196 protein-coding genes, 1 tRNA gene, 2 rRNA genes, 3 pseudogenes and 1 riboswitch (2 of these 203 cut by a window edge) are annotated in these 230,686 nt (G+C 70.6%); of the genes and pseudogenes, 105 read left to right on the forward strand and 97 right to left on the reverse strand.

Features of this window, described 5'->3' with window-relative positions; genetic code table 11:
• Nucleotides 1-2,242 (forward strand): 23S ribosomal RNA (locus HD595_RS20420); it begins 866 nt to the left of the window's first position.
• Nucleotides 2,243-2,327: 85 nt separating this feature from the next.
• Nucleotides 2,328-2,444: ribosomal RNA gene (gene rrf / locus HD595_RS20425) — 5S ribosomal RNA — on the forward strand.
• Nucleotides 2,445-2,520: 76 nt separating this feature from the next.
• On the opposite strand, the gene HD595_RS20430 is transcribed toward rrf, so the two are convergent.
• Entirely contained in the window at nucleotides 2,521-2,844 is a 324-nt protein-coding gene (locus HD595_RS20430; protein WP_253771330.1) for a hypothetical protein, read from the reverse strand.
• Nucleotides 2,845-3,273: 429 nt separating this feature from the next.
• Between HD595_RS20430 and HD595_RS20435 the strand changes: the two genes are divergently transcribed.
• Complete coding sequence (locus HD595_RS20435) at nucleotides 3,274-3,612, forward strand: hypothetical protein (protein WP_253771332.1); 339 nt, start codon at nucleotides 3,274-3,276, stop codon at nucleotides 3,610-3,612.
• Nucleotides 3,613-3,636: 24 nt separating this feature from the next.
• On the opposite strand, the pseudogene HD595_RS20440 reads toward HD595_RS20435, so the two are convergent.
• Nucleotides 3,637-3,975 (reverse strand): annotated as a pseudogene (locus HD595_RS20440) (IS5/IS1182 family transposase); the annotation flags it as partial.
• Between HD595_RS20440 and HD595_RS46815 the strand changes: the two are divergent.
• From HD595_RS46815 to HD595_RS20450, 3 genes and pseudogenes are all read left to right on the forward strand, one after another.
• A pseudogene (locus tag HD595_RS46815) lies at nucleotides 3,944-4,168 on the forward strand (response regulator); the annotation flags it as partial. The pseudogenes HD595_RS20440 and HD595_RS46815 sit on opposite strands and share 32 nt — an antisense overlap.
• A 283-nt stretch (nucleotides 4,169-4,451) precedes the next feature.
• Nucleotides 4,452-4,616, forward strand: a complete 165-nt coding sequence (locus HD595_RS46820) for a response regulator transcription factor (RefSeq protein WP_308211195.1) — start codon at nucleotides 4,452-4,454, stop codon at nucleotides 4,614-4,616.
• 1,310 nt (nucleotides 4,617-5,926) lie between these two features.
• Entirely contained in the window at nucleotides 5,927-6,307 is a 381-nt protein-coding gene (locus HD595_RS20450) for a cell division protein SepF (protein ID WP_175595813.1), read from the forward strand.
• Between the two features lie 569 nt (nucleotides 6,308-6,876).
• On the opposite strand, the gene HD595_RS20455 is transcribed toward HD595_RS20450, so the two are convergent.
• From HD595_RS20455 to HD595_RS20475, 5 genes are all read right to left on the reverse strand, one after another.
• On the reverse strand, nucleotides 6,877-8,208 hold the full coding sequence (locus HD595_RS20455; protein WP_253771334.1) for a hypothetical protein: 1,332 nt from the start codon (nucleotides 8,206-8,208) through the stop codon (nucleotides 6,877-6,879).
• Nucleotides 8,209-8,316: 108 nt separating this feature from the next.
• Nucleotides 8,317-10,044 (reverse strand): arginine--tRNA ligase, encoded by a 1,728-nt coding sequence (gene argS / locus HD595_RS20460; RefSeq protein WP_253771336.1) that lies wholly within the window; start codon nucleotides 10,042-10,044, stop codon nucleotides 8,317-8,319.
• Nucleotides 10,041-12,473, reverse strand: coding sequence for an HAD-IC family P-type ATPase (locus tag HD595_RS20465; RefSeq protein ID WP_253771338.1), 2,433 nt, complete (start codon nucleotides 12,471-12,473; stop codon nucleotides 10,041-10,043). Before HD595_RS20465 ends, argS begins: the two co-directional genes overlap by 4 nt.
• A gap of 41 nt (nucleotides 12,474-12,514) precedes the next feature.
• On the reverse strand, nucleotides 12,515-13,534 hold the full coding sequence (gene plsX, locus HD595_RS20470; RefSeq protein ID WP_308211197.1) for a phosphate acyltransferase PlsX: 1,020 nt from the start codon (nucleotides 13,532-13,534) through the stop codon (nucleotides 12,515-12,517).
• Nucleotides 13,535-13,753: 219 nt separating this feature from the next.
• Nucleotides 13,754-14,311, reverse strand: coding sequence for a DUF1707 SHOCT-like domain-containing protein (locus HD595_RS20475; protein ID WP_253771341.1), 558 nt, complete (start codon nucleotides 14,309-14,311; stop codon nucleotides 13,754-13,756).
• A 169-nt stretch (nucleotides 14,312-14,480) separates the two neighbouring features.
• Between HD595_RS20475 and HD595_RS20480 the strand changes: the two genes are divergently transcribed.
• On the forward strand, nucleotides 14,481-15,815 hold the full coding sequence (locus HD595_RS20480) for a KamA family radical SAM protein (protein ID WP_253771343.1): 1,335 nt from the start codon (nucleotides 14,481-14,483) through the stop codon (nucleotides 15,813-15,815).
• Nucleotides 15,816-16,263: 448 nt separating this feature from the next.
• Nucleotides 16,264-17,694 carry a hypothetical protein gene (locus tag HD595_RS20485; protein ID WP_253771345.1) on the forward strand — a complete coding sequence of 477 codons (1,431 nt, stop codon included), beginning with the start codon at nucleotides 16,264-16,266 and terminating at the stop codon, nucleotides 17,692-17,694.
• Between the two features lie 573 nt (nucleotides 17,695-18,267).
• On the opposite strand, the gene HD595_RS20490 is transcribed toward HD595_RS20485, so the two are convergent.
• The 3 genes from HD595_RS20490 to HD595_RS20500 all read right to left on the reverse strand — a co-directional run bounded on the left by HD595_RS20490 (nucleotide 18,268) and on the right by HD595_RS20500 (nucleotide 20,408).
• Nucleotides 18,268-18,465, reverse strand: a complete 198-nt coding sequence (locus HD595_RS20490; RefSeq protein ID WP_253771347.1) for a hypothetical protein — start codon at nucleotides 18,463-18,465, stop codon at nucleotides 18,268-18,270.
• Nucleotides 18,466-18,589: 124 nt separating this feature from the next.
• Nucleotides 18,590-19,486 (reverse strand): ABC transporter ATP-binding protein, encoded by an 897-nt coding sequence (locus HD595_RS20495; protein ID WP_253771349.1) that lies wholly within the window; start codon nucleotides 19,484-19,486, stop codon nucleotides 18,590-18,592.
• Nucleotides 19,479-20,408: an ABC transporter permease gene (locus HD595_RS20500; RefSeq protein ID WP_253771351.1), complete on the reverse strand. Its 930-nt coding sequence runs from the start codon at nucleotides 20,406-20,408 to the stop codon at nucleotides 19,479-19,481. The genes HD595_RS20495 and HD595_RS20500 overlap by 8 nt, the downstream gene beginning before the upstream one ends.
• A gap of 470 nt (nucleotides 20,409-20,878) precedes the next feature.
• Here HD595_RS20500 and HD595_RS20505 point away from each other — a divergent pair, with 470 nt between their 5' ends.
• The 5 genes from HD595_RS20505 to HD595_RS20525 all read left to right on the forward strand — a co-directional run bounded on the left by HD595_RS20505 (nucleotide 20,879) and on the right by HD595_RS20525 (nucleotide 26,601).
• On the forward strand, nucleotides 20,879-22,516 hold the full coding sequence (locus tag HD595_RS20505; RefSeq protein WP_253771353.1) for a peptide ABC transporter substrate-binding protein: 1,638 nt from the start codon (nucleotides 20,879-20,881) through the stop codon (nucleotides 22,514-22,516).
• Nucleotides 22,517-22,641: 125 nt separating this feature from the next.
• The gene (locus HD595_RS20510; protein WP_253771355.1) at nucleotides 22,642-23,586 is read left to right on the forward strand and encodes an ABC transporter permease; all 945 of its coding nucleotides are present in this window, start codon (nucleotides 22,642-22,644) and stop codon (nucleotides 23,584-23,586) included.
• Nucleotides 23,579-24,550 (forward strand): ABC transporter permease, encoded by a 972-nt coding sequence (locus HD595_RS20515; protein ID WP_253771357.1) that lies wholly within the window; start codon nucleotides 23,579-23,581, stop codon nucleotides 24,548-24,550. The genes HD595_RS20510 and HD595_RS20515 overlap by 8 nt, the downstream gene beginning before the upstream one ends.
• Nucleotides 24,551-24,563: 13 nt before the next feature.
• Nucleotides 24,564-25,601, forward strand: a complete 1,038-nt coding sequence (locus HD595_RS20520; protein WP_253771359.1) for an ABC transporter ATP-binding protein — start codon at nucleotides 24,564-24,566, stop codon at nucleotides 25,599-25,601.
• The gene (locus HD595_RS20525; RefSeq protein ID WP_253771360.1) at nucleotides 25,585-26,601 is read left to right on the forward strand and encodes an ABC transporter ATP-binding protein; all 1,017 of its coding nucleotides are present in this window, start codon (nucleotides 25,585-25,587) and stop codon (nucleotides 26,599-26,601) included. Before HD595_RS20520 ends, HD595_RS20525 begins: the two co-directional genes overlap by 17 nt.
• Before the next feature lie 102 nt (nucleotides 26,602-26,703).
• Here the strand turns inward: HD595_RS20525 and HD595_RS20530 are convergent, their stop codons facing one another.
• The 4 genes from HD595_RS20530 to HD595_RS20545 form a co-directional block, all read right to left on the reverse strand.
• On the reverse strand, nucleotides 26,704-27,888 hold the full coding sequence (locus HD595_RS20530) for a lipid-transfer protein (RefSeq protein WP_253771362.1): 1,185 nt from the start codon (nucleotides 27,886-27,888) through the stop codon (nucleotides 26,704-26,706).
• Nucleotides 27,885-28,292, reverse strand: coding sequence for a Zn-ribbon domain-containing OB-fold protein (locus HD595_RS20535; protein ID WP_253771364.1), 408 nt, complete (start codon nucleotides 28,290-28,292; stop codon nucleotides 27,885-27,887). The genes HD595_RS20530 and HD595_RS20535 overlap by 4 nt, the downstream gene beginning before the upstream one ends.
• 56 nt (nucleotides 28,293-28,348) lie before the next feature.
• Nucleotides 28,349-29,710, reverse strand: coding sequence for a S8 family peptidase (locus HD595_RS20540; protein ID WP_253771366.1), 1,362 nt, complete (start codon nucleotides 29,708-29,710; stop codon nucleotides 28,349-28,351).
• A 129-nt stretch (nucleotides 29,711-29,839) separates the two neighbouring features.
• The gene (locus tag HD595_RS20545; protein ID WP_253771368.1) at nucleotides 29,840-30,655 is read right to left on the reverse strand and encodes an SAM hydrolase/SAM-dependent halogenase family protein; all 816 of its coding nucleotides are present in this window, start codon (nucleotides 30,653-30,655) and stop codon (nucleotides 29,840-29,842) included.
• Nucleotides 30,656-30,772: 117 nt separating this feature from the next.
• Between HD595_RS20545 and HD595_RS20550 the strand changes: the two genes are divergently transcribed.
• From HD595_RS20550 to HD595_RS20560, 3 genes are read left to right on the forward strand one after another with little or no spacing between them, the layout of a single operon-like run.
• Complete coding sequence (locus tag HD595_RS20550) at nucleotides 30,773-31,099, forward strand: DUF3263 domain-containing protein (RefSeq protein ID WP_253771370.1); 327 nt, start codon at nucleotides 30,773-30,775, stop codon at nucleotides 31,097-31,099.
• A 40-nt stretch (nucleotides 31,100-31,139) separates the two neighbouring features.
• Nucleotides 31,140-31,907: a trehalose-phosphatase gene (otsB, locus tag HD595_RS20555; protein WP_253771372.1), complete on the forward strand. Its 768-nt coding sequence runs from the start codon at nucleotides 31,140-31,142 to the stop codon at nucleotides 31,905-31,907.
• 38 nt (nucleotides 31,908-31,945) lie between these two features.
• A complete protein-coding gene (locus HD595_RS20560; RefSeq protein ID WP_253771374.1) occupies nucleotides 31,946-32,518 on the forward strand; it encodes a hypothetical protein in 573 nt (190 codons plus the stop codon).
• Between the two features lie 62 nt (nucleotides 32,519-32,580).
• On the opposite strand, the gene HD595_RS20565 is transcribed toward HD595_RS20560, so the two are convergent.
• Complete coding sequence (locus HD595_RS20565) at nucleotides 32,581-34,011, reverse strand: alpha,alpha-trehalose-phosphate synthase (UDP-forming) (RefSeq protein WP_253771376.1); 1,431 nt, start codon at nucleotides 34,009-34,011, stop codon at nucleotides 32,581-32,583.
• 31 nt (nucleotides 34,012-34,042) lie between these two features.
• Between HD595_RS20565 and HD595_RS20570 the strand changes: the two genes are divergently transcribed.
• The 5 genes from HD595_RS20570 (at nucleotide 34,043) to groL (ending at nucleotide 38,790) form a co-directional block, all read left to right on the forward strand.
• Nucleotides 34,043-34,597, forward strand: a complete 555-nt coding sequence (locus tag HD595_RS20570) for an RNA polymerase sigma factor (RefSeq protein ID WP_175606480.1) — start codon at nucleotides 34,043-34,045, stop codon at nucleotides 34,595-34,597.
• A 79-nt stretch (nucleotides 34,598-34,676) separates the two neighbouring features.
• A riboswitch (SAM riboswitch) is annotated at nucleotides 34,677-34,818 on the forward strand.
• 13 nt (nucleotides 34,819-34,831) lie between these two features.
• The gene (gene thrC / locus HD595_RS20575; RefSeq protein WP_253771378.1) at nucleotides 34,832-36,064 is read left to right on the forward strand and encodes a threonine synthase; all 1,233 of its coding nucleotides are present in this window, start codon (nucleotides 34,832-34,834) and stop codon (nucleotides 36,062-36,064) included.
• A gap of 44 nt (nucleotides 36,065-36,108) precedes the next feature.
• Nucleotides 36,109-36,384 carry a MoaD/ThiS family protein gene (locus tag HD595_RS20580; RefSeq protein WP_101789288.1) on the forward strand — a complete coding sequence of 92 codons (276 nt, stop codon included), beginning with the start codon at nucleotides 36,109-36,111 and terminating at the stop codon, nucleotides 36,382-36,384.
• A gap of 271 nt (nucleotides 36,385-36,655) precedes the next feature.
• Nucleotides 36,656-36,856 (forward strand): cold-shock protein, encoded by a 201-nt coding sequence (locus HD595_RS20585; protein WP_068927743.1) that lies wholly within the window; start codon nucleotides 36,656-36,658, stop codon nucleotides 36,854-36,856.
• Nucleotides 36,857-37,164: 308 nt separating this feature from the next.
• The gene (gene groL, locus HD595_RS20590; protein ID WP_253771380.1) at nucleotides 37,165-38,790 is read left to right on the forward strand and encodes a chaperonin GroEL; all 1,626 of its coding nucleotides are present in this window, start codon (nucleotides 37,165-37,167) and stop codon (nucleotides 38,788-38,790) included.
• 106 nt (nucleotides 38,791-38,896) lie between these two features.
• On the opposite strand, the gene HD595_RS20595 is transcribed toward groL, so the two are convergent.
• The 4 genes from HD595_RS20595 to HD595_RS20610 all read right to left on the reverse strand — a co-directional run bounded on the left by HD595_RS20595 (nucleotide 38,897) and on the right by HD595_RS20610 (nucleotide 42,563).
• Entirely contained in the window at nucleotides 38,897-39,898 is a 1,002-nt protein-coding gene (locus HD595_RS20595) for a hypothetical protein (protein ID WP_253771382.1), read from the reverse strand.
• Nucleotides 39,899-39,903: 5 nt separating this feature from the next.
• Entirely contained in the window at nucleotides 39,904-40,437 is a 534-nt protein-coding gene (locus tag HD595_RS20600) for an RNA polymerase sigma factor (RefSeq protein WP_253771384.1), read from the reverse strand.
• Between the two features lie 312 nt (nucleotides 40,438-40,749).
• The gene (locus tag HD595_RS20605) at nucleotides 40,750-41,280 is read right to left on the reverse strand and encodes a YbhB/YbcL family Raf kinase inhibitor-like protein (RefSeq protein ID WP_253771386.1); all 531 of its coding nucleotides are present in this window, start codon (nucleotides 41,278-41,280) and stop codon (nucleotides 40,750-40,752) included.
• A gap of 74 nt (nucleotides 41,281-41,354) precedes the next feature.
• Nucleotides 41,355-42,563: an ROK family protein gene (locus HD595_RS20610; protein ID WP_253771388.1), complete on the reverse strand. Its 1,209-nt coding sequence runs from the start codon at nucleotides 42,561-42,563 to the stop codon at nucleotides 41,355-41,357.
• 159 nt (nucleotides 42,564-42,722) lie between these two features.
• On the opposite strand from HD595_RS20610, the gene HD595_RS20615 reads away from it, so the two are divergent.
• From HD595_RS20615 to HD595_RS20635, 5 genes are read left to right on the forward strand one after another with little or no spacing between them, the layout of a single operon-like run.
• Nucleotides 42,723-43,754, forward strand: coding sequence for a sugar ABC transporter substrate-binding protein (locus tag HD595_RS20615; protein WP_253771389.1), 1,032 nt, complete (start codon nucleotides 42,723-42,725; stop codon nucleotides 43,752-43,754).
• Nucleotides 43,755-43,790: 36 nt separating this feature from the next.
• The gene (locus tag HD595_RS20620; RefSeq protein WP_253771391.1) at nucleotides 43,791-44,768 is read left to right on the forward strand and encodes an ABC transporter permease; all 978 of its coding nucleotides are present in this window, start codon (nucleotides 43,791-43,793) and stop codon (nucleotides 44,766-44,768) included.
• Nucleotides 44,765-45,553, forward strand: coding sequence for an ATP-binding cassette domain-containing protein (locus tag HD595_RS20625; protein WP_253771393.1), 789 nt, complete (start codon nucleotides 44,765-44,767; stop codon nucleotides 45,551-45,553). The genes HD595_RS20620 and HD595_RS20625 overlap by 4 nt, the downstream gene beginning before the upstream one ends.
• Nucleotides 45,554-45,591: 38 nt before the next feature.
• Nucleotides 45,592-46,473: a sugar phosphate isomerase/epimerase family protein gene (locus tag HD595_RS20630; protein ID WP_253771395.1), complete on the forward strand. Its 882-nt coding sequence runs from the start codon at nucleotides 45,592-45,594 to the stop codon at nucleotides 46,471-46,473.
• Nucleotides 46,470-47,144 carry a nucleoside/nucleotide kinase family protein gene (locus tag HD595_RS20635; RefSeq protein WP_253771397.1) on the forward strand — a complete coding sequence of 225 codons (675 nt, stop codon included), beginning with the start codon at nucleotides 46,470-46,472 and terminating at the stop codon, nucleotides 47,142-47,144. Before HD595_RS20630 ends, HD595_RS20635 begins: the two co-directional genes overlap by 4 nt.
• A gap of 57 nt (nucleotides 47,145-47,201) precedes the next feature.
• On the opposite strand, the gene HD595_RS20640 is transcribed toward HD595_RS20635, so the two are convergent.
• Entirely contained in the window at nucleotides 47,202-49,241 is a 2,040-nt protein-coding gene (locus HD595_RS20640) for a HelD family protein (protein WP_253771399.1), read from the reverse strand.
• 117 nt (nucleotides 49,242-49,358) lie between these two features.
• Here HD595_RS20640 and HD595_RS20645 point away from each other — a divergent pair, with 117 nt between their 5' ends.
• Nucleotides 49,359-49,691, forward strand: coding sequence for a hypothetical protein (locus tag HD595_RS20645; protein WP_253771400.1), 333 nt, complete (start codon nucleotides 49,359-49,361; stop codon nucleotides 49,689-49,691).
• Nucleotides 49,692-49,916: 225 nt separating this feature from the next.
• On the opposite strand, the gene HD595_RS20650 is transcribed toward HD595_RS20645, so the two are convergent.
• From HD595_RS20650 to HD595_RS20665, 4 genes are all read right to left on the reverse strand, one after another.
• Nucleotides 49,917-51,569, reverse strand: a complete 1,653-nt coding sequence (locus tag HD595_RS20650; protein ID WP_253771402.1) for a DNA repair helicase XPB — start codon at nucleotides 51,567-51,569, stop codon at nucleotides 49,917-49,919.
• Nucleotides 51,570-51,640: 71 nt separating this feature from the next.
• Complete coding sequence (locus HD595_RS20655; protein ID WP_253771404.1) at nucleotides 51,641-52,033, reverse strand: hypothetical protein; 393 nt, start codon at nucleotides 52,031-52,033, stop codon at nucleotides 51,641-51,643.
• An 88-nt stretch (nucleotides 52,034-52,121) separates the two neighbouring features.
• On the reverse strand, nucleotides 52,122-53,603 hold the full coding sequence (locus HD595_RS20660; protein WP_253771405.1) for an AMP-binding protein: 1,482 nt from the start codon (nucleotides 53,601-53,603) through the stop codon (nucleotides 52,122-52,124).
• An 80-nt stretch (nucleotides 53,604-53,683) separates the two neighbouring features.
• Nucleotides 53,684-56,119 (reverse strand): helicase C-terminal domain-containing protein, encoded by a 2,436-nt coding sequence (locus HD595_RS20665; protein ID WP_253771407.1) that lies wholly within the window; start codon nucleotides 56,117-56,119, stop codon nucleotides 53,684-53,686.
• A gap of 56 nt (nucleotides 56,120-56,175) precedes the next feature.
• Here HD595_RS20665 and HD595_RS20670 point away from each other — a divergent pair, with 56 nt between their 5' ends.
• A complete protein-coding gene (locus tag HD595_RS20670) occupies nucleotides 56,176-56,352 on the forward strand; it encodes a hypothetical protein (protein ID WP_253771409.1) in 177 nt (58 codons plus the stop codon).
• Nucleotides 56,353-56,372: 20 nt separating this feature from the next.
• Here HD595_RS20670 and HD595_RS20675 read toward each other — a convergent pair whose 3' ends face one another.
• Entirely contained in the window at nucleotides 56,373-57,047 is a 675-nt protein-coding gene (locus HD595_RS20675) for a TetR/AcrR family transcriptional regulator (protein WP_253771411.1), read from the reverse strand.
• A gap of 209 nt (nucleotides 57,048-57,256) precedes the next feature.
• Here HD595_RS20675 and HD595_RS20680 point away from each other — a divergent pair, with 209 nt between their 5' ends.
• Nucleotides 57,257-57,874 (forward strand): HAD family hydrolase, encoded by a 618-nt coding sequence (locus HD595_RS20680; protein WP_253781254.1) that lies wholly within the window; start codon nucleotides 57,257-57,259, stop codon nucleotides 57,872-57,874.
• A 91-nt stretch (nucleotides 57,875-57,965) separates the two neighbouring features.
• Nucleotides 57,966-58,361 (forward strand): cold-shock protein, encoded by a 396-nt coding sequence (locus tag HD595_RS20685; protein ID WP_253771413.1) that lies wholly within the window; start codon nucleotides 57,966-57,968, stop codon nucleotides 58,359-58,361.
• 30 nt (nucleotides 58,362-58,391) lie between these two features.
• Here HD595_RS20685 and HD595_RS20690 read toward each other — a convergent pair whose 3' ends face one another.
• Nucleotides 58,392-60,167 carry an MFS transporter gene (locus tag HD595_RS20690; RefSeq protein WP_253771415.1) on the reverse strand — a complete coding sequence of 592 codons (1,776 nt, stop codon included), beginning with the start codon at nucleotides 60,165-60,167 and terminating at the stop codon, nucleotides 58,392-58,394.
• Nucleotides 60,168-60,402: 235 nt separating this feature from the next.
• Between HD595_RS20690 and HD595_RS20695 the strand changes: the two genes are divergently transcribed.
• Together HD595_RS20695 and HD595_RS20700 are read left to right on the forward strand one after the other, a co-directional pair.
• Nucleotides 60,403-61,221, forward strand: a complete 819-nt coding sequence (locus HD595_RS20695; protein ID WP_253771417.1) for a DUF3027 domain-containing protein — start codon at nucleotides 60,403-60,405, stop codon at nucleotides 61,219-61,221.
• Nucleotides 61,222-61,442: 221 nt separating this feature from the next.
• Nucleotides 61,443-64,658 carry a sacsin N-terminal ATP-binding-like domain-containing protein gene (locus tag HD595_RS20700; RefSeq protein WP_253771418.1) on the forward strand — a complete coding sequence of 1,072 codons (3,216 nt, stop codon included), beginning with the start codon at nucleotides 61,443-61,445 and terminating at the stop codon, nucleotides 64,656-64,658.
• Between the two features lie 297 nt (nucleotides 64,659-64,955).
• Here the strand turns inward: HD595_RS20700 and HD595_RS20705 are convergent, their stop codons facing one another.
• Complete coding sequence (locus HD595_RS20705) at nucleotides 64,956-66,515, reverse strand: alpha/beta hydrolase (protein ID WP_253771420.1); 1,560 nt, start codon at nucleotides 66,513-66,515, stop codon at nucleotides 64,956-64,958.
• A gap of 114 nt (nucleotides 66,516-66,629) precedes the next feature.
• Nucleotides 66,630-66,845 (reverse strand): DUF2530 domain-containing protein, encoded by a 216-nt coding sequence (locus tag HD595_RS20710; protein ID WP_253771423.1) that lies wholly within the window; start codon nucleotides 66,843-66,845, stop codon nucleotides 66,630-66,632.
• An 81-nt stretch (nucleotides 66,846-66,926) separates the two neighbouring features.
• Here HD595_RS20710 and HD595_RS20715 point away from each other — a divergent pair, with 81 nt between their 5' ends.
• The 4 genes from HD595_RS20715 to thpR all read left to right on the forward strand — a co-directional run bounded on the left by HD595_RS20715 (nucleotide 66,927) and on the right by thpR (nucleotide 70,822).
• Nucleotides 66,927-68,369 carry an NCS2 family permease gene (locus tag HD595_RS20715; RefSeq protein ID WP_253771425.1) on the forward strand — a complete coding sequence of 481 codons (1,443 nt, stop codon included), beginning with the start codon at nucleotides 66,927-66,929 and terminating at the stop codon, nucleotides 68,367-68,369.
• A gap of 139 nt (nucleotides 68,370-68,508) precedes the next feature.
• A complete protein-coding gene (locus HD595_RS20720; protein ID WP_175594878.1) occupies nucleotides 68,509-68,961 on the forward strand; it encodes a MarR family winged helix-turn-helix transcriptional regulator in 453 nt (150 codons plus the stop codon).
• Between the two features lie 23 nt (nucleotides 68,962-68,984).
• Nucleotides 68,985-70,208 carry an MFS transporter gene (locus tag HD595_RS20725; protein ID WP_253771427.1) on the forward strand — a complete coding sequence of 408 codons (1,224 nt, stop codon included), beginning with the start codon at nucleotides 68,985-68,987 and terminating at the stop codon, nucleotides 70,206-70,208.
• 56 nt (nucleotides 70,209-70,264) lie between these two features.
• Nucleotides 70,265-70,822, forward strand: a complete 558-nt coding sequence (gene thpR / locus HD595_RS20730) for an RNA 2',3'-cyclic phosphodiesterase (RefSeq protein ID WP_253771429.1) — start codon at nucleotides 70,265-70,267, stop codon at nucleotides 70,820-70,822.
• Between the two features lie 143 nt (nucleotides 70,823-70,965).
• On the opposite strand, the gene HD595_RS20735 is transcribed toward thpR, so the two are convergent.
• Nucleotides 70,966-71,934 carry an aldo/keto reductase gene (locus tag HD595_RS20735; RefSeq protein ID WP_253771431.1) on the reverse strand — a complete coding sequence of 323 codons (969 nt, stop codon included), beginning with the start codon at nucleotides 71,932-71,934 and terminating at the stop codon, nucleotides 70,966-70,968.
• A 52-nt stretch (nucleotides 71,935-71,986) separates the two neighbouring features.
• On the opposite strand from HD595_RS20735, the gene HD595_RS20740 reads away from it, so the two are divergent.
• Nucleotides 71,987-73,261 (forward strand): MATE family efflux transporter, encoded by a 1,275-nt coding sequence (locus HD595_RS20740; RefSeq protein WP_253771433.1) that lies wholly within the window; start codon nucleotides 71,987-71,989, stop codon nucleotides 73,259-73,261.
• 7 nt (nucleotides 73,262-73,268) lie between these two features.
• Entirely contained in the window at nucleotides 73,269-74,339 is a 1,071-nt protein-coding gene (locus HD595_RS20745; RefSeq protein ID WP_253771435.1) for a hypothetical protein, read from the forward strand.
• A gap of 32 nt (nucleotides 74,340-74,371) precedes the next feature.
• Here HD595_RS20745 and HD595_RS20750 read toward each other — a convergent pair whose 3' ends face one another.
• Entirely contained in the window at nucleotides 74,372-74,746 is a 375-nt protein-coding gene (locus tag HD595_RS20750) for a hypothetical protein (protein ID WP_253771437.1), read from the reverse strand.
• A gap of 147 nt (nucleotides 74,747-74,893) precedes the next feature.
• Here HD595_RS20750 and HD595_RS20755 point away from each other — a divergent pair, with 147 nt between their 5' ends.
• From HD595_RS20755 to HD595_RS20765, 3 genes are read left to right on the forward strand one after another with little or no spacing between them, the layout of a single operon-like run.
• A complete protein-coding gene (locus HD595_RS20755; RefSeq protein ID WP_253771439.1) occupies nucleotides 74,894-75,493 on the forward strand; it encodes a TetR/AcrR family transcriptional regulator in 600 nt (199 codons plus the stop codon).
• Complete coding sequence (locus HD595_RS20760) at nucleotides 75,484-75,972, forward strand: cupin domain-containing protein (RefSeq protein WP_253771441.1); 489 nt, start codon at nucleotides 75,484-75,486, stop codon at nucleotides 75,970-75,972. The genes HD595_RS20755 and HD595_RS20760 overlap by 10 nt, the downstream gene beginning before the upstream one ends.
• A gap of 28 nt (nucleotides 75,973-76,000) precedes the next feature.
• A complete protein-coding gene (locus HD595_RS20765) occupies nucleotides 76,001-76,423 on the forward strand; it encodes a DUF4267 domain-containing protein (protein WP_253771443.1) in 423 nt (140 codons plus the stop codon).
• Between the two features lie 28 nt (nucleotides 76,424-76,451).
• Here HD595_RS20765 and HD595_RS20770 read toward each other — a convergent pair whose 3' ends face one another.
• Both HD595_RS20770 and HD595_RS20775 read right to left on the reverse strand, forming a co-directional pair.
• Nucleotides 76,452-76,907 carry an iron chaperone gene (locus HD595_RS20770; RefSeq protein WP_253771445.1) on the reverse strand — a complete coding sequence of 152 codons (456 nt, stop codon included), beginning with the start codon at nucleotides 76,905-76,907 and terminating at the stop codon, nucleotides 76,452-76,454.
• 85 nt (nucleotides 76,908-76,992) lie between these two features.
• On the reverse strand, nucleotides 76,993-77,448 hold the full coding sequence (locus HD595_RS20775; RefSeq protein WP_253771446.1) for a carboxymuconolactone decarboxylase family protein: 456 nt from the start codon (nucleotides 77,446-77,448) through the stop codon (nucleotides 76,993-76,995).
• 183 nt (nucleotides 77,449-77,631) lie between these two features.
• Here HD595_RS20775 and HD595_RS20780 point away from each other — a divergent pair, with 183 nt between their 5' ends.
• From HD595_RS20780 to HD595_RS20815, 8 genes are read left to right on the forward strand one after another with little or no spacing between them, the layout of a single operon-like run.
• Nucleotides 77,632-80,070, forward strand: coding sequence for an XRE family transcriptional regulator (locus HD595_RS20780; RefSeq protein ID WP_253771448.1), 2,439 nt, complete (start codon nucleotides 77,632-77,634; stop codon nucleotides 80,068-80,070).
• A gap of 55 nt (nucleotides 80,071-80,125) precedes the next feature.
• A complete protein-coding gene (locus tag HD595_RS20785) occupies nucleotides 80,126-81,154 on the forward strand; it encodes an NAD-dependent epimerase/dehydratase family protein (protein ID WP_253771450.1) in 1,029 nt (342 codons plus the stop codon).
• Nucleotides 81,151-82,341 (forward strand): L-2-hydroxyglutarate oxidase, encoded by a 1,191-nt coding sequence (lhgO, locus tag HD595_RS20790; RefSeq protein ID WP_253771452.1) that lies wholly within the window; start codon nucleotides 81,151-81,153, stop codon nucleotides 82,339-82,341. The genes HD595_RS20785 and lhgO overlap by 4 nt, the downstream gene beginning before the upstream one ends.
• 17 nt (nucleotides 82,342-82,358) lie before the next feature.
• Nucleotides 82,359-83,051, forward strand: a complete 693-nt coding sequence (locus HD595_RS20795; RefSeq protein ID WP_253771454.1) for a response regulator transcription factor — start codon at nucleotides 82,359-82,361, stop codon at nucleotides 83,049-83,051.
• Nucleotides 83,051-84,472, forward strand: a complete 1,422-nt coding sequence (locus tag HD595_RS20800; protein WP_253771456.1) for a sensor histidine kinase — start codon at nucleotides 83,051-83,053, stop codon at nucleotides 84,470-84,472. Before HD595_RS20795 ends, HD595_RS20800 begins: the two co-directional genes overlap by 1 nt.
• Before the next feature lie 35 nt (nucleotides 84,473-84,507).
• Nucleotides 84,508-85,194 (forward strand): response regulator transcription factor, encoded by a 687-nt coding sequence (locus tag HD595_RS20805; protein ID WP_253771458.1) that lies wholly within the window; start codon nucleotides 84,508-84,510, stop codon nucleotides 85,192-85,194.
• 9 nt (nucleotides 85,195-85,203) lie between these two features.
• Nucleotides 85,204-87,030: an ABC transporter gene (locus HD595_RS20810; RefSeq protein WP_253771460.1), complete on the forward strand. Its 1,827-nt coding sequence runs from the start codon at nucleotides 85,204-85,206 to the stop codon at nucleotides 87,028-87,030.
• Complete coding sequence (locus HD595_RS20815) at nucleotides 87,027-89,432, forward strand: GTPase (protein ID WP_253771462.1); 2,406 nt, start codon at nucleotides 87,027-87,029, stop codon at nucleotides 89,430-89,432. Before HD595_RS20810 ends, HD595_RS20815 begins: the two co-directional genes overlap by 4 nt.
• A gap of 366 nt (nucleotides 89,433-89,798) precedes the next feature.
• Here the strand turns inward: HD595_RS20815 and HD595_RS20820 are convergent, their stop codons facing one another.
• Both HD595_RS20820 and HD595_RS20825 read right to left on the reverse strand, forming a co-directional pair.
• Complete coding sequence (locus HD595_RS20820; protein ID WP_253771464.1) at nucleotides 89,799-90,683, reverse strand: hypothetical protein; 885 nt, start codon at nucleotides 90,681-90,683, stop codon at nucleotides 89,799-89,801.
• Nucleotides 90,680-91,231, reverse strand: a complete 552-nt coding sequence (locus HD595_RS20825; protein ID WP_253771467.1) for an RNA polymerase sigma factor — start codon at nucleotides 91,229-91,231, stop codon at nucleotides 90,680-90,682. The genes HD595_RS20820 and HD595_RS20825 overlap by 4 nt, the downstream gene beginning before the upstream one ends.
• 276 nt (nucleotides 91,232-91,507) lie before the next feature.
• Between HD595_RS20825 and HD595_RS20830 the strand changes: the two genes are divergently transcribed.
• A complete protein-coding gene (locus HD595_RS20830) occupies nucleotides 91,508-92,206 on the forward strand; it encodes an alpha/beta fold hydrolase (RefSeq protein WP_253771469.1) in 699 nt (232 codons plus the stop codon).
• A gap of 329 nt (nucleotides 92,207-92,535) precedes the next feature.
• Here HD595_RS20830 and HD595_RS20835 read toward each other — a convergent pair whose 3' ends face one another.
• Nucleotides 92,536-93,429, reverse strand: a complete 894-nt coding sequence (locus tag HD595_RS20835; RefSeq protein WP_253771471.1) for a hypothetical protein — start codon at nucleotides 93,427-93,429, stop codon at nucleotides 92,536-92,538.
• 122 nt (nucleotides 93,430-93,551) lie between these two features.
• Between HD595_RS20835 and HD595_RS20840 the strand changes: the two are divergent.
• Nucleotides 93,552-94,750 (forward strand): annotated as a pseudogene (locus tag HD595_RS20840) (RNA-guided endonuclease InsQ/TnpB family protein).
• Between the two features lie 14 nt (nucleotides 94,751-94,764).
• Here the strand turns inward: HD595_RS20840 and HD595_RS20845 are convergent.
• A complete protein-coding gene (locus HD595_RS20845; protein ID WP_253771473.1) occupies nucleotides 94,765-95,343 on the reverse strand; it encodes an RNA polymerase sigma factor in 579 nt (192 codons plus the stop codon).
• A gap of 176 nt (nucleotides 95,344-95,519) precedes the next feature.
• Here HD595_RS20845 and HD595_RS20850 point away from each other — a divergent pair, with 176 nt between their 5' ends.
• Nucleotides 95,520-98,813 carry a S8 family serine peptidase gene (locus HD595_RS20850; RefSeq protein ID WP_253771474.1) on the forward strand — a complete coding sequence of 1,098 codons (3,294 nt, stop codon included), beginning with the start codon at nucleotides 95,520-95,522 and terminating at the stop codon, nucleotides 98,811-98,813.
• A gap of 185 nt (nucleotides 98,814-98,998) precedes the next feature.
• Here the strand turns inward: HD595_RS20850 and HD595_RS20855 are convergent, their stop codons facing one another.
• The 5 genes from HD595_RS20855 to tdh form a co-directional block, all read right to left on the reverse strand.
• Nucleotides 98,999-99,874: a hypothetical protein gene (locus HD595_RS20855; protein WP_253771476.1), complete on the reverse strand. Its 876-nt coding sequence runs from the start codon at nucleotides 99,872-99,874 to the stop codon at nucleotides 98,999-99,001.
• Nucleotides 99,871-100,413 (reverse strand): RNA polymerase sigma factor, encoded by a 543-nt coding sequence (locus HD595_RS20860; protein ID WP_253771478.1) that lies wholly within the window; start codon nucleotides 100,411-100,413, stop codon nucleotides 99,871-99,873. Before HD595_RS20860 ends, HD595_RS20855 begins: the two co-directional genes overlap by 4 nt.
• Before the next feature lie 107 nt (nucleotides 100,414-100,520).
• On the reverse strand, nucleotides 100,521-101,531 hold the full coding sequence (locus HD595_RS20865) for a LysR family transcriptional regulator (RefSeq protein WP_253771480.1): 1,011 nt from the start codon (nucleotides 101,529-101,531) through the stop codon (nucleotides 100,521-100,523).
• Nucleotides 101,532-101,574: 43 nt separating this feature from the next.
• Nucleotides 101,575-102,744, reverse strand: coding sequence for a glycine C-acetyltransferase (locus HD595_RS20870; RefSeq protein WP_253781256.1), 1,170 nt, complete (start codon nucleotides 102,742-102,744; stop codon nucleotides 101,575-101,577).
• Nucleotides 102,744-103,847: an L-threonine 3-dehydrogenase gene (tdh, locus tag HD595_RS20875; protein WP_253771482.1), complete on the reverse strand. Its 1,104-nt coding sequence runs from the start codon at nucleotides 103,845-103,847 to the stop codon at nucleotides 102,744-102,746. Before tdh ends, HD595_RS20870 begins: the two co-directional genes overlap by 1 nt.
• A 199-nt stretch (nucleotides 103,848-104,046) precedes the next feature.
• On the opposite strand from tdh, the gene HD595_RS20880 reads away from it, so the two are divergent.
• The 7 genes from HD595_RS20880 to HD595_RS20910 all read left to right on the forward strand — a co-directional run bounded on the left by HD595_RS20880 (nucleotide 104,047) and on the right by HD595_RS20910 (nucleotide 110,780).
• A complete protein-coding gene (locus HD595_RS20880) occupies nucleotides 104,047-105,180 on the forward strand; it encodes an ROK family transcriptional regulator (protein WP_253771484.1) in 1,134 nt (377 codons plus the stop codon).
• Nucleotides 105,181-105,326: 146 nt separating this feature from the next.
• Entirely contained in the window at nucleotides 105,327-106,586 is a 1,260-nt protein-coding gene (locus tag HD595_RS20885) for an ABC transporter substrate-binding protein (protein ID WP_253771486.1), read from the forward strand.
• Nucleotides 106,583-107,521, forward strand: coding sequence for a carbohydrate ABC transporter permease (locus HD595_RS20890; protein ID WP_253771488.1), 939 nt, complete (start codon nucleotides 106,583-106,585; stop codon nucleotides 107,519-107,521). Before HD595_RS20885 ends, HD595_RS20890 begins: the two co-directional genes overlap by 4 nt.
• Nucleotides 107,514-108,344: a carbohydrate ABC transporter permease gene (locus HD595_RS20895; protein WP_253771490.1), complete on the forward strand. Its 831-nt coding sequence runs from the start codon at nucleotides 107,514-107,516 to the stop codon at nucleotides 108,342-108,344. Before HD595_RS20890 ends, HD595_RS20895 begins: the two co-directional genes overlap by 8 nt.
• A gap of 28 nt (nucleotides 108,345-108,372) precedes the next feature.
• Complete coding sequence (locus HD595_RS20900) at nucleotides 108,373-109,551, forward strand: Gfo/Idh/MocA family protein (protein ID WP_253771492.1); 1,179 nt, start codon at nucleotides 108,373-108,375, stop codon at nucleotides 109,549-109,551.
• A gap of 42 nt (nucleotides 109,552-109,593) precedes the next feature.
• Entirely contained in the window at nucleotides 109,594-110,181 is a 588-nt protein-coding gene (locus HD595_RS20905) for an RNA polymerase sigma factor (RefSeq protein ID WP_253781258.1), read from the forward strand.
• On the forward strand, nucleotides 110,178-110,780 hold the full coding sequence (locus HD595_RS20910; protein WP_253771493.1) for a hypothetical protein: 603 nt from the start codon (nucleotides 110,178-110,180) through the stop codon (nucleotides 110,778-110,780). Before HD595_RS20905 ends, HD595_RS20910 begins: the two co-directional genes overlap by 4 nt.
• A gap of 10 nt (nucleotides 110,781-110,790) precedes the next feature.
• Here the strand turns inward: HD595_RS20910 and HD595_RS20915 are convergent, their stop codons facing one another.
• From HD595_RS20915 to HD595_RS20925, 3 genes are read right to left on the reverse strand one after another with little or no spacing between them, the layout of a single operon-like run.
• Entirely contained in the window at nucleotides 110,791-111,915 is a 1,125-nt protein-coding gene (locus HD595_RS20915; RefSeq protein WP_253771495.1) for an amidohydrolase, read from the reverse strand.
• Nucleotides 111,912-112,853, reverse strand: a complete 942-nt coding sequence (locus tag HD595_RS20920) for an ornithine cyclodeaminase family protein (protein WP_253771497.1) — start codon at nucleotides 112,851-112,853, stop codon at nucleotides 111,912-111,914. The genes HD595_RS20915 and HD595_RS20920 overlap by 4 nt, the downstream gene beginning before the upstream one ends.
• Nucleotides 112,850-113,662 carry a PhzF family phenazine biosynthesis protein gene (locus tag HD595_RS20925; protein ID WP_253771499.1) on the reverse strand — a complete coding sequence of 271 codons (813 nt, stop codon included), beginning with the start codon at nucleotides 113,660-113,662 and terminating at the stop codon, nucleotides 112,850-112,852. Before HD595_RS20925 ends, HD595_RS20920 begins: the two co-directional genes overlap by 4 nt.
• A 70-nt stretch (nucleotides 113,663-113,732) precedes the next feature.
• Here HD595_RS20925 and HD595_RS20930 point away from each other — a divergent pair, with 70 nt between their 5' ends.
• Nucleotides 113,733-114,584: a LysR family transcriptional regulator gene (locus HD595_RS20930; protein WP_253771501.1), complete on the forward strand. Its 852-nt coding sequence runs from the start codon at nucleotides 113,733-113,735 to the stop codon at nucleotides 114,582-114,584.
• 14 nt (nucleotides 114,585-114,598) lie between these two features.
• Here HD595_RS20930 and HD595_RS20935 read toward each other — a convergent pair whose 3' ends face one another.
• From HD595_RS20935 to HD595_RS45950, 7 genes are all read right to left on the reverse strand, one after another.
• Nucleotides 114,599-115,693 (reverse strand): SPFH domain-containing protein, encoded by a 1,095-nt coding sequence (locus HD595_RS20935; protein WP_253771503.1) that lies wholly within the window; start codon nucleotides 115,691-115,693, stop codon nucleotides 114,599-114,601.
• Between the two features lie 2 nt (nucleotides 115,694-115,695).
• Complete coding sequence (locus HD595_RS20940; protein ID WP_253771505.1) at nucleotides 115,696-116,127, reverse strand: NfeD family protein; 432 nt, start codon at nucleotides 116,125-116,127, stop codon at nucleotides 115,696-115,698.
• 73 nt (nucleotides 116,128-116,200) lie between these two features.
• A complete protein-coding gene (locus HD595_RS20945) occupies nucleotides 116,201-117,382 on the reverse strand; it encodes a L,D-transpeptidase (protein ID WP_253771507.1) in 1,182 nt (393 codons plus the stop codon).
• A gap of 70 nt (nucleotides 117,383-117,452) precedes the next feature.
• Entirely contained in the window at nucleotides 117,453-118,556 is a 1,104-nt protein-coding gene (fahA, locus tag HD595_RS20950; RefSeq protein WP_253771509.1) for a fumarylacetoacetase, read from the reverse strand.
• 50 nt (nucleotides 118,557-118,606) lie between these two features.
• A complete protein-coding gene (locus HD595_RS20955) occupies nucleotides 118,607-119,383 on the reverse strand; it encodes a hypothetical protein (protein WP_253771511.1) in 777 nt (258 codons plus the stop codon).
• Entirely contained in the window at nucleotides 119,380-120,579 is a 1,200-nt protein-coding gene (locus HD595_RS20960; protein WP_253771513.1) for a homogentisate 1,2-dioxygenase, read from the reverse strand. Before HD595_RS20960 ends, HD595_RS20955 begins: the two co-directional genes overlap by 4 nt.
• 83 nt (nucleotides 120,580-120,662) lie before the next feature.
• The gene (locus HD595_RS45950; RefSeq protein WP_301309550.1) at nucleotides 120,663-121,292 is read right to left on the reverse strand and encodes a helix-turn-helix domain-containing protein; all 630 of its coding nucleotides are present in this window, start codon (nucleotides 121,290-121,292) and stop codon (nucleotides 120,663-120,665) included.
• Nucleotides 121,293-121,440: 148 nt separating this feature from the next.
• Here HD595_RS45950 and HD595_RS20970 point away from each other — a divergent pair, with 148 nt between their 5' ends.
• Nucleotides 121,441-121,935 (forward strand): hypothetical protein, encoded by a 495-nt coding sequence (locus HD595_RS20970; RefSeq protein ID WP_253771514.1) that lies wholly within the window; start codon nucleotides 121,441-121,443, stop codon nucleotides 121,933-121,935.
• A 16-nt stretch (nucleotides 121,936-121,951) separates the two neighbouring features.
• On the opposite strand, the gene HD595_RS20975 is transcribed toward HD595_RS20970, so the two are convergent.
• Entirely contained in the window at nucleotides 121,952-123,208 is a 1,257-nt protein-coding gene (locus HD595_RS20975) for an MFS transporter (protein ID WP_253771516.1), read from the reverse strand.
• A 195-nt stretch (nucleotides 123,209-123,403) separates the two neighbouring features.
• Here HD595_RS20975 and HD595_RS20980 point away from each other — a divergent pair, with 195 nt between their 5' ends.
• Nucleotides 123,404-124,705, forward strand: coding sequence for a hypothetical protein (locus HD595_RS20980; RefSeq protein WP_253771518.1), 1,302 nt, complete (start codon nucleotides 123,404-123,406; stop codon nucleotides 124,703-124,705).
• Nucleotides 124,706-124,852: 147 nt separating this feature from the next.
• On the opposite strand, the gene HD595_RS20985 is transcribed toward HD595_RS20980, so the two are convergent.
• Nucleotides 124,853-125,053 carry an EF-hand domain-containing protein gene (locus HD595_RS20985; protein WP_253771520.1) on the reverse strand — a complete coding sequence of 67 codons (201 nt, stop codon included), beginning with the start codon at nucleotides 125,051-125,053 and terminating at the stop codon, nucleotides 124,853-124,855.
• 102 nt (nucleotides 125,054-125,155) lie between these two features.
• Here HD595_RS20985 and HD595_RS20990 point away from each other — a divergent pair, with 102 nt between their 5' ends.
• A complete protein-coding gene (locus HD595_RS20990; protein ID WP_253771522.1) occupies nucleotides 125,156-126,844 on the forward strand; it encodes an alpha-amylase family protein in 1,689 nt (562 codons plus the stop codon).
• Between the two features lie 4 nt (nucleotides 126,845-126,848).
• Here HD595_RS20990 and HD595_RS20995 read toward each other — a convergent pair whose 3' ends face one another.
• The 4 genes from HD595_RS20995 to HD595_RS21010 all read right to left on the reverse strand — a co-directional run bounded on the left by HD595_RS20995 (nucleotide 126,849) and on the right by HD595_RS21010 (nucleotide 130,847).
• Complete coding sequence (locus HD595_RS20995) at nucleotides 126,849-127,589, reverse strand: cytochrome d ubiquinol oxidase subunit II (protein ID WP_253771524.1); 741 nt, start codon at nucleotides 127,587-127,589, stop codon at nucleotides 126,849-126,851.
• A gap of 51 nt (nucleotides 127,590-127,640) precedes the next feature.
• Nucleotides 127,641-128,897 (reverse strand): cytochrome ubiquinol oxidase subunit I, encoded by a 1,257-nt coding sequence (locus HD595_RS21000; RefSeq protein ID WP_253771526.1) that lies wholly within the window; start codon nucleotides 128,895-128,897, stop codon nucleotides 127,641-127,643.
• Between the two features lie 121 nt (nucleotides 128,898-129,018).
• A complete protein-coding gene (locus HD595_RS21005) occupies nucleotides 129,019-129,687 on the reverse strand; it encodes a response regulator transcription factor (protein WP_253771528.1) in 669 nt (222 codons plus the stop codon).
• Between the two features lie 41 nt (nucleotides 129,688-129,728).
• Complete coding sequence (locus tag HD595_RS21010) at nucleotides 129,729-130,847, reverse strand: sensor histidine kinase (RefSeq protein WP_253771530.1); 1,119 nt, start codon at nucleotides 130,845-130,847, stop codon at nucleotides 129,729-129,731.
• 92 nt (nucleotides 130,848-130,939) lie between these two features.
• Here HD595_RS21010 and HD595_RS21015 point away from each other — a divergent pair, with 92 nt between their 5' ends.
• Nucleotides 130,940-131,152 carry a hypothetical protein gene (locus HD595_RS21015; RefSeq protein ID WP_175594828.1) on the forward strand — a complete coding sequence of 71 codons (213 nt, stop codon included), beginning with the start codon at nucleotides 130,940-130,942 and terminating at the stop codon, nucleotides 131,150-131,152.
• A 17-nt stretch (nucleotides 131,153-131,169) separates the two neighbouring features.
• On the opposite strand, the gene HD595_RS21020 is transcribed toward HD595_RS21015, so the two are convergent.
• Nucleotides 131,170-132,201 (reverse strand): fatty acid desaturase family protein, encoded by a 1,032-nt coding sequence (locus tag HD595_RS21020; RefSeq protein WP_253771532.1) that lies wholly within the window; start codon nucleotides 132,199-132,201, stop codon nucleotides 131,170-131,172.
• A gap of 148 nt (nucleotides 132,202-132,349) precedes the next feature.
• On the opposite strand from HD595_RS21020, the gene HD595_RS21025 reads away from it, so the two are divergent.
• Entirely contained in the window at nucleotides 132,350-133,669 is a 1,320-nt protein-coding gene (locus HD595_RS21025) for an FAD-dependent monooxygenase (RefSeq protein WP_253771534.1), read from the forward strand.
• Here the strand turns inward: HD595_RS21025 and HD595_RS21030 are convergent.
• A complete protein-coding gene (locus HD595_RS21030; protein ID WP_253771536.1) occupies nucleotides 133,594-137,019 on the reverse strand; it encodes an AfsR/SARP family transcriptional regulator in 3,426 nt (1,141 codons plus the stop codon). The two genes, HD595_RS21025 and HD595_RS21030, sit on opposite strands and share 76 nt — an antisense overlap.
• A gap of 70 nt (nucleotides 137,020-137,089) precedes the next feature.
• Nucleotides 137,090-138,340 (reverse strand): FAD-dependent oxidoreductase, encoded by a 1,251-nt coding sequence (locus HD595_RS21035; RefSeq protein WP_253771538.1) that lies wholly within the window; start codon nucleotides 138,338-138,340, stop codon nucleotides 137,090-137,092.
• A gap of 64 nt (nucleotides 138,341-138,404) precedes the next feature.
• On the opposite strand from HD595_RS21035, the gene HD595_RS21040 reads away from it, so the two are divergent.
• Nucleotides 138,405-138,995, forward strand: coding sequence for a TetR/AcrR family transcriptional regulator (locus tag HD595_RS21040; protein WP_253771540.1), 591 nt, complete (start codon nucleotides 138,405-138,407; stop codon nucleotides 138,993-138,995).
• Nucleotides 138,996-139,005: 10 nt separating this feature from the next.
• Here HD595_RS21040 and HD595_RS21045 read toward each other — a convergent pair whose 3' ends face one another.
• On the reverse strand, nucleotides 139,006-139,944 hold the full coding sequence (locus tag HD595_RS21045) for a beta-ketoacyl-ACP synthase 3 (RefSeq protein WP_253771542.1): 939 nt from the start codon (nucleotides 139,942-139,944) through the stop codon (nucleotides 139,006-139,008).
• Nucleotides 139,945-140,032: 88 nt separating this feature from the next.
• On the opposite strand from HD595_RS21045, the gene HD595_RS21050 reads away from it, so the two are divergent.
• Complete coding sequence (locus HD595_RS21050; RefSeq protein ID WP_253771544.1) at nucleotides 140,033-140,650, forward strand: TetR/AcrR family transcriptional regulator; 618 nt, start codon at nucleotides 140,033-140,035, stop codon at nucleotides 140,648-140,650.
• Here HD595_RS21050 and HD595_RS21055 read toward each other — a convergent pair.
• The gene (locus tag HD595_RS21055) at nucleotides 140,611-140,880 is read right to left on the reverse strand and encodes a hypothetical protein (RefSeq protein ID WP_253771545.1); all 270 of its coding nucleotides are present in this window, start codon (nucleotides 140,878-140,880) and stop codon (nucleotides 140,611-140,613) included. The two genes, HD595_RS21050 and HD595_RS21055, sit on opposite strands and share 40 nt — an antisense overlap.
• Nucleotides 140,881-141,053: 173 nt before the next feature.
• Here HD595_RS21055 and HD595_RS21060 point away from each other — a divergent pair, with 173 nt between their 5' ends.
• The gene (locus HD595_RS21060; RefSeq protein WP_253771547.1) at nucleotides 141,054-141,569 is read left to right on the forward strand and encodes a GNAT family N-acetyltransferase; all 516 of its coding nucleotides are present in this window, start codon (nucleotides 141,054-141,056) and stop codon (nucleotides 141,567-141,569) included.
• A 5-nt stretch (nucleotides 141,570-141,574) separates the two neighbouring features.
• On the opposite strand, the gene HD595_RS21065 is transcribed toward HD595_RS21060, so the two are convergent.
• From HD595_RS21065 to HD595_RS21095, 7 genes are all read right to left on the reverse strand, one after another.
• Nucleotides 141,575-141,787, reverse strand: a complete 213-nt coding sequence (locus HD595_RS21065; protein WP_175594816.1) for a hypothetical protein — start codon at nucleotides 141,785-141,787, stop codon at nucleotides 141,575-141,577.
• A 120-nt stretch (nucleotides 141,788-141,907) separates the two neighbouring features.
• Complete coding sequence (locus tag HD595_RS21070; RefSeq protein ID WP_253771549.1) at nucleotides 141,908-142,240, reverse strand: DUF3140 domain-containing protein; 333 nt, start codon at nucleotides 142,238-142,240, stop codon at nucleotides 141,908-141,910.
• Between the two features lie 28 nt (nucleotides 142,241-142,268).
• Complete coding sequence (locus HD595_RS21075; protein WP_308211200.1) at nucleotides 142,269-142,925, reverse strand: response regulator; 657 nt, start codon at nucleotides 142,923-142,925, stop codon at nucleotides 142,269-142,271.
• Nucleotides 142,926-142,957: 32 nt separating this feature from the next.
• Nucleotides 142,958-144,130, reverse strand: coding sequence for a sensor histidine kinase (locus HD595_RS21080; RefSeq protein ID WP_253771551.1), 1,173 nt, complete (start codon nucleotides 144,128-144,130; stop codon nucleotides 142,958-142,960).
• A 145-nt stretch (nucleotides 144,131-144,275) separates the two neighbouring features.
• Nucleotides 144,276-144,860, reverse strand: a complete 585-nt coding sequence (locus HD595_RS21085) for a hypothetical protein (RefSeq protein WP_253771553.1) — start codon at nucleotides 144,858-144,860, stop codon at nucleotides 144,276-144,278.
• Between the two features lie 147 nt (nucleotides 144,861-145,007).
• The gene (locus HD595_RS21090; RefSeq protein WP_253771555.1) at nucleotides 145,008-145,562 is read right to left on the reverse strand and encodes a ferritin-like domain-containing protein; all 555 of its coding nucleotides are present in this window, start codon (nucleotides 145,560-145,562) and stop codon (nucleotides 145,008-145,010) included.
• Nucleotides 145,563-145,629: 67 nt separating this feature from the next.
• Nucleotides 145,630-146,439: an alpha/beta fold hydrolase gene (locus tag HD595_RS21095; RefSeq protein WP_253771557.1), complete on the reverse strand. Its 810-nt coding sequence runs from the start codon at nucleotides 146,437-146,439 to the stop codon at nucleotides 145,630-145,632.
• 586 nt (nucleotides 146,440-147,025) lie between these two features.
• Between HD595_RS21095 and HD595_RS21100 the strand changes: the two genes are divergently transcribed.
• The 3 genes from HD595_RS21100 to HD595_RS21110 all read left to right on the forward strand — a co-directional run bounded on the left by HD595_RS21100 (nucleotide 147,026) and on the right by HD595_RS21110 (nucleotide 150,488).
• A complete protein-coding gene (locus tag HD595_RS21100; protein ID WP_253771559.1) occupies nucleotides 147,026-148,951 on the forward strand; it encodes an ABC transporter ATP-binding protein in 1,926 nt (641 codons plus the stop codon).
• Between the two features lie 71 nt (nucleotides 148,952-149,022).
• Nucleotides 149,023-149,838 carry a polyphosphate kinase 2 gene (gene ppk2 / locus HD595_RS21105; RefSeq protein WP_253771561.1) on the forward strand — a complete coding sequence of 272 codons (816 nt, stop codon included), beginning with the start codon at nucleotides 149,023-149,025 and terminating at the stop codon, nucleotides 149,836-149,838.
• Nucleotides 149,835-150,488: a dienelactone hydrolase family protein gene (locus HD595_RS21110; RefSeq protein WP_253771563.1), complete on the forward strand. Its 654-nt coding sequence runs from the start codon at nucleotides 149,835-149,837 to the stop codon at nucleotides 150,486-150,488. Before ppk2 ends, HD595_RS21110 begins: the two co-directional genes overlap by 4 nt.
• A 7-nt stretch (nucleotides 150,489-150,495) precedes the next feature.
• Here HD595_RS21110 and HD595_RS21115 read toward each other — a convergent pair whose 3' ends face one another.
• Nucleotides 150,496-151,152, reverse strand: coding sequence for a YoaK family protein (locus HD595_RS21115; protein ID WP_253771565.1), 657 nt, complete (start codon nucleotides 151,150-151,152; stop codon nucleotides 150,496-150,498).
• 56 nt (nucleotides 151,153-151,208) lie between these two features.
• On the reverse strand, nucleotides 151,209-151,871 hold the full coding sequence (locus tag HD595_RS21120) for an HAD family hydrolase (RefSeq protein WP_253771567.1): 663 nt from the start codon (nucleotides 151,869-151,871) through the stop codon (nucleotides 151,209-151,211).
• Nucleotides 151,872-152,004: 133 nt separating this feature from the next.
• Between HD595_RS21120 and HD595_RS21125 the strand changes: the two genes are divergently transcribed.
• From HD595_RS21125 to HD595_RS21165, 9 genes are all read left to right on the forward strand, one after another.
• Nucleotides 152,005-153,189: an ROK family transcriptional regulator gene (locus HD595_RS21125; RefSeq protein ID WP_253771569.1), complete on the forward strand. Its 1,185-nt coding sequence runs from the start codon at nucleotides 152,005-152,007 to the stop codon at nucleotides 153,187-153,189.
• Nucleotides 153,180-153,974, forward strand: a complete 795-nt coding sequence (locus HD595_RS21130; protein WP_253771570.1) for an ABC transporter permease — start codon at nucleotides 153,180-153,182, stop codon at nucleotides 153,972-153,974. The genes HD595_RS21125 and HD595_RS21130 overlap by 10 nt, the downstream gene beginning before the upstream one ends.
• Nucleotides 153,971-154,753 carry an ABC transporter ATP-binding protein gene (locus HD595_RS21135; protein ID WP_253771572.1) on the forward strand — a complete coding sequence of 261 codons (783 nt, stop codon included), beginning with the start codon at nucleotides 153,971-153,973 and terminating at the stop codon, nucleotides 154,751-154,753. The genes HD595_RS21130 and HD595_RS21135 overlap by 4 nt, the downstream gene beginning before the upstream one ends.
• Complete coding sequence (locus HD595_RS21140) at nucleotides 154,750-155,742, forward strand: aliphatic sulfonate ABC transporter substrate-binding protein (protein ID WP_253771574.1); 993 nt, start codon at nucleotides 154,750-154,752, stop codon at nucleotides 155,740-155,742. Before HD595_RS21135 ends, HD595_RS21140 begins: the two co-directional genes overlap by 4 nt.
• Nucleotides 155,739-157,208 carry a sulfatase family protein gene (locus tag HD595_RS21145; RefSeq protein WP_308211201.1) on the forward strand — a complete coding sequence of 490 codons (1,470 nt, stop codon included), beginning with the start codon at nucleotides 155,739-155,741 and terminating at the stop codon, nucleotides 157,206-157,208. Before HD595_RS21140 ends, HD595_RS21145 begins: the two co-directional genes overlap by 4 nt.
• Nucleotides 157,209-157,213: 5 nt before the next feature.
• The gene (locus tag HD595_RS21150) at nucleotides 157,214-158,629 is read left to right on the forward strand and encodes a sulfatase family protein (RefSeq protein WP_253771579.1); all 1,416 of its coding nucleotides are present in this window, start codon (nucleotides 157,214-157,216) and stop codon (nucleotides 158,627-158,629) included.
• Nucleotide 158,630: 1 nt separating this feature from the next.
• Entirely contained in the window at nucleotides 158,631-159,548 is a 918-nt protein-coding gene (locus tag HD595_RS21155; protein ID WP_253771581.1) for a formylglycine-generating enzyme family protein, read from the forward strand.
• A 131-nt stretch (nucleotides 159,549-159,679) separates the two neighbouring features.
• Nucleotides 159,680-161,005, forward strand: coding sequence for a family 43 glycosylhydrolase (locus HD595_RS21160; RefSeq protein ID WP_253771583.1), 1,326 nt, complete (start codon nucleotides 159,680-159,682; stop codon nucleotides 161,003-161,005).
• A gap of 108 nt (nucleotides 161,006-161,113) precedes the next feature.
• Nucleotides 161,114-163,621, forward strand: a complete 2,508-nt coding sequence (locus HD595_RS21165) for a polysaccharide lyase family 8 super-sandwich domain-containing protein (protein ID WP_253781263.1) — start codon at nucleotides 161,114-161,116, stop codon at nucleotides 163,619-163,621.
• Here the strand turns inward: HD595_RS21165 and HD595_RS21170 are convergent.
• Nucleotides 163,611-163,895 carry a hypothetical protein gene (locus HD595_RS21170; protein WP_253771585.1) on the reverse strand — a complete coding sequence of 95 codons (285 nt, stop codon included), beginning with the start codon at nucleotides 163,893-163,895 and terminating at the stop codon, nucleotides 163,611-163,613. The two genes, HD595_RS21165 and HD595_RS21170, sit on opposite strands and share 11 nt — an antisense overlap.
• Nucleotides 163,896-164,103: 208 nt before the next feature.
• Complete coding sequence (locus HD595_RS21175) at nucleotides 164,104-164,697, reverse strand: hypothetical protein (protein WP_253771587.1); 594 nt, start codon at nucleotides 164,695-164,697, stop codon at nucleotides 164,104-164,106.
• A gap of 862 nt (nucleotides 164,698-165,559) precedes the next feature.
• Between HD595_RS21175 and HD595_RS21180 the strand changes: the two genes are divergently transcribed.
• The 6 genes from HD595_RS21180 (at nucleotide 165,560) to HD595_RS21205 (ending at nucleotide 181,006) form a co-directional block, all read left to right on the forward strand.
• Entirely contained in the window at nucleotides 165,560-166,420 is an 861-nt protein-coding gene (locus HD595_RS21180) for a DUF4132 domain-containing protein (RefSeq protein WP_253771589.1), read from the forward strand.
• Entirely contained in the window at nucleotides 166,417-171,279 is a 4,863-nt protein-coding gene (locus HD595_RS21185; protein ID WP_253771590.1) for a DNA-binding protein, read from the forward strand. Before HD595_RS21180 ends, HD595_RS21185 begins: the two co-directional genes overlap by 4 nt.
• A gap of 33 nt (nucleotides 171,280-171,312) precedes the next feature.
• Nucleotides 171,313-172,485 (forward strand): ATP-binding protein, encoded by a 1,173-nt coding sequence (locus tag HD595_RS21190; protein ID WP_253771592.1) that lies wholly within the window; start codon nucleotides 171,313-171,315, stop codon nucleotides 172,483-172,485.
• Nucleotides 172,482-175,955 (forward strand): vWA domain-containing protein, encoded by a 3,474-nt coding sequence (locus HD595_RS21195; RefSeq protein WP_253771594.1) that lies wholly within the window; start codon nucleotides 172,482-172,484, stop codon nucleotides 175,953-175,955. The genes HD595_RS21190 and HD595_RS21195 overlap by 4 nt, the downstream gene beginning before the upstream one ends.
• Nucleotides 175,956-175,978: 23 nt before the next feature.
• Nucleotides 175,979-177,853, forward strand: a complete 1,875-nt coding sequence (locus HD595_RS21200; RefSeq protein WP_253771596.1) for an SWIM zinc finger family protein — start codon at nucleotides 175,979-175,981, stop codon at nucleotides 177,851-177,853.
• Between the two features lie 69 nt (nucleotides 177,854-177,922).
• On the forward strand, nucleotides 177,923-181,006 hold the full coding sequence (locus tag HD595_RS21205; RefSeq protein WP_253771598.1) for a DEAD/DEAH box helicase: 3,084 nt from the start codon (nucleotides 177,923-177,925) through the stop codon (nucleotides 181,004-181,006).
• 77 nt (nucleotides 181,007-181,083) lie between these two features.
• Here the strand turns inward: HD595_RS21205 and prfH are convergent, their stop codons facing one another.
• The gene (prfH, locus tag HD595_RS21210; RefSeq protein WP_253771600.1) at nucleotides 181,084-181,764 is read right to left on the reverse strand and encodes a peptide chain release factor H; all 681 of its coding nucleotides are present in this window, start codon (nucleotides 181,762-181,764) and stop codon (nucleotides 181,084-181,086) included.
• On the reverse strand, nucleotides 181,761-182,948 hold the full coding sequence (locus HD595_RS21215; protein ID WP_253771602.1) for an RNA ligase RtcB family protein: 1,188 nt from the start codon (nucleotides 182,946-182,948) through the stop codon (nucleotides 181,761-181,763). Before HD595_RS21215 ends, prfH begins: the two co-directional genes overlap by 4 nt.
• 1,332 nt (nucleotides 182,949-184,280) lie before the next feature.
• Between HD595_RS21215 and HD595_RS21225 the strand changes: the two genes are divergently transcribed.
• Nucleotides 184,281-184,820 carry a hypothetical protein gene (locus HD595_RS21225; protein ID WP_253771604.1) on the forward strand — a complete coding sequence of 180 codons (540 nt, stop codon included), beginning with the start codon at nucleotides 184,281-184,283 and terminating at the stop codon, nucleotides 184,818-184,820.
• Nucleotides 184,817-185,509, forward strand: a complete 693-nt coding sequence (locus HD595_RS21230; protein ID WP_253771606.1) for a hypothetical protein — start codon at nucleotides 184,817-184,819, stop codon at nucleotides 185,507-185,509. Before HD595_RS21225 ends, HD595_RS21230 begins: the two co-directional genes overlap by 4 nt.
• Nucleotides 185,510-185,839: 330 nt before the next feature.
• On the opposite strand, the gene HD595_RS21235 is transcribed toward HD595_RS21230, so the two are convergent.
• Both HD595_RS21235 and HD595_RS21240 read right to left on the reverse strand, forming a co-directional pair.
• Nucleotides 185,840-187,393: a CBS domain-containing protein gene (locus HD595_RS21235; protein ID WP_253771608.1), complete on the reverse strand. Its 1,554-nt coding sequence runs from the start codon at nucleotides 187,391-187,393 to the stop codon at nucleotides 185,840-185,842.
• A gap of 96 nt (nucleotides 187,394-187,489) precedes the next feature.
• A complete protein-coding gene (locus HD595_RS21240) occupies nucleotides 187,490-188,725 on the reverse strand; it encodes a hypothetical protein (protein WP_253771610.1) in 1,236 nt (411 codons plus the stop codon).
• Nucleotides 188,726-189,251: 526 nt separating this feature from the next.
• Here HD595_RS21240 and HD595_RS21245 point away from each other — a divergent pair.
• Entirely contained in the window at nucleotides 189,252-189,983 is a 732-nt protein-coding gene (locus HD595_RS21245; protein WP_253771611.1) for a hypothetical protein, read from the forward strand.
• Between the two features lie 314 nt (nucleotides 189,984-190,297).
• Here HD595_RS21245 and HD595_RS21250 read toward each other — a convergent pair whose 3' ends face one another.
• The 7 genes from HD595_RS21250 to HD595_RS21280 all read right to left on the reverse strand — a co-directional run bounded on the left by HD595_RS21250 (nucleotide 190,298) and on the right by HD595_RS21280 (nucleotide 199,210).
• Nucleotides 190,298-192,892: a DEAD/DEAH box helicase gene (locus tag HD595_RS21250; RefSeq protein ID WP_253771613.1), complete on the reverse strand. Its 2,595-nt coding sequence runs from the start codon at nucleotides 192,890-192,892 to the stop codon at nucleotides 190,298-190,300.
• Nucleotides 192,889-194,943: a site-specific DNA-methyltransferase gene (locus tag HD595_RS21255; protein WP_253771615.1), complete on the reverse strand. Its 2,055-nt coding sequence runs from the start codon at nucleotides 194,941-194,943 to the stop codon at nucleotides 192,889-192,891. The genes HD595_RS21250 and HD595_RS21255 overlap by 4 nt, the downstream gene beginning before the upstream one ends.
• Nucleotides 194,944-195,642: 699 nt before the next feature.
• On the reverse strand, nucleotides 195,643-196,125 hold the full coding sequence (locus HD595_RS21260) for an NUDIX domain-containing protein (RefSeq protein ID WP_253771617.1): 483 nt from the start codon (nucleotides 196,123-196,125) through the stop codon (nucleotides 195,643-195,645).
• Nucleotides 196,126-196,135: 10 nt separating this feature from the next.
• Nucleotides 196,136-196,405, reverse strand: a complete 270-nt coding sequence (locus HD595_RS21265; protein ID WP_253771618.1) for a GntR family transcriptional regulator — start codon at nucleotides 196,403-196,405, stop codon at nucleotides 196,136-196,138.
• Nucleotides 196,406-197,022: 617 nt separating this feature from the next.
• Nucleotides 197,023-197,559, reverse strand: a complete 537-nt coding sequence (locus HD595_RS21270; protein WP_253771620.1) for a guanylate kinase — start codon at nucleotides 197,557-197,559, stop codon at nucleotides 197,023-197,025.
• A complete protein-coding gene (locus tag HD595_RS21275; protein WP_253771622.1) occupies nucleotides 197,556-198,584 on the reverse strand; it encodes a P-loop nucleotide/nucleoside kinase family protein in 1,029 nt (342 codons plus the stop codon). Before HD595_RS21275 ends, HD595_RS21270 begins: the two co-directional genes overlap by 4 nt.
• A gap of 245 nt (nucleotides 198,585-198,829) precedes the next feature.
• Nucleotides 198,830-199,210 carry a GntR family transcriptional regulator gene (locus HD595_RS21280; protein WP_253771624.1) on the reverse strand — a complete coding sequence of 127 codons (381 nt, stop codon included), beginning with the start codon at nucleotides 199,208-199,210 and terminating at the stop codon, nucleotides 198,830-198,832.
• 150 nt (nucleotides 199,211-199,360) lie between these two features.
• Here HD595_RS21280 and HD595_RS21285 point away from each other — a divergent pair, with 150 nt between their 5' ends.
• The 8 genes from HD595_RS21285 to HD595_RS21315 all read left to right on the forward strand — a co-directional run bounded on the left by HD595_RS21285 (nucleotide 199,361) and on the right by HD595_RS21315 (nucleotide 205,376).
• The gene (locus HD595_RS21285; RefSeq protein ID WP_253771626.1) at nucleotides 199,361-199,690 is read left to right on the forward strand and encodes an SCO3933 family regulatory protein; all 330 of its coding nucleotides are present in this window, start codon (nucleotides 199,361-199,363) and stop codon (nucleotides 199,688-199,690) included.
• Nucleotides 199,683-201,005 carry an FtsK/SpoIIIE domain-containing protein gene (locus HD595_RS21290; RefSeq protein ID WP_253771628.1) on the forward strand — a complete coding sequence of 441 codons (1,323 nt, stop codon included), beginning with the start codon at nucleotides 199,683-199,685 and terminating at the stop codon, nucleotides 201,003-201,005. The genes HD595_RS21285 and HD595_RS21290 overlap by 8 nt, the downstream gene beginning before the upstream one ends.
• Before the next feature lie 25 nt (nucleotides 201,006-201,030).
• Nucleotides 201,031-201,711 (forward strand): DUF2637 domain-containing protein, encoded by a 681-nt coding sequence (locus tag HD595_RS21295; protein WP_253771630.1) that lies wholly within the window; start codon nucleotides 201,031-201,033, stop codon nucleotides 201,709-201,711.
• A 376-nt stretch (nucleotides 201,712-202,087) separates the two neighbouring features.
• The gene (locus HD595_RS21300; RefSeq protein WP_253771632.1) at nucleotides 202,088-202,258 is read left to right on the forward strand and encodes a hypothetical protein; all 171 of its coding nucleotides are present in this window, start codon (nucleotides 202,088-202,090) and stop codon (nucleotides 202,256-202,258) included.
• Entirely contained in the window at nucleotides 202,255-202,377 is a 123-nt protein-coding gene (locus HD595_RS45955; protein ID WP_301309551.1) for a hypothetical protein, read from the forward strand. Before HD595_RS21300 ends, HD595_RS45955 begins: the two co-directional genes overlap by 4 nt.
• Before the next feature lie 119 nt (nucleotides 202,378-202,496).
• The gene (locus tag HD595_RS21305; protein WP_253771633.1) at nucleotides 202,497-203,831 is read left to right on the forward strand and encodes a replication initiator; all 1,335 of its coding nucleotides are present in this window, start codon (nucleotides 202,497-202,499) and stop codon (nucleotides 203,829-203,831) included.
• Nucleotides 203,824-204,015, forward strand: coding sequence for a helix-turn-helix transcriptional regulator (locus HD595_RS21310; RefSeq protein WP_253771635.1), 192 nt, complete (start codon nucleotides 203,824-203,826; stop codon nucleotides 204,013-204,015). The genes HD595_RS21305 and HD595_RS21310 overlap by 8 nt, the downstream gene beginning before the upstream one ends.
• Nucleotides 204,012-205,376 (forward strand): tyrosine-type recombinase/integrase, encoded by a 1,365-nt coding sequence (locus HD595_RS21315; protein WP_253771638.1) that lies wholly within the window; start codon nucleotides 204,012-204,014, stop codon nucleotides 205,374-205,376. Before HD595_RS21310 ends, HD595_RS21315 begins: the two co-directional genes overlap by 4 nt.
• 80 nt (nucleotides 205,377-205,456) lie before the next feature.
• On the opposite strand, the gene HD595_RS21320 is transcribed toward HD595_RS21315, so the two are convergent.
• The 7 genes from HD595_RS21320 to HD595_RS21350 form a co-directional block, all read right to left on the reverse strand.
• Nucleotides 205,457-205,996, reverse strand: coding sequence for a hypothetical protein (locus HD595_RS21320; RefSeq protein WP_253771640.1), 540 nt, complete (start codon nucleotides 205,994-205,996; stop codon nucleotides 205,457-205,459).
• Between the two features lie 8 nt (nucleotides 205,997-206,004).
• The gene (locus HD595_RS21325) at nucleotides 206,005-208,038 is read right to left on the reverse strand and encodes a hypothetical protein (protein ID WP_253771642.1); all 2,034 of its coding nucleotides are present in this window, start codon (nucleotides 208,036-208,038) and stop codon (nucleotides 206,005-206,007) included.
• On the reverse strand, nucleotides 208,038-208,328 hold the full coding sequence (locus HD595_RS21330) for a hypothetical protein (RefSeq protein WP_253771644.1): 291 nt from the start codon (nucleotides 208,326-208,328) through the stop codon (nucleotides 208,038-208,040). Before HD595_RS21330 ends, HD595_RS21325 begins: the two co-directional genes overlap by 1 nt.
• 121 nt (nucleotides 208,329-208,449) lie before the next feature.
• Nucleotides 208,450-209,100 carry an HAD family hydrolase gene (locus HD595_RS21335; protein ID WP_253771646.1) on the reverse strand — a complete coding sequence of 217 codons (651 nt, stop codon included), beginning with the start codon at nucleotides 209,098-209,100 and terminating at the stop codon, nucleotides 208,450-208,452.
• A 425-nt stretch (nucleotides 209,101-209,525) separates the two neighbouring features.
• The gene (locus tag HD595_RS21340) at nucleotides 209,526-211,514 is read right to left on the reverse strand and encodes a hypothetical protein (protein ID WP_253771648.1); all 1,989 of its coding nucleotides are present in this window, start codon (nucleotides 211,512-211,514) and stop codon (nucleotides 209,526-209,528) included.
• Entirely contained in the window at nucleotides 211,511-212,671 is a 1,161-nt protein-coding gene (locus HD595_RS21345; RefSeq protein WP_253771649.1) for a 5'-methylthioadenosine/S-adenosylhomocysteine nucleosidase family protein, read from the reverse strand. Before HD595_RS21345 ends, HD595_RS21340 begins: the two co-directional genes overlap by 4 nt.
• The gene (locus HD595_RS21350) at nucleotides 212,668-213,438 is read right to left on the reverse strand and encodes an NUDIX hydrolase (protein WP_253771651.1); all 771 of its coding nucleotides are present in this window, start codon (nucleotides 213,436-213,438) and stop codon (nucleotides 212,668-212,670) included. Before HD595_RS21350 ends, HD595_RS21345 begins: the two co-directional genes overlap by 4 nt.
• Nucleotides 213,439-213,908: 470 nt before the next feature.
• Between HD595_RS21350 and HD595_RS21355 the strand changes: the two genes are divergently transcribed.
• A complete protein-coding gene (locus tag HD595_RS21355; RefSeq protein ID WP_253771653.1) occupies nucleotides 213,909-214,712 on the forward strand; it encodes a hypothetical protein in 804 nt (267 codons plus the stop codon).
• A 448-nt stretch (nucleotides 214,713-215,160) separates the two neighbouring features.
• Here HD595_RS21355 and HD595_RS21360 read toward each other — a convergent pair.
• Nucleotides 215,161-215,233 (reverse strand) — tRNA-Arg (locus tag HD595_RS21360).
• 1,553 nt (nucleotides 215,234-216,786) lie between these two features.
• On the opposite strand from HD595_RS21360, the gene HD595_RS21365 reads away from it, so the two are divergent.
• The gene (locus HD595_RS21365) at nucleotides 216,787-217,833 is read left to right on the forward strand and encodes a D-alanyl-D-alanine carboxypeptidase family protein (RefSeq protein WP_253771655.1); all 1,047 of its coding nucleotides are present in this window, start codon (nucleotides 216,787-216,789) and stop codon (nucleotides 217,831-217,833) included.
• 223 nt (nucleotides 217,834-218,056) lie between these two features.
• Here the strand turns inward: HD595_RS21365 and cpaB are convergent, their stop codons facing one another.
• A complete protein-coding gene (gene cpaB / locus HD595_RS47100) occupies nucleotides 218,057-218,788 on the reverse strand; it encodes a Flp pilus assembly protein CpaB (protein ID WP_337960023.1) in 732 nt (243 codons plus the stop codon).
• Nucleotides 218,785-219,591, reverse strand: a complete 807-nt coding sequence (locus HD595_RS21375) for an S-methyl-5'-thioadenosine phosphorylase (protein ID WP_253771659.1) — start codon at nucleotides 219,589-219,591, stop codon at nucleotides 218,785-218,787. Before HD595_RS21375 ends, cpaB begins: the two co-directional genes overlap by 4 nt.
• A gap of 143 nt (nucleotides 219,592-219,734) precedes the next feature.
• On the opposite strand from HD595_RS21375, the gene HD595_RS21380 reads away from it, so the two are divergent.
• Entirely contained in the window at nucleotides 219,735-221,702 is a 1,968-nt protein-coding gene (locus HD595_RS21380; RefSeq protein WP_253771661.1) for an MFS transporter, read from the forward strand.
• Nucleotides 221,703-224,356: 2,654 nt separating this feature from the next.
• Here HD595_RS21380 and HD595_RS21385 read toward each other — a convergent pair.
• The 3 genes from HD595_RS21385 to HD595_RS21395 form a co-directional block, all read right to left on the reverse strand.
• Nucleotides 224,357-224,680 (reverse strand): FmdB family zinc ribbon protein, encoded by a 324-nt coding sequence (locus tag HD595_RS21385; RefSeq protein ID WP_253771663.1) that lies wholly within the window; start codon nucleotides 224,678-224,680, stop codon nucleotides 224,357-224,359.
• A 133-nt stretch (nucleotides 224,681-224,813) separates the two neighbouring features.
• Nucleotides 224,814-226,319, reverse strand: a complete 1,506-nt coding sequence (locus tag HD595_RS21390; protein WP_253771665.1) for a potassium/proton antiporter — start codon at nucleotides 226,317-226,319, stop codon at nucleotides 224,814-224,816.
• A gap of 23 nt (nucleotides 226,320-226,342) precedes the next feature.
• Nucleotides 226,343-226,912: a 5-formyltetrahydrofolate cyclo-ligase gene (locus HD595_RS21395; protein WP_253771667.1), complete on the reverse strand. Its 570-nt coding sequence runs from the start codon at nucleotides 226,910-226,912 to the stop codon at nucleotides 226,343-226,345.
• A 24-nt stretch (nucleotides 226,913-226,936) separates the two neighbouring features.
• Between HD595_RS21395 and galU the strand changes: the two genes are divergently transcribed.
• The 5 genes in view from galU to HD595_RS21420 are tightly spaced (at most 40 nt apart) and all read left to right on the forward strand, a layout consistent with a single transcriptional unit that may run on beyond the window.
• Nucleotides 226,937-227,839 (forward strand): UTP--glucose-1-phosphate uridylyltransferase GalU, encoded by a 903-nt coding sequence (galU, locus tag HD595_RS21400; RefSeq protein WP_253771669.1) that lies wholly within the window; start codon nucleotides 226,937-226,939, stop codon nucleotides 227,837-227,839.
• 23 nt (nucleotides 227,840-227,862) lie between these two features.
• Nucleotides 227,863-229,050: a molybdotransferase-like divisome protein Glp gene (glp, locus tag HD595_RS21405; RefSeq protein WP_253771671.1), complete on the forward strand. Its 1,188-nt coding sequence runs from the start codon at nucleotides 227,863-227,865 to the stop codon at nucleotides 229,048-229,050.
• A 20-nt stretch (nucleotides 229,051-229,070) separates the two neighbouring features.
• Nucleotides 229,071-229,544 (forward strand): cyclic pyranopterin monophosphate synthase MoaC, encoded by a 474-nt coding sequence (moaC, locus tag HD595_RS21410; protein WP_301309552.1) that lies wholly within the window; start codon nucleotides 229,071-229,073, stop codon nucleotides 229,542-229,544.
• A complete protein-coding gene (locus tag HD595_RS21415; protein WP_253771673.1) occupies nucleotides 229,541-230,047 on the forward strand; it encodes a MogA/MoaB family molybdenum cofactor biosynthesis protein in 507 nt (168 codons plus the stop codon). Before moaC ends, HD595_RS21415 begins: the two co-directional genes overlap by 4 nt.
• Before the next feature lie 40 nt (nucleotides 230,048-230,087).
• A protein-coding gene (locus tag HD595_RS21420) for a GNAT family N-acetyltransferase (protein WP_253771675.1) crosses the window boundary here: on the forward strand, nucleotides 230,088-230,686 show its 5' portion. The gene runs 46 nt beyond the window's last position; the window shows 599 of its 645 coding nt (coding positions 1-599); the start codon lies at nucleotides 230,088-230,090; the stop codon falls past the right edge of the window.

The raw sequence follows: 230,686 nt of genomic DNA on the forward strand, positions 1-230,686 counted from the left end.
GACCTGTGTGTAGGGGTGAAAGGCCAATCAAACTCCGTGATAGCTGGTTCTCCCCGAAATGCATTTAGGTGCAGCGTCGCGTGTTTCTTGCCGGAGGTAGAGCACTGGATGGCCGATGGGCCCGACAAGGTTACTGACGTCAGCCAAACTCCGAATGCCGGTAAGTGAGAGCGTGGCAGTGAGACTGCGGGGGATAAGCTTCGTAGTCGAGAGGGAAACAGCCCAGATCACCGACTAAGGCCCCTAAGCGTGTGCTAAGTGGGAAAGGATGTGGAGTCGCAGAGACAACCAGGAGGTTGGCTTAGAAGCAGCCACCCTTGAAAGAGTGCGTAATAGCTCACTGGTCAAGTGATTCCGCGCCGACAATGTAGCGGGGCTCAAGTACACCGCCGAAGTCGTGGCACTCATCACCATGTGTGGTGGGTGGGTAGGGGAGCGTCGTGCAGCTGGTGAAGCGGCGGAGTGATCCAGTCGTGGAAGCTGTGCGAGTGAGAATGCAGGCATGAGTAGCGAATCGAGGGTGAGAAACCCTCGCGCCGGATGACCAAGGGTTCCTGGGGCAGGCTAATCCGCCCAGGGTAAGTCGGGACCTAAGGCGAGGCCGACAGGCGTAGTCGATGGACAACGGGTTGATATTCCCGTACCCGCTTCAATGCGCCCATATCGAACCCCTTGATACTAAGAGTCCTTAACTCGGGTTTGTCCTTCGGGACGGCCGTCAGAGTGAACGCTCGGCCTGATTGGGTAGTAGGTAAGCGATGGGGTGACGCAGGAAGGTAGTCCAGCCCAGGCGATGGTTGTCCTGGGGTAAGCATGTAGGACGGGACGTAGGCAAATCCGCGTTCCATATAGTCTGAGATGTGATGCCGAGCCGATTGTGGCGAAGTGGATGATCCTATGCTGCCGAGAAAAGCCTCTAGTGAGTGTTGTGGCGGCCCGTACCCTAAACCGACTCAGGTGGTCAGGTAGAGAATACCAAGGCGATCGGGTGAACTGTGGTTAAGGAACTCGGCAAATTGCCCCCGTAACTTCGGGAGAAGGGGGACCTCTGCTGGTGATGGCACTTGCTGTCTGAGCTGGTGGGGGTCGCAGTGGCCAGGGGGAAGCGACTGTTTACTAAAAACACAGGTCCGTGCGAAGTCGTAAGACGATGTATACGGACTGACGCCTGCCCGGTGCCGGAACGTTAAGGGGACCGCTTAGCGCAGCTTGCTGTGCGAAGGTGAGAACTTAAGCGCCGGTAAACGGCGGTGGTAACTATAACCATCCTAAGGTAGCGAAATTCCTTGTCGGGTAAGTTCCGACCTGCACGAATGGCGTAACGACTTCCCCGCTGTCTCAACCGCAGACCCGGCGAAATTGCATTACGAGTAAAGATGCTCGTTACGCGCAGCAGGACGGAAAGACCCCGGGACCTTCACTACAGCTTGACATTGGCGTTTGGAGCGTCTTGTGTAGGATAGGTGGGAGACTGGGAAGCTCGGACGCTAGTTCGGGTGGAGTCATTGGTGAAATACCACTCTGGTCGTTTTGAACGTCTAACTCTGGTCCGTGATCCGGATCGGGGACAGTGTCTGGTGGGTAGTTTAACTGGGGCGGTTGCCTCCTAAAAGGTAACGGAGGCGCCCAAAGGTTCCCTCAGCCTGGTTGGCAATCAGGTGTTGAGTGTAAGTGCACAAGGGAGCTTGACTGTGAGACTGACGGGTCGAGCAGGAGCGAAAGCTGGGACTAGTGATCCGGCATCGGCATGTGGAAGCGGTGTCGCTCAACGGCTAAAAGGTACCCCGGGGATAACAGGCTGATCTTCCCCAAGAGTCCATATCGACGGGATGGTTTGGCACCTCGATGTCGGCTCGTCGCATCCTGGGGCTGGAGTAGGTCCCAAGGGTTGGGCTGTTCGCCCATTAAAGCGGTACGCGAGCTGGGTTTAGAACGTCGCGAGACAGTTCGGTCCCTATCCGCTGCGCGCGCAGGAGACTTGAAAGGGGCTGTCCCTAGTACGAGAGGACCGGGACGGACGAACCTCTGGTGTGCCAGTTGTACCGCCAGGTGCATGGCTGGTTGGCTACGTTCGGAAGGGATAACCGCTGAAAGCATCTAAGCGGGAAGCTCGCCTTGAGATGAGGTCTCCCACCCTGTGAGGGGGTAAGGCTCCCGGTAGACGACCGGGTTGATAGGCCGGAGGTGGAAGCGCGGTAACGTGTGGAGCTGACCGGTACTAATAGGCCGAGGACTTGACCACAAAGCAGACTTACTTTGTGAGTGTTTTGCTCGCGTCCACTAGGCAATTCTGAGACAGCAAGCAGTGCTTGTGTGTTTCGGAGGGTTACGGCGGTTATGGCGGGAAGGAAACACCCGGTTACATTCCGAACCCGGAAGTTAAGCTTCCCAGCGCCGATGGTACTGCACTCGGGAGGGTGTGGGAGAGTAGGTCACCGCCGGACAATCTTTTGAGAAGGGGTTCATGCGAGCCTGGCTTGATGCCGGGGCTCGCGTGGGCCCCTTTTCGCATGTCCAGGCTCAGTTCCCGCATGTCTGGAGACCGAGGGACGTCTCCCCCATGGGGAGGATCAACGCGCCCCGAGCAGCCGTTGCAGCATCAGGGCGAGCGGCGAGAATCGATGTGCTGCCGAACAGAGCCACGGTGATTCCCCGCAGCAGCAGGCCGCTGGTCGCGATGGCGAATACTGCATAGACGGCTCCCGCGAGCGCCGGTGTCAGTACGGAGCGCCGTACCCGGGCCAGGCCGACGATGAGGACCCACGCGAGGGAGATCATCGCCGTCAGGACTATGGGAGCCGCCGGCTTCCCCAGCGCATCCGCCAGACCCACGATGGAGAACAACGGTCTGACGAACACGATGGCGGCCAGTCCGAGGACGAGCGGCCAGTTGACCGAATGAAGAGGGGATTACGGCCGGTGGTTCGGCACGGAGGGCGTGCTCGCTGTCATGGGGTCGAACGTACGGATGTACCGCGTTCCCCCGCATCGCCCCGCAGGAGTCATCTCCCGCCTCCCCTTGTACGCCGAGAAGCGACATCCATGCGATGTCGCGCACCAGGCCGCACACTGGGAGGGGAGTCAGAACATCCGCGCGCACTAAGAGGCCACGCGGATTGGTGCGAATGGAGGCTGTCTGCGGGCTGGATCAGGACTTGCCCACTCGGGCCGCTGGGGTTCTCGAACGTGACGCTGCGTCATTGAACACGTCATCGCCTTGTCTGGTTCTACGGATCCCGCCGATCGCTCTCATCGGCCACGATTCTCGTGCATATGCCCGAGCATGTGGACCGCGGCGACGACCGGTGGCTGTCCACCAACCACCTGGTCGGCTTCGCCCTCGCCGACGCGGACAACGAGGCGGTCTGGTGCTTCGATGTCACCCAGCCGGACGCAGACGGCGAATACCCGGTCTACTACCACCACTACGACGATCAGGAGGGGCGCGCACGCTACGTTGAGGGCGGGGACTGGGAGGACCTGGCGAACTCCACCCCGGACTTCCCCACGTTCGCCGCCTGGCTGGACGCGATGGCCAACGTGTTCACCGCGCCTGAGCCACCGAGCTGGTTCGAGCAGTTGGGCTCTCCGGGCTTCTACCCGGGACTGTAGGAGGCGGTACAGGTAGGGGTGCGATCATGGTCGGCGATTGGGGCGTCCGTCCCAGCGGTGAGTCGTCCATGCCTGCCGGATCAGGCTGCGCACGGTGATGATCGTGTCGGCGAGGTCTAAGAACGCGTCGACGACGGTGGCGCGCCGCTCGTAGCAGAGGGCGATCCGGCAGAAGGCGTTCTGCCAGGCTTGGGTGCGTTCGACGTGCCACCTCCAGCTTGCCTGGATGGGTGCCTTCTCGCCCTTGTGTGCGATGCGGCCGTGCAGGCCGCGTTCGTCGAGGAGGGCGCGGGTCTTGTCGGAGTCGTGGCCAGCGTCCAGGTGCACGGTGATGTCGTCGGGCAGCGGTCCCAGGTCGTCCAGGCGGGTGGTCATCGCCGAGGACGAGCCGCGGTTGCGGTCCGGGCTGCGCGCGCTGGCCGAGCGTGACGGTGACACCACGGTCGTCGCCGAGGTGGGAGACGGTCACGCGGCGGTCGCCACCGCCCGCGCGCATCGCCCCGACATGGTGTTCATGGACCTCCGGATGCCCGTGCTCGACGGTATCGCCACGACCCGGCGCGTCGTCAGCGAGCTCGACGGCGTCAGGGTCGTCGTGCTGACCACGTTCGAACGAGGACGAGAACGTCTTCGATGCGATCCGCACCAGCGCGTCCGGGTACCTGCTCAAGGACGTCCGGCCGGAAGAGCTGCGCGGCGCCATCCGGCTCGTGGCCGACGGCCAGTCGCTGCACGCCGTCGATCACCGGGAAGGTCATGCGGGCGGCCGCGTTGGGACGCGGCCGAGGCCGGCCGGAGCTGGTGGAGGGGCCGGCCGGCCGCGAGCGTGGGTGCAGGCCGTGATCGGGCGCGGGCTGAACAACCAGGAGGTCGCCGCCGAGCTGTTCACCAGCCCCGACACGGCCCGAACGTACGTCAGCAGGCTGCTCGCGAAACTCCCTGCCCGCGACCGCGCCCAACTGGCCGTCATCGCCTACGAGAGCGGTCTGGCGGGACAGGATTGAACGCCGCTCACCTCTGAGGGATGTCCTCTGGCGGCCGCACCGTTCCGCTCCCTGACTGCTGCAACTCACTGCCTGCCTGACGGTTGCACGCGCCAGTCTCTGACGGCTGCCGCTGCGCACCACGCTGCGGATCAGCCACAGGCCGAGCGGGGGGCGGCGAGCCGGGTGAGGCGCCTCTGGGCGTCGGTTGAACCACGCTGCAGGCGGGAGCCGTCGTCCGGGTGGTCGCCGCGCGCTTGCGCGGGAGCGCAAGTCGGCGTCAACCCATCCGCAATCGCGCAACGGTAGAAATGTCCTCATAAGCCACTCCACCCTCGGAGGTGTCCGCAATGCCCCGCAAGGCGCCGGTCAGTCGCAGGTCAGCGTCGCACTGCCGGGACGCCGGTTCGGGCGGCGAAGGGCGGGGGAACTCCGCCGGGGCGTCGACTCGTCTGCATGAATGAGGGGTCGATGCGAGACAGGAGAGCTTGGGGCGTCTTGGGATTCACAGGTGTACGGCTGAAAGAAGAGGGGAACGACGTACTAGATATGGAGCTCCCCCGTCAGGACCGTCACCGCGTGACCGGCCCGGTGGACTCGGTCCACGGCCGGCCCGGCGCGCCGCGTGGCCCCCTGCGGAGCGTGACTCTCCGTGATCCCCTTCCCGGCCGTTCAAGCCGTGGAAGTACGGGTAGCGGAACGGCACCGGCTCCCCGCCACCCAGGCGAGCGTCTTCCCGGAGCGCGACCGGAGCGGGCGGTGCGAGAGGAGTTCGGCCGGGAGGTCGCGATTGCTCCCATGCACCGCGACGACGCCGGTGTGGAGGGCTTTTTCCCGTCCGGACGGAACTGTGGTCACTCTCACTTCCTCGGCCGGAAAATCCATTGTGATCATGAAACTGACCGTGCGATTCACTGTGGGCGTTCGGTCGGCGGTGGTGAATATGCCCCCTCCGCGTCCCGTGCCGTGCGAATAGCGTTGGGGCGTCTCGACCGAGGTCGAGAACCGCCTGAACCAATCCGGTCGCGGGGGCATCTAAGACATGTGAGGCTCCGCTGCCTGCGCCCATGCGCGGGGAGCGGCTGACTCGGAGCGGCGGACCACGGCAGGATTACCGGGGGAAAGAAGTGTCGGTGAAGGCGTCTACAGTGGCGACCGACGCATGACTCGAAGCCTACGGGGGAGAGATATCCGGGTGAAACCTGGCCGCTTGCCGTACAAAATGGAATTGGTCGTGGGCGTGTCGCATGGCGAACACGGAATCGTCGGTTACCGTCCAATGTGTAGGGACGTGCCGATTACGGTGAGTTCCTGAAGGAAAGGACAAGCCGATGGGGGCTGTGCGCAAGGTGGTGAACTACCTTGGCCTGGGCGGGGTCGACCAGTACGACGACCACTACGACGACGAGCAGTACGAAGAGGAGTACATGCCGGCGTCGGAGCGGGCGGCCAGAAGGTGGCGGTCGACGGTTGACCCGTCGCGAATCGTGATGGTCCAGCCGCTCAAGTACAACGACGCGCCGATGATCGGTCAGCACTTCCGTGACGGTCAGACGGTGATCATGGACGTGACGGGCATGCCGATGCCCGAGGCGACCCGGATGGTGGACTTCGCGGCCGGTCTGGCCTATGGCTGCGAGGGCCGGATCGAGCGCATCGCCGACCGGGTGTTCCTGCTCGCGCCGGCGCACGTGGAGATCGAGACCTCCTAGCATGTGCGGAACGGGATGAGATGACGTCCGAGCGCGTGTGGACCGCTCCTATGGTCCAGCGCGCGGAGACCGAGAGGTTCCTTCCGATGTGCGCCTGCCCGGCTCCTGCCGCGCCCCCAGGCACATCGGGGTGCTGCGGGGACCGGCCGAGGGTATGGAGAGCGAGGGACGTCCCGGTGCGGGAGTCCGGAGGGCTCTTCTCGGCGGTGTGAGAGCGTCAGACGGCTTCACTTCACACGTGGAGTCGCGTGGAACCGCCTGGGACGGCTTCACCGCCCGGCGGGGAGTCGCCTCGGATGGCCGCAGGGCCTGCCGAGGCTCAGCCGCGTATCCCGTCTAAGCCGCGTACCGCTTCTTGGGCGCCGTACCGCGTCTCAGTCGCGTACCGCGTCTCGGGCGCCGTACCGCGTCTCAACCGCGTACCGCGTCTCGGGCGCGTGGCATCGCCTTGGATGCGCGCATCAGTCTGAGGACGCGTAGAGGCCGGGAGGTCTCTCCGCGGACGTGAGCCCAGCCGGGCGGCGCGTCCAGGACGGCCGGTCCCGGTGTCTTGAGCGTGATGCCGCGGCCTACGCGGCGCGCGGGCCGCGCCGGATCAGCCGGGTCAGCTCGACCGAGTCCTCAGCGGCCTGCTTCGCGCGTGCCTCAGCCTCGCGGGCGTACGCGTGCAGCGCCCAGACCGCCCCGTCCGCCAGCTCCTTGAGCTCGGCGATGCGCGCGGTCACGTAGCGGGCGTCCGACTCGATGGCGGCGCGGCGCCGCCACAGCCGCCACCCCGCCAGCCCCATGAGGGCCACCCCCAGCACGACGAGCGGCCACCCGAGCCACAGAGCCCCCAGCACGCAGCCGACTCCGGTGATGATCAACGCGATGGCCTCCCACGGCCGGCGGCGCGGAAGCGTGCCGTCGGCCGCGATGGCGCTCTCCGCCGCGGCCATGGACGCCGGGTCGGCCCCCTCGGGGCGCAGCACGATGGGGTGGCCGAGCAGCGGCACGGTGACCGTCTCGGGCGGCTCAAGGCGGCTGTCGGCCTCCAACTCCTCGGCGACCCCGCGCAGCACGGGCGCGGCCACGTGCAGCGCGATCGCCGCGAGGTGCGGGTCGGCGCCGGGACGCAGGTCGTCGAGCAGGTGGGTGGTCAGCGACGCCATGGGCCCGGCGGGGCCGCCGAGGCCGATGAGGGAGCGGAGCACGGCGAGCGGCTCGTCCTCGGCCCACGAGGTGACGGGGCTGGCGGCGTTGTTGGTGAGCGGGGTCGCGGCGTCGTGGTCGGCCTGCCGGGCCGAGGTGATCTCGGTGCAGCGGGCGCGCAGCCGCGCCAGGCGCGCGGCGGCCTGCGCGGGCCGCGCCAGCTCGGGGATCTCGGCCATCTCGGGGAAGTCGACCAGCGAGACGGGCACGACCACGGCGGGTTCGCCGGGGACGAGCGCCTGCACCCACTGCCGGTGCTCGGCGTGGTCGGGGATGGCCAGCGCGTCGAGCTTGCGCAGCACGAAGATCTTGCCGGCGGGGCCGAAGGCGCCCCGGGCGGCGGCCAGCCACAGGGAGCGCTGCCCGTGGGTGACGGGCTGGTCGATGGACAGCTCGCCGAAAGCGGTGCCGAGCCACGAGGCGTGGATGCGGCTGCCGTGGCCCGCGACGGCCAGGGCCAGGCAGAGGAACAGCGCCGTGCGCTGCTGGTCGCGGCCGGCGGCCCTGCTCAGCGGCTCCAGCGGGTCGTCGCCGGCGAGGATCGCCACCAGCGCCTGGACGGCCGGCGGCAGCCAGTTGCCGGGGATGTCGGCGAAGCCCGGTGCGGTGGGGGGTGCGGTGCCGTTGGCGGCCAGGTGAGCCAGCAGCGCTTCGGCGTAGCGTCTCAGCTCCGCCGCGGCTTGGGGGCCGGCAGTCAGGTCCGTGCTCAAGGCAGAGAACTCCCCCAATTTCGGCCTCGGTTCATGACCGCGTAAAGCGTAACCGGGGGGCGCGCCAACCTTGCGGAGGCGCGCCCACGTCGATCGGGACGTCGGTTGTCACATGCGCTCGGGGACCGGGACGCCCAGCAGGCCGAGCCCGGTCTCCAGCACGCGGAGCGTCAGGGCGCACAGCGCGAGCCGCGAGGCGCGCGTGTCGGCGTCGACGCCCTCCTTCACCACCGGGCACTCCTCGAAGAAGGTGGTGAAGGCGGTGGCGGCGGCGTAGATGAACGCGCACAGCCGGTGCGGCTCGGTCGACTCGGCCACCTTCTCGACCACGGCACCGAACCCGAGGAGCTGGAGGGCCAGCGCCCGCTCGGCGGGGTGGCCGAGGACGATCGGGCCGGTGGCGTCTGCCGGGTCGAAGCCGCCCCTGCGGAAGATGGAGCGGATGCGGGCCTGGGCGTACTGGAGGTAGGGGGCCGTGTTGCCGGTCAGGCCGAGCATGCGGTCGAAGTCGAAGACGTACTCGCTGTCGTGGCTGATCGACAGGTCGGCGTACTTGACCGCGCCCATGCCCACGGCGTGGGCGATCTCGGCGCGCGTCTCCTCGTCGTAGTCGCGGTCGGCGATGACCACGGAGGCGCGGTCGACGGCCTCCTGGAGCAGGTCGCTCAGCTTGACCGACTCGCCGGAGCGGGTCTTGAAGCGGCGCCCGTCCTTGCCGAGCATCATGCCGATCTGGACGTGCTCGGCCGAGACGGTGTCGGGCAGCCAGCCGGCCTGCCGCGCGGCGGCGAACACCATGCGGAAGTGCAGGGCCTGGTCGGCGCCCACGACGTAGAGGATGCGGTCGGCCTTGAGGTCGTGGACGCGGTAGCGGATGGCCGCCATGTCGGTGGAGGCGTAGCCGTAGCCGCCGTCGCTCTTGCGGACGATGAGCGGCAGCGGCTTGTCGTCGGAGCCGGTGAAGCCGGGCGGGAAGACGCACAGCGCGCCCTCGCTCAGCACCGCGACCCCGGCCGCCTCCAGGTCGTCGCAGGTCTTCTGGAGCATGGGGTTGTACATGCTCTCGCCGGCGATGTCGGCGTCGGTCAGGGTGACGCCGAGCATGCCGTAGATCTTGTTGAAATAGCGGACCGTGGCGTCCATGAAGACGTGCCAGAGCCGCAGCGTCTCGGGGTCGCCCGACTGGAGCGTGGTCACCCGCGCGCGCGAGCGGATCTTGAACGTCTCGTCGCCGTCGAACTTCTGCCGCGCGGCCTGGTAGTACTCGGTGCCCATGCCGGCTTCGAGCTGCGCGACCGCGGCCTCCTCGCCGATGTCGAGCAGGTGCTCGATGAGCATGCCGAACGGCGTGCCCCAGTCGCCCAGGTGGTTCTGCCGGATGACGGTGTTGCCCAGGTGCTCGTGGACCCGGGCCAGCGAGTCGCCGACGATCGTGGTGCGCAGGTGGCCGACGTGCATCTCCTTGGCCGCGTTGGGCGCGGAGTAGTCGATGACGACGGTCTGCGCGGGCGTGACCGTGCCGACGCCGAGCCGGGTGTCCTCCAGCATGCGGCCGGCCTCGCCGGCGATCCACGTGTCGTCGAGCGTGATGTTGAGGAAACCGGGGCCGCTGACCTCGACCGTGCCGGGGAAGTCGGCCAGCTCGGCGGCGAGGGCCTCGGCGACCTCCCGCGGGGACCGTCGCAGGCGCTTGGCCAGGCTCATCGCGACGTTCGCCTGGAAGTCGGCGAACTGGGACGGCCGGATCAGCGGGTCTGCGTCGGCGTGCTCGGCACCGAACGCCGCGGCCAGCGCCTGCTGGACGCGGTCGGTGAGCACCATCTGCGGGTCGGTCATGGTCTAAGGGTACCGGCGAGCCTGAGCGTGAGGTTGATCGCGACGGTGATCGCCGCGGAGGCGACGACGGCGATGCCGACGGCGGTCAGGTCGTTGCTGATGTCGCCGGGCGCCAGGGCGAAGAACTCGCGGACGAACGGGATGGCCAGCGCCAGCGCGAACAGCGCCGCCATGGCGGCGACCAGGCCCACCCGCAACCAGGTGAGAGGACGGGCGATGAGCACGAGCACCCACCAGGTGGTGAGGAACAGGGTGATCACCGCGGAGGTGCGGTCCTCGTTCAGGGTGGAGGTGCCGCTGTGCGCGGCCCAGAACGACAGCAGCACCGCGGCCGCGCAGAGCACCCCCGCCGGTACGGCGAAGCGCAGCACCCGGGGCACGAACCCGGGCCGCGAGCGCTCCAGCGTGGGCGCGAGGGCGAGGAAGAACGCGGGGATGCCGATGGTCAGCGCGTTGACCAGCGTGGAGTGCCGGGGCGCGAACGGGAACATGAGCCCCAGGACGCCGGTCAGCAGCGACAGCACGATCGCGTAGAAGGTCTTGGTGAGGAACAGGTTGGAGACGCGCTCGATGTTGGCCAGCACCCGGCGGCCCTCGCCGACCACGTGGGGGAGCGTGGCGAAGGCGTTGTCGAGCAGCACCACCTGGGCGACGGCCTTGGTGGCGGGGCTGCCCGCGCCCATCGCGATGCCGAGGTCGGCGTCCTTGAGCGCGAGCACGTCGTTGACGCCGTCGCCGGTCATGGCGACCGTGTGGCCGCGCGACTGGAGCGCGCTGACGAACAGCCGCTTCTGCCGCGGGGTGACCCGGCCGAAGACGGTGTTGGCGGCCAGCATGTCGGCGAGCTTGTCGGGGTCGTCCTCGGGCAGGGTGCGGGCGTCGACGGCCCGGTCGCCGCCGGGGATGCCGAGGCCGGTGGCGATGGCGGAGACGGCCTCGGGGTTGTCGCCCGAGATGACCTTGACGGCGACGCCCTGGCGGGCGAAGTAGCCGAGGGTCTCGTGGGCGTCGGGGCGGATGCGCTGCTTGAGCGTGACGAGCGCGACGCACTCGACGCCCGCGTCCGGGTCGCCCCGCTCGGCGGCGGCCAGGTCGCCGGCGCGGCACAGCGCGAGCACGCGGGCGCCGGTGGAGGCGAGCGCCGCGGCCCGCTCGTAGCCGGCGCCGCCGTCGAGCAGCACGTCGGGGGCGCCGAGCAGCCACGCGCCGCGCTCGCCGAAGTCGGCGCCGCTCCACTTGCGGGCCGAGGAGAACGGCACGCTGGCCGTGGCCGCCCAGCCGGCGGGCATCGCGGGATAGCGCACCTGTACGGCCTGGGCGGTGGCGTTGGGGCGCTGGTCGAGGTTGGCCAGGGCGGCCAGCGCCTCGTCCACGGCTTCGCGGCCGCTCCGCCCGTCACTCCGCCCGTCGGCCGGTCCGTCGCTCGGCCCGGCGGCCGGTCCGTCGCGGTGTCCGTCGCTCGGTCCGTCGGCCGGTCCGCCGCGGTGTCCGTCGCTCGGCCCGGCGCTGATCGGCAGGACCTCGTCGAGGTCCATGCCGCCCGCCGTCAACGTGCCGGTCTTGTCCAGGCAGAGCACGTCGACCCGGGCCAGGCCCTCGATCGCGGGCAGCTCCTGGACCAGGCACTTGCGCCGGCCCAGCCGTACGACGCCGACGGCGAAGGCGATGGAGGTCATCAGCACCAGACCCTCGGGGATCATGGTGACGATGCCGGCGACCGCTCCGGTGATGGCGGTGCCGAAGTCGGCGGAGTTGCGGAGCTGGCTGTAGATCAGCAGCGCGCCGATCGGGATGACCAGCCAGGTGACGTACTTGATGAAGTTGGCGATGCCCTCGCGCAGCTCGGAGTGGGCGAGGTGGAACTTGCTGGCCTCCTCGGCGAGGCGCACGGCGTAGGCGTCGGTGCCGACGTGGGTGGCGACGAACGCGCCGGAGCCCGCGACGGCGAAGCTGCCCGACAGCACCCGGTCGCCGGGCCGCTTGTGCACGGGGTCGGCCTCGCCGGTCAGCAGCGACTCGTCGATCTCCAGGCCGTCGGACGCGACGACCTCGCCGTCCACGAGCAGCCGGTCGCCGGAGCCGAGCAGGACCAGGTCGCCGAGCACCACGTCCTGCGGATGGACCTCCTGGTCGCGGCCGTCGCGGCGGACCATGACGGGCGCCTCGTTGATGACGGCCAGGCGGTCGAGGGTGCGCTTGGCGCGCCACTCCTGGACGATGCCGATCAGCGCGTTGGCCACGATGACCAGGCCGAACAGGCCGTCCTGCCACTGCCCGAAGATCAGGATGAGCGCCCAGAGCACGCCGATGACCAGGTTGAACAGCGTGAAGACGTTGGCCCTGAAGATGGCGCCGAAGGACCGGCTGGACCGGCGCGGGACGATGTTCCGCTTCGCCTGGGCGGCCTGTGCCGCGGTGAGCCCTTGCACGCGTCCCCCCGGTTCGTGTGGATGCGCCAAAGACTACGGGTTCACCAGAGCCGGTGTGATCGGGGAACGGCGGCGATCCGGTCGCCGACGCGGGTCACGATGCCGCCGGCGGACAGCTCCGCGGCGAGCGCGCAGGCCGCGCTGACGCCGGCTGACCTGGACGACCCGTGCGCGATGACCACGGTGCCGTTGAGACCGAGCAGGACGGCGCCGCCGTGCGCCTCGGCGTCGAGGCGGTGGCGCAGCTCGCGGATGCGCGAGCGCTGCAGGAACGCGCCGACCCGGGCGGCCGGGCTCTCGCTGATCGCCTCGCCGAGCTGGTGGAAGGCGTAGCGGACGGCGCCCTCCATGGTCTTGAGCGCCACGTTGCCGGTGAAGCCGTCGGCGGTGATCACGTCCACGGCGCCGGTGAGCAGGTCGTGGCCCTCGACGTTGCCGGTGAAGCGCAGGCCGGGGGCGTTCTGGAGCAGCTCGTGGGCCCGTTTGACCAGCTTGTTGCCCTTCTCGGCCTCGCCGCCGATGGTGAGCAGGCCGACCTTCGGCTGGGTGAGGCCGTGGGCCAGCTCCGCGTACGCGGTGCCGAGGTGGGCGAACTGCACCAGCATCTCAGGCTTGGGATCGGCGTTGGCCCCGGCGTCCACGAGCAGGGTCGGATGGGGGCGGGTGGGCAGGGCGACGGCGATCGCGGGCCGCAGGACGCCCTGCTGGGGCTTGAGGCGGAGCCTGCCGGTGGCGACGATGCCGGCGGTCGAGCCCGCCGACACCACGGCCGAGGCGTCGCCCCGCCGTACGAGATGGCAGGCGACGGCGATGCTCGAACGGGGGCGCCGCAGGCTGGCCAGGGCGCCCTCGTCCATCGCGAGGACCTCCTCGGCCCGCACGATGGGGATCTCCTGGGTGGCGTCGTGGTCGGCGAGGGCCTCGTACAGGATCCGCGGGGGCCCGACCAGCACGACCTGCAGCCCGCGCTCGCGCACGGCGTGCACCGCTCCCGCGACGATCTCGTGGGGGGCGTGGTCGCCGCCCATGGCGTCGAGCGCGATCGGCTTGCTGTCGGACACTGGGTCACCTCGTACGGGCCGCGTGCCCGCCGAGAGGGTCGCCGAACGCGGGCCCAGGGTCGGGTCGGCGGCTACACGGCGAAACCGCGTCGCAGGCGGGACGCTTGCCAGGCTAGCCGGTGGCGCCGGTGCCCGGTCCGCCGGGAGAGGCGCGCGCGGGTGGACGCGGGCCGGCGCGGGGTCGGTGCAGGTTTCAGGAGCCGGTGCGGCGTCCAGGGGTCAGTGCAGGTTCCAGTCGGTGACGCCGCGGGACACGATCACCTTGGAGAACATCGACACGCCGGTGATGCGGATGAGCGGGCCGTCGCCGGCCGAGCCGCCGGTCACGTTGCGCTTGCCGAACGTGGAGCCGCCCTCGTCGATGACGTGGGCGTTGTCGGGGACGCGGACGATGAGCTTGGAGAAGCGGGCGGCGCACTCCAGGGTCACCTCGCGGCCGGGCAGCACGGCCTCGGACAGGTCGACGATCATCGCGCCGAAGGTCACGGCCAGCGTGGTGTGCCGGGAGGCGACCCAGCGCCCCTTGCGGATGATCTTGCTGAACGTGGAGCGGATCGTCTGCTGCTCGACGGTCTCGGGCGGACGGGAGGCGGTCACGTCCGGCAGGTCCGTGGTGAGGGGGACGAGCTCGCCGACGGTCTTGGCCGTGTAGGCGGCCTCGAGGCGGTCCGCGTGCTCGACGCTGGTGAGCCGACCGGTGGCGAGAGCCTCGCCCAGCACGGCGGCCACGCGGTCGCGGTCGGTGTCGGAGGCGCGCAGCGCGGGATCGTGGGTCACGGCGCCAGTGTAGCTCCGAACGCGATATGTCGCGAGATGTCATGGAAATCCATTCGCGACTCGGCGGAACCGAATCCCCGGTTACCAACGTCCGGATATAAGAGCCGTAGACGCGCGACAGAGGCTTGAGGTTTACCGCCGCACGAACAAAAATGAGGGGAAACGCCTAGTGATCTTGAACCAGGCCGGCACACGACGCTTCCGGGCGTACACGTCCAAGCATCTCGACGACCTTCTTCTCCGGGCAGGGCTCGACGACGACGAGCGGCTGAAGGTGCGCGCCGTGGCCACGGTGCTCCCGTTCCGCACCAACGCGTACGTCGTGGACGAGCTCATCGACTGGTCGGCCGCGCCCGACGACCCCCTGTACCGACTGGTCTTCCCCCAGGCGGACATGCTGCCCGCCGCCGACGTCGCCCGGCTGGCCGACCTCCTCAAGGCGGAGGCCCCGCCCGCCGAGCTCCTCCCCGAGGCCAACCGGGTCCGCGCCCGCCTCAACCCCCACCCCGCCGGGCAGATGGAGCTGAACGTCCCCCGGCTGGACGACGAGCCGGTGCCGGGGCTCCAGCACAAGTACCCCGAGACCGTCCTGATCTTCCCCAAGCAGGGGCAGACCTGCCACGCCTACTGCACGTACTGCTTCCGGTGGGCGCAGTTCGTCGGCGACGCCGACCTCAAGTTCGCCTCCGACGACGTCGACCAGATGGTGCGCTACATCCGCCGGCACCCCGAGGTCACCAGCGTCCTCATCACCGGCGGCGACGCCATGATCATGGGTGAGCCGGTGCTCCGGCGCTACCTGGAGCCGCTGCTCGCCCTGGACCAGCTCGAATCGATCCGCATCGGCACCAAGTCGCTCGCGTACTGGCCGCAGCGCTTCACCACCGACCCCGACGCCGACTCCACGCTGGAGCTGTTCGAGCGGGTGGTGGCCGCCGGCAAGAACCTCGCCTTCATGGCCCACTTCACCCACCCGCGCGAACTGGAGCCGCCGCTGGTCGAGGCCGCGGTCCGGCGCATCCTCGGCACCGGCGCGACCATCCGGACGCAGGCGCCGCTGATCCGCTCCATCAACGACGATCCGGCGCTGTGGTCGGCCATGTGGCGCCGGCAACTGCGGATGGGGATGATCCCGTACTACATGTTCGTCGAGCGCGACACGGGCCCGCAGGACTACTTCGCGGTGCCGCTGGCGCGGGCCCACGAGGTGTTCAGGGACGCGTACGCGTCGGTCTCCGGGCTCTGCCGCACCGTGCGGGGGCCCTCCATGTCGGCCACGCCCGGCAAGGTGTGCGTCGACGGCGTCACGGAGATCGCCGGCCAGCGGGTCTTCGTGCTCCACCTCATCCAGGCCCGCGACCCGTCACTGGTCGGGCGGCCGTTCTTCGCGCACTACGACCCCACGGCGGTGTGGCTGGGCGACCTGCGCCCCGCTTTCGCCGACCGGTTCCCGTTCGAGCCCGTGGTGGAAGCCGCCGCGGAAGAGGCTCTGGTGGCCGTCTGAGCCTGTTCGGCTGACTCGCGCGGTCCCTCCCGGCGGGCCCGTCCTCCGATGGGCCCGTCCGGTCTGGGCGGTCAAGCGAGCATCCGGCTACCGGAAAATCTGCGCGCCCGGCCCGCGGCATTCGTCCTCACCGGTCGTCGTCCGCGGGCCGTCGGCGCGCTCGGGGAGCGGGCGGTGAATGCCGGGAACGCCCCACTGCCGTGTCCCGACATGCCGCCCATTCACCCCGCCTTCCATCGGCCTCGTCCCGGATCTTCCCGGCCTCTTGAAGGGTCGTTGACCCGCCCAGCGGGCCACTGAGCGCGGTGATACAACTACGTTCAGTAGCCCAGCCGGGCGGCGCGCCGCGTGTGGTGCCCACCGCGTGCTCGTCTCGGCTTTCGGGGGGTCGTCGAGTCGTCTCTCCTCCGCATGCGAGAGCGATCGATCACGAGCCGGGAAGGCAATCATGAATCGTGTAGTCAAGACGGCTGTCGCCGTCGCGTCACTCGGGCTGGCGGCGGCCCTCACCGTCCCGCCGGCCCACGCGCAGGCGCATCGCTCCACCAGACCGCTCACGACGGGACCGGGGGCGCCGGGCGTGACGCCTCCGGTCGCCGGGGCGCTGGACGACGCGGCGGGCGGCCGGGACGCCGTGGCGGGCCGGACCCTGCGCGCCGACACGCCTGGAGGGCCCGTCTCCGGCGCCGACGTGCCGGGAGACGGGACGCCGGGCGCGGAGGAGCAGGTCACGCCGGCCGACGCCGTGACCGCGGTGGCTCCGGTCGCTCCGGCGGCTCCGGTGGCGCCGGGCACGGGGGTGTCCGGCGCCGAGGTTCCGGGGGCCCGTACGCTCGGCGCCGGTCTCCCGGTGGACGGGACGCCGCGGCCCGCCGTGCCGGGCGTCGTCCGGCCCGTCTCGCCGGACCCGCGCGGCGAGGGGAACACCCGAACGGGCGGACGCCAGGGCGGCACGCGCAACACGGCCGCCGCCGACCGCGACGGCCGCCGCAACGGACGCAGGGCCGGTACGGGCCGGCGGGCCTCGGGTTCGCGCGACGACGGCAGGGGGCGGCGCGGATCGCGCCACTCCCGCGAGTCCCGCGAGAACTGGGAGCGCCGCTTCGTCGAGCCGAGCCGTCCTGACCTGGCCGGCGACCCGATCCTGAGCGTCCCGGCGGGCCGGTCGCTGGAGGACGCGCTGTCCCGGGGCATGCGGGAGGGCGCCACCACACGGAGCCTTCCCCGCTCCGGGAGCGTCACGCAGAACGCCGCCACCCGCACGGCGAGCCGTGGAGCGACCGAGACGGCCGTGCGCGGTGCCGGCCAGACGGCGGCCCACGGCGTCGCCCGGCATGGGGCGCCGGTCGTCACGCCGGTCCAGGGCGGCGTCGCCCCTGGCGTCCCCCTCGCCCAGGGCGGGGTCGCCCCGAGCGTCCCGTTCGCCCAGGGCGCTGTGGGGCAGGGTGTGCCGTTCGCTCAGGGTGGCATGACGCCGTGGGTTCCGGCCCAGGGGGCTGTCGTGCGGCGGGTGCCGATGGCGCGGAGTGACGCGGCGCCGGCCGGCACGCGGACGCGCGGCGCCTCCCAGGCGGGCACGCCCGCGAGGGCCGCCGCGGCGCGCGGGGTCACCCCCGGTGGTGTGGCTCCGGCGCAGGCCGGTGCGCTCCCGGGCGTCACGGCGGTGCGCGGCATCACGCCGGGCGGTGTGATGTCGGGCAACACGCCGGTGCGCGGCGTCACCTCGGGCGGTGTGGTGCCGCACGCGACGGTGGGGCGCGGGATCGTGCCGAGCGGTCCGCTGGCGCAGGGCGTGACCCCGGGGACCGTGGTGTCCGGCTCCCCGCTGTCGCGCGGTCTCGCGCCGGGCGCCGTGGTGCCGGGCACGCGGCTGACCTGACGACCCGGGCAGCCGCCCGCCGTGCCCGCCGGCGGCGCTGAGGGGAGTGGACGAGCGCCTTGGTGCCGGTGCTCGTACGACCCCGTCTCGCCGGCCGGTGGAACGGCGCGGGCCGGGCGGACGCGCCCGCGCCCGGATCACGCCTCGGAGCCGGGCCGTCACTGCAGGGCGACCCCGGCGTGAGGCGCAGCCCGCCGCCGGTCCCTCGACCAGGGACCGGCGGCTCTCCCATGTCCGGCCCCTGACGGACGGCCAGCGCCGGGGAACGTCGGGGAACGCCGGAGAGGCCCCTCGCCGGCCACGTACGGCCGCATGGACATCCCGCGCCCGCGGCCCCACGCCCACGCCCGCGCCCGCTCCGCGCCCCTGCGCCGCTCCGCGCCTCCGCGCTGCGCCGCGCCCCCAGCGCCGCCCCGCATGGGTCGAGCCCGCCCCGCATCGCGTCGAGACCTTCACCACAGGGCCGAGAGCGTCACTCGCCAGCGGGCGGGACAGGCCGGGCCTCCGAAGGGGCGGGCAAGCGGCCCTGATCGTGCCTCTGGGCGTCGCACAGGGCCCGTAAAGGCTTCACCCTCAGACGCGGACGCCGGTGCGGCGGGCGATCTGGGCCTGGAGGCGGGCCATCTGCCAGTGCAAATCGAGGAGCTGCTCGGCCAGCTCCATCCTCGGGATCTGTGTCACGTCCTCGACGGCCAGGTGGTCGATCGCGGCCGACAGCTCTCCCATCGCGCCCCCGTTCCCTTCCATCCGCGCCTCGTCGTATCGAAACAACGTTCGAATCATACCGGAACGCAGGCCACGGTGTCAGGCGTTCATCCCTCGTGTCGCAGGCGCACGACGAAGCCGCCGGGCGTGTCGCACGCGCCGGCGGCCAGGTGGTGATGTGCTGGGGCGCTCAGCCCTTGTTGTAGGCGGCGAGCACTTCCTTCGGGTCGCCGTCCATCTTGATCTTGCCCTTGTGCAGCCAGATGACCCGGTTGCAGGTCTCCTCGATGACCCGCAGGTCGTGGGCCACGAGGAAGACCGTGCCGGCCTCCTCGCGGATCTTCCTGATGCGCTGCTCGCTCTTCTTGCGGAACTCGCGGTCGCCGGTGGCCAGCGCCTCGTCGATGAGCAGCACGTCGTGGGTCTTGGCGGAGGAGATGGCGAAGCGCAGGCGGGCGCCCATGCCGGAGGAGTACGTGGACATCGGCAGCTGGACGAACTCGTCGATGCCGGAGAAGTCGACGATCTCCTGGTACTTCTCCTTGACCTCGGCCGGCGTCATGCCCATGGCGTAGCAGCCGAGCACGATGTTGCGCTCGCCGGTGAGCTCGCGCATGAGCGCGGCGTTGACGCCGAGCAGCGACGGCTGGCCGTCGGTGTAGACGGCGCCCGAGTGGGGCGGCAGGAGGCCGGCGATGGCGCGCAGCAGCGTGGACTTGCCCGACCCGTTGCGCCCCACGATGCCGATGGCGTCGCCGTGGTAGGCCACGAAGGAGACGCCCTTGACGGCGTGGACCTCCTTCATCTGCGGCCGGCCCTGGCGCCGCAGGATGCGCGTGAGGGCGTTGACCGCGTTGCCCTTCTCGGCGTCGGAGGCCGCGCCGTACACGCGGTAGATGATGTGCAGGTCGTCGACGATGACGGTGGGCGTGCCGGTGGGAACGTCGAGAGGGGGCGTGGCGGCCGTCTTCGGCTGCGCGGCCGAAACCGCGGCGGGCTTCGGCTGCGGCTTCGCCTTGCCGTCCGTGCCGGCGACGGCGGGCTCCTCGGCCTTCACCAGTGACAGCTCCTCGGTAAGTTCAGCCACGCCCGTACCTCTCCTCGGCCCGCCAGAAGTACCAGAAGCCGAAGCACAGTGCGAACACCGCCCAGAATACGCAGGATATCCACACCGAATCCGGCGGAGTGTGCCCCCCGTCGCTCGTGATGAGGATGTCGCGCATGGCCTCGATGTAGGAGGCGGCCGGGTTGGCGTAGTACATGACGTCGGCCACCGACTGGGGCAGGTGGGCGGTGCCCACGACCTTCTCCTGGATGGAGAAGAAGACGCCCGAGGCGTACAGCCAGGTGCGGGTGATGAACGGCAGGAGCTGGTTGAGGTCGCGCATGGAGGCGCCCAGCCGCGCCATCACCAGGCCGGCGCCCACGTTGAAGAGCGTCTGGAGCAGCAGGACGACCGGCATCAGCAGCCAGGTCAGCGCGATGGGCTCGCCGGTGATGAGCACGATCACGAGGAGCACACCCATGGAGATGGCGAGCTGCTGCAGCTCCTGGATGGTGTAGGCCAGGGGCAGCGAGGCCCTGGGGAAGTGCAGCGCGCGGATCAGCGAGAGGTTGCCGGAGATCGACTTGGCTCCCGCGGTGACCGACCGCTGGGTGTAGGTGAAGGTGAACATCCCGGTCAGCAGGAACGCGGGATAGTTGTGGATGTGCCCCTTGCCGCCGAGCACGAGGCCGAACATCACGTAGTAGATGGCGGCGTTGAGCAGCGGGGTGAGGACCTGCCAGAGCTGGCCCAGGGCGGAGCTGGAGTACTTCGAGACGTTGCGGGAGGTGGCGTAGGTCAGGATGAAGTGCCGCCGCTCCCAGAGCTGGCGCACGTAGACAGGAAACCTCGGCCGCGCGATGGCACGGCGAAGCCCGTATCTCGCGGCGAGCTTGGCCAGCGGCTCCTGCCCGCCTCGGCCGCCCGCCTGGGCGTCCGCCACAGCGGATTCCGGCTGACTCATGGCAAGGACTCTATTGGATCCCGGTCGGTGGGGTCTGCCGCGCACGGCGCGCGGCAGACAGTTGGACGAAGTCATGGGGCGCCCGGTTCCAAGGCGCCGCCAAGACCCGAACAACCGTAGCCCAGTGGTCCAGCGCGCGCCGGGTAAGGGCGCGAGCACGATTCGGTAAGGGGTATTTTTGCTCGACTGTCCGTGTCCAGTCGTAGGGCCATCTGACGGTAATGGGAGCTTAAGCGCCGTCTGCCCCCAATGACTGTGACGCTGGATAGGCGCACGTGTGACCGAACTGCAACGCGCCAGAGACTCGCTGGTGGCACGTAGTGAGGGATAGTCGCGATCGACTGGCAGGGCGTCGGCTGGTTTGACCATGTCAGCCAAACCCGGGGGATTACCGAACCCCCCGTCAGGCTGCTCACGATCATCGCAGCTCAGCGCTTACGCCCACCTGTAGAGGGAGGAATCTTCTTACCATGCGTGTTACTAAGGGCGCACAGATCGTCGCCGGTACCGCGCTGCTGGCCCTCGCGGTTGCCGCGTGTGGTGGCGGCGGCGGCACCTCGACGGGCACCTCCGGGTCGGGCGGCGACACGCCGGTCCGCATGGAGCTCGGCGAGCCGCAGAACCTGCTGGTCCCTTCGAACACCACTGAGTCCGAGGGCGCTGAGGCGCTCGCGGCGGTCTTCGAGCCGCTGGTGAACTATGACGAGAACAAGCAGGTCGTCATGGGCGCGGCGGACTCGATCGAGACCAAGGACAACAAGGTCTGGACGATCAAGCTCAAGCCGGGCTACACCTGGCACAACGGTGAGCCCGTGGTCGCCCAGAACTACGTGGACGCCTGGAACTACGCGGCCAACCAGGAGAACGCGCAGGGCGCGGGCTACTTCTTCGGTCGCGTCGAGGGCTACGCCGACCTCAACCCGGGTGAGGGCAAGCCGGTCACCACCAAGGAGATGAAGGGCCTCAAGGCGGTGGACGACACCACCCTCGAGGTCACGCTGAGCGCGCCGTTCTCCCAGTTCAAGACCATGCTCGGCTACACCGCGTTCTACCCGCTGCCCAAGGCCGCCTTCGGCTCCGACGGCAAGGTGACGAACGAGTACGGCGAGAAGCCCATCGGTCAGGGTCTGTTCAAGCTGGACAAGCCCTACAAGAAGGGCACCGACCAGACCATCGACCTGACGGTCTACGACAAGTTCCCGGGCAAGAAGCCGACCGGCTGGACCAAGCTCCAGTTCAAGCTCTACAACAGCTCGGAGACGGCCTACAACGACCTGCAGGCCGACAACGTCGACATCCACGACTCGCTGCCCGCGTCGGCGATCGCCAGCGCCAAGACCGCGCTCGGTGACCGCTACCAGGACCAGCCGGACGCCGGTATCGGCTACATCGGCTTCCCGCTGCAGTACAACGACGAGTACAAGGACGTCAAGGTCCGCGAGGCCATCTCCATGGCCATCGACCGGAAGACGATCGCCGAGACGGTCTTCTCCGGCACCCGTGCGCCGGCCGACGACTTCATCAACCCGGCCATCGACGGCTACCGCCAGGGCGCCTGCACCGCCTGCGCCTACGACCCGGGCAAGGCCAAGGAGCAGTACGCCGCGGCCAAGGGTCCGGCCAAGCTGGAGCTCGGCTACAACGCCGACGGCGGCCACAAGGAGTGGATCGAGGCCGTCGCCAACAACCTCCGCGCCAACCTCGGCGTCGAGGTGACCGTCAAGCCGTTCGAGAAGTTCGCCAACATCCTGGACGACCTGGACGCCAAGAAGTACAAGGGCATGTTCCGGATGGGCTGGGCGATCGACTACCCGTCGGCCGAGGACTACCTGACGCCGATCTTCTCGACCGGTGCCATCAAGACCGGCTCGAACTACGCGGGCTACTCCAACAAGACGTTCGACGAGACGGTCGCCAAGGGCGACCAGGCGGCGAGCCCCGAGGAGAGCCTGAAGCAGTACCAGGCGGCGGACGACATCCTCATCAAGGAGATGCCGTACATCCCGGTGTACTTCTACCGGAACAACTCCGGCTACTCGACCAAGGTGAAGAACGTCAAGATCAACCTGCTGAACCAGGTTGAGTGGGCCGACGTCGAGAAGGCCTGACGCTTGTTCCCGGGGGCGGGCGCGCGCGGCGCGCCCGCCCCTCGAGAGCGCCAGGAAGGCAGTGGCTTGGGCCGTTCCACCCCATGGATCCAGGCACTGCCTTTCGGCATGTACGGGAGGCTTGAATGGGCCGTTACATCATCAGGCGTCTGATCCAGGCAGTGCCAGTCCTGCTCGGCGCCACCCTCTTCATCTTCGCCATCGTCTTCGCGCTTCCTGGTGACCCCATCGCGGCGCTGGCCGGTGAGAAGAGGCAGGACCCCAACATCGTCGCGATCATCCGCGACCAGTACCACCTGAACGATCCGCTGCTGCTCCAGTACTGGTACTACATCAGCGGCATCATCTTCCGCGGCGACTTCGGCAAGACGTTCGCCGGCGTCCCGGTGACGCAGCTCCTCGCGGGCAAGCTCCAGGTCACGCTGAACCTCGCGTTGGTCGCGCTGGTCCTGGAGGCCGTCATCGGTGTCGTCCTCGGCCTCTGGGCGGCGCTGCGCCGCGGCCGGGCGACCGACACGGCCATCCTCGCCTCGACCCTGCTGCTGATCTCGATCCCCACGCTGGTCAGCGGCTTCGTGCTGCAGCTCTGGCTGGGCGTCTGGCTCAAGCAGGTGACCGGCACGGAGATCTTCCCCATCGCGGGCACCACCCAGGGCATCAAGTCGTACCTGCTGCCGGGGTTCGTGCTGGCGGGCGTGTCGATCGCGTACCTGACACGACTCACCAGGACGAGCCTGGTGGAGACGCTGAGATCCGACTACATCCGGACGGCGACCGCCAAGGGCCTGTCCCGCCGGAGGGTCATCGGCAGGCACGGCCTGCGTAACGCGCTGATCCCCCTCGTGACCTACCTGGGCGCCGACCTCGGCAACCTCATGGGCGGCGCGGTGATCACCGAGACGATCTTCAACCTGCCGGGGATCGGCAACCAGCTCTACCAAGGCGTCTACCTACGAGAACAACCCATCGTCGTAGGCATCGTGACCATCCTGGTGTTGGTCTACATCGTGGCCAACCTGGTCGTCGACCTGATGTACGCAGTGCTCGACCCGAGGATCCGCTATGAGTGACACTCCACAGGCGGGGCCCGCGGGCCCCGACACCCAGACTCTGACCCCGGAGACGGCCCCCGTCGCTCCTCCCTCCCGCGGCAGGCGCCGCAAGAAGGAGGGCAAGCCGGCGAGCCTGTGGACCGACGCCTGGCATGACCTGCGCCGCAGGCCGATGTTCATCTTCTCGCTGGTCCTCATCGCGATCCTGCTGATCATGTCGTTCTGGCCGTCGCTGTTCACGTCGATCAACCCGCTGGACGCGCGCACGTGCGACCTCTCCACCGCCCGCCAGGGCCCGAGCGCGGGTCACCTCTTCGGGCGCGACAACCTCGGCTGCGACGTGTACGCGCGCACCATCTACGGCGCCGGCAACTCGATCCTCATCGGTGTCAGCACCACGATCATCACCGCGGTCGTCGGCGGCCTGCTCGGCCTCATCGCCGGCACCCGCGGCGGCCTCACCGACACGGTCAGCTCCCGTGTCACCGAGGTGTTCTTCGCGATCCCGCAGATCCTGGGCGCGCTGCTCATCACGGCGACGTTCCGCGACAAGGGGCTCGGCATCTGGATCGTGGTGATCGCGCTGTCGGTGCTGGCCTGGCCGATGACGTTCCGCATCATGCGGGCCGCCGTCATCACGGCCAGGAGCCAGGACTTCGTCATCGCGGCGCGGGCGCTCGGCGCGAGCCAGAGCCGGATCATGTTCGGCCATCTGCTGCCGAACGCGATCGCCCCGGTGATCGTCGTGTCCACCATCAACCTGGGCGGGTTCATCGCGGCCGAGGCCGCGCTGTCGTTCCTCGGGGTCGGCGTGCAGTCGCCGGACATCTCGTGGGGCCTGATGATCGCCGATGCCCGGAGCCGGTTCCTGGAGGCGCCGCTGCCGCTGGTGTTCCCCGCCGTGTTCCTGAGCATCACCGTGCTCGCGTTCATCATGATGGGCGACGCCGTCCGCGACGCGCTCGACCCGAAGCTCAGGTAGGAGGGGGGATCAGATGAGTAAGACATCGCTGAGGACGTCGCCCGCCGAGGGAGGGCTGGGCGACGAGCCGTTGCTGGCGGTGGAGGACCTGCACGTCGAGTTCGTCACCAGGGCGGGCATCGTGCGGGCCGTGAACGGCGTGAGCTACTCGCTCAACCCGGGTGAGACCCTCGCGGTCCTGGGCGAGTCGGGCTCCGGCAAGTCCGTGACCGCGCAGGCGATCATGGGCATCCTGGACATGCCGCCCGCCCGCATTCCCAAGGGAGAGATCCGCTTCCGCGGGACCGACCTGCTCAAGCTGTCGGACGAGGCGCGCACGCAGGTCCGCGGCCAGCGCATCTCCATGATCTTCCAGGACGCGCTGTCGGCGCTCAACCCGGTGTTCACCGTGGGCTGGCAGATCAGCGAGATGTTCCGCGTCCACCGCGGCATGAACAAGCGTGACGCGATGGCCAAGGCCGTCGAGCTGATGGACCGGGTCCGCATCCCGGCCGCCAAGCAGCGCGTCAACGACTACCCGCACCAGTTCTCCGGAGGCATGCGCCAGCGCATCATGATCGCCATGTCGATCGCGCTGGACCCGGAGGTGCTGATCGCCGACGAGCCGACCACCGCGCTCGACGTGACGGTCCAGGCCCAGATCATGGAGCTGCTCGCCGAGCTGCAGCGCGAGAGCAACATGGGCCTGATCCTCATCACGCACGACCTCGGCGTCGTCGCCGACGTCGCGGACAAGATCGCGGTCATGTACGCGGGACGGATCGTCGAGAACGCCCCGGTGTACGACATCTACCGGGCGCCCGCCCACCCGTACACGAAGGGCCTGCTGGAGTCGATCCCCCGGGTCGACCAGAAGGGCCAGGAGCTGTACGCGATCAAGGGCCTGCCGCCCAACCTGCTCGACATGCCGACCGGCTGCGCCTTCCACCCGCGGTGCCCGTACCGCCAGGACAACTGCGTGACCGACGCCCCCCCGCTCTACGGGATCAGCGGTGCGCGCAACAGCGCCTGCCACTACTGGAGGGAGGTCCTCGATGGCGACCCAAGGTGAGCGCATCCTGGAGGTGCGCGACCTGGTCAAGCACTTCCCGCTGACCCAGGGCATCATGTTCAAGAAGCAGATCGGCGCCATCAAGGCCGTGGACGGCGTCTCGTTCGAGCTGAACAAGGGCGAGACGCTGGGCATCGTCGGCGAGTCCGGCTGCGGCAAGTCGACGCTGGCCAAGGTGCTCATGGCGCTGGAGCGGCCGACGTCCGGCTCGGTGGTGGTCAACGGGCGCGACATGGCCAGGGCCAAGGGCGCCGAGCTCAAGCGGATGCGCCGCAACATCCAGATGGTGATGCAGGACCCCTACACCTCGCTGAACCCCCGGATGACCGTCGGCGACATCGTGGGCGAGCCGTTCGAGATCCACACCGAGGTCGCGCCCAAGGGCGACCGGCGCCGCAAGGTGCAGGAGCTGCTGGAGGTCGTGGGCCTCAACCCCGACCACATCAACCGCTACCCCCACCAGTTCTCCGGCGGCCAGCGCCAGCGCATCGGCATCGCCCGCGGTCTGGCGCTCCAGCCTGAGATCATCGTCTGCGACGAGCCGGTGTCCGCGCTCGACGTGTCGATCCAGGCGCAGGTCATCAACCTGCTGGAGCGGCTGCAGAACGAGTTCGGCCTGGCGTACATCTTCATCGCCCACGACCTGTCGGTGGTGCGCCACATCTCCGACCGGGTCGCGGTGATGTACCTCGGCAAGATGGTGGAGCTGGGCAAGGACCTGGAGATCTACGACCGGCCGGCCCACCCGTACACCCAGGCGCTGCTGTCGGCCGTCCCGGTCCCCGACCCCGAGGGCCGCGAGAGCCGCGAGCGGATCATCCTGCAGGGCGACCCGCCCTCGCCGGCCAACCCGCCGTCGGGCTGCCGCTTCCGCACCCGCTGCTGGAAGGCCCAGGAGATCTGCGCGACGGAGGAGCCGCTGCTGCAGATCCGGCCGGGCACGGCGCACCTCAGCGCCTGCCACTTCGCGGAGACGCACGACGTGGTCCACGCCGGCTGAGGCCGCCGCCACGTCCCGAGGGCCCCGCGCGATCCGTTCGCGCGGGGCCCTCGGCGTCCTTCCATCGGTCGTACGCGACCTTCCATCGGCCGTACGCGACGGTCAGCGGGTGGCGATGACCGCCGAACCGTGGCCGAACAGGCCCTGGTTGACCGCCAGGCCCACCCGGGCGCCCGCCACCTGCCGCTCGCCCGCCCGGCCGCGCAACTGCCAGCTCAGCTCGCACACCTGGGCGATCGCCTGGGCGGGGATCGCCTCGCCGAACGAGGCCAGCCCTCCCGAGGGGTTCACCGGGAGTCGCCCGCCGAGCGCCGTGTCGCCGGCCCGCAGCAGCTTCTCCGCCTCGCCGGGCGGGCAGAGGCCGACGTCCTCCATCCAGTCCAGCTCCAGCGCCGTGGACAGGTCGTACACCTCGGCGAACGACACGTCCTGCGGGCCCAGCCCGGCCTCCTCGTACGCGGCGTGCGCGATCGCCGCGCGGAACGGCCGGGCGGGCGGCGGCACGGCGGCGCAGGAGTCCGTGGCGAACTCCGGGAGCTCCAGCACGGCGTTGGGGAAGGTCGGCGTCACCGTGGAGACCGCGGCCAGGCGTACCGGGTCGGTGACGCCGCGCCGCCGGGCGTAGTCCTCCGAGGCGAGCACGACCGCGGCCCCGCCGTCGGAGGTGGCGCAGATGTCCATGAGGCGCAGCGGGTCGGCCACCATGGGCGAGGCCAGCACCTCCGCGGCCGTGACGGGCTTGCGGTAGCGGGCCAGCGGGTTCAGCGCGCCGGCGCGGGCGTTCTTGACCTTGACGGCCGCGAAGTCCCCGGGCGTGGAGCCGTGCAGGGCCATCCGGCGGCGCGCGTAGAGCCCGAAGTAGGCCGGGTTGGTCGCGCCGAGCAGGCGGAAGCGCAGCCAGTCGGGGTCGTCGGGGCGCTCGCCGCCGACCGGCTTGAAGAAGCCCTTCGGGGTGGAGTCGGCGCCCACGACCAGCGCGACGTCGCAGAGCCCGGCGAGAATGCGGGTCCGCGCGATGTCGATGGCCTGCGCTCCGGAGGCGCAGGCGGCGTAGCAGGACGCGATCCGGGCGCCCGACCAGCCGAGCGCCCTGGCGTACGTCGCGCCGGACACGAAGCCCGGGTAGCCGTTCCTGATCGTGTCGGCGCCGACCAGGAACCCGACCTCGGGCCAGCTCACGTCCGCGTCACGCAGGGCCTCACGGGCCGCCGCCAGGCCGTACTCGGTGAACGGGCGGCCCCACTTGCCCCACGGATGCATCCCGGCGCCCAGCACCACCACGCTCACGACGCCGCCCCCCACATCCACACGAGCGGCCCGTCGGCGAGCGGGCCGCAGGTCAGCTCCAGCTCCATGCCGACCTCCAGGTCCGCGACCGTGAGGCCCTTGACCTGGCCGAGCACCACGATGCCCTCACGCTCCAGCTCCACCGCCGCCAGCGTGACGGGCGCGTAGGGCTCGGCGGCCACGTACGGGGCGGGCGGGGGATAGCACGAGTCGGTGTAGGACCAGACGCGTCCGCGCCGGGACAGGCGTGTCACCTCCAGGTGCTCGCCGTCGCAGCCGGGGTTGGGGCAGAAGCCGGTCCGCGGGGGGAACGTCACCGTGCCGCAGGCGGCGCAGCGGGCGCCCAGGAGGTGGGTGACGCCGTCCTCGACCGTGAACCAGCCGTCGATCGCCAGGGTCGTCATGCCAGGAGTATTACACAAGCGCTTGCTAGGGATAAGGCGCGGCGTGCTTGCGGGGGTCAGGGGGCGCGGCGGCGGGCCAGTACGTGGGCGCCCATCGCGAGGCAGAGCGCGAGCAGTCCGAGCAGCGTCGGCAACCGGGAGTCCGGCGCGCCGCCGTCCGCCCGCGCCGGCCGCCCCGGTGGGGCCGGCGGGGCCGTGCCCGCCCTGGCCCCCGTCAGCCGGCCCGCCTCCCGCAGCGCGAACAGCGCGTCGGCCACGCCGTGCCCGTACGAGCGGTCGCGGCCGTCCGCCCCGGAGGCCGACCATGGACGCCAGGACGGCGGCGAGGCCGTGCCGCGCTCGATGGCCGCGCGCACCTGACGCGGCGGCAGGCCGGGATAGGCCGACCTGACCAGGGCCGCGATGCCCGCCACCATGGCCGCCGCCGCGCTCGTGCCGTCGCCGACCACGTAGGAGCGGTCGCCGTCGGCCGTGAGGATGCCCGTGCCGGGCGCCACCACCGAGAGGTAGTCCTGGCGGTTGGAGAACGCGGCCACCTTGAGCCGCCGGTCCACCGCGCCGACCGCGATGACGCCGGGGTAGGCGGCGGGGTAGTTCTTGCGGTTCGTGGTCTCGCCGTCGTTGCCGGAGGAGGCCACGAGGACGGCGCCGCGGCTCAGCGCGTACCGGACCGCCTCCTTCTCGGCGGGGGAGCCGTTCCAGGCGCCGCTGCCGCCGCCCAGGGACATGCTGATGACGTCCGCGCCGTGGTCGGCGGCGTAGCGGATGCCGCGGGCCAGCGCGTCGGGACGGCCCGCGGAGGGGCGGGCGCGCAGCGGGTCGTCGTTCTCCAGCGTGACGCGGACCGACAGGATGCGGGCCCCCGGGGCGACGCCGATCACGCCCAGGCGCGCGGTCTCCCGGGCGGCGTGGGGCACGCGCACCGGCACGCCGAGCGCGGCGGCCCGGCCCGCGGGTCCTGTGCGCGGGGCGGCGGCTCCCGGTGGGTTGCGCGGATGCGGTGGGGCGGCGGCGTCGACGGGGTCGCGCGGGTGGGGCGGGGTGGCGGGGTCGGTGTGGCCGTGGCCGGCGATGAGGCTGGCCATGGCGGTGCCGTGGTGCCCCCACCGGCCGGGCCGCCGGCCCGCGCCGGTCAGGTCGGGGCCGGCGACCACGGAGCCCGCGAGGTCGGGGTGGTCGCCGTTCACCCCGGTGTCGAGGACGGCGACCAGCACGCCCTCGCCCCTGGTGATCCGCCACGCCTCGGGCAGGCGCAGCGCCGGGAGCTGCCACTGGGCGGCGGCCGGCGCGTTCGTGGCGGCGGCGCCCGCGCTCGGCGAGGGGCCGGACACCGGTGAGGCGGTCAGGTACAGGCCGGAGGCGGTGACGAGGGTGACGATGAGGCAGCGGACGTACGGCATGGGGCGGAAGAGGCGCATGGCGACCTCCGGGGCAGAAGGGGGATGCCCGTTGCCGGAGATTGTGACACGAGACGCCTACCGCTGATCAGACCCTTCAGTAAACAGTCCGATACATCGCGTAATTAGGCTTAAGCGGCTTTCGTAGGGCTAAGACTTGGAAATAGATGGAGAAATCCGGACATGGGCGCCGGGGGGTAGCCCCAGCCGCTGCGCCGCGTCCCCCGAGTTCACCGCGATCGCGATCAGCCCCGCCGAGTCCGCGAACGCCACCAGCTCGCCCGGCGGCACCGCCGCGTACGTCTCCCGGTACGGCAACGTGAGCTGCCGCCGCCCCAGCCACACCCCCAGCGTGTCGCCGACCCGCGCCCCCAGCGCCTCCAGGTGGCTCGCCGTGATCGAGAGCTGCGTGTTGCCGTAGCGGTCCACCGAGACGACCTCGCCCTCGACCGCCCCCTCGCGCACCACCGACATCGGCTCCGCCAGCGACACGAGCCGCGCGATCGGCCGCTCAGGCCCCAGGTCGTCCGGCTTGAGCCCCTTGACCAGCCGTCCCGCCACGGCCGAGTAGATGTCGCGGCCGTGGAAGGTGGGCGAGACGGGTCTCAGGAAGTACTCCTCGTTGCTGATCTCGTACGCCGCCTCCGGCCCCCCGCTGGCGTGGACCGCCCAGGACAGCAGCCCGTTGTCCGGCCCGATGAACACCCGGCCGCCCGCCACGATCGCGACGGGGCGCCGGGCATGTCCCGTGCCGGGATCGACCGCGCCGATGTGCACGCCCTTGGGCAGGTAGGGGATGGTCTGGGCGAGAATCGCGGCACCGCGCCGTACGTCGCCCGACGGGATGGCGTGGCACACGTCGATCACCCTGGCCTCGGGGGCGATGCCGGCGATCACCCCGTGGCAGGCCGCCACGTAGCCGTCCTCAAGCCCGTAGTCCGTGAGAAGTGTGATGACTGAGGTCACACTTCGTGACTGTACGTCTCGCCATCCGCCATGAACAGCCGGAGTGCGCACATTACGATGGCGTCGGGCCGCATGCGCGTGTCGTGGTCGTCGCGCGCAGCCTTGGGAGGAGGAACCATGGACACCGCACCGGCCGGCGGTGACAGTGCACCCCGACAACCCGCGCACGAGCAGCAACCCCTCACCCCACCCGCGGAGCTGACCGCACGTGAACGTGAGCTCCTCGCCTTCGAGCGCCAGTGGTGGCGCCACGCGGGCGCGAAGGAGCAGGCCATCAAGGAGACCTTCGGGTTCTCCGCCACCCGCTACTACCAGCTTTTGGGCGAGCTCATCGACAAGCCGGCCGCCCTGGAGCAGGACCCGATGCTGGTGAAACGGCTGCGCAGGCTGCGCGCCGGCCGCCAGCGCGACCGCGCCGCGAGGCGTCTGGGCATGCGCCCCTGACCGGCTGGGTAGGGCCAGCCGCGTGAGCAACATCCCTGGTATGGAAGCCATCCTGAAGGACCCCGCGGGCGCCGTGATCGGACTCGACTTCGACGGGACCCTGTCGCCGATCGTGTCCGATCCCGCCGCGGCCCTGATCCACCCCGAGGCGCCCGGCGTGCTGGCCGAGCTGGGCCGGCACGTGCGGGCGGTGGCCATCGTGACCGGGCGCCCGCCCGCCACCGTCCTGGAGCTCGGCCCCGGCCTGGCCGAGGTGCCGGGCCTGGTGATCCTCGGCCACTACGGTTTCGAGCGGTGGGAGAACGGCGCCGTCTCCGGCCCGCCGCCCCCCGCGGGCGTGCCCCGGGCGGAGGCCGAGCTTCCGCTGCTGATCGACTCGCTCGGCCTGAAGGGCGTGACCATCGAGGACAAGGGCCGCGCGGTGGCCGTCCACACGCGCCGCGCCGACGACCCCGAGGGCGCGCTGGCCGTCCTGCGCGAGCCGCTGGCCGAGGTGGCCGCCCGGCACGACCTCGTGGTGGAGCCGGGCCGGTTCGTGCTGGAACTGAGACCGCCGGGCATGGACAAGGGCCACGCGCTCGGGCTGTTCCTCGCCGAGCGGGACGCGAGGTCGGTCATGTTCGTCGGCGACGACCTCGGTGACCTGGCCGCCTTCGAGGCGGTACGCGCCTACGGGCTGCCCGGCGTCACCGTGTGCAGCGGCTCGACCGAGGTGACCGCCCTCGCCGAGCAGGCCGACATCGTGGTGGACGGGCCCGACGGGGTCGTGGCGCTCCTCCGCGAACTTGTGTCGGCTTTTAGTGGTTAGTGACTGTTTTGCAAGTGGCCGCCCCTAGGGTCGGCCGCATGTTCACGCGATACCTCGCCGCCGCGGCCGTGGCCGCGGCCACCCTCCTCGCCGTCTCCTCGCCCGCGAACGCAGCGCCGGCGCAGCAGCTCAAGCTGCGCAACGGTCTGACGCTCTACATCCCCATCGAGTGGCGGGTGTACGGCATGGGCACGGACGCGGTGCAGGTGGTGACCGGCAGGTGCCGCAAGCCGCAGGGGTGGGGGTCGGCCGAGTGCGACGCGTTCTACGTCCTCGGCCCGTCGTCCATCAAGCGCGGCGCCGAGGGCTTCGGCCCGTACACCGGCAAGCGCCCGTTCTACACGGCCAGCGACGTGCAGCCCTGCCCGGCCAACCGGAAGTGGGGCGAGGTCGTCGGCACCTCGGTGAAGCGTGGGCTGCGCCAGGTCGGGCCGGGGCACAAGGCCGCCTACAACGAGTGGGCGTCGAAGTGCGTCAGCTATGAGAACGGCACCACGAAGTCCCGCTTCACCCAGCGCGAGTGGTACCTGCCGAAGAGCAGGATCCTCGTCGTCGACCAGTGGAACACGCCGGGGCTGGCCGACACGCTGAAGCACGCGGACTGGCTCTGAGGACGCCCTCGGTGTCCGACGAGGGCGGGACGCCCTCAGCGTCCGACGAGGGCGGGACGCCCTCAGTGACCGGCGAGGGCGTCGAGCTGGGCCGTGAGCCACCGCTGCGGCGGCAGGGCGGTGGCCGCCGCGCGCAGCCGCTCGCCGCGCGCGCGGCGCTCGTCCGCCGGCATGACGAGCGCCTCGTGCAGCGCCGCCGCCGTGCCGCTGATGTCGTACGGGTTGACCAGCAGGGCGTGCTCGCCCAGCTCGGCCGCCGCCCCGGCCTCGCGCGAGAGCACCAGCGCGGCGCCCGACGACAGGATCGGGCCCTCCTTGGCCACCAGGTTCATGCCGTCGCGGATCGGGTTGACCAGCAGCACGTCGGCCATCCGGTAGGCGGCCAGCGAGCGCGGGTAGTCGTCGTGGACGTTGAGGATCAGCGGGTCCCAGTCCTCGGTGGCGTACTCGTCCTCGATCTCCTGGGCGCAGCGCTGCACCGTGGCGGTGTACTCGCGGTACTCGGGCAGGTCGTGCCGGCTCGGGTAGGCGAAGGCGAGGTGGACGACCTTGCCGTGCCACTCGGGATGCCCGGCCAGGAACTCGCGGTAGGCCTGCAGGCCGCGCACGATGTTCTTGGACAGCTCCGTGCGGTCGATGCGGACGATCAGGGCGCGCTCGCCGACCTGCTCGCGCAGGGCGGTCATGTGCGACTCGACGTCGGGCTCGGCCGCCCGCTCGCGCAGCGCGCCGCCGTCGACGCCGAGGGCGTGGACGCCGACGCGGGTCGTGCGCCCCTCGTGGGTCACGGTGCGGGCCGCGCGGTCCACCCGCGCGCCGAGCAGCGCCGCGCAGCAGTCCATGAACGCCTCGGCCCAGCGCGCGGTGAGGAACCCGGCGTGGTCGGCGCCCAGGATGCCTTCGAGCACCTCCCGGCCCACCTCGTCGGGCAGCAGCGAGAAGTACTCGGGCGGCGCCCACGGCGTGTGGCTGAAGTGGGCGACGCGCAGGTCGGGCCGCTCGGCGCGGAGCATGGCGGGGGTGAGCGTCAGGTGGTAGTCCTGCACCATGACGCGGGCCTCGTGGTGGGCCTCCTCGGCCAGCGCCAGCGCGAACGCGCCGTTGTAGTCGCGGTAGGACTCCCATTCGCGGCGGAAGCGGGAGCCGAAGCTCGGGGCGTTGGGGGTGTCGTAGAGCAGGTGGTTGACGAACCAGAGCGTCGAGTTGGCCACCGCGTTGTAGGCGCGGTGGAACGTGGCGGCCGGGATGTCGAGCATCCGCAGGGCGCCCGTGTCGTAGCCCGCGTGGTCGAGCCGGCCCCCGGGGGCCTGGCGGGCCGCGCTGCGGTCGCCGTCGGACAGGGCCGCGCACACCCACAGCACGTTGTGGTCCTTGGTGACCGCGGACAGCCCGGAGACCAGCCCGCCGCCACCGCGCTTCATGGTCAGCTCGCCGTCGTCGTCGACGGTGAAGGAGACCGGGCCTCTGTTGGAGGCAACCAGCACGCTGTTCATTTAACCTCCCTCCGATCATAGGATCCCAGCTATGGCGCTTGATGAGCTAACCGAGGAACTTGCCCGTTCCGCCGCAGCCGGAGATCATCGCGCGCTCGGCGAGCTCCTGAAGCGGATCGAGCCCGACGTGATGCGGCACTGCGCCCGCATTCTCCCGTACCGCCAGGACGCCGAGGAGGCGTCCCAGGACACCCTGCTCGCGGTGGCCCGCAACATCGGCCGCTTCGAGGGGCGGGCCCGGTTCAGCACGTGGCTGCACATCGTGACGGCCAACTGCGCGCGCACCACGTACCGGTCGCTGAAGCGGCGGGCCGCCGAGCAGAGCTCCGACGAGCTGCCGGTGCAGAAGCCCGACGTGCGGCGGGTCAGCGTCATCGCGGGGTCGCGGCTGGACCTGCTCGACGCCATGGAGGCGCTGGAGGCCGACAAGCCCGACCTCGCCCAGGCGCTGGTGCTGCGCGACATCGTCCAGCTCGACTACAACGAGGTGGCCGAGCAGCTCGGCATCCCGCTCGGCACCGCCAAGTCGCGCATCCACCAGGCGCGCAAGTACGTGCAGGCGGCGCTCGGCGACGACTATCGGTGAGACCACTTGTCTCATGCTATGAGACGCCTGGACGGTGACGCCACGCCGGCGGGTACAGTCTGAGGCGACAACTGAATATTGCTCATCCAGAGGGGTGGAGGGACCGGCCCTGCGAAGCCCCGGCAACCCTCCCGGCTTGAGACTCGCGACAGGGCGAGGCCGACCGGGACAAGGTGCCAATTCCGGTCTGCGGTCAAGGTGGCCGCGGGCGAAGATGAGGGAAGGCCTCGCTTCATGTCGCTTGACTTCGGTCCTGCCACGGCTCTGTCCTGCCGCGAGTGCGGCACCCGCTACGACCTCGGCCCGAGCTTCGCGTGCCTGGAGTGTTTCGGGCCGCTGGAAGCGGCCTACTCCTTCGGCGACGTCCGCCGCGAGGACATCGAGGCGGGCCCCAGCAACATCTGGCGCTACCGCTCGCTGCTCCCCGTCCCCGCCGACGTCGCCGGCAAGCCGAACATGAACCCCGGCTGGACCAAGCTCGTCAAGGCCGGCAACCTCGGGCGCGCGCTCGGCCTCAAGTCCCTGTACGTCAAGGACGACTCGGGCAACCCCACCCACTCCTTCAAGGACCGGGTCGTCGCCATCGCGGTCGAGGCGGCGCGCAACTTCGGCTTCCACACCCTGTCGTGCTCCTCCACGGGCAACCTCGCGGGCGCGGTGACGGCCGCCGCGGCCCGGGCCGGGCTAGACGCCTGCGTGTTCATCCCCGCCGACCTGGAGCAGGCCAAGATCGCCATGGCCCGGGTGTTCGGCGGCAAGCTCATCGGCATCGACGGCACCTACGACGAGGTCAACCGGTTCTGCTCCGAGCTCATCGGCGACCCGCTGGGCGACAAGTGGGGCTTCGTGAACGTCAACCTCCGGCCGTACTACGCCGAGGGCTCCAAGACGCTCGCGTACGAGATCGCCGAGCAGCTCGGCTGGCGGCTCCCCGAGCAGATCGTCATCCCGATCGCCTCCGGGTCCCAGCTCACCAAGATCGACAAGGGCTTCAAGGAGCTGATCGCCCTGGGGCTGGTCGAGGACCGGCCGTACAAGGTGTTCGGCGCCCAGGCGCAGGGCTGCTCGCCCGTGTCGGCCGCCTTCAAGGCCGGCCACGACGTGGTCCAGCCGGTCCGGCCCGACACCATCGCCAAGTCGCTGGCCATCGGCAACCCCGCCGACGGCCCCTACGTGCTCGACATCGCCCGCCGCACCGGCGGCGCGGTGGAGGACGTCACCGACGCCGAGATCGTCGAGGCGATCAGGCTGCTCGCCTCGACCGAGGGCATCTTCGCCGAGACGGCGGGCGGCGTCACGGTCGGCGTGCTGAAGAAGCTCACCGAGAGCGGCGTGCTCGACCCCGAGGCGGAGACCGTGGTGCTCAACACCGGCGACGGTCTCAAGACGCTCGACGCCGTCTCCGGGGACGCGCAGCCCACGGCGGTCATCAAGCCCTCTCTCGACGCGTTCCGCGCGGCCGTCTGAGCGCCGGCACGGCTGCTCGCACAACCAGGAAAGGCGACTAAATCATGAGTGTTTCGGTGCGGATTCCCACCATCCTGCGCACGTACACCGGCGGAAACGCGGAAGTGAGTGGCGAGGGCGCGACTCTTCGTGACGTCCTCGCAAAGCTCGACTCCGACTACCCGGGGATCGGCGCGCGCATTCTGGATGAATCGGGCAAGATTCGCCGTTTCGTCAACGTTTATGTGGGAGAAGAGGACGTCCGTTTCGCGGAAGGTTTGGACACTCCCGCGCCCGACGGGGTCCAGATCTCCATCATCCCCGCGGTCGCCGGCGGCTGACGGCCCGGTACGCAGCAGTGAAGGCGCCCCTCGTGGGCGCCTTCCGCTTTTCCGGGATATTCAAGGTTGAACCAACCGTGCTCCGCGCGGATAGGAAGTGCTTCCCGTGGAGTGGGAGGAATTGCGTAGTTTGTGCTTTGACTCTGTTGCCAAACGCTCTGCCACAGGTATGGTCGAGGCGATCGTCCGGCTGATTTACCATAAGCCGTGGCGATTGCGGGTCTCGCGGACGAATGGGCGGGATCCGCGAGCCCAGTAAGAGGAGTCGGAAGTGGCGCAGGGCACCGTCAAGTGGTTCAACGCGGACAAGGGCTACGGCTTCATCGCGGTAGACGGTGGTAAGGATGTATTCGTCCATTACTCGGCAATCATGATGGACGGCTATCGCTCCCTCGAACAAGGTCAGCGGGTCGAGTTCGAGATCACTCAGGGACAGAAGGGGCCCCAGGCGGAGTCCGTCCGCGCGGTCTGATCAGGTCTCTGGCGTTCGACGGCAGGCCGCGCGGCAGCGCAGTCCGTACGGCCTGCCTCTCCCACCTTCGTCGAAGATACGGCGGGTCCCTTCGGGGCCCGCCGTACGGCTGACCTGGGCACCCACGGTGTTCGCTTGCACTCGACCGGGTAGAGTGCTAAACAGTTCGTTGGCACTCTCTGTTCGTGAGTGCCAGCACCTGGGATCGGGACGATGGGGTCCGCCATACGGAGACGCGGACCCTCATGCCGTCGCGGGCGTCGGCTCGATCCGCCGCAAGCCACCCTGCATCTGGGAGGTCCAGCCTTATGGCAGCCAAGATGATCGCGTTTGACGAGGACGCCCGGCGCGGTCTCGAGCGCGGTATGAACCAGCTCGCCGACGCCGTCAAGGTGACCCTCGGCCCCAAGGGCCGCAACGTCGTGCTGGAGAAGAAGTGGGGCGCCCCCACGATCACCAACGACGGTGTCTCCATCGCCAAGGAGATCGAGCTCGAGGACCCGTGGGAGAAGATCGGCGCCGAGCTGGTCAAGGAAGTCGCCAAGAAGACGGACGACGTCGCGGGCGACGGCACCACCACGGCCACCGTGCTCGCCCAGGCGCTGGTGCGCGAGGGGCTGCGTAACGTCGCCGCCGGCGCCAACCCGATGGCCCTGAAGAAGGGCATCGAGTCCGCCGTCGAGCGCGTCAGCGAGGAGCTGTCCAAGCTCGCCAAGGACGTGGAGACCAAGGAGCAGATCGCCTCCACCGCCTCCATCTCCGCCGCCGACCCCGAGATCGGCTCGCTCATCGCCGAGGCGATGGACAAGGTCGGCAAGGAAGGCGTCATCACCGTCGAGGAGAGCAACACCTTCGGCCTCGAGCTCGAGCTCACCGAGGGCATGCGCTTCGACAAGGGCATGACGTCGATGTACTTCGTCACCGACTCGGACCGCATGGAGGCCGTGCTCGAGGACCCGTACATCCTCATCGTCAACTCGAAGATCTCGGCCAACAAGGACCTGCTGCCGCTGCTCGACAAGGTCGTGCAGTCCGGCAAGCCGCTCCTGATCATCGCCGAGGACATCGAGGGCGAGGCCCTGGCGACCCTGGTCGTCAACAAGATCCGCGGCCTGTTCCGCTCCGTGGCCGTCAAGGCCCCGGGCTTCGGTGACCGCCGCAAGGCCATGCTCGGCGACATCGCCATCCTCACCGGTGGCCAGGTCATCGCCGAGGAGCTGGGCCTGAAGCTGGAGAGCACCACGCTCGACCAGCTCGGCCGCGCCCGCAAGGTCGTGGTGACCAAGGACGAGACCACCATCGTCGACGGCGCCGGTGACCCCGACGCCATCGCGGGCCGCGTCAACGAGATCCGCGCCGAGATCGAGCGCACCGACTCCGACTACGACCGCGAGAAGCTCCAGGAGCGCCTGGCCAAGCTGGCCGGCGGCGTGGCCGTCATCAAGGCCGGCGCCGCGACCGAGGTCGAGCTCAAGGAGCGCAAGCACCGCATCGAGGACGCCGTCCGCAACGCGAAGGCGGCCGTCGAGGAGGGCATCGTCCCCGGCGGTGGCGTGGCGCTGCTGCAGGCGGGCGCCAAGGCGTTCGACAAGCTGGAGCTCAACGGCGACGAGGCCACCGGTGCCGCGATCGTCCGCAAGGCTCTGGAGGAGCCGCTCAAGCAGATCGCCGTCAACGCCGGCCTCGAGGGCGGCGTCGTGGTGGAGAAGGTCCGCAACCTCACGCCGGGTGAGGGCCTCAACGCCGCCACGGGCGAGTACGTCGACATGTTCGCCTCGGGCATCATCGACCCGGCCAAGGTGACGCGCTCGGCGCTGCAGAACGCCGCCTCCATCGCGGCGCTCTTCCTCACCACCGAGGCCGTCATCGCCGAGAAGCCGGAGAAGACCCCGGCCGCCCCCGCCATGCCCGGCGGCGGCGACATGGACTTCTAAGTCCTTCTCGCGAGCACCCTCACGCAGCACAAGGGCGGCCCGTCCGGCACCGGACGGGCCGCCCTCGCGCGTTCCAGGGGATCAGGCCCTGGTGACGGCGTCGGGGTCAGTCCTTGATGACGGCGTCGCGGGGGCCGCCGAAGAGCGGGTTGCGGTCGTAGCGCTGCTTCGAGACGCACAGCCAGACCTCGCCCTCACGGGCGTCCAGGGCATCCCAGACCACCCAGTCGTCGCCGACCGTGGCAAGGGGGCTCGTCCGGTCCTGGAGGTACCTTTCGCCGAGGCCGTCGGGGCCGGACATGACCATGAAGGTGATTTTCAGGCCACGCTTCCGGATCTCCGGCATCACCTCCCCGACGGTCTTCTCGTCGACCCGGTAACCGGCGAGCGTGCCGTCCTTGGTGGTCGCCAGACGCATTCCGGACCCGTCGACCTCCTTCAGCAGGGGCCGGTCGGGGACGAACTCGCAGGGCCCCACCGGGTCCTTCATGAGGATGGTGCTGGTGCCGCCCTGTCCGATGGTCCAGACGAAGGTCTCGCCGGGCCTGAACAGCCGGGTGTCGATGCGCATCTGCCAGCCCTCGGTCTCACCCGGGATGTTCTCGGGCGTGGAGTAGAGGCCGCGCGGAACGTCCTCCACATACTGGGTGCGCGGCCGCTCGCACCTCTTTCCCAGGGGGACGTAGTCCACCATGGCCGGGACGCCGAGCTCCTCCAGCCGCCTCCTCAGCCCGTCCGCGTCACTGAAGTCGCGGACCTGGATCGTGACGACCCCGTGGTCGTCCTTGGTGACGGCGTAGGAGGGCGTCGCGCCGCCGGCTCCGCCGAGCAGGCTCGGGCCGACGACGATGCCGCCGGCCAGGGCCGCCGCGACGGCGAGCCCGGCGGCCAGCCGCCCGAACCCGCGTCGGCGCAGCGGCGAGACCGAACCCCCCGCGAGCGGGTCCTCCGTGGCCGGGCTCGCGACGATGGAGGCCAGCAGCGTCCGCGCCCCCGCGCCGGACGGGTCGGCTCCGGACGCGCCGGGCTCGACCCGGGCCAGCGCCCTCGTCAGGGCCTCGACGTCGTCCCCGCCCCGCGTCATGTCCTGCCTCGTGTCCTTGGTCATGTCGTTCACCGTGACCTCTCCGCCGGGACGAGCCGGCGCGTCGTCGTCAGGGGGACGTCCGCCTCGGCGAGCGCGCGGGCGAAGCGTTTGCGGGCGCGGTGGAGCCGGACGCGGACGGCGTTGCGGGTCAGGCCGAGCACCGTGGCGATCTCCTCGCGGCCCAGCCCCTCCCAGGCGACCAGCGACAGCAGCTCGCGGTCGTCGCCGGGCAGGCCGCGGAACGCCCTGGCGATCGCGTCCAGCTCGACCCCGCCGTCGGGGCGCCGTCCGTACAGGTCGGCCACCTCGGCGTCGAGATCGGCGTTGCGCTCCTGGCGGTAGCGGCCGGTGCGGCGGCGGTTGGCCAGCACCTTGCGTGCCACGCCGTACAGCCACAGCGTGGCCTGCTCGCCCTCGGGTAACTCGTCCACGCGCCGCCAGGCGACGGTGAAGGTGTCGGCCACCACGTCCGCCGCGTCCTGCGGTGAGTCGCAGCGGCGTGCGGCATAGGCCGTGATCCGGCCGTATGTCTCTTTGTAGACGGCCTCGAATCTGGCCATCCGGGGGTCATCCACGGGCGGTTCCCATGACAGGCTTCCTTTGTTCGTCCTGGTGCGGACAACTGTGCCTATGTAGGGGAAACGCCGACCATTACCGGGTCGGAGAGGAAATCTGGCCCGTGGGCGGGGGATGACCACGCGGGCGGCCCACGGGGCGCCGTCACGGCGCCCCGCCACGTGCGGGTCAGAGGCCGTCTCCCTGGAGGCCCTCAGCCATGGTCGGCGGGTGGCGGCCGGGTCGGCTGTGCCGTAGCAGAAAACGCTTCTGAGAGAGCCCCGGGGATGACGGCGGGTTCGGCGGGCTGAGGAGCGTCAGACCCCGAAATGCGGGACGATGTGGCCGCGGGCGAGCGTGTTGGCGGTGATGGTGAAGCCGACGACCGCCGGGCTGGCGTCGGTGTCGACGCCCAGGCTCTCCACGCCCAGCGCGTGCACCGTGTACACGTAGCGGTGCGGGTCGCCGGGCGGGGGAGCGGCGCCGCCGTACTCCTTGCCGCCGTAGTCGTTGCGGGCGTGCTTGGCCCCCTGCGGCAGGCCCTTGAACTCGGGGCCCGTGCCGGCGCCCGTGGGCAGCTCCGTGACCGAGGCCGGGATGTCGTACAGCACCCAGTGCCAGAATCCGCTGCCCGTCGGCGCGTCCGGGTCGTAGCAGGTGACCGCGTAGCTGCGCGTCTCGGCCGGCGCGCCCGACCAGCTCAGCGCGGGCGACAGGTTCTGGCCGGTCATGCCCCAGTCGTTGAAGACGTGGAGGTCTCCCAGCCTCTCGCCGTCGGTGATGTCGTCGCTGCGCACCTGGAGCGCCGGGACCGACGGCAGGTGTTCGTGCGGCAGGGGTGCGGGCACGGTGTCCTCCTTGCGTGGCGGCTTGAGAGGTCTTTCCCGCCATCCTAGAAGCGGCGCGCGGGGTGATCGACGGCTCAGGTCGTGGCGCGGTCCACGAGTTCCTGCACGCGCTCGGGCGAGTAGATGCCGTCGACGAGGAGCTGGGCCAGGCCGAGCACGCCCGCGTGCGGGTCGAGGTCGCTGCGGACGATCTGCAGGTTGCGCGTGGCCAGCGGCAGCGACCGGCGGTAGACGATCTCGCGGATGCCGGCGAAGAGCAGCTCGTCGGTGTGGGCGAGCTGGCCGCAGACCGCGATGACGCGCGGGTTGAACAGGTTGACCATGTCGGCGATGGCGCCGCCGAGGATGCGGGCCGCGCGCCGGGCGAGCCGCACCGCGACCGGGTCGCCGGCGCGGATCAGGCGGACGGCGTCGTCCACGGTGGCGACCTCGCGGCCCTGCTCGCGCAGGTCGCGCACCAGGGCCCAGCCGCCCGCGTACGCCTCCAGGCAGCCGGTGTTGCCGCACCGGCACACGGGCGGATCGTCCACGTCGGGCACCGTGACGTGGACGTGGCCGACGTCGCCGGCCGCGCCGTCGGCGCCCCGGTGGACCTGGCCCCCGGCGATGAGGCCGGTGCCGACCCCCGTGCCGACCTTGACCATGAGCAGGTGCGGGACGTCCGGGTAGCGCAGGCGCTGCTCGCCGTACGCCATCGCGTTGACGTCCTTGTCGACGAGCACGGGGCACGCGTACTGCCCGGCGAACCAGCCGCGGATGTCGAAGCGGTCCCAGCCGGTCATGATCGGTGGGCTGATGACCCGGCCGGACGCGAAGTCGACCGGCCCGGGCACGTCGAGCCCGATGCCGAGCACCGCCTCCGGGGGCCGGCGGATGTCGTGCAGGATCTCGGCGAAGAGCTTCTCCACGATCGTGAGAATGCTCTGGGGGCCCGCGGTGACGTCGGCCTTGGCCTCGCGCTCGTTGCGGACGTGCCCGCCGAGGTCGCACACCGCGGCCCGCAGCGCGGTGGCCCCGATGTCGGCGACGAGCAGCACGCCACGCGCGCGGTTGACCACGAACTGGCCGGCCGGGCGGCCGCGGGTGCGCGCCTCCTCCGGGCCCGGCACCAGCAGGCCGGCGGCCAGCAGCCCGTCGAGCCGCTGGTTGACCGTGGTGCGGGAGAGCCCGGTCAGGCGCGCCACGTCGGACTTGGTCAGCCCGTCGGGCACGTCGCGGAACAGGCTGAGGATCTCGCCGCTGCTCACCCCCATCCTCGGTGTGGTGGGGCCTGTCGTCGTCATAGCACCACTGTAGCTATGACGGTGACTACTCGTAAGTCAAGCATCTTTCGACAGATAAAGTCGAAAGAAGGCTTGTCAGGCGTTAGAAGTCCGGTTTACGGTCAGGACATCTACCCGGGAAAGGGACGACCGATGTATGCCAACGCCAGAGGCCGCCGCGTGGCGGCAGTCGGTGCGATCGCGGCAGCCGGCGCGCTCGTACTCGGATCGTGTGGCTCCGGCGGGTCCACCGAGGCGGCGGCCGCGAACGGCGCGCAGGCCGCGGGCGGCGCCGCCCAGAACTACGCGGCGGTCATCAAGGGCCTGGACAACCCGTTCTTCCAGACCATGAAGCAGGGCATCGACGACCAGGCCAAGACGTCGGGGGCGACCGTCACCGTGCAGTCGGCCAACTCGATCACCGACACCACCGGGCAGGCGGACAAGCTCAACGGCCTGGCCGGCCAGGACTTCTCCTGCTACATCGTCAACCCGATCTCCGGCACGAACCTCATCCAGGGGCTCGCCAAGCTCTCCATGATGAACAAGCCCGTCGTCAACATCGACAGTCCTGTCGACCCGACCGCGGCCAAGAGCGCGAACGTCAAGCTCGCCACGTACGTCGGCACCGACAACCGGGAGGCCGGCAAGATGGCCGGGCAGCGGATGACCGAGGTGCTGCCCTCCGGCGGCGACGTCGCGGCCATCGGCGGCATCGCCGGCGACGTCACCAGCGGCGCCCGGATCGAGGGCTTCCACCAGGGCGTCGGCAAGAACGTCAAGGTCGTCCAGACCGTGGCCGCCGACTGGGACCGCCAGACCGCGCTCACCGCCGCCACCAACGTGCTGCGGGCCCACCCGAACCTGGCCGGCTTCTTCGTCGCCAACGACGACATGGGGCTCGGCGTGGCCCGCGCCGTCGCCGACGCCGGCAAGACCGGCAAGATCAAGGTCATCAGCGTGGACGGCATCAAGGACGCCCTGCAGGCGGTCAAGGCCGGCACGCTGGAGGCCACCGTCGCCCAGTACCCCTACACCATCGGCCAGATGGGCGTCGAGGCGTGCCAGGCCGCGACGAGCGGCAAGACGCTGCCCGCCAGCGTCGCCGCCCCGGTGGAGCTGGTCACCAGGAGCACCGCCGACAAGGCTCTCGCGTCCACGCCCAAGCCGTTCGGCCCCTACGAGGACCCGTACAAGGCGCTCACCCAGTAGTTCAGACCGCGACGCACCCGCGGAGGAGAGACCTCCATGACCAACACCACCACACTGCGGGCCAGTGGAGGACCGAACTGGTCCCACCGGCTGAAGGACGCCGGGTTCTGGGCGGAATGGGCCGCCCTCGTCGGGCTGCTCGTCCTGGTGATCGTCTTCCAGGCGCTCAACCCGACGTTCCTCAGCCCCGGCAACATCGCCTCGATGCTGGTGGCCGCGGCCATCCTCGTCATCCTGGCGGTGGGGCAGACGTTCGTGATCGCCACCGCGGGCATCGACCTGTCCATCGCCTCGGTGATGACGCTCGGCGCGGTCGTCTTCGGCCAGATGTACCAGGCCGGGCTCGGGCTCGGGGTGGCCTCGCTGATGGCCGTCGTGTCCGCCGGGGCGGCCGGGGCCGTCAACGGCGTCATCGTCGCCCGCGGCAAGATCACGGACTTCATCGTGACCCTCGGGATGCTGTCGGCGGCCTCGGGGCTCGCGCTGATCCTGTCCGACGGCAAGCCGGTCACCGTCATCGACCCGCTGCTCCTGCGCCTGTCCACCACCGGCATCGGCATCTTCGGCTGGTCGTTCGTCATCGCGATCGTGGTCGCCGTGGTGGCGCACGTGGTGCTCTTCCACACCCGCTTCGGCACCCACCTGCTGGCCACCGGCGGCTCGCCCGAGTCGGCGACGGCCATGGGCATCAGCACGGCCCGCATCAAGATCGCCGTCTACCTGATCAGCGGCCTGCTCGCCGGGCTCGGCGCGATCCTGCTGGTCGGCCGGATCGGCGCGGCCGAGCCCGCGGCGAACACCGCCTTCCTGCTCAACTCGGTCGCCGCGGTGGTGCTCGGCGGGGTCAGCCTCTTCGGCGGCCGGGGCACGATCGTCGGGCCCTTCTTCGGCGCCCTGCTGCTGATCGCCCTGGTCAACGGGCTCACCCTGCTCGGCGTCTCGCAGTTCTACCAGCCGCTCGCCGTCGGCATCGTCGTGGTGCTGGCCGCGCTCCTCATGAGGTTCCAGAAATGACCGAACAGCCGCAGGTCGCGGAGAAGACCGCACAGCCGCCGCGGGACGTGCTGCTGTCGTGCGACGACGTGTCCCTGTCCTTCGGAAACGTCCGGGCCCTGGTCGACGTCTCGCTGACGTTGCGGCCCGGCGAGATCACCGCCCTCGTCGGCGACAACGGCGCGGGCAAGTCGACGCTGGTCCGCTGCGTCTCCGGCATCCACCGGCCGGACCGCGGCACCATCACCTTCGACGGCGCCCGGACCGACTTCCACTCGCCGGAGGACGCCCGCGAGGCGGGGATCGAGACCGTCCACCAGAACCTGGCCCTCGTCGAGGACCTCACGGTGTGGCAGAACCTGTTCCTCAACCGCGAGATCGTCCGCCGGCTGGGCCCCGTCGGCCTGCTCGACCGCCGGGCCATGCAGTCCCGGGCCCGCGAGATGGTCGCCACGCTGGCCGTCAACGTGCCGGCCGTGGGCTCGCGCGTGCGGCGGCTGTCCGGCGGCCAGCGCCAGGCGGTCGCCATCTGCCGGGCCGCCGGGTTCAGCTCCAAGCTCGTCATCATGGACGAGCCCACGGCGGCGCTCGGCGTCCAGGAGACGGCCCGCGTCGAGGAGCTCGTCTTCCGGCTGCGCGACGAGGGCCACGCCGTGCTGATCATCAGCCACAACTTCGCCCAGGTCATACGGCTCAGCCAGCAGGTGTGGGTGATGCGCGCGGGCCGCTGCGTCGGCGGCCGGCGCACCGCCGAGACCACCGGCGAGGAGATCGTCGGCCTGGTCACCGGCGCGATCGGCTCCTGACCGCATCCAGAACCCTCCGACGAAAGAAGGCACGTTCCATGGCCACCGACAACCCGGCCAACCCGATCGGCGTCCACGCCCTGGTATGGGTGGGCGACACGAGTCCCGCCGCGCTGGAGCTGGCGATCGGCAAGACGAAGGCCGCCGGGTTCGACCTGCTGGAGATCTCCCTGCACGACTCGGCGAACCTCGACGTCGCGGCGGCGCGCGAGGCGCTGACGTCCGCGGGTCTCGGCGTCGCCTGCTCGCGCGGCCTCGCCTTCGACGCCGACGTCTCCAGCGACAACCTCGCCGTGGTCGAACGCGGCGAGAAGCTCCTGCACGACTCCCTGGCCGTCACGCGCGGGCTCGGCGGCACCCACTTCACCGGCGCCCTCTACAGCGCGCTCGGCAAGTACGGCCACCCGCTCACCGCGGCGGGCCGCCGCAACGTGGTGACCGTGCTGCGCCGCCTGGCCCAGGAGGCCGCCGGCGAGGGCATGACGCTCGGGCTGGAGGTCTGCAACCGGTACGAGACCAACGTGGTCAACACCGCCCGCGACGCGCTCCGGCTCGCCGACGACATCGGCGAGGACAACGTGCTCATCCACCTCGACACCTACCACATGAACATCGAGGAGGAGGATCTCGTCCGGCCCGTGCGCGAGGTCGGGGACCGGCTAGGTTACGTCCATGTGGGTGAGAACCATCGCGGCTACCTCGGATCAGGACACATCGACTTCACCGCGTTCTTCCACGCGCTCGGCGACATCGGCTACCGGGGGCCGATCACGTTCGAGTCGTTCTCCTCGGCGGTCGTGATGCGCGGCCTGTCCAACGACCTGGCCATCTGGCGCAACCTGTGGACCGACGGCGAGGACCTGGCCCGCCACGCCCGCGCCTTCATCGCCGGCCAGCTCCACGCGAGCCGCGCCCGATGACGCTCGACGACCTGGTGGCCCGGGCCCGCGCGCTGGCCTCCGGCGGGCGCCGGGCGCTGCTCGGCATCGCCGGCGGGCCGGGGGCGGGCAAGTCGACGCTCGCCGAGCACCTGCTGCGTGAGCTGCGGCAGGCGCCGCCGCCCGGGCAGCCGCCCGAGTGGGTGGCGCACGTGCCGATGGACGGCTTCCACCTGGCCGACGTGGAGCTCGACCGGCTCGGGCGGCGCGAGCGCAAGGGCGCTCCCGACACCTTCGACGCGGCCGGGTACGCGGCGCTGCTGCGCCGGTTGCGCGCGGACGAGGAGGACGTCGTGTACGCGCCCTCGTTCGAGCGCGTCCTGGAGCAGCCGATCGCGGGCAGCATCCCGGTGCCCCGGGCCGCCCGGCTCGTCATCACCGAGGGCAACTACCTGCTGCTCGACGAGGGCGACTGGGCGCGCGTGCGGCCCTGCCTGGACGAGGTGTGGTACTGCTCGCTCGACCCGGTGGAGCGGGTGCGCCGGCTCGTCTCCCGGCACACGAGGTTCGGCAAGGAGCCCGACGCGGCCGTGGCCTGGGTGATGGGGACCGACCAGCGCAACGCCGATCTGATCGCCACCACCCAGGACCGCGCCGACCTCGTCGTGCCCGACCGGCTCCTGCGCTCGCTGGGCGACGACCCCGACGCCTGAGCGCGCTCAGGCCGTGAGCTGGGCTGAGCGTGGTCAGGCCGTGAGCTGGGAGCGTGGTCAGGCCGTGAGCTGGGCCGGGAGCGGCTTGCGGTGGACGACCGTGAGCGTGGTGACGGCTCGGGTGAGCACCACGTAGAGCCGGGCCAGCCCCCGGGGCTCCGCCTCGACGATGTCGGCCGGCTCCACCACGATCACGTGGTCGTACTCCAGACCCTTGGCCAGCGTCGCCGGCACCACGAGCAGCCGGTGCTCCTCGGCCGAGTCGGGCGACAGGACCGCGTGGGCGAGGCCGGCCCCGGCCAGCGTCGCGGCCACCTCGGGCACCAGGGCGTCCGGCGCGATGACGCCGATGGACCCCTCGCGGCCGAGCGCGTCCCGCACGGCGGCCAGGACGTCGCCGCCCTCCCTGTCCTCTCCGTCCTCGCCGCTCTCCCGCACGGACAGCGAGCCGGCGCCGGGACGCAGCGAGCGGGGCGCGGCCAGGCCCGGCGCGATGGACGGCAGCAGGCGGGCGGCGTAGTCGAGGACCTCGCGCGGCACGCGGAAGCCCAGCGTCAGCTCCGTGACCTCGCCCTCCTGCCCGAGGTGCGTCAGCACGGCCTCCCACGTGGTCGCCGACCACGGTGTGGTGCCCTGGGCGAGGTCGCCGAGCACGGTGGCCGAGCCGTTGCGGCAGCGCCGGCCGAGCGCGCGAAGCTGCATCTCCGACAGGTCCTGCGCCTCGTCCACCACCAGGTGGCCGAGCGAGGGCGTGCGCTCCATGAGGTCGGCCAGCTCGTCGAGCAGCGCCGCGTCGGCCGCCGACCACTTCGCCGACTTCCAGCTCCGGTACGGCTTCGCCCAGAGCAGCCGCTCCTGCTCCTCGGGCGACAGGTCGGCCTTGGCGGCGCGGGCCAGGAACTCCGGCTCGGACAGCAGCCGGAAGAGCACCTGCTCGGGCGTGAGCTTGGGCCAGACCGCGTCGACGAGCTGCCGTACCGGCTTGGAGCGGGCCACGGCGTCCTGCACCCGGTCGTCGGGCGACTCGCCGCGCTGTTCCATGCGGACCAGCACCTGGTGGGCCAGCCGCTGCGCCAGCGCGGCCCGGCCGGGGGCGTAGCGGGTCGTGCCGCGCAGGGACGCGACGATCTCGCGGACCTCGTGGTCAGCCACCCGGTAGCGGTAGGCGCCCTTGGTGAAGACGACGCCCTCCTCCGGCTTGACGACGTGCAGCCACAGGGCGCGGTCGAGGACCTTCGCCATGCGGGCGTCGCCCTTGACGGCGGCCACCTCGGGGTCCTCGGGCGCGGCGTGCTCGCCGAGCAGCCCGGCGACCGTCGTCTGGTCGACCTTGACCTCGCCGAGCGCGGGCAGCACGGAGGAGATGTAGGACAGGAACGCGCGGTTGGGCCCGACGATCATCACGCCGGAGCGGGCCAGCCGCTCGCGGTGGGTGAACAGCAGGTAGGCGGCCCGGTGCAGGCCCACGGCCGTCTTCCCGGTGCCGGGCGCCCCCTGCACGCACACGGTCTGGGCCAGCGCGGAGCGGACGATCTCGTCCTGGTCGGGCTGGATGGTGGCGACGATGTCGCGCATGGGGCCGGTGCGGGGCCGCTCGATCTCCTCGGTGAGGATCCGGGAGGGCCCGATCTGGCCGCCCTCGGCGAGCGGCTCGTCCTCGTACGCGGTGAGCGCGCCGCCGTGGTAGCCGAAGCGGCGCCGCCGTACGACGCCCATGGGCTCGGCGGGGCTGGCCTGGTAGAACGCGCGGGACACCGGCGCGCGCCAGTCGATGACGAGGGGGCGGCTGGTGCCGTCGTGGACGTGGCGGCGGCCGACGTAGATCGTGGTGGGCAGCTCGTCGCCGCCGGAGCGGTCGAGGCGGCCGAAGAACAGAGGAGTGTCGGGGTGGTCGGCGAGGGCGGCGACGCGCTGGTCGAGCAGGCCCTGGAGGATCTGCTGGGACACCCAGTCGCCGGCGGCGTCGGCGGAGAGGGACTGGGCGTGGGCGCGCATCGCGCGCAGCGCCTCGCGTGACTCGGCCAGATGGGCCTGCTCGTCGGCGAGCACGTCGGCGGGCGCGTCGGGTATGTCGGGGGCCAACTGGTGTGCGGGCATGCGAAAGCGCCTCCCTCAGGAGTGTCGGCGGTGGAGGTGGTGCAAGGTAGCGAGCCGGACAGTTTAGTGGGAGCTCCGGGATGCTTCCAATGGATTTACCCGGGGTAGGCACAGGGCGTGGGACGCGTACGGCTTCGCTTCTCCCCCATCATCCCGACCATCGCCAGCTTTCTGCTGGCCGCGTTGTGGGGGCTGTCGGTGTTCGCCGGCTGGGGCATGGAGGCGTTCTGCCCGGGAGGCGGGCCGGAGGACTGTCCGCAGCGGCTCTACCTGGTCTCCACGGTGTCGGGCCTGTTCGCGGTCCTGGCGGCGTGCTGCACGGCGGGGGCGTGGCTGGTGCCGACGGCCAGGCGTGACGCGCGCGCGTTCACCTGGCTTCTGGGGGTGGGTGTGGCGGCCTGGATCGCCGCCGAGGGGGTGCTGTTCCTCGGCGGCATGCTGGCCAGGTAACCAACCTGGAAGATGTCTGGCAAAACCGAGAAATTCGGGCATATCAGGTGGGATTGCTCGATCATGGGGGTATGTCGCCAGCGGTTCAGTAACGGCGGCGGATCGCACGCAGAGGGGGGTGGTTCGATTGTCGACGGCCCGCGGAGTCTCGTGGACGTGACCAACGCCGGTGCCCGGCCGCGCCGCGGCCGGGTCATCAGCGGCTGAGCCCCGCGCGGTCGAGGCTCAGACCCCGCCGAGCACGTCGTCGGCGTCGATGATCTGGTACGCGTACCCCTGCTCGGCCAGGAACCGCTGGCGGTGCGCCGCGAACTCCTGGTCGACCGTGTCCCGGCTGACCACCGTGTAGAAGCGCGCCCCGCCGCCGTCGGCCTTGGGCCGCAGCACCCGGCCGAGCCGCTGCGCCTCCTCCTGGCGCGAGCCGAACGTGCCCGACACCTGGATCGCCACCGCGGCCTCCGGCAGGTCGATCGAGAAGTTGGCGACCTTGGACACCACCAGCACCTGGATCTCCTTGTCGCGGAACGCCTGGTAGAGGCGCTCGCGCTCCTTGACGCGGGTCTCGCCCTTGATGACCGGCGCGTTGAGGTGCTCGCCCAGCTCGTCGAGCTGGTCGATGTACTGGCCGATGACCAGCACCTGCTCGCCCAGGTGGCGGCGGACCAGCGCCTCGGTGACCCGCGTCTTCGACGGCGTCGTGGCGCAGAAGCGGTAGCGCTCCTCCGACTCGGCCATCGCGTACGCGAGCCGCTCCTCGTCGGTGAGCGTCACCCGCACCTCGACGCAGTCGGCCGGCGCGATCCAGCCCTGGTTCTCCATCTCCTTCCACGGCGCGTCGTAGCGCTTGGGGCCGATGAGGGAGAAGACGTCGCCCTCGCGGCCGTCCTCGCGCACGAGCGTCGCGGTCAGCCCGATGCGGCGGCGGGCCTGGAGGTCGGCCGTCATGCGGAAGATCGGCGCGGGCAGCAGGTGGACCTCGTCGTAGACGATCAGGCCCCAGTCGCGCGCGTCGAACAGCTCCAGATGGCTGTAGACGCCCTTCCGGCGGGTCGTCATCACCTGGTAGGTGGCGATGGTGACCGGGCGGATCTCCTTCTTGGAGCCGGAGTACTCGCCGATCTCGTCCTCGGTGAGCGAGGTCCGCTTGATCAGCTCCTGCTTCCACTGGTGGGCGCTCACCGTGTTGGTGACCAGGATCAGCGTGGTGGCGCGGGCATGGGCCATGGCCGCCGCGCCGACGATCGTCTTTCCCGCGCCGCAGGGCAGCACGACGACGCCGGAGCCGCCGTGCCAGAACGCGTCGGCGGCCTCCTGCTGGTAGGGCCGCAGGCTCCAGCCGTCCTGGGCCAGGTCGATCGGGTGGTGCTCGCCGTCGACGTAGCCGGCCAGGTCCTCGGCCGGCCAGCCGAGCTTGAGCAGCGCCTGCTTGACGTTGCCGCGGTCGCTCGGGTGCACGACCACCGAGTCGGCGCCGAGGCGCTCGCCCAGCATCGGCTGGATCTTCTTGGAGCGCAGCACCTCCTCCAGCACGGCCCGGTCGCTGGAGGTGAGGATCAGGCCGTGGACCGGGTCCTTTTCCAGGCGCAGCCGGCCGTACCTGGCCATGGTCTCGGCGACGTCGACCAGCAGCGCGTGGGGGACGGGGTAGCGGCTGTGGCTGATGAGGGCGTCCACGACCTGCTCGGCGTCGTGGCCCGCGGCGCGGGCGTTCCACAGCGCGAGCGGGGTGACGCGGTAGGTGTGGACGTGCTCGGGAGCGCGCTCCAGCTCGGCGAACGGCGCGATGGCCTTACGGCACTCGTCCGCCTTCTCGTGGTCGACTTCGAGCAGCAGCGTCTTGTCCGACTGGACGATGAGCGGGCCGTCGTTCACGGACATCCTTCCTCCGGGTGACCCTTATCCAACACATCCGGAGGCGAGAACAGTCCCCGAACGGCGAAACGCCCTGCTCAGTCGTCCAGGTAGCCGTTGGCGCCGAGGGAGAAGAAGACGCCGATCGTGAGCGCGAAGCCGAGCCCGTACAGGACCCAGCTCCAGGTGAGCAGGTCGCGCCTGGTCTTCGCCGGGGTCTCGGCGCGCAGGGCGAGCCCGGCCAGGATCGAGCCCGGGATGGCCAGGACGTTGCAGCAGCCGACGATCGCGAGGAGGTTCAGGACGAGCGCGACGAGCGCGGCGGCGTTCACGCCGTCGCGCCGGGGCGGGGGAGGGCCGAAGGGAGGTCCGTGGTCGTAGCCGTAGCCGTAGCCGTAGCCGTGGCCGGGCGGGGGTCGCTCGCCGTACGGGGCTCCGTACGGCTCGTAGGGGTACTGGGGGTACTCGCCGCCGGGGTTCGCGTGACTCATGCTCACCTCCTGAAGGTCAACATTTATCACGACATGTCGGCGGAGCTCGCGGAGCTCGCGGAGCTCGCGGAGCTCGGTGGCGGCGCGATCAGGGGGAAAGACGGGCGCGCAGGGCCTTGCGGTCGAGCTTGAGCACGCTCGTCACCGGGATCGCGTCCACGAACACCACCTCGCGCGGGTACTTCACCCGTCCGACCCGCTCCCGCGCCCACGCGATCAGCTCGTCCGCCGTCACCGTGCGGCCCGGCATGAGCTGCACGAACGCCACGACCTCCTCGCCCAGACGCGGATCGGGCCGGCCCACCACGCCCGACATGACCACGTCGGGGTGCTCGTTCAGGGCGTCCTCCACGTCGCGCGGGAAGACGTTGAAGCCGCCCCGGATGATCAGGTCCTTCTTGCGGTCCACGACGTAGAGGTAGCCGTCGTCGTCCACGCAGCCGATGTCGCCCGTGCGCAGCTCGCCGTCCACCAGCGCCGTGCCGCCCGGGTCGGGCTCCTGCTCGCCCCAGTAGCCCAGCATCAGCGACTCGCCGCGCACGCAGATCTCGCCCACGTCGCCGCACTCCGCCTCCTCGCCGGAGGACTCGCGGATCGCGATCCGGTAGCCGGCCAGCGGCAGGCCCACGCTGCCCACCCGGCGCCGGCCCGGCGGGTTGAACGTGGTGACCGCGCTGGTCTCGGTCAGCCCGTAACCCTCCAGGATCTGCGTGCCGGGCATCCGGCGCTCGAACTCCTCCAGCGCGTCGCGGCCCAGCGGAGCCGCCCCGCAGGTGAGGAACGCGAGGTCGGGCAGCGGGTGCTCCTCCAGCGGCTCGGCGAGCAGCATGTGCAGCATCGCCGGCACGACCGTGCCGTAGCGGACCCGCTGCTCCGCCGCCAGCGACAGGAAGACCTTGGGGTCGAACCAGCGCATCAGCACCGCCTGCTGCGGCGCCGTCGCGTGCATCCCGGCGACGGTGACGATCAGCCCGTACGCGTGGGAGAGCGGCACCGGCACGATGGCCCGGTCGAGCCCCTCCTGGTGGGACATCTCGAAGGCGTCCTTGCCCACCTGCCAGAGGCCGCGATGGCTGAGCATGACGCCCTTGGCCGTGCCGGTGGTGCCGCCCGTGTACATGAGCGCGGCCAGGTCGCCCGGGTCGCGCGGCACCGGGCCGTGCTCGGCCGCCCGTTCCAGCTCGGCGGTGTCCACGAACACGCGGACCCCGGTCGCCGCCTCCTCCACGACCGGCAGCAGCTCGGGCGAGGTCACGACGGCCGTGGCGCCGCTGTCGGTCAGGATGTGCCGCAGCTCCGCCGCGCCCACGAGGAACACCACGGGCGTCACGACCGCGCCCGCCGCCCAGAGCGCCTGGTAGACGACACCCACGTCGGGCGAGTTGGCCATCATGACCGCGACCCGGTCGCCGGGCCGGACGCCCGCCTCGACGAGGCCGCCGCACACCCGGCGCGCGCGCTCGGCCAGTGCGTGACCGCGGTGCCAGACGCCGTCGTAGAACACCGCGTCGTGGTCGTCGAACCGCTCCCACGCCTCCTCGGCCAGCCGGCCCAGTGTCAGCTCACCCACGGGTCCAACCTCGCGCGATCATGACCCGCAGTCAAGGGTTGTCAGGACATATGGGCCACTTCGGTGCTCCGCCGCCGTCGTCAGGACAGCCCGGCCACACCGGTGATGCGGTGCAGGGCGAAGCGGTGCACGGCCGCCCTGGTCTCGTCGTACGCCGTCAGGTACCCGCCCTCCATCCGGGCGGGTTCGAGGATGCGGGACGTGGCGTTGCCCTGGGAGTCGAGGTAGCCGATCCACACCCGCACGCCCTGCTTGATGGCGTCCTGGAGGGCGGTGATGGTGCTCGTCGCGGGGCCGCGCGGGATCGCGCCGTCCGGCGCGGCGACCGGCTCGCGGCGGGCCAGGTGGGCGGCGTCGCCGGCCCGCAGCGCGCGGACGGCCGCCGCCGCCACCTCGGGGTCCAGGCCGTTGGAGGCGGGCACGGACCGGGTCTGCGCCGGGCCCTCCGAGCGCCGGCCGTCCAGCCGGGAGACGATCACGTCGCCGTCGAGCGACTCGGCGACCGGCGCGTACCCCATGGCGCGCAGCGAGTCGACCAGCGCGGCGCGCGAGGTGCGCGAGGCGATCACGGTCGGCGCGAGCCGGCGCAGCCGCAGCGAGGCGGAGCGGCGGTCGGCGGTGATCTGGTCGAGCAGCGCCGGGTCGTCGCAGCGGATGTACGCGCCGGCCGTGCCGACCCGGATGCGGCCGTGGCGCCGCGCCACGTCGGCGACCAGGTACGACAGCGCCTGCGGCACCGGTGTCGCGGAGTGGCGTTCCAGGGCGGCCAGCAGCTCGTCGGCGCCCTGCCCGGCGTCGAGCGCGCGCCGGACGGACGCGTCGCTGAACCGGTAGACGGTCGCGCCGCCCTTCGACTCGACGTCGGCGGCGAGCGTCATCCAGCGGTTGAGCTCGCTGGTCAGCGGGCCGGGGGCGACGGCGGTGAGGTCGGCCTGGAGCAGGACGTGGTCGACGGGCTCGGGCAGGAGCGGCGCCAGCACGGCCGCGGGATCGACGGCCACGGCCGCCTTCGCCGCCGCGCCCTTGGTCCCCTTCGAGCCCGCTGCCTTCCCCGCGCGGGTCCTGGTGCTCTCCTCGGCACCCGGGCCGATCCCCGCGCTCGCCATCAGGGCGCGGCCGTGCCCGGACAGCACGCCGAGACCGGTCACACCCACCTGTTCGGCCTCACGCAGCGCGAACTCGACGAGCTGCTCCCGCAGCGGCCCCCTGCGGCGCGGCTGCTGCCAGGCCATCCGGTCGAGCACCGACGCGCGGGACGGCGCGAGGCCGGGCGCCGAGGCGAGCACGCCGAGCGCCGCCGCCCGCACCACCGGCGCGGCCGTCCGGCGCAGGTCGGGATGCAGGGCGTTGAGCGGCCGGTCGCGTTCATCCCGCTCGCCGACCAGGCCGGGCACGCGGTCCATGTGCAGCCAGGTGAGCGCGAGCGTCACCCACCGATCGGCGGTCGACCGGACCCGCCACAGGTCGTAGCCGGTGGTCGGCAGCCACTCGCCGTCGACGCCGCCGCCCTGGGCGACGAGCCCGGCCGCGTGCGCCACCTCCACGGCCAGCGCCGCCACCCACTCGGGCACGTCCAGCTCGGTCGTGAGGCGCTTCATGTCGCGCACGCCGAGACCGCCGGTGCGCAGCACGCCGGGCGGCTCGAAGCTCCAGCGCTCGCACAGCTCCTCGACGACCCGGACGAACGCGAACGCCTGGCCGGCCGCGGTGCGGTCGGCCAGCTCCTGGTCGCGCGCCGTCCCCTCCAGGGCGGGCGGCGCGGCCGGCAGGTCGCGGTGGACGCGGCCACCGCGCAGGTGCAGGCCGACCTCGCGGGGCAGCGTCACGCTCTCCTCGCCGGTGGCGGCCAGCAGCCCGCGGGCGAGGAGTTGCTCGATGGGGGAGCGGGCCGATCCGACGCGCACCTCGCGGCGGGCGTTGGGCACCCGGCCCGTCGCCGGGCCCCAGGCGAGCTGGTCGAGCGCCGCCCTGGCCTCGCCGGAGACCTCCTCCAGCAGCTTGGCCGGCTCGGCGAGGGCCGCGGCCAGCCGCTCCTTGCCCGTGCCGGTGGTGCCGGGCGCGATGTCGTCGGCCATCTCGTCGAGCTGCTCGGGCGGGTGGTGCCGGAAGACGTCGGCGACGGGCGGTCCCAGCCCGGCCGGGTCGTCGAGCGCCTTGCGCACCCCGGGCGCCAGGTCGAGCGCGTCGTCGGGGCCGTACACGAGGGCGAGGTCGCGCAGCCGGTCGAGCGCGGCGCCGAGCGCCGGCTCGGGCTCGCCGGCGGCGAGCGCGCGGCCGACCAGGTCGGCCAGCGTCTCCCTCGGCGAGGGCCCGTCCTGAACGGCCAGCGTCTCGACGACGGCCAGGGTGAAGCGGTCGAGCCGGTCGAGGGCCCGGCCGATCGCCGACGGGCTGCCGGCCCGCGCGGCCAGGCCCTCCAGGTGCGCGGGGACCGGAGTGATCAGCTCGGGGCGCGCGGACACGAGCTCCCGCAGCTGCTCGTCGCTGCGGGCCCTGATCCACTCGGTGAACTCCATCGATGCCATGGTATGTCCACCAGATCGCGTCACCATGGCCGCGCACGTGACCGCGTGTGTCAGCGAGGCCGGCGGGTCAGGACGACCGGGTGGCCGCGTGGCCCGGCGGGATCGGCGTGCCGGCGGCCGGGGCGGCCGCATGGGTCATCCGGGTCGGCCTGCCGGTGGCCCTGTGGGTCATCCGGGTCGGCGTGCCGGTGGCCCTGTGGGTCATCCGGGTCGGCGTGCCGTGAGGACCAGGGTGGCCGCTGGGTCAGCGGAGCCGGGCCGGGGTGGGTACCAGGCCGAGCGCGAGGCACACCCAGGCCGCGACGAACCGGTCCTTGTCGGCGTGCCCCGGCGCGTCGCCGACCGTCTCCTGGAACATCCGGTAGTGGACCACGGCGCCCCCGAGCACGGCCGCGATGCCGCTCCAGTCGACGTCGGCGTCACGGTACTCAGGCTGGGTGGAGAACCACGTGGTGATGGCGTCGAATATGGGCTGGAGCAGCCCCTCCCGCACCACCGCCACCAGCTCGGGGAACTGGCTGAGGTCGCGGAAGAACACCCGGGTCAGCTCGGACTCCTCGCGCACCTTCGCCAGCCCGGCGCGGCACAGCCGGGTCAGCCGCGCCTCCAGCTCGACGGAGCCCTCCATGTCGCCCAGCTCGGCCAGGCTGTCGGCCACCTGGGTGCGGGTGCGCGCGGCGTGCTCGTTGATGGCCGCGGCGAGCACCTCGTACTTGGACCTGAAGTGGCGGTAGAGCCCGCCCGCGCCGGGGGACAGGCCCGAGGCGGCCTCGATCTCGGCCACCGACGTGGCGGCGTAACCGCGCTCGGCGAACAGGCGCAGCGCCTCGTCGATGATCCGCTCGCGCGTGCTCACGGCGGGGCGGCCCCCGGCCCTGGCCGGCCCGCTCCCGGCCGCGGCGGCTGGCGATCTGGTCATGTCCTCGGTGACACCTCCGTGAGGAGCGTAGTCGTCACAGCCTGTCGCGGCCGGAGCAGTCGTGCGGTCGCAGGCCGCGAGGCGGTTCCCAAGGCGTCGGTACGCGGTAGTCGCCCCGATAAGTCAATGGCGTTTCCGTCCATTCCCACCGTGGCACAACAAGGCCGGTTGTGGGTAACTCTGCGGTGTTTGGCATCCTGCAGCGTGTGATGACTTCTGTGGGTTTCGACCTGGACCTGACTTTGGCGGATACGCGTTCCGGTATCGCGGCCGTCTTCGACGAGCTGTCGGCGCGGGTGGGCGTGCCCATCGACAGCGACGCCATCATCACCCGGCTCGGGCCGCCCCTGGAGATCGAGCTGGCCAACTGGTTCCCGGCCGACGAGATCCCCGCGGTGGCGACGCTGTTCCGGGAGATCTATCCGCGGGTGGCCGTTCCCATGACCACCTCGATGGCCGGGGCGCGGGAGGCGATCGCGGCCGTGCGCGACCGCGGCGGCCGGGTCATCGTGGTGACCGGCAAGAACGTCCACGACGCGGTGCGCACGGTGAACTCCCTCGGGTTCGAGGTGGACGAGGTCGTCGGATCGCTGTTCGGAGCGGCCAAGGGAACGGCTCTCGCGCGCTTCGGCGCCGCCGCCTATGTTGGTGACCATGTCGCCGACATCGAGGCGGCGCGGGCGGGCGGCGCCGTCAGCGTGACGGTGGCGACCGGCCCCTACACGGTGGAGGAGCTGCGTGATCACGGAGCCGATGTGGCGCTGGGAGACCTGACCGAATTCGCCGCCTGGTTCGCGGGCTGGCGCCCCCACGACGAACTCGTGTAATTGCTCCGTAATTACCCGGTCGCTCTGGCGCGCTCCGGGGCATAACCTACATCCATTCATCCTTTACGACGGTTCGAACGAGGTCCCTCCTGTGCCGAGTGGCAAGGTCAAGTGGTACGACGCCGACAAGGGGTTCGGCTTCCTCACCCGTGACGACGGCGGTGAGGTGTTCGTGCATTCCTCCGCGCTGCCCTCCGGCGCCGGGCCGCTCAAGCCCGGCCAGAAGGTGGAGTTCGGCGTGGCGGAGGGCCGGCGCGGCCAACAGGCGCTGTCCGTCAGGATCCTCGAACAGCCCCCGACGCTCGCGAAGGTCAAGCCCAAGGGCAAGCGGAAGAAGCCGGACGAGATGGTCGTCATCGTCGAGGACCTGATCAAGCTGCTCGACGGCGTCTCGACGTCCTACCAGCGGGGCAAGCACCCCGAGGCGGCCCACGCCAAGAAGATCGCGCAGGTGCTGCGGGCGGTGGCCGACGACCTCGACGCCTGATCACCGGGTCGCCTCCGGGGCGGCGCCCGCTCAACCGTGCGGGTTGGTCAGCGGCTTGGTGCGCTCCAGGGTCGTGTCCAGGTCGTCGGAGTGCCGGCCGTTCGCCGAGCGCGGGCGGCGGCGGCCCTCGGGCGTGCCCGGCTGCTCGTCGTGGGCCGGTTCCCAGCGGTCGTCGGGCTCGTGGACCGGTGCCAGGTGGCCGTCCGGCTCATGGGCCGGTTCGGGCTGGCCGTCCGGCTCATAGGCCGCTCCGGGCCGGCCGTCCGGCTCATAGGCCGCTCCGGGGTGGGCGCGGGGCTCATCGGCAGGTTCGTGGTGGTCGCCCGGCCCGCCGGTGCGCGCCTCGATCCGCTCGTCCACGGCGCGGAGCCGGCGGCGCCGCCGTACGGCCAGCCAGACGAGCGTGGCGGTCAGCGCCGCCCCCAGCGTCGCGAACCCCGCCACGCTGCTCTCCGACAGCGACAGCAGCAGCCCGACCAGCCCGCCGAACACCCACGCGAGCTGGAGCAGCGCCTCGACCACGCCGAACGTGGACGAGCGCACCTCCTCGCCGATCTCCCGCTGCACGATCGCGTCGAGCGCCAGCTTGCCCAGCTCCTGGGCGAACCCGGTGACCAGCGAGATCGCCACGGCGGTCCACAGCCCGAACAGGGCGGCGCTGACGATCGTGGTGACGCAGGTGACGGCGAGCGTGATGAGCACGATGACCTGCGGCGACCGCCGCCGCGCCCAGTTCGCGGCCACCGCGCCGAGCAGGCCGCCGAGCCCGGCCGCCAGCGCGAGCAGCCCGATCGTCTTCGGCACGTCGAAGAACGGCTGACGCTCGGCCAGCCACGGCACGCCGCCGTCCTGGACGAGGAAGAGCAGGAAGAACAGCAGGAAGCCGGAGAACAGGCGGATCGCCACATTCGCCCAGACCGCCTCGGCCACGGCCGGGCCCACCTGGAGCAGCGTGCGCCACTTCGGCGGGCCGCCCGGCTCGCCGTCCGCCTCCTCCAGGTCGGGCGAGTCGACGTGGCGCGGCAGCCGTACGGCCGAGACGCCCGCGAGCAGGAACACCACCATCGCCACGCGCAGCACGGCCGCGCTGCCCAGCCAGGCGGACAGCCCCGCGCCGACGGGCACCACCGCGCCCGCCGAGACCAGCGAGAACAGCGCGACCCGGGCGTTGGCCGACACCAGCGTGATGTCGGCGGGCAGCACGCTCGGCATGATCGCCGCCCGCGACACGTTGTACGCCTTGGACAGCACGAGGACCCCGAGCGCCCCGCCGAACAGCGTCACCACGTCGCCCGGCCCCACGGCGGCGGCCATCGCGAAACACAGCAGCCCCCGCCCGAACAGCGTGCCGGCCATCACGTAGCGGCGGCCCGACCGGAACCGGTCGAGGATGGGTCCCACGAACGGCGCGAGCAGGGCGAACGGCAGCATCGTGATGAGCAGGTACAGCGCCACGGGCCCGCGCGCCTCGCCCACCGGCACGCCGAAGAACACCGTGCTGGCCAGCGCCACCGTGACCAGCGCGTCGCCCGCGCCGTGGCCGGCGGTCAGCTCGATCAGGCGGCCGAGCCCCGTGCGGCCGGCGCCGCCCGCGTGGGTCAGGCGCCTCGTGGCCCGTCCGGCCCCGCGCACCCCGCCGGCGGCGGCCAGGCCGGCGAACATGACCCCGCGCCCGGTCGCCCGGGCGGCCCTGGCGGTGCCGGAGGCCGTGACGCGGCCGGCGCGCGCGGTCGCGCGGCCCGCGCCGGCCATCCCGCGGCCGACGCGCCGCGACATCTGCCGCGCCCTGTCCCAGCCACCCTCCACGGTTACCAGTCATACCCGATGGACGTCGGCTGCCGGGCGATCACGGTTCACCGTTGGGTCTTCCGGATGTATCGACATCTTTTGCCGAATTCCGCGCATGGCCCGTACGGGACCCGGGTTCACCTGCCATGGGACGAGCGGAGGCGGGGGAGATCCGCGCAGTCGGCACCTTCAGGTCCGGTCATGGGTGAGAATGAAGTGTGAGCGAACAGCACCTTTCGGCGGAGGCGGTCCGATGAGCCGCACCCGGACTCGCGTCTCCGCCCCCGACCAGGCCTGCGTCGCCGCGGTCGACCTGGCTCGCGCCGCCGCGGAGGAGCTCGCGCGACCCGGCGAGCCGGGCGAGCACCTCGGCTTCGAGGCCGAGGGCGACCGGGTCGTCACTCACTACTTCGCCTGCCTCGACCGCGCCTACCGGGGCTGGCGCTGGGCGGTCACCGTCACCCGCGCCTCCCGCGCGAAGAAGGTCACGGTGAGCGAGGCGGTCCTGCTGCCCGGCTCGGGGGCCCTGCTGGCGCCCGAGTGGCTGCCGTGGAGCGAGCGCCTGCGCCCCGGCGACCTCGGCGTGGGCGACCTGCTGCCGAGCCCGGACGACGACGACCGGCTGGAGCCGGGTTTCGCCGAGACCGACGAAGACGTCGACCGCCAGATGGTTTTCGAGTACGGCCTGGGCCGGGCACGTGTGCTCTCGGCCATCGGCAAGGACCGGGCAGCCAAGCGCTGGCACTCGGGCGAGCACGGGCCGCACACTCCGATCGCACACGCCGCGCCCGCGCAGTGCTCCACCTGTGGGTTCTACTGGCTGCTCGCGGGTGGGCTCCGGCACATGTTCGGGGTCTGCGCGAATGAGTACGCGCCCGACGACGGCAAGGTGGTGGCCGCCGACCACGGGTGCGGCGCCCACTCCGAGGCGGCGGTCATGCCGCCGCCGGTCGAGCAGGCCACGCCGATCCTCGACGACCTCGGCTACGACCTGATCGAGGAGGAGCAGGGCGACGACGAGGACGAGGGCTCGGCCGACGAGCCGGCCGCCGAGGAGCTGGACCGCGCCTGAGCCCGGCCGCCGGGAATACCGGGGGCCTGGACCGCGCTTGAGCCAGGCCGCCGGGAGCACCGGCGGCCTGGACCGCGCCCGAGCCCGGCAGCCGCGAGCGGTCGGGCACGCCGACGAGGGCTCCGGCGGCTCCGGGTCCCGTGATCGTCCACGGGACCGGGAGTGTCGGTGAGGGCCGCTAACCTACGGTGGCCCCCTACTCCCAACCAGGATCGTGATCCATGACCGACACCTTCGGCACCGACCGGATGCGGGCCGCCGTGCTCGCCGCCTGGACGGCCTCGCCCGCCCGTTTCCGCGAGGACGCCAACGCCGAGGAGGACTTCGCCCTCGGCGGCTACCGTGACCGGCTGATCGTCGAGCTCGCCCAGAACGCCGCCGACGCGGCCCTGCGCGCCGGCGTGCCGGGGGTGCTCCGGCTGACCCTGCGCGACGGCGTGCTGACCGCCGCCAACACCGGCGCCCCGCTCGACGCGACCGGCGTGGAGAGCCTGTCCACGCTGCGGGTCTCCGGCAAGCGCGGCGAGACGGGCACCGCGGGCCGGTTCGGCGTCGGGTTCGCCGCGGTGGTGTCGGTGTGCGACGAGCCGTCCGTCGGCTCCCGCGGGGCGGGCTCCGTCCGCTGGTCGCGGGCGGAGACGGCCGCCCTGGTGTCCGGCACGCCCGCGCTGGCCGGCGAGCTCGACTCCCGCTCCGGCCACGTGCCGCTGCTGCGCCTGCCGTTCGCCGCCGACCCGCTGGAGGTGCCGGAGGGCTTCGACACGCTCGTCCGCCTCCCGCTGCGCGACGAGGCGGCCGTCGCGGCCGTGCGCCGCATGCTGGAGGAGACCAGCCCGGCGCTGCCGCTGGGCATGCCGGCGCTGACCGCCATCGAGATCGACGTCGAGGGCGCGACCCGCACGGTGGCCGCGGGCGGATGGCACGTGGTCTCCGAGGAGGGCGACTTCGGGCCGGAGCAGGTGGCCGAGCTGTTCGCCGACCGGCCCACCGAGGAGCGCGCCCGGCCGTACTGGTCGGTCCGCTGGGCCGTGCCCGTGGCGGCCCCGGACGGCTCCGAGACCGGGGCTGGTGCGTCCTTCGGCGGCTCGGCGGCCGGGAGTTCCGGCGGTGGCGGTTCGGCGGCCGAGGCCGGGGCGGGTGGCGTCGGGGAGCCGAGGCCGCTGCCCGGCACCGTGCCGCCCGTGGTCCACGCGCCGACGCCCAGCGACGAGCCGCTCGACCTGCCGGCGCTGCTCATCGCCTCGTTCCCGATGGCCACCGACCGGCGCCACGTCGCCAAGGGGCCGCTGACCGACTTCCTCATCGAGCGGGCCGCCGACGCCTACGTCCGGCTGCTCCAGGAGCTGCCGCGCACCCCCGCGCTGCTCGACCTCGTGCCCGCGCTCATGGGCAAGGGCGAGCTCGACGCCCGCATCCGCCGGGCCATCCTGCGCAGGCTGCCCGGCACGCCGCTGCTGCCCGCCCTGTCCGCGCCCGCGCCCGCCGTGCAGACGCCGTCGTTCGCCGACGCCGAGGTCTACGAGCCCGACGCCGAGTGGCGGGTCGAGCACCCGGCGCCGGAGCGCCAGGGCGACGGCTGGGTGGTCGCGGGCCGCGAGGCGGCCGTGGTCGCGGGCTCCGGCGAGCTGCTGGCCGCCGTCGCCGACTTCGTGCCCGGCCTGCTGCCCACGGGCTGGCCCGCCCGGCACCCGGCCATGGCCTCGCTCGGCGTGCGCCGGGTGGAGCTGGCCGAGGTCGTCGACCTGCTGTCGGGCGAGGCCGTGGAGGGGCGCGAGCCGTCGTGGTGGCGCTCGCTGTACGACGTGCTGCCCGCCGACGACCCCGAGTCGCTCGGCGCGCTGCCGGTGCCGCTGGCCGACGGCCGCCTGGTGCGTGGCCCGCGCGGCACCCTCATCCTCGACCTCGACGGCTCGGGCGCCGGGTCCTCGGGCGGTGCCGGTGCCTCGGGTCGCGGCGGTTCCGCGGGCGCCTCGGGTCGCGGCGGTTCGACGGAGGAGCCGGGGCTGGACCTGACGCCGCTGGGCCTGCGCATCGTCCACCCCGACGCGGCCCACCCCGCGCTGCTGCGGCTCGGCGCGGCCGAGGCCACGCCGCGCACGATCCTGGAGGACCCGCTCACCAGGGAGGCCGTCTCCCAGTCGCTCGACAGCCCCGACCCCGAGCCCGTGGCCCGGGCGGTGCTGTCGCTCGTCGAGGCGGGCGGCCTGGCGCCCGGCGAGGCCCCGTGGCTGGCCGAGCTGGCGCTGCCCGCCACCGACGGCGAGCTGTACCCCGCGGGCGAGCTCATGCTGGCCGACGGGGCGCTGGCCCGGCTGGTCGAGCCCGGCGGCCATCTCGGCGTGGCCGCCGCCGAGCTGGAGGAGACCTACGGCGCGCGCGTGCTGGCCGCCGCCGGGGTGCTCGACGGGTTCGCCGTGGTCCACGACGCCGACGTGCTGCTCGACCACGACGACTGCGACCACGACCTCGACGGCGAGGACGACTGGCTCGACCACGTCCTCGACCTGCTGCCCGACCTCGACGTGCCGCCGGTCGTGCCGGAGTTCACGGCGGTGCGCGACCTGGAGCTGGTCGCCGACTGGCCGGCCGCGCTGGCCCTGCTGGCCAGGCCGCCGCTGCGGGCCGCGCTCCACCCGCTGCGCGTCGAGGGCGTCGAGGTGCCGTCCTACACGGCGTGGTGGCTGTCCCACCATCCCGTGCTGGACAGCCGGCGCCCGCGCGAGCTGCGGCTGCCCGGCGCCGACCCGCTGCTCCAGGGCCTGTACGCCGACGCGCCGGCCGGGCTCGACGAGGGCGCCCTGGCCATGCTGGGGGTGCGCACCACGCTCTCCGAGCTGCTCGCCTCCCACGGCGGGCCGGAGGAGCTGCTCGACCTGATGGCCGACGCGTCCGTCGAGGTCGACCGGGCCCAGTTGCGGGCGCTGTGGATGGCCCTGGCGACGGTCGACCCGGCGCGGGTGGCGCCGCCCTCGCGGGTGCGGGCGGTGCTGCGCGGTGACATCGTGGTGGCCGCCGCCGACGACGCCGTGGTGGTGGAGGCGCCCGACCTGCTCCAGCTCGTCACGGACCGGCCCCTGGTGCTGGCCCCGTACGACCTGGCCGAGTCGCTGTCGGAGCTGCTCGACCTGCCGCTGGCCGGCGAGCTCACCAGCGGTGAGGTCACCTCCGAGGGCGAGCCCCGCCCGGTGCCGCCCGAGGTGCGCTCGCTGCTGCCCGCGGCGCCCGACACGTACGTCGAGCACGAGAAGCTGCTGGTCGACGGGGTGGCCGCCACGTGGCGCTACTACGAGGGCATGGTGCACTGCACCGGGGTCGAGGGGCTGGCGCGCGGGCTGGCCTGGGCGACGGGGCAGTGGAACGACCGGCTCGCGGTCGCCGCCCTCCTGCGCGACCCGTCCGCCGTCCCCCTCCTGCTCGCCGAGGCCGACCTGTCCTGACGCCGTCGAAGGCGCCCCGGGCTCGCTCGGAGCGCCCTCGACCTGTCCTGATGCCACCCGACGGCGCCCCGGCCCGCTAGGGGCGCCTTCGGGTGGCCTCCTGCGCTCCTACCGGCTGCCCACCATCATGACCGAGCGCGCCGGCGCTTCCGGCAGACGGCGGCCACGGCGAGACCCACGGCAGGAACCGCCGGCGCGCCCCTGTGATCTTGTTCATCGGGGCAGTCGACCACAGACACACGCGTATCGGCCGATGAGCGCGGTATGCGCTCATCGGCCGACGGGAGAGCCGGGAGGTCAGGCGGCGGGGCAGGTCGTGTCGCGGGCCGGGAGCTTGCCCGTCAGCAGGTACGTGTTGACGTGCTGCGCGACGCAGGCGCTGCCGCTGAGGTAGGCGCCGTGCCCCTCGCCCTCGTACGTGAGCAGCGTGCCCGTCTTGAGCCGGGCCGTCAGGCTGACCGCCCACCGGTACGGCGTGGCCGGGTCACCCTTGGCGCCGACCACCATGATGGGCGCCGAGCCCGTGGCGTCGATCCGCTTGGCCCGGTTGTCACCCGGCACCGGCCAGTGGGCGCAGGGCGGGACCGTCCCGCTCATGGCCAGGACGGGGAAGATCTTCTTGATCTTGCGGTTGACCGCGGCGGCCTGGGCGGGGGTGGGCCGCTCGGACGTGTCCGCGCAGCTGATCGCCTGCATGCTGGTGAGCATGGTGGCGTACGTGCCGTCGGCGCGGCGTCCGGTGTAGGTGTCGGCCAGGGCGAGGAGCATGGCGCCGTCGCCCTTCACGGCGGCGGCGACGGCCTGCTCCAGCGCCGGCCACGTGGCCTTGGCGTACAGCGGGGTGATGACGCCGAGCTGGCCCAGCGCGTGCGTGAGCGTACGCTTGCCGACCTTGAGCGGCTTGTCCCGCAGGCCGTCCACGAACGTCTCGACGGTCTTCTTCACCGCCGCGGGGTCCTGGCCGAGGTCGCAGCCCTGGGCGACGCAGTCCTTGGCGAAGGCGGCGAAGGACGTCGCGAACCCGGTCGCCTGGATGACGGCCCGGTCGGCGAACGTGCCGCTGGGGTCGTAGGCGGCGTCCAGCACGAACCGGCCGGTGTTCTTGGGGAAGTGGGTGGCGTAGACGGCGCCGAGCTGCGTGCCGTACGACAGGCCGAAGTAGTTGAGCTTGGCGTCGCCGAGCGCGGCGCGGATCCGGTCCATGTCGCGGGCGGCGTCGACCGTGCCGACGTGCGGCAGCACCTTGCCCGAGTCCTTCTCGCACGCGGCCACGTACTTGCGGATCGCCTTGTCGCCGCCCGCGCCGTCGACCGCGGCGAGGATGGTCTCCACGTCACCGCCGCAGCGGACGCCGGCGCTGCGCTCGACGCCGCGCGGGTCGAAGCTGACCAGGTCGTAGCGGGTGCCGAGGGCGGCGAACGCGCGGGCGGCCATGGCGAGCGTGTCGACGCCGGAGCCGCCGGGGCCGCCGAAGTTGAAGACGAGGGAGCCGATCCGGTCGCCGGTGGCCTTGACCCGGATCAGCGCCAGGTTGATCCGCTCGCCGCCGGGCCTGGAGTAGTCGAGGGGCACGGCGAGCGTGCCGCACTGGAGGGCCGGGTCGGCGGCGGCGGGCTTGCCGTCGGGGCCCGTGAGGCCGGTGCAGGTCTTCCAGGCGATCGCGCCGCTGCCCTGCGCGGCCCCCGGAGCCGTCGCGGAGGCCCCCGCGGAGCTCCCGGCGGAAATCCCCGTGGAGGTCCCCGTGGAGGCCCCCGCGGTGGTTCGCGCGGTGGTCGAGCCGGTGGCGGCCCCGGTCGGGCCCGCGCATCCGGCGAGGGCGGTCAGGCAGAGGGCGGAGACGAGGGCGGTCTTCTTCATGCCCATCAGCATGGTCTTGTCGATCTCGCCCAGGTAGTGCCGGGAAACAGCTCTTCGGGGTGACTTCGGGGAGGGCCGGGACATGACGAATGTCAGCCCGGGAGCCCGCGGATGTCAGCCCCGGGAGGCCCGCCGGTGGACGTACCAGAGCCCCATCAGGCCGAGGACGACGCCGGCGACGCACGTCCAGACCCACCACATGTGGGCCGGATCGGGACGCAGCACGAGGAGGACGACGAGCGCCAGCGCCCACAGGCCGGTGCCCACGGCGACGGTCGCGGTGTCGTTGGTCTCGATCGGCTCGGGGTCGGGGTGCCACTCCTGCTTCACGGGTCCAGCCTAGCTTCCAATCCGGTCTCGATCCGATCACCAGCACTTTTACCGGAACGCGACTGCTGTCACTCTTCGCGCGTGAGTGACAGAACTACCGCTATTGACAGATTCTTCGCAATCTCCGCACGAGGCTCGACCGTCTCCCGCGAGGTGCGGGGCGGGCTGGCCACCTTCTTCACGATGGCCTACATCGTCGTGCTCAACCCGATCATCATCGCCAACGGCCAGGACGTCGAGAAGCAGTTCATCGGCGACGGGTCGGCGCCGAACGTGGCGCTCGTCGCGGCCGGGACGGCGTTCGTCGCGGGCGTCATGACGATCCTCATGGGCGTCGTGGGCCGCGTGCCGTTCGCCATGGCGGCCGGGCTCGGGCTGAACACCTTCGTCACCTTCAACATCGCCCGGGTGATGAGCTGGGAGGAGGCCATGGGCCTGGTCTTCCTCGAAGGCGTCATCATCGCCGTTCTCGTGCTGACCGGCTTCCGCGTGGCCGTCTTCAACGCGATCCCGGCGCAGCTCAAGACGGCCATCAGCGTGGGCATCGGCCTGTTCATCGCGTTGATCGGCTTCGTGGACGCGGGCTTCGTGCGCCGGGTCGCCGCGGGACCGCCGCTGGAGATGGGCATCGGGGGCGCGCTGACCTCGTGGCCGATCCTCGTGTTCGTGGTGGGCCTGCTCGCGACGGCGGCGCTGGTGGCCCGCAGGGTCAAGGGCGCGATCCTCATCGGCATCGTCGGCACGACCGTGCTGGCCGTGATCGTGGAGGCGCTGGCCAAGGCGGGGCCGGCCTCGGCCGAGAACCCGGGCGGCTGGCAGCTCAACGTGCCCGCCATGCCGCGGAAGCTCTTCGACTTCCACAACCCGCTCACGCTCTTCACCGAGTTCGACCCGTTCGGCGCGTTCAGCCGCGTCTCGGCGCTGCTCGTCGCGCTGCTCGTCTTCACCCTGCTCATCACCGACTTCTTCGACACGATGGGCACGATGGTCGGCGTGGGCCGGCAGGCCGGACTGGTCGGCGAGGACGGCGTGCTGCCCCGCACCCGCGAGATCCTGCTCGTCGACTCGCTCGGCGCGGCGGCGGGCGGCGCCGGTTCGGTGTCGTCCAACACCACCTACATCGAGTCGGCCGCGGGCGTCGGCGAGGGCGCCCGGACCGGCCTGGCCAGCGTCGTCACCGGCGCGCTCTTCCTGGTGGCGATCTTCTTCGCCCCGCTCGTCGAGGTCGTCCCCTACGAGGCCGCCACCCCGGCCCTGGTCGTGGTGGGCTTCCTCATGATGACGTCGGTCCGCGAGATCGACTTCTCCGACTACGAGGTGGCCATCCCCGCCTTTCTCACGATCGTCGTCATGCCGTTCACGTACTCGATCTCGAACGGCGTCGGCGCGGGCTTCATCAGCTACGTGCTGATCAAGGTCGTGCGGGGCAAGGCCAGGGAGATCCACCCCCTCATGTGGGTCGTGTCGGCCATGTTCGTGCTCTACTTCGCGCTCGGCCCGATCCGGGCGCTGCTGGGGGTCTGAGGACGTACGATTTGCCGAGCTGACCAGCCATGAGGCCGCCCCTCGCAAGAGGGGCGGCCTCGGTGTATCAAGGGGTGAGACAACTCGTGAGTTTGGGAAATATCTTGGTTTGCCCTATAGTTAGCAAAGGTAATGAGACGTGGTAACCAAAACCCAGCAGCAAGCAGATCTGCGCAGCGACGCGGGCTTGGCATCGGCCCTGCGCGTGTCGCTCGCTCGACTGACCCGACGACTGCGCCGGCAGGCGGCGGCGCACACCCTGACACCCACCCAGTTCGCGACCCTCGCCGCCGTGGAGCGACACTCTGGGATCACGCCCGGCGAGCTCGCCGAGCTGGAGAAGGTGCAGCCCCCCTCGATGACGCGCGTGATCGCCGCGCTCGAGGAGCGCGGACTGGTCTCACGCACGCCGCACCCGACCGACCGGCGCCAGGTGACCGTGACCGTGACCGAACCCGCCCAGAAGCTGCTGAAGGAGGAGCGACGCCGCAAGGAGGCGTGGCTGACGCAGCGGCTGAAGGAGCTGACACCCGAGGAGAGGTCGATCCTCAGGCAGGCGGCACCGATCCTGGAGAAGCTCAGCAGGATATAGAGCCTGAACAACCCGGGACCGGAATGTTCCGGTCGCTCAGGAATCGCAACTACCGCATGTTCGTGGCCGGTGGCGCCGTCTCCAACGTCGGCGGCTGGCTGCAGCGCACGGCCCAGGACTGGCTGGTCCTGGAGCTCACCCACGGCAGCGCGGCGGCGCTGGGAACGGCGACCGCCCTGCAGTTCCTCCCCATGCTCTTCTTCGGCCTCTTCGGCGGCGTGCTGGCCGACCGCTACCCCAAGCGGCCCATCCTCATCGTCGCCCAGTCGCTGATGGCCCTGCTCGCGCTCACCCTCGGCCTGCTCACGGTGACGGGCTCCGCCGAGGTGTGGCACGTGTACGTGATGGCGTTCACGCTCGGCGTGATCTCCTGCGTGGAGGTGCCGACCCGGCAGGCGTTCGTCGTCGAGATGGTCGGCCGGCGCGACCTGTCCAACGCGATCGCGCTCAACAGCTCCTCCTTCAACCTGGCCCGCGTGGTCGGCCCGGCCATCGCCGGTGTGCTGATCTACGTGCTGGGCGGCACGGGCCCGCTGTTCCTCATCAACGCGCTGACCTTCGCCGGTGTGATCTCCAGCCTGGTCTTCATGCGCAAGTCGGAGCTGCACCTGTCGGAGCCGGTGCCGAGGGCCAAGGGCCAGCTCCGCGAGGGACTGCGGTACGTGATGGAGCGCGAGGAGCTCCTCATGCCGGTGCTGCTGATCGGGTTCGTGTCGATGTTCTCGCAGGCGTTCTCGATGTCGATCGCGCTCATGGCGCGCGAGGTCTTCGCCGCGGGGGCGTCCTCGTTCGGCCTGGCGTCCAGCATGTTCGCGGTCGGCGCGCTCGGCGGCGCGCTGCTCGCCGCCCGGCGCTCACGGCCGTCGCGCAAGGTGCTGATGGCGGGCGCGATCGGGTTCGGCCTGTTCCAGGTCGCCACCGGGCTCGCGCCGTTCTACCCGCTGTACCTGCTGCTGCTCGTCCCCACGGGCGTCGCGCTCATCACGGTCAACACGGCCGCCAACGCCAGCGTCCAGCTCGCCTCCTCGCCGGAGATGCGCGGCCGGGTCATGGGCATCTACATGCTGGTCTTCACCGGCGGCGCGCCGCTGGGCGCCACCCTGGTGGGCTGGCTGTCCGACCTCGGCGGTCCCCGGGCCGGCGTGATGCTCTCCGGTGTGCTCGCGCTCGCGGGCACCGGCCTGGCGCTGCTCGTGACGCGGCTGATCGGGGCCCGGGTACGCCGGACCGTGCCGGCCACCGCCTGACCGTCCCGCCCGAGGGCGCGGGTCCGGCCCGGGGGCGCGGGGCACAATCGGATGGCATGAGGCTCTTCGCGGCCGTGGTGCCGCCCGCCGAGGCGCTCGACGAGCTCGAACGCGCGATCGCGCCGCACGTCGGCGAGGTGCCCGGGCTGCGCTGGCCGGACCGCGCCACCTGGCACATCACGCTGGGCTTCTTCGGCGAGGTGCCCGAGGCGGTCCTGCCCGAGCTGGAGACGCGCCTCGCCCGCGCCGTCCACCGCCACCACGCCCTGGACCTGGCCTTCACCGGGTTCGGGGCGTTCTCGTCCGTACGGCGGGCCCGGGTGTTCTGGGCGGCCGTCTCCGGCGACCCCATGCACCGGCTGGCCGACTCGGTGCGGGCCGGCGCCCGCCGGGCCGGGGCGGCGCAGGTGGACGACAAGCGCTTCCACCCGCACCTCACGCTGGCCCGGTCGCGGGCGGAGACGGATCTCCGCCCGCTCGTCGAGTCGCTGTCGGGCTTCAGCGGGTCGCCCTGGCGGGCCGAGGCGGTCCGCCTGGTGCGCAGCCACACCGGGCCCCAGGTGAGGTACGAGTCACTGGGGGAGTGGGCGCTGGCACCCTCGCGACCCGATTAGGCTCCAAGACGTGGATCGTCCTCGTTCCTGGCTGCTGCCGGCCGTGCTCGGCCTCCTCCTGCTGATCGTCGTGATCGGCGCCCTGCTCCGCTGACGCGCGCCCCCGTACCGCGGCGGGGTCCGCCCGCCGCGGGCTGTCCGGTCTACCAGGCGTAGTCCTCCGGCGCGGTGCGGTGGCCGGGGAACAGCTCGTCCAGCCGCGCCAGCGCCTGCTCGTCCAGCTTGATCTCCAGAGTCCGCAGGCTGCCGTCGAGCTGCTCGATCGTGCGCGGGCCGATGATCGGCGCGGTGACCGCGGGCCGGGTCAGCAGCCAGGCCAGCGCCACGTTCGCCGGCTCCTCGCCCAGCTCGTCGCAGAACTTCTCGTACTGCTCGATCGCGTCGCGGTGCTTCTCCAGCTGCTTGACCATGTGGTCGCTGGCCGAGCGGCCCTTGTCGATCTTGCGGAGCACGCCGCCGAGCAGCCCGCCGCCGAGCGGGCTCCACGGGATGACGCCGAGGCCGTAGTCCTCGCAGGCCGGCAGCACCTCCAGCTCGACCGCGCGGGTGAGCAGGTTGTAGTGGCTCTGCTCGCTGACCAGGCCGAGCGTGCCACGGCGGGCCGCGGTCTCCTGGGCCTTGGCGATGTGCCAGCCCGCGAAGTTGGACGACCCGACGTAGAGGATCTTGCCCTGCTGGCGCAGGATCTCCATGGCCTCCCAGAACTCCTCGAACGGGGTGTCCCGGTCGACGTGGTGGGCCTGGTAGACGTCGATGTAGTCGGTCTGCAGGCGCTTGAGCGAGGCGTCGCAGGCGCGGCGGATGTTGAGCGCGGAGAGCTTGTCGTCGTTGGGCCAGTCGCCCATCGAGCCGTAGAGCTTGGTCGCGATGACCGTCTTCTCCCGGCGCCCGCCGCCCTTGGCGAACCAGTTGCCGATGATCCGCTCGGTGACCCCCTCGCCCTTCTTCCACCCGTACACGTTGGCCGTGTCGAAGAAGTTGATGCCCAGCTCGTGAGCCCGGTCCATGATCGCGAAGGAGTCCTCCTCGCTGGTCGCGGGACCGAAGTTCATGGTACCGAGGCAGAGCGGGCTGACCTTGAGCCCGCTACGTCCGAGGTTCACATAATCCATACGTCTCAGGCTAAATACCTGGAGCGCACTCCAGGCTAGTAGGGTGACGCGGGTGGGTGCGGGGATCATCAAATCGGCGATCCCCCTTTTCCTGTCGATGGTGACCGGAATGCTCGGCACCCTCGTCGTCACCTCGGTGCTCGGCCGGCACGCCACGGTCACGCTGGCGGCCTTCGCGGTCATGACCGCCGTGCTCAACCCCGCCTCCGCCGCCGTCGTCGGCGCCCTGCGCGGCCTCGCCCCGTTCGTCGCGCCCCACCGCGACGAGCCCGCCCGCGCCGTCCCCGTCCTGCGCGACGCCCGCTGGCTCACCCTCCTCGTCGGCACGGCCGGCGCGCTGGCCGTGCTCGCGGTGCCGCCGCTCGCCCGGCTCACCGGCGTGCCCCCGGAGGTGGTCGCCGAGCTGGGACCGCTGCCCTGGCTGCTCGCGCTCTACCTGCTGGTGTACGCCGCCGGCGGCGGCGCCACCACCGTGCTCGTCGCGCTCGGCCGCAGCCGGCAGGTGCTCTGGTCCAGCCTGGCGGGCACCTTCGTGATGGCCGGCTGCGCGCTCGTCCTGGTGCCGCGGCTCGGGCTCGCCGGGGTGGGCGTCGCCTGGCTGCTGTCGGGCGTGGTCGGTGTGGTGGTAGCCAACGTCTGCCTGCGGCGCGCCATCGGCGTGCGGGTCGGCCAGGCCAGGCCCCGGCCCGCCCGGATCGCCGAGCTGGGCCGGGTGAGCCTGCCGCTGGCCGCCACGGTGCTGATCAAGTTCGGCGGGCTCGGCGTCGTCACCTTCGCCGCGAGCACGACCAGCGCCCGGGACGCCGCCGCCCACGCCGTGCTGAGCACGCTCACCGGCCTGATCATGCTGGCGTCGTTGTCCGTGGCGCAGGCGTCGGTGCCGGAGGTGGCCCGCGCGCAGGACCCCGCCGGGGCGCGGCGCGCCAACCGGATCGCGGCGCTGGTCGCGCTCGGCGGCACGGCCGTGGGCGCGCTCGTGCTGCTGGTCCTGCGCGACCCGGTGCTCGCGGCGTTCACCGACGACCCCGCCGTACGGGAGCGGGCGGGCGAGCTGCTGCCGCTCATGCTGCTCGCCTCGGCCGCCGACGGCGCGCAGGCCGTGCAGGGCATCGGGCTGACCGCGCTGAAGAGGTCGGCGGCCAGCATGCTCTACTTCGCCGCCGGCTACGGGCTCATGGTGCTCGCCGCCGTGCCGGTGGCCGCGACCTGGGGGATCACCGGGCTGTGGACGTCCCTGGCCGTGACGAACCTCGTCCTGGTCGTCCTGCAGGGCACGGGTTTCCGCCGGCACAGCGCTCAGGTCGGAAAGGTGATGGTTGAGGCATGATGGCGGCGTGGGGGACCTGAGACGCGCGGCCATGACGGCCGCGGTGACATGTGCGGTGCTGGGCGGGCTCGCGGCGCCCGCGGCGGCGGGAGCGACGGGGCGGCCACGCTCGGCGGCCGACGACGTGGGGGAGCGGCTGTTCCGGTTCAAGGACAAGAGGATCACCGAGTCGAGCGGCCTGGCGCTGTCGCCGACGCACGACGGCATCTTCTACACGCACAACGACAGCTCCGCCGCGCCGGTCTTCTACGCGGTGGACGGCGACGGGCGGACCCGGGCCACGTTCCACGTGAGCGGGGCGCAGGCGCGTGACTGGGAGGCGATGGCCGCCACCAAGGACCCGGCGACCGGGCGCGGGGTGCTCTGGTTCGCCGACATCGGCGACAACCTCGACGGCGCGTGGCCCGACGTGTCGGTCTACAAGGTGACGGAGCCGGAGACCCTGCGGGACGCCACGCTGCCCGCGGTCCGCTACCGGTTCCGCTACGCGGACGGCGCCCGCAACGCCGAGGGCCTCATGGTCAACCCGGTCACCGGGCGGCTGTACGTGGTGTCCAAGGAGTTCGCCGGATCGGTGTACGCCGCCCCGGCCAAGCTGCGCACCGGCCGGGTGAACGTGCTGCGCAAGGTGGCCGCCGCGCCGCTGATGGCCACCGACGCCGCGTACGCGCCCGACGGCTCGTCGTACGTGATCCGCACCTACTTCTCGGCCACCGTCTACCGGCCGAACGGCGACATGATCGCCAAGATGTCCATGCCGGAGCTCGACCAGGCCGAGTCGATCACGTACACGGCCGACGGCCGGTCCGTGCTGGTGGGCAGCGAGGGGGTGTCGAGCCCGGTCTACCGGGTGCCGCTCCCGGCGGAGGCGCTGCGCGGCGTCAAGGCGTCGGCGCGGCCGTCGGCGACCCCGAGCGCGCGGGCGTCGCAGCGGGCGGCCCGCACCGCCTCGCCCCGGCCGCAGGCGTCGGACGGCGGCGCGGAGCGCGGCTTAACGGTCCGCGACGTGCTCATCTGGCTGGCCGCCGCCGCGGGGGCGACCGGCGTGATCACCTACATCGCCCGCCGCACCCGCTGATCGGCCGCACCCGCTGATCCGCCGGAGCGGCGTCAGCGGTGGTGGCGCATCGTGGCGGTGAACATGTCGCCGCGCAGCGCCTGCTCGACGACGGCGATGGCGCGCGCCAGCCGGACCAGGCGCGGCCCCTCCTCACGGTAGACGTCGAGCACCGCCTCGACGGCGTGCGGCGGGAGATGGCCCTTGAGGTCCACCGCCGCGCTGCGGTATCCGGCCCGGGCGGCTTCGACGTCGGCGTTCACGTGGTGGATCGCCATCCTGGCCAGGGCGATCGGATGGCGCTTGAGGACCTCGTACGCGCGGTAGTCGGGCGGGACGGCGTCGAGGAGCCAGGCCACCGCCGAGGTCTCCCAGTCGGGCACGCTGGGCGGGCGGACCTCGGCCGGCCACTCCGGCGGCAGGTACATAGGACCATCGTACTCACGTTCGATTGGACCGGTCCGGGGGCGGCGCCGTAGCCGGCCGTCACCTAAATACGAAACTCGTGTTGCGTAAATGTCTGCCATGGCTGTAGCCTCTATTTCGCTACCCAGGTAGCGGAATTGGAGGACACGATGACACCTCGCGGACGCCCGCGGGACACGCAGGTGGACGAGCGCGTGCTGCGCGCCGCCGCCGCCCTGATCTTCGAGCGCGGCTACGCGGGCCTGTCCATCGACGAGGTGGCCGAGCAGGCGGGCGTGGCCAAGACCACGCTGTACCGCCGCTGGCCGACCAAGGACCACCTGGCCGTCGCGGTGGTGGCACGGCTGCAGGCCGACCACGAGATCACCGAGACCGGCGACATCCGCGCCGACCTCGTCGACAACCTGGACAAGATCGCCGCCGCGCTCAACCGCATGCGCGCGGCAGGCGGCCGCGAAGGGCCGTCCGCCGGAGTCGCCGGCGAGCTCGTGGCGGCCGCGGCCAGGCACGACGACATCGGCGAGCTGGCCCGCGTGCAGTACGCCGAGCGCAACGCCCTGGGGATCGCCCTGATCGAGCGGGCCCGCGCGCGCGGGGAGCTGCGCGCCGACCTGGACGCCGAGGTGCTGTTCGACCAGCTGGCCGGCGCCCTCTACTACCGAGTACTGATCACAGGAGAGCCGGTCGACCGGGCCTACGCGGAACGGCTCGTGTCCTCCGCCCTCGAAGGGAGCCTCACATGTCAATGATCGTGGAAACGGCCGTCGTCCGTGAGATCGACGCCGAGACCATCGTCTCGCCCACAGCCACCGGACGCCTGCTGCTCGACTCCAGCGACACCGGCGGCGCGCTGAGCACCATCAGGATGACGCTGGCCGAAGGCGCGGACGGCGCCGTGCCCCACCACCACGCCACCTCGACCGAGCTGTTCTACATCCTGGAGGGCCGGGCCCGCGTCCTGGCGGGCGAGGAGATCGTGACCCTGGAGGCGGGCGACGTGGCGGCCGTCCCCCCGCTGATGCCCCACGCCTTCGCCGCCGCCCCCGGCCACACCGCCGACCTGCTCATCGTCGTCGCCCCGGGCATCCAGCGCTTCGAGTACTTCCGCCTGCTCGACCGCCTGCGCAGGGGCGAGGCCACCCTTGAGGAACTGCTGGCCTCCCAGGACCTGTACGACAACCACTTCCTCGACAGCCCTGCCTGGACCCGCGACCGCCAGGCGTCCTGACCCCCACCAGCACTGAGGGAGATTCCTGATGTCCGCGAAACTGCCGTCTCCTACCACGATCGGCACGGTTCTGGCCTTCGTCGGCGCCCTGTTCATCGGCTTCGTCGGGGTGAGATATCTGCTGGCTCCCCAGTCCATGGCGCCCGACTTCGGCTTACCGAGCTGGCCGCGCGGCGAGGGCGCGGGATTCCTCGCCGTCAAGGGAGCCCGGGACCTGGCGTCCGGACTGGTGATCCTCACGGTCCTGATGACAGGCAACCGCCGCGTCCTGGGGTGGGTCATGCTGGCCACGGCGCTCACCCCGATCGGCGACATGCTCATCGTGCTGCTCTCCGGCGGAGAGCCCGCGACCGCGTTCGGCGTGCACGGCGCCACGGCCGCGGCAGTCGTCCTCTCCGGCGGCCTCGTGCTCAGCGGTTCCCGGACCGGGTCACCGCGACCTGTCGCCTGACAGGCGACCCGGCGTCGCCCTGGGGGCCTCAGCCCGCGGCCCGCTTCACGAGCTCGCCGATCCGCGCCTCGTCGGCGGGGGTCAGCTCGGTCAGGGCGAAGGCGGTCGGCCACATGGTGCCGTCGTCGAGCTTCGCCGGGTCGTTGAAGCCGAGCGTGGAGTACCTCGTCTTGAACTTCTGCGAGGGCTGGAAGAAGCAGACGATCTTGCCGTCCCGGGCGTACGCGGGCTGGCCGTACCAGAGCTTCGGCGCGAGGTGCGGGGCGTTCTCCTTGATCACGGCGTGGATCCGCTCGGCCATGAACCGGTCGTCCGGGTCCTCCATCTCGGCGATCTTCGCGACCACGGCGGCCTCCTCCTCCGCCGCCTTCTCGGCGGCGGACGCGCGGCGCGAGGACTCCCGCAGCTCCTTGGCGCGCTCCTTCATCGCGGCGCGCTCCTCGTCCGTGAACGTCTCGGACGTCGTGTCGGTCTTCTTCGCCATGGTGGGGTCCTTCCGGTGTACGTGGCTGGATGGGGACAACGTCATGCTAGGGAGAGGCGGTGGCGAGGCCGAGGCCGGAGCCCCGTCAGCCCCACGCGCCGGCGATCTGGCGGGTCGTCGCGTTGAGCCGGTTGAACAGGTTGGTGACGCCGATCATCATGACGATCGCGGCGAGCTGCTTCTCGTCGAAGTGGGTGGCGGCCCGGTCCCACACCTCGTCGTTGACCGGGTCCGGCCGGTCGGCCAGCCGCGTCGCGGCCTCGGCCAGTTCCAGGGCGGCCCGCTCGGGCTCGGTGAAGTAGGGGGCCTCGCGCCAGGCGGCGACCGTGGCCAGCCGCTCGTCGCTCACCCCGGCCTTGCGGGCCGTCTTGGCGCCGGCGTCGACGCAGGCGCTGCACCCGTTGATCTGGCTCACCCGCAGATGCACCAGCTCCAGCGTCTGCCCGTCCACCCCGCCGGAGTGCACGGCCTTGAAGATCTCCTGGATGGGCTGCATCGCGCCGGGCAGGACGAAGGCGGGGTTCTGCATACGGGACTGCATGGTGGTCGCTCCTTCTCGGTCGGCGCCCCGTTCCGTTCGGGGCGTGACTCCATGACAGCCGAACGGGCCCGCCGCGACCACGGCGGTGGGACACCGTGGGACACTTGGCACGAGCTTGACCAGCGACAATCTGGCCCGGGAAAATCCTGCCGGAGTGGGACAGAAGGGCGGAGCGCGGTGGACATGCGACAGCGGACGGCACAGGCTGACCCGCAGGAGGAGCTGGCCGCCCAGTTGCGCGCGCTCCAGAAACTGTCCGGGCTCGGCGTCCGGGCCCTGGCCAGGGACACCGGCCTCAGCTCCTCGTCGCTGTCGCGCTATCTCAACGGCCAGACCGTGCCCCCGTGGCCGGCGGTGATCGCGCTCTGCCGCCTCGTCAAGCGCGACCCCCGTCCGCTGCGCCCCCTGTGGGAACGGTCCTCGGACCCCCTGCCGGCGCCTCCGAAGTCCAGCCGCCTCGTCCCACCGCAGCCCCGCAACGACCTGCCGCGCGACGTGGCCGACTTCACCGGACGCGAGGCCGAGCTCGCCGCCGTCCTCGCCGCCGTCGACAGCCACCGGATCGTCGCGATCGACGGCATGGCGGGCGTGGGCAAGAGCTGCCTGGCGGTGCACGCCGCGCACCGGCTCACCGGCCGCTACCCGGACGCCCAGCTCTACGTGGACCTGCACGGGTTCACCGAGGGCCGGCCGCCGCTCGATCCCGACTCCGCGCTGCGCATGCTGCTCGGCGCGCTCGACGTCCCGTCCGAGCGGGTCCCGCAGGACGGCCTCGAACAGCTCGCCGCCTGCTGGCGGGCGGAGCTGGCCCGCCGCCGGGTCGTCGTGGTCCTCGACAACGCCGCCGACGCCGACCAGGTCCGCCCGCTGCTGCCCGGCGCCGGCCCCTCGGTCGCCCTGGTCACGAGCCGCAACCGGCTGCTGGGCCTGGAGGAGGTGCCCCCGGTGTCGCTGGACGTGCTGACCCCGGAGGAGAGCGCGGAACTGCTGGCCCGCGCCAGCGGCGACTCCGGTGGCCCCGGCGGCCGGCTGTCCCGCGACCCGGAGGCCACCGCCGAGGTGCTGCGGCTGTGCGGCCGTCTGCCGCTGGCCCTGCGCCTGGCCGCGGCCCGGCTGCGGCACCGGCCGGGCTGGACCGTGGGCATCCTCGTCGAGCGCATGGCGGAGGGGGCGAGCGAGTTCGACACCGCGCTCGCCATGTCCGTGCGGCAACTGGACCGGGCCCAGGGCCGCCTGTTCCGGCTGCTCGGCCTGCTGCCCGGGGCGTCCTTCGACGAGTACGTCGCGGCGGCGCTGGCCGACGTACCGCTGCGCACCGCCCGGGCGATGCTGGAGGACCTGCTCGACGCGCACCTCGTCCAGCAGCCGACCCCCGGCCGCTACCGGCTGCACGACCTGGTCCACCAGCACGCGCGCCGGGCCGGCGCCGAGCAGGACACCGCCGCCGAGCGGGAGCGGGCGCTGGGCCGGGTGCTCGACTACTACGTGCACGCGGCGGCCGCCGCCGACGCCGCGATGCCGTTCGTCTCGGCCGACCGGGCGCCCTCCGCGGGCCGGCCCCCGGCCGAGCTGCCGCGCTTCGCGGACAAGAACGTGGCCCTGGCCTGGTTCGTCGCGGAGTACGGCAACCTGATCGGCGTCTTCGAGACGGCGGCCGCGATCGGGGCCGACGCGCACGTGTCCGAGCTGCCGCGCTTCCTGCGGGCGTACTTCGCGCGGCGCTGCGGCACGACGCATCTCAACGTCCTGTTCGAGCGGTCGCTGGCCGCCGCCGAGCGCCTGGGCGATCCGCTCCGCCTGGCCGAGGCGCACAGCGACCTGGGCTTCGCGCGCTACAACGCGGGCCGGACGGCGGAGGCCGCCGCCGCGTACGAGGCGGCCGGACGCCTGCTGTCCCGGACGCGGGACATTCGCGCGGAGGCCGAGCTGGCCATGCGCCGCGGCTACCTGAGCTGGGACGAGGGGCACTTCGAGGAGCCGCTCGACCTCTTCCGGCTGGCGGGGGAGCTGTACGACGAGGCCGGCAGCGTGACGGGCGCCGCCCACGCGGCGGCGGCGAAGGGCTGGGCGATGCTCCAGCTCGGACACCGCGAGGAGGCGGCGCGGCTGGCCCGGGAGGTGCTGGGCATCCCGCACGACGACCCCGCCTGGCCGCCCACGCTGACCGCCCGGATCATCCTCGGCGTGGCCATCGCGGGCGAGGAGCCCGAGGAGGCGACGGAGCACCTGCACCTGGCGCTCGCGCTGTCCCGCGAGGACGGGCACCTGAACAACCAGGCGTGGTGCCTCAACTGCCTGGGTGTCGCGCTGCGGCAGATGGGCCGCTACGAGGAGGCGCTGGCCAGCCACCGGGAGGCCTTCGCGCTGCTGGACGAGCTGTTCGAGGAGCACTGGAAGCTGCGCTTCCTCAACGGGTACGGCGAGACCTGCCGGCTCGCGGGCCTGCCGGAGGAGGCGCTGCGGCTGCATCGGGAGGCGCTGGAGCTGGCCCCGAGGCTGGGCTACCGGTTCGAGAAGGCGCAGGCGCACGAGGGGATCGCAATCCTGCTCGACGAGACTGACCCGGCCGCCGCCGCGCGGCACCGCGCGGCGCGGCAGGCCGTCCTCCAGGAGGTCGGCTGACCGCCGGGGCCGGCGCTCAGTTCGGCGCCGCGTCCGCCGATTGAAGGTTCACCAAGTGAGCGCTAGGTTGGCGAGCATGCACGTGCTCGTCACCGGTGCCTCCGGGTTCGTCGGAGCGCACGCCGCCGTCGCCCTGACCGAGGCCGGGCACGAGCCGCACCTCCTCGTCCGGGACCCGGCCAAGGCGGCGCGGTCCCTCACGGGCGCGGGAGCCCCCGGCGCCGGCTGGCCGCTGCACGAGGCCGACATCCGCGACGCCGCCGCCGTCCGCGACGCGCTCAAGGGCTGCGACGCCGTGCTGCACGCCGCCGCCGACATGGGCGTCACCGGGCACGGCGCCGACCTGCGCGGCTCGAACGTCGTCGGCCTGCGCAACGTCCTCGACCAGGCCGTGGAGCTGGGGCTCGACCCGGTCGTGCACGTGTCCACGGTCGCGGTGTTCGTCCCGCCGGCCGGGCCGCGCATCACCCCCGGCAGCCCCCTCGCCACCCCGCGCAACGCGTACGGCCGCTCGAAGGTCGAGGGCGAGCGCCACGCGCGCGACCTCGGCGGCGTGACCATCGTCTACCCCGGTGGCCTCCTCGGGCCCGGCCAGCCCCGGCTGGACGCGCTCAACGAGGGTTTCCGGGCGGGGACGCGCTCCGGCTGGCCGGTGGTCCCGGGCGGGGTCGGCATCCTGGACGTGCGCGACCTGGCGGTGGCGCTGGCGCGCTGCTTCACGCCCGGACAGGGCGCACGCCGCTACCTCATCGGCGGACATTTCATGACCTGGGCGGAGCTGGCCGCGCTCTGCGCCGGCCTGACCGGCCGCCCGCGCCGCGCGTACCGGCTGCACCCCGGCCTGCTGCGCGCGCTCGCGACCGCCCTCGACGCCGCCAAGGCCCTCGGCGTCCCCGTCTCCTACCCGCTGACCCGCGACGCCGCCGACATCATGCTCACCATGGTCCCCACCGACGACACCCCCGCGCTGGAAGCGCTCGGCGTCACCTTGCGCCCGGTGGAAGACACCGTTTCGGATACATTGCGGTGGCTGTGTGCGGAAGGGCACCTGGAACGGCGGGAAATCGGCAGACTGTCGCCGTGACGGAGAAGATTGGCATCGTCGGCGCCGGCATCGTCGGCCTGGCGGTCGCCCGCGAGCTGGCCACGGTCCGGGGCGCCGAGGTGACCGTGCTGGAGAAGGAGAGCCGGGTCGCGGCCCACCAGACGGGACACAACAGCGGTGTGGTCCACGCCGGCATCTACTACCCGCCCGGGTCGCTCAAGGCCCGGCTGTGCCGCGAGGGCGTGGCGCTGCTCAAAGACTACTGCGCCCGGCACGCGCTGCCGTACGAGGAGGTCGGCAAGCTCGTCGTGGCGAGCACCCGCGCCGAGCGGCCGCTGCTGAAGGCGCTGGCCGAGCGGGCGCGGGCCAACGGCGTGCCCGGCGTCGCCGAGCTCGACGCGCTCGGCCTGCGCGAGATCGAGCCGCACGCCGTCGGCGTCGGCGCCGTCCACTCGCCGCACACGGCGATCACCGACTTTCCGGCGATCGCCCGCCGCCTCGCGCTCGACGTGGAGGAGCAGGGCGGGTCCGTACGGCTGGAGCACCCGGTCCGCGCGATCAGGGAGACCGCCTCGGGCGTGGAGGTGATCGCGGGCCGGCGGCGCTTCGCCTTCGACCGGCTGGTGGTCTGTGCCGGGCTCGGCACCGACGCGGTCGCCGCGATGACCGGCCGCCGGGGCGACATCAGGATCGTGCCGTTCCGCGGCGAGTACTACGAGCTCGCCGAACCCGCCCGCGACCTGGTGCGCGGCCTGATCTACCCAGTGCCCGACCCGCGTTACCCGTTCCTCGGGGTCCACCTGACCCGGCACATCGACGGCGAGGTGCTCGTCGGGCCGAACGCCGTGCTGGCCCTCGCCTACGAGGGCTACCGCCGGCGCGACGTGCGCGACCTGCGGCGGATCGTCGGCTGGCCGGGCACCGTCCGCATGGCGGGCCGGCACTGGCGCACCGGCCTGAAGGAGATCTACGGCTCGCTCGCCAAGCGCGCCTTCCTCAAGGCGGCCCGGCGCTACGTGCCCGAGCTGACCGCCGAGGACCTGCGCCGGACCGAGGGCGGCGTGCGCGCGCAGGCCGTGACCAGGGACGGCCGCCTGGTCGACGACTTCGCCGTGGATGTGGACGGCAGGGTGGTGCTCGTCCGCAACGCGCCCTCTCCCGCGGCCACGTCGAGCCTGGCGATCGCCCGGCACATCGCCGCACTTGTCCCAGCACTCGTCCGATGAGTGCATCCTTGGAGGTGATGGAAGCGCGCCTGCTGATCGTCGAGGACGACCCCAACATCCTCGAACTCCTCGCCGCGAGCCTCAGGTTCGCGGGGTTCGACGTGACCACGGCCAAGAGCGGCCACGACGCCGTCGCCGCCGTGCAACGGCACCGGCCGGACCTCATCGTGCTCGACGTCATGCTGCCCGACCTCGACGGGTTCGAGATCGTGCAGCGGCTGCGCGGCGGCGGGACGCACACCCCGGTCGTGTTCCTCACCGCCCGCGACGAGACCGAGGACAAGATCCGCGGGCTGACGCTCGGCGGCGACGACTACGTGACCAAGCCGTTCAGCCTCGAAGAGGTGGTGGCCCGCATCCACGCGGTGCTGCGCCGCACGACCGGCGACGGCCCGGCGCCGCCGCCCCGGCTCACCTTCGCCGACATCGAGCTCGACGAGGAGAGCCACGAGGTGTGGCGTGGCGGCACCGCGATCCCGCTCTCGCCGACCGAGTTCAAGCTGCTGCGCTACTTCATGACCAACGCGGGCCGGGTCCTGTCCAAGCCGCAGATCCTCGACCACGTCTGGGACTACGACTTCAGGGGCGAGGTCGGCATCGTCGAGTCGTACGTGTCGGTGCTCCGCCGCAAGATCGACAACCGGAGCCCGCGGCTCATCCACACGCTGCGCGGCGTCGGCTACGTCCTGCGCCTGCCGCCGAGTCCCTGATGGCGCGGCTGCCGCTCAGGATCAAGCTGATCGCCGCGATGCTGGCGCTGCTCGCGCTCGGCCTCACCTTCATCGGCCTGGTCAGCGTCTCGGTCCTGCACGGCTACCTGCTCGACCGGGTGGACGGCCAGGTCAACCTGGTCGCCGTCCGCATGCAGAAGAAGCTCGAGTACGACCACCAGCGGCGCGAGAAGGGACGCAGGGTCGGCGACAAGCCGATCCTCATCGAGTCCGACACGATCGTCCTGGTGCGCGACAAGAGCGGCCGCTACCAGCCGCTCCAGATCGACCGCGACGTGGACTTCAAGTCCAAGCCGGTGCTGCCGCCCGTGCCCGGCGCCGGCATCCACACCGCGAAGGCCGCCAACGGCGAGGGCGAGTGGCGGGTGCTGCACACCGAGACCCCGTACGGCGCGTTCGTCGTGGCCGCCGACCTGACGGAGGTCGACGAGATCACCCGCCGGCTCGGCCTCATCGAGCTGCTCGGCGGCGGCGGCATCCTGCTCATCCTCACCGTCGTGGGCGTGACCAGCGTGCGGGCCAGTATGCGGCCGCTGATCCAGATCGAGCGCACCGCCGAGGCCATCGCCGCCGGCGAGCTGGGCCGGCGCGTGCCCGACGGCGACCCGCGCACCGAGGTGGGCCGCCTGGCCCGTTCGCTGAACGGCATGCTGGCGCAGATCGAGGCCGCCTTCGCCGCCCGCTCCGCCTCCGAGGCGGCGGCGCGCCGCTCCGAGGACCGCATGCGCCAGTTCGTCGGCGACGCCTCGCACGAGCTGCGCACCCCTCTCACCTCCATCCGCGGCTTCGCCGAGTACGCCCGGCAGAACCCCGGCGCCGACCCCGCCGAGCTCATGCAGCGCGTGGAGAAGGCGGCCGGCCGGATGAGCCTGCTCGTGGACGACCTGCTGCTGCTCGCCCGCGTCGACCAGCAGCGCCCGCTCAGCATGCGGCCGGTGGACATGCTGGCGCTGGCCGCCGACGCCGTCCACGACGCCCGCATCCTGCAGCCCGACCGGCTGATCACCCTCGACGTCGTCGGCGGCGCCGCCCTCATCGTCTCCGGCGACGAGGTGCGCCTGCGCCAGGTGATCGGCAACCTGGTCACCAACGCCCTCGTCCACACCGACCAGGGCGCCCCCGTCACCATCCGCGTCGGAGCCGGCGACGAGACCCTCTTCCTCGAGGTCGCCGACAAGGGGCCCGGACTCCCGCCCGAGCAGGCCGAGCGGGTCTTCGAGCGCTTCTACCGGGCCGACAGCGCCCGCTCGCGGCGGCGGGCCGGCGACGACCGGGGCAGCGGCCTCGGCCTGGCCATCGTGCAGGCCCTCGTCCAGGCCCACGGCGGCACCGTCACGCTGACCACCGCGGTCGGCGCGGGCTGCACCTTCCGCGTCGAACTCCCACTCGCCTTGGAGTGACCCTTCAGCTATTCCTCAGCTCCCTGAGTAACGCTATGGAGGTGACCACACCCGAAGCGTTGATCATGGTGGTGGACGACGAGCCCAGCATCAGGGACCTGCTGTCCGCCAGCCTGCGCTTCTCCGGGTTCGAGGTGCTGACCGCCGCCGACGGCTACGAGGCCGTCGAGGTGGCCGAACGCGCCTCGCCCGACCTCGTCGTCCTCGACGTGATGCTGCCCGACCTCGACGGGTTCGAGGTGGCCCGGCGGATCACCGCCCCCGTGCTGTTCCTCACCGCCCGCGACGCCACCGAGGACAAGATCGCCGGGCTCGGCGTGGGCGACGACTACGTCACCAAGCCGTTCAGCCTGGAGGAGGTGCAGGCCCGCATCCGCGCGGTGCTGCGCCGCACGCGCGGCGAGAACGCGCCCGCCACCCGGCTGAAGGTCGCCGACCTGGAGCTGGACGAGCACGCGCGCGAGGTGTGGCGCGGCGGGAAGCCGGTGCGGCTCTCGCCGACCGAGTTCAAGCTGCTGCACTACTTCATGGCCAACGCCGGGCGCGTGCTGTCCAAGGCACAGATCCTCGACCACGTGTGGAACTACGACTTCGGCGGCGACGCCGGCGTGGTCGAGTCATACGTCTCCTACCTGCGGCGCAAGGTCGACGCCGTCGAGCCGCGGCTGATCCACACGCTGCGGAGTGTCGGATATGTGCTTAGGGAGCCGCCTGCGGGCTAGTTTCAGGACATGGACCTGCCTGGTGCGCTGGAGGCGCTGCGGCGCCGGCTCGACGGCGAGCTGTTCCCGCTGGCCATCGGCCGTGCCGAGGAGGACCGCCGGCTGCTCAGGGAGATGACCGGGCAGCTCGACGACTACCTCCTGCCGCGCCTGCGCGCGATCGACGCGCCGCTGCTCGCCGTGGTCGGCGGCTCCACCGGGGCGGGCAAGTCCACGCTGGTCAACTCGCTGGTCGGGGCCGACGTGGCCGAGCCCGGCGTGCTGCGTCCCACCACGCTCGTGCCGACGCTCGTGGCCAGCCCGGCCGACCGCGACTGGTTCATGGGCCCGAACGTGCTGCCCGGGCTGTCGCGGACCGGCGGCCCCGGCCACGGGACGGCCGGGGCGCTGCGGGTCGTCACCTCCGAGGCGCTCGGGGCCGGGCTGGCCCTGCTGGACGCGCCCGACATCGACTCCGTGGTGACCGCCAACCGGGAGCTCGCCGCGCAGCTCCTCGCCGCCGCCGACCTGTGGCTGTTCGTCACGACCGCCGCCCGCTACGCCGACGAGGTGCCGTGGAGCTTCCTGCGCCTGGCCCGGGAGCGCAGCACCGCGCTGGCCGTCGTCCTCGACCGGGTGCCCCCGGAGGCCACCGAGCCGGTCACCCGCGACCTCGAACGCCTCCTCGTCGCCAACGGGCTCGACGGCACCCGCCTGTTCACCGTGCCCGAGGCGGCGCTGCCCTCGGAGAAGGCGCGGCTGCCCGCCCCGCTCGTCGCGCCGATCTCCGCCTGGCTGGCCGGGCTGGCCGACGACGCCGCCGAACGGGCCCGGGTCGTGCGGCAGACGCTGTCCGGGGCGCTCGACAGCCTGGCGGCGCGGGTGCCCGAGCTGGCCGAGGCCGTGCGGCGGCAGCAGGCGGGCTTCGACGGGCTGCGCTCCATCGTCTCCGGGGCGTACGCGGGCGCGATGGCCGACTTCGACGAGGGCATGCGCGACGGGTCGCTGCTGCGCGGCGAGGTGCTGGCCCGCTGGCAGGACTTCATCGGCACCGGTGACCTCATGCGGTCGCTGGAGAGCCGGGTGGGCTGGCTGCGCGACCGGCTCGTGTCGTTCTTCACCGGCCGCGTGCCCGCCGCCGAGCTGCGCGACGCGCTGGAGAGCGGGGTGGAGACGCTGATCAGGGGCGCCGCCGACGCCGCCGCCGAGCGGGCGCTGGACGGCTGGTCCGCGGCGCCCGGCGGGCCCGGGATCATCGAGCGGATCGGCGCCGTCGAGGCGGCCCGGCTCGGCCGCGCCTCGCCCGACCTGGCCAAGCGGGCCGAGGCGGCGGTGCGGGGGTGGCAGGAGTTCGTGATGGACCTCGTACGGCAGGAAGGCTCGGAACGGCGGACGACGGCGCGGCTGGCGTCGTTCGGGGTGAACGGGGCGGGCTTGCTGATCATGCTGGCGGTGTTCGCCTCGACGGGCGGGCTGACCGGCATCGAGGTGGGCATCGCGGGCGGCACGAGCGTGCTGTCGCAGAAGCTGCTGGAGGCGATCTTCGGTGACCAGGCGGTGCGGACGCTGACCGTACGGGCGCGGGAGGACCTGCGGGAGCGGGTGCGGGCGCTGACGGACGAGGAGGCGGCCCGGTACACGGCGCTGCTGGAGCCGATCGAGCCGCCGCCGGGCACGGCGGACGCCCTGCTGGAGGCGGCGGGCGCGGTGCGCTCGCATCGCGCGGAACTCCCGGACGTACCGGGGGCTTCGCGGCCGGACGCGCCGGGGCCTTCTGGGGCTTCGGGGTCGTCGGGCGCTTCGGGGCCGCGTTCGTCGGGGGCTTCGGCGGCGGACTCGTCGGGGGGCGGGGGATGAGGCTGCTGCGTCGCAAGGAAGGGCCGTCGCTGGACTCCCGGCTGGACGCCCTGCTGGAGGCCGCCACGCTGGCCGAGGGACGGCTGCCGGGCGGTGTGGTGGGGTCCGCGCGCGCCGTGGCCGAACGGGCGGGGGCGCGCCGCAGCCTGTCGGCCGAGCACACGGTCGTCGCCCTGGCCGGGGCCACGGGGAGCGGGAAGTCGTCGTTGTTCAACGCGCTGGCGGGGGCCGAGGTGGCGACGGTGGGCGTCACGCGGCCGACGACGTCGGCGGTGCAGGCGGCGGTGTGGGACGGCGCCACGGGGGCCGCGGGCCCGCTCCTGGACTGGCTGGACGTCTTCACCCGCCACCAGGCAGGCGGTGCCTCAGGCTCACCCACCGATCCAGATTTGTCCGGACTTATCATGCTTGACCTGCCGGACCACGACTCCATCCAGCTCGGCCACCGCCTGGAGGTGGACCGCCTCGTCGAACTGGTCGACCTGCTGGTGTGGGTCCTGGACCCGCAGAAGTACGCCGACGCGGCACTCCACGAGCGCTACCTGCGCCCGCTGTCCGGGCACCGCGACGTGATGGTCGTGGCGCTCAACCACGCCGACCGGCTGCCGCCCGACGCGGTGGACCGCTGCCTCGGCGACGTGCGGCGCCTGCTGGACGAGGACGGTCTGAAGGGCGTGCCCGTCCTCGCCACCTCGGCCCGTACGGGCAGGGGCCTGGCGGAGCTGCGCGCGCTCCTGGCGCGGCGCGTCGCCGACCGGCGCGCCTGGGCGTCCCGCCTGACGGCCGACGTCATCACCACCGCCGACCTCCTGGCGGCCGCTTCGGCCAACCCTCCGGAGATCCCCGGCTTCACAGGGGAGGAACGCCACGCCCCCACCGCTACGACGGCACTCGCTTCCGCGAACACGCCTGGGAGGACGGGCGTGGAGAGGCCCGGCGCGGGGACGTCGGGTGCGGGGGCGACAGGCGTGGGGACGTCGGGTGCGGGGGCGGCGGGCGTGGGGACGTCGGGTGCGGGGGCGGCGGGCGTGGGGACGACCGGCACGGGGGCGACGGGTGCGGGGGCGACAGGCGCGCCGGGGGTGTCCGGGGCGCCGGCTTCCGGCGGGGGCCGGGGGCGGACGAGCGGGGACGACGGGGCCTCCGCTGCTCCCTCGGCGGGTCCTTCGGGCGCCGGGGCGGCGAGCACCTCGACGGGCGTGTCCGGCGCGACACGTGCGGCGGGGGAGGGACCGGGGCGTGAGCCCTCTGGAGGGAGGGCGTCAGCGGGGCGGCCCCGGGCGGAAGGGCCTGGTGCGTTGCCGGGGGTGCTGGCGGCGGGCAGGGAGATCACGCGTTCGGCCGAGCTGCCGGAGGCGCCCTCGGGCGGGGACGTCTCGGCACGGTTGGGGCGACGGCTCACGATGGCGCTGGAGGAGGCGGCCGGGGTGCCCCTCGTGCTGGAGGCCGTGGCGAAGGGGCACCGGCACCGGGCCGTGGTCGCCACGGGCTGGCCGGTCACCCGGTGGATCCGCCGCCTCAGACCCGACCCCTTGCGCCGCCTCCGCCTCGGCATGGGCGTGAGCACCGGCACACGGAACGGCACGAGCGGCGGCGCCGCGGTTGCAGGAAGCACGATCGTCGCGCGAGGCGGGGCGTCCGCCGCCGGAACACCCACCGCGCGAGGTGGGGCGTCCGCTTCTGGGACATCCGGCCCGCGCGGTGGGACGCCCGCCGCCGGGACACCCACCGCGCGAGGTGGGGCGTCCGCTTCTGGGACATCCGGCCCGCGCGGTGGGACGCCCGCCGCCGGGACACCCGCTCTGCGTGGCGAGAGTCAGGACATCGTGGGCCGTACGTCCCTACCCGCCGCCTCCGCCGTGCAGAAGGCGCGGGTCGAGACCGCGATCCGCGACGTCGGCGAGGCTGCCGCGAGCGGGCTGCCCGGCCCCTGGGAGGCGGCCGTGCGGCGGGCGGCGCGGGCGCGCTCCGGCGAGCTGGCCGACGCCGTGGACCGGGCCGTGGGCCGGACGTCCGTCCAGGCGACCCGGCCGCCCCGCTGGTGGAAGGCCGTCGGGGCGGTGCAGTGGCTGGTGTTCGCCACGATGGTGGTGGGGGCGCTCTGGCTCGGCGTGCTGTTCGGCCTCGACTACCTGCGGCTGCCGGAGCTACCGGTGCCGACGCTCGGGGTGGTGCCGTGGCCGACCGTGCTGCTCGCCGGTGGCGCGCTGGCGGGGGTTCTGGTGGCGCTGCTGTCCCGGCTGGCGGCCTGGGTGGGCGGTCGGCGTCGCGCCCGCCGTACGGCCAAGGCCATGCGCGCCGCCGTCGGTGAGGTGAGCGCCGAGTACGTGCTCGGCCCCGTGGAGGCGGAGATCGACGCGTACGCCCGCTTCCGTGACGCCGTCGAGCGGGCCCGAGCCTGATCCCGGAGGCCCGGCACACCGGGAGGTCCCGGCACACCAGGAGGTTCCGGCACGCCGGGAGGCCCTGGCACACCGGGAGGTGGTGTGCCAGGGCCTCGGGATGGCCGGCCGGCCCCTCGCCCGCGAGCGGGTGATCGTCTGGATCATGTCGGCGGCCGACGAGCGCATGTGGATCCCGCGCGCCCCTGAGCGCGGGAGCCCAACTCTCGGGCGCGGATCATGAGCCAGCGCTCGGGCGCGCCTCCTGAGTGCGGGAGTTCGGCCTTCGGGCGCGCCTCAGTGACGAGTTCGGAGCCCGGCCCTCGGGTGGGCCTCGGCGACGAGTGGGATGTCCCTATGGCCTGGTGAGCAGCCTCACATCCGAGTTCATGACGTCGGGCATCCCTCGTTGCTGAGCAGCTTCTTCACCAGGTCGTCGGCCAGCGGCTCTTCGCCGACCACCAGGGTGGCGTGGCCATAGCTGCTCAGGCCGCCCCCGTGCACATACATGGACTCCGGCACGCTCGTCGTGACCTGCGTGTCCTCGCCCCGCTGGCCTGGCTTGTGGATGGCGTACTCGTCGACGGCCACACCCCGCTTCCTGAGCTCGGCGCGCACCTCGCTCACGGGCCGGTTGTAGAAGGGCACACAGTTCATCGGCTCGCGGACGTCGGTGAGGGAGCCGATGATCTCGTACTCCTCGCCGGGGCGGGCCGCGCGGCCGAGCCGCACGTCTGCCGAGCCGGTGAAGCTCTTGTCGATCTTGAGGCCGATCGGGCAGGTCCGGCCCACGCCGGCGCAGTCCTCGGGCCGGTCGATGCTCACGATCTTGTCCCGGTAGGGGAAGGGCGTCATCGGCTGCCAGCCGGGCGTGTCCATGGTCAGCTCGCCCTCGAAGCTCGGCGTGGCCGGCACGACGTGCAGGTCCACGTTCAGGCCGAGGTTCTTGAGCTGGGTCTCGTACACCTTCGGGGAGGCGTACAGGTCCTTGACCTCGATGACGTAGTAGCCGCCCTCCTCCTTGACGTCCAGCGCGGCGGCGGGCGTGCTGTTCAGCGCCGACGGGACGATCCAGGCCGCCGCCGCGAGGGCCGCGGCCACCGGCAGCGCGACGAGCGGGCGCCACCTCCGCCGAGGCCGGGCGTCCGGCGCCGGCGCGGGTGCGGCGTCCATGATCTCGTTCATCAGGTCCCGCGCGAGCGGAGTCAGCGGCGCCGCGGGCACCGGGGCGGGCGCCAGCCGCTCGACGACGTCGTCCAGGTTCGTGGTCACGCGTTCTCCTTGGCGAGACGGACGGCCCGCGGGCCGTATCCGGCGAGGTCCTCGTCGGCGGCGGCGAGCTCGGCCGCGAGCCGCTTGCGCGCGCGGTGCAGGCGCTGGCGGGCGGCGATGCGCGAGCAGCCCAGCACCCTGGCGATCTCGGCGCCGCCGAGGCCCTCCCAGCCGGCCAGCGCCAGCACCTCCCTGTCGTCGTCCGACAGGCGCAGGAACGCCGCGCGCGCCGCCCCGGGCGCCCGGTCCGCCGGGGACCCGGCCCAGGCGGCCAGCTCCTCGCCCAGCCGCTGGGTCAGCGCCGTCCTGCGGGTCTCGCCGCGACGGTGGTTGGCGAGGGCGCGCCGGGCCACGCCGTACAGCCAGAACAGGGCGCGCTCGCCGGCCGGCACCTCGCCGAGCCGCCGCCACGCGATGGTGAAAACCTCGGACAGCAGGTCGGCGATGTCGTCCGGCGAGTCGGCGCGCCGCCGCACGTAGGCGGCGACGGCCGCGTAGTGCTCCGTGTAGATCTGCTCGAAACGGCGGCGAGGATCGGGTGGGCCCACGTCGTCGTCCTTCCGGTACGGGAGTGTCACGTGATGGTCAGTGTCCGGACCGGAGCGCGTGTGACATCCCCGGCGAAAAGGCTCAGAATCGCACGGGGGCGGCCGGATCGGCTGGTGGCGAATCTGCTCGGCAACGCCGCCCGGCACAACGTCCCAGCGGCTGGATCAAGGTGACCACCGGCGTGGAGGCCGGCCGGGCCGCGCTCCGCTCTCGCCATGATGGGACGTCGTGATCGTGCCGGGGAACTGTCGGAGGGGTCCGATACCGTGCCGCCCATGGCGGAATTCGTACTGGTGCCAGGGGCCTGGCTCGGAGCATGGGCGTGGGACGACGTGGTGCCCGAGCTGCGGGCGGCGGGCCACGGCGCCCACCCGTTGACGTTGTCCGGGCTCGCCGAGAAGCGGGGCGCCCCGGCCGGGCAGCAGACCCACGTCCAGGACATCGTCGACGAGGTCGAGCGGCTCGACCTGCGCGAGGTCGTCCTGGTCGGCCACAGCTACTCGGGCATCCCGGTCGGCCAGGCCGCCGAGCGCATCGGCGACCGGCTGTCGCACGTGGTCTTCGTCGACTCCAACGTGCCTTCCCACGGCGAGTCGTTCGTGTCCCCCTCGCCGGCGGGCCGCGCGGTGGTGGAGGCATCCATGGCCGCCAACGACGGCTACTGGGCGCCGCTGACCGCGGCCGACTACGCGGGCCAGGGCCTGACCGACGAGCAGATCGACCGGATCGTGACCGGCTCGACGCCCCACCCGGGCGCCTCGCTGACCGAGCCGGCCGTGCTGGCCAAGCCTCTCGGCGAGCTGCCGGCCACGTACGTCAAGTGCCTGCTCGACGGCGACGAGCCGAGCCCCGACGTGGCGCGGCTGCTGGGCGGTGAGCGGTGGCGGCTGGTCGAGATGGACACGGGACACTGGCCGATGTTCTCGCAGCCGCGCGAGCTGGCCCGCGTGCTGATCGACGCGGCCACGAGCTGAGCGACACGCGTGGAAGCGGTCGCGGCCGGGCGTCTCGCGGAGGTGCGGCCGCGGGTTGAGTGATTCGTGGAGGTGTGGTCGTGGTCTGGTCGTCTCGCGTGGACGCGGTCGCGGGCTCGTCGTCTCGCGATGGCGTGCCCGCCGGCTGAGCGTTGTGCGGAGAGGGCCCCTGCCCGGCGCCCCGTGCGGGCAGGAGCCCTCCTACGCCTGGAAGGAAGACCGATCGGCGGCCGTCGCGTAGCCGGAAGGCCGGTCGGTGACTTCGCGTACCGAGGCGGTCGGTCGGCGACCTCGCGTAACTCGGAGGTCGGCTTGTGGACCTCGCGTACCTAGGAGGTCGGGCAGTTCTCGCCGCGGCGGCCCCCCGGCTCCTGCGGCGCGGAACCCTCGTAGACGTTCAGGGACGCCTTGCCCGGCTCCGTCATGCTGCCCCCCTCCACCAGCCACGAGTCCGGAACCGACTCCTTCGTCCCCCCGGACACGGGGTCCATGTCGTCGAACTCCTGGACGGTCACACCGCGCTCCTGGAGCATCCCGCGCACCTCGGCCACGGTCCGGCCGATGTAGGGCAGGCAGTGCAGCGGCTCGCCCAGGGCGTCGATCGCGGTGCCGTTCTGGAACCGCTCGCCGGGCCGGGCCTCGCGCCCGATGGTGATCTCGGCGTGCCCCTCGAAGTTCTCCGGGATCTTCACCCCGATCGGGCAGCCGCCCATCTTGTCGCACTCGCCCGGCCGGTCGATGGTCTTGATCTCGTCGAGGTACCGGTCCTCGGTGATGGAGGTGGGGGAGACCGAGCCCACCAACGCCGGGGTCGAGGGGACGACGTTGAGGGTCACGTCCAGACCGGCGTCACGGAGCTGCGCCTCGTACGTGGCGGAGTCGGCGTAGAGGTCCTTGACCTCGATGACGTAGTAGCCGTCCTCCTTCTTGATGTCGAGCGCCGCGGCCGTCCCGGGGCCGAGGCCGTGTCCGGCGGGCAGCAGCCAGCTCAGCCCGAGGAACGCGGCGGCCAGCAGCGCCACCCCCGGCACCGCGGCGCGCAGGACCCGCGACCGGCGCCCGCGCCGCCCGGCCGAGGCGACGGCCCGGAGCGGCGTGACGGCCCTGCTGGGGGCGGGCTCGGCGGCCATGATGTCGCGCATGAGCGCTTGGGCCCCCTCGGTCATGCCGGGCCCGGCGCCGGGAGACAGGTGGGCGACGACGCGGTCCACGTCGGTGTTCATCGAAACTCCTTGAGGTTGGAGGCCCGGTGCTTCAGCCCCGGGGAGCAAAAGTTGGACACCACCCGCACGTGCTTCGTGCGAAGTGGCTGATTCCTGAGGGGGTGATTCGTCAGAATGGATCGGTGAGGACGGCGTACAAGTGCCGGGCGTACCCGACGCCTGAGCAGGCCGGCGTGCTGAGTCGCACGTTCGGCTGCGTACGCGTCGTCTGGAACCGCACCCTGGCCTGGCGGCGCGACCGATACCGCACCCAGCGGGCGAAGACCGGTTTCATCCAGGCCAACGCCCATCTCACCGCGATGAAGGCCACCGACGAGCTGGCATGGCTGAACGAGGTCTCCTCGGTCCCACTGCAGCAGACGATCCGCCACCAGCAGACGAATTCGCGAACTTCTTCGCCGGACGCACCAGATATCCGCGTTACAAGTCCCGCACGGGACGGCAGTCGGCCGAGTACACCCGTTCCGGGTTCCGCTACCGTGACGGGCGGCTGTTGCTGGCGAAGATGGAGGCGCCGCTGGCGTTCGTCTGGTCCTGGCCCGAGGTGGACCCGGCGGCGATCGACCCGAGTACGGTGACCGTCTCCCGGGACCCGTGCGGACGGTGGTATGTCTCCTTCGCCGTCGATGCCGCCGTTCCCGACCGGCTTGCGGCGGCGGGTGCCGTGGTCGCCGTGGATCTCGGGGTGACGGACTTCGCCGTCACCTCCGACGGCGACAAGATCCCCAATCCGCGTCATCTGGCCAGGCGGGAGCGCAACCTGGCCCGCTACCAGCGCCGCCAAGCGCGCAAGACCCGCGGGTCGAGCAATCACGTGAAGGCGAAGGCCAAGATCGCCCGCGCCCACCGGAAGGTGCGCGCGGCCAGAACGGACTTCCTGCACAAGACCAGCACGCGGCTGGTCCGCGACCACGACGTGATCGTGATCGAAGACCTGGCCGTGGCTAACATGATCCGCAACCGCAGACTGGCCAAGGCCATCTCCGACTGCGGATGGGGCGCCTTCCGCCGCATGCTCGCCTACAAGACGGCCCGATACGGCCGTCACCTGGTCGTGGTCGACCGCTGGCTGCCCAGCTCCAAGACCTGCTCGGCCTGCGGGCACGTGCTCACGCAACTCGCGCTCGGCACCCGGACGTGGCAGTGCCCGTCCTGCGGCACCCGGCACGACCGGGACGTCAACGCCGCGAAGAACATCCTGGCGGCAGGTCTTGCCGTGTCTGCCTGTGGAGGTGACGTCAGACACTCCAGGTCCGTCCAGGTGCAGTCGCCCGTGAAGCAGGAACCCCAACCTGTGAAGGTGGGAATCCCCCGCCTCTAGGTGTGGGGAAGAAGTCAAGATTTTCCCTCCGCGAGTGTGACGGCGCGCAGGCCGTAGGTGGTGAGGTCGAGATCGGCGGCGGCCAGCTCCTTGGCCAGCCGCTTGCGGGCGCGGTGCAGGCGCAGGCGCGCGGCTCCGCGCGAGCAGCCGAGCACCTTGGCGATCTCGGCGCTGCTCAGCCCTTCCCAGCCGACGAGGGTGAGCAGCTCCCGGTCGTCGGGTGACAGGCGCCGGAACGCCTGGTAGGTGGCGTCGCCGTCCCGGTCGGCCACGGGTCGTGACCAGGCGGACAGCTCCTCGCGCAGCCGCGCGGCCAGCGCCGAGCGGCGCTCCTCGGCGCGGAAGTGGTTGGCGAGGACCCGCCGGGCGACGGCGTACAGCCACAGCCGGGCCTCGTCCCCCTGGGGGATGTCGTCCAGCCGGCGCCAGGCGGTCGTGAACGTCTCGGCGATCACGTCGGCGATGTCGTCCGTGGACTCGGTACGTCGCGTGACGTAGGCGGCTATGGCGGGATAGTGCGCCAGGTAGAGCCGCTCGAAGCGGTGCTCCGGCGCAGGTTCCCCGATGTCGCCTTCTTTCCGTTGTTTGGACACATCACAGCAGATGTCCGGCTGGGCGGCTCTGTTTCACACGGAGCACATCGTCTCTGCCTTCACGGCAGCCCCTGTAACAGCTCCCCGTATCCGGACATTTGCTCATGCGTTGCCGCCGTACGCGACCGAGCGTCATCGGCGGCGACCGTTTCATGCAGCCGATGGAGAGGAAGCGCATGAGGTTAGGCAAGGGCCTGGTGGCCGCCGTCCTGGCCGGAGCGGCCGGTGTCACGGCCGCCCAGGCGCCCGCCGCCGCGACGCCCGCGACGTCCCCGACGCCCGCGACGTCCATCAGCGAGACGCCCGCGACGTCCCCGACGCCCGCGACGACCATCAGCGAGACGCCCGCGACGACCGCGACGCCAGAGGTCGAGACGTCCGCGAGAGCCGAGCGGCCGGAGGACAAGCCGACCGGCACGGTGACGCTGATCACCGGCGACAAGGTCGTCGTCACCGCCGCCGGGTACCGGGTGGAGCCGGGAGCGGGCAGGCAGGCGTCCTACGCCAGCCAGCGCCGCGACGGACACCTGTACGTCTACCCGTCCGACGCCCGTCCGCTGGTGGCACAGGGCGTCCTGGACGAGCGGCTGTTCGACGTCACGCAGCTTCTGGAATGGGGGTACGGAGACGCGCAGCGGGGCGACATCCCGCTGATCACGCAGTCGGCCCAGGGGGACGTGCCCACCTTCCGGAGCGCCCGTCAGGTCCGGCGGATGTCCGCCCTCGGCATGGCCGCGGTGCAGGTGCCCAAGACGAACGCGGCCGAGACGTGGAAGAGCCTGGCGTCCGGCGCCCGGACCCTGTCCGCGGGGCGGACGAAGCTGTGGCTGGATGGGCGACGTCCCTTCACCCTCGACCGGAGCGTCAAGCAGATCGGCGCGACGGAGGCATGGAAGCAGGGCTTCACCGGCAAGGGCGTCACGGTGGCCGTCCTGGACTCCGGCTATGACCCGGACCATCCGGACCTGAAGGACGTGGTCACGCAGTCGCGGAACTTCAGCGAGGAGCCCGACATCCGTGACCACCTCGGCCACGGAACACATGTGGCGTCGATCGTCGCAGGCGCGGGGGAGAAGTACCGGGGGGTGGCGCCGGATGCGAAAATCGCGTTCGGCAAGGTGGGCGGCGTCCGCGGCCCGACCGACTCGGCCATCCTGGCGGGCATGGAATGGGCCGCCCTTGAGGTGAAGGCCAAGGTGGTCAACCTCAGCCTCGGCGCGCCGGACACGCCGGGGCTCGACCCCCTGGAGCAGGCGGTCGCCACGCTGTCGGAGCGGACCGGCGTGCTGTTCGTCATCGCCGCCGGTAACGACGGGATGCCCGGCACGGTGAGCAGCCCCGGCAGCGCCGACGCCGCCCTCACCGTCGGCGCCGTCGACCGGGACGACCGGATGGCGGACTTCTCCAGTGCGGGCCCTCGCAGCGGTGACCATGCCGTCAAGCCGGATGTCACCGCTCCCGGTGTCGAGATCACGGCCGCGGCCGCCGCGGGCACGGCCGACGGTCCGTACGTCGCCTACAGCGGCACGTCGATGGCCACCCCGCACGTGGTGGGAGCCGCCGCGATCCTCGCCCAGCGGCACCCGGACTGGAGTGGTCAGCGCCTGAAGGCGGCCCTCATGGGCGGCGCCGCGCCCCAGGAGGGAGCCACGCCGTACCAGGAGGGAGCCGGGCGGGTCGACCTGGTCCGCACACTGGCCCAGCAGGTGACGGCGGCGACGCCGAACGTCTGGGCCGCCTTCCCCTGGGACGGCACCGGCGAGCGGGTGGTGACCAAGGACATCACGTACGCCAACGCCGGTGACACCCCGGTCACGCTGAACCTCGGCGAGGACAGCGAGGTGCTGGAGCTCGGGGCCCAGAGCCTGGTGGTGCCCGCGAAGGGGGAGGCGTCGGTCAAGCTGACGATCCGAGGGGAGGGCAGGGCGCCCGGAGACTATCCCGGCGTCGTGACCGCCCGGTCCGGCGACACCGTCATCCGCACCCTGGCCGGCGCCTATGTCGAGCCGGAGTCCTACGACCTCACCGTCAAGACCGCCGACCTGGAGGGCAACCCGCCCGACGCCCGCGTCTCGGGGGAGGCCTACGACAAGACCGGCGACCGGCGTCTGCTGGCCTTCGATGATCAGGGCAAGGCCACGGTCCGGCTGCCGAAGGGTGAGTGGAACGTCTACGTCGACATCTGGGGTGGTTACGCCGCCTTCGCGCACCGATCCGTGACCATCGACAACGCGGACCGTGAGCTGACGTTCGACATGCGTGAGGCCAAGAAGGTCGAGTTCACGGTGGACGAGCCGACGGCCGAGCGCGACCGCATGATCGCCTTCACGCTTGCCAACGGGGCCTGGAACACGGCCTGGGCCTCCTTCGGCCAGAGCCGGGGCTACTACGTGTTCCCCGTACGTCAGCCCGGCCTGCGGTACATGGCCACCACCGTCTGGCACAAGAAGGACGCCAAGCCGAGCCCGTACCGCTACGACCTCGTCGACTACGAGGTGGGCGGCATCCCGGACGATCCCACCTACACGGCGCGGACCCGCGACCTGGTCAAGGTGAGCGCGGCCTACCGTGCACCGGGCGGCGCCGCCAAGGCCAGGACGGCGGTGGGGCCGCTGTTCCCCGGCGCCCGCTGGACGGATGTGTGGCTCTCCAGGAGCCCCGAGATGGCTCTGCCGGCGACCATGACGCACTACCGCACTCCCGGCTTCGCCTGGATCACGGAGATCGAGACCGGCACCCACACGGTGGCCGGTCACAGTGAAGTCCTCGGGCGGCGGCCCGTCTCCGAGGTGTGGAACGACGCCGTGACCGGTCCCGCGTTCGGCACGCCGGCCGGCGACCGCGACGGCGACCGCCTGCGCTTCACCGCCGACGGCCTTCTCACCGCCGGGAGGGCCGGACTGAACGGCGGTGACTCCACCACCACCGGGAAGCTCGCTCTGACCCGCGGCGCCGAGGTGCTGGCCGAGGCGGACCTGGCAGGCTGCGTGCCCATGGATCCCGCCAGGTGCCTGCTGAAGGCCCGGCTGCCCGCCGAGGCGGCGACCTACACCCTGACCGCGTCGGCGCAGCGGCCGTCGGCGCTGTCCACGAAGGTCGAGGCGGCCTGGACGTTCCGGTCGGAACGGACGGACAAGGCCCGGCCGCTGCCCCTGACCGCGGTCCGCTACCTCCCCGAGGGCCTGGACGACCACAACCGCGCCAAGCCGGGCTCCACGACCGTGATCCCGGTGAGCCTCCAGCGCAACCCCGGCGCCCCCGCGCCGCGGGTCACGTCGATCACGGTGGAGGCGTCCTTCGACGACGGGGCGAGCTGGCGGCCGGTCCGGCTGGTCGGCTCCGGCTCGGCGCGGATGGCCCGGGTCGCGAACCCGGCCGCGCCCGGGTTCGTCTCGCTGCGGGCCAAGGTCACGGACGCGGCGGGTGACCAGGTGACGCAGACCATCACCAGGGCGTACGCCATCGGGTGACCAGGTGAAGCCGGCCAGGCCACGGGCCTGTGCCATCGGCTGACACCGTTCGCACGTCCGGCCGCGCGGGAAACAGGGATGGGGATCCCCCTGAGCGGCCGGGCCTCCGACCGCTCGGACATGGGCTCCGTGCGAGCGGTCGCGTCCGGCCGCGCGGGAACTGCACCCCCCGCGCGGCCGGACGGTCAGTAGCCGGGCGGCGGGGTGGTCCCCTCGGCGGGCTCGACGCTCAGGATGATCACCCCGTCGTTGTAGCTGTCCGCCTCCGCCACCTTCCAGCCCGCATCGACCCGGGAGGCCGGCACCGGCCCCTCCACCTTGTAGCCGACCCCCTCGTGCAGTGGCCAGCGGAGCTCGTAGGCCACCTTCAGATCGTGCTCGCGCACGACGCGCTCCGCCTCGGCCACCGTGAGCCCCCCGATCCTGACCCCGGCCAGGGCCTCGCCCGGCACGGTCGCGTCGATGGGGAAGTCGTACTTCTCGCCGGGCCTGGCCGGCCGGCCCAACCGCAGCGTCGCCGGTCCTTTGATGTCGGCGGTGATGCTGAAGGCCGTCAGGCATCCCTCGACCCGCACCTTGCAGTCGGACAGGGTGGAGGTCATCTTGGCGTCCGGGTCCGAGTCCTCCCAGCCGTCGACGGGGTTGCGTTGCCGCGGCGACACGGGCATCAGCTCCACCTTCACGTTGCCCAGGCCGACCTTGTCGAACGCCTTCCGCAGCTCCCCGGGGTCGGGGTCGCCGTCGGTGATGTAGAAGTTGTACTCGTCGCCGTCGCGGTCGATCGTGACGGCCTGGCTCGCGTACACCTGCCCTGACTCCCTGAACAGGGAGGGCCCGACGACGAGGGCGCCGGCCAGGGCGACCGAGGCCGCCAGGCCCAGCAGGAGGCGGCTCGGCGCCGGTCCGCGACGGGACCGCCGGGCAGCCGGGGCCGGGACCGGGGTCCGCTCCAGCAGGAGGATCTCGGTCAGCAGCGCGTCCGCCCCCGCGGTGGTCGCGCTGCCGGACAGGTCCGCGTCCAGCACCCTCGCCTGCTCCCTGAACACCTGGTCGTTGCTCATCGTGACTCCTCGTTGGTCAGTGGTCGCGGGCGGACGGCCGCCGGGCGGGCATCCTTCAGAGCCCGGGCGAAGCGCTTGCGGGCGCGGTGCAGCCGGATGCGGACGGCGTTGCGCGAGCAGCCGAGCACCTCGGCGATCTGGCCGGGGTCCAGCTCCTCCCAGACGGACAGGGCCAGCAGTTCGCGGTCGTCGCCGGAGAGCGCGTTCATGGCCTGGTCCACGTGGTCGTACCGGCTGGGGGCGGACATGGCGTAGCGGCGGCGGGTCTCGGCGGTCAGCTCGGCGTGCCCCGTCTCCCTGCGCCGCTCGCCGCGGCGGTGGTTGGCCAGGACGCGCCGGGCCACGCCGTAGAGCCACAGCCGGGCGGCGTCGCCGCGCGGGATCTCGCTCACGCGCCGCCAGGCGGTCACGTACGTCTCGGCCACGATGTCGGCGGCGTCCTCGGCGGAGGAGCACCGTCGCATGACGTACCCGAGGATCTGCTCGTACGTGCGCCGGTACACGGTCTCGAACCGGGACTGGTCATCGGTTTCGTCCACTTCATCCTCGTCGGTGGGCTGTTGTCGGTCTCGATCACGTACGTGTCCGCGGATGGACGCGGAATTTCACACGGGGATCGGAACAGCGACGTGCCGAGGAGGCGGCCTCAGGCCGGGGCGATGGCGCGCAGGGTGTCGAGCACCTGCCGGAGGAGCGGGTGGGCGGCGGCGCCGCGGCGTACGGCGGCGAAGACCCGCCGCTCGGGCCCGGGCGCCGGCCGTACCGTGACGCCCGTCAGCGTCATGTCGCGCAGCGCCAGCCGGGGCACGAGCGCGATCCCCGCGCCCGCCCCCACCAGCGCCACCACGGCCCGGAAGTCGTCGGAGCAGTGGGCGAACTCGGGCGTGAAGCCGGCCTGCTCGCAGGCGAAGGCGATGACGTCGCGGATCGGGTTGCCGGGGTGGGGGCCGATCCAGGTCTCGCCCGCCAGATCGGCGAGTGCCACGGGTTCGCTCTCCGGCTCGGCGAGCGTCCCGGGCGCGCTCTCCAGGTCGGCGGGCGCCACGGGCTCGCCCTCCAGGCCGGCGAGCGTCACGGGCTCGTCGGACGGCCGCGTGGTCGAGGACCCGGCGGCCAGCGGATGGTCGTCGGGCAGGACGAGGTCGAACGGCTCGGCGTACAGGGGGACCCGGGACAGGCGGCGGTCCGCCGCGTCGGGCCAGCCGCGGTACTCCACGACGACGGCCAGGTCGGCCCGCTCGTCGAGCAGCATGGCGAGCCCCTGGTCGCCCTCCACGTCGCGGACGCGGACCTGCAGCGCCGGGGCCTTGAGCCGCAGCGCCGCCACCGCGGGCGCGAGGACGGCGCTGATCGCGGTGGCGAAGCAGGCCACGGTGACCTCGCCCGCCTCGCCGCCGGCGTAGGAGGCGACCTCCGCCTCGGCGCGTTCGAGCTGGGCGAGCACCTCGTCCGCGTGCCTGAGCATGATCGTGCCCACGGCGGTGAGCCGCACGCCGCGGCCGTCGCGGGTGAACAGCCGGTGCCCCACCTCGTGCTCCAGGGCGACGAGCTGCTGCGACACGGCCGAGGGGGTGAGGTGCAGGGTGGCCGCCGCGGCGGTGACCGTGCCGTGGTCGGCCACCGCGCGCAGCGTGCGCAGCCGGCGCGTGTCTATCACGCTGGTGAGGATACCTACGACGCCGGGCCGGCCGCGGATCCGCTCAGCCGCGGGCCTGGACGAACGCCTCCACGGCGCGCTCCACGTCCTCGGGCGAGTGCGCGGCCGAGAGCTGGACCCGGATGCGCGCCTGCCCGTGCGGCACCACCGGGTACGAGAACCCGATGACGTACACGCCCAGCTCCAGGAGCCGCTCGGCCATGGCCCCGGCCTTCGCCGCGTCACCGATCATGACCGGCACGATCGGGTGGTCGCCGGGCAGGATGTCGAACCCGTTGCGCGTCATCTCGCTGCGGAAACGGGCCGTGTTGGCGCGCAGTCGCTCGCGGGCCTCGCCGGTGGTCTCCAGCAGGTCGAGGATCCGCAGCGAGGCGGAGGCGATGACGGGGGCCAGGGAGTTGGAGAACAGGTACGGCCGGGACCGCTGGCGCAGCAGCTCGCAGATCTCCTTGCGGGCCGCGACGTAGCCGCCGCTGGCACCGCCGAGCGCCTTGCCGAGGGTGCCGGTGACGATGTCGATCCGGTCGGTCACGCCGTGCAGCTCGGGCGTGCCGCGTCCGGTCGGGCCGACGAAGCCGACGGCGTGCGAGTCGTCCACCATGACCATGGCGTCGTACCGCTCGGCCAGGTCGCAGATCTCCCGCAGCGGGGCGAGGTAGCCGTCCATGGAGAACACGCCGTCGGTGACGATCAGCCGCCGCCGGGCGTCGGCCGCCTCCTTGAGGCGGGACTCCAGCTCGGCCATGTCGCGGTTGGCGTAGCGCAGGCGGCGGGCCTTGGACAGGCGGATGCCGTCGATGATGCTCGCGTGGTTGAGCGCGTCGGAGATGACCGCGTCCTGCGCGTCGAGCAGCGTCTCGAACACACCGCCGTTGGCGTCGAAGCAGGAGCTGTAGAGGACGGTGTCCTCCATGCCGAGGAAGGCGGACAGGCGCCCTTCGAGCTCCTTGTGCACCTCCTGGGTGCCGCAGATGAACCGGACCGAGGCCATGCCGAAGCCCCACCGGTCGAGCGCCTCCTTGGCCGCCGCGACCACCTCGGGGTGGTCCGCCAGGCCGAGGTAGTTGTTGGCGCAGAAGTTCAGCACCTCCTTGCCGGCGACGCGCACGTTGGAGCTCTGCGGGGTGCTGATGACGCGTTCGGGCTTGAGCAGCCCGGCCTCGGTGATCTCGTCGAGCGTCGTACGCAGCTGCTCGCGCACGTTCGTGAACATCAAGCACAACTCCTGTTCATGGTCGCGGCCGCTTCGGCCTCCGTTGGCTCGTTCCTCGCGCTCTCCGGCCGAGCTCCTCCGCTCCAGTCCATGATGACCTTGCCCGTGCGGCCACTGGCGGCCGTGTCGAAGGCGGCGTCGAACTCGTGGTACGGGAACCGGTCGGTGATCACCGGGGTCAGGTCGAGGCCCTTCTCCAGCAGGACCGACATGTTGTACCAGGTCTCGAACATCTCACGGCCGTAGATGCCCTTGATGGTGATCATCGAGGTGACGATCGTGGCCCAGTCGACCGCGAACTCCTCCGCGGGCAGGCCGAGCATGGCGATCTTGCCGCCGTGGGTCATGCTCGCGATCATGTCTCGCATGGCCCGCGGGTTGCCGGACATCTCCAGGCCCACGTCGAAGCCCTCGCGCATGTCGAGGCGGCGCATGCCGTCGGCGATGGAGTCGCGCGCGACGTTGAGCGCGAGGGAGACGCCGAGCTTGGCGGCCAGGTCGAGGCGCTCGTCACTGACGTCGGTGATGACGACGTTGCGGGCGCCGACGTGGGTGGCCACGGCCGCCGCCATCAGGCCGATCGGGCCGGCGCCGGTGATCAGCACGTCCTCGCCGACGAGGGGGAACGACAGGGCCGTGTGGACGGCGTTGCCGAACGGGTCGAAGATGGCCGCCACGTCGGGGTCGACGGGGGTGCGGTGCACCCAGGCGTTCTCGGCGGGGAGCGTGACGTACTCGGCGAACGCGCCGTCGCGGTGGACGCCGAGGCCGACGGTGTTGCGGCACAGGTGGCGGCGGCCGGCCATGCAGTTGCGGCACCGGCCGCACACGATGTGGCCCTCGCCGCTGACCAGGTCGCCGACGGCGACGTTCTCCACGCCGGGGCCGGTCTCGACGACCTCGCCGCTGAACTCGTGCCCGACGATGAGAGGAAGCTTCAGGGTGTTACGCGCCCAGTCATCAAATTTCCGGATATGGAGGTCGGTGCCGCAGATGCCGGTACGCAGCACCTTGATCAGCACCTCGCCGGGCCCCGGCGTCGGCTCCGGTACGTCGACGAGCCGGAGACCGGCCTCGGGCCTCTCCTTGACCAGCGCTTTCATCGCACATTCCCCCTCATCCCGAACCTAACGCACTGTGCCGCCCCGGCTCCGGACATGTCCATCGAGGGATTCTTAAGTGCCCCCACAGCTTCGCTTCACGCCGCTGCCCGGCGTGTTCCCGGGACCCACCGGCTCCCCGTGATTACGTAACCAAGTTTGTTAAGTAAGATGTCGATCTGACGGTTTCCCTGGAGGTTCGGTGCGAGAGCAGAGCGGCGACGCCTCCCTGCTGCGTAAGCTCAACTCCGCCGCGGTGCTGCGGATCCTGCGCGAGGCCGGGGTCGCCACACTCAGCGAGCTGGCCCGGGCCGCCCGCGTCTCCAGGCCGACGGCCGAGGTGATCGTCGAGGACCTGATCGCCGAGGGCTGGGCCGAGGAGTGCGGCGAGGAGCAGGGCGACCGCCAGCGCGGCCGGCCGGCCCGGCGCTTCCGCTTCCGCGCGTCGGCGGGCCACGTGGCGGGCGTCGGCATCGGGGCCTCCCACGTGCGCGCCATGGTGGCCGACCTCAACGGCGAGGTCGTCGCCTCCCACAAGGCACCCACCCACGAGATGATGAGCGCGGCCGAGCGCCTCGACGTCGTCGCCGGCCTGGTCTCGGCCGTGGCCGGCCAGGCCGGGCTGTCCATGGCCGGCCTCGCCGCCGTCGGCGTCGGCACCACCGGCGTGGTGGACAACGCGGGCCGCGTGGTCAAGAGCACCGTCCTGCCCGGCTGGACCGGCCTCGACCTGCGGGCCGAGCTGGGGCGGCGGCTCGCGCCGCCCGTGCTGGTCGAGAACGACATGCGGCTCGCAGTGCTCGCCGAGCACTGGCGGGGCGCGGCGCGCGGCCACGACGACGTGGTCTACCTCTTCACCGGCCACCGGCTGGGGCTCGCCCTGCTGATCGGCGGCCGGCCGCACCGGGGCGCCAACGCCGCCGCCGGCGAGATCGGCCGGCAGGCCCGCGACCACTGGTCGGCCTTCAAGCACGTCTTCGACTACGCGATGGAGTCCGAGCCGGGCGAGCTGCGCTCGCACCAGCAGGCGGCCGACTTCGCCATCGGGCGGGCGCGCGCCGGCGACGAGCGGGCGCTGGCGGCCGTCACCGCGTTCGCCCGGCACCTGGGCGAGGGCCTGCTCACGCTGGTCAACCCGCTCGACCCGGAGATGGTGGTGGTCGGGGGCCGCCTGGCCAGGGCCGGCGACCTGCTGGTCGAGCCGATCCAGCGCTACTTCGACGAGGTGTGCTACTACCCGCCGAAGGTCGTGGCCTCCGGCCTGGGCAGCGACTGCGTCACGCTGGGCGCCGTCAGGTGGGCGCTGGACCGCGCCGACGACCTGCTCTTTTCGTAGATCGTTTCGATAATTCTGTCACGAACCTGTCACGCTGAGGTCGCTTGCGCGCATCTTCTGCTTGATCGTGCGTGATTATCTATAGTTCTTTTCATAAATGAGCGCTATCTTCCAGTCACGCACAGACCCGGACGGATGGGGACGACATGACAGGGAAGATCAGGGCGCTGGTGGTCGCCGGCGCGCTCGTTGCCGGACTCGCGGGATGCTCCTCGTCCGACGGGGACGGCTCCGGCGGCAAGGTCACGCTGACCTACGCCTACTGGGACAACGAGAACCAGGGCCAGGCGATGACCAAGATCGCCCAAGAGTTCACGAAGAGCCACCCGAACATCGAGGTCAAGCTCCAGTTCACCCCGAACAAGGAGTACTGGACCAAGCTCCAGACCGCCGCCGCCGGCGGCACGGCCCCCGACGTGTTCTGGATGAACGGCCCGCGCATCGGCCTGTACGCCTCCCAGGGCGCGCTCCTGCCGCTCTCCGACAAGATCGCCGCCGACAAGATGGACCTCGGCAAGTACCCCAAGTCGCTGGTCGACCTCTACACCCTCGACGGCAAGCAGTACGGCATCCCCAAGGACTTCGACACCATCGGCCTCTGGTACAACAAGGCCCTGTTCGACGCCGCCAAGGTCAAGTACCCCGACGCCTCCTGGACCTGGGACGACGTCCGCGCGGCGGCCAAGAAGCTGACCGACCCGGCCAAGGGCGTCCACGGCATCGGCGCGATGCCCTGGTCGCAGGAGCTCTACTACAACACGATCTTCCAGGCCGGCGGCTACGTGATCTCCGACGACAAGAAGAAGTCGGGCTACGACGACCCCGCCACCATCGAGGGCCTCAAGTTCTGGAAGGACTTCCTCGACCAGAAGCTCTCGCCGACGGTCCAGCAGATGACCGACAACGACCCCATCGAGATGTTCAAGAGCGGCAAGCTCGCCATGTGGTACGACGGCTCCTACGACGCCTCCCAGTACTTCAAGACCGAGGGCCTCAAGGCCGGCGTCGCCCCGCTCCCCGCCGGGCCCAAGGGCAAGGCCACCGTCATCCACGGCCTGGCCAACGTCGTCTACGCCAAGACGAAGCACCCGAAGGAGGCGTGGGAGTTCGTCAAGTTCCTCGGCTCCGAGCAGGCCAACCGCATCCAGGCCGAGTCCGGGGCCGTCATCCCGGCCTACGAGGGGCTCCAGGAGTCCTGGGTCAAGTCGATGCCCGGCCTCGACCTCCAGGCGTTCATCGACCAGCTCCCGGACGCCCGGCCGTACCCGGTCTCGAAGAACACCGCCGCCTGGGCCCGCCTGGAGACCGACGCGATCACCAAGGCGTTCACCGACGGCCAGGACGTCGAGGCGACGGCCAAGCAGCTCGCCACGGCCATGAACGCGGCCCTGTCGCAGGAGAAGTGAGCACCGCCGGAAGGGCGGTCGCCGTCAAGGCGGCCGCCCGCCCCGCCACCCGTCGCCGGCTGCGCGACCGCGACTGGGTCTGGGGCTACGCGATGATCGCGCCGCTCGTGCTCGGCCTCGCCGTCTTCTACCTGTGGCCGGTCGTGCAGTCCGTCTACTACAGCTTCACCGAGTGGACGCTGTTCGGCGACGCGACCTGGGTGGGCCTGCGCAACTACGAGCAGCTCTTCACCGACCCGGCCAACGGCAGGGCGCTGCGCAACACGTTCGTCTACGGCGGCCTGAGCCTGCTCGGCATCCCGCTGTCCATCGCCGTCGCGGCGCTGCTCGGCACCCGGGGGCTGCGGCTGGTGTCGCTCTACCGCACCCTGTACTTCCTGCCCGTGGTCACCATGCCGGCGGCCGTCGCGATGATCTGGACCTGGCTCTACAACGGCGACTACGGCCTGGTCAACTACCTGCTCTCGCTGGTCGGCATCCACGGCGCGTCCTGGATCGCCGAGCCGTCCACCGCCCTGTACGCGCTGGTCGCCGTCGGCATCTGGACGCAGATCGGCTACAACGCGGTCATCTTCATGGCCGGCCTCCAGTCGATCCCGTCCCACCTGTACGAGGCCGCCTCGATCGACGGGGCCGGGCGCGCCCGGCAGTTCTTCCGCATCACGCTGCCGCTGCTGTCGCCGAGCATCTTCTTCGTCTCGGTGCTCAGCGTGATCAACGGCCTGCAGATGTTCGACCTCGTCTACCTCATGCTCCGCCGCGGCAACCCCGCCCGCGAGGACACCCAGACCGTCGTGTCGCTGTTCTTCTCCCGCGCCTTCGAGGAGGGCGCCAAGGGGTACGCGGCGGCCATGGCCGTGGTCCTCATGCTGATCACGCTCGTGCTGACCGTCATCCAGTTCCGCGTGCAGAAGAGGTGGGTCCACTATGCGTAACGGCTCCGCCCTGCGCGGCGGGCGACTCTGGCCGGTCCACCTGGTGCTCGCCATCGGCGCGGCGGCCATGGTGATGCCGTTCTTCTGGCAGGTGCTCACCTCGCTGAAGACGTTCACCGAGGCGACCAGGACGCCGCCGGTCTGGATCCCCTCGTTCGAGTGGGGCAACTTCGCCAAGGTCCTCGACGAGACGCCGTTCCTCCAGCAGCTCGGCAACACCGTGGTGATGACGACCGGGCGCACGCTGGCCCAGCTCCTGTTCTGCTCGCTGGCGGCCTACGCCTTCGCCCGGCTGCGCTTCCCCGGCCGCGACGTCATCTTCGTCGCCCTGCTGTCGGTGCTCATGGTGCCGGGCCAGCTCTTCCTCATCCCGCAGTACCAGATCATCCAGAGCCTCGGCTGGCTCAACACCCTGCCCGGGCTGATCGCGCCCGGCATGTTCAGCGCGTTCGGCACGTTCATGATGCGGCAGTTCTTCATGACGCTGCCCGCCGAGGTGGAGGAGGCCGCCCGGCTGGACGGCGCCAACCCGCTGCGCATCTTCTGGAGCGTGATGCTGCCGCTGGCCAGGCCGGGGCTGCTCGCGCTCGGCGTGCTGACCGTGCTGTGGTCGTGGAACGACCTCATGTGGCCGCTCATCGTCAACACCGACCCCGAGAGCATGCCGCTCTCGGCGGGCCTGTCGGCGCTCCAGGGCGAGCACATGACCGACTACCCGGTGCTCATGGCGGGGTCGCTCATGGCCAGCGCGCCGATCATCGTACTGTTCATCATCATGCAGAAGCAGCTCATCCAGGGCATCGCGTTCACCGGCTCCAAGTAGCGTGCCGTACCCCCGAGAAAGGACCCACGTGGAAGACCTCCGGATCGGCGTCATCGGCCTCGGCCTGCGCGCCAGCCTCGCCCGCGCGGCGCACCGGCCCGGCGCGGGCGCGGCGGTCACCGCGCTCTGCGACACCGACCCGGCCGTGCTCAAGCACCAGGCCGGGGTGTTCGACGCCGCGTACGTGACCGAGGACCACCGTCGCCTGCTCGACCGCGACGACCTCGACGCCGTGATCCTGATGACGCCCGACGACACCCACGAGCGCATCGCGATCGACTGCCTGGAGGCCGGCAAGGCCGTCTACGTGGAGAAGCCGCTGGCGATCACCGTGGAGGGCTGCGACGCGATCCTGCGCGCCGCCCGCCGCACCGGCACGCGGCTGTACGTGGGGCACAACATGCGGCACATGGGCGTCGTCCGGCTGATGCGCGAGGCCATCCGCCGGGGCGACATCGGCGAGCCGAAGACGGTGTGGGTGCGGCACTTCGTCTCGTACGGCGGCGACTACTACTTCAAGGACTGGCACGCCGACCGCACCCGCACCACCGGCCTGCTGCTGCAGAAGGCCGCCCACGACCTGGACGTCATCCACTGGCTCGCGGGCGGCTACACCAGCCGGGTCAGCGCGTTCGGCGACCTCATGCTGTACGGCGACCTGCCGCGCCGCGAGCCCGGCACGCCGCGCCCCGAGGGGTGGCTGCGCGAGTACGACTGGCCGCCGACGGCCCGCCGCGACCTGCACCACGTCGTGGACGTCGAGGACGTGTCCGTGATGAACATGCGCCTCGACAACGGCGTCATCGCCGCCTACCAGCAGTGCCACTTCACCCCCGACTACGTGCGCAACTACACGGTCATCGGCACCGAGGGCCGGCTGGAGAACTTCGGCGACGGCCCCGGCGACACGGTCAAGGTGTGGAACACCGGCCCCACCGGCTACCGCGGCGACGCCGACGTCGCCTACCGGGTGCCCGACGCCCAGGGCGGCCACGGGGGCGCGGACACCGAGATCATCACCGAGTTCCTGCGGTTCGTCCGCGAGGGCGGGGCCACGGACACCTCGCCGGTGGCGGCCCGGATGAGCGTGGCGGCGGGCTACCAGGCCACCATGTCGCTGCGCGACGGCGGCACGCCGTACGACGTGCCGCCGCTCGACCCGGAGCTGGTCGCCTACTTCGAGGCCGGTCAGACGCGGGAGAGCTGAGCGGGAACTCTCCTCCCGCCGCGGACAGTCCTGTGTGTGGACATGTCGTTACGTGCCGGAATACGCACCGGAGACCCGGCGGCCTTCGAGCAGCTCTTCGACGAGTGCTCGAAGGCCGTCTACAACCACGCCTACCGCCTGACCGGAGACTGGTCGGCGGCCGAGGACGTGATGGCGCTGACGTTCCTGGAGGCGTGGCGGTTACGCGTCCGGGTGGACCCCGAGGGTGGCTCGCTGCGGCCGTGGCTGCTCGGGATCGCCACGAACGTGGCCCGCAACACCCGCCGGGCCTCCCGCCGCCACGACGACGCGCTGGCCCGGCTGCCCAGGGGTGAGCCGGTGCCCGACTTCGCCGAGGAGGTGGTGGGCCGGATCGACGACGCCGAGCGGCTGGCCGCCGTGCGGGAGGCGTTCGGGGGGCTGCGCCGCCACGAGCGCGACGTGTTCGCGCTGTGCGTGTGGGCGGGGCTCGACTACGCGCAGGCGGCCGAGGCGCTGGGCATCCCCGTGGGCACCGTGCGGTCGCGGTTGTCGAGGGCGCGGCGGAAACTCGGGAAGTTCATGGAACCGCCGCCCGCGCCCCGACAGGTAGTAGGTGACCGTGGCCCCGTGAAGGAGGAGATCCGATGACCTGGCACGACGAGCGCGATCTTCCCGAGGGCCGTCACCGGCTGCTCAAGGAGTTCGTGATGACCGAGATCGACCGCGCGGCCGAACAGAGCCGGCCGCGCCGCCGCCTGCTGCGTCCCGCCGTCCTGGCGCCCGTGCTGGGGCTCGCCGCCGCGGCGGCCTTGGCGCTCCCGCTGTTCGTGGGCGGCGGCAGCCCGGCGTACGCCCTCACCGACAACCCGGACGGCACCGTACGGGTGCAGATCAACGAGCTCCGGGACGCCGACAAGCTGGAGGCCGACCTGCGGGCCAAGGGCATCAACATGGTGGTGGACTACATCCCTCAGGGCAAGAAGTGCAGCCCGCAGCCGCGCGCCGCGCGCTTCCTGCCGGATGAGCAGGCCCCCCTGATCGCCATGCTGACCCACGACGACGGCGAGGCGACCTTCGTCATAGACCCACGCGTGATCAAGGACGGCCAGACGGGCGTGCTGGAGTTCACCGTCTTCAAGGCCCCGGACGGGCCGGCGGCGGTGACGCCCGTGTGGGCCCGGGTGGCCGAGGGAACCGTGGCCGACTGCACCCTGGTGGACACCACGGAGCCGCCGCTGCCGCACTGACCACCCTCTCCTACCGGTACGCCCCGAGGACGCCGTCCTCGGGGCGCCGGCCGTCCTCGTGGCGGTAGACCTCCCGGCCGGCCACGAAGACGCGAAGGGCCCGGCTCATCACGTCCAGCGGGTCGCCGGACCAGAGCACGACGTCGCCGTCGAGGCCGGGCCGCAGCGCCCCCACCCGGTCGTCGAGGCCCATGATGCGGGCGGGATCGACGGTGATCGACGCGAGCGCGTCCTGCCGGGGCAGTCCCTCCTTCATGGCCAGCGTGACCTGGTGGACGAGCAGGTGGACGGGCACGGAGGAGTGGTCGGTGGTGATCGCCACCCGCACCCCGGCGGCGGCGAGCAGGGCCGGGCCGCGCATGGTCCGGTTGCGCAATTCGACCTTGGACCGGCCGGCGAGCAGCGGGCCGATGACCACCGGGATCTCGCGCTCGGCCAGCAGATCCGCCAGCAGGTGCGCCTCGGTGCCGTGGTGGAGGACCAGCCGGTGGCCGAACTCGTCGGCCAGCCGCAGGGCCGTCGCGATGTCGTCGGCCCGGTGGACGTGCTGGTGCCACAGGAGCTCTCCGTCCAGCACGCGCCGCAGCACCGGGTCGTCCCGGCCGTCGCGCAGGGCGGCGCGGATGACGGCCGCGGTGCCGAGCCGCGTGGAGGTCGCCCTCCGCTTCGGGTTCTCGCCGAGGGCGCTCTTCACGCCCACCGGGTCACGCAGGACCATCTCGTCGGCCGTGCGTCCCCAGCACTTGACCGCCACCGCCTGCCCGCCGATCGGGTTGGCCGAGCCGGGCAGGACGACGGCCGTGGTCACCCCGCCCGACAGGGCGTCGGCGAAACCGGGCTCGGCCGGGTTGACGCCGTCGATCGCGCGCAGGTGGGCGCCGGCGGCCACCCGCGTCTCGTTGAGGTCCTCGCCGGCCGCGTCCTCGCCTTCCTCGCCCAGGCCAAGGTGGGTGTGGGCCTCCACGAACCCGGGCAGCACCCACAGCCCGCCGGCGTCCACGACCGGCATGCCCTCCGGTACGGCGATCCCGCGTCCGACGGCCATGATCCGGCCGGACTCGATGACCACCGTGCCCCCCTCGACGGGCGGGCCGGACATGGGCACGACATACCCGTTGGTGATGGCGACGTTCATGAGAAGTGCTCCACTGTCAAGGAGGGGTCCAGCAGGCGCAGGGCGGTCTCGGCCGCCACGAGGTCCTGGATGCCCAGGCCGACGAGCTTGGCGACGGTGATCTGGGAGTCGGAGGTGCGTCCCGGGTGCCGTCCCAGGAGCACCTCGCCGAGTTCGGCGTCGATGCCCGCCCGCGCGGCCCGCAGGTCCCCCGCCATGGCGGCCGCCGCGGCCCGGCCGTCCACGACCACGAGGTCGGCCCGCTCGAAGCAGGCCGGGTCGAGCTCGCTCTTCGACGGGTCGTCGGCGCCCACGGCTGTCACGTGCTGTCCCGGCCGCAGCCATCGCCCGTCCAGGACGGGGCTGGTGCTGGCGGTGGCCGTCACGATCACGTCGGCCTCCCGGACGGCCTGGGCGGGATCGTCGCGCACCGTCACGTCGGGGAGCGTGGCCGCCAGGGCGTCACGCAGCGCCGACGCGGCCTCCCGGCGCCGGCCCCAGATGAGCACCCGCTCGACGGGCAGGACCGTGCGGATCGCCAGGGCCTGCGCGTACGCCTGGATCCCGGTGCCGAGGACCGCCAGGCTACGGGAGTCCGGACGGCCCAGCGCGCGGGCCGCCACGGCTCCGGCGGCGGCAGTGCGCATGTCGGTCAGGTGATGCTCGTCGCGCAGGACCGCGAGGAGCCGTCCGGTCCGCGCGTCGTGGGCGGCGACGAACCCGTCGGCGTGCGGGTCGGCCGCGGCGAACCAGGTCGCCACCTTGACGGTGAAGACGCTCCGCCCCGGCATCCAGGCCGACTTGACGTGGACGTCACCCGAGTCCCCCGCCGGGCGGAAGACGCTGATCGGCGCCTCGCCCCGGCCCCGGCTGAACTCGGCGAGGACCTCCGCCACCGGCTCGACGAGGTCGGCGAAGCCGACGGCCCGGCGGATCTGCGCGGCCTCGAACACCTTCACGGCGCCACCCGCAGTGTGCCCGTGCCGACCATGGCCACGTTGCCGCCGACGGTGACGCGATCGGCGCGCGGCGTCACGAGGATCCTGCTCGGCCGGCCCACGAACCGCCCCTGAGCCAGGGCGAACTCCTCACCGTCCGTCACCCGGCCGTGCGCCAGCAGGTAGGCGCCCACGCAGCCGGCGGCGCTCCCGGTGGCCACGTCCTCCATGACGCCGTCGTTGTTCCAGTGCCTGCCCTCCAGCGCTTCGACGTCCAGCACGTACGCGAACCGGGCGCCGAAGGCGGCCAGGAAGTCCCCGAAATCCGGCCGCGCGATCCGGGCCCTGCCCAGGGCGTCCGGCCGGACCGGCACGATGAGGTACGGCAGGCCCGTCGAGACCACCTGAAGGGGCAGCTCGGCCACCAGGTCGCCCGCGTCCAGGCCCAGACTCTCGGCGACCCCCGAGGCGGGTACCTCCGGGTTCACCACCTCGGCGCCCCCTTGGTCCATGGCCGCGATCGAGCCCTCGGTGCGCACCCGTACGGTCCCGGCCGGCAGCTCCAGGGTCCAGTCGGCCGCGCCGTGCAGCTCGTGCAGGACGGCCGCGGCTCCCAGCACGGGGTGCCCGGCGAACGGCAGTTCCTCCAGCAGGTCGAACACCCGGGCGCGCGCACCGTTCCAGACGAAGATCGCTTCGAAGTGCCGCAGCTCCTGGGTGACGGCGAGCATCTGCTCAGGCGTCAGCGGCGGCGGGTCCAGGAAGACGGCCAGGCTGTTGCCGGTGTAGGGCCGATCGGCGAAAACGTCAACGTGGTAGAAATCGAGCACAGAGGCAGCCTAGGAACGCCTTCCGGCATAGAGAACAGCAATATTCCGATGTCCTCCATAATGAGGCTTTATGGGGGATGAGTTTCAGACTGCCGATCTGCGCTGCTTCACGTCCACGGTCCGGGCCGGCAGCATCACCCGCGCCGCCGCGGCTCTCGGGCTCAGCCAGCCCGCCGTCAGCCAGCGCATCCAGCGCCTGGAACGCGCGGCCGGTGAGCGGCTGCTGATCCGCGATCCCACGGGAGTCAGGCCCACCCCGGCCGGCGAGACCCTCCTCGCGTACGCGGAACGCATGCTCACCCTGCACGACGAGGCCCGGTCGGCCCTCGGCGGCCAAGGGGAGCCCGCCACGGGCCGCCGGACGATCGGCCTGCTGGAGGACCTGGCCGTCACCACCCTGCCCGCCACGCTCGCGGACTACGCCGCCCTGCACCCCCGGATCGAGCTGGAGGTGGTCGTCACCTCGGCGGCCAGGCTGCGCCGCATGGCCGAGCAGGGACGGCTCGACCTCGTCTTCGGAGATCCCTCGGTGATGCCCTCGGTGCGCTGGCGGCGCCGGACACCGCTGTGCTGGGCCGCCGCCCCCGGCCTCGACCTGGCGGCCGACCCGCTGCCGCTCGTGCTGTTCTCGCCGCCGTGCTCATGGCGGCAGCCGGTGCTGGACGCCCTCAGCCGCCACGGCAGGGAGTGGCGCGTCGCCTTCCAGAGCACCAGCCTCCCCGCCGTACAGGCCGCGATCTCCGCCGGGCTCGGCCTGGGCGCGTTGCTGCCGGACAACCTCCCGGTGACGGCCGGACGCGTCACCGGGCACCTGCCGCCCGCGCCCGCGGTGGACATCGTCATCGCGCGGCGCCCCGGAACCGACGGCGACAGCGCGCTGAACACCCTCGAACGCCTCCTCCAACGCGCCGCCGGGGTGTAGCGCACGACGCGCGCTCAGTGCTCCTGGTGGTTGCGCTCGGTGGCCGGGGCGCGCTCGGCGTCGAGGCCCGGGAACGGGGCCGGCTCCGGGGCGGCCTGCGTGAGCTGGCGCGGGCCGTTGGGGCTCTCGGCCTCCTGCGCGTCGGCCACGGCCTCGGCCGCCGCCTCCGCGGCCTTGGCCACCTCCTCGTCCATCTCCGCGCTCGGCGGCAGCTCGTCGCGGGTGGCCGCCGACTTGGGCAGGGCCTCGGTGAACGCCTTGGACACGCCCTGGAGCGCCGAGGTCACCTCGCTCGGGATGACCCAGAACGTGTTGCCGGAACCCTGGGCGAGCTGCGGCAGCACCTGGAGGTACTGGTAGGCCAGCAGCTTCGGGTCGGGGTCGTTGCGATGGACGGCCTGGAAGACCTGGTCGATGGCCCGCGACTGGCCCTCGGCCTCCAGGATGGCGGCCGTCCGCTGGCCCTCGGCGCGCAGGATGCGGCTCTGCTTGTCGCCCTCGGCGGTCAGGATCTGCGACTGCCGCTGGCCCTCGGCGTTGAGGATGGCGGCCCGCTTGTCGCGCTCGGCCCGCATCTGCTTCTCCATCGCGTCCTTGATGGTCTTGGGCGGGTCGATCGCCTTGATCTCGACGCGGTTGACGCGGATGCCCCACTTGCCGGTGGCCTCGTCGAGGACGCCGCGCAGCTGGCTGTTGATCGTGTCGCGGGAGGTCAGCGTCTTCTCCAGGTCCATGGAGCCGACCACGTTGCGCAGCGTGGTGACCGTGAGCTGCTCGACCGCCTGGATGTAGTTGGCGATCTCGTAGGCGGCCGCCCGTGGGTCGGTGACCTGGAAGTAGAGCACGGTGTCGATCTCGACGACCAGGTTGTCCTCCGTGATGACCGGCTGCGGGCGGAACGACACCACCTGTTCGCGCAGGTCGATCATCGGGTAGACGCGGTCGACGTACGGGATGACGAAGTTCAGGCCGGGCTTGAGCGTGCGGTGGTAGCGGCCGAGCCGCTCCACGTTGCGCGCCCGCGCCTGCGGGATGATGCGCACGGCCTTGAGCACGGTGAAAACCGCGAACAGAATGACGAGAAGCCCTGCCAGCAACAGCGGATCCATGCTCACTCCCTGGGATATACGAGGGCGGTGGCCCCTTCGATCTCGATGATGTCGACGGACGCCCCTTCGGGGATCACCAGGGTCTCGTCGTAGGCGCGTGCCGACCATTCCTCCCCGCCGACGCGGATCCTGCCGTCACGCCCGGTCACCTGGGTGATCACGTAGGCGGGCTTGCCGACGAGCGCCTCCACGCCGAACCGCTGCAACGGCGGCTGGCGGATGTGGCGCATGGCCACCGGGCGGACGACGAACAGCCCCGCGGTCGAGGACAGGGCGAAGACGAGCAACTGCAGAGGCACCGGCAGGCCGACCGCGGCTCCGGCCGCCGTCAGCAGCGCCGCCACGCCCAGCAACCCGAGCGCCGCGGTGAGGGTGAAGATCTCGGCGACGCCGAGGACCACCGCGAGGATCACCCAGACGATCCATTCGTCCATGCTCCGGCCCTCCTGTAAGGACAACGGGCCAGGGGCCGCCACCGGTTCCCCTTTTTCCTACGGTATCGCCGTTTCAGCGTTGCGGCAGAGGCGTCGGGGCGGGGCTGTTGAGGGCGCTGCCCAGCAGCCATTCCTCCCAGGGCAACTGCCAGAATCCCCAGCCGTTGTCCCACTCCAGTTCGCGGTCGGTGCCGGTGATCGTCACCGGGTCGCCGCGCCGGGAGGCGGCGAAGAACCAGGCCGCCTGGTCGGGGCGGGCGTTGATGCAGCCGTGGCTGACGTTGGCCCGGCCCTGTGCCCACACGTTGTCGAGGGCGTGGACGTACTCGCCGCTGTCGGAGATGCGGACGGCGTGGTCGATGAGCTTGTCGTAGTAGCCGGGCTCGCCCTTCTCGCGGCCGGGGGAGACCATGCGCACGGGGTCGCCCTTGTCCATGGTGAGGTGGACGCCGCTGGTCGTGGTGTACTCGCGGGTGGTGCCCATGCCGGCGCTGATCGCCATGCGCTGCACGACCGCGCCGTCGCGGGTGACGGTCATCTGGTGGGTGCGCGCGTCGACCACGCTGGACTGCGCGCGGCCCACGGTGAACGCGAAGGTGCGGTCGGCCGTGCCGTACACGCCGGGCGCGGCCCGGACCCCGGACAGGTGGGCGGTGACCGTGACCCGCTGCCGGGGCGCCCAGTAGGAGCGGGTGCGGTAGACCACCCGCGTGTCGCTCACCCACCGCCAGGCCCCCTCGACCGGCACCTCGGAGGTCACCTGGAGGGCCCGCTCGACGGCGGCGCGGTCGCGGACCGCGGTGTCGAAGTCGAGGATGACCGGCATGCCGACGCCCACGGTCTCGCCGGGCAGCGGCACGGCCGAGGCCACGCCGAACGCGTGCTCGGGCACGCGGGTGCGGAAGCGGCCCCGCGCGACGGCCGGCGGGCCGCCCGGCCCGGCCGCCCGGGCCGTCACGGTGTACTCGGCGCCGGGCTTGAGCGCCCAGTCGGAGCGCCAGACGGTGCCGGACGCGTCGAGCCGCCCCGGCACCGGCACCCCGGCGGCGTGCGCGCGCACCTCGCCCAGCCGGCCGCCGCGCGCCCGGACGACGAGGCCGCGGTCGGTGCGGGCCCGCCTGGTGTCGAAGGCCGGCTTCACGCGTACGGCCGGCGCCGTGGGCGCCGGGGTGCCGGAGGTCCCCGAGCCGCACCCTGCGGTGAGCGGGGCGGTGAGGCAGAGGATGACCAGAGGGATGACCGCGGCGCGCCGCATCTGACTCCTGCTTTCCGGGAAGGGTCGTCCCAGGTTAGCGGGGAGTCATGGAGAGAGCACGCGGAGTGACCTAACGGATGGTTCCCGAAACTTCGCCCAAAGTGATGCTCCCGGCCGTGGCGCGCAGGAGCACCGTGTCACCGTCCTCCAGGAATGTCCGGGTCTGGCCGTCGGCCAGTTTGATCGGATCATTCCCGTTCCAGGTGAGCTCGATGAGGGAGCCGCGCTCCTCGCGCCGCGGCCCGGAGATGGTGCCGCTGGCGAACAGGTCGCCGACGCGCAGCGACGCGCCGTTGGAGGTCATGTGGGCGAGCATCTGGTCCGGCGTCCAGTACATCGACGCGTACGGCGGGCGGGACACGACCTCCCCGTTGATCGCCACCTCGACGACGATGTCGAGCCCCCAGTCGGCCCGCCGCCGCAGGTGCTCCAGCGGCTCCGGGTCCTGCGGCGGCCCCGGGATCCTGGGCAGCGCGTCCAGCGGGGTGATCCACGGCGAGATCGACGTGGCGAACGACTTGCCGAGGAACGGCCCGAGCGGCACGTACTCCCACGCCTGGATGTCGCGCGCGCTCCAGTCGTTGAGCAGCGTCACCCCGAAGACGTGGTCCTCGAACGCGCCGGCCGGCGCGCCCATCTCGGACGGCGTGCCGACCACGAACCCGAGCTCCGCCTCGATGTCGAGCTTGGCGCACGGACCGAACACCCCTGCCTTGAGCTGCCCGTGCGGCCGGGTGATCGGGGTGCCCGAGACGACGACGGTGCCGGAGCGGCCGTGGTAGCCGACCGGCAGGTGCCGCCAGTTGGGCAGCAGCGGCTCTGCGTCGGGCCGGAAGATCCGCCCGATGTTGGAGGCGTGGTCGAGCGAGCAGTAGAAGTCGACGTAGTCGGCCACCTCGACCGGCATGTGCAGCCGGACCTGTTCCAGCGGGATCAGGTGGGCCTCGGTGACGGCCATGTCGTTGGTCAGCTTCTCCCGCAGCAGCGCCCGCGTGGCCTGCCAGGCGCCCCGGCCCCGGGCCATGAACGGGTTGAGCGAGGGCGCCGCGAACACCTCGTCGTGCAGCGCGGCGGCCAGGTCGAGCACCCGGTCGCCGTAGCGCACCCCCACCCGCGGCGCCTGGCCCGGCCGGGAGAACACCCCGTAGGGCAGGTGGTCCACTCCCCAGCTCACACGTCCTCCTTCGTCGACATCGGGACTCACCCTGCCCACCGGCCGGCGGGTCACTCGGGGATCAGGCCGAGCTCGCGCAGGTCGGCCAGCGGCGCGGCGGTGTTGCACGAGCCGTAGCTCACCAGCAGCTCGCGGGCGCGCTTGGCGGTCTCGGGCGGCACCGTCCGGGCCAGCGCCACCAGCCGGGCGGCGTCGGTGGTGCGCAGCACCTGCGCGGGGTCGCGCCGCTCGACGGCCTCGCAGACGGCCAGCACCAGGTTGAGGAACCCGTGCCGGTCGGTGCCGAGCGCGGGGTCGAAGTGGCGTACGGCGTGGTGCAGCCCGGCCGTGGCCTTGAACGGGATGTCCTGCTCGGCGCACGAGCGGATGAACGCGGCGAGGTGCTCGACCGGCGGGAACGCCTCGGCGCTCGCGCCGCCGCAGCGCACCTTGAGCCCGACCCCCTCCGGGACGTCGCCGCTGAAGCGATGCGGCGGCACCTCCACGAACAGCCGCACGCCCTGCGGCAGCCGGCCGGTCAGCCGCTGGGCGAACGCGGCCACGGACGTCTCGGGCGGCAGGACCGCCTCCACGATGTCCACCGGCAGGTCGTCGAACGGCGGCGGCTCGGGCGTGTGCAGGATCAGGCCGATGCGCCGGGGCGTGAAGTCCTCGCGGTGCAGCGCGTCGATCCGGTCGGCCGGGCACAGGAAGCGATGGGTCAGCACCGTCCCGCCGTGCTCCTGGTCGCGGCGGTGGCGGGCCAGCGCCTCGGACATGTGCAGCGACGTCGGCGGGAACAGCCCCGCGTCGTCCACCAGGGCGGTGAACAGGACGGCGGTGCTCATCGCGCCCACGTCCAGGCGTAGTCGGTGTCCTCGCAGGCCAGCGCGCCCGGCCCGAGGTCGAGCGGGCGGAAGGTGTCGACCATGACGGCCATCTCGCTGGTGGTCGTGACCCCGCGGGAGACCGCGTCGATGACCGCCTCGACCGCGCCGGGCTGCGGCCCGTGGGTGAAGCCGGCGGGGTGCAGCGACACCGACCCGACGTCGATGCCGGAGCCCCTGCGGGCGGAGTAGTCGCCGCCGACGTAGAACATGAACTCGTCGGAGTCGACGTTGTGGTGGTTGTACGGGATCGGCACCGACTCGGGGTGGAAGTCCAGCGGGCGCGGGCAGAACGAGCAGACCACGAACCCCGGCCCCTCGAACGTCTGGTGGACCGGCGGCGGGGCGTGGGTCTTCTTCACGACCGGCTCGAAGTCCTCGATGTTGAAGGCGTACGGGTAGAGGCAGCCGTCCCAGCCCACCACGTCGAACGGGTGGTTGCGGTAGAACAGCCGGGTCAGCCCGCCCCGGGTGCGCACCAGCACCGGCACCTCCTCGCCCTCGGCGAGCAGCGGCTCGGCCGGGGCGCGCAGGTCGCGCTCGGAGTACGGGGCGTGCTCCAGGAACTGGCCGTACTGCGACAGGTAGCGCCTGGGCGGCCTGATGTGGCCGGCGGCCTCGATGGCCAGCGCGTTGACCCGTCCCTCGGGAACCCAGCGGTGGATCGTGCCGGTGGGCACGACCACGTAGTCGCCCTCGCGGGCGTCGATGGCGCCGTACGTGGACTCGAACCGGACGCGACCGCTCTGCACGTACACGCACTCGTCGCCCATCGAGTTGCGGTACAGCTCGCTCGGCTGGTCGGTGGTGGCGTACGACAACCGGACGTCGCCGTTGCCGGCCAGCACGATCCGGCCGGTGACCAGGTCGCCGGCGCTGCCGAGCTCCTGGGTGCGGAAGTGCCGCGGGGACAGCGGCAGGTTGGGCTCCAGGCGGGCACCGGTGGTCTGGGCGCCGGTGGTCTGGGCGCCGGTGGTCTGGGCGACAGCCTCCGCCTTGACGATGGCCGTCGGCAGGTGGCGGTGGTAGAGCAGCGAGGAGTCGGAGGAGAAGCCCTCCTCGCCCATCAGCTCCTCGGCGTACAGGCCGCCGTCGGGCCTTCTGAACTGCACGTGGCGCTTGCGGGGGATCTCGCCCACGACGCGGTAGTACGGCATCCGCCCTCCCCAGAGCTGGTGTCCGCTTATCGGACGTTAGTGTCCTCTATATGTAATTACCGTCGTCCATCGTCCTGGAGATGTCAACCCAGGGCGCCGGCCAGCTCGGCCGCCGCCTCGACCACGAGCGGGCCCGCCGACTCGTCCAGTGGCCCGAACGTCACCACTCCCACCGACGCCTCCAGCCACGGCAGCCCGGTCACCGGGGCGGCGATGCCGCGGGCGCCCTCCTGCAACTGCCCCTCCGTCACCAAGTAGTCCGAGCGGCCCTCGCGCAGCGCGAGGATCGCCCGCCCCGCGGCGCCCTTGGTGAGCGGATGGCGCGAGCCCTCCCGGTAGGCCACGTGCATGTGCGTCCACGACGGCTCCACCACGGCCACGGCCAGCCCGTCGTCGCCCTCGGCCACCGTCAGGTGCGCGGTCGCGCCCACCCGCTCGGCCAGCCGCCGCAGCGCGGGCAGCGCCGCCGCGCGCAGCAGCGGCTGCACCGCCTGCGCCAGCACCAGCACCCCGAAGCCCAGGTGCGCCCGGCCCTCGGCGTCGCGGCGCACGAAGCCCTCGCTCGACAGCGTGGTGAGCAGCCGGTAGACGACCGGGCGGCTGAGCTGGAGTTCGTGGCTCAGCTCGGTGGGGGTGCGCCCGCCCTTGCCGTCGGCGAGCAGCCTCAGCAGGCGGAGCCCGCGCTCCAGTGTCTGGGCGGATTCAGCGGCCATGCGTCGATTATCGCCGTCCGCACGGTGCCGTCACACCGCGTGAGCGCGGGCGCCGGTAGGGCGGGCCGTACCCCGGTTTCGGGGGACGGCGGGCCTGATCGGGACGGGTGATCGGCGCAGACTTCAGGAGAACCCCAAGGAGGATCCCATGAGCCGCACGTCCACCCTCAGCCAGCCGTCCGCGCCCCGTCCCGTGCCGGCCGGGCAGGCGCCGCCCGCCGTGATCGCGGCCATGTCGCTGTGGCTCTTCGCCGTCGCGGCCGGCGCCTTCGAGGCCGTGCTGATCGTCACGGAGTTACTGTCGTCCGGCACGGCGTTCGGCGAGCTGCTGCCCCAGATCGCGTTCCGGCTGGGGGTGTTCGCGGCGGCCGTGCTCCTCGCCCTGCGGCTGCGGGAGGGGCGGAACTGGGCGCGGCTGACGCTGGCCGTCGGCCTCGGGATCTTCGGCACGCTGTCGCTGGTGGTCGAGCCGGTGCGGTGGCTGCTGGACGGCGGCTCGATCGGGGCCGCGGTCGCCGCCTGGGGCCCGATGGACTTCGTCTTCGCGGGCAGCCGGACCCTGCACCTGCTGGCCGTGCTGGGGGCCGTGACGCTCATGTTCCAGCCCCGGGCCAACGCCTTCTTCCGCGGCCGGTCGGCCTGAGACCTTCCGCGGGCGGTCAGCCTGAGACGCCCTCCGCGGCCGGGTCCGGTGCCGGGGCGCGCAGGTTGCGCACCCCCGGCGACAGCAGCGCCGCCAGCGTCGAGAGCACGACCAGCGCGGCGCAGCCGAGCAGCGCCTCCCGGGTGCCGACCAGCGCCGCCACCGGCCCGGCCAGCATCAGCCCGAGCGGGCCGAACATCAGCGACCCCAGCGCGTCGTACGAGCTGACCCGCGACAGCGCCTCCGGCGGGATCTCCCGCTGCATGGTGGTCTGCCACAGCACGCCGAAGACGTCGAAGCAGACGCCCAGCGCGAACGAGGCGGCCACGATGGTCCACACCGGGGCGCCCAGCCCGAGCAGCAGGTACGGCGCGGCGGTGGGCAGGCACAGCAGGGTGCCGAGCAGGATCGGGCGCGACGGCCGCAGCCGCAGCGACACGAGCACCCCGGCGATCGTGCCGACCGCCTCGCCGGTCAGGAACGCCGACCAGACCAGCGGCCCGCCCAGGCTCTCCTTGGCCAGCAGCGGCCCCAGCACGCCGTGGCCGGCCTGGAGCGCCATCACCAGGACCGAGAACTGCGCGACCACCACCCAGATCCACTGCCGCGAGCTGAACTCCCGCCAGCCGTCGCGCAGGTCGGCCAGCACCGAGTGGCGCGGACCGGCGGGCCGCTCGCCGGGCGTCAGCCGCAGGGCCGCGATCAGCCCGCCCGCCACCGCGAACATCAGCCCGCTCACCGCCAGCGCCCAGCCGCCGCCGAACAGCACCACCGTGCCGCCGCCGAAGACGGCCCCGGCCACCCGGGAGACGTTGGCGCCCAGCCCGAGCAGGGCGTTGCCGGTCTGCAGCCGCTCGGCCGGCACCACCTCCGGGATGATGCCGGTCAGCGCGGGGAACAGCACCGCCATCGACACGCCGCTGAGCGCCGCGGCGGTGGCCAGCGCGGGCAGCGGGGTCCAGCCGGTGAGCATCATCGCGGCCAGGGCGAAGAAGGCCAGCGCGTTGGCGGCCTCGCCGGCCGTCATCACCAGGTGCCGCGGGAAGCGGTCCGCGATCACCCCGCCGACCAGCATGAACAGGACCATCGGCAGCGACTCGGCGGTGAGCACCACCGACAGCGTGGTCGCGTCGGCCCCGGGCAGGTCGAGGACGCCGAAGGCGAGGGCCACGGGGGCGAACGCGCTGCCGAGCACCGAGATGGTCCGCGCGGCCAGCAGTAACGTGAACCGCCGGTCACGCAGCAGACCGAGATCCTGGAAGTGTCCGCGCACCGTGATTGCCCCCTTTTGACAAACGGGCCCATTCTGCCCGGTCTTCGCGGGGGCTGTCTCCTGGTTATCGGTGGTCAGAAATAACACGACATCGGTCAGAAAAGCGGTCAAGACCGCCTGATCTCATTGAACGTTATTGATCATCCCGATATCGTGCTGAATGCCCGACGATCACCCCTCACGTAAGGCGCCTCGATGCGACGTCGACGACTGCGGCAGATCTTCGTCCTAGGACTCGCCCTCTCCTTGCTCGGCATCGGCGTCCCCGCGTGGTCGGAGGACGATCCCCGGAGCTGCAACGACCTGATGTCCGGCGACACCCCCGCGTACGTGGTGTGCCGGTGGATGGCGACGCCGGACGAGGCGCTGGACATCGCCCGCTGGTGGCTGGCCAACGACGGCGAGCGGATGGAGTCGGCCGGCCCGGTCGACGGCATCGGCGTCAACTGCAAGGACCCCGGCAACGTCTGCCCGCCGCTGGAGAACGACGGGGTGGGCGACGGCCAGGCCCACGAGGGCGGCGAGCCGGACGTCGAGGGCGCCGAGGACGGCGGCACTCCCGAGTGCAAGGCCGGCGAGGAGTGCTTCGTCTCGCCGGAGGGCCTGTCGGCCGAGCAGATCTCCACGGCCATGGAGAGCACCACCGGCCAGGCCGTCAAGACCGCCGTCGCGGCGGGCCTGCGGGTGTGGGTGGACGCCGAGCTGGCCGACGACTGGAAGGCCGGCAAGCTCGACGAGGCCACCCAGCGGGTCGCGGCGCTGGCCGCGCAGCCGGGCGTCGTGGGCATCCGCTTCACCCGGCAGCTCGGGACCGGGCAGACGTTCCGGAGCGCCGACGAGATGGACACGTTCGTCAACGAGACGACCGCGCGGCTGCGCAAGCTCGCCCCGGGCCGCAAGCTGGCCGCGCGCACGGCGGTGCCGCTGTTCGGCTGCGGCGCCGACGACGCCTGCAAGACCGCGATGACCCAGAAGCACCCGCTGCTCGACCCCGAGCGGATCGGCGCCTGGCTCGCCAAGGGCCGGATCGACCAGCTCGCCCTGGACGGCGCCCACCTCGGCACCGAGTACGCCACCTGGAAGATCGACGCCGCCACGGCGCAGCGCAACCAGTGGGTGCAGGTGCGGGCCCGGGCCTGGGACGCGTACGCGCAGATCGCCAGCGAGGACACCACGCTGACCACGGTCGGCGCGCCGCAGCTCACCGGCGAGCAGGTCACCAAGGCCGTCACCGAGCACGTGGCCAGCCCGATCCAGGACGACGCCGCCGAGACCGTCACGCTGCCGAGCCGCTCCGAGAACGAGCAGGGCCAGGTCAGCCGCCTGTACGGCGAGAAGTGGGCGGCCAACGCCACCTGGGACCAGCTCAAGAAGCTCGCCGAGGTCCGCCCCCGCCTGGCCACGCTCTACGACCCGGCCAAGCCCGAGGTGGACGCCGCGACCGACCTCAAGGCCCTGGCCGAGGTCTTCGGCCAGGTGTACCTCCAGGGAGACTGAGCGCGCCGTACGGACCCGGCGATTCCGGCGGGAATCGCCGGGCGGGCCTGGAGGCCCACGGCCACGACGCCAGCCGGCTCAACGAGGTCGTCAAGATGACGTGGGAGACGACTCCATGTTCCCCGGCCTCTGACCGCCGTTCACGCGTCAGTCCTTGAGGAACGCGCCGAACTCCTCCAGGTCGATCAGCCCGTCGCCGTCCTGGTCCAGCCGGGCCACCCCGGCCTGGGCCCGCTCCAGGCTGATCGGCTGCCCCAGGACCTCCATCAGCCGCACCAGCTCCTCGGCCGAGATGCGGCCGTCCTTGTCGACGTCGATCAGGTCGAAGGTGATCGCGTGGTCGCTCATCGTGCCCTCCTGGGGGATCGTGTGGGTCAGACCTTAGTGGCGTTGCCTGCTTCCCCGGGAGAGGCCGGGCATTCCGGGCGATCCTCTGGGTAAAGGCGGCCCATGCGACTGACGTACACCTCGGATCTGTGGTGGAAGAACGCCGTCATCTACTGCCTGGACGTGGAGACGTACAAGGACGGCAACGGTGACGGCATCGGCGACTTCCGCGGGCTGACGCAGCAGATCGACTACCTGGCGGGCCTGGGGGTGACGTGCCTGTGGCTCATGCCGTTCTACCCCACCCCCAACAAGGACGACGGCTACGACATCACGGACTTCTACGCCATCGACCCCCGGCTCGGCACGCTCGGCGACTTCGTGGAGTTCATGCGGACCGCTCACGACCGGGGGCTGCGAGTCATCGCGGACCTGGTCGTCAACCACACCTCCGACCAGCACCCGTGGTTCAAGGAGGCGCGCAAGAGCAAGGACTCGCCGCGCCGCGACTGGTACGTCTGGTCCGACAAGCCCGAGCCGGACGACCCGAGCATGGTGGTCTTCCCCGACAAGGAGAACAGCATCTGGCAGTACGACAAGGGGTCGGGCCAGTACTACCTGCACAGCTTCTACAAGCACCAGCCCGACCTGAACGTGGCCAACCCGGAGGTCCGTGACGAGATCGCGCGGATCCTCGGCTTCTGGATGGAGCTCGGGCTGTCGGGCTTCCGGGTGGACGCGGTGCCGTTCCTCATCGAGAACGTCGAGCCGAAGCTCGCCGACCCGCACGAGTTCCTGGCCGACCTGCGGGCCTTCATGACGCGGCGCAAGGGCGACTCGATCCTGCTCGGCGAGGTCAACGTGCCCTACAAGGAGCTGCTGGGCTACTTCGGCGACGGGCTGGGCGACCAGGTCACCATGTGCTTCGACTTCATCGGCATGCAGAGCGCCTGGCTGGCGCTGGCCAGGGGAGAGGCCGAGCCGCTGGCCGCGGCGCTCAAGGCGCGGCCCAGGCCGCCCAAGGACTGCCAGTGGGCGACGTTCCTGCGCAACCACGACGAGCTGACGCTGGACAAGCTCACCGACGAGGAGCGCCAGGAGATCTTCCAGGCGTTCGGCCCCGAGAAGGACATGCAGATCTTCGGCCGGGGGCTGCGCCGCCGGCTGCCCGCCATGCTCGGCGGCGACCTGCGGCGGATCAAGATGGCCTACAGCCTGCTCTTCTCGCTGCCTGGCACACCGGTGCTGTTCTACGGAGAGGAGATCGGCATGGGGGAGAACCTCGACGCCGAGGGCCGGATGGCGGTGCGCACCCCCATGCAGTGGTCGAGCGAGGGCGGCTTCACCATGGCCGAGCCGGTGCGGAAGATGCCGGACGGTCCCTTCGGGCCGGACCGCGTCAACGTGGCGGACCAGAAGCGCGAGACGGACTCCCTGCTGCGCTGGATCCAGCTCCTCATCGAGCGCTACCGCGAGTGCCCGGAGCTGGCCTGGGGCCGGCACACGGTGCTCGACCCGGGCACCCCGCACGTGCTGGCGCACCGCTGCGACGCCGACGGCGCGTCGGTGATCGCCCTGCACAACCTGGGCAGGACGGCCGAGGACGTGGAGCTGAAGCTGGACGGCCTGGAGAACTACCGGCTCACCGACCTGCTCGTGGACGGCACCACCGAGGTCTCGGACAAGGGGGTCGTGCGCCTGCCGCTCGGCCCGCACGGGTGCCGGTGGCTGCGTGCCTCGCCCGCCGAGGTGGCGCCGGAGGACGCCTCGGTGAAGTCGGACGACTCCTTCACCCATCCGCGCCGCAGATGAGCGCTCACAGGTAGGACGGGCCGGTCACCCGGTGCCGGAAGGTCCACCAGACCCACGCCTGCGCGGCGACCAGCAGCGGCGTCACCACGAGGATCACCGGGGTGAGCAGCGACGCCGTGGGACCGGCCGTCAGCGGCAGCCGCAGCCCGCCCAGCACCCCGACCACCACGAGCGCGGCGGCGGTCAGCGCGTACGTGCGCGCCTCGCCGGAGCCCCCGGACAGCACGGCGGCCCGCCGCCGCAGCTCGCCGCGCAGCCGCAGCGCGGCGAAGGCCAGCCCGTGCGCGCCGAGCACCACCGCCACCAGCAGGGCGGGCAGCAGCGCGACCGGCCCGCGCAGGCCGAGCAGCACGTCGCTGAGCAGCACCCCCAGGCTCAGCGCCAGTCCCCAGCTCCCGGCGACGATCGCGCCGTCCCAGAAGCCCCGCCAGCGGACGCCGGGCACCCGGCCCCGCAGCCACAACCCCATGTCGCGCACCACCCATGACAGCAGCAGCGGCACCACCACCGCGACGTTGCCGCTGAGCAGCTCGCCCTCCAGCTCGGGGAAGAGCCCCGCGAGCACCCCCGCCATGGCCACCAGCCACACCTCGTTGCCGAGGAAGAACGGCGCGATCGCGGCGATCACCTCGCGCCGCTCGCCCGCGCCGCGGCCGAGGTACGGCAACGCCATGCCGACGCCGATGTCGGCGCCGCCCAGGACGAGGTAGCCGAGCGCGAAGAAGGCCAGGACGAAGATCTCCATGACGGGACTCCTCAGAGGTCCTCGAAGGGACGGGGCAGGGCAGGCCGGTCCTCAGAGGGACAGGGCGGGTTCGGTGGGTGGGGCGTCGAGCGGCCGGTCGCCCAGCGTCACCGCGTCCGGCCCGCGCCGGGCGGCCCGGGCCAGCAGGAGGTAGTTGGTCACGATCAGCGCGGCGAACACGGTCACGAACGCGGTCAGCGAGACCCGCATCTGCGCCCCCGTGAGCGGCGACATCGCCTGCTCCGTGGTCAGCAGGCCGTACACCGCCCAGGGCTGGCGGCCCATCTCGCGAAACACCCAGCCGCCCAGCATGGCCACGAACGGCACCGGGATCATCAGGGTCAGCAGCCGGTGCCACACCCGCAGGCTCCGCACGGCGGGCCGGATGAGCATGAGCACGGCGCTCAGCCCGGAGAAGAAGAACATCACCGCGAAGGCGATCAGCATCGTCAGGGCGCCGGTCTGCACCCAGCCGGCCGGCGGCAGGTAGTCGCCGGGGCCGTGGGCGGCGGCCAGCTCGGCCTGCGCCGCGGCGATGCGCGCGGCGTCCCCGCTCCACACGGCGGCCTTGGCCGGCTGGAGCGTCTCGAAGCCGATCCCGCCGAACGTCGCGGTGAACAGGGTCGCGGGCAGTGCGACGCCGATCCCGATCCGCAGCGACTTGCGGAACAGGTCCTGCTCGGCGGTGCGCCTGCGCAGGTGGTACGCGCTGACCCCGGCCACGAAGAAGCCGCCCGTGACCATGGCGCCGCCGAGCACGTGGAAGAACGCGACCTGGGCGGTGGGGTTGGCGACCATCGCGCCGAAGTCGGTCAGCCGCAGCACGCCGCCGGCCCGCTCGTAGCCGACCGGGTGCTGCAGGAAGCCGTTGGAGACGAGGATCCAGAACGCCGAGGCGTACGCCGTGAGCGTCACGACCCAGATCGCCGCCAGGTGGGCCCACCGGTTCAGCTTGTTCCAGCCGAAGATCCACAGCCCCAGGAACGTGGACTCCAGGAAGAAGGCCACCAGCGTCTCGATCGCCAGCGAGGCGCCGAAGGTGTTGCCCGCGAACTCCGTCAGCCCGCTCCACGTCAGCCCGAGCTGGAACTCCATGACGAGGCCGGTGGCGATGCCCATCGCGTAGTTGATGATGTAGAGCTGCCCCCAGAACCTGGTCATCCGCAGGTGGACCGGGTTGCGGGTGAGCGTCGCCCAGGTCTGCACGACGGCCACCAGCGTCGCGAGACCGAGGGTCAGCGCGACGAACAGGAAGTGCGCCCCGGCGGTGAGGGCGAACTGCAGGCGGGCGAGGTCCACGGTTTCCATGGCTCACGATCCTGCGGTGACGGTTCGCCGCGCGGCGTCATGCCCGCGCGGGCACCTGGCGTACTCCGCCGGGTGACAGGGGGCGCTGGACGTACCACCCGGGAGGTACGCGCCCCGGGGGTCAGGGCGTCAGCCAGCCCGGGGTGATCATGCCCGCCTCGTAGGCCATCACCACGAGCTGGGCCCGGTCGCGCGCGCCCAGCTTGGTCATGATGCGGCTGACGTGGGTCTTGGACGTGGCGGGGCTGAGCACGAGCCGGGCCGCGATCTCGTCGTTGGACAGGCCGGCCGCCACCAGTGTCATGACCTCGCGCTCGCGCTCGGTCAGGGCGTTGAGCTGTGGTCCCGGCTCGGGCCGCCGCACGCGGCCGGCGAACTCGGCGATGAGCCGGCGGGTGATGGCGGGGGCGATCAGCGCGTCGCCGCGGGCCACGACCCGCACGGCGTGGATCAGCTCGGCCGGCTCGGTGTCCTTGACCAGGAAGCCGCTCGCGCCCGACCGCAGCGCCCCGTACACGTAGTCGTCGAGGTCGAACGTGGTCAGGATGATCACCTTGACGTCCGCCAGGCGGGGGTCGGCGACGATGCGGCGGGTGGCCTCCAGGCCGTCGAGGCGGGGCATGCGGATGTCCATGAGCACCACGTCGGGGCGGTGCCGCCCGGCCTGCTCCACCGCCTCGGCGCCGTCGGGGGCCTCGGCGACCACGTCGATGTCGTCCTCGTCGCTCAGGATGGAGCGGAATCCGGCGCGCACGAGGGTCTGGTCGTCGGCGAGCAGTACGCGGATCATCGAGCTCCGTTCGGGGTGGTGCCGTTCACGGCGGACAGGGGTCAGCCGCGCAGGGGGAGGTCGGCGACGACGCGGAAGCCGCCCTCGGGGCGGGGGCCCGCCTCCAGGGTGCCCCCCAGCGCGGCGGCGCGCTCACGCATGCCCAGCACGCCGAAGCCACTGCCCTCGGTGTACGTGGCCCCCGGGCCATCATCCTCCACCCGAATCACGAGATGTCCGGACTCGTTGGTGATGGTGAGCGTGGCCGCGTTCGTCCCGGAGTGCCGGGAGACGTTCGTCAGCGCCTCCCGGACGATGCGCGCCGCCGCCAGGTCGATCTCCGTGGGCACGTCGCCGAGCGGCCCCGACAGCTCGGTGCGCACCGACAGCCCCGTGGCGGCGACCAGCGCGTCCACGCGGGCCAGGCTGTCGGCCGGCCCGGTCGGCGCCGCCTCGTCCACCTGCCGCAGCACCCCGAGCGTGGTCCGCAGCTCGCGCAGTGTCTCCTTGCTCGTCTCCTTGATCGTGCGCAGGGCCGTCTCGGCCTCCTCGGGCCGCTTCTTCAGCCCGTGCAGCGCCGCCGCGGCCTGCACATTGATCATGGAGATGTTGTGGCCGAGCACGTCGTGCAGCTCGCGGGCGATGCGCAGCCGCTCCTCGCCGGCCCGCCGCCTGGCCTCCGCCTCCCTGCCGTGCTCGGCCTCCCGCGCCCGCCGCTCGGCCTCCTGGAGGTAGGCGCGGCGGTTGCGGGTGACGCCGCCGAACGCGATGCAGGCCACCACCCAGCCCATGATGGACAGGAACATGCTGTCGTCGATGTGCCGGACGTCGCCGCTCTCGCCGAAGCCGAGGGCCAGCAGCGCGGCGGCGCCCACCGCGCCGGCCGCGACCAGGTGGCCCCGGTCGGCGGTGGTGTAGAGCACGACGAACAGCAGGACCAGCAGGGGGCCGTCGAGCCGGGCGAACGGATAGTAGGCGACGACGGCCGCGGTGACGACGACCAGCGCCGCCACCGGGTGGCGCAGCCGCGCCAGTGTGGCGGCCCCGGCGGCCAGGGGCAGGATCAGGTCCAGCGCGTTCAGCGGCGGGTGCGGCCCGACCAGCGCCGTGACCAGCGTGACGCCGAGCACGACGGCGACCACGCCGACCGAGACGGGGGTGCCGGTCCGGGATTCGCGCATGGCCCCATTGTCCATGGGGGCCGCGGTGGCCCGGCCACCGGCGAGAGCCGACGGCGACGTGCGGGCGGCCTCCCGCTGGGTAGATCAGGAGGATGAGCACTGAGGATGAGCTGCGGCAGGTCGAGGAGGACCTGGTGCGGCTGCGCACGGAGAACAAGGAAGTCCGCCAGCAGATCGGCGAGCTCGGGGCGACCGACCCGATCGAGATCGGCTCCATGATCGCCATGGCGGACGACCAGGAGCAGCTGATCGCCGACCTGGAGCGGCGGCGCGACGAGCTGCGCCGCCGCCTCGGCCAGAACTGACCTCCGGGCTCACGGGCTCACGGGCTCGCGGAAGCCGCGCGCAGGGGGGCGCCGACGTCGTGCAGGTGCCGCAGCGCCTGGCCGTACGACTCCAGCACGCCCGTCTCCAGGTAGTCCACGCCGATGGACGCGCAGTAGTCGCGCACGATCGGCTGGGCGTGGCGCAGGTTGGGCGCCGGCATGTTCGGGAACAGATGGTGCTCGATCTGGTAGTTGAGCTGGCCGAACAGCACGTCGCGCAGCGGGCCGCCTCTGACGTTGCGCGAGGTCAGCACCTGCTTGCGCAGGAAGTCGAGCTTGTCGGCCTTGGTGAACATCGGCATGCCCTTGTGGTTCGGCGCGAACGTCGAGCCCAGGTAGAGGCCGAACAGCCCCTGGTGGACGAGCAGGAAGGCCACGGCCCTGACCGGCGACAACGTCGCGAACACGACGCCGAAGTAGGCCGCGAAGTGCGCCGTCAGCAGGGCCAGCTCGATCCAGCGCCGCTTGAGCTCCGGGTTGCCGAGCGCCCGGAAGCTGGCCACGTGCAGGTGCCACGCCTCCAGCGTGAGCAGCGGGAAGAACAGGAACGCCTGCCACCGCGCCACGAACCGCGGCAGCCCCCGGCTCCGCCCGACCTGGTCGGACGACCAGACGATGACCGCCGGCGACACGTCGGGGTCGTGGTCGTCGTGGTTGGGGTTGGCGTGGTGGCGGTTGTGCTTGGCGTTCCACCAGCCCCAGCCGAGGCCGATGCACAGGTCGCCGATCACGAGCCCCACGATGTCGCCCGGCCGGCGGGTCCGGAACACCTGGCGGTGCCCGAGGTCGTGGGCGAGGAAGCCGAACTGCGCGAACACCACGGCGAGCACCGCGGCGACGAGGAGTTGCAGCCATGAGTCGCCGGCCCACCAGAACAGGGCCCACGCCCCGGCGTAGGCGGCCACGGCCAGGCAGAACCGTACGGCGTAGTAGACCGGACGCCGGTCGAGCAGTCCGGCCTCCGCGATCCTCCTGGAGAGGCGCGCGAAGTCGCTGCCCCGCGTGTCGAGCGTGACTGGGTCGGCCACTGGTCTCCTCACTTAGCCGTGGAAAGATGTCACCCACATTCGCGTATTACGGCCCGGTACGGAAGCTCGTGTGCTGCCCGGCCGTGCCGCGGCGCCGTGACAGCGGGATGGCAGAGCCGTGGCAGAGCCCCCCTGCAAGGTGGGGGACATGACAAACGTGCTGATCGTCGGCTCCGGGCCGACGGGACTGACCCTGGGCATCGAGCTGGCCCGCCGCGGCGTCGCCTTCCGGATCGTGGAGCGCTCGTCCGGCCCCGCCGAGGGGGTGCGCGGCAAGGGGCTCCAGCCGCGGACGCTGGAGGTGTTCGACGACCTCGACGTCGTCGACGAGATCCTCGCCACCGGCGGCGCCTACCCGCCCCTCCGGAGCTACCAGGGCGAGCAGGTCGTCTGGGAGGGGCGGATGGACGAGCCGCGCGAGCCGTCCCCCGAGGTGCCGTACCCGAACCTCGTTATGCAGCCGCAGTGGCGCACCGAGCGGATCCTCCGCGACCGCCTCGCCGAGCTGGGCGGGCACGTCGAGTACGGCGCGGGCGTCACCGCCGTCGAGCAGGACGCCGAGGGCGTCACGGCCACGCTGGCCACCGGCGAGCGCGTCCGCTGCGCCCACCTCGTGGCCGCCGACGGCGGTCGCAGCACCGTGCGCAAGCTGCTCGGCGTCGGCTTCCTCGGGGACACCCACGAGAGCGACCGGACGGTGCTGGCGGACGTCAGGACCCGCGGCCTCGACCGGGACCACTGGCACCTGTGGGGCGACATGGCCGCCAAGGTGCTCCACGTGAGCCTGTGCCCGCTGCCCGGCACCGACGTGTTCCAGCTCGTCGCGCCCTACACCGGCGAGGACGACCCGCGCCGGATCCTGGCCGGGCACGCGCCGCACGTCACGCTGGACGAGGTGATCTGGCGCTCGGAGCACCGGGTCAACGTCCGGATGGCCGAGCGGTTCCGGATCGGCCGCGTCTTCCTCGCGGGCGACGCCGCGCACGTCCACTCGCCGGCGGGCGGCCAGGGCCTCAACACCGGCGTGCAGGACGCGTACAACCTCGGCTGGAAGCTCGCCCTCGGCGGGGAGCGGCTGCTCGACACCTACGAGCACGAGCGCATGGAGGTCGCCGCCGACGTGCTCGGCCTCAGCACGCGCCTGTACCGCGAACGCGAGCACAAGCGCGGCGGCGAGACCGACCAGCTCGCGATCGGCTACCCCGACAGCCCCCTGTCGGAGGGCGAGCGGGGCGGCGAGCGTCTCGGCGGGCATCTCGACGCGCAGCGCGGGACGCATTTCACGCTGTTCGCCGCGACCGGCCGCGACCACGGGGACGCGGTGCGCGTCCACCCGCCGCTCGACGGCCAGGAGGGCGTCGTCCTCGTGCGCCCCGACGGGTACATCGGCTATCACGGCGACGAGAGCGGGCTCAGCGCGTACCTCTCCGGGTGGGGGATCGCGGCGCCCCTGTCCAGCGCCCGTTGAAGGACGTCCTCGCCCAGGGCGTCACGGCAGCGGGCGAGCAGCTCGGTGTCCCCGGTCACGGCCCCGCCGCGCAGCGCCCGCGCGGCGCCGGCCAGCTCGGCGGCGAGCGGCGGGTCGCAGTGTTCGGCCGCGCCCTCCAGCACGGTCGCGCGGACCGTGCGGTCCGGCGAGGCGTCCATGAGCTCCAGGGCGCGGCGCAGCGGCGGCCAGGGGTCGGCCGACACGCGGGCGAGCTCGACGTGCACCAGCGCCTCGAACTGCGGGGGCGCGCCGTCCAGCAGCGTCAGGGCGGAGTGCAGCAGCCGGGCCGCCTCCTGTGGATCGCCCGACCGGCGGGCCAGCTCGGCCCGCGCGTGCAGCACCCGCGCCACCGCCAGGGGATCACCCTGCCGGAGCGCCTCCGGGTCGCCCTGCCGGAGCGCCCCCGGGTCGCCCTGCCCGAGCGCCCCCGGTTCGCCCTCCGTGGGCCCTTTCGGTTCGCCGTCCCGGAGGCTCCCCGGCGGGCGGCCGGCGGCGCGGCGGGCGAACTCCTCGGCCCGGGTCAGGGTGGCGGCGGCGCCGGCGAGGTCACCCGTGCGGGCCTGGAGGCGGCCCAGCCGGGCGAGGAAGAGGATCGGCCCCTGCGGCGCCTCCAGCCCGGCGATCTCCCCGGCCAGCCGCGCGCCCTCCATGGCGAGGGCGATGGCCCGCGCGTCGTCGCCCTGGTTCTCGGCGTCCAGCGACAGCCAGTGCAGCGCGTACGACAGCCCCCACCGGTCGCCGGTCTCCCGGAACCCGGCCAGCGCCGCCCGCAGCGGCTCGCCGGCCTCGGCGGCCGCCCCGAACTCGAACCGCGTGAGCCCGCGCATGAGCTGGGCCGCGGCCCTGGTCCACGGGTCGGGGTGGTCGCGCAGCCGCTCGGCGGTCGCCTCGGCGAGCTCCACGACGTCGGGCGGCGGGACCGGCATCAACGCGAACGAGGCCACCGCCGCGGGATGGTCCGAGAGCCGTACGGCGTCGTCCGCCGGGTCGTCTGCCGGGTCGCCCGCCCCGTCGCCCGCTGGGTCGCGCGACCGGTCGTCCGCCGGGGCGCGCGTTGGGGTGCCCGTGATCAGCCGGCAGAGCCCGTGGGCCAGCTCCCGGCCCGCCGGCGGCGTGCCGCCCACCCGCGCCAGCACCTCCGCCGCCCACCCGGCCGCCTCCGCGCGCCGTCCCCGGATGCTCCACGGCCACAGCCGGGCCAGGAAGAGCCGGAGCGGGTCGTCGGTGCGTTCGAGGGCGGCGTCCAGGTTGCCCTGCTCGGCGTCCAGCACGGCCAGCCAGTGGAGCTGCCCGCCGGTCCGCAGTCCGGGACCGGCCTCCTCGGCCAGCAGCGTGTAGTACCGCGCGTGGGCGCGACGCACGTCGGGCAGGTCGGCGGCGGCGTACTGCCTGATGGTCTCCAGCATCGTGTAGCGGTCGCCGGACAGGCCGATGAGCGACTTGTCCACCAACGACGCCGGCACGTCGAGCACGTCGCCACCGCCTTCGCCGCCGCCTTCGCCGCTTGCGCCGCCGTCGCGGCCCCTGTCGCCTTCGCCGGCCTTGCCGTACCCCGCGCCGTACCTTGCGCCGTCCGCCTTGCCGTACCCCGCGCCGTCCTCCTTGCCGTGTGACGCGACTCGCGGCCCGCAGACCCGTACGACGGCGTCCGCGCTCGCGCCGCCCGCGAACACCGTGAACGCGCGCAGCAGCTCCCTCTCCGCGTCCGACAGCAGCTCCCAGCTCCAGTCGATGACCGCGCGCAGCGTGCGGTGCCGCGGCTCGGCGGTCCGGCCGCCGCGGAAGGCGAGCCGGTCGCCGAGCCCGCGCACGAGCTGCGCGACGGGCATGGTCCGCAGCCGGGCAGCGGCCAGCTCGATGGCCAGCGGCACGCCGTCGAGCTCGCGGCAGATCCGGGCCGCGTCGCGGGCCTCGATCCGCGCGTCGGGCCGCGCCGCGGCGGCGCGGTCGCGGAACAGCTCCACGGCCGCCGCCTCCTCCAGCGGCAGCACCCGGTGGAGCGTCTCGCCGGGGATGTCCAGCGGCTCCCGGCTGGTGGCCAGGATCCTCAGCCCGGGGACCGCGCCGAGCAGCCGGTGCGCCTCCCGGGCGGCGTCCTCGACCAGGTGCTCGCAGTTGTCGAGCACGACCAGCGGATTGCGGGCGCCGCGCAGCGCCGTCACGGCGTCGGTCGTCCGCAGCGCGCCCTCGACCGCGGTGCGCACCGCTCCGGCGGCGGCCAGCTCGACCAGCCACACCGTGCCGTCGAACGTGTCGGCCGTCTCGACGGCCAGCCGAGTCTTGCCCGCCCCACCGGGGCCCACGAGCGTCACGAGCCGCGCGCCGTCGCCGGGTGTCGGGGCCGTGAGCAGGGCGCGGAGCCGGGAGAGGTCGTGCGACCTGCCCACGAAGCTCGTCATCCGGGCCGGCATCCGCCCGCCCGCGGGCTCCTCCACGGGCACGCCGCCGGGCGTTACCCGAGAGGCGCGGCCCGAGCTCACGTGGCCGGGGGCCGGGGCGGGCCTCTGGCGAGTGGTGCGGGTGTCGGCGGACCTCTCGGGAGTGGTGGGGGTGCCAATGGGGCTCTCCCTCGTGGCGCCGGTGCCGGCGGGCTCCTCGCGCAGTGCCGTCAGGTGTGCCTCGCGCAGCGCGGGTCCGGGGTCGGCGCCCAGTTCGTCGGCGAGGCCGGCCCGGGCCCGCTCGAACGCCTCCAGCGCCTCGCTTCGCCGCCCGGCCGCGACCAGCGCGCGGACGAGCAGCACATGGAACGGCTCCCGCACCGGGTGCTCGGCCACCAGCGCCCGCAGCTCGGCGACCACCTCCTCGACACCGCCTCCCGGATCGCCCGCCGGCGCCGCCTCGTGGCTCCTGCCCGGCCGCCCCGCCTGCGCCGTGTCGTCGTGCCGCGCCAGGTCGGCGGCGATGCGCGTGGCCAGGGCCGTCAGCCGCAGCTCCTCCAGCCGAGCCGCCGGTCCGGCCGCGAACGGCATCGCCGCCACGTCCGCGAGCGCCGCCCCCCGCCACAGTCGCAGGGCCGCCCGCGCCTCGCCGGCCCGTACGAGCCGTTCGAACTCCCACGCGTCCACCTCGGCGGCCGGCACGTCGAGCGCGTACCCGGCCGGATGCGAGGCCACGATCCCCGGCGCCTCGCGCCGCGTGCGGGACACCAGCGACTGCAACGCCGCCGTGGGATGCTCCGGCGCCGCCTCCGGCCACAGGTCGCCGATCAGCCGGTCGGCCGTCACCACGCGTCCGGGGTCCAGCGCCAGCCGCGCCAGCAGCGCCCGCACCCGGGCGCCCTTGACCGCGGCCCCCGCCACCTGGAGCGGCCCCAGGATCCCGATCCGCATCCTGTCCTCCCCCCGGCGGTCTCCGTCGTCGGGTCCCCATTCTCCCCGCCGCCCGCATGCCGGGGACACCCTAGGAGAACGCCTTCTCCTTCAGCCGGGGGAACCGCTGCGCCGTGCGCAGGAACGTCTTGAACCCGAGCCGCCCCAGCACGCTCTCGCCCACGAACTGCCGGGCCGCGTTCAGCGAGTCGCGCACGGCCGCGAAGCCGTACTCCCGCATCTGGTTCTCATACCAGGCGATGGCCTCCACGGTCTCGCGTCCGCTGGTCAGCGCCTGGAACAGCAGGCGGGCGTCGCGCAGCGCGGTGTTGGCGCCGATGCCGCGCATCGGCGTCATGCTGTGGATGGCGTCGCCGAGCAGGGTGATGGTGGAGGCGGGCCACGGGTCGATCGGGATCGAGGTGCGGATCGGCAGCAGGGAGACGGTGTCCGGGTCCGACATGGCGACCATCCGGCGCAGGTCCGGGTGCCAGGAGCCGATCATGCGCTCGACCGTGTCCCTGAGCCGCTCGCCGGACATCTCGGCGACGTCGCGGGGGAAGCGGCCCTGCCCCGCGCCGACCGCCCAGAGGATGTAGGCGCTGGTGTTGTCCATCAGCGCGCCGTCCTGCTCGGTCACGCCGATGCCGTCCACCGGGGCGAGCCCGGCCACGTCGTGCGGGGCCACGAACATGCCCATGCCCTTGGGCGGGATGATGCTGTTCGGCCCGTCGGACAGCCGGGGCGCGATGAGCCGCCGGGTCTCCTCCGTCAGCGGGAACTTGCCGGCCACGGTGGTGATGCCCGTGTCCACGCGCAGGGCGTGCGGGAGGTACTGCGCCCGCACGCGGGAGTTGCCGCCGTCGGCGGCGATCACCACGTCGGCCCGCGCGGTGGAGCCGTCGGCGAAGAAGAGCTCGGTCCGCCCGTCGGGCAGTCGCTCGTAGCGCTCGAAGGTCTTGCCGTAGCGCACCACGTCCTCCAGCCCGGACAGCAGCACCTGGCGCAGCGTGATGCGGCTGACGGAGTGGTGGTCGTCGGCCGGGTCGGCCGCCGGGGGCGTCTCGATCAGGGTGAGGAGGCCGAGCTGCTCGGTGAGGAAGCCGAAGTCCTGGCCGCCCCGACCGGTGGTGGCCAGGAACGCCCGCCACAGCTCGGGCGGCAGGCAGTCGTGGAGCGCGCGGGCGCCGTTCGGGTCGATGTGGACGCGGTAGCCCTGCACCCGGTCGCCGGGGGTGCGGTCCCGCTCGTAGACGGTCACGTTCTTGCCCGCCTTGCGCAGCCCCTGGGCCAGGCAGAGCCCGCCGATACCGCCGCCGATGATCGCGATGTCGTCTCTCATGAGAACGACTATCAACCTTACGGATGATTCTGTCAACCATCTGGATGGATGATAGTCTTCGGGAGTGAGACGAGCACCAGAGGAGAAGCAGCGCGACCCCGAGCGCACCAAGGCGCGCATCCTGGAGGCGGCGTTGCGGGAGTTCGCGGCCAAGGGGTTCGCCGGGGCTCGGGTGAGCGAGATCGCGGCCGGCGCCGGGGTCAACAAGCAGCTCATCTCGTACTACTTCGGCGGCAAGGAGGGCCTTTACCAGGCCCTGACGGGGAGCTGGCAGCGTGAGGAGGGGATGTTCGCCGACCCCGGCGCCACGCTGGCCGACCTCGTCGCCGGATACGTCCGGGCCAACTCCGCCCATCGCGACTACGGCCGGCTCATGGTCTGGCAGGGCCTCACCGACGACGGGCCGCCCGCCGCGGACATGGAGGAGGACTTCCGGCGCGAGGCCGAGCACCTGCGCCGCCGGCAGGAGGCGGGCGAGCTGCCGGCCGACGTCGACCCGCCCGCCGTGCTGCTCGCCCTGTTCGCCATGACCGCGGCCGGGGTGTCGTTCCCGCAGCTCGCGCGGGCGGTCACGGGGCTGGACCCGGCCTCGCCCGAGTTCGCCGCGTACTACGCGGAGCAGGTCGCGCGCCTGGTCGGCCACCTGCGCGGGTAGCTCTCCCGGGTCAGGGGCAGCGGACGACCATCCCCGCGTACGACAGGTTGCCGCCGAAGCCGAACAGCAGCATCGGCGCGCCGCGCCGCACCTGCCCGCGCTCCACCAGCTTGGACAGCGCCAGCGGCACGCTCGCCCCGGAGGTGTTGCCCGAGTCGACCACGTCGCGGGCCACGACCGCGTTGACCGCGCCGATGCGCTCGGCGATGGGCTCGATCATGCGCAGGTTCGCCTGGTGCAGGACCACGGCGGCCAGTTCCTCGGGCGCCACCCCGCCGCGCTCGCACGCCTGCCGGGCGATGGCGGGCAGCTTGGTGGTGGCCCAGCGGTAGACGGCCTGCCCCTCCTGGGCGAAGCGGGTGGGCGTGCCCCCGATGCGCACCGCGTCGCCCAGTTCGGGGAACGAGCCCCAGACGACCGGTCCGATCTCCGCCGCGGGCGCCGCGCTCACCACGGCGGCCCCGGCGCCGTCGCCGGTCAGCACGCACGTGGTGCGGTCGGTCCAGTCGGTGACCGCCGTCATCGTGTCGGCGCCGATGACCAGCGCGTGCCTGGCCGCGCCCGCGCGGATCGTGTGGTCGGCCACGGCCAGCGCGTGCGTGAAGCCCGAGCACGACACGCCCACGTCCATGACCGCCGCGCCCGGCACGCCGAGGCGGGCGGCGACGATGGCGGCCACGTTCGGCGCGCGGTCGAGCTGGGTGCAGGTCGCCACCAGCACGAGGTCGATGTCGGCGGCGTCCAGGCCGCCGGCGGCCAGCGCCTTGGCCGCGGCGTTCGCGGCCAGCTCCGGCACCCCCTCGCCGGGGGCGGAGACGTGGCGGGTGCGGATGCCCACCCGCTGGGTGATCCACTCGTCGCTGGTGTCCACCATGGCGGCGAGGTCGTCGTTGGTCAGCACCTTGGCGGGCTGGTAGTGGCCGGTGGCGACGATGCGCGATCCGTTCATGCCCGGCGACTATAGCAACCGAACGTTCGGACGCTAAAGTGGCCGCCATGGATTTCGTCCCGCGCCCCCGAACCCGCATGATGGGCCCATGAGCCCCCGCAGGTCCGTCGCCGACGCGCTCACCACCCGCTCCGCCATCCTCGACCGCTCCGTGGCCATCGCCTCCCTCGAAGGGCTGGAAGGTCTCACCATCGGCCGGCTCGCGACCGAGCTCGGCATGAGCAAGTCGGGCGTGCTCGGGCACTTCGGTTCCAAGGAGGCGCTCCAGCTCGCGGTGCTGGAGCGGGCGGGCGAGGTGTTCCGCGCCGAGGTGTGGGAGCCGGTCGTCACGGCCACGCCGGGGCTGCCGCGGCTGGCCGCCCTCTGCGAGGCGTGGATCTCCTACCTGGAACGCGAGGTGTTCCCCGGCGGCTGCTTCTTCGTGGCCGCCGCCCACGAGTTCGACGGGCGGGAGGGGGCGGTGCGGGACGCGATCGAGGTCCGCTTCGACGTCTGGGCCGCGCGGCTGCGCAAGGAGGCCGGGCGCGCGGTGGAGGCCGGGGACCTGCCGGGCGACACGGACCCCGCCGACCTGGCGTTCGAGCTGACGGGCCTGATCATGGCGCTCAACCACGCCCTCCAGTTGCACCGCGACCCGCGCGCCCCCGGCCGCGCCCGCCGCGCCGTTCAGGCCCGCCTGGGCCCGGTGCGTACGCCGGGCGCCTGAACCAGGGCGGGCGGCCAGGCAGGCGACGGGGACGACCGGCAGCACGTACCGGTGGTCGAAGTCGAGCACCGCGACCGGGCCGACCAGCAGGCCCGCCGCCACGGCAGCAGCGCCACGCCGGGCCGCCGCACCGCGGCCACCCCGCCCAGCAGGAGGATCACCCCCAGGAACGGGCCGCGCAGGTAGGCGGCGTACTGGTAGGCGATGAGGAAGTCCGCGTACGGCGACACCGACGACAGGCCGCGGACGCGATCACCTCGAAGCGCTGTCTGCGGTCATGGTGCGTCACGCTGCCTTCTCTCATCCGGTGGGTCCGACATCCCCTACCTGTCCGGACCCGCCAGATTGTTTCACCCCGATTCCTGGCGAATTTTCGCCGTCAGGTGAGCCCTAGGCTTCGCTCATGTCTTCTGATTTCATCGTCTTCCCGGCGACCCCGGCGCACGCCGACGCGATGGGCGAGATCCACGCGGAGGCATGGGCCGTCGCGTACCGGCCGTACTTCGCCCCGGCGTTCTTCGAGCAGGCGGTCGCGCACCGGCGCGGAAAGTGGCACGCCGTACTCGCCGACCCGGAATCCCAGGACACGGCGCTGCTCGCCGCCCGCCCCGGCGGGCGCCCCCTGGCGTACTCGTACTTCGGCGCCTCGCCGGAGCGGCCCGGCGATGTGGAGATCTTCGGCTTCTACAACCACCCGGAGGCATGGGGCAGCGGCGCGGCCGGCACGCTGATGGCGGCCACGCTCGACACCCTGCGCGCGCGAGGTTGCGGGCGCGCGCACCTGTGGACGCTGCGCGACACCGCGCAGTCGCGCCGCTTCTACGCCAAGAACGGCTTCACCGAGTCGGGCGCCACGCGAGGCCACGACTTCGGCGACGGCAACCCGATCGACCAGGTCGAGTACGAGATCACGCTCTGAGCTCGTCAGCCGGCCCGGAGGCGGTCGAAGAGCTGGAGCGCCGCCTGCCGCACGTCGTCGGGCGACAGCCCGTCCAGCGTCTGCCGGGCGTGGTCCGCGTCACGCGTCGTGGCCAGCGTGATGGCCACGGACGTCGCGGCGGTACGGTCCAGCGACCCGGCGGGCGCGGCGTCGGCCAGTTCCTGGGCGCTCGCGGCGAGGTCGAGGTTGTCTGTCAACGGGCCTCCTCGGATGCGTTCGGCACGGCCCATTGCACCATCTGTGGTCGTGTTCCATCCACCATTTGCTGATTCGCCACGACGAGTCGCCCCTTCGGCGCCTCTCCGGTGACGAGCCGGTCAGGTGGCGCGCAACGGGTCATGACCCACGGAGAGCTGGACCCGCCGTGCCTCGTCGTCCGTCCTGTTGTCCAGGGTCTCCACCAGTTCCACGACCTGGCGCATGGTGTCGAGGTCGTCCTTGGTGAGATCGGTCTTCCGCTTGGCCAGCACGTGCAGGACGCCGCGCCCCAGCTCGTCGAGCCCCAGGTCGCTCCTGGAAGGAAGGGTGACGTCCTCTTCGGCGGCGTCGGCCAGCAGGTGGGCCCGCAGCTCCTCGGAGGTCATGTTCACCACTCCGTGGAACTCCTCCCAGAGCAGGTCGGCGTCATAGTTCTCGGAGTCAACGCTCATACGGGCCGCCTACCCGCTCGTCTTCGCCTCACGCGCCCGGAACGGCCAGCCCGGACTCGTAGGCGGCGATGACGGCCTGGACCCGGTCGCGCAGGCCGAGCTTGGACAGCACGTTGCTGACGTGCGTCTTCACGGTGTGCTCGCTCACCACCATCGCCTCCGCGATCTCCGCGTTGGACAGCCCGCGGGCGATGAGCTGCAGGGTCTCGCGCTCCCTCGCGGTCAGGACGCCCAGCGCCTCGGCGGGCCGGGCGGCCGGGCGGGACGTGAACGCCGAGATCAGCCGCGTGGTGACCTGGGGCGCCAGCAGCGACTCGCCCCCGGCGACCACCCGCACGGCGTTGACCAGGTCGTCGCGGCGGACGTCCTTGAGCAGGAAGCCGCTGGCCCCGGCCCGCAGCGCGTCGTAGACGTAGTCGTCGTGGTCGAACGTCGTCAGCATGAGCACCCGGCAGCGGGCCTCCGCGCAGACGACGCGGGCCGCCTCGATGCCGTCCATGCGGGGCATGCGGATGTCGAGCAGGAGCACGTCGGGGTCGTGCTCGCGCACCGCCGCGACGGCCGCGGCGCCGTCGCCGGCCTCGGCGACCACGTCGATGTCCGGCTGGGCGTCGAGGATCATCGCGAAGCCGCCCCGGACCAGTTCCTGGTCGTCGGCCACCACGATCCTGATGCGGTCGCTCACGGTCGTACTCTCTCCTGTGCCGTTTCCGTCGCTCACGAGCCCGCCACCGGAAGCCGTACCGACACCCGGTAGCCCGGCCCGTCCTGGCGGGGGCCGGCCGTGGCGACGCCGCCGCACGCGGCGGCGCGCTCGCGCATCCCGATCAGGCCGTTGCCGCCCGAGGGCAGCGCACGGCCCGCGCCCCGCCCGTCGTCGGTGATCTCGATCATGAGGCTGTCGTCCTCCCAGGTGAGCCGGATGTCGGCGTGGCGCGCGCCGGCGTGCTTGACGGTGTTGGTCAGGGCCTCCTGCGTGATCCGGTAGGCGGCCACCGCGGAGTCGGGCGTGAGCGGCCGCGGCTCTCCGGTCGCGGAGAAGGTCACGTCGAGGCCGGTGCCGGTGACCTGGCCGGCCAGCGCGGGCAGGTCGTCGACGGTCGGCTGCGGGACCCTGGGCGCCTCGCCGTCCTTCAGCACGCCGAGCATCCGCCTGAGCTGCGTCATCGCGTCGCGCCCGGCCGCGGCGATCGCGTCGAACGCGGCCTCGGCGCGCGCCGGGTTCGACCGCACCACCACGGGTCCGGCCTCGGCCTGCACCACCATGATGCTGACCGCGTGGGCGAGGATGTCGTGCATGTCGCGGGCGATGCGGGCCCGCTCCCGCTCGGCGGCTCGTTCGGCCTCCACCTGGCGTTCCCTCTCCAGTCGGGCGGCCCGCTCCTCCAGGGCCGCGGCGTGCGCGCGGGACGTGGCGGTCGCCCGGCCGACCGCGTACGCGGCGACGAACACGATGACGCCGCGCAGCGCGGTCTCCGTCGAGCCGACCACCAGCAGGCCGCCGACGAGCGTCACGACCAGCATGACCAGCCGCTTCCAGCGGGGCGAACAGACGGCGACGGTGTAGAAGGCGACGGTCGCGCCGTACCAGATGGGCTGCCGGGCGACGTCGTCGGCCAGGTCGTACAGGCCGCCGACGCACAGGCTCGTGATCAGGGCCGCCACGGGCGCCCGCCGCCGCCACACCAGGGGCAGCGAGGCGCCGGCCGCGACCGCGTACCCCCACCAGTCCCACGCGCGCCCGGTCGAGCTGTGGCCGGTCAGCAGCGGCCAGAGCTGCGCCAGCAGGATCACCGCGGTCAGCGCGGCGTCGACCCACAGGTGGGGCAGCTCGTCCAGCCGCCGGCGGGCGGCCTCGACGAACGGCGGGTACGACGGTGGGGAGGTCACGGCGTCCCAGTGTGCCGCATGCCCGGCAGGTCGCCTCGCCCGGCCTTTCCCGCTGACGACCCGCCCGTTCTCGCTGACGACCCGCCCGTTCTCGCTGACGACCCGCCCGTTCTCACGGACGACCTGTTCGTTCTCGCGTACGGCCTCAGGCATGAGCGAGGGCGTGGCGCGGGGTCGCCGCGCCGCCGCGGGAGAGCTGCACGAACGAGACCAGCAGCAGGAGGGCGCCGACCGGGATCAGGTCGCGGTCGATGATCGGCAGCGTGAAGTCGAGGAACACGAGGACGGGCGTCCACACGCGCGCCTGCCGCCGCACGGCGAGCTGGGTGACGAGCACGAACTGCGCGACGTAGAACAGGAACGGCCCGGCGTCGTAGACGGCCAGCGACACTCCCGGCACGGCCTTGACCTGGTCGAACAGGGGTCCCATCGCCGCGTGGTCGGCGGCCATGAGGCCCACGACGATGTCGATGGCGAACTGGGCGAACGCGCAGGCGATGCCGGCCACGCCCGTCGCCACGGCGGCCGTGGCGAGCGCGTTCCGGTCCAGCCGCCGCCTCATCTCCCAAAATATCGGGACGAACAACACCAGGGCCGCCATGAAGGCCAGATGTCCGGTCGTCCAGGCCAGGCCGGGTCCCCTCTCGCCGTCGAACCCGTCGGCGATGCGGATCACCCCGTACGCGAGGATCAGCAGGGGGGCGGCGACGAAAGCGGTGCGGATGTTCACGGAGGACCTCCAAGGGGCGTTGCGCTTACCTCGGTAATCCTCTGATTTCGCTGGTCAGAGCGGATCGCCGCGACGAGCGATCCTCGATCTCCCTCTTGAGGGGGAGCCGCTCGCCCGCACGACCGGGGTGGGACGGGCGGCGGTCCGTCAGACGGGCGGCGCCGGCGGGTTCTGGGGGATGCGTTCGAGCAGGCTCTGCATGTCGTCGGCGTGCTCCTCCTCCTTGGCGAGCAGCTCCTCGAACACCCGCCGCGTCGTGATGTCGCGCTCGCCCAGCCATTGGATGATCTCGGTGTACGTGGCGACGGCGACCCGCTCGGCCACGAGGTCTTCCTTGATCATGTCGATGAGGCCGCGGCTGGCGTCGTACTGGGAGTGGGCGCGCGCGGTGAGCGTGTCGGGATTGAAGTCGGGCTCGCCGCCGAGCTGGACGATCCGGGCCGCGAGCTTGTCCGCGTGCTCCTGCTCCTCGCCCGCGTGCTCCAGGAACTCCTGCGCGACGGACTCCGACTGGATCCCGGAGGCGGTGTAGTAGTGGCGCTTGTAGCGCAGCACGCACACCAGCTCGGTGGCCAGGGCCTCGTTGCACACCTGGATCACGCGCTCCAGGTCGGCGCCGTACGCGTCGGTGATGGGACCCTTGTCGATCTCGGCGCGGGCCCGTTCGCGGATGGTGGTGATGTCGGTCAGGAACTCAGCCATGGGCTCCCTATGCCCACACGACGGGTGAAGACTCTCCCGGCCGCAGGTCGGAGGGGATGCGGCCGAGTCAGCGGAAGAACTCCGTGAGAACGGGGGCCAGGGCAGCCGGCTTGACCTGGTGGGTCTGCCCCTCCAGGGTGCGGTGGCGGGCCGCGGGCAGCGTCTCGGCCAGCGCCCGGGCGGCGTCGCGGATCCAGGCCGGGCTCTTGCCGCCGTCGACCACCAGCGTGGGCACGGTGACGCCCGCCCAGGATCCCGCCGGCAGCGGCTCGCCCCGCTCGTACGCCGTGACGAACGCGGCGTCGTACGCCAGCGTGTGGGCCACGGCCTTCAGTCGCGACCAGGCCGGCATGAACCGCATCATCGCCACCATGACGGCCGGCAGCCCGACGCCCGCGCGCATGAAGTACCGGATGGCCTCGGAGCGGCGGCCGGCGGCGACGAGGTCCCGCAGGTGCTGCTCGTAGTCGGCCGGGATCGGCGGCCGCGAGCTGTCTACGATGAACGGCGGCTCGTACACCGCGAGCTTCGCCACCGGCACGCCGGCATCGACGGCGGCCAGGGCCAGGGCCGCTCCGGAGGAGATGCCGTACAGGCGCACGTCGCCGCCCGCCTCCTCCACCAGTGCGGCCAGGTCGTCGATCTCGCGTCGCGGGTCGATCGGCGAGCCGGCGGCCGGGGGAGTGTCGCCGCTGTCGCCGCGTCCGCGGCGGTCGTAGGTGTAGACGGTGAAGTCGCGGGCGAGCGCTTCGGCCAGCGCGGGGTTGGGGCCGAAGGCGCGGTGGCACATCGCCCCGTCCACGAGCACGACGGGCGGGCCCTGGCCGACGCGGGTGTAGGCGATCGCGGTGCCGTCACTGGAAACGACCTTGTTCATGAGTACCTCCTCAGGTGAGTCTGAGCGTTTCACCGACAAAAAGATTTGTCAAGGCGCGAGCTGGGAGAGGGGCCGTGCGGCCGGGCGCGGAGCGGTGCGGGCTGGGGGCTTCGGGCGAGTGGCGGCGAACGCGGGCGAGGAGACGCGTCCGGCGGGTGTGGCACGTTCGGCGAGGGGACGCGGGAGGCGCTCTCGCGCACATGTCCGGCCGTTCCCTGGAGAGGGCTCCGCGCCGATACCCGCGCGGCCACGTATAACGAACACCATTGGCGCGCAAAAACATTCTGCAAGTGGCGCCTAATCGCCTCGCCGGAGGGCCGGCGGAGGCGCGAAACCCCAGGTGGCCACGGGTGTCCCGGCTAAACCGAGGTCGAAGCATGGAATGGCGCCCGGATCTTTGCTGGCGATTTACCGCCCTTAAGCAACCGGCTCTTTGACCGGGCCTCCCGGTCAAGTCTGATTTGCTCTCCACGATAAGTGGTGATTTATCGGCTTATGGGTGGTACGGTCCGGTTTGACAGTGAAAGTCCGACTCGGGGGAGGGGACTATGGGTACCACAAATGGATTCCGGCAGGGCTGGGGGCCGTGCTGGAGGCGTCGCCGCTGCGGTTGGGGCGGCGGCTGTGGATGGCGCCGGCGCTGGGGCGGCGGCTGCGGCTGGGGAGGCTGCGGCGGCGGCGGCTGGGGCGGCGGCGGAGGATGGTGGTGGTAAATCCACCTCGGAGCCGGCGGGTCTCCCGCCGGCTCTCCTTCTCGCCCGGGGGCCGCACGGACCGTCCCACGCTCGCGCCGGCGGTGACCATCCGCCGGACGTTCCGCGAGTTCTGGCCGGGAACGCGGGGACTGCGCCGGCTCTTCGTCGCCGGCACGGTCCTCGCCATCTTGGCGGCGGTCTGCGAGGTCGCCGCCATCGCGCTGTTCGGCCACATCACCGACAAGGTGCTCACCACCCGTGTGCTGTCCGCCTTCTGGGCGCCGGCGCTCGCCTGGCTGGCCCTCGCGGTGGTGGCCGGCGTCATGTCGTTCGGCGGGTCGTACGTCACCGCGCTCGGCGCCGAACGCTTCCTGCTGAGCCTGCGCGACCGGGTGTTCGCCCACGTGCAGACCCTGTCACCGGACTTCTTCGAGAACCGGCGCCTCGGCGACCTGATGGCCCGGCTCACCGACGACATCGAGGCCATCGAGCAGCTCGTCGGCTCCGGCCTGGTCAAGGTGTTCACCACGGTCGTCAGCGTGGTCTTCTTCGCCGGCGCGGCCTTCTTCATCCGATGGGACCTCGCGCTCGTCACCCTGGCGCTGGTCCCCGCGTTCCTGCTGGTGTCGAAGGTGTTCGCCGCACGGTTCCGCGTGGCCGCCGCCAACGAGCGGCTCAGCAACGGCGCCATGAACAGCGTCATCGAGGAGAGCCTGGCCAACCAGGCGCTCGTCCAGGCGTACAACCGGCAGACCACCGAGTCGCGCCGGCTGCACCGCGAGGGCCGCGGCTGGCTGCGCGCCAACATGTGGCAGGCCCGGCTGTCCGGCCTGTACGGGCCGATGGTGCAGGTCCTGCAGACCATCTGCATGGTCGTCATCCTCGGCGTCGGCGCCTGGGAGATCGCCGAGGGCCGGCTGACGATCGGCGGGCTGCTCGCCTTCGCCGCGTACCTGGGGCTGCTCTACCCGGCCGTGCAGAGCCTGGGGGAGATCGCCCTGACCGTGTCCGAGGCGGCGGCCGGATCCGACCGCGTCATGGAGATCCTGGACACCCGGTCCGGCGTGAACGACCGCGCCACCGCCCTCACCCTGGTGTCGCGCAGCCACGGACGGATCGAGTTCGAGGACGTCGGCTTCACCTACCCGGGCCGCCACCGGCCGACGCTGCGGCACCTGTCGCTCACCGCCGAGCCGGGCGAGCTGATCGTGTGCACCGGGCCCAGCGGAGCCGGCAAGTCCACGCTCGCCAAGCTGCTGCTGCGGTTCTACGACCCCGACCAGGGCCGGATCCTCCTCGACGGCGTCGACCTGCGCGACCTGACCCGGGCCTCCCTGCGCGAGGCCATCACGATCCTGCACCAGGAGAGCATGCTGTTCTCCGGCAGCGTGCGGGAGAACATCGCCTACGGCCGTCCCGGCGCCACGTTCGACGAGGTGGTCAAGGCCGCCGTCCTCGCCGGGGCGCACGACTTCATCACCGCGTTGCCCCGCGGGTACGACACGCCGGTCGGACAGCGCGGCCGGCAGCTCTCCGGCGGCCAGCGGCAGCGCATCGCCATCGCCCGCGCCCTCGTGCGCGACGCGCCCGTGCTCGTGCTCGACGAGCCGATGACCGGGCTCGACGAGGTCACGGCCGCCCGCATCATGGAGCCGCTGCGCCGGCTCATGACCGGGCGCACCACGATCCTCATCACGCACGACCTGCGGCACGTGCCGGAGGGCGCCCGCACGATCGTGCTCGAACCGCTGCGCTCCCAGGCCCGGATCCGGCTCAAGCGCCTCGGGGCCCGGCTCACGGCCGGCGCCGGCGTCTGACGCGTCACGGTCCCGCCGCATCACCCGGGTGCGGCGGGGCACGTGAGAGGTGAGGCGGGCAGGTGGTACGGATGGCGAAGACGGCCGGGAAGCTGAGACGGAAGCCGTACGAGAAGGAGCTCCTCCGGCTGCAGGGCGAGCTCGTCAAGCTCCAGGAGTGGGTGCGCGACGAGGGCCGGCGGGTCGTCGTCGTCTTCGAGGGACGCGACGCCGCCGGCAAGGGCGGCACGATCAAGCGCGTCGCCGAGTACCTCAATCCCCGCGTCGCGCGCATCGTCGCCCTGCCCGCGCCCACCGAGCGCGAGCGGACGCAGTGGTACTTCCAGCGCTACGTCGAGCACCTGCCCGCCGCCGGGCAGATCGTCCTGTTCGACCGGAGCTGGTACAACCGGGCCGGCGTCGAACGGGTCATGGGCTTCTGCACGCAGGAGGAGTACACCCGCTTCCTCCACCAGTGCCCCATCTTCGAGCGGCTGCTGGTGGAGGACGGCGTCCTGCTGCGCAAGTACTGGTTCTCGGTCAGCGACGCCGAGCAGGAGCGCCGCTTCCGCGACCGGCTGGAGGACCCGATGCGGCGCTGGAAGCTGTCGGAGATGGACCTCCAGTCGTTCATCCGCTGGGAGGAGTACTCCCGGGCCAAGGACGAGATGCTCGTCCACACCCACATCCCGGAGGCGCCCTGGCACGAGGTGGAGAGCGACGACAAGCGCCGGGCCCGGATCAACATGATCTCCCACCTGCTGTCGTCGATCCCGTACCGGGAGGTGGACAGGCCGTCGCTGGACCTCCCGGCCCGGCCACCGGAGTCGGGGTACCGGCGGATGGCCCGCATGGACATCGCCGTACCGGACGCGGCCTCCGGCCTGCCCGTCAAGGGCCCGACGTGAACGAGGCGCTCCGCGTGCCCGTGGGCGGCGGGGTCAGGCTGGACGCGGACCTCGCCCTTCCGCCCGGCCCGGCGGGCCGCCCCAGGGGGCTGGTGCTGTTCGCCCACGGCAGCGGCAGCGGCCGCCACAGCCCGCGCAACCGGCACGTCGCCGAGCGGCTTCAGGCGGCGGGCCTGGCCACCCTGCTCGCCGACCTCCTCACGCTGGAGGAGGAGCGGGCGGACACGGTGACGCGCGAGCTGCGGTTCGACATCGGCCTGCTGGCGCGCCGGCTGGAGGCGCTGAGCGACTGGGCGCAGACGGACGCCCGTACCGAGGGACTGCCGACCGGGCTCTTCGGCGCCAGCACGGGCGCGGCGGCGGCCCTCGTGACCGCCGTGTCCCTGCCGGACCGGGTGCACGCGGTGGTCTCGCGCGGCGGCCGGCCCGACCTCGCGGGCGACCGCCTCGGGCGCGTCCGCCAGCCCACCCTGCTGATCGTCGGCGGGGCCGACCCGCTGGTCCTCGACCTCAACCGGCAGGCGATGGAACGGCTGGCGGGGCAGAAGCGGCTGGAGGTCGTGCCGGGGGCGACGCACCTGTTCGAGGAGCCCGGCGCCCTGGACGAGGTCGCCCGCCTCGCGACGGCGTGGTTCACCACGTACCTGTAGACGTGTTCTAGGAGTGACGCCGGGACAGGTAGGCGTACGCGCCGCCCGCGACGCCCTGGATCCCGACGGCCACCGCCAGCGTGACGCCCGCTCCCCAGCGCAGGATCAGCCACGCGCCGCCGCCCGCGCCCGCCAGCAGCAGGAGGACGGCGCCGAGCCGCCGCCCCCAGCCGGCCCCGTCGCCCCCGGCCAGCGCGGAGTGCGCGCCGAGCGCGGCCAGCGTGCTGGTGATCACGGTGGTGGTGAGGTCCGACACCCCGGCGAGCCGGATGCTCGCCGTGCGCAGCCCCATCGCCAGCCCCAGCAGGCAGATCACCGCGAACCGCCGCCCGGACGTGAGCCCGGCGAACGCCACGACGGTGGCCGCCACCAGCAGCACGGACTCCACGACCAGCGCCAGCAGCGGCCAGCGCGGCACGGCCCGGGCCAGCCGGCCGGACACCACCGTCCCGCCGACGAACCCCGCCAGCGCCACCAGGCAGCCCGGCGTGGAGAAGTCCGGCGAACCCCCGAGGGCCAGGCCGAGGACGACGACGTTGCCCGTCATGTTGGCCACGAACACGTGCCCGAGGCCCAGGTAGGAGACGGCGTCCAGCATGCCGCTCACCAGCGTCAACGACAGCGGCAGCACCGCCCGCCCGGCCCGCGACTCCACCCGCCTCACCCCCGCCCCTCACGGTACGGAGGGAAGCCTCCACATACGTGGACCCGGCGCCGGTGTCACGGCCCGGTGATGACGCCCACAGCTCCCTCGACGTCAGCGACCACATGGCCGGGCGCCGCCAAGCCGGGGGGCCATGCCTGAACCCCCCGATCGATCCACACGACCCGCAGCCCGGCAGTCCGTCCCCCCTCGACGTCGTTGACCGGATCGTCCCCCACGACCCACCGCTCACCTCCCCCGACTCCTAGACCGGCGCCGCACCGCTCGGCCGCGATCTCGAACAACCGGGGGTCCGGCTTGCGCACCCCCTCGGCCCCGGAGATCGCCCACCCGTCCACCCGCTCGGCCAGCCCGGACCGCCGGATCTTCCCGAGCTGGTTGTCCTCCATCCCGTTGGTCACGATCCCGATCCGCCACCCGGCGTCCCGCAGGCCCTCCAGCGCCCGCAGCACCGGCTCCCGGCACACCACGAGCCGCGGCATCCCGGCCCGGTACGCCGCCCACAGCTCCTCGACGGGCTCCGCCAGCGAGAACCGTTCCCGCACCCGGGCGAAGAAGACGTCCATCGGCAGGCTGCCGTCACCGTCCAGCCGCACCATCCACTCGGCGGCCCCGTCGTCCAGCCCCCGCCGCTCGGCGAACTCCCCGACCCAGCGCCGGAAGGCGTCCAGCCGATCGACGAGCGTGTTGTCCAGGTCGAAAAGCACCAGCCGCTGCATGATCATCACCTTAGAGGGGTTCATGGCGGAGCGTTCCCGCTGATCGGAGACTTCCGTCAAGGATCTGGCGGATTCCTCGATTCTTTCTGCCGGAAGGTTGACGTAAAAAAGGGACGAAGCTTACGTTTCCTGCGTGTCAACGACGCCCAACGGAGTGCACGCGCTCGTCCGCCGCTCCCACGAGGAGCGAGTGCTGCGCGTACTGCGCCAGCACGGCGCACAGAGCCGCAACGAGATCGCGGCGCGGGTCGGCCTGTCCCGGACCACGGTCTCCGAGATCACCGGTGACCTGCTCGGCCGCGGCGTGATCCGGGTCGTCGACACCGACGCGGTCGCACGCGTGGGCAGCGGCCGGCCGGCCGAGCGGCTCGCGCTGGACCCGGCCTCCGGGCAGTACATGGGCGTCGACTTCGGCCATCGCCGCGTGAACGTCCTGGTGGCCGACGCGGCGCACGACATCATCGCGTCCGGGACGTCGCGCTACGAGGAGTCGGCGCAGTGGCCCGAGCGCCTCGACGCCGGGCTGGCCCTGATCGAGCGGCTCAGCACCGACACCGGCGTCCACTACGGCGCGCTCCAGGCCATCGGGGTCGGTGTGCCCGGCTGGGGCGACCGCTCGCGCGCCGACGGCGTGGCGGAGGTGTTCGCCGAGCGGTTCCACGCCGCGGTGATCGTGGACAACAACGTCCGCTTCGCCGGGCTGGCCGAGGCGTTGCACGCCCAGTCCGACTCCGTGCGCGACCTCATCTACCTGCGCCTGTCCGACGGCGTGGGCGGCGGGCTGGTGGTCGGTGGCCAGCTCGCGCGCGGCTCCAAGGGGTACGCGGGCGAGCTCGGCCACGTGACCGCCGTCCCGGGCGGCGACCAGTGCCGGTGCGGCAAGCGCGGCTGCGTCGAGACCGTGGCGTCGGTCCCGGCCATCCTCGGGCGGTGCCGGCGGCTCGGCGTGCCCATGGACTCCCTCGACGAGCTCAAGGCCGCCGTGGACATCGCGCACCCGGTCGTCGACGAGGTGCTCCGTGAGGCGGGCACGGCGGTCGGCCGGATGCTCGGCACCGCCGCCATGACGCTCAACCCGAGCGAGATCGTGCTCGGCGGCGACATCGTCGAGATCGCCCCCGCCCTGATCCGGCAGGTCAGGTCGACGGTCACCTACGAGCTGTCGTGGCTGACCGACGCGGCGCCGGTGATCAGACCGGCCCTGCTCTCGGACGAGAGCGGGGCGCTCGGGGCCATCGCGGCCCTTTTCCACGAATCCCCCCTGCTCGCCGGATACGAGGCGAACGTCACGACGGACGGAGGCCGACAGTGGCCGTGATCAATGCGGACGCCACCAGAGCCGCGACGCCCCGGACGCGCAAGAGCCGGACCTTCCTGGTGCTCAACACCGTCTCGGTGGTGGCCGGGGTGACGATCTGGTGGGGGCTGTCCCTGGCGGGGCTCCAGTTCCCGTCCCCGGCCGAGGTCGTCGCGGCCGGCTGGACGATGATCCAGGACGGCACGCTGGTCACCGACGTCGGCGCCTCCCTCGGGCGCGTGCTGGCCGGGTTCGTCCTCGGCTCGGTGGCCGCCGTCCTGGTCGGCTTCGTCATGGGGTGGTACACGGTCGCCCGCGGCCTGTTCGAGCCGTGGATCCAGTTCTTCCGCACCATCCCGCCGCTGGCGATGCTGCCCCTGGTGCTGGTCCTGATGGGCATCGGGGAAAGCCCGAAGATCTTCGTCATCTTCCTGGCGGCGTTCCTGGCCTGCGTCATCTCGACGTACCAGGGCGTGGTGAGCGTGGACAGGACGCTCATCAACGCCGGCCGGGTGCTCGGAGCCGGGGACGGAACGATCTTCGCCCGCGTCGTGGTGCCGGCCTCGACGCCGTTCATCCTCGTCGGCATGCGGGTCGGGCTCGGCTCGGCGTGGGGGACGCTGGTGGCCGCCGAGCTGCTGGCCGCCCAGGCGGGGCTCGGGCACCGGATGCAGAGCGCGCAGCTCTACTACGACCTGCCGACCATCTTCGTCGGCATCATCACGATCGGGGTCCTCGGCCTGATCATGGACCGGCTGCTCATGCTCGCCGGCGGCAAGCTGACGGCCTGGCAGGAGAACCGATGAGCACTCCCAAGATCTCCGTACGCGACGTCGAGAAGATCTTCCCCGTCGGGAACGAGGAGTTCGTCGCCCTGGGCGGCGTCTCGCTCGACATCGCCGACAACGAGTTCGTGACCGTCGTCGGCCCCTCCGGCTGCGGCAAGAGCACGCTGCTCAACATCCTGGCCGGACTGGAGAAGCCCACCGGCGGCACCGCGCTGGTGGACGGGAAGCCGGTCTCCGGCCCGGGCCCGGAGCGCGGCGTCATCTTCCAGCAGTACGCCCTGTTCCCGTGGCTGACCGTCCGCGAGAACGTCGAGTTCGGCATGCGCACCGCGAAGGTTCCCGGCGACGAGCGGCGGCGGGCCGAGCACTTCATCCGCCTGGTCGGCCTGGAGCAGTTCGCCGACGCGCTGCCCAAGACGCTCTCGGGAGGCATGAAGCAGCGCTGCGCGATCGCCCGCGCGTACGCGGTGAACCCGTCGATCCTGCTCATGGACGAACCCTTCGGCGCGCTGGACGCGCTGACCCGGGTGCGGCTCCAGGAGCAGCTCCTGGAGACCTGGAGCAAGGACCGGCGCACGGTCATGTTCATCACCCACGACGTCGACGAGGCGGTGTTCCTCGCCAACCGGGTGGTCGTCATGGGCGCCCGCCCCGGCCGGATCGTCGAGGTCATCGACGTCGACCTCTCCTATCCACGCGACGAGGACATGAGGCTGAGCCCCGAGTTCGGGGCGCTGCGCAACCGCGTCTGGCATTCCGTGTACCACCAGCGGCAGATCAAGGAGCCCGCGCAATGAGAAAGACCTTCGCCGCCGTCTCGGTCGCCGTCATGGCGCTGTCGGCGACCGCCTGCTCGTCGGACGGTTCCGGCGGCGCGGACGGCGCCGCCCATGTGGACTTCGGCTACATCGCCGACTTCAACGGCGCCAGCCTGCTCGCCGTCGCCGTCGCCGACGCCCAGGGCCTGTGGAAGAAGCACGGGATCGACGTCAAGACCAGCGTCTTCACCAACGGCCCGCTGCAGATCCAGGCGTTGGGCACCGGCGATCTCGACTTTGGCTACATCGGCCCCGGCGCCATGTGGCTGCCCGCCACCGGCAAGGCCAAGGTCGTCGCGATGAACACGCTCGGCAACGCCGACCGCGTCATCGCGCAGGCCGGTACGACGAGCATGGCCGCCCTGAAGGGCAAGACCATCGGCGTGCCCGAGGGCACCTCTGGCGACATGATCCTCACCCTCGCGCTGCGCAAGGCCGGGATGACCAAGGACGACGTCAAGATCGTCCCCATGGACGCGTCCACGATCGTGTCGGCGTTCACGTCCAAGCAGATCGACGCGGCGGGCTTCTGGTACCCGGCCGTCGGCACCATCAAGAAGACCGTCCCGGACCTGGTCGAGCTGGCCAGGAACGAGGACTTCGCCGACACGGTGTCGTTCCCGACCGCGTTCGTCGCCGGCAACGACGTCGTCACGAAGGATCGCGCCAAGGCCGAGAAGGTCGTCGCCGTGCTCCGCGACGCCATCCAGTACCGCAGCGACCACCTCGACGAGACGATCGCCGCCACCGCCAAGATGCTCAAGCAGCCGCCCGAGCAGGTGAAGGCCGACGCCGCCAACTCCAAGGTGCTGTCGCTGTCCGAGCTGGACGGCTACACCAAGGACGGAACCATCGACAAGTGGCTGAAGGGCATGAACGACTACTTCACCGGCGCCGGCAAGCTCACGGGGGCCGTCGACCCGAAGACCTACTACACCGGCGATCTGTTCACGGGCGCCGCCAAGTGAACATCCTCTTCCTGATGACCGACCAGCACCGGGCCGACACCCTGGGCGCCTACGGGAACCGGCTGGCCGCCACCCCGGTCCTCGACGAGCTGGCCCGGACCGGGACCCGCTTCGACCGCTGGTACACCCCCACGGCGATCTGCACGCCGGCGCGGGCGAGCCTGCTCACCGGGCAGGCGCCGTTCCGGCACAAGCTGCTCGCCAACCACGAGCGCAATGTCGGCTACCTGGAGGATCTGCCCGACGACCAGTGGAGCTTCTCCGGAGCGCTGCGCGACGCCGGCTACAACTGCGGGCTCATCGGCAAGTGGCACGTCGGTCACCACCGGCGGGCGGCCGACTTCGGGTTCGACGGGCCCGACCTGCCGGGCTGGCACAACCCCGTCGACCATCCCGACTACCTCGACTACCTGGCGGCCAACGGCCTGCCGCCGTACGAGATCCACGACCACATCCGCGGGACACTGCCCAACGGCGGACCGGGCAACCTCCTCGCCGCGCGGCTGCGCCAGCCGGTCGAGGCGACGTTCGAGCACTACCTGGCGACACGGGCGATCGAGATGCTCGAACGGTACGCGGCCGCGCCCGAGCCGTTCTTCCTGCAGCTCAACCTCTTCGGCCCGCACCTGCCGTACATCGTGCCGGACGAGTATTTCGACATGTTCGACCCCGAACTGGTCGAACTACCCAAGTCGATCGCGGAGACCTTCGCGGGCAAGCCGCCGGTGCAGGCCAACTACAGCGCGCACTGGACCTTCGACACCATGCCGCTGGAGGTGACGCGCAAGCTCATCGCCGTCTACTGGGGCTACGTCGCGCTCATCGACGCCCAGATCGGGCGGGTCATGGACGCCATGCGGCGCCTCGGCCTGGCCGACGACACGGCCGTGTTCTTCACCTGCGACCACGGCGAGTTCACCGGCGCCCATCGCCTGCACGACAAGGGCCCGGCGATGTACGAGGACATCTACCGTACGCCCGGCATCCTGCGCGTCCCGGGCCAGCAGCCCGGCCTCGTCCGCACGGAGTTCGTCAGCCTGCTCGACTGCACGGCCACCATCCTCGAACTCGCCGGGATCGACCCCGCGCCCGCCGTCGACTCGCGCAGCCTCGTGCCGCTCGCGTCCGCCGGCGAGGTGGCGTGGGAGCAGGACATCGTCTGCGAGTTCCACGGCCACCACTTCCCGTACCCGCAGCGCATGATCCGGACCGACCGCTACAAGCTGGTCGTCAACCCGGACTCCACGAACGAGCTGTACGACCTGTTCACCGACCCCGACGAGCTGCTCAACGTCTACGGCCATCCGGAGATGGAGGCGGTGCGCGGGCGGCTCATGCGGCGGCTGTACCAGGTGCTGCGCGACCGGGGCGACAACTTCTACCACTGGATGACGTCGATGTACGACGTCGGGGACGTCTCCTACGACCCGACGATGAGCGGGCTCGACGAGGCCACCTATCGGTGACGCCGATGAGACGCCCCAACATCGTCATGATCCTCACCGACGACCACGCCGCGCACGCCGTCGGCGCGTACGGGTCGGTGGTGAACCGGACGCCGCGGATCGACGAGATCGCGGCGCTCGGCGCCCGGTTCGACAACTGCTTCGCGACCAACGCGCTGTGCTCGCCGAGCCGGGCCAGCATCCTGACCGGCACGTACTCGCACGTCAACGGGGTCACGACGCTGGTCACACCGATCGACGCCGCGCAGCCGACGTTCGTGAGCCGGCTCAAGGCCGCCGGCTACCGCACCGCCGTCGTCGGCAAGTGGCACATGGGCGACGGCCCAGGTCATGACCCGCAGGGGTTCGACTACTGGGACGTGCTGATCGAGCAGGGGGAGTACGTCGACCCCTCGTTCCTGTCCGAGGACGGCCTGCGCACCGTCCCCGGCTACGCCACCGACCTCATCACGGACATGGCGCTGGCCTGGGCGGACGGGCTCGACGGCGACGACCCGTGGTGCCTGCTGATCTACCACAAGGCGCCGCACCGCCCGTGGGAGCCCGACGAGAAGCACGCCGGGACGTACACCGACCCCATCCCGGTGCCCGCCACGTTCACCGACGACCACGCGACGCGCTCCTCGTCGGCCCGTCGCGCGGCGATGCGGATCGCCGAGCACCTGAACGCCGAGGACCTCAAGCAGGACCCGCCCGAGGGGCTGTCCCCCGAGGAGACGGCGCTGTGGAAGTACCAGAGGTACATGGAGGACTACCTGGCCGTCGTCGCGTCGGTCGACGACAACGTGGGCCGGGTCGTCGACTGGCTCCGCGCGCGCGGGGACTTCGCCGACACGCTCCTGATGTACTGCTCCGACCAGGGTTTCTTCCTGGGAGACCACGGCTGGTTCGACAAGCGTTTCATGTACGAGGAGTCGCTGCGGATGCCGCTCGTGCTGAGCTACCCGCGGCGGATCCCGGCGGGCCAGGTCCACACCGGGATCGTCACCAACGTGGACTTCGCCCAGACCGTGCTGGACGCGGCGGGGGTGCCGCACCACCCGCGGATGCAGGGCCGCAGCTTCCTGGCCGACCTGACCGGCGAACCGGGCCCGCCGCCCGCGGAGGGGATGTACTACCGCTACTGGGAGCACGACGACGTCTTCCACAAGGCGCCGGCCCACTACGGCTACCGGACCTCCCGCTACAAGATCATCTATTTCTACAACGACGGCATGGGCCTTCCCGGCACGGGCCCGTTCACCTACAGCGGCGAATGGGAGCTGTACGACCTGGAGACGGACCCGGACGAGCTGCGCAACGTCTATCACGACCCGGCGTACCGCGCGGTCCGCGAGGAGATGAAGGTGCGCATGTACCGCGCCCAGGTGGCCCTCGGCGACGAGCCGCATCACGGCCAGCCGCTGCCCGAAGGGATCTGAGGTGTCGGGAAGCTGCTGCACACCCGCGACGCCGGGCCCGCCCAGGGAGCCGGCCGCGCGATTCGCGGCGCGGGGCCGGCACGGCATCGAGCAGGTCCGGCTGCCCGGCGGCGCGTTCATGATGGGCGACGCCACCGGCGACGGCAACCCGGGCGACGGGGAGACACCCGTCCACCGGGTCACGGTGTCGCCGTTCTCCATCGACGCCACCGCCGTGACCACGGCCGACTTCGCGGCCTTCGCCGAGGCGACCGGATATCGGACCGAGGCGGAGGAGTACGGCTTCTCCGCCGTGTTCCACCTGGCCCTGCGCGCCCGCCCCGGCGACGTGATGGGCCCCGTGCCCGGCACCCCGTGGTGGGTCGGCGTGCGCGGCGCCGACTGGCGGCACCCCGGCGGCGCCCTGTCGTCGGCGGAGCCCGACCATCCCGTGGTCCACGTGAGCTGGAACGACGCCGTCGCGTACTGCTCGTGGGCGGGCCGGCGCCTTCCCACGGAAGCCGAATGGGAGTACGCCAGCAGGGGCGGCCTCGACGGCGCCCGCTACCCCTGGGGCGACGACCTGCCCGAGGACGAGTGGCGGGTGAACATCTGGCAGGGGGTCTTCCCCACGGAGAACACCATGGCCGACGGCCACCTGACCACCGCTCCGGTCCGCGCGTACGCGCCCAACGCGTACGGGCTCTGGCAGACGGTGGGGAACGTGTGGGAGTGGTGCGCGGACTGGTACGCGCCCGACTACTACGCCTACGCGCCGCCCGCCGACCCGAGCGGCCCGCTTCGCGGCACGGCGCGGGTGCTGCGCGGGGGTTCGTTCCTGTGCCATGACTCCTACTGCAACCGCTACCGCAATTCGGCGCGGTCGGCGAACACCCCGGATTCGTCGATGGCGAATGCCGGATTCCGCACCGTTTCCTGACAGCGTCATTGACTTAAGCGAAGGCGTTTCGAGAATCGTTTTGCCGTCTATTCAGTGACGAAATCTTTGTCACTAGCGTTTCCTTGCGCGCGGGGCACCGGCGTCCCGCGCGGTAGTGGAGGAGATGACCGATGAGGAACATCGACCGGCGATCCTTGCTGGCGGGCGCCGCCGGCATCCTGGGGGCGGCGGCGCTGCCCGCCGCGACGGCGCAGGCCGCACCGGCGTCATCGGTGGCCGGCGCCGCGCGGCGGTACCCGTCGAACTGGCCGGCCCTGGAGCCCTACGGCCTCGCGGACACCCGGCTGGACCTGTGGCCGCGCGAGGACAACTCCTTCGTGCTCCCGCTCGAACTGCGTCCCCGCGACGAGGAACGCGGCCAGGTCTGGATGCGCGACACCTATGTCAACTGCTTCGTCGTCGAGGGCCGTCCGCTGTACGTCGCCACGGGCACCACCCGGGTGCCCGGGCTCGAAGCGGCCGCCCCCTGGAACGACGGCATCTTCGTGTGGACCTCGTCGTCCCTGCGGGGACCGTGGAAGCTGGCCGACACCACCGGCGTCCGGCCCGGCGCCGAGCGCGGCAAGGTGTGGTCGCCCGAGTTCGTGGGGGAGAACCGCCCCGGGCGCACGGTTGTGGCCCCGTGGCAGGAGTACTGGTACGACGCCCAGTTCGGCAAGCGCGGCCAGGCATGGGCCCCGGAACTCCACTACTTCCGCGACACGTGGTACATCGTCGCGTGCATGGGCGACCACTCCCGGAAGGTCGGCTCGTTCATGCTCGTGAGCGAGGGCGGGATCGAGGGCCCGTACCGGCTGGTCGAGGGCAACCACGACAAGCCCTTCGGTGACCCTCTCGTCGGCGGGCCGAAATTCATCGAGCCGGGCGCCTATCACCACATTGACGGCGGCCTTTACACCGAGGGCGACGACGCGTGGCTCGTGCTGCACAACAACTTCTACGCGAAGTTCCGGGACGACATGGAGGACATCGTCCCGACCACGAACCTCCCGCAGTTCCAGCAGACGCCCTACTCGCCCGAGCCGTATCTTGAGGGCGCCTACGTGTTCAAGCACGGCGGCAGGTACTACCTCCTCCACGCCGCGTGGAACCGGATGTCGACGAACCCCGACGGCGGCACCCGGTACGCCTACGACCCGCCTGGCCCCGGCCGCGCGCAGTACCAGTACGACGCGATCGTCGCCGTGTCGGACCGTTTCGAGGGACCGTACTCGCAGCGGTGGACCGCTGGGGTCGGCGCCGGCCACAACAACGTCTTCGTGGACCACGGCGGGCACGTGTGGGCGACGTTCTTCCGCAACCCGAACTTCGGCTACTGGGCCGACCCGTCGCGCGTGGCCGACGCGGCCGTGCCGGGCGTCGTGCGGATGGAATGGACCGGCCCGGAAGGCGACCGCCTGTACGTCCAGCGCCGGAAGCCGAGTCACGGAGGTTGACCCGGCCGTAACCGGAGTCAGGGAGGTTGACTTAACGGCCCGGACAAAATAGATCATGTAGGGCCAGCCCGGCATACCCTCTACGGCCTGGAGCCCGCAGTGCCGCACATGTCCCGCCGCCAGGTTCTCTCCCTGCTCCCCGCCGCCGGCCTGCTCGCCGCGGCCGCCCCCGCCCACGCGCGTACATCGACCGGCATCGACCACGCCCGCCTGATCGCCAACACCGTCGCGATGCTCGCCGGAACCCCCGACGTCAACGCCCGCCCCGAGGTCGCCCCCAAGCTCGCCGCGATCACCGGCGCCGCCCGGCAGAGGCTGGCCGCCATGGACAAGGCGGGCGACGGCGAGCTGTTCGCCGGCCTGCGGCTCGGCACCGACGACGTCAACCTGCGGCTGGCCTTCCAGTACCTGTACGAGATCGCCCTCGCCACCCGCACGCCGGGCGGTCCGCTCCTCGACGACGCGACCGCCCAGCGGCGGGTCCTCGACGGCCTGGTGTGGCTGCACGAGCGCTACTACGGCGACCAGACGAAGGGCTACTACGGCAACTGGCACAACTGGGAGATCGGCATCCCCACCCACGTGAGCAGGACCCTGGCCCTGCTCGTCGACAGGGTGCGGGCCGAACGTCCCGGCCTGACCGCGACCTACATCGCCTCCATGGACGCCTACCTGCGCAGCGGCAAGAACGGCGACGTCGACCTCGACTCCCGCTTCCACACCGGGGCGAACCTGGCCGACATCACCGCCAACCGCATCCTCCAGGGCGCCCTGACCGGCGACGACGCCCGCGTCGGCAAGGCCATCTCCGACCAGGCGACCGTCTTCGCCACCATCGACCCGTACGACCTCCAGCACGGCAACACCGACGGCTACTACCGCGACGGCTCCTTCATCCAGCACCACTCGGTGGCCTACACCGGCTCGTACGGCAAGGCCCTGCTGACCCGCGTCGTCCAGACCCTCAAGACGCTGGAGGGGGCGACGAGCACCTCGGCGGACCTGCCCGGCGTGGTCCACCGCTGGATAGCCGACGGCTTCGCGCCCCTGATCTTCGAGGGCTGGCTGATGGAGATCGTCAAGGGGCGGTCGGTCTCGCGCACCGGCACCGGGTACGCCGACGTCGGGGCGGTGGTGGAGGCCGTCGCCGACCTCACCGAGCACGTCGAGGACCCGCTGCCGCTGAAGAAGTACGTCAAGTTCCTGCCCGCCGCCGACACGACCGCCTTCGTCTCGCCGGTCAGCATCGCCCGGTACGCGGCCATCCGCGCCGACGTGTCAGTCCCGGCCGCCGACCTGAACCCGCCGGAGCGGTGCGTCGCGTTCAACGCCATGGACCGCACCGTCCACCGGCGTCCCGGCTACGCCTTCGCCCTGGCCCGCAACTCCGAGCGGATCAGCAAGTACGAGTACATGAGCGGCGAGAACCTCATGCCCTGGTTCCAGGGCGAGGGCGCCTTCCACCTCTATCTCGCGGGCGAGGACCAGCGCGAGGTCTTCGGCGTCGACCACTACACGACCGTCTCGCCGTACCGGCTGCCCGGGATCACCGCGCCGGTGGAGGAGCGGCGCACCATCCCCGAGCTGTACGGCGGCCGGCTCTGGTACGAGAACCCGGGCCACCCGCTCAACTTCACGTCCTCGTCGGAGTCGCAGAACACCTACGTGTACTTCCCGCGCGCCGGCAACGCCTTCTCCGGCGGCGCCACGCTCGGCGCGTACGGGGTGGCCGGCATGGTGCAGTCCGACGACGTCGCGTACACCGCCAAGCAGGCCGGCATCCTGCCCGACGACTTCGTCGTCTACCAGAACGCCCGCGCGACCAAGTCGTGGTTCATGCTGGACGACGAGATCGTGGTGCTGGCGGCGGGCGTCTCCGGCCAGAGCGGCCGTGACGCGGTGACCACCGTGGACAGCCGCATCGCCGCCCCCACGGACGCGGTCGCGCTGACCGGGGAGAGCTGGGACGGCAAGACGTGGCAGGCGGGCGACACCAGACCGCCCCGCTGGCTCCGGTACGCCAACGACACCCGCCGCACCGCGATCGGCTACGCCTTCCTCACCCGGCAGCCCGTGACGGCCGGGCTGGAGACGGTGACCCGCAGCCGCCGAGTCGTCCGCACGTCCAACCCCGACACGGCGGTGACCAAGGACGTCTTCACCGCGACCGTCACCCACCCGGCGTCCGGCGCGCTTCCCTCGTTCGCCTACGCCCTGGTGCCGAACGCGACGGAGGCCGCCCTGCGCCGCTACCCGCGCGGCCCGCTGACCGTCCTCGCCAACAGCCGCGACGTGCAGGCGATCAGGCACGAGGGGCTCGGGATCGTCGCCGCGAACGTCTTCACCGACGGCCCGCGCCTGGCCGGCCGGCTGCTCGTCGAGGGCCCGGCCTCGGTGATGGTGCGTTCGGGCGACGGGCGCACGGTGGTCGCGCTGTCCGACCCGACGACGAAGCAGGACCGGGTGTCCGTCGTCCTGCCGGGTGCGCGGCTCCGCCAGGTGTCGGCCGACGAGGGGGTGACGGTCCGGCGGGTGCCCGGCGGCACGCTGGTGCAGGCGACGACACGGCACGCCTACGGCCGCACCTTCACCGCCACGCTCCGCCTCAACGGGTGACGCGCAGAGCCCATTCGACCGACTCCGGAGCCTGGACCCGCACGGTGAGGGTCTTCCGATGCCCGAGGTCGAGCCGGTTCATGATGGGGCTGATCAGGCCGTCGAGGCAGGTGAAGGGCATCTTCACGCCCGGCTCCAGCGAGATCTCGGCCGTGCCGTCGCCTCGGCAGTTGAACAGCACCCAGAGTGCGTCCTTGCCGGGCGGGACGTCCCCGACGACCATGGAACCCTTCGTGGGCCCCGCCTTGAGGACGGTCTTCGTGCCCGCGTCCATGCCGGGGAGACGGAGGGGCGTACGTTCAGCGGGTGGTGGCGTGCTCGCCACGGTCGCGGTGGGAGCCGGGCGCTCGGTGGGGACGGCCGACGTGGCAGCGCCTCGCCGCTCCTGATCTGCTGGACGCGGGGGCGTGCAGGCCACCGCCATGAGGACGAGAACACAGGAGATGAGCGAAGGCGCTGCCTGTCGGATTGTCATGTCGAGATCACCTTTGCTTGACGTACCAGCCGACGTGCCACGGCGTCCACGCGGTCACCCGCCTCTGCCCGCGCTGGCCGCAGACCTGGTAGATGCCGTTCGTCTTCTTGCGCCACACGCCGTACGTGGCGGTGGTCGTCTTCCGTGGCGGGGTTGGGACGGCGATGCTGTTGCCCAACGAGGCCGTGAGGCTCGCGGAGAGGTTGACGCCCGTGGCCACTTCGGCGCCCGCGATCAACCTGTCCACCTTCAGGCTGCCGGAGACGTTCCAGGCGATCGAGACGGTCCCGCTCACCGTGGCGGCGAAGGTCGACGTGGCGGTGCGTGATGTCGCGTTGTGATTGGACTGGGTCGGGCCGACCGCCTTGTGGCTGTTGCTGTAGGCGGAGACCCGATAAGTGGCGTCTCCCGGTCGGCATGACATCGCCATCGGGGGAGGGGCGGCCTTGGCGGGGAAGATTTCCGTCTCGTTGTCGTAACCGATGACGACTTCAGGATTGTCCGGAAGCGGTTGGGGATCGTCGGCGAAAGCCGGCGTCGCGCCCAGCATCGCGAGCGGCGTGACGAGAGCGACGGACGCGAGCGTGCGTTTCACGAGCATTGCGGGTAGGCTCCCTTTGCATCGCAGGATGCTCCACGGACGGGGATCGTTGGTCGCGGCACCCGTCCGTGCAGCTTACGGGCTTTTCCCGCCCCCTGGCGGGCGTTGCCAGTTACTCACGTCGGCAAACGGCGATCAACCTCTTGCGCTCCACCGGTTCGCGTGCTAGCGGCCTCAATGAAGCGGAATGTCTGTGACATTCGCCAGCTCGGCGGGGCGATTGACGACCGTTTGCAGTTCTATCAAGTAGTGCTTCTGCGGGGTTATGGGTGGACGTTTATCGGCTGGTCATAACAAACAACCGCAGTGCTGCCGGAATTAATAGGGAATAGCCTCCTTTGTCTTTTCCAGGCAGACGGTAGAGCGGGACGGTGTCCGTTATTGCGGGGTGCTCGTCGTCCTCTCCACTCTCGTGGCCGTTCCGGGCACCGCCCGCGCGGCCGTCCCGGCGGCCGAGCCGTCCGCCCCGATCCGATACGCCGCCACCGACGACTGCGACAAGGACCCGCGCAATGCGGAGCGGTGCGGTCCCTGGTGGTACCGGACGACCGACGGCAGGCGCCACCGGCTCGCGCTGAACGCCGACGGGCGCACCGTGGCGGTCCACCGTCGGGCCAGAAGGTCGAGCGCGACCCCGCGGAGGGCGGGATCGTGGAGGTCCGGCTCGATTGGACAGGCGACTCCGCCCTGCGGATGGTCAGGAAGGTCGGGTTTCGCCCGCCGGACACCCCCGAATCTGGAGTGTCATGCGTTGCGCCCCGAAAGTGATCCATTTGTCGGTCCGGGCCGCTAGCGTTCCCGCAACGTTGCGACGCAGGTCGTGGCGTTTCGGCATCCCCATGACCTCTGAAAGGCGGGCGCGTTGGGCTGGCTGGCGGCGGGCGACGGATATGAGGTCGCCCTCATGGAAGGCCGGGTGGTGGCACGCTCCACCGGCGGCCGGGCGGTGGGGCGGCAGCTCAAGTCGCTGCCCAGGACACTGCGTGAGCACCCCGAGGTCGACCGGCTGCGCCGGCTGGCCGAGTGGCTCGACCGGCACGCGGCGGCGTGCGTGGCGCAGGTGGACACCTGGATGGTGTCGTCCCTGCCCGTCCCGACCGGGCTGCTGGCCCGGGTGTGGCCGGACGAGGCCTGGCAGGCGGCGCTGCGCGACCTCGCGGTCGTCGGCGACGACCCCGACGAGGTCGGGTTCCTGCGGGACGCCACCGCCTCGGGCGAGCTGCGGGTGGTGAACCTCGACGGCGAGACCGTCCGGTTGTCCCCGGAGACGGTGACGCTGCCCCATCCGGTGCTGCTGCCCGATCTGGACGACCTGCGGGAGTTCGCCGCCGAGCTGGGGGTGACGCAGAAGGTGGAGCAGATCCACCGGGCCACCTGGCGCAAGCCCGCCGAGGTGAAGGCGGGGGCGACGCAGGTGTCGGAGTTCGCCGGCGGCAGGTACGCCTCCCGGTTCGGGCTGGCGGCCCGGGCCACGCAGCTCGGCTACAAGGTGTCCGGCGGCTACGCCACGTGCCGGGTGCGGGACGCGGGGCGCGTCGTGGAGGCGGCCGTGTGGATCGGCGAGCCGTACTGGGACAGCGAGATGGAGACCGGCAACCTCACCTGGCACGACCAGGAGGGCAGGGCGCTGCCGCTGTCCGAGGTCGGGCCGGTGGCGTGGTCGGAGGGAATGCGGATGGCCGCGGCGCTCCACGCCGGCCGGCAGATCGAGGAGGGGTCGTGACCGACACGCCGCAGGCGCGGGAGTTGCTGAAGGCGGGAGCCGTGCTGCCGCCCGGCACCGAGGGGGCGGGCGAGAACGCGGTGCCGCTGGTGGCCCGCGCCTACCGGCACCCCGGGCTGGACGATCGGGTGGTCGTCCGGCTGGTGGCCGACGAGCTGCTCGCGGCCGAGGACCTGGCGGCCGGGTTCCTCGGGCTGGAGCCCGAGGGCGAGCCCGCGGTCGTCGGCATCGGGCGGCGCCGCTCGCTCGGCTTCCCCGAGTGGGTGCTGGTACGCCACCCCGACGACGGCCACCGGGCGCTGGCCGTCGTGCCCGAGCTCGAACGCATCGCCCGGCAGGCCAAGTCCAAGCCCAAGGCCGCGCTCGACGCGTACCAGGAGCTGGCCGGCCGGCTCGCCGCGTCCGTGCCGCACTTCCTGCCCACGTTCTACGAGCAGGCCGGCCGGGTCTTCACCGGCGTGGAGAACGCGACCTACGCCGCCCAGATGTTCTCCCACGCCCGCAGGGCGGAGGCGCAGTACGGGCTCGACGTGGACGAGGACCGGCTGGACGCCGTGTTCCTGGAATTCGCGCTGGCGGGGGCGCTGCCGGTCAAGGTGCTGTCCGGGTACGCCAGGGAGCTGGCCGGCCGCCTGCCCGCCGACGAGGCGCTGCGCCGGTTCACCCGGCTCTGCCTGCGCCGGACCGCGGGCGGGCTGCCGCCGTCGTCGCAGATGGCGCAGGACCTGCGCAAGCTCGCCCGCGCCGCGAAGACGGACGCCGACGCCGCCGAGCGCGCCTACCTGGCCGAGCTGATCGCCCTGCCCGCGACCCTGCGGGCCGCCACCGGCTGGTGGAGGTCGCATGCGCCCGCGGTCGCCGCGCTGGCCCAGGACGATCCCGCCGTACGCGCGACGCTGCTGGAGATCATGCCGGAGGCCAGGGACCACGACATGTCGGTCGTGTGGCTGGAGATCCTGGAGTCCTCGGGAGCCGTGCGCGAACTGGCCGAGGGCGAGCTGCGGCCCGCCGACGGCGTCGCCGGCTGGCTGACCCGCTTCCTGGCGTTCCGCGACAGCCCGTACGGGCGGCCACCGCGCCTGCCCGCGCTCTACGCGCTCGTCGAGCGGCTGGGCGAGCAGCTGCGGAGCGAGCTGACCGCCGCCGGCCGCACTCTCAAGGCGCAGGAGGACGTCGACCTGCTCGACCTGCTGCTGGCCATGGACGTGCCGGTCGCCGACCCCGGCGAGCACCACTGGCTCTGGCTGGAGCACTGGGCGGGCGGCGACGAGCGGCGTGACCTGGTGGCGCTGGAGGCCGACGGCCGCTTCCGGGCCGCGTTCCGGTCGTCGGCCTACCGTCTCAGCGACGACGAGAGCGGCCGGCGCGCCATCCGGCTGCTGGCGGAGTCGCCGGGCGGGCGGCCGATGCTGGCCGAGTGGATGCGCGAGGTGGCGCTGCGCTCGTCGGCCGCCGGGCTGCCCGACCTGCCGGACGCGATGCGCCGTCTGGCCTGGCTGCCGGGCGAGGCCCTGACGCTGGCCGAGGAGGAGGTGCGCGAGGCCGCCGCCGCCGACGTCGCCGAGGTGCTGGCCCGCACCCTGCGCACCGGGCTGATCGACGAGTACGGCTGGCCGGCCTGGGACGACGCCGTCGCGACCCTCGTGCCCCGGGAGAGGCCCCAGGACATGGTGGTCGCCGACGCCTGGCCGTACGTGATCACCGCCGGATCCGGTCAGGTCCGGGTGCTCGGCCCGGAGGGCAGCGTGCTCACCCACGACCTGCGCGTCCCGGCGAACGACACGTGGGGCGACCACGGCTTCCACTACGTGGACGGCGAACTGCTGGTCTACTGGCTGTCGCGCTCGCATGACTACCGGCTGCGCGGCTACTGGCACACCGCCCCCGACCGGATCCTCGACCTGGAGGGCGACAACAACGTCCGGGGCGTCAAGCTCGACTACCACCACGGCGACGACCCCGTAAGCCTCGCCCTGCCCGGCGGGGGCCGCACCACCGGCCACGCCGTGCTGCACCGGGGCGACACGTCGGTGCCGTCCGAGCGCGCGGTGATCAGCGACGGCACCTCGTTCTGGGTGTGGTCCTGGGAGGAGACCTACGGCACCACCGTCGGCTGGTACGAGTTCGACCCGCTCACCGGGCGGCGCGGCCGCATGGGCATGCCGGGTTTCCTCGCCGACGCGCTGCGCGACGCCCCGGCGGGCAGCGGCTTCATGACCGGCCGGATGCTTCCCGCCCCCTCCGGCGCGGCCACGCCCGTCGGCACGCCGGTGGACGGCGCGTTCGGCTGGCGGGTGGTGCGGCTGCCCGACGGGTCCGTACGGTGCGAGGACGCGGGCGGGATGAGCGTCACCGTGCCGGACAACGTCGGGGTCCCCGTGTCCGCGCTGCGGTTCCCCGGCGCCGAGCAGCCCTGCGCGGTGGTGCGCGGCAGCTACCGGATCGATCTGGTCGGCTCCGACGGCGTGCTCACGGCCACGATGAAGACCGACCGCGAGCCCGGCTCGTTCGGCAAGGGCACGATCATCCTGCCGCCGGTGCGGTACTGGACGTACTTCGAGCCCCGCGACCCCGAGGGGTCGGCCGTGCTGCGCCGGATCGACGGCGGCACCGCGGCCGCGCTGCTCAAGGCCGCCGAGTCCGCCGACGGCACCGAGTCCACCGGTGGGGACGACCTGGCCGCCCAGATCCGGGCGCTGCTGCCGGGCGTCACCCACGACGCGCTGGTGGCCGGCATCGCCGGGGTCGCCCGCTTCGCCGCCCGGCAGCAGGCCGCGCTGCGTGCCGTCGTGGCCAGGCTCGGCGAGGCACTGGCGGGCGGGGGCCGGTCGCGGGGACCCGCCGGGCCCTCCGACGACGCGATCGCGGAGGCGCTCAACGGGCTGAGCGTCGACGCCGCCTCCTACTGGCACCGCGGCGAACGGGACGGCGTCTTCCGCCAGATCCACGCCGTCGGCGAGCTGATGTCCGGGACCGACGGGAGCGAGCCCGCCGGACCGGGCCGGCACCACCTGGACCTGCCCGAACTGCCCAGCTCCCGCCTGCGCTGGCCCTCGATGCTCGACCACGCCGCCGCCGTGGCCTTCCGCGCGGCGTCCGCCACGACCGGCCCCGAGCACCGCGCCACGCTGCGGACGCTGCTCACGGCGCTGGGGGAGTACGGCCTGCCGCTGTCGGCCGCCCCCGACCGGTGGCGGCGGATGACGGTGCGGCTCCACGACCGGCACGTGACCGACCTCAACCGCGAGCACGGGAAGGGCACGTGGGTGGGGCTGCTGCCCCTGGGCGACGGGGCGTTCGTCCTCTTCACGACCATGACCGACTACAGCGGCTCCCAGATCACCTGGGACGCGCTCTTCCACGACCCGCGGGGCCGGTTCGAGGTGCCGCCGCCTTACACCGTCACGTCCTCCGCCCCGATCGGCGCCGACCGGCCGTCCGGCTGGGCCGAGGTGTTCCTCGCCGAGCTGGAGGCGCGCGGGCCGGCGCCGTGGCGGGCCGAGGCGGCGGAGGAGTTCGCCCGGCTGACCGGCGTCTCCCGGACCCTCTCCGGCCTGGTGGTGGCCGGGATGCCCGACGTGGACTCGTACCAGCGCGGCTTCCTCACCAAGGAGGCGCGCACGATGATCGGCGTGAAGGTGGCCGACGCGGTCGTCGCCCGGGACCAGCTCCGCGACCTGGAGGCCGGCGTGCGGCAGGCCGTCGTCTCGGCGCTGCTGCCCGCCGACCCGATCCGGCTCTGGACCGACGGACCCGACGTGGCCGCCGCGGCCGAGGTGTGGAACGCCCGCGTCGGCCGGCAGACGGCCGTGCCCGAATGGCTGCTCGCCGAGGCGGGCCGCGCGGTCAAGGCGGAGTGGGACACGGGCCGCGCGCTGCGCGCCCTCATGGACCCGGCCGCGACGCCGGAGCTGAGCCGCGACCGGTCCTGGTCCGTCCAGGGCGACCGCGTGCGTCCCGTGGACGGGCGGGAGGCGGGGTTCGACGCGGACACGCTCGTCTCGGTCGTCCCCATGGCGGCGTGGCTGGCGCACCGGCTGCCCGTCGGCGACCCGATCCGGGCGGCGCTGCCCGCCGCGCTGGCCGCTGTCCGCGACCGGCTGGCTGCTCCGGAGCTGGTGCTCGACCTCGACCGCTACGTCAACCTGCCTGCGTACGTGAAGGCCGCGGGCGCGCCGACCGAGAAGGCCGAGGGATTCGTCCGGTACGGGTGCCTCATCCTGCCCACCGCCGACGACCGGCCCTCGCCCGGCATCCGGGTCGCCCTCCTCGACGGGGACGACCCGTACCTGCGGGCGCTGCTCGGCATGGAGCAGCCGTTCGCGGCCGAGAGCGCCCTGCGCGTGGCGCGTGACCCGCGCTTCGCGGCCCTGCTCGCCGGCGGCCTCGCCGAGCAGGGAGAGGAGTGGTGGCCCCAGGACCCCACGCGATCCGTCCCCGGCCTGGTCGGCGAGGTCGCCGCGACGCACGGGCTCGGCGCGGACGCCGCGGCCCTCTACCTCATGCTCCTGGCCATGCCCGACCCCACCGACCGCAACGTCGCCCGGTGGACCGGCTGGAAGCCCGCCCGGCTCAAGGCGGCCCGGACCGAGCTGGCCGCCACCGACCTCGTGATCGAGGCCGACCGGCGGCGGGCCGGGCGCTCGCTGTTCCTGCCCGGCGGATGGACGGACCTGGCCGCGCCCAGCCTCCCCGTCGAGCAGTGGAAGCTGTCCCTGTTCCCGCCGTGCCCCGGCGCGCCCCTGGTGCCGCTCGAACCCGCCGCCGACCTGTACGCCAGGGCGTGGGGACGGGTGCGCGAGGGCGACCTGCCCCGCTACGAGGAGCTGAAGGTCGCCAGGCGCGGCCGGCGCCGCTGAACCCCCTGTCCGTGCATCTGTGTGAGGACTTCCATGACCATGACCGATGACCAGGCGACGGCGGCCGCTCCGGACCGCCAGGTGCTCGCGGCCGAGGAGCGGTACGCGACCGAGCTGGCCTTCCTCGCCGCCTACGACGCCGGGCCGCGCCCGCCCGGGTGGCTGCTGACCCCGCGGGCGGTGGTGACGTTCATCTGCGGCAGCGGCGGCGAGCCGCTCGACCTGCCCAAGGAGCGGCGGAGCGCCGACCTCCCCTCACGGCTGAAGGTGGAGGCGAAGTTCGTGGGCGAACGCTCGCTCGTCGAGCGATGCGTGGTGACCCTCGCCGGCGAGCGCGGCCTGCTGCTCGTGGGCGAGCCCGGCACCGCCAAGTCGATGCTGTCGGAGCTGCTGGCCGCCGCCGTGTGCGGCACCAGCGGCCTCACCGTCCAGGGCACGGCCGGCACGACCGAGGACGCCTTCCGCTACGGCTGGAACTACGCCCTGCTGCTGGCCCAGGGGCCGTCCCGCGGCGCGCTGGTGGACTCGCCGGTGCTCACCGCCATGCGCACGGGACGGGTGGCCCGCGTGGAGGAGATCACCCGCTGCCTGCCGGAGGTGCAGGACGCCCTGGTGTCGATCCTGTCCGACCGGCGGGTGAGCGTACCGGAGCTGGCCGGGACCGGCGACGCGCAGGTGGCGGCGGCGCCCGGGTTCACCGTGATCGCCACGGCCAACCTGCGCGACCGCGGCGTGTCCGAGATGTCGGCGGCCCTGAAGCGGCGCTTCAGCTTCGAGACCGTGGGGCCCATCGCGGACGCCACGGCGGAGACTGCGCTGGTCCGCCGCCAGGCGACCGCGGTGGTGCAGCGGGCCGGGGCGGCGTTCGGGGTGGACGACGCCGTGCTGGAGGCGCTGGTGACGGTCTTCCGCGACCTGCGTACCGGACGGTCCGACGAGGGATGGGACGTGGAACGGCCCGGAACCGTGATGTCCACGGCCGAGGCGGTGCAGGTCGCCGCCTCGCTGGGGGTGGCGACGGCGTACCTGCCGGCGGGTGACGTGCTCGACCTGGTGCCCGGCCACCTGCTCGGCGTGGTCCGCAAGGACGATCCCGCCGACCACGGGCGGCTGCTCGGCTACTGGGACGGGCCGGTGCGGCGGCGCGCGGAGGACGGTTCGGCGATGTGGCGGCGGCTGTGGGACCTGCGGGACAACCTCCGGTGACCCCTGACCCGAGAGAGGCGGTCGCCGCCCTGGCCGCGTGCGCCCGGCCGTACCTCATCGGGGTGCGGCACCACAGCCCGGCGCTGTCCGTGGTCCTGCCCGAGCTGCTGGAGGCGGCCGACGCGGAGGTCGTGTGCGTCGAGCTGCCCGCCGACTTCCAGCCGTGGCTGGAACACCTGGCCGCCCCCGAGACCGTCGCGCCGGTCGCGCTGGCGGGGGCGGGGGCGGACGGCGAGCTCGGGTTCTACCCGTTCGCCGACTTCTCGCCGGAGCTGGTGGCGGTGCGGTGGGCGTGGAAGCGCGGGGTGGAGGTGCTGTGCTGCGACCTGCCGCTGTCGGACCGGGGATGGAAGGGGGACGGCCCTGAGGCGGCGGTGGCGCCGCGGCGGCGGTCGTTCGCCGACGGGCTGGCCGCCTCGGGCACCGGTCGCGAAGGCGACGACATGTGGGACCGGGCCGTGGAGGTCCTCGCCCCCGAGAGCGAGCCCGAGGCCGTACGCCGGGCCGCGCTCGCGGTCGGCTGGGGCCTGCGCAGGGACGCCGAGGAGTCGGGCGGCGTACCGGCCAGGGACCTGGCGCGCGAGGCCCACATGCGCCGCGTCCTCACCGAGGCCGGTGGCCGTCGCGTCGCCGCGGTGATCGGCGCCTTCCACGCGCCGGCCCTCGTCACGCCCACCACCCCCGAACCCGCCGGGAAGGAGGCCGAGCCGACGACGGTCGTCTCGCTCGTCCCGTACGCGTTCGACCTGCTCGACTCCCGCTCCGGCTACCCCGCCGGCATCCGGGACCCCCGCTGGCAGCAGATGGTGTTCGAGGCCGGCGGCGATCCCGGCCGGGTCACCGACGGCGCCGCCCGCGCCGTCACCGACCTGTGCCGGGAGCTGCGCCGGGCGGGCCACACCGCCGGAACAGGCGAGGCCGCCGAGACCCTGCGCATGGCCTGCGACCTGGCCCGGTTGCGCGACCTGCCCGCGCCCGGCCGCGGCGAGCTGCTCGAAGCGGTGACGACCGTCCTCGGCCAGGGCGAACCCCTCGGCCGCGGCCGGGCGCTGGCCCGCGCCCTCGACACCGTCCTCGTCGGCACCCAACGCGGCCGGACCTCACCCGGCACACCGCGCTCGGGCCTCGGCCCCGCCGTGGAGGCAGAGCTGAAGGCGCTGCGGCTGCCGGGCCCGGACGATCCGGAACGCCGGGAGGTCCGCCTCGACCCGCTCCGGTCCGGCCTCGACGCGCGCCGCGAGGTGCTGCTGCGCCGCCTGCTCACCTGCGGCGTCCCCTACGGCGAGCCGATCGAGGTGACCGGCACGGGCGACGCCTCCGCGCTCACCACCAGGTGGCGGCTGACCTGGACCCCGGCGGTCCCGGCGCTGCTCGACCTGGCGGGCGTGCGCGGCGTGACCCTCGCGCAGGCCGCCGCGGGCACGTTGCGGGAGACGTACCGGCGGGAGTCCGCGGAGGGCGGCCCCACGTGCCGGCTGGTCCTCGACGGCCTGCGCGCGGCGGCGCAGTGCGACCTGCCCGAGCTCGTCGCCGACCGCCTCGCCGAGGCCGCCGTCGTGCTGCCCGCCACCGCCACCCTGGCCGAGCTGCTGGACGCCCTCGACCTGCTCGAAGCCCTCCGCCGCGAACACCTCCCCGGCACCACGCCGGAGGGCCGCCGGCAGAGCGCCGAACTGGCGGGCGCCCTGCTGGAGGCCGCGATCCGGGCGCTTCCCGGCCTCGCGGGCAGTGACCAGCCGGAGGACGCCACGGCCCTGGTCGCGCTCGCCGTCCGGAGCGGCGAGGACCGCCTGGGCCTGCGGATGGACGGCGTGCTGGACGAGCTGGCCCGTACCGCGTCGCCGCTCGTGCAGGGCGCGGCGCTGGCGGCCCGCGTCCTGCTGGACCTCGACGGAGCCGGCACGCTGGGAGCCAGGGCGGCGGGCTGGATCGACGCCGCCACCGGCCCGGACGGCCGCCGCCGTCTCGGCCGCCTGCTGACCGGCGTGCTGACCGCCGCCGGCCCGCTGCTCGAATCGGCGCCCGCGGCGCTCCACCCCCTCATGGACCGCGTCGACGAGCTGGCCGACAAGGAGTTCCTGGACCGGTTGCCGGCGTTGCGCGGCGGGTTCGACACGCTGACGCCGGCGGCGCGGACGCGACTGCTGGGCACGGTGTCGGAACGTCTCGGCGGCGACCGGCTGGACCTGTCGCTGGAGGCGTCACCCGAACTGCTCGGCCTGTGGACGGCGGCCGACGCGGCGGCCCTGGCCGTCCTGCGCTCACTGGGGTTGCCTGTGGCGGAACCGGAGAATCCCACGCCGCCCGGCGAGGGCGAGGAGCGGAAGGCCCGACCTGAAAGGCCGGCCATGCTGGCGCCGGTCGACCGGTGGCGGCTGCTGCTCGGACGCGAGTCGCGGAAACTCCCGTCCCAGGCCCGTGCCTACGCGCGCGCCCTCGACGAACTGTACGGAGCCGGACGCGGCGAGGGCTCCGACGACTTCACCCCCTCGAACGGGGGAGACGCCGGGGGCCAGGAGCGGTCGTTCCCGACGGCCCGGGAGTGGGCCGAGGAGCTGGAGGCGCTGTTCGGTGCCGACGTCCGCGAGGAGGTGCTGGCCGGCGCGGCCGACGCCGGACGGCTCGACGTGCTGGCGGAGCTGGACCCGGCCGCCGTCCGGCCGTCCGTCGAACTGCTGACGTCCGTACTGTCGCTGGCGGGAGGCATGCCCGAGCAGCAGCTCGCCAAGCTGCGCCCGCTCGTGCAGCGCCTGGTCGCCGAGCTCACCCGCGAGCTGGCGACCAAGCTGCGCCCGGCGATGACCGGTCTGGCGAACCCGCGCCCGACCCGCCGCCCCGGCGGCCCCCTGGACCTGCCGCGCACCCTGCGCGCGAACCTTCGGCACAGCCGGCGCCTGGACGACGGGCGGCTGGTGGTGGTGCCGGAGCGGCCGGTGTTCAGCACGCGGGCGCGCCAGGAGGCCGACTGGCGGCTGATCCTCGTGGTGGACGTGTCCGGCTCGATGGAGGCGTCGGTCGTCTGGTCGGCGCTGACCGCCGCCGTCCTGGCCGGCGTGCCGACGCTGTCGACGCACTTCCTGACGTTCTCCACGCAGGTGATCGACCTGACCGACCAGGTCACCGACCCGCTCTCGCTGCTGCTCGAAGTGCGCGTGGGCGGCGGCACGCACATCGCGGCGGGCCTCGCCCAGGCGCGCTCGCTGGTGACCGTGCCCAGTCGGACGCTGGTCGTGGTCGTGAGCGACTTCGAGGAGGGTTACCCGATCGGCGGGCTGCTCGCGGAGGTGCGCGCCCTGGCGGGTTCCGGCGTACACCTGCTGGGCTGCGCCGCCCTGGACGACAGCGGGGCGCCGCGCTATTCGCTGCCCGTCGCCCAGCAGCTCGTCGCGGCCGGGATGCCGGTCGCCGCGCTCAGCCCACTCGCCCTCGCCCGCTGGGTGGGGGAACGCCTTCGTGGAGAGAACCGGTGAACATGTCGTCTTGTCTGCCGCCGGTGGCTTTGCCTCCTGTGGCGCCGCACGTGGTGGCGGCCGCCGTGGAGGGGCTCACCTCCCGGCTGCGGAAGAAGCTGGACGCGGCCGTCGAGCAGTACGCGGCCCTGCCCGTCGAGGCGGTGGACGGGGAGGGGCTGCGGATCACGTGCGGCGAGGACGCGGTGGTCACGCTGTCGCCGGGCGCGTCCGGTGTGGTGGAGGAGGAGGGACAGGCGAGGTGCAGTTGCCTGCTCGCGCCGAGATGTCTGCACCGGGCGGCGGTGCTGAGCGCCTGCCCGCCGGCGGACCCTGTTGAGGGGACGCCTGCTCCTGAGCTCTCCACAGCGGCACCACCCGAGGCGCTGAGCCCGGAAAAACCGGCGGCCGAGCGACCGAGCCAGACCGAATCGGCGTCCGCCGGACCCTCCTCCACGTTGAGCGAGGCACAGGTGGGGGCTGCAGCGGGGCTGTGGGCCGCCGGGGCGGCCGTGCTGGCGGCCGGGATCTCGGCTGCGGGCGCGGTCCCGCAGGCCGAGCTGCTCCGCGCCGCCCACAGCGCCCGCCTCGCCGGCCTCCCCAGGGCCGAGGCCGCCGCCCTCCGCGTCGTGCGAGGGCTGAGGTCGGCCCGCGAACAGCGCGTCGGCCACCGCCTCTCCGACCTCGTGTCCGCCCTGCGCGAGCTCCTGCTCATCGCCGGCCGCCTGGCCGCGGGCGACCCGGACCCGGCGCTGATCGGCACCGTCCGGCGCGCGTACGACCAGGGCGGCAGCCTGCGCGTGCACGGCGTCTTCCGTGAGCCGGTGATCAGCGCCACCGGCTACGGCGGCGTGGTCACCCACGTCGTCGCGGAGGACGGCCGCTGGTTCTCGGTCGCCGACGTCAAGCCGGGCGGAGCGTCCCGCGCCCGCGGAGCGGCCACCGCGCCCGTCGCCATCGGCTCGGCGACGATGAACCACGCGCAGCTCGCCAAGTCGGGCCTGCTGATCGTCGGCGCCACGATCTCACCGGACGGCCGCCTCGGAGCAGGCAAGGGCGTCCGCGCGACGCCGGTCGCTGGCATGCCGTGGACCGAGGGACCGATGGCCGCCCTGCTCGCCCGCCCGTTGGCCGAGCAGGCTCTGGAGCGCCTGTCGGGGGAGGTATGGAGCGACTCGGGCACGGAGGAGGTGGCTCGGGAGCCGGTCGCCTGCGACCTGATGATCGTCGGCGCGTCCGGCGACCACGTCCTCGCCCACGTCCTCACCCCCACCACCGCCGCCACCCGCACCCCCACCGCCGGGCCGGTGATCCGTCTCGTGCCGGCCAACCGACACCAGGATCTGGCGCATGTGGCCAACCTCGGCCGCCTCGCCTCCCGCCCCGGCCTGTGCGTGCGCGTCGTGGGCCGGCTGGAGCCGGACCGGGGGTCCACGTTGCGCCCCTTCGCCGTGGGCCCCGTACCGGGAGCCGAGATGACCCTGCGACTGCCCGCCGAGTGGCAGGACCGGGCAGACCTGGGCTACGACCGCCTGCAGGGCGTCCACCTCCCCCCACGCGGCCCCCTCGACGACATGCCGACCGCGGCGGCGGAGGACCCATTGGGGAGCGCGCCACTGTGGCGCGTCCGGCGCCTGATCGAGCTGGCCGTCGCGGGCGGCCGCCGCGCCGTGGCCGAGTCCGGACGCGGCGGGGACTCCCGGACGCAGGAGGCGTCACTGCGCCGCGCCGGCTTCAAGACCGCCGCCGAACTGGTCGCCGCCCTCACCGCGGAGGCGGATCGGCGCGAACGCGACGTGTTCGGTCGCCTGACCGACTCCGGCCTCGACCGGTACGCGTGGGCCTGGCTCACCGCGGCCACCCATCTGGCCGCCGCGGAACGCGCCCTCGTCCGATCGTCCTGGCAGGCCGGCGAGTGATCGAACCCCTTGCCCTGCTCGGTGGCATCAGCTACATATGTGATCTTCCTATATCTCTGAGGGCGTGATATGACCGACGCTCCGATCACCGGTCTCTACGATTCCCTGCTCACCGGCACACTCGACGCCAAGATCGACGCCTGGCGGCAAGGCGGCCACCTGGTCGAGGTATCGAAGATCGACGTCGAAGAGGTTGCCCACCTGCTGGGCCGATTCGTCGGCGAAACGGCAGCGCGGGCCTTCGCTGAGCTGAAGGGACACCCGGACCGGCAGGTAGCACTGGCTAACCGGCTGCTTGCCCAGCTCACCGAGCCGCCAGAGACGATCGCGGAGGGACCGAATCAGCTCCTGTCGATCGCAAAGGACGTTCCGGGAGCGACGACTCCGCGTCGGCCACTGACGTCACTGTCGGAAGCGGCCCTGCTGACCAACGCCCGCGAGGACCCCAACCTGGCGCACGAACTGGGAGCCGAGCTGGCGAGCGCCGACCGCGTGGATCTGCTGTGCGCGTTCGTGAAGTGGTCGGGACTGCGCATTCTGGAGAAGCCGCTGGCCGAGCTGCGCCGTCGCGATGTGCCGCTGCGAGTGATCACGACGACCTACATGGGGGCGACCGAACGGCGGGCGCTGGACCGCCTGGTCAACGATTTCGGCGCCGAAGTGAAGATCAGTTACGAGCGTAACTCCACCCGACTGCACGCCAAAGCGTGGCTGCTGCGCCGCCACACCGGCTTCGACACGGCCTATGTCGGCAGCTCCAATCTCTCTCGCGCGGCGTTACTGGACGGACTGGAGTGGAACGTTCGCCTGTCCTCGGTGACCACCGCGCGGCTGCTGGACAAGTTCGAGGCGACATTCGACTCGTACTGGAACCGGTCCCAGTTCGAGCCCTACGACCCGGCGACCGATGCCGATCGCCTGGATGAGGCACTGGCCCGCTCGCAGGCGGGCAAGCAGTTGTTCGACATCCCCGAGCTGGTGCCGCATCCGTTCGACCATCAGCGCGAGATGCTGGCCGACCTCGACCGGGAGCGCACCATCCACGACCGACATCGCAACCTGCTGGTGGCTGCGACCGGCACAGGCAAGACCGTGGTGGCAGCGTTCGACTATCGCAACCTGCAACAGCGGCTGGGCCGGCAGCCGTCGTTACTGTTCGTGGCGCATCGGCGGGAGATCCTGGCTCAGGCGATGCGCACGTATCGGCAGGTGCTGGCCGTACCGGACTTCGGTGAGCTGCATGTGGGGGAGGAGAAGTCGCGGCGCTGGCGGCACGTGTTCGCCAGCGTGCAGTCGCTCACCCGCCGCATCCTGGAGTTCGAACCCGAGCACTTCGACGTCGTGGTGATCGACGAGTTCCATCACGCCGCCGCGCCGACCTATCGGCAGATCATCAACCATCTCAAGCCGAAGGAGTTGCTCGGCCTGACCGCGACGCCAGAGCGGTCCGATGGCACGTGGGTGCAGGATGAGTTTTTCGACCGGCGGATTGCCTCCGAGCTGCGGCTATGGGACGCGCTGGATGCCGATCTGCTGTGCCCGTTCCACTACTTCGGGATCAACGATGGGACCGACCTGTCCAGTGTGAAGTGGACGCGCGGCTCCTATGACGTCTCCGCTCTCGACAACGTCTTCACCGGCGACGACGCTCGTGCCCGGCTGGTGTTCAACGCGGTGCGCGACAAAGTGAGCAACCTGGAGACCGTACGCGGGCTGGGTTTCTGTGTTTCGGTGCGGCATGCGCACTACATGGCCGAGTTCTTCACCCAGCATGGGCTGCCTTCGCTGGCGGTGGATGGATCGACTGAGGATGGGACTCGAAAGGCGGCACTTCGGGAGCTTGCGGAAGGGAAGATCCGGTTTCTCTTCGCAGTGGACCTGTTCAATGAGGGCCTGGACGTGCCCGACGTCGACACCCTGCTCATGCTGCGCCCCACCGAGAGCGCCACGATCTTCCTGCAGCAGCTTGGACGTGGGCTCCGCCGCACGCCGGAAAAAGACGTGCTGACCGTGCTCGACTTCGTGGGGCAGCACCGTAAGGAGTACAGGTTCGCCAACCGGTTCCAGGCGCTGACCGGGTTCTCCAGAGGCCGGCTGGACAAGCAGGTCAAGGACGACTTCCCGCTGCTGCCTTCGGGGAGCCAAATCGTGCTGGATCGGGTGACTAAGGAGCGGCTGCTGGCCGACCTCAAGGTTCAGCTCGGGGCGACGGTGAACACGCTGTCGCGGGAGATTCGCTCTCTCGCGGAGTTGTCGCTCATGAGATATCTGGAGGAAAGCGGGCGCGACATCAGCGACCTGTACCGCAATGGTCGCTCTTGGACCTCGCTGCTGCGCCGTACCGGTCTGCTGTCTGGGGAAGGCTCGGCGCTCGAGGAGGAGCTGGGAGGACGGGTCCGGGCGTTGCTGCACGTGGACGACCGGAGTCGTGGCGAAGCCTACGCTCGGCTGCTGCAGCCAGATGGCCCCCGTTACGCGTCGCTGTCCCCAGCTGATCAGGCTTTCGCTCGGATGTTGTTCTTCTCGTTCTGGCGTGATGGGGGCGGGTTCGCCTCTTACGACGAGGCGCTGGACCAGCTACGCGGCGAGACGGCGCTGTGCGACGAGATTCGGCAGGTGCTCGCCTACGGCATCGACCGGCCGCGGTATGTGGCCAAGCCGGTGGAGCTGGATGGAGTTCCGCTGGCGATCAACGCCTGCTACTCCACCGACGAGGTGCTCGCCGCGATCGGCTGGGCCTCGCTGGGCGGCCTGGTGCCCTCCACCATGCGCGAAGGGGTTGCCTGGAGTCCCGCGGCCCGGTGCGACGCCCTCTTCGTCACGCTGCAGAAGAACGAGAAGGAATTCTCACCGCAGACGATGTACCGCGACTACGCCCTGACCTCGGGCCTGTTCCACTGGGAATCCCAGAACCGGACCAGCGCTACCTCGGCCACTGGTCGCCGCTACCAGAACCACGTGGCGGAGGGCAGCCACGTGCTGCTGTTCACCCGCGAGCGCAAGAAGAACGAGCTCGGCCACCCCGAGGCCTTCGTCTTCCATGGCATGGTTCGCTACGTGGAGCACCGCGGCGAGCGACCGATGGGCATCACATGGCGGCTCGATGAGGAGATGCCCGCAGACTTGTTCCGCCGCGCGGCTATTGCCGGATGAAGCGGTGCGAGATGGACCTCGCACCGCCGACAAGGCAGGAGCGGCCTCCTCCGCTGGGGCTTCGGCAGTCCGCACGGCTAACCGGCGTCGGTGGACTGCCGCCGTCGTCGGCGCGTCCGCTTCTGCCGGGCCACGTCCTGGCCCGCTGTTTCCGGACGTTCGATGCAGGCGGGGTCGCCGCGTACGAGCTCATCGTGGATGCGCCAGCGGGCGGTGGTGACGGCGCGCTCAGCCGCATCGTCGCCGTGCTCGATGCGCTGTCGCAGCAGCCGCATGGCGATGCGGCGGTTGAGGCTGAACTGCCGCTCGGTGTCGACCACGACGACGATCCCCGTGGGCCGGTGGGTCGCGCGTACGGCCGTGCTGGCCTTGTTGCGGTGTTGACCGCCGGGGCCGCCGGTGCGGCAGGCGACGATGTCGACGTCTGCTTCCGTGAACGTCGTGCGCGGGGTGTCGACCTGGCACGGTTGAGCGATGACGTACCAGTTCTTCCGGCCGGTGTCGGCCCGGTAGGGGCTGGGGGCCTGCCAGCACAGGGTTCCGGTCCACGAGGCGGCGAACGCCTCGGCGCCGTCTCCTGCGATGCGGACGAGGACCGATCGGTAGGTGCCGGGCCGGTCGCCGGGAACTGTGTGAGCCCGATGGGTCTCCACGCCCTGCCGGGCGGCGTCGCCTTCCAGGCGGTGCAGCAGCTGAGCCAGCGCCCAGGCACACTCCTGCGGGCCACGCCCGGCCGACAGGAGCAGGTGGACGTTCACGGCCGGCCTCGCTTGCGGCGCTGGTCCCGATGATCCCTTTGCGGCCCTGACCCGAGGTCGGGTGTCTTGTAGGTGAGCAGAGGGATCGTGGTGGCCACGGGCGTGGCGAGGTCATGGTCGACGAGGTCGGCGATCACCTGCTCGATGCGCTTGTAGGCCGTAGGTGCCTCCTCGAAGAGAAGCTGGCGGTCGCCGCACACCACCAGCGACCCCATCGGCGTGCGGCGCAGCTCTTCGACCGTGTGCTTGGCCCGCCCCCGGCGCAAGGCGTCCGCGCGCGACATCTTGCGGCCCGCGCCGTGCGCCACGGAGTGGCCGGCGTCCGGCCCGGCGTGGGCGGCCACGAGGTAGGACGGGGTGCCGCGCGTACCGGCGATGAGCACGTCGCGGCCGTCACCCGGCGCCGCTCCCTTGCGGTGCAGGTAGATCCCGTCGCGGATCTCGACCAGGTTGTGGCACTGGTCGAGGATCGGCTCGGCGGGCTCGAACCCCAACGCGTGGGCGACCCGGGCGGCCAGCAGCCGCCGGTTGAGCGACCCCCACCGTACGGCCTCGTCATGCATCGCCAGGTAGGCGCCGGGGTCAGGGGCGGGACCCGCCCCGTGGACCGCGGTGTGCTCCCGCAGGATCCGTTCGCCCAGCCCCCGTGAACCGCTGTGGACGATGAGAACCAGGTCGCCGGCGCCGAGGCCGAGACGGCTCGCGTGGTCCGGTTCGAGGATGGTCCCGATCCGGGCCAGCTCGACGAAGTGGTTGCCCCGGCCGACCGTCCCGAGCCCTTCGACGTGACCAGCGGGTATGCCATCCTTCACGACGGCCCAGGCGGGATCGTCGGCATCTCGTTCAGGGTCCAGCGCGCGATCGAGATCGGGGACCCGGGCGGCGAGCTTCTCGGGTACGGCGCGCTTGAGCTTGACGGGGAACACGGCGATGCCGCAACCGATGTCGGAGCCCACCAGGAACGGGTACAAGATCGACGAGGCCATGGCGGCGCCGATGGGGGCGCCCTTGCCAGGGTGCAGGTCCGGCATGGCGGCGACGTGCATCATGCCGTCGAGGGCGGCTACCTGATGACATTGTGCGACGGCATCGGACTCGATCCAGCTTGTGGGGGAGGCGAACACGGTGACGGTGGCCGACCCCGTGGCCGGGACGGACGGCGGCAGGGAGTGTTGCTGAGACAAGACGATGCTCTCTTCGCTGAACAGGGCATGGGCGGGCGGCATCACGGCGAGAGTCGGCGCCGTGGCATCTCGAAGTAGCGGGGTGCTGTCCGTCAGAGCCTCATGGAGATCACCATCTCTGAGCCTCGTCATGCCTGGCAACCGATTTTCGGCCGTACGGGCTTGCGGATACCGGCACGCCTTGGTGAGTACGCGCCCTGACGGAGCCCCGACAGCTGTACTGCTTGTGCCGGTTGAAACAGCATTCGACGACGTTGCGACGCCTATATCAAGACCCGGTCGAACGCGCAGCGCTGGTGCTCCGATGAGCTCGCCCAGCCAACTGGCCGGCGCGTTCAGGATGGGTCGCGCCGATGCCCCTTCGGCGCAGATAGGTGTAGGCACGGATGACTCGGGAGCCGTAGCCCTTGTCTGCGATGACACGCTCCGGCCGAGTGCGCGGTCGGACCGTACCGAGCCGAGGGATGCGAACCGCTGCCATCACGTGGGTGAACTGGGTGCAGTCGTTGATGTTTCCGCCGGCGAGGAGAAGCACGAGTGGAAGGCTGCCTCACCCGTCGGTGGCCAGGTGGAGCGTGGTGGTCAGTCCATCGCGCGTGAACGCCCGAGCGCCTGTCCGCCCTGATCCACCGCGAGGTGGTGATCTCTGCCGAGTTTCTCCCTTTGTGGGCGCTTTGTGGGCATCCGCGGCATGCTGGTGGGCCCGCACGATGGTAGAGCGGAGGCAGGCCTCCGTACCCTGCCGCATCGTCATGAGCCTGGATGTGCTCCAGCAGCCGCGGGATTGCTGCAGCTGAAAAGCCGCAGGTCGGAGGTTGCGAGCGCTGAAAATGTTTAGCTAGGTACGTGCCCCGGCAGGAATTGAACCTGCGGCACCCGCTTTAGGAGAGAGGCACCTGCAAGGTCTGCACATGTGCTCTGACCTGGGCAGATGCTTGGTGTCACCCGGGCCATCTGGAAGATCATCCCGTACATGTCCCCTGGGACCCGTCGAGGTTCATCAGGTGGTGACTCTCGTTGGCCCGCTCGCGCTGCAGCTGTACACGCTCCTGCCGTTCCCGTTCCGTGCGGTGTGTCGCCTCGGTCCGTACGCGTACTACGGTGCGCCGTACCGGGCGCTATCCGTAGCGACTTGACAACCTGTGGGCCAAGCCGTAGCTGCGAAACTCGGGTGTCGACGACCACAGAATGACGTAAGATCGTTGACCACCAATCTCCCTTTAAGGCAAGGTTGTCCAGCTCGGCTGTTTCCTTGGACGGTCCAGCCGCATGGCACCCCTCAGCATTATCAGCAGGAACGATCGACCATTCGACTGATCGGAGATCCTGTCCGTGAACCCCGACGAACTGGAACAGCAACTCCGTACCCTCCTAGCAGAAGAAGGTTTCGCCTGGATACTCGAGCAGGTAGACGAGACCATCGCGGCAGGAAAACCAGAAGATGTGAGCGTTAAGAAGCGCACAAGACCTGCACGTCGCCGCGGCTCTGGAGGGTCTCGCCACCAGACTCACACGTACTCCATCGGAATCCAGCCGACCGAGACGAACTTTCTAATTACGCCTGTCGCCAGCGAGAGTCCCGGATCGCATATCAAGACCAACACGTATACTGCTGCAGAGCGAGCGAGCCTAATTCTTCAGGCCGTTCGAAGTGTCTTGGTAGACATACCTAAAGTACACAAAGAGCAGCTCGTTCTTCTCAGCCGTGAATCCAGCGCTTCGGTTTCAAGTGTGGCTTTCCTGCCAGATGAGAATGGGCGTGGTGAGCAAACCACCGTGATAGCTAGAGAAGGCCAGCCTGCTCCGTTCCTGCCGGAAAGCGAAAGAATCGATCAGCTACTGCGGGCCTTGGAAGAGGGGCTGACACATTGACCACCAAAAAGGATCTCCTCCGCGAACTGCGTGTTCACCTTCGAGGTGCCCGAGGAACCTCCTACAGTTCCACCTCGGCGATTGGCGATCTGTACGAGGGTTACGTCTTCGCGCTTGTCGTCGATGAAGCGCGTAAAGGAAGGGCGTCGGTACGTTACGAAGACATAGACGGGAATAAGACTTCCAACTTGATTTTCAGGACCAGCCCAGGGCAGCTGTACTCACGAGCTAATGCCTATACGCACGCGGTGGTCGAGTTCGGGTCCACCGCTCCGCCGCTTGAAGTCCACGTGGGCGTCAAGGTCCAGGGACGTTCGGGAGTGCTTCACGAGTGCGACGTACTTGTCCTCACGCAGGAAGAGGCGGATCAGAGCAGATCTGCCTATGTCGCTCCCAAAGCCCGAAACTGCATTCTCGCCATTGAATGTAAGTTCTACTCCAGCAACCTTCCGCTCGATCTAGCACGTAGCTTTCAAGGGTTGGGTGCAGATTTGGGTGAAAGGGCAAGGCCGACCTTTGTGTCGAACTCCACCTCGGGAACGGTAAAGAGATATCTCACGCACAAGGGGCGCGACTGGGAACACGGCGTGGTTCCCGGGAACACCTCTCAAGTGGTCGGCCTGGTGAACAAGATACGCGAGGCTTTTAAGCTCTACATGAGCAGCAACGATCCCAGCTACCACTTGTAGCGGGCTTTTCCACGTCTGCTGGTAGGTCCTATACCACACAACCGGACGCCTTGGCGTTGCTCCTCGTAGGCCGGCGGCACAGCCCCACCATAGGAGAGGGAGACCGAACTGCCTGTTGAATGCGGTCGAGCTGGGCAACTAACCAACAAGACGCGTGCGCCGCCCCAAGATCATTACGCGCATCCCAATTCCAGTCGTGAGAGTAGCACCGCCATCCAGCTGCCGACCCGGAGCGCAGGGCTGTCAGGTCCGGGCACCCGCCAGATTTGACCGGGATGCTGTTGGATCGATCCGATCTGAGTAGTTGGATCGAAGACGCCGCCCAGTGGCTCAAGGTCGTGGATCTACGATGCGGAGCATCTCGATGAAGCCCTCCACTCTCGTGAGGGTCTCCTCGTCCAACGGGTCGGGAGCGAAGTGCATCAGCTCGTTGCGAACGGCGCGGATGAGTTCCAGTAGCTCGAGGAAGAGCGCGTGATCGAGCGGCCATTCCAGCCGGCTCCAGCGCGCGGGGGAGGCAAGTAGATGCTTGTAGGCCCCGAGCATAAGGTCGTTCGCCGAGGTTACCCGGGTGGCCAGATGCCTGGGCGCGGCCTCCCGCAGTTCGTCGACGTTGAAGACCTCGTCTGCTCGCCTTCTCAGTCGCCGCTCGGCCTCCTCCACCAGGACGAAGGGTCTCGCCAGATGACCGAACTGCTGTGTCAGATCGGCTGCAGTGATAATGCCAGTCACTTTCCTGTCGGAGTCGCAGACGAAGACGTAGCCCTTGTTGTAGATCTCGTTCACTTGGCTCAGCAGGTCTTCGTGGTGGTCGACCAAGCTGGCTGTCCGGTCCACTGCGTCGGAGACGGTGCGGAGTTTCTGGCCTCGCATGGATGCCTTGCCGATGGACTCCCAACTCAGAGCACCGCGCAGGGTTCCGTTCTCGTCGATCACGGCCAGCTGTGAGTACTTGCCGCTTAGCATCTTGGTGTGGGCAATCTTGAGATTGTCCTCTAGCCGGACAGAGGCCACACCCTTGTTCGCGGACTCCAAGACGCCGACCCGTAGGGTGATTGCGGGCAGGTCCGGGGCGTCCTCGACGTCAGGCTGCAACGACTGGCTCGGGATTTCCTTGATGCTCTCCGGTTCTTCGCCGACCGGAAGGAGCTCGATGACGCTGTCGAACCAGCCCTCCGTGAAGGACGGCCGCGTCGTTACCCCCTTAGCGCCGAGATCGACCTCGATACGGGCGACCGATGCCGAGGTTCGGCGAGTGACTCCCCAACGCTTCAGGAAGTCACGGATGGTAAGCCGGATTGGCTCACCTGTACTGTTGGCAATCACTGCGTCGAGCAGCTCGTGAGGAGTGGCGAAGCCTTCCAGCATGACCATTTCGTCCGGCGTGGGACCGGGATCGACACCCTGCTCGGCGAGATGGGTGATGCGCCGGGGAGCTCCGAAGCGGCTGAGGGCGCAGACCGTTAGCAGGGAGCTCATGCTGTTGCGCAGGTCCTGCTCGATGTCGGTCTTGGCGATGTCCGTACGCCGCCATTCCACCGGTCGCACGTGACGGAAACCGGGGTCGGCATCGCTCTCGTAGCGGTACGGCCCGGTGACCCGTCCCACGGCGACGGTCTGCCGCGTCTTCAACGGGCATACAACGAGGTCGCCCTCCCGAATTTCCTGGAGAAACCGCCATAACTGCCCTGTCCAGTTGGACAGCGTTGCCTTGCCCTCGTGGGGGTAGTTCTCCGCGACCATTGCCGCGATGTCCGTACGGCTCTCGCAGGCGCCGAGGTCCCCCAGCTCGGACCAGCCCAGGATCGCCAGCCCTTCCTTTAGGGCGGTGCTCTCCCGCTGCCCGGTCTCACCGAGTCGAACCAGCCATGCCCGCGACGTCATCGGCAGCCTCCCTTGATCAACCTGGTATAAGCAACGTAAAATCGAAGAGAGCCAAGCTTGAAACTGTATGGACGAGTCATTGGCATCCGCAGATGCTTAGCGCAGCCGATTGCGGTTCCCGAGCCGTTGATCTCCCTCCGCAAGGCCAAAGACCAGGCCCCGATCACGGCTTAGACTGGATCGAATCTGATCACGCACCAGATCGGTGCTAGCGCCGCGAGTGCCAATCCACCCTTGCCCTAGGAGTTCGGCGAATAGCGTGTTGGTCAAGTGGCGAGGTACTGTCGCGTAGCCGATTCGTCGTCCACCTTGGCCTCCGCGGTTCTTCTCTAGTAAGAGTTCAAAGTGTTCCCTACTCAGATACATACCTGGAACTAGATCCGTGTTGCCCGGCTCGAACTGCATCGGCTCATGGAGCTTGAAGAAGGTGGCCGTGTCCAGCAGTCTGATATCAGTGACATCCGCGCCGACCTTGCACTTTTCGTCAATGGCTTTCATGCGCTGAAGCTCGCTGTCCAGAATATGACTCGGCCTGTAGACCCAGCCGGCTTGAGCTTCATGCTGGAACTTCTTGTACTGCACACATACAAAGCAGCCGTGAAACTCGTTGTAGTACACAAGGTCGACGCCTGTGAGGTGTTCGAGTGGGCGTGTATTCGCATAGAACACAGACAATCGACGCTTCCCTCTATAGAATCGCTGCTCTGTCCAGGATGCTTGGACTCGCATCCAGCCCGGAAGATGCTGCCAGTCGTGCCGAATCACGTCGTCCTCGTACGGGCGTTCCGGAGGCTCATCTTCGAGAAAATCGGCACGCAGGCCGAAGCCGGCCCAGTCACGCAGAGGCTCACGATCCATATCAGCGGCGGTGAGGAGGAGTCCTGTCATGTCGCGTTGGGTAGCGATGATCTCCGCAATGCCGCCACGCGGGACATTTTGGCTGACCCGACTTTCCAGATCATCCAAAAGGTCGCTGAGATGTGGAGCCTCATCCCGAATCGCGTCGACAAGCCTTCGTCCAAGGGCGGTCGATAGCGGACCTTGGACACGGAGTACATCGGCATATCTACCGAGAAGATCGGACAAACGATCTGTGGAAATCCGGGGGGCGATAGGCGAGAATTCCTCGATCCGGAAGCGACGCTCGTAGGTCCCTGCCATGTTGCCAGGAACAGAGATGCCGAGCCCTACCACGTGCTCAACGACCTGGCCTTCAACACGGTCCAGAAAGGCGACCAGATATCGACGCCGGAGCTTCCAATCGCCGGTGGGGCCCGAGAATACCGGGTGCTCGACAAGGGAACGTCTCTCCAGCAGGAGACGGTCTCGCATCGCGGAGGTGATCCTAAGCAAGGCGACTCGGAGCTCGGATTTAGGCGCTGGATCGATTTGTGGGACGTCTTGTGTCACGCCTGAAATCATTCCGGATCTGGTTGTCCTTCGCCAGTGGCAGCGGAGACATGTATACACTCGCCGTCTAGGTCACTCGGGACAACGATTCGGGGTGGCATAGATAGCCGAGCGTCTGACGATGACAACAGGTCCCGGCTCAAGGAGCCGCAGGGCCGAGAAACGGAAGACCTGGCCAGCCTCCGCTGTAGGAGAGCGAAAGCTCCGCTGTCTTCTTGGGCTGGTTGAGCTGGGCAATTAGCCTACGCGGCGCGTGGGAGACGCAAGATCATCCCGCGTCTATCCCCGGCCTTGGCCACGCGAGCAACCATGTCATCCGATGACAAGCGAACCTGGGCTACAACGCCACATTGCGGTGCTCGGCTCCATCCCGTACTTCAAGCCAAGTAGGTCGGCGCCGAAGTATGGTCCCCTGGCGTCGCCGCGCTCTTGAGGCGATAGTCAGGGAGTGAACTGGGCTCAGGTCATCCCTGCACTCTTCGCCCTGGCCGGTGCGCTCATCGGTAGCGCGGCATCTCTCCTCAGCACCCGCTGGTCGCAACTGCAACAGGTGAAGCTTGAACGTGAGCGTCGGGACCAGGAGCGCGAACGCGCCGCTCTCCTGAGCGCCCGCGAGGCCATCGCGAAGCTGATCCAGCTGCGGCTCAAGCCCAGCCAAGCCGTCGAGCTGCGGGACTATCGGGCATCCCTGCGCCGCTGTCCCCGGCCGAAACCTGAAGATTGGCCACCAAAAGAGGATGACCAGGCATGGAAGGAGGAACGCGACGACCTGCTGCTTCAGTTGAAGCTGGCCATCGACGAATTCTCTGATTCATCCGTAAGGGAAAGGCTCGACGGGATCCACCTTGTGTTGCACTTCGCAGACTTTTGGTGGAGGGAAATCGGTAGACCCGAATCTTCTATCAGGGGTGCCGTGACACATGACGCCCGCGCGCTTCTAGGGCGGATCAGCCGTGGAGAACCGCCAGGGGAGCTGTCAGACGTGTCCCAAGATGCGCTTGAGACGGTGCGCGACCGCATCGACATCCACGAAGAGATCCAAGAGCTACAAGAGAAGGAACGTGAACGACGTTTCGCGGTGGAATTTGAGAATCGACCGCCTATATTCGGGGGAAATGCCCAGCCTTCACAAGACGAAGAGCTCGGTTCAGAACCAGGCTCTTCCGATAGTGAACGTTAGCTGCACAGAAAGAATTCATAGAGTCGTGGCCGCCTTCATTACAAGATTTCGCGTGATCGTCCAGAGGGATCTACCCCTGCCTCCGTGCGGTGGTCGCGGCCACTCTAAGTCCTCGGCTCGGTCCACCGTCGTCCGTGCTAGTCCAAGGCCCTTGCTAAGCAGCCACGTTAGCAAGATTCCGACCGCAGCCACGATAATCGATGGCAAGAGGACCCGCACCGCAGGGCCGCCAGGCCCGAGGCGTGGAAGCCTCGCGGCAGCCTGCCTCTCCTCGGCATAGTGGGACGTATTCCAGTTCGCTCGACAGCAGGACTCTACTTATAGTCCTGTGCGGTCGATCCTTCATAGAGTGCCTTGGCCGAGTTGGCTTTCATTACAGCCTCGCGAACCAGCTCATCCGTTAGATCCAGCACACGAAGCGTGTCACCGATCTTGGCGACCGCCTCGACTCGGTGGAACTCCGAGCCGTACGCTTTTACGAAATCAGCGAGCCCTCGTAGCTTCGGAAGCGCGTCAGCGAGATGGTGCCCGTGGGGATCTATGATGCTGACCTTGACCGCATCATCATGTTCCGTGAAGAACATCAGGTCCGGCCGAACACTACGCCAGGTGTCCCCAGCGTCTCGATAAGCCACCCCCAGGGAGTCTTGAGAGGCCCTTCCGGGATTCCGATACCAGGCAAGAGTTCCCGGACGTGCCATCTCCGCATCGAGAACGTCGCGCTCCCATCCATTGAGCGACCCGATCGGGAACATACCGGCGGCGTCCGAGAGAAGGTGCTTGAGCCGGGTCTCGATCGCCACCTCGTTCCCATCCTTGTCGAGCTTCTTCGTCTCTTCGAGGCGATTCACAGGACGTGTGATACCGATCCTCTGGGGTGACGTACTCATCGCGCGAATCTCGTTGTAGACCTGCTGCCGCTCGTCCGAAAGGGCCTTGATCTGAACGCGGTGGGCATCAAGCCACTTCTGCGCCAGCTGATCCGCAGCCTCATCAAGATGCTCGCGTACACCGGGGACTTTGGCAACTGCTGCCACTTTGATGTACGCGTCCCTCAGCCCATCATCGTCCGCCCCGTCATCCTCAGGAGCAAGATGGTCAACATATGTCCTGGACACGTCCGGTGTGAGCACTCGCCCGGCTGCCCGGTATGAGTCCTGGATGGCCCGATCATCGGCCTGCTCGCTGAACGCCAAATTTTCCCGCTCACCTGAGAGTCGATGTCCGGTAACCGTGCCGCCTTCCATTGTCAGAACATCGTTATACGCATCCTCCATGGCGGATTTGAAGCGTGCTGCGAAGCCGTCAAGCACGCCATGTAGGTGCCCGTGGGCTTGCTTCCCAGCGTCTGCGAGTAGGCCGTCCCGCGAGAGTGCTTGCGCAAGCGCCGTCAGTCGTTTGATGGGCTTGGCGGCCTTCTTAGGCACGGATTGGCTCGGGATCGCCTCTAGCGCCTCCCATACCGCTTCACTGATGCTCGGATTGGGAAGCATCTCCTCAGCGCCAATCAGGACGCGGCGTTCATCGTCTGGCTCCGGAAGATCCTCAGAGGCACTCATCAAGGCATCGATTACCTCTGTTGCCGTGGTGCGGTCGAAGAATGGCAGGATGCACTCGACAGAGTTCAGTTTCTCGTTTCCTGGGATGCGTCTGGCAAGAGGCGTTCGGACCATGCGACCTAGCAACTGCGTGATGTGGGTAGCGTCCTTAGCCGGCCGGAACGAGACCATTACCTCCGCGCGGGGGCAGTCCCAGCCGGTCGAGATCGCATCCTTCGCCAAGAGGATGCGAATGTGCCTGGCATCTTGCACCCGCTCCGGGGCGATGTACGGGACGTTCCATGGCCCGTACTGCTGTGTACTGCGCTCTCCGAAGACGTTCGCCACGGCATCTGAAGGCAGTTCTGGCCACTCAGCGAAGATCACATCAAGAGCTTGGCAGAGCATCTTGGGATCCGGAGTGTTCGGTGACTGCAAGACCATCAACGGCACAACAGGATGCGCATCTTCCTGCTCCGCGTTGTATTCGGCCCATGCTTCAGTTGACTCCCGGATCTTGCGAGTCGCGCGGCGAAGTAGCACTGTGTCGAACACCCCGGACTCGTTCGGGAAGTCGAGAACGATGTCGTCTTTGAGTAGGCCGGATTCCTGAACCCGCTTGGGGTCAACGCCGACACGTGGAAGAGTCATCCGACTGCTGGAAACTTCTGCGGTCTTCATCGCCACCTCAAAGCGTTCGACGGTCGCGGAGATGCCCCACACCACCGGCACGGGCGGGATATCCGCGTGACCGTTGATCAGCCTCTTGACGATGGTCGGCTTGTCCTTGGCCGACTTCGAGATGCCCATGCCCCGGTGTGCTTCGTCCAGAACCATGTACAGCGTGAGGTTGGGATCCTCGATGGTGTTCGCGATGGTCTCCCAGATCGTGTATGTCCGTAGATCCGGGCCGCTATCAAGCGCCATACCTGGGAAGTGGTTTTCTTCATCCCGGTGACCACGGGTGAGGAGAGAGGTCTTCGATAGCTTGGAGGTATTAAGAAAGTACACCTTTCCGGGCTTGAACTTCTCGGCCTGGAACGGGTGTTCAACGACGATCAGGTTGGGGTATCCGATCTGATCGGACGCCTGCAATAGGCGGAAGCGCGTCTGCTCGTTGAGACTCGGGTCGTCACTGAACCATAGGACCACAGCAGTGGGGTCGGGCGCGAAATCCAGCTCATCATTGCCGTTGAAGAGCGCTTCGATGACAGCGGCGGCCATCACGGTCTTTCCTGCGCCTGTGGTCGCCGTCAGCGCGAAGGACGATACCCGCGGCTTGGTCCGATGGTAGAAGTCGCGGGCATCTGCCAGATTGCTCAGCACCTCAGCCACAGCATCGGCCTGATAGTCCTTGAGGGTGAACTTCACAGCTGCGCTCCTGCATTGATCTCGAAGTTCTTCAGGTACGACTCGTACAGCCGGACCGGCTCCACTCGATCCGGGAGTTCGGCGCAGATCATCTGGAAGCGGCGGTCATCGTCGGTGACGATGAAAGCCAGATGCGTGGATGGAGTATCGGCCATGGCCTGCAGGAACACTGCGCTCTTGTCCAGGTCTTGGAGGACCCCATAAGTGTCTGCCACATCCCACCCCTGGGGAACGGCATCGATACGACGGCCCTTCGCCCCTGCTCGGAGCCACAGCAAAGGAGCGATCGCCTTGAACTCACGATTCTGCGTGATACGCCATACGGACTCGTAGGTCATCTCAAAGAACTCGACGTTAGCGTCTACCTTGTCCCCGTAAGCCGATCCATCGGGCTTCACACCTGTCACAACCGTTGAGATTCGCGGCTTTGTGACGTACTCAAATACGCCCTTGGCTTCCCACTCAACATCTCCTCGGCGAAGGCCCGCCTTACGCATGGCTCGAGTCTCCTTGGCGCCTACCTCGTTGTTCGTCACGAGGATGCACTGCCGCGAACCAGAGTCCTGTGCATTGAGACGAATGACGGCTTCCATCGTCGTTCCTGACCCACCGAAGAAGTCGAGTATTACGCCGTCTTTGGGTGAGACCAGGCCAATCCAGCGCGCGAGGACCGTATGGTCTTTCGGAAATGGGAACCGCGAGTCTCCAAACAACGATTTCATTCGCTTGGACGCAGATGTTCTCTTCTGCTCAAATACGGATGTGGGGACCATGCCGATTCCCGGATCGTTATCGCCACTATCTTCAGAATCGTCCGACGCATCGGATCCGAGGTACGTCTTCCGGTTTATGTATTCGGTGTGGTCGGCGCCCCACATAATCAGCCCGGCATCGATATCTTCCTGCATCCGCTCAGGCTTGGAGTACACCCACCCGCGAGCAGGCACCAGTACCGGGAGACCCGTTACTGGATGGAGCACATCGTATCGCGGACCGCCACCACCAGGCCAGGAGATGTCTCGCTTGCGGAAGACGCGCCCATCGGGCTCGAATTCATAGAAACGATTATTCTCCTTGGCTGGGTGATTCTTCGGGAGTGAACGTATCCACTCCTTCATGAGCACTGTCGCCTTTTCTTGATCATGGCCGGATTCTTCCCAAACGCGAGCTGCTGCGGAGGCAATCTCTGCTGTCCCTGGGCGTGGCTCTCTCCAACGGACACCGTTTCGCCTGAGAGTGGATTCATCCTTGGCGTATATGAGCATGTAGTCCGCGCCATTTGAAATGTACCGTGAGTCGTTCTTTCGGCCGCCCTGCCACACGACATCGGAGATGAAGTTCTGCTCATGGAACACCTGATCCATGAGCATTCGAAGTCGATGATGCTGATCGTCGCCAATGGCGACGATGATTATCCCAGTGTCTTTCAAGAGTTCGCGCGCTAGGATTAGGCGCCGTTCCATGAAGGCCAACCATTTGGAGTGGCGATATAGATCTTCGCCATCAACGTGTCTGTCATTATAGATCCACTCATCCTGGCCTGTGTTATATGGCGGATCGATGTAAATGCAATCGATTCTCTCCTGATGCGTATAGAGAAGCATCTCCAACGCATGGAAGTTCTCTCCGTTGATGACGGCATGCCACGGTTGGCCGTCACTCAGGTGGAGGGCTCCGGTGGATCGGAGGCCAGGATAGATCGGGTCCCTGAACTCGGCGACGACAACGAGGTCGTCAGCCGAGACAGTGCGATTTTCGGGCTCCTTGGCACCGATCAGGTCCAGGTGTCCAACCTTCGCGCCGTCCACCGTCTCGACACTGCGAACACGCCAGAGTCGGACGTCACCCTGCTTGGTCTCTCCGCGCGCAGGCAAGATTCTCACCTTGTCGCCCTTGCGAACGGAGCGCTTAGGGAGCTCCACCGCTTCAGGTTGATGGCGTTCGAAGTTGATGCCGAAGGGCCGACGGCGGGAGAGTGTCTGGACCTCAGCTTCAAGATCTGCCCCGAGCTGAGGATCGACCCTTTTCGCCTGTCGAATCAGGTCAGTCAACCTCGACACTTTTCCCCCTCGTCATTGAGCTACAAGGCACAGCAGACACACTAAGGCTTGGTAACTGTGTCATCAGCAATTTCCCCCGACTGGTCGGGACGCCGCTGTCGCCACATAGCAGGCTACGTGAGCAGCGATCCCCAAGCACCAAGTCACCGAGCTATGCCTAGTCCACTCAGTCGATCTTGGCAAGCCCCGTGCTCAGGCCCCTCTGTTGGGCCTGATGTCCAGCTGCAACTGGGCACGAAGGCCCTCCGGTCTGCTGGACTTGCTCGAGGCCAATGGCGGACGAGGAGACCAGGCTTCAACTGAGAGGGGAGCCCTCTTTGGCTGGCCACCTCTTCGTAATCGCCTCGGAGCTGGGGATCTCGGCTGTAGGTATGCGCTAACCGCCACGGGTTGCAGCCGGAATGTCGGGTCGCTGGCCGCACCCAGCGATGGGCTTTACTCTCACGTCTTCTGGCTGTCCGCCCGGTGGCTGTTGGCGCGTGGGCGGTGCTGGCCGCGACCGGCCGGAGAGCCGCAGCGCGGTCAGCAGACCGCCCGGTGCGCGGCGGCTCGCCGCAGGCGAGACGCCCTTGAAAGCGTGGAGAAAGTACTCATCCAAACGGCGATCATGGCTGTGGCCTGGGCATTGTCTCGTTGCTGCCGGTCTGGGCCGGTCGCTGCTTGGCGGTGGACCGGGGTGGTCGGCTGCGTTCAGCCGATGTGTGGACTGTGGCTCCCGTCCGACTGGAGGTAGTGGCTGATCCGCAGACTCATGGAGCGATCCATCCGGTAGTTCGACATCTCATCCCGCGGAACCCAGCGGACTTCGCGGGACTCGTCGCTGGGTGTCGGCTCGCCAGCAACGGCTCGGGCAGTGAGGACGATGGAGAACTCCTGCCGGACCTCGCCGTTGCTGGTGTAGAAGATGACGTGGTTGGGATCGCTGTAGGTCCCGACAAGCCCTCTGATCTCGCAGGTGATGCCCGTTTCTTCCAGTGTCTCGCGTACGGCTGCTGCCGGGATGGACTCGCCGAGATCGATGGCTCCGCCGGGTAGCGCCCAGTTGTCGTTGTCGGAGCGGCGTCTCAGGAGGATGTCGCCGACCTCGTTGGTGACGACGACGTTGACCGACGGGACGAGACTGTTCGCGGCCGGCGCCTGTGGGTCGTTGTAGAAGTCGATCCTGTGAGTCACGGCCCGGAGCCTACTTGCTGGACGTCTCGTCTTCCGGCGGCTTGGCGTCGCTTGGCTGGCTGACGAAGCTGCCGAGGCCGCGGACGGTGTAGATGGTGCCTTCTTCGCGGAGGGCTCGCATCACCTTGTGGGCGGTCATGCGGGCGATGCCGAACTCCTGCATCAGATCGTTCTCGCTCGGCACTCGTGAGCCGGGGCGGTAGACGCCGGCGGCGATGCGCTCACGGATCACGTCGGCGACCTGCTCCCAGCGAGGCCGGTCCTGGCGGAACTCGATCATGACGTCACTGTAGGAACCCGTAACGCCCCATCGTTTCCCGGATGGCTCTATAGAGCCCTATAGACAACCCATCTGAGCTTTGCTTACGCTGGCCCCATGGCACTCCCCGGTTGCGACCTCGACGCACTTCGCTCCACATTCCCCGGCTGGTCCTTCTTCCGTAGCGATGCGGGTGCCCTCTACGCGACCAGGCGAGGCACCTCGCTTTGCAGGGCAGAGATCGACGCGGGGCTTGAGCAGACGGTTAGCGCCGACGATTACGTGACCCTCGTGGCACTGCTGCGAGCGCAGCAGGTCCGGCAGTGATGCGGCGGCGTCATGGACCTGCATGACTACCACGGGCCGCACGCCGCTCCTCGTGAGCCATGGGCTGAGTCGGTGGAGTGGGAGCGGAGCGTGCCGCGCGCCGAGCGGTTGCGCGTGCGTGAACACACCTGCTGGTGCCAGCGTCCGCACTTCGAACTGTGTACGGCGGGCGGGTTGTGGTTTGTCCGGCGGATGCTGGCGGGGTCCCCGGTTGATGTCGTCGAGACAAGCTGGATGCGGGAATGCGCGGCGAAGGACCTATGGCATCGGATCTTGAGCGGTCAGGCGCGGTGACCGAGGAGCGGCGCCTCCTAGTGGAGAATGGCCTCGGCTATCTGTCGTGCCGCTTCCTCGGGTGCCACCTGGTCGGTGCGTATCCGCAGCGAGAAGAGGCCGGTGTCGTGGGCTTGCAGGTCGAGCAGGGTCTCGTCCCATGCGCTCAGACGTCCGGCGGTGTCGCCGTCACCTCGTTGCCGGGATCGCCGCTCACAGACATCGCGAGGTACCCACAGCAGGACGAGCAGCCAAGCGCCGGCTTCGGCCAGGCGCAGGACGTCAGGGATGTTGCCCATGTGAACGACCGGCACTCGTCCGGTCTGAGCCAGCTGCTCGATCTGGTCGCGGTCGATGGCGTAGACGTTGCCGTAGCGGTGGGTCTCCGCGAGCAGCCGTCCGGCGGCTCGCAACCGGGCGAGGTGTTTGGAGGTGACGAAGTCGTATTCGGTGCCGCGTCTGCTACCGGCCTTGAGCTTGCGAAACAGGACGAACCTTGGGTCACGAGCCGTCAGGGCGGTGGTGGTGGTGCTCTTGCCGCTGGCCGGCGGGCCGTACAAGACGATGCCCTTCACAACAGGATCCGTTTGAGGGTCTCGCGGGTCTGGTCCGCCAGGCTGATCGCGGCGCCGAGACGGTTGTCCACGGTGATGTGTGCGGTGGGCGGGCAGGTCTCGGTGTTGAGGCCGCTGATGTAGGTGTCCCAGTTGTCGAGCTTCCAGCAATCGCGGGCGGCGCCGCGGAACTCGATGTACTCGCGCATGGACTCGACGTCGCAGCGCACCCACACCACGGCGACATCGATGCCCTTGGCGGCGCAGCGGTTCGTCAGGCGGGACACCCAGTCGGGATCGGCCAGCTCGGCGATGAACGGGGCCGACAGGATGGCCGAGGTGCCGACGTTGAGGTTGTCGAACGCGGTCTCCATCAGGCAGCGGTACTCCAGTGGCCGGACCTCGCGCAGGTACAGCTCGGTGTGACGGTCGTGCGGGTCGCCACCGAGGGAGACGAGCAGGCGTTCGACCATGGCGCGGGTGAGGGAGTCCTTGTCGAGGAAGGCCCAGCCGGTGATGTCGGACAGGAACCGGGAGAACTCGGTCTTGCCGGATCCGGCGTAGCCGCCGACGAGGGTGAGAATCGGCTTCGGGCTGCCTTTGCCGTGCCGGCGGCGCCAGGCGTCGACCACGCGGTTGAGGAGTGCGTTCTGCTCGGCGTTGGAAGGGCTGCCCGAGACTTTGATGAGGGTCTGTTCGATGACCTGGGCGGCGGCGTTGTCCGCTGCGGGGTCGGTGGGGGCGGGCAAATCCGAGATGGAATTTTCCACTTCGGTTATTTCGCCGGGTAGTGGTAGGCGGAAACCTAGCTTGGGCTCAGTTGCCTGATAGAGGAGGCAATACGCGCGGCGGTAGTGTGGTCCGGGATATACCGATCCCTGCTCGTGTGCCCATAGTGTCTGGAAATTGGCGGCTGGTGCGACGAGGCCGTGTCGGTGGGCGACCTGTCGGAGCTGGTCGCCTGCTGCTTCGAGGGTGAGGCCGTGCGCTTCGCGGTGCTGGCGCAGCAGTAGGGGGCGCCATCCCGGGCGCTGGATTGTCTTCATCGCATCCTTTTGCGCACTTTGAGAAGCGGGCATGTGAAAGCGCGTGTGTAACCGCCGTGCAGGCAGCAATGAAGAAGCTTAGCTAACGCTCCGTGATACCGAACAGCGCGAATACGCGATGAACTAACGGCATCCCCGCCGGGATAGAGACCGACCAGAAAGGGGTGCCGGAATGACCGCAAACAAGCGGCTATTGGACGAGCTTCGCGCTATTCAGGCCGAGATGGAGGAGTTGGCCTGCCGGGTCAGCGAGATCGCTTCCGCTCTTGGAACACGGCCTTTTCCAGATCGGCGATCCGCCCGCCGAGATCGGCAAGGGTCTGGCGCATCTGAGAGAGCTGGTCCATGACGTCCGTCGAGACCGCCCCCTCGGCGCCGGCCTCGACGCTGGCCTCGGCGGCGCCCTCGCGGACGAACACGCCCTTGCCCTGCTGGCCGACGACCAGGTTCTCGGTACGGAGGACGCTGATGGCCGCCTTGACCACGCTCGCGGACACGTCGTAGCGCTGGCAGAGCTGAGCGGTCGACGGCAGCGCCGCGCCAGGAGCGAGTGATCCCGTCCTGATCTGCCTGCGCAGGTCGTCGGCTATCTGGAGGTAGCCGGGGCGACCCGTCTTCTCGACCATCCCGTGCCCTTCGCGAGGTTGTCTGCCTCCAGTTCAGCACACCCCATCCGACATGCCAACCAAGTCTTCGTGGAATCCCTTGACAACTTAGAATTCCAAGCGTTCTATGTATGCCAAGAGGTTCACTCCGATCGAACGAAGGAATCCGCCATGCGCACCGTCCCCATCCCTGTGGACACCAGCAAGCTCACGATCACCTGCGTGAAGGCCCCGCGGCCTCGCGTGCTCAACAAGGACACCGGCGAGATCAAGACCGACAAGAACGGCAACACCGTCTACGAGGTCACCGTCTCGGTCGAGGACGAGTTCGGCCGGATTGAACTCGTCAAGATCGGCATCACTGGAGAGCCGCCCATCACCGCCGGCGACCCGGTCAACGCCGTCGGCCTGGTCGGCTACGTCTGGGAGATCGCCGGCCGCTGGGGGATCAGCTACCGCGCCTCCGCGCTGCTCCCGCTACGGGAGGCCGCCGGTGTCTGACCTGCTCACCCTGCTCGGAGTCTCGGCCGCCATCGCGGTCGGGCTCTGGGCCTGGCACCACTGGCACTACCGCTCCTTCTGGCTCGCCCTCGGCTACCCGCTGGTCGCGATCAGCGTGTGGGCCACCTGGCGCAAGGTCGCCCTCGGCTGCGGGCTCACCAAGAAGCGGCAGCGCTTCTGGTTCACCACCGTCCCGGGCCTGGTCGCCTCGACCGGCGTCGTCCGCGTCAAGCGCAAGTTCCAGCGCATCGCCGTGGACACCAAGCCGTTCATGTGGCTGCCGATGCCGACCCGACACGGCTGGCGCGTCACCATCCACACCCTCGAAGGACAGATCCCGGCCGACTACGCCGAGGTGGCCGAACGGCTCGCACACTCCTGGGGCGTGCACGCCGTCCGCGTCTCCTCGCCCCGCCCCGGCCGGGTCGTCCTCGCCACCACGATGCGCGACCCGCTGGTCAAGGTTGCCGACTTGCCGGCCTCGACCGAACTCCTCAAGGTCACTGTGGGCAAGCTGGAGACCGGCAGGCCGTGGGTGGTCGACTTCACGACCGTCCCGCACTGGATCAACGCCGGAGCGACCCAGTCGGGCAAGTCCAACCTGGCCAACGCGCTCATCGTCGGCCTGGCCCCGCAACCCGTGGCGCTGGTCGGGTTCGACCTCAAAGGAGGGGTGGAATTCACCCCGTACGCGCCGCGCCTGTCCGCGCTGGCCACCACCAGGACCGAATGCGGGACCCTGCTCGACGACCTGGTCACACTCATGGCCGACCGGATGGGCGTGTGCCGGATGGCCGGAGCTCGCAACATCTGGCAACTCCCACCCGCCGTACGGCCCGTCCCGATCGTCGTCCTGGTCGACGAACTGGCCGAGCTGTACCTCATGGCCGACAAGAGTGAGAAAGACGAGATCGCCAAAGCCTCCACCGCGCTGCTACGGGTGGCTCAGCTCGGGCGGGCGTTCGGCATCTACCTCTTCTGCTGCGGCCAGCGCATCGGCTCCGACCTCGGGCCCGGCGTCACCGCCCTCCGGGCCCAGTGCTCGGGACGGATCTGCCACCGGGTCAACGACCCGGAGACCGCCACCATGACGCTCGGAGACCTCGACCCGGCCGCCCTCGTGTCCGCCCGCGCCATCCCGGCCGAGACACCCGGCGTCGCCATCGTCGCCGGCCAGGACGGCCAGTGGTACCGCGCCCGCTCCTTCTACGTCACCGAGCAGGCCGCCGAACACGCCGCCCGCACTCACGCCCACCTCGCCCCGGCCTGGGACGAGGTCATGGCCGCCCAACCGCACGAGATACCCGCCGCCTGACCGCACCAACGAAGGGAGGACACCGATGCGACACCTCGCCGCATGGCTCGTGGACACCGGCCCCGTCCTCGTCCTGGCCCTCATCGCGGGCGCGGGCTCGTTCGCCCACATCCGCGACACCGCCAGCGAACACGGCCAGACCGGCTGGATGTCCTGGGCCATCGCCGTCTGCATCGACCTCACCTGCGTCATGGCCGCCCGCGAACGCCAACGCGACAAGAAGACCGGCCGTGAACGGCGCGGCCCGATCTCCTGGCCCGTCCTCGTCCTGACCGGCGGAATTGTCCTGTCCCTGGCCGCCAACCTGGCCCAAGCCGAACCGACCGCCTGGGGCTGGATCACCGCCGCGACACCCGCGGGGGCGTTTCTCGTCGCCGTCTCGATGCTCGAACGACGGGCTTGCGCTTCGCGTCCGCAGGACGCCCCGCAGACGTCTCCGGTCACAGGCTCGGCGTCCCCGGCCGTCCCCGAGACGTCCTCAGCGGTCCCAGACCGTCGCGCTCTCGTCCCCGCCGGCGAGGACGGCCAGGACGACGGGCCCGCACCCGACCCGGCCCTCGTCGACTACGCCCGGCGGGTGGCCGACGAGCACACCGCCAAGCACGGCAGACCCATCACCCGCGACCTGCTCCGCGCCCGCCTGGGCGTCTCCAACCAACTCGCCGCCGATCTGCTCCGCACCATCCACCCCGCACCAACCCCGTGAAAGGACAGCAGCCGATGCCCGACCCACAGGCGCGACTGGCGCTCGTAGCCGGCCTTCGCGCCCTCGCCCAACTCATCCACGACCGCCCCGACATCCCGGCACCTCACCGGGTCGACGTCTACCACTTGGCCCAGAGAGCGTCCGACGACGAGATGCGGGCCGAGATCGACCACATCGCGGCGCTGCTCGGCACCACGACCGAAGAGCGCAACGGCCACTACTCGACCTTCATCCGGCTCGGCGCCGTCGAGTACCAGGCCACCGCCCATCCTCGCCGACTCCCGCGCCCGTCATGCAGCCGCCGAAGCCGCTTACCGGACCGTCTACGACTCCACCGACACCGACCCCGGCCCCACGGCCTGAAGGGATCACAGCCATGAAGATTCGCCTCGACGGCACCCGCCCCGAGATCTCCTACAGCATGTTCCGGCTCCGCGAGATCTTCACCGTCACCTCGGTATCTCGCGCCTACCCGAACCGGCACCGCCCGCGCCAGTACCACATCTACGTCAGCATTGTCCCGCGCGAGACGGACCACAGCCGATGACCAGCGACGTCACGGTCATCCACTACCGCTGCTGCACCTGCAACGGCACCGGTTTGGACGACGACCGCGACACCTGCCGCGACTGCACCGGCACCGGCATCGACAACCACAGCGCATAGCCGTAGCGCCCCCCGCCTGGCCACACATCCGCCAAGATCCGCGCCAGGCCGGGGGCCATCCACCCAGAACACTGGATAGGACGGAACCCATCTTGCCCCACCCACACGCACTCGCTGGGATGATCACCCGGCTCCACGACCCGAACTACGACCGCTGGGCCCACCAGATCAAGCGCACGGGCGGCTGCCGCCAGCCCATCCACCTGCGCGGCAAGGTCGAACACTACGACCGCGCAACCGGCCGGCTCCTGCACCGCTATAGCACGCTCAAGGAACCGGACGGCGTCCTGCGGGTGCCGTGCAAGACCCGCCGCGCCTCCCGCTGCCCAGCCTGCGCCGAGACCTACCGCGCCGACACCTACCAGCTCGTCCGGGCGGGCCTGGTCGGCGGCAAGGGCGTCCCCGAGACGGTCGCCGCGCACCCGGCGCTGTTCGTGACACTCACCGCGCCGTCGTTCGGCACGGTGCACGTCCGACGGGAGAAGAACGGCAAGGTCCTGCCCTGCCACGCCCGCCGAGACGGCAAGACCTGCCCACACGGACACGTCATGTCCTGCACGGCACGTCACGCGGCCAATGACCCGCACCTCGGCGAGCCCCTCTGCCCGGACTGCTACGACTACGAAGGCTCGGTGCTATTCAACGCAGTAGCTCCCGAGCTATGGCGCCGCTTCACCGAAGCCCTCCGCCGACGCTTTGCCCGCCTCTTCGGACTCACACTGCGCGAGTTGCGCGAACAGCTCACCATCTCCTTCGCCAAGGTCGCCGAGTACCAGCGCCGCGGCGTCGTCCACTTCCACGCCGTCATCCGCCTCGACGGCCCCATCGGACCTACCTCGCCGCCTCCAGCGTGGGCCACCGCCGACGCCTTGGAGCAAGCCGTCCAGCATGCGGCCGGCGCAATCACCGTTGAGGTCGAGCCACTGGCCCGCATCTTCCGCTGGGGCACCCAGCTCGACGTCCGCCCCATCACCATGAACGGCGACCTCACCGAACAAGCGGTCGCCGCCTACATCGCCAAGTACGCCACCAAGGCGGCTGAATGCGTCGGCACACTCGATCGGCGCATCCACACCATCGACGAGCTGGCCCTGTACCCGCTGCGCGAACACGCCCATCGCCTCATCGCCGAATGCCTCCGCCTGGGTGCCCTCGACGACCTAGCCGACCTTCGCCTCACCCAGTGGGCCCACATGCTGGGCTTCCGCGGCCACTTCTCCACCAAGAGCCGCCGCTACTCCACCACCCTCGGCGCCCTCCGCGCCGCCCGGGAGGAACACCAGCGAACAGAGGAGATCACCACCGGCCGCTTGCCCCTCTTCGACGAGGACACCGTCCTGGTCATCGCCCACTGGCAGTACGCCGGCAAGGGCCTCTCCCTGGGCGACCAACTCCTCGCCGCCGCACTCACCGGCACCAGTCTGTCGTACGCGGGCGGTGGTTCTGATGAGTAGGCAGGACAAGCTCCTGACCGTTCCCGAGGTGCTCGAAGAACTGGGCGGAGTCTCGCGCCGCACCTTCTACCGCTGGCGCGAACTCGGACGTGCCCCTGCGTGCATCCGGCTCCCTAATGACGAGCTGCGCGTCTGGCGGAGCGATCTCCTGGCCTGGCTCGACTCCCGCCGGGAGGTCGCGTGAACACCACCTACGACGTGAAGCTCAGCCAGATCCAGCAGCGCTCCAACCGCGGCACGCCGACCTACGTCGCCCGCTGGCGGGTGGCCGGCAAGGAGAAGTCCAAGAGCTTCCGCACCAAGGGCCTGGCCAACGCCTTCATGTCCGACTTGCGGCAGGCGGCCAAGGCGGGGGAGGAGTTCGACGTTGTCACCGGCCTGCCGGTGTCGATGCTGGCACCGCAGTCCTCAGGGCCGTCGTTCCTGGAGTTCGCTCAAACGTACGTCCTTCGACGCTGGAGCACCTCAGCCGCCAGGACCCGCGAGACGGACGCGTACGCGCTCCTGACACTCGTCCCTGCCCTGGTGTCCGATGCGCCACGTCGTCCCTCCACCGAGGAGCTCCGGGAGGTCCTTCGGAGCCACGCACTCCTCCCGGAGAAGCGGCGGGCCAGCCTGACCACGGCACAAGCCGCGGCTCTGCACTGGCTGGAGCGGGCATCCCTCCCGCTGTCGGCTCTGGGCGAGGCGCATGTTCTTCGTACGGCCCTCGATGCCATCTCGGTCACTTTCAAAGGTGCGCCGGCGGGCGCGAACACGGTGCGCCGCAAGCGCGCCATTCTCCATCACCTCCTGGAGCACGCAGTGGAGCAAAAGGTGTTCAGCAGCAACCCGCTGGACCAGATCAAGTGGACTGTGCCCAAGGCGGTGACGGTCGTCGATCCTCGTACGGTGGTCAACCCCGCCCAGGCGCGGCAGCTACTCGAGGCCGTACCCAAGGTGGGCCGTAAGCGCGGTGCTCGGCTGAGGGCGTTGTTCGCTTGCATCTACTACGCGGCGCTCCGGCCGGAGGAGGCCGCGGATCTGCGGTTGGAGAACTGCACCTTGCCGGAGTCCGGATGGGGTTTGATCGTTCTGGAGAGGGCTCGACCTCAGGCAACGAGGCGCTGGACCAACTCCGGCGAGACTCACGAGTCGCGCAGCCTGAAGCACCGCGCGGACAAGGAGACGCGAGAGATCCCGATCCCGCCCGTACTGGTCGCCATGCTGCGCGAGCACATCGCCGAGTACGGGACGGCTAAGGACGGCAGGATCTTCCGCACCGGCACCGATGGGACCTATTCCAGCTCGGCGTACTCCTATGTCTGGCAGGAGGCTCGCAAGCTCGCCCTCACCCCGGCGCAGGTGGCCTCGTCCCTGGCAGCTCGTCCGTACGACCTCCGCCACGCCGCCGTCTCGCTCTGGCTGAACGCTGGTGTGCCTGCCCCCGAGGTTGCCAAGCGGGCGGGTCACAGCGTTGACGTCCTGCTGCGCGTCTACGCGAAGTGCATGGACGGCCAACAAGAGCACATCAACAGCAAGATCAACGGCGCACTGAACCTCTAGCGCATTGATGCGGCCCCGGCTTCGGCTGGGGCCGACCCAATTTGTGGATGGGTACGGACCAGTTCCGGCTGTGTCCGGGCTCAACTGCGGGATGGGGAAAGCAACAGTGGCCTGAGCTGCCTGGCGAACTCGATGGCATCGGCGCGCTTGTCGCGGCCCGGAGCGCCTCGGGCGATCCGGACAGACAGCAGCTTGCCGCCGTCACGAGTCCAAGCAAGGGCGTAGGCTCCCACAGATTGCCCGTCCTTGTCTGTTATCGGCGCGCTGAATCCGGGCCCCATTTCTTTTGGCAGGGAGGTGCCCTTATCGCTCACTCTCCTCGCCTCAAGGCCTTGGATGGTGTCGGTTGACGGATCGCGCAGCTCGATCAGCATCCAGGCTGGTTCGGACGCACTCGGGGATCTTTTAATCATGCAGTACGTGAAGTTGCCTGCGGACTCTGTTCCGTCCGCGTAGAAGTCGCTCAGTCCAGTTGCCCGGGTGATGACATCATGAGAGATCAGGCCGCATTCCCGAGGTTCCGCGGTGATGTTGCCCAGCGGCCGGCGATCCTCGGGCGGGGGAGGACTCGAGCATCCAGCCGCGATCAGGAGCCCGGCCAGCGCGATGGACGTCAGCAAGCGTGATCTCATTCATCAGCCTTGGGATGAGGTGGGACTTGCGGGGTGAATCCGCTGTTAACAGCCTGGTCCGTTCCATGAAAAATGCGTGATGCCTTGGAGTGCTGTAACCATTCCAAGTATGCATACTCTTCCGTGGCGTCCATAGCGCTGCGGGGCTTGAGTAGCCCCTTGTCGAACAGGAAATCCCCCTTCGATCCCTTGGCATAGTTCACGAACGCATGCGGGTGTGTGCTGTCCGGGAAAGATGCGTCTCCGAACAGTTCATGCCGTAGCATCGCTCCCGCCGTGAGGTCCTTGAAGAGATTCTGGCTCTCGGTAAGGGTGCTCTCGGCCCTCTCTCGCGCCCTCTTCCCGTCCTCGAATTTGACCTCGTCACCCATAATGCTCTCGATGAACTCATACCCTCCGACGACTTCATCCCCCGCTGGAGTTAGTACGACCTTCAATGTGCTCGTCAAAGCGTCCTTGAACGCTTTGTGTGCCTCGTCTTTTCTGTCTGCCTCCTTTATGTCTGCCAAATTTCCGGCATCGACGACGAGATAAAGCGATCTGCTTAGATCGAATACCTTAGCCTTGAATTCTTCGGCAGCGCTGCCGACCATCGTGTCTTCGATGATCTTCTGGCGCTGCTCGGCGATTTCGGTCTTGGTAGCGTCTGGGTTTTCTCGGATCCATATTTTGAGCGCTTGGTCGTTCGCCTCTTTGATCTGGGCGGCTTGGACGTTGAGGACCAGAAGGCTGTACCGGCTCTGGGCCTTGACAACTGTATTGAGCGCCTTGGGATCGGCGAGCGCCCAGGTCATCATGTTCTTAACGCTGGCGGCTTCGAACAGGGCGCCGTACGGTTGGCTGCCTGGCAGATTGGGATCCGAGTCTGCCAGGGGAGTGACGCCCATGGTCTCTTTCGCGCTGCTCCCTGGGACACGATGGACATCGCTGATATAGGAGGCAAGCACATGTGCGGCGCTTCGCCGCGCGGCGGGGGTGTTCCACTGGGCGCTCTGGCCTGCCCAAAAGTGGACCGCCCACGAGGCAACGAGGGCGGACTTGTATCCTCGAGAGTTTCCCGGAGGTTGCCCGTTATCTCGATATGTTGTTGCTGCCCCCTCGATCGCTCGCCCGATTTCTCGGCCGCTGTCGTCCCAGTTGCGTCGCAGCAGGAAGGCGAGCGGCTTTCGTGCTGGATCGAGGAAGAAGTCCTGCGCAGCCCTTGGATTGTGTGCTAGGGCGGCCGCCAGCCCGGAACCGAAGGCGATAATGTCGCCCTGGCCCGCGTGGCCTCTCTGTGCGTTGTCATAAACCTTATTGGCGACGTCAAGGAGGAACGCATCGTCGAAAGTGCCGTGCCTCAACAACTCGTTGACTACACGACTGTGCCTTACGTCCTGATTGGCGATCAACTGATCGACGTACCCTTTGGGTAACTTCATGTCGCCGACGCCCCGTGATGCCGTTCCCAGGATGGAGCCAAGCGTGTCCATCAGCCGGTCCACATCCGCTGCGGCGCCTGTCCCTTGCTTACTTGCAAGGTTGGAGGCTTGAGCGTGATCGAGCTCTGCAAGGAGTTCCTTGAGCTCTTTGGGCGCCATCTCCTTGGCGAAGGCGATGGCGAAGTAGGGATCGTGCCGATGCTTCTCCAGCGCGTCGAGGGTCTCGTCACTGAGAGGCCGCTGCAAGAAGGGGAAGTTCTGCCGAGCGCGGCGTAGCTCGTCGGCCACCGTTTTTGCGGCCGCTGCGCCTCCGGCTGGTGTGTGGGAGACCCACAGCGACTCGTTCGCCCAGATGAGGCCCTTGTCGAGGCTGATCTTCTGGGTTGCGATGATGAGGTCGAGGCGGCGCTGTAGGTCGGGGATGCGCTCAGCGATTTGAAAGCCGACGTCCCTCAACAAGCCGGGCCCGGACATGCTCATGCCGATCGCCCTTAACGCGCTGTTGATCTGTGCGTCGACTTCCGGCCAGGCGGACTCCAGGCGTTTGATCTCGCCGATCAGCTGGGTCATGAGGGTTGGGTCGATGCCGATCTGGTTGGGAGGGCTCATCAGGAGGGCATCCACGGGGTGTGTGGCCGTAACCCCGCGATCGGGTCCGGGGTGGGCGCGCCGGACTCAGCGTTGACGGGAGTGGCATCGATCAGGGCGAGCGCTCGGTTGAAGACGCTGTTGTAGGCCGCTTGCCAGCCTTGGCAGTCCTCGATGAGCTTGTCCGCGGCCTTGCCCTTCATGGCGCCACTTTCGAGCAGGCCGATGAGCTTGCGCACGTCGTTGGCGTGCTGGTCGCGTAATCGCTCGATCGTGCGCCGAGCGGCGTGGATCTGTTCCTGTGTCGCCATCGTCCGGGTTCCTCTGGACCTTCAAGACGGCTATCCCTTGGATCAATGTGACGATAAGCGGAGCCCTCGCTTGCGTCGAGGGGAACGACAGAAGCGGCATAAGGGACAACGATTGCGTCGACTACTGCGTATCACACAGAATCGCGATTGCCTCGATGACGTCGGTGACCACATGGTCGGCCTGGTGCTCGCCGGCTGTATGCGTTCCTCGGTCGATCCAGATCGCATGTAGACCGACCGTTCGGGCGCCTTCGATGTCTGAGGCGAGGTTGTCGCCGACCATCCAGCCGCCCTCGGCGAGGTTGGCTCCGCACCGCTCGGCGGCTATGTGGAAGAGGTGGGGTTGTGGCTTGCGGATGCCCTCAACTCCGGATACCGCATAGCCGTCAACCGCGTCGGCCAGGCCGGTTCGCAGAAGCTTGCCAAGTTGGTTGTCGGCCATGCCGTTCGTGACGATGCCGACTCGCCACCCCTCGGCGCGCATCTCGGCAAGACCTGCCAGAACGCCTGGGTAGCAGCGTACGAGGTGCGGCATACGCCGGCGGTAGGTCGACCACAGCTCATTGACTGGTTCCGTCAGAGCGAAGTGCTCGCGCACCTTGCCGAAGAAGATCTCTCGATGCGGGTATCCGTCTCGATCCAGAGAGAGGAGCCAGGCCACGCCCTCAGGTCCCAACCGCCGATGCTCGGCGAACTCCTCGGCCCAGCGGAAGAACGCGGCGTCGAGGTCAATGAGAGTCCTGTCGAGGTCGAAGAGGGCGAGGCGCTGCACGAGGTCACCCTAGGGGTGCGCATCTCGGGCCGTGATACAGCGACCTCTGAATCGGGGCGCGACCCCCGTGCCAGGTTCTTACTACATATCTCCGGTGAGCATCTCCATGCTCCGTACGCGGGTGCCTGCAGTGGCCCACGATGTAAGAAGGACCTGCGGTCGGTAAACGCCAGGTCAGAGATGAAATGCCTGATGGAGGGCAGTCCCCGCAGGCTGCGAACTTGCAGCACTCGCTCTCCTAGGAGGGCTGACTTCCGCATCTCGAACTGCGTAAATCCCCGTATACTCGACCACGGTTCTCAAGATCGTCTATCGCGCCAGAGGACAGTCGACACTATTTCGAGTGGCATCATACGTCACGATTCCGTGACTGAAGGCCATCGTCGGCGATAGCGCGCCATTGCTTGGTCCACTTACGGGCTGGCTTAGTCGAACATCCCATGTAGAGTTGTTCTGAGGTCGGCCAGCTTATCTTGCTCGCGCTCTCGTTTGTGACTAATCCATTTCTTGCCTTCGGCGGCGATGCCTTCGAGGACATGCAGGGTGTTTTCAAGTCCGGCAGTGTCGAGTGTCACCTGGGCCACGGTGCGCGCATCTTCCCCTCCACCTGCCTCGGGGTTGGGCGGAGGTCCGGTCACCTCAACCGTGACTGGGTGGCCGTTAACCAAGGTCAGCTCGAATGTTTTGTGGCCGTCATCGGCTTCTGCAGCCTGAACCGCGGCTACGGCGTCGTAGCGGTAGTTGATTCTTTTTCGATCGTGGAAAGTGGCTTTCTCGAAATCGAGCTCGATGGTCATCTGTCGGACGCCGTCCACGGTGAGCAGGAAGACAAGGAGCGTGTATCTGGAATAACGCCAGGGGCCGTTTCGGACGCGTGCCCGTTTGTAGGGAGATGCGGGTGCTTCGATAAACGCGTGGGCGATGACGTTCTGTGGCTTAAGTTTGTAGTGCCGCATCGCCTGCTCCGTCAACACCTTGCGGTCGCAGTCCAGCCAGTACGCCATTTCCCGATCATCCGGTTTGTCGGAGAGCTTGCGTCTCCACCGATCGAAGGCCGCCTGGCGATTCTCCAACAGCCGTTCGGCTTCCTCCTGATCGGCGGCGTACCTCTTGTATTCCAAGAGGATACGCAACCAGCCGTCGACGGCGACCCAGCCTGCTGCCGCGGCAATGAGTGCAGCGCCGACGACAGAGAAGGGTGCGGTGTTCAGCCCGCCCCAGGTCATCCAGGCCGCACCGGCGCCGATGGCCATGGCGCCGAAGGTCACGCGCGCCTTCATGGACGCGGGTACCCGGAGCCGGTTGCGGTGCTCCCACAGCTGACCCCTTTGCCAGCGATCCTTCACGTCGCTAACGAGGTATCGAATGAGCCACGCGACTCGTTTGGCGTCGATCCTGCTCTCGCGGTACAGCTCGACGACCTCATCCCGCAAGGCCTGACGAATGCTAGCCGTCAGCGTCAGCCATGCGGCTCTATCCGTGTTGCGCGGCACGTACCGTGCGAAATAGTCAGCGAACTCTCGGTCGATCCGGCTCGCGAAGCCCTTCCCCACCGGTTGCTTCACGGCCTGTTCGTTGTCCTTGGCGCGAAGGCGTACGACCCGGAAACGCCATTCCACACCCTCACGCGCGCATCCGTATAAGCCCCCTGTGACGAGTAGCAGGGCTAGAGCAGCCGCCGGCCACGAGTGCTGCCAGGCTTGGACGCTGATATGACCTACGGCCGCCAATGTGAGGGCCGTGGTGCTTACGGACAACATCCAGATGCCGATCGTAGTGTCGGGCGGACGCGGCTGCCGTACGCGTGGTCCGATCGGCTCTGGCTGGAAGAACTTCCAGACGCGTTGCAGACGTTGTCGATCGCATTGATCCTGCTTGGCTTTGTCCAAAGCACGCGTCCAGATGGCGTCTTGAATGGGGCCGTGCAAGAACATCTCGAGGTGACGGACGATCTCGTTGCGCCGGTCTTCATTCAGCTCGCTGAGTTGTTTCTCGATGACGGAGTAATCGACGTCGCCCTCCTGGAGGGAGGCCAGGAGGCGGTTGATTACCCTGATCGCGTGAGTCCACTCGTCGTCGATGCAGTCGATGACCGCCTTTTGGGCGAAGGCAAGAGGGGCAAGGTCCTCCTTCGGGACCTGCTGAAGCGTCCGTCCGCTCAACAGTGCGAGCAGAAAATAGAAGCAGGAACGGCTGGTGACGTATCCGTCCATGACGGCTTCGCCGATATGCTCCCTCGCCCTTCCTGACATGCCGCCGCTCAGGCAGCGCAGCCCTACCTCGAACCGCTGCTCCGGCGAGGCGCCCATCGGTACCTGGTACACGTAGACGTCGCCATGCACAGTCTCGGTCTGGATACCGACGGTGGCAGATCCGTCAGCGATATTGGTTCTTCCGGTACCAGGATGGCTCATGAGCCGCCCCTGATGGCGGTGATCACCGATGTCACCATCGAGGCCAGCTCGGCCAGGTCCATCAGCAGGCCCCGCAATTTTTTGAGCGCAATCATGGCGCGGTTCTTGCCCTGTTCGGTGTCCGTCGACAAGGACTCGGTGACGACGCTGAGTTCCTTCGCGGCCGCGGCGAAGGTGTCCTCGTCAACGGTCCCCGCCGTCCGTGCCCGCATCAGCTCGTCGCGGAGCTCCGCGAGGAGTGTCGTTGCGTCGGCGGCGGGCTCGGGCGACTGTCCCACCGAGACATTGCCGTAGATCGCCCCTGCTTGCAGGCCTACCCGCGCGTAGCCGCGGGCGATATTCCGCACGGTCTCCGTCATGCGCCTGTCTTCCGCCTTTCTCAATGACGCAGTACGCGACTTGCTATGTGGCTGCTGGGCAAGTTCAGCGGCGAGGGCAGTGGCGAAGGCCGCGGCGTTGATGACCGCCCTCGGTTGCCAGTTCGCGCCATCGGTGGTGACTTTGGTGCCGTCGGCCCGGTCGCTGACGCCACGCACCACGATCATCGGCAGTGACCTGTTGAAGTGGGCAGCCTGGGCCACACCGGCGGCCTCCATCTCGATTGCCAGCGCGTCGTTGTAGGTTTGGCGAACCCATTGGGCATGTCGGGAGATAGCGGAGTCCTGCACGACCTCGCCGGCTGCGATCGGTCCAAAGCGCACTTTCGGGATGTCCGCACCCTCGGGAAGGCGTCGAGTCCAGGTGCCGCTGCGTTCAAGATGATGCGCTCGCTGCGCAGCCTCGTGTGAGATCTCCCAGACGCGGGGGCGTGCCTTGAAACCTTCGTCCTCGCTTGTGCCCCCGTGGTATGCGTAGACATGGGTGGCGACCACCACATCGCCAAGGCCGATCTGCGGCCACAGGCGGCCAGCTACCCCGACGAACAGCAATGCGAGGGGATCGAACTCGCTGATCGCCCGTTCGGCGAGCACTGCGGCGGGGTGGTTGCCCTTGCCTACCAGTCCCAGGACCACTCGGCACTCGCCGTCTGCCAGGTAGCCCACCTCAAACAAGGTGCCGGCACGGTGGTGATGCGTTCGCAGGCCGGTCAGATGTCTGCGAACGGCCTCATACTCCAGATCTAACGCCGTGAGGATCACAACAGGGCGCTCGTTCATGTGCGCTCGCCTCCTTCGGGGGCGATCTCAACAGCGTGACCGCCGGAAACCGTGTGTTCGATCTGAGCTGACCGGACCATGGGCGGGTACAAGGCCTGGATCGGTCCAGCTTTGAACAGGCGGGCGGGGCGGCCGTTTTGTGGACGCCGCATGGGGCCGGCCGCAACGATAAAGCCGCGGGCGTTCTGGACCTTGCGGTAGAAGTTGCGAGGATCGAGTCCGACTCCCCACACCGCCTCGTATACCTGCTGAAGTTCGGAGATCGTGAACGTCTCACCACAGAAGGCCGTGGCGAGCGATGTGTGTTCGAGCTTGGTCCGGGCCCGCTCGACACCGTCGGCAAGGATGCGTCGGTGATCAAATGCCAGCTTCACGTGCGCGGGTATGGACAGGACGTCCTCCACCGGCGTCCAACAGGCACTGACCGCGTCCGTACCGGCGATGGGGTCCGGTAACCGGGGCGCGATAGCCAGGTGAGAGACCGAGACCACCCGCCCGCGGGGGTCACGCCCTGGCTCCCCGTACACGCCGATCACCTCCAGATGCACGTCGAACAAGCCGGCTTCCTCTGCCAACTCCCGGCGTGCTGCCGCTTCGATGGCCTCACCTTCGTCGTGCAGGAAGCCGCCCGGCAGGGCAAACGCTCCCTGATAGGGCTCTACGCCACGTTCGACGAGTAGGACGTGCAGGCGGGCGTCGCGCAGAGTCAAGATCACCAAATCAACCGCTAGCAGAACGCTTGGCGGCTCCCAACCATCGTCGGTCATGAAGGGACCATAGCTTTTTGTCAAACTGACAGGAACTTGCTAAGTGGTGATACCTATCGCGCCATCAACGGTTCGCCGCGGACACATCCGTCCCAAACGGCTTCGAGGCATTGATACGCGGCCTGGCTTGCCTCGATGCTGAACCGGATCCATCGCTCGATGTCTGCATCAACCATGCACAGGCGGATTACGCAGCCCCTGGCGGAGCTGGAACGGTACTGGTCGGGCTGGTACGGGAAGTGCTCGGCGGAGCGCTGAGATGGTGATGAGCGTGCCGTGCCAGGGCTATTAGGTGACGACTCGTAGGCGTAGGCGGCCATCATTGATCACGTATCTGACGATAGCGAACAGGCGTGCCGCAAGCGTTCGCGTCGTGGTGGCGGACGCTGATAGGACAAATGAGCCTCGAGCGCCAACTTTCGTGGTGATCCCTCCTGTCGATCTGATGTGGGCAGTGGATGATGGTGTCCATGGATCCAGCATCCGACCAACAGGCCCTCTTGGAATGTGTGCCTCAAGACGGTTCCGCGATCAGCAATCTGGCCGTGCAAAAGCGCCTCGGGTGGGAGACCGATCGTTACTGGGCAGCACGCGATGCGTTAGCGGATGCCGGGATGGTGATCCGGGGCAGGGGCAGGGGCGGCACGATCCGCCGCTTTGTAGACGCAGGGCCGGCTGCCGATGTGGTGTCCGTACCTGTGGGGGTGATCGATCCGGCTCGGGAAGTCGAGGCGGTCATCCAAAACGAACTTGCGCTCTATGAGCCGATGCGCGCGGTGATCGCTGGCGACTGGGCCAAAGATCATCGTGCTGATCCCTTGGCAGTGGAGGTGACCGCATTACAGGGTCGTAGAAGTACGGGTGGTACCTGGTCCCGCCCGGACATTGTAAGCGTGGAGGTCCGGACCTTTGCCTACGTGCCCGGCAAACACCTGGAGCTGGCTACCTTCGAGATCAAGCTAGCCGCTGCATTGAACGTGCAAGCGGTGTTCGAGGCCCTGGCTCATCGCAGATCCGCCACCCGTTCCTACGTTTTGGGGCATATCCCTGCCGCCGAAGCTGTGGCGATGGAAGAGGTCGTCAGTGATATCGCTGAAGTCGCGCGTTCCCACGGCATCGGCTTGATCACGGCGGGCGACCCTGCGGACTACGAAACCTGGGATGAGCGGGTGGAGGCCCGCCGTGTCGAACCAGACCCTGAACGCCTGGATACCTTCATCGCCACCCAGCTGACCGAGCGAACCAGGAACTTGATCTCGCGCCGGCTTCGGTAGGCCAATCCCGGCTGAGAAGCTGCTCGCTGCCGCGATGAGGTCGGTGCCTGCCGGTTTCGCAATCTACGCGGGGCTGGTGGCGCTGAAGTGCCATGCCTCTCCTATGAAGTGACAGGCACTCCGCGGGAACTCGTGGTCAAGCTGACGGGACCATCCTCATGAGGTAGCTCTGTCCGAGCAGATGACGAGTCTGCAGGCGGAGTCGGCCGCGCAGTGGAGAATCGTCGAAACCGCCGGGGTGGCCCGCAGTGTGGTCGAGGAGGGACGGACGGGTCAGGGTTGGCGGCTGGCCACGGGATGCGACACCTAGATCATCCCGCATATATCCCGTGATCATGGTCCTACGCCTGCATACGGGTGCCCTGGGTGGCATGCCGAAGGCCTAGACAGTAGAGACCTGTAGCTGAGAAACCGCAGGTCAAATGGCGGAACGCCTGGTGGAGAAGAGTGCCCCCGGCAGGATTCGAACCTGCGACACCCGCTTTAGGAGAGCGGTGCTCTATCCCCTGAGCTACGGAGGCGGACTCCCGTAAGCCTAGCGAAACTCCGGCACTGTGTGGGCCCTGGGGGCGGGTGACTTTGGGGGATGAGCATGCGATGTGAGATCCGCTGCTGGCCGCCGTGTGTCGATCCAGCGTGGTCGTCCTCATGGAGTGCTTCCAGTCGGGCTGTGTGATGGGTGGCGGGGTCATGGGTGGTGTGAGGGGGCGTAAAGGGATGGCGGGGATCGGGTCGGGTGGGGGCGGGGCTGGCTAACGTCGGGCGGGTGACCAGAAGGCGGCGGCAGGACGTGCATCGACGGCCCGTGGTGTTGGGGGCGGCGTTGGTGGCGCCGGTGATCTTGGCGGGTGGGTTACTGGTCGGTGAGCTCACCGGGTACGAGCACGTCGGGATGCGGCGGGAGATGAGGACCGTTGCTGACGGCGGTGACGTGGCGATGGAGGCGGTGTTGATGCCGGCCCCTGCGCGTGCTGGGCGGCGGTATGAGCGGGTTGTTCCGCCGCCTGTTGCTGTGCGGGAGCGCGCTGCTCATTCCGGGGCGGGCGTTGCTCGCGTGCCTGAAGTCAGGTCGGTCTCGTCTGTGCCTGAGCTGGGTGTTGTGGGGCGGTCCTCGCGTGGGGCTGGGGCGGATGCGGTGGGGGCGGAGGCGATGTCTCCGGGGGTCGCTGAGCGGCGGAGCTCTGGGGAGGCCGTTGACGGTGTCGCCGCGGGTCAGGGGGAGGAGTGTCCGGGGGAGTGGGTGGACACCTGGTTGTGGGAGGTCTGCCGAGAGCGGGAGCAGGAACGGGCGGTGGCGGCTGAGGGTGGCGAGGATGGGGCCTCTGCGGACGCGTCGTGAGTGAGCTTGTTCGCCGGATGGGGACTTATGCCGCTGTCGCTGCTGTTGTCGGCGTGTGTCCATAGCTGTGGGTCTGCTGATTGCAGCGCCGACTCTTTGTCCGGTCGCGTCTGCTTCTGGTTGGGGCGTCTGGCTTGCGGTGCGCGGTTGTGCGCTCTTGGCCGGGGCGTTTGATTCGCGCTGTGCGGCCGCGACGCTGCCGCTGCGCTGCATTGTCCGGTCTGGGAGCCGGTCTACATGCCGCGTGCGCCGTCTCGTCGCATCGTCGTGTCGTGAGGTCGGTCTGGGTCGTCGTTGCTCCCGATTGTTTGGTCGCTGACGCGTGTGTGCGAGTGGTGGGATGACTGAGAGGTCGCAAGGGGGCAGGGTGGGCGTCCGGTGGCTACGGCTCTTGAGGGCTATCTTGCTGATTCATGCTGATTTGGGCAGGTGTGAGCTCGCTTGGCGGTGTCGGGGCATGGTGGGGGCTCCCGTTTGTCGGGTTCGACGAACCCTGCGGGGGCGTGAGCGTAGTTCATGATGTGGTGTTGATCTCGCTGGGCGGTGTTCGTGCCGGTCCGGGCGGGGTGGGCGTACAAAGTGCGCTTTTGTGACATAGCGGGTCGCCGGAGATCGGTCCGGACACTCCAGGGGCTGTAGTAACGTGCGTGCCTGACCCGGGTAACGAGTTCGCAAACGGAGGAGTCGGACGTGCCATCCCCTCGATCAGCGGGTCTGATCGCGGTCGTCATGGTGATGGCTTCTCTGACCGCGACGTCTTCCGCTCAGGCCGAAGCCGCCGAGCGCGCCGGCCGTACGGAACGGGTGGAGAACAAGGACCCGGCCGATCTCACCGCGCTGCGGAAAGAGGCCGAGAAGTCGGCCAAGGAGCTTGAGGACGCCACGAAGGCGCTGGAGAAGCGCCGGGCCGACATCGCGGCGGCCGAGAAGGATCTGAAGGCCAAGCTGGACAAGCTCCAGGAGGCCGACCGGAACCTCGCGCGGATCCGGCAGCCGGTCGCGCAGATGGCCGAGTCGCTTTACCAGCAGCCGGTGGGTGGGGACGGGGTCATGCCGTTCCTGTCGGGTGATGCCAGCCCGAACACGTTGCGGGCCATGACGTACGCGACGTACATGGTCGAGATCAAGCAGCAGACGGTGGAGAAGACCGCGGTGCTGGCCAGGGAGGCGCAACGGCTGGCGGCCGAGGCGCAGGAGATCAGGGCGAACAACCTGTTGGCCGAGGCGCAGATGGCGGCCGAGGTGGACACGTTGCGGCAGCGCTCCGACAAGATCGTCAAGTCGTTGACCGCTGCGCTGGTGAAGCTCGGTATCAAGATTGACAAGGTGGGGCGCGCGGCGCTGGGGTGCAACCCGCTGCGGGCGGCGACGGCGAACTCCTTCCCGAACGGGCTGATCCCCAAGGCCATGTTGTGCCCGTTGCAGCAGAAGGGGCACAGCCTGCGGGCCGACGCCGCCATCGCGTTCGTTAGCCTGAACGAGGCTTACCGGCGGCGGTTCGGCAGGCAGATGTGCGTGACCGACGCCTATCGGAGCCTGGCGGCGCAGCAGTCGGTGTACTACCGGCGTCCTGGGTTCGCGGCGGTGCCTGGGCGTAGTAATCATGGGCTTGGCCTGGCGGTCGATCTCTGTGGTGGGGTCGAGAGGTTCAAGTCGGTGGAGTTCGTGTGGATGGAGCAGAACTCCAAGAAGTACGGGTGGTTCCATCCGGCCTGGGCCTACAGCAGCCCGTTCGAGCCGTGGCACTGGGAGTACGATCCGAAGACCGACTCCCTGTTGTAGCTGTTCTCTCGTGGTTGTGGTGCCCCTTTCAGGGGCGCGCTGCTCGCCTTGCGCTGTGCGACTTCTGATTGCTGCTGTCTCGAATGTCGGGGTCGGGTCATAGTCTGCTGCAGCGTTGTCGCCTTCGTGGATACCGCTCTTGTCAGTGGCTGTCGGAGATGTGGCGCTGGTCGTTCGTGTCCTGTCTCGGCGCCAGCGTCGGCGTGGGCTCGCTTGGGTGGGGTCAGCTCGGTGTGAGGTGATCTGCAGGCGGTTTGATGGTGATGGAGAGGCGGCCGGAGGCCTGGGCTGCTGCCAGGCGGCCTGCCTGGTCGGGTGTGGTGGCCAGGACCAGTAGGGCGTTGTGGTCGTCGGTCGGCTTCGGGACGGTGATGACCATGACGTCGTCCGCCACCAGTTGGGCCGGCTGGCTCTCCCAGGCCACCAGCACGCCGATGGTCGAGCCGGGGGAGACCAGGCCGGCCACGTCGGCGTCGGCGATGCGGACCGGGGTCGCCACTGTTCCTGTTGGGAGGCGGAGCGAGTGGAGCAGGCGGGCGTCGGTGAGTGGCTCGCCGCGGCGCATGGGGCCGGCCAGGACGCGGCCCACCGCTCCCGTTCTCAGTGCTCCGTCCGGGGGCGGTGTGAGGGACACGGCGCGTACGTCACCGGGACGGAGCACCCCAGGTCGTAGGTCACGGGCGGCTACCAGGATGGGTGGTGAGGTCTCGGGGCGCATGGCTGCGTAGGCGAGGAGGACGGCGAGGCCGGCCAGGGTGGCGGCGATGAGGCGGCGACGGCTGCGCCTGCCCCATCCGCCGGATCCGCCCGATCCGTTAGCCTTCCGGCCTCCTCTGTCGTCGGTTCCGAAAGTCTTCCTAATGGGCTTCCGCTCCCGTGCGTCGGCTTGCGGGTTTCCCTTGCCGGCGCGCTCGTTCGGTCGCGTGGTGGCTTGGCCTGGGAAGGCGGTGGTCATGGCAGTTCGAAGGGGAGTTTGAGGCCATCCAGGGCGGAACCGCAGGAGCAGGTGCGCTCCGTGGGCAGGGCTTCGACCGTGTCGGCGACCAGGGTGCGCATGCGGGCCACGTTCTGCGCGAAGAACTTCAGCACCTCCTCGTGCGTCACCCCCTCGCCCGCCTCGACCCCCGCGTCGTGGTCGGTCACCAGGGACAGGGACGTGTAGCAGAGCGCCAGCTCTCGGGCGAGGATGGATTCCGGGAAACCGGTCATGCCGACGATCGTCCAGCCATTGGAGGCGAACCAGCGCGACTCCGCCCGCGTCGAGAACCTAGGTCCCTCGATGACCACGAGGGTGCCGCCGTCGACCGTCTCCCAGCCGCCGGATCTGGCCGCTTCCACGGCGACCGCGCGGCCTGAGGGGCAGTACGGGTCGGAGAAGGAGACGTGGACCGCGCCGCCCGCGTCGTAATAGGTCTGCGCCCGGCCGGACGTGCGGTCGACGAGCTGGTCGGGGACGACGATCGCGCCCGGGCCGTGCTCGGCGCGCAGGGAGCCCACCGCGCTGGGGGCGAGCACCTGCCGCACGCCCAGTGAGCGGAGCGCCCACAGGTTGGCCCGATAGGGGATGCGGTGGGGCGGGAAGCGGTGGTCACGGCCGTGCCTGGGGATGAAGGCGACGGAACGCGACCCGATCCGTCCGACGGTGACGACGTCGCTCGGCGGGCCGTACGGGGTGGAGAGCTGGATCTCCTCCGCGTCGTCCAGCAGGGAGTAGAAGCCGGAACCGCCGATGACGCCGATGTCTGCGCGAGTGAGCATGGCGCTGAGATTAGCCGGGGTCGGTGGGTGGGGGAGGTGGGTGGAACGACGTTCTGTGGATGAAGGATGCGGTGGAACGGGGCTCTGTGGATAAGTGCCGTAGCGTGGAGTGATCATGGAATTACGGTCAGTAGGATCGGCCCATGCGGCGAAGAGGTATCGCGATCATCATCATCGCGCTCATGCTCGGCATGCTGCTCGCGGCGCTCGATCAGACGATCGTGTCCACGGCCCTGCCGACGATCGTGAGCGACCTGGGCGGCCTGGAGGAGCTGTCCTGGGTCGTGACGGCTTACCTGCTGGCCTCGACCGTTTCCACGCCGTTGTGGGGCAAGCTGGGCGACCAGTTCGGGCGCAAGTACCTCTTCGTGGCGGCGATCGTCATCTTCCTCGTCGGCTCGGCCCTGTGCGGGCTCAGTCACAGCATGGGGCAGCTCATCGCGTTCCGCTCTCTGCAGGGGCTCGGCGGTGGTGGGCTGATGGTGCTGGCGCAGGCCATCGTGGGCGACGTCGTCTCGGTGCGCGAAAGGGGGAGGTGCCAGGGGTGGTTCGGCGGTGTCTTCGCCGTCGCGAGCGTGGTCGGGCCGCTGCTCGGCGGGCTCTTCGTCGACCATCTGTCCTGGCACTGGGTGTTCTACATCAATCTGCCCCTTGGCGCCGTGGCGCTGGCCGTGATCGTCGCCGTTCTGCCCAACGACAAGTCGCGGACCCGGCACACCATCGATTTCGCGGGAGTGGTGCTGCTCGGCGGCGCCACCTCGTGCCTGGTCCTGGTCACGACCTGGGGCGGCACCACGTTCGCCTGGACCGATCCGGTGATCCTCGGGCTCGGGGCGGCGGCGGCCGGTCTGCTCGTCCTCTGGGCGGTGGCCGAGCGGAGGGCGAGGGAGCCCGTGCTGCCGCTGGAGTTGTTCCGGCTCAGGGCGTTCACGATGGCGTCGATGGTGGGCTTCGTCGTCGGGTTCGCGATGTTCGGCGCGCTCACGTACCTTCCGCTCTATCTGCAGGCGGTTCACGGGGTCAGTCCGACCCTCTCGGGTGTCCACCTGCTGCCGATGATGGCCGGCATGCTCACGATGTCCGTCATCTCGGGGCAGATCATCAGCAGGACCGGCAAGTACCGCTTCCTGCCGATCGCCGGCACCGCGTTGGCCGCGGTCGGCCTGCTCATGCTGTCCACGCTGACCGAGCGCAGCAGCCTGACGACGATGGGCGTCGAACTGCTGGTGCTCGGCATGGGGCTCGGCATGACCATGCAGGTCCTGGTGATCATCGTGCAGAACGCCGTCGACTTCAAGGATCTCGGTGTGGCCACGTCGGGTGCGACGTTCTTCCGGTCGATCGGTGGCGCGTTCGGTGTCGCCAGCTTGGGCTCCGTCTTCGCCGCTCGGCTGAACGAGGATCTGTCCAGGGTGCTCGCCAGGACGCGGCTGCCGCCGGGGTTCGAGCCCGCTCAGGTGCAGCAGGATCCGGCGGTCATCCGGCGGCTGCCGCCGGAGCTCGCGGCCGACTTCCTGCACGTCTACGCCGACGCGATCGCCACGGTGTTCAGGGTCGCGGCGCCGATCATGCTGGTGGCGTTCGCGCTCACCTGGTTCATCCCGCAGCAGCGGCTCAGGGAGACCACCAAGGCCGCGGACCTGGGCGAGGGGCTCGGCGCGACGTCCGCGGAGCGCTCGTCGCTGGCCGAGGTGGAGCGCGGGCTGGTCCGGCTGGCGGACGCCGACCTGCGCCGGGGCTTCTACGCCCGGCTCGGGGCGGTGGCCGGGCTGAGCGGGATCGCGCCGCAAGGGGTGTGGATCATCGCCAGGCTCGACGGAGAGGGGTGGGTGCCGGCCGAGGAACTGGCCAGGCGTGCCAACGTGAGCAGGGCCAGTGGGCGGCCGTACGCGGATCAGCTGATCGAACGCGGGCTCGTGGAGCGGTCGGCCGATGGCGATCGGCTGCGGCTCACGGATGAGGGACGGGTGGCGGCTGTGCGGCTCATGCGGTCGTCGCTGGAGAGTTTGCGGCGGTTGGTGGCGGATTGGGGGCATAGTCCGCAGTTGGAGCAGTTGTGTGAGCGGATCACGCCTGAGCTGCTGGGGGCTCATGTTGACCGGCCGCCTTGATGCACCTACCGCTCAGGACGGGCGTCTTGGAGGGTGTTCGAGTCTGGGCTGTGTTCGGGGCTTTGGTCTTGTTGACAAGGGGCTGGGCTCAGACTGAGCTGCTGTGCGCCTAACCCTTCGGGGCTGCGGCTGAGCTGCCGGCGGTTGAGAGGTTGGTGGCTCTCTTCGGCGATCGGGAGTGGGAGGGCGCCCCGGCTGCCGGCAGGTTGATGGCATTCCTCGGTGATCGGGGGACAACCGATCTGCTCTGGGGTGTTATGTGATTCCGTCGGGCGACGGCGAGCTGGGTGTGTGTGATGTCTCGATCTGGCTTGGGCTGGGTGTGTGTGGTGTCTCGGCCTGGTTTGAGCTGAGTGTGTGTGGTGTCTCGGTCTGGCATGAGCAGGGCGTGCGTGGCATCTCGGTCTGAAGGGGGCTGGATTGCTCGGCCATGTGCCGCCGTAGGCCGGCCAACTCGTCGTTGAGGGCTGCGAGATCCTGCCTGACCTCGTTCCGGAGTTGGGTGACGTCGTCCGTCACCTGGGTGATGCCGATCATCGTTGCCATGATGCCGTCTGTGATGCGCACGCCCACTTCGAGCGCCTCCACGCGTGATGTCAGGTGGAGGAGATGAGCTTCTATATCCATGTTTTCCTGCCTTTACGGATGTGGGGAGGCCTTCCTGTGGGCGTAGACCACCGCGAGACCCGCCGTGACCGCACAGTGACAGATGGTTGGTAGTCGTGGTAGGCATCGCTTCCGGATGCGGGTGTAGTTCTCTGTACCTCGGTTCGAAATTCCTTGTCCTCCGGGAGGAGATTTCTCGCGGGGTGGGAGGTGGGCTCGCGTGTTGAGGTATCTATCGCGCCGATGCCTCGCCGGCGCAGGTGGACGAGGACGGCTCGGGGGGTGTAGCCCGCGATGATGCGCAGTGGTTGGGTGCGGCCCGGGCCGAGCTGAGGATGCGGGTGGCAGCCATCACGCTGGTGAAGTGAAGGTAGTCGTTGATGTTGCCGTTGGTGCGGAGGAAGGCGAGTGGAAGGGCACGTCCGGAACCCGGATGTGCTCCAGCGGCGGGCGGGCGAGGCGCTGCGCCAGCGCGCATCGGGCACGCTCCAACTGGATGTTCACGGTCAGGAGTCCGCCTGGATGGCGCGGTACCGCAGCACGAGGCCGCTCCCGACCGGCACAAGAAGCAGGCAACACTCGGCGCTGGAACTGCCGCTGCACCGTCCTGCGGTGCCGTGCCACGTCCCGTCCACTGATCGGCGGTGGAATCGCTGATAGATCGTCTGCCGGGGGCCGTGTCGTTGGGGGATACCTCACCAGTCGGCGTGGGTGCGGCTCTTACAGATGCTGTTGAGCACGGCTGAGCCCACCTCTGATCCACAAAACGCGTGGTCACAGAGGTGGGCTCAGCTTGAATCAAAGGGGGCGGCTCAGCTTGAGCTTCTGTGCGAAGGCCGGTGGCTTCGGCTGAGTCCGTTGGGATGAGAGCGATCGGGCTCTTTGGTGGTCGAGGGATCGGTTGACCCCTTCAGCCTGCTCGCGCTCTCAGGTGCTTGTTCCGGGGGTAGGTGAGCCTGGTGTTTGTGATGACGGGTATTGATCTGAGTTGAGGGTGCGGGGGAGGTCGGAGCTCGATCCCGGCCCTTGGGTTATCCAGGGCTGGATGGAGCTGGACAGCGCGGCCACGTGTCGTCGGAGGGCGGCGACCTCGTCGCCGAGGGCTGCGAGATCTTGCGTGAGCTCGTCGCGGAGTTGGGCGACACCGTCCGTCACGTGGACGAGGCCGATCATTGTCGTCACGTCAGCGATGAGTGCGCTTGCTTCGAGTGCCCGCACGCGCGACATGAGGTCGCGAAGATGCGCTTCTGTGTCCATGCATTCCTGCCTTTGCAGAAACGAGGAAGGGTCTCCTGCGGTTGTGAACCAACCAGGACCCACTGTGAGCGAACAGTGACAGATCGTGGGCCCTCGTGTCAGGCAAAGTTGCTGACAGGGGTGTGGTTCTTTGTCCCGGAGCTCAGGTTCTTTCTTCCTCGGGACAAGCTGCCGCGCTAGGTGGGAGTGGCGAACAGGGGCGGAAGCCACTAATGGGTCTGGGTGCTGAGAGGCGAATCCGCTGATCCGCCTCTCGTTCGCCGATCCGGGCAGTGGGGCGAGTTCGAGTGTGGCTGGAGCGCCAGGGATGGCGTGCGCGGGGCTTGGACGCCCGTCATCCGTACAGGGCGTTGGCTTGGCTGCCGACAGGCTCTACGCGGGCGCGGTGGAAGGCGGCGTCCGCGCCTTCTGGCGGCACAGGTCGAGATGGCACAAGCCAAGAGGCCTCCGGTCGATGTTGTTCACCGAACGCGGAGACCTCGTGGGCGCGGACTGAGGATCAGGTCGCGATGCGCGGTGGTCTCAGTCAAGATCGGGCCGGCTCTGGGTAGGGATCGTTCCGATGAGGACGCCGTGCCGCCTCGCCGCGCATCCCTGGCCCATGTCAGCGCCGGGTGGTGGTCCGGGCGCTGGGGTGGGGGCCGTTCGTCGGCGGGGGCGCTGCTGAGCGAGCCGGGGCAGTCCGCTGCGGCGGCCGCTGTGCGGTGACCTTGGGCCAGTTCGCCGTGGCGGCCGCTGAGGGGAAAACTTCGGTCAGTTCGCCGTGGCGGCCGCTGAGAGGAGAGCTTCCGTTAGTTGGTGGCGGCGGCTGCGGCCGGGGTCGAGCTGGAGGAGGACGAGGACTCGCTCTTGCTCGCACTCGAAGACGACTCGCTCTTGCTCGACGATGACGACGAGGAAGAGGACGACGACGAAGAGGCAGGGGAAGAGGACGACGACGAGCGGCTGTCCGTGCGGTAGAAGCCCGAGCCCTTGAACACGATGCCCACCGCCGAGAACACCTTGCGCAGGTTGCCCTGGCAGGCGGGGCAGACGGTCAGCGCGTCATCGGTGAACTTCTGGACGACCTCGAGCTGCTCACCGCAGTCGTTGCAGGCGTACTGGTAGGTCGGCACGCGCTCCTCCTTCAGGCTTGCTTTGGCACTCGAGCTGTGCGACTGCTAATGGTAACCGATCCGGTCAATCGGCTATTCCAGTCCTTGCCTGTTCCTTGTGTCCGGCAAGGAACAGGCAAGGAGCGGGCGAGGGCTACTCCAGGCCGCGTTCCCCGTACCAGCCGGCCAGCTTGCCCCTGCGGCTCACCGCGCGCAGCCGCCGCTCCACCTGGTCCCGGCAGGCTGCCGTGGTCACCACCAGCAGTTGGTCGTCGGTACGGACCCGGGTGGTGTCGGAGGGGACGAACGACTTGCCGTCGCGCACCACGAGCGTCACCTGGGCCCCGGCCGGCAGCCGGAGTTCGAACACCTCCACACCGTGCAGCCCGGAGCCGGACGGGATCCGTACCTGCAGCAGGTCGGCCTGGAGCTCCTCCAGCGGCGCCGACTCGACCTCCAGGTCGTGCGCCTCACCCGGGGCGGAGACCCCCAGCTTCCGGGCCACGAACGGCAGCGTCGGCCCTCCCACCAGCGTGAACACGATCACGATGATGAACACCTCGTTGAAGATGTCCTTCGACCCGTACACGCCCTCGGCCCACGGGATGGTCGCCAGCACGATCGGGATCGCGCCGCGCAGCCCCGCCCAGGACAGGAACGCCTGCTCCCGCAGGCTCACCTTCGCGACCCGCACCAGCCGCGCCAGGGCCGAGCTGACCAGCACGGACGCCGGCCGGGCCAGCAGCACCAGCGCGGTCCCGGCGATCAGGCCGGGGACGATCGACGACGGCATCTCCGAGGGGCTGGCCAGCAGTCCCAGCATGACGAACAGCCCGATCTGCGCCAGCCACGCCGCCCCCTCGGCGAAGCCCCTGGTCGCCGCCCGGTGCGGCAGCCGGGAGTTGCCGAGGATCAGCGCCGTCAGGTAGATCGCCAGGAAGCCGGAGCCGTGCAGCAGCACGGCGCCGCCGTACGAGACGAAGGTCAGCGCCAGCACCGCGATCGGGTACAGGCCCGAGGCGGGCAGCGCCACCCGGCGCAGCGCGTACGCGCCGGCGGGCCCCACGGCCAGGCCGACGGCGGCGCCGATGACCAGCTCGATCCCGGTCTGCAGGAAGAACGTGCCGATCGACGGCTGCGTGTGGGCCGTCGCGCTCAGCAGGACGACGGCGATCACGGTCGGGGCGTCGTTGAAGCCGGACTCGGCCTCCAGCACGCCCGCCAGCCGGGGCGGCAGCGGCAGCCGGCGCAGCACGGAGAAGACGGCGGCGGCGTCGGTGGGCGCCAGCACCGCGCCGAGGATGAGCGCGGTGATCGGCTCGAACCCGAGCAGCAGGTGGACGGCCAGCGCCAGCACCACGATGCTGACCGCGACGCCCACGGTGGCGAGGATCAGCGCCAGCGGCACCGCCCGCCGCACGTGGCTCCAGGTCGTGGTCAGACCGCCTTCGGCCAGGATCACGGCCAGGGCGGTCATGCCGATCTGCTTGGCCAGGTCGGGGTTGTCGAACGGGATGCCGACCCCGGCCTCGCCCAGCACCAGGCCGAACCCGAGGAACAGCAGCAGGCTGGGCAGTCCGCTGCGGTGCGCGACCCGTACGGACGCGATGGCGGCGATGACGATCGCCGCACCGATCAGGAGCCAGACATCAAGTGGCATCTGGCCCCCTCTCGTACGTTCGGTCACATAAGCCTAGTGAGTTCCCGAGGGGTGATCGCCCAGCGCACCCGCTGGTCATGCGGCTCGGCGGGGACGCCCTCGACGAGTTCTCCGGGGTGGAGCAGCGCGACGGTGGGCACGTTGGGGCCGACGCGGGCCAGGGCGCGGTCGTACGAACCGCCCCCGCGGCCCAGCCGTACCCCGGTCAGCCGGTCCACGGCCAGCGCCGGGACGATGACCAGCGCGGCGGTGCGGATCGCGTCGACGCCGCGGCGGGTGTCGACCGGCTCCATCACTCCGTACCGCCCCGGCGCCAGGGTGTCGGGGCCGTCGTACACCGCCCAGTCGAGGTCGTTGTCCTCCTTCAGCACCGGCAGGATCACGGTCGCCCCGTGCTTCCACAGCGCGAACACCAGTCCGTGCGTCTCCGGCTCCGTGCCCATCGACCAGTAGCAGGCGACGAGCCCGGCCATCTGGACCCACGGCTGGTCGAGCAGCGTTTCGCGTACTTTGGAGGCGTTCGTCCGTAGCTGTTCCGGGGAGAGTGAGGCACGTGACGACATCAGTTCGCGACGCAGGTTCAGCTTGTCCACAGGTCCCTCCACTAGGGTCTACTCATGGCTGACTTCGACCCTGTGACGAAAGCCGTCGTGCCCGCCGCGGGTCTGGGCACCCGGTTCCTTCCGGCGACCAAGGCGACACCCAAAGAGATGCTGCCCATCGTCGACAAGCCCGCCATCCAGTATGTCGTCGAGGAGGCCGCCTCCGCCGGTCTGCTCGACGTCCTCATGGTGACGGGCAAGAACAAGCGGTCGATCGAGGACCACTTCGACCGCGCGTTCGAGCTGGAGGAGGTGCTCGAGGCCAAGGGCGACGAGCACCGGTTGTCCCAGGTTCGCGAGCCCGCCTCCCTTGCCACGCTGCACTATGTACGGCAGGGCGAGCCGAAGGGCCTCGGGCACGCGGTGTTGTGCGCCAAGCAGCACGTGGGCGACCATCCGTTCGCCTGCCTGCTCGGCGACGACCTGATCGACTACCGTGACGCGCTGCTCAAGCGCATGATCGAGGTGCGCAACACGTACGGCGGCAGCGTGATCGCGCTGATGGAGGTGCCGAAGGAGCAGGTCTCCCTCTACGGCGTGGCGACGATCGAGGCGACCGACGAGTCCGACGTGGTACGCGTGACGGACCTGGTGGAGAAGCCGCCGGTGGACGAGGCGCCGTCCAACTGGGCGATCATCGGCCGGTACGTCATCGACCCGGCCGTCTTCGAGGTGCTGGAGAACACCCCGCCCGGGCGCGGCAACGAGATCCAGCTCACCGACGCGCTGCGCACGCTGGCCGGCCGCGAATCCGCGGAGGGCGGTCCGGTCCACGGCGTGCTGTTCCGCGGGCGCCGGTACGACACCGGCGACAAGCTGGACTATCTGCGCACCGTGGTGAAGTTCGCGGCCGATCGGGAGGACCTGGCGCCGGAGTTCGTGCCGTGGCTGCGCGAGTTCCTCAACGAGGTCGGCTGAGCCGGTCGAGCGGGGGGATCGCGATGAAGTCGGTTGACGCGCATCTGGCCGAGATCCTGGCCACCGTACGCCCGCTGGCGCCCCTGGAGCTGGAGCTCGAACGGGCGCTGGGCGCGACGCTGGCCGAGGAGGTGGTCGCGCCGGTGCCGCTGCCGCCGTTCGACAACTCGGCCATGGACGGTTACGCCGTGCGGGCCGCCGACATCGCCGAGGTGCCGGTCACGCTGCCGGTGATCGACGACGTGGCCGCGGGGTCCGACCAGCTACGGGCGGTCGGGCCCGGGCACGCCGTACGGATCATGACGGGCGCGCCCGTGCCCGCCGGCGCCGACACCGTCGTGCCGGTGGAGTGGACCGACGGCGGCACGGTCACGGTCACGATCGGGCGCACGGCCCCCGAGGGCAACGCGATCCGCCGGGTCGGCGAGGACGTGAACGCCGGCGAGGTCGTCCTGGAGCCGGGCACCGTGATCGGCCCCGCCCAGCTCGGCATCATCGCGGGGGTGGGCCGCCGGCGCGTGCTGGCACGTCCGCTGCCGCGGGTCGTCGTGCTGTCCACGGGCGCGGAGCTGGCCGAGCCGGGCACCCAGCTCCAGCCCGGCCAGATCTGGGACTCCAACAGCTTCACCCTCACCGCCGCGGTACGCGCCGCCGGCGGCGAGGGCTTCCGGGCGCCCACCGTGGGCGACGACCCGGGGGCGTTCCTCGACCAGCTCGACGCGCAGCTCCTGCGCGCCGACGCCGTCATCACCAGCGGCGGCGTGTCCATGGGCGCGTACGAGCCGGTCAAGGAGGCCCTCTCGCCGCTGGGCACGGTCCGGTTCGAGAAGGTCGCGATGCAGCCGGGCATGCCGCAGGGGTTCGGCGTCGTGGGCGAGGACCAGGTGCCGATCTTCGCGCTGCCCGGCAATCCGGTCTCGTCGTTCGTGTCGTTCATGCTGTTCGTACGGCCGGCGTTGCTGAAGATGCGCGGCCTGGAGGCCGGGCCGCCCAGAACCCAGACCGCGTACGTCGTCGGCCCGCTGAGGTCGCCGGCGGGACGGCGCTCGTTCCTGCGCGGCGTGCTCGACGAGGACGGCACCGTGACGCCGGTCCGCGGCCAGGGATCGCACCAGCTCGCGGCGCTGGCCACGGCGAACGCGCTCATCGTGGTGCCCGAGGACGTGACGGAGGTGCCGGCGGGCACGGCCGTCGAGGTGATCCCCCTTTGAGCCTTTGAGAAGGTGAAGTGTTGGCGAGTGAGTTCACGCACCTGGACGAGACGGGTGCGGCACGCATGGTGGACGTGTCCGGCAAGGACGTCGGGGCGCGCGCGGCCGTGGCCACGGGACGCGTGCTGCTGTCGGCGGAGGCCGTGGCGCTGCTGCGGTCGGGCGAGGTGCCCAAGGGGGACGCGCTGGGCGTGGCGCGCATCGCCGGCATCATGGGGGCGAAGCGGACACCCGATCTCATCCCGCTCTGCCACCCGATCGCGCTGCACGGCGTGAAGGTGACGCTCGACGTCGAGGACCAGGGCGTCGCGATCACCTGCCGGGTGAAGACCGCCGACCGTACCGGCGTGGAGATGGAGGCGCTGACCGCGGTGTCGGTCGCCGCGCTGGCGCTGATCGACATGGTGAAGGCGGTGGATCCGGCCGCGGCGATCACCGACGTGCGGGTGGAGGAGAAGACGGGCGGCAAGACCGGTCACTGGACCCGGCCGTGACGCGCGCGCTGGTCGTCACGGTGTCGAACCGGGCTTCCGCCGGGGTGTACGAGGACCGGTCGGGGCCGCTGCTGGTGTCCCTGCTGGAGGAGAAGGCCGGGTGCGCCGTGGACGGGCCCGTGGTGGTGCCGGACGGCGAGCCCGTGGAACGGGCGCTGCGTGACGGGGTGGCGGCGTCGTACGACGTGATCGTGACGACGGGCGGGACGGGACTGACGCCCACCGACCTCACGCCGGAGATGACCGCCCGAGTGATTTCTCGGGAAATTCCCGGCATAGCCGAGGCGATCAGGCAGGCGAACCGCGACAAAGTTCCCACCTCGATTCTGTCCCGCGGCCTTGCCGGCCAGGCCGGACGTACGCTGATCGTCAATCTCCCCGGCTCCACCGGAGGCGTGCGCGACGGCGTCGCCGTCCTCGCTCCCGTTCTCCGCCACGCGGTGGAGCAGATCAACGGCGGCGATCACCCCCGCTCTGACAGCGATCACCCGCGCTCACTCTGATCCGTGGCGGCGGCGTCCCTGATGGGGGGATGATGAGGGGGTGGATCGACTTCGTGGCTGGCCGGCGACCCTGGAAGAGGGGCCCGTGGGCCTCCGGCCGCTGCGGCTGGCCGATGTGCGCGTGTGGCGTGACACGCGGGTGCGCAACGCCGACTGGCTGCGTCCCTGGGAGCCCAGCAACCCGGAGACGCCGCTGTTCCGTACCGGTCTGGGCCCGTACGTCTCCATGGTCGGCACCCTCCGCCGCGAGGCCAGACAGGGCCTGGCGCTACCGTGGGTGATCACGTACGGTGGCCGGTTCGCCGGACAGCTGACCGTCGGCGCGATCGTCTGGGGCTCGGCCCGCTCGGCCCAGGTGGGGTACTGGATCGACGGCGCCCTCGCCGGCCAGGGCATCACGCCCACGGCGCTGGCCATGGCCGTCGACCACTGCTTCTTCACCACCGGCCTGCACCGCCTGGAGGCCAACATCCGCCCCGAGAACCAGGCCAGCCGCAGGGTGGTTGAGAAGCTCGGATTCCGGGAAGAAGGCATTCGTCGCCGCCAGCTCCACATCGACGGAGCCTGGCGCGACCACATCTGTTACGCGTTGACCGTCGAGGACTGTCCCGGCGGCCTGCTCGTGCAGTGGCGGCGCGC

The sequence above is a fragment of the Nonomuraea roseoviolacea subsp. carminata genome, assembly GCF_024172185.1.
Classification (GTDB): domain Bacteria; phylum Actinomycetota; class Actinomycetes; order Streptosporangiales; family Streptosporangiaceae; genus Nonomuraea; species Nonomuraea roseoviolacea.

Coding starts and splice junctions, on each gene's coding strand:
- HD595_RS20435 (WP_253771332.1), top strand. CDS start 3,274: ATGCCCGAGCATGTGGACCGCGGCGACGACCGGTGGCTGTCCACCAAC.
- HD595_RS20450 (WP_175595813.1), top strand. CDS start 5,927: ATGGGGGCTGTGCGCAAGGTGGTGAACTACCTTGGCCTGGGCGGGGTC.
- argS (WP_253771336.1), bottom strand. CDS start 10,044: ATGACCGACCCGCAGATGGTGCTCACCGACCGCGTCCAGCAGGCGCTG.
- HD595_RS20485 (WP_253771345.1), top strand. CDS start 16,264: ATGAATCGTGTAGTCAAGACGGCTGTCGCCGTCGCGTCACTCGGGCTG.
- HD595_RS20500 (WP_253771351.1), bottom strand. CDS start 20,408: ATGAGTCAGCCGGAATCCGCTGTGGCGGACGCCCAGGCGGGCGGCCGA.
- HD595_RS20505 (WP_253771353.1), top strand. CDS start 20,879: ATGCGTGTTACTAAGGGCGCACAGATCGTCGCCGGTACCGCGCTGCTG.
- HD595_RS20510 (WP_253771355.1), top strand. CDS start 22,642: ATGGGCCGTTACATCATCAGGCGTCTGATCCAGGCAGTGCCAGTCCTG.
- HD595_RS20515 (WP_253771357.1), top strand. CDS start 23,579: ATGAGTGACACTCCACAGGCGGGGCCCGCGGGCCCCGACACCCAGACT.
- HD595_RS20520 (WP_253771359.1), top strand. CDS start 24,564: ATGAGTAAGACATCGCTGAGGACGTCGCCCGCCGAGGGAGGGCTGGGC.
- HD595_RS20525 (WP_253771360.1), top strand. CDS start 25,585: ATGGCGACCCAAGGTGAGCGCATCCTGGAGGTGCGCGACCTGGTCAAG.
- HD595_RS20535 (WP_253771364.1), bottom strand. CDS start 28,292: ATGACGACCCTGGCGATCGACGGCTGGTTCACGGTCGAGGACGGCGTC.
- HD595_RS20540 (WP_253771366.1), bottom strand. CDS start 29,710: ATGCGCCTCTTCCGCCCCATGCCGTACGTCCGCTGCCTCATCGTCACC.
- HD595_RS20550 (WP_253771370.1), top strand. CDS start 30,773: ATGGACACCGCACCGGCCGGCGGTGACAGTGCACCCCGACAACCCGCG.
- otsB (WP_253771372.1), top strand. CDS start 31,140: ATGGAAGCCATCCTGAAGGACCCCGCGGGCGCCGTGATCGGACTCGAC.
- HD595_RS20560 (WP_253771374.1), top strand. CDS start 31,946: ATGTTCACGCGATACCTCGCCGCCGCGGCCGTGGCCGCGGCCACCCTC.
- HD595_RS20565 (WP_253771376.1), bottom strand. CDS start 34,011: ATGAACAGCGTGCTGGTTGCCTCCAACAGAGGCCCGGTCTCCTTCACC.
- HD595_RS20570 (WP_175606480.1), top strand. CDS start 34,043: ATGGCGCTTGATGAGCTAACCGAGGAACTTGCCCGTTCCGCCGCAGCC.
- thrC (WP_253771378.1), top strand. CDS start 34,832: ATGTCGCTTGACTTCGGTCCTGCCACGGCTCTGTCCTGCCGCGAGTGC.
- HD595_RS20580 (WP_101789288.1), top strand. CDS start 36,109: ATGAGTGTTTCGGTGCGGATTCCCACCATCCTGCGCACGTACACCGGC.
- groL (WP_253771380.1), top strand. CDS start 37,165: ATGGCAGCCAAGATGATCGCGTTTGACGAGGACGCCCGGCGCGGTCTC.
- HD595_RS20595 (WP_253771382.1), bottom strand. CDS start 39,898: ATGACCAAGGACACGAGGCAGGACATGACGCGGGGCGGGGACGACGTC.
- HD595_RS20600 (WP_253771384.1), bottom strand. CDS start 40,437: ATGGCCAGATTCGAGGCCGTCTACAAAGAGACATACGGCCGGATCACG.
- HD595_RS20610 (WP_253771388.1), bottom strand. CDS start 42,563: ATGACGACGACAGGCCCCACCACACCGAGGATGGGGGTGAGCAGCGGC.
- HD595_RS20620 (WP_253771391.1), top strand. CDS start 43,791: ATGACCAACACCACCACACTGCGGGCCAGTGGAGGACCGAACTGGTCC.
- HD595_RS20625 (WP_253771393.1), top strand. CDS start 44,765: ATGACCGAACAGCCGCAGGTCGCGGAGAAGACCGCACAGCCGCCGCGG.
- HD595_RS20630 (WP_253771395.1), top strand. CDS start 45,592: ATGGCCACCGACAACCCGGCCAACCCGATCGGCGTCCACGCCCTGGTA.
- HD595_RS20635 (WP_253771397.1), top strand. CDS start 46,470: ATGACGCTCGACGACCTGGTGGCCCGGGCCCGCGCGCTGGCCTCCGGC.
- HD595_RS20640 (WP_253771399.1), bottom strand. CDS start 49,241: ATGCCCGCACACCAGTTGGCCCCCGACATACCCGACGCGCCCGCCGAC.
- HD595_RS20650 (WP_253771402.1), bottom strand. CDS start 51,569: ATGTCCGTGAACGACGGCCCGCTCATCGTCCAGTCGGACAAGACGCTG.
- HD595_RS20655 (WP_253771404.1), bottom strand. CDS start 52,033: ATGAGTCACGCGAACCCCGGCGGCGAGTACCCCCAGTACCCCTACGAG.
- HD595_RS20665 (WP_253771407.1), bottom strand. CDS start 56,119: ATGGAGTTCACCGAGTGGATCAGGGCCCGCAGCGACGAGCAGCTGCGG.
- HD595_RS20675 (WP_253771411.1), bottom strand. CDS start 57,047: ATGACCAGATCGCCAGCCGCCGCGGCCGGGAGCGGGCCGGCCAGGGCC.
- HD595_RS20680 (WP_253781254.1), top strand. CDS start 57,257: ATGACTTCTGTGGGTTTCGACCTGGACCTGACTTTGGCGGATACGCGT.
- HD595_RS20695 (WP_253771417.1), top strand. CDS start 60,403: ATGAGCCGCACCCGGACTCGCGTCTCCGCCCCCGACCAGGCCTGCGTC.
- HD595_RS20700 (WP_253771418.1), top strand. CDS start 61,443: ATGACCGACACCTTCGGCACCGACCGGATGCGGGCCGCCGTGCTCGCC.
- HD595_RS20705 (WP_253771420.1), bottom strand. CDS start 66,515: ATGAAGAAGACCGCCCTCGTCTCCGCCCTCTGCCTGACCGCCCTCGCC.
- HD595_RS20725 (WP_253771427.1), top strand. CDS start 68,985: ATGTTCCGGTCGCTCAGGAATCGCAACTACCGCATGTTCGTGGCCGGT.
- thpR (WP_253771429.1), top strand. CDS start 70,265: ATGAGGCTCTTCGCGGCCGTGGTGCCGCCCGCCGAGGCGCTCGACGAG.
- HD595_RS20735 (WP_253771431.1), bottom strand. CDS start 71,934: ATGGATTATGTGAACCTCGGACGTAGCGGGCTCAAGGTCAGCCCGCTC.
- HD595_RS20750 (WP_253771437.1), bottom strand. CDS start 74,746: ATGTACCTGCCGCCGGAGTGGCCGGCCGAGGTCCGCCCGCCCAGCGTG.
- HD595_RS20755 (WP_253771439.1), top strand. CDS start 74,894: ATGACACCTCGCGGACGCCCGCGGGACACGCAGGTGGACGAGCGCGTG.
- HD595_RS20760 (WP_253771441.1), top strand. CDS start 75,484: ATGTCAATGATCGTGGAAACGGCCGTCGTCCGTGAGATCGACGCCGAG.
- HD595_RS20765 (WP_253771443.1), top strand. CDS start 76,001: ATGTCCGCGAAACTGCCGTCTCCTACCACGATCGGCACGGTTCTGGCC.
- HD595_RS20770 (WP_253771445.1), bottom strand. CDS start 76,907: ATGGCGAAGAAGACCGACACGACGTCCGAGACGTTCACGGACGAGGAG.
- HD595_RS20775 (WP_253771446.1), bottom strand. CDS start 77,448: ATGCAGTCCCGTATGCAGAACCCCGCCTTCGTCCTGCCCGGCGCGATG.
- HD595_RS20780 (WP_253771448.1), top strand. CDS start 77,632: ATGCGACAGCGGACGGCACAGGCTGACCCGCAGGAGGAGCTGGCCGCC.
- HD595_RS20795 (WP_253771454.1), top strand. CDS start 82,359: ATGGAAGCGCGCCTGCTGATCGTCGAGGACGACCCCAACATCCTCGAA.
- HD595_RS20800 (WP_253771456.1), top strand. CDS start 83,051: ATGGCGCGGCTGCCGCTCAGGATCAAGCTGATCGCCGCGATGCTGGCG.
- HD595_RS20805 (WP_253771458.1), top strand. CDS start 84,508: ATGGAGGTGACCACACCCGAAGCGTTGATCATGGTGGTGGACGACGAG.
- HD595_RS20810 (WP_253771460.1), top strand. CDS start 85,204: ATGGACCTGCCTGGTGCGCTGGAGGCGCTGCGGCGCCGGCTCGACGGC.
- HD595_RS20815 (WP_253771462.1), top strand. CDS start 87,027: ATGAGGCTGCTGCGTCGCAAGGAAGGGCCGTCGCTGGACTCCCGGCTG.
- HD595_RS20830 (WP_253771469.1), top strand. CDS start 91,508: ATGGCGGAATTCGTACTGGTGCCAGGGGCCTGGCTCGGAGCATGGGCG.
- HD595_RS20835 (WP_253771471.1), bottom strand. CDS start 93,429: ATGAACACCGACGTGGACCGCGTCGTCGCCCACCTGTCTCCCGGCGCC.
- HD595_RS20850 (WP_253771474.1), top strand. CDS start 95,520: ATGAGGTTAGGCAAGGGCCTGGTGGCCGCCGTCCTGGCCGGAGCGGCC.
- HD595_RS20855 (WP_253771476.1), bottom strand. CDS start 99,874: ATGAGCAACGACCAGGTGTTCAGGGAGCAGGCGAGGGTGCTGGACGCG.
- HD595_RS20870 (WP_253781256.1), bottom strand. CDS start 102,744: ATGTTCACGAACGTGCGCGAGCAGCTGCGTACGACGCTCGACGAGATC.
- tdh (WP_253771482.1), bottom strand. CDS start 103,847: ATGAAAGCGCTGGTCAAGGAGAGGCCCGAGGCCGGTCTCCGGCTCGTC.
- HD595_RS20885 (WP_253771486.1), top strand. CDS start 105,327: ATGACAGGGAAGATCAGGGCGCTGGTGGTCGCCGGCGCGCTCGTTGCC.
- HD595_RS20895 (WP_253771490.1), top strand. CDS start 107,514: ATGCGTAACGGCTCCGCCCTGCGCGGCGGGCGACTCTGGCCGGTCCAC.
- HD595_RS20905 (WP_253781258.1), top strand. CDS start 109,594: ATGTCGTTACGTGCCGGAATACGCACCGGAGACCCGGCGGCCTTCGAG.
- HD595_RS20910 (WP_253771493.1), top strand. CDS start 110,178: ATGACCTGGCACGACGAGCGCGATCTTCCCGAGGGCCGTCACCGGCTG.
- HD595_RS20915 (WP_253771495.1), bottom strand. CDS start 111,915: ATGAACGTCGCCATCACCAACGGGTATGTCGTGCCCATGTCCGGCCCG.
- HD595_RS20930 (WP_253771501.1), top strand. CDS start 113,733: ATGGGGGATGAGTTTCAGACTGCCGATCTGCGCTGCTTCACGTCCACG.
- HD595_RS20935 (WP_253771503.1), bottom strand. CDS start 115,693: ATGGATCCGCTGTTGCTGGCAGGGCTTCTCGTCATTCTGTTCGCGGTT.
- HD595_RS20940 (WP_253771505.1), bottom strand. CDS start 116,127: ATGGACGAATGGATCGTCTGGGTGATCCTCGCGGTGGTCCTCGGCGTC.
- HD595_RS20945 (WP_253771507.1), bottom strand. CDS start 117,382: ATGCGGCGCGCCGCGGTCATCCCTCTGGTCATCCTCTGCCTCACCGCC.
- HD595_RS20955 (WP_253771511.1), bottom strand. CDS start 119,383: ATGAGCACCGCCGTCCTGTTCACCGCCCTGGTGGACGACGCGGGGCTG.
- HD595_RS20960 (WP_253771513.1), bottom strand. CDS start 120,579: ATGCCGTACTACCGCGTCGTGGGCGAGATCCCCCGCAAGCGCCACGTG.
- HD595_RS45950 (WP_301309550.1), bottom strand. CDS start 121,292: ATGGCCGCTGAATCCGCCCAGACACTGGAGCGCGGGCTCCGCCTGCTG.
- HD595_RS20970 (WP_253771514.1), top strand. CDS start 121,441: ATGAGCCGCACGTCCACCCTCAGCCAGCCGTCCGCGCCCCGTCCCGTG.
- HD595_RS20980 (WP_253771518.1), top strand. CDS start 123,404: ATGCGACGTCGACGACTGCGGCAGATCTTCGTCCTAGGACTCGCCCTC.
- HD595_RS20985 (WP_253771520.1), bottom strand. CDS start 125,053: ATGAGCGACCACGCGATCACCTTCGACCTGATCGACGTCGACAAGGAC.
- HD595_RS20990 (WP_253771522.1), top strand. CDS start 125,156: ATGCGACTGACGTACACCTCGGATCTGTGGTGGAAGAACGCCGTCATC.
- HD595_RS20995 (WP_253771524.1), bottom strand. CDS start 127,589: ATGGAGATCTTCGTCCTGGCCTTCTTCGCGCTCGGCTACCTCGTCCTG.
- HD595_RS21000 (WP_253771526.1), bottom strand. CDS start 128,897: ATGGAAACCGTGGACCTCGCCCGCCTGCAGTTCGCCCTCACCGCCGGG.
- HD595_RS21005 (WP_253771528.1), bottom strand. CDS start 129,687: ATGATCCGCGTACTGCTCGCCGACGACCAGACCCTCGTGCGCGCCGGA.
- HD595_RS21010 (WP_253771530.1), bottom strand. CDS start 130,847: ATGCGCGAATCCCGGACCGGCACCCCCGTCTCGGTCGGCGTGGTCGCC.
- HD595_RS21015 (WP_175594828.1), top strand. CDS start 130,940: ATGAGCACTGAGGATGAGCTGCGGCAGGTCGAGGAGGACCTGGTGCGG.
- HD595_RS21025 (WP_253771534.1), top strand. CDS start 132,350: ATGACAAACGTGCTGATCGTCGGCTCCGGGCCGACGGGACTGACCCTG.
- HD595_RS21030 (WP_253771536.1), bottom strand. CDS start 137,019: ATGCGGATCGGGATCCTGGGGCCGCTCCAGGTGGCGGGGGCCGCGGTC.
- HD595_RS21035 (WP_253771538.1), bottom strand. CDS start 138,340: ATGAGAGACGACATCGCGATCATCGGCGGCGGTATCGGCGGGCTCTGC.
- HD595_RS21045 (WP_253771542.1), bottom strand. CDS start 139,944: ATGAACGGATCGCGCATCGTCGCCACCGGCCACTACCAGCCCGCCAAG.
- HD595_RS21050 (WP_253771544.1), top strand. CDS start 140,033: ATGAGCCCCCGCAGGTCCGTCGCCGACGCGCTCACCACCCGCTCCGCC.
- HD595_RS21060 (WP_253771547.1), top strand. CDS start 141,054: ATGTCTTCTGATTTCATCGTCTTCCCGGCGACCCCGGCGCACGCCGAC.
- HD595_RS21070 (WP_253771549.1), bottom strand. CDS start 142,240: ATGAGCGTTGACTCCGAGAACTATGACGCCGACCTGCTCTGGGAGGAG.
- HD595_RS21090 (WP_253771555.1), bottom strand. CDS start 145,562: ATGGCTGAGTTCCTGACCGACATCACCACCATCCGCGAACGGGCCCGC.
- HD595_RS21095 (WP_253771557.1), bottom strand. CDS start 146,439: ATGAACAAGGTCGTTTCCAGTGACGGCACCGCGATCGCCTACACCCGC.
- ppk2 (WP_253771561.1), top strand. CDS start 149,023: ATGGCGAAGACGGCCGGGAAGCTGAGACGGAAGCCGTACGAGAAGGAG.
- HD595_RS21120 (WP_253771567.1), bottom strand. CDS start 151,871: ATGCAGCGGCTGGTGCTTTTCGACCTGGACAACACGCTCGTCGATCGG.
- HD595_RS21135 (WP_253771572.1), top strand. CDS start 153,971: ATGAGCACTCCCAAGATCTCCGTACGCGACGTCGAGAAGATCTTCCCC.
- HD595_RS21140 (WP_253771574.1), top strand. CDS start 154,750: ATGAGAAAGACCTTCGCCGCCGTCTCGGTCGCCGTCATGGCGCTGTCG.
- HD595_RS21150 (WP_253771579.1), top strand. CDS start 157,214: ATGAGACGCCCCAACATCGTCATGATCCTCACCGACGACCACGCCGCG.
- HD595_RS21160 (WP_253771583.1), top strand. CDS start 159,680: ATGAGGAACATCGACCGGCGATCCTTGCTGGCGGGCGCCGCCGGCATC.
- HD595_RS21165 (WP_253781263.1), top strand. CDS start 161,114: ATGTCCCGCCGCCAGGTTCTCTCCCTGCTCCCCGCCGCCGGCCTGCTC.
- HD595_RS21170 (WP_253771585.1), bottom strand. CDS start 163,895: ATGGACGCGGGCACGAAGACCGTCCTCAAGGCGGGGCCCACGAAGGGT.
- HD595_RS21175 (WP_253771587.1), bottom strand. CDS start 164,697: ATGCTCGTGAAACGCACGCTCGCGTCCGTCGCTCTCGTCACGCCGCTC.
- HD595_RS21190 (WP_253771592.1), top strand. CDS start 171,313: ATGACCATGACCGATGACCAGGCGACGGCGGCCGCTCCGGACCGCCAG.
- HD595_RS21205 (WP_253771598.1), top strand. CDS start 177,923: ATGACCGACGCTCCGATCACCGGTCTCTACGATTCCCTGCTCACCGGC.
- HD595_RS21235 (WP_253771608.1), bottom strand. CDS start 187,393: ATGACGTCGCGGGCATGGCTGGTTCGACTCGGTGAGACCGGGCAGCGG.
- HD595_RS21240 (WP_253771610.1), bottom strand. CDS start 188,725: ATGCGAGACCGTCTCCTGCTGGAGAGACGTTCCCTTGTCGAGCACCCG.
- HD595_RS21265 (WP_253771618.1), bottom strand. CDS start 196,405: ATGATCGAGTTCCGCCAGGACCGGCCTCGCTGGGAGCAGGTCGCCGAC.
- HD595_RS21275 (WP_253771622.1), bottom strand. CDS start 198,584: ATGAAGACAATCCAGCGCCCGGGATGGCGCCCCCTACTGCTGCGCCAG.
- HD595_RS21280 (WP_253771624.1), bottom strand. CDS start 199,210: ATGGTCGAGAAGACGGGTCGCCCCGGCTACCTCCAGATAGCCGACGAC.
- HD595_RS21285 (WP_253771626.1), top strand. CDS start 199,361: ATGCGCACCGTCCCCATCCCTGTGGACACCAGCAAGCTCACGATCACC.
- HD595_RS21295 (WP_253771630.1), top strand. CDS start 201,031: ATGCGACACCTCGCCGCATGGCTCGTGGACACCGGCCCCGTCCTCGTC.
- HD595_RS21300 (WP_253771632.1), top strand. CDS start 202,088: ATGAAGATTCGCCTCGACGGCACCCGCCCCGAGATCTCCTACAGCATG.
- HD595_RS45955 (WP_301309551.1), top strand. CDS start 202,255: ATGACCAGCGACGTCACGGTCATCCACTACCGCTGCTGCACCTGCAAC.
- HD595_RS21305 (WP_253771633.1), top strand. CDS start 202,497: ATGATCACCCGGCTCCACGACCCGAACTACGACCGCTGGGCCCACCAG.
- HD595_RS21310 (WP_253771635.1), top strand. CDS start 203,824: ATGAGTAGGCAGGACAAGCTCCTGACCGTTCCCGAGGTGCTCGAAGAA.
- HD595_RS21325 (WP_253771642.1), bottom strand. CDS start 208,038: ATGAGCCCTCCCAACCAGATCGGCATCGACCCAACCCTCATGACCCAG.
- HD595_RS21330 (WP_253771644.1), bottom strand. CDS start 208,328: ATGGCGACACAGGAACAGATCCACGCCGCTCGGCGCACGATCGAGCGA.
- HD595_RS21340 (WP_253771648.1), bottom strand. CDS start 211,514: ATGAGCCATCCTGGTACCGGAAGAACCAATATCGCTGACGGATCTGCC.
- HD595_RS21345 (WP_253771649.1), bottom strand. CDS start 212,671: ATGAACGAGCGCCCTGTTGTGATCCTCACGGCGTTAGATCTGGAGTAT.
- HD595_RS21350 (WP_253771651.1), bottom strand. CDS start 213,438: ATGACCGACGATGGTTGGGAGCCGCCAAGCGTTCTGCTAGCGGTTGAT.
- HD595_RS21355 (WP_253771653.1), top strand. CDS start 213,909: ATGGATCCAGCATCCGACCAACAGGCCCTCTTGGAATGTGTGCCTCAA.
- HD595_RS21365 (WP_253771655.1), top strand. CDS start 216,787: ATGGCTTCTCTGACCGCGACGTCTTCCGCTCAGGCCGAAGCCGCCGAG.
- cpaB (WP_337960023.1), bottom strand. CDS start 218,788: ATGACCACCGCCTTCCCAGGCCAAGCCACCACGCGACCGAACGAGCGC.
- HD595_RS21375 (WP_253771659.1), bottom strand. CDS start 219,591: ATGCTCACTCGCGCAGACATCGGCGTCATCGGCGGTTCCGGCTTCTAC.
- HD595_RS21380 (WP_253771661.1), top strand. CDS start 219,735: ATGCGGCGAAGAGGTATCGCGATCATCATCATCGCGCTCATGCTCGGC.
- HD595_RS21390 (WP_253771665.1), bottom strand. CDS start 226,319: ATGCCACTTGATGTCTGGCTCCTGATCGGTGCGGCGATCGTCATCGCC.
- galU (WP_253771669.1), top strand. CDS start 226,937: ATGGCTGACTTCGACCCTGTGACGAAAGCCGTCGTGCCCGCCGCGGGT.
- glp (WP_253771671.1), top strand. CDS start 227,863: ATGAAGTCGGTTGACGCGCATCTGGCCGAGATCCTGGCCACCGTACGC.